Genomic DNA, 230,686 nt, shown 5'->3' with positions numbered 1-230,686 from the left:
CGGTCATCTCGACCATGAAGGTGGAACGGCCCCGCGCGACATTATCGCTGGCTCCGATGCGAGTATAGACGCGGTCAACCAGGCCATAGCGCATGCTGGCTGAGGGGACAAAACAGCCCATCTGCGCCATGATGACCAGCATTGCCGCCTGCCGCAGGTAGGTTGATTTTCCGCCCATATTTGGCCCGGTAAGCAGCAAAATGGCTGAAGCTTCTACATCGAGATAAAGGTCATTCGGTACAAAACGGCCCTCTCCGGCGTCTTCCATCAGGCACTCGATCACTGGATGCCGAGCGCCCGCCAGTTCCAGCAATGTGTCCTGCACAAGCTGCGGGCGTACATAATTCCTCAATGCCGCGAGGTGCGCAAAATTCGCCAAAAGGTCTGCCTCTGCAACGGCGCTTCCGGTCTTGCGAATCCGGCTGGCATCATCGAGCACGCTGCGACGCAACTCCCCGAAGATTCGCTTTTCAATCTCTACAGACCGTTCGTGGGCGGTGAGAATTTTTGTTTCGTAATCCTTCAGTTCTGGCGTGGTGAAGCGCTCGGCATTGACCAGTGTCTGTTTACGCTCGTAGTCCGACGGAACATGGGCGAGATTCGACTTCGTGATCTCGATGTAATAGCCAAAGACGGAGTTAAATCGTACCTTCAACGAACCGATCCCGGTGCGCGCGCGTTCCCGCTCTTCGATGGCGGCGATGGATTGCCGACCGCTCTGGCTGAGAGTACGCAATTCATCGAGTTCGGCATCGATCCCCGCCGCTATCACTCCCCCTTCTGCCAGCGTCAGCGGCGGCGAGGGCTGGATCGCCCGCTGGAGTTTTGTGCAGAGCTCTTCCAGTGGATCGAGACGCGCGGCTACATGCCGCCAGAGTGGAATTTCGATCTGCGCCAAGGTTCGCTGAAGCTGCGGAAGATATTGCAGAGAAGCCGACAAAGCCAGCAGATCGCGCGGGCCCGCACTGTCCAGCGAAATACGCGCCAGTAATCGCTCCAGATCGAGAATGCCGCCGAGGGCTTTGCGAATTTCCTCACGAAGAATCAGATCGTGCCGTAGATGATCGACTGCTTCGTACCGTTGATTTATACAGGGTTCATCGAACAACGGGCGCAGAATGGATGCTCGTAACAGGCGTTTGCCCATCGGCGTCTGACAGGCATCCAGCGTGTGAAAGAGCGTGGCGTTCGATCCTGAATCGCTGAAAATTGGTTCGATCAGCTCAAGATTTCTTACCGTCACCTGGTCCAGTTGCAGATGCTCGGCTCGCTCATAAAATCGAATGCTGTCAATGTGCCCTAGCTCGCCACGCTGGGTGTTTTGCGCATAGTGCAGGATGGCTCCCGCAGCGATGGCAGCCGCAGGGTGCTGCGAGAGCCCAAAACCGTCAAGCGACGCCGCCCCAAGCTGCCGTTCCAGCAGGGGCACGGCATAATCCCGGGTGAAAACCCAATCTTCCAGAGGTGTTTTCGTCTTGATCCGGTCGAATGTGGCAGGCAATTCAGCCTTATGCGCCAACATCGGATTCGTACCGGCGAAAAGCACCTCGCTGGCAGAGGCTTTTTGCAGTTCATCGAAGCAGAGAGACGCTGCCTGTGGACCACTGAATTCGGCAGCTCGAAAATCTCCCGTCGAGAGATCGAGCAGCGCCAGGGCCGCGATGTTTTCGCCAAAAAACAGGGAAGCGAGAAAGTTATTCTGTTCTGAGCTGAGTGAAGAATCGAGCGCTGTTCCAGGCGTCAGCACGCGAGTTACTTCACGGCGAACAATTTTCTTTGTGAGTTTGGGGTCTTCCATCTGCTCGCAGATGGCGATGCGATAGCCCTTTCGCAGCAGCCGGGCTATATATCCTTCTGCTGCATGATAGGGAACGCCGCACATCGGTACCGCGCGCTCCTTGTCGCGCGCAGTCAGCGTTATTTGCAACTCACGCGAGGCGGTGTGTGCATCTTCAAAAAACAGCTCATAGAAATCACCGAGACGAAAGAACAGCAGGGCGTCAGGATGTTGCTGCTTGGCCGCTGCATATTGGCGCATAAGCGGCGTCTGCGCTGTTTCTACAGATTGGACAGAAATATCAGGCACGGGAAAGGCCAGCATATCGTATCAAGCAGCCACGTGCATCCACAGCCAGACAAGCTGCACGGGGAACGATATACTTAATCCTTACGCCGTCATCCCGAAGGATTGCATGTACCTGCTATGGCTTAGAGTTGCGGCTGTGCTCTACGGACTGGCAAGCGTCTCCGCGCTGCCGGCCGTACTCGGAGACCGTCCGGGCTGGCGGCGTGTATGCCTGCCTCTTACTTTGAGTGGATGGCTTTTCCATGTCGTGGCCTTCGTCGAAATGTTGGCGGTGACGCACCACCTTATGCCTGTTGGTATGCATGAAGTGCAATCGACGCTTTCGCTGCTGATCGTGACTGCATTCATGCTGATATGGCTTCGGTACCGCACCATTTCTTTCGGCGTATTCGCGCTGCCGCTCGCCTTTCTGTTTATCCTCGTACCTGCTATCGGGCCGGATAAATACACTTTTCCGTCTTCCATGGTGCGTAGTGGATGGATTGTCATTCATGTCACGCTGCTCCTGGCTGCTTACGCGGCTCTGACCTTTAGCCTGCTCGCCAGTCTCTTTTACCTTGCCCAGGAGCGACGCCTCAAGCACCGGCACTCGCCCAAGTTTCTCGAATGGTTGCCGCCTCTCGACACCATGGACCAGATCGCGCAGACGACATTGGTGCTTGGCTTCTATTGCATGACCGGCGGTTTGCTTATCGGTTCATTCATCGCACAGGAGCACGTAGGGGCTGCCTACTTTCTCGACCCGAAAGTGGTGCTCTCTTTCGTGATGTGGCTGCTGTATGTGGTCATGCTTTTTGTCCGGCGCTCTACTGGATTGCGCGGAAAGCGCGCGGTGTATCTCTCAAGCGCCGTCTTTGTTGTCATGCTGTGCGTGTGGGCGGCAAATCTACTCAGTTCGGTGCACAGGTTCTCGGCGCAATGAAGCTTCTGCTCACGGGCGTGAATCATAAGACAGCTCCCGTGGAGCTGCGCGAGCAGTTGGCCATCACGACCGAGCGCCTGAGCGAAGCTACCCGTGCGTTGATGGCCTTTCCCGGCGTACATGAGGCGATGATCCTCTCCACCTGCAACCGGGTGGAGTTGCTGGCATGTCATGAATCCGCCAGCCCCGACCTGCTCGGGTTTCTGCAGAAGTACCTCGGTATTGAAACCACATCGCTGCGTCCTCACACCTATGAGTACCGCGAATCCGACGCGGTCCAGCATCTCTTCCGTGTCGCTGCCAGTCTCGATTCCATGGTGGTCGGCGAGCCGCAGATTCTTGGCCAGGTGAAGGAATCCTACGCGGCGGCCCGTGAAGTGGGCGCGGTGCAAAGCCATCTTGAAAGGCTGCTGCAGTCTACCTTCACTGTCGCTAAGAAGGTCCGCAACGAGACGCAGATTGGCAGCTCCTCCGTTTCGATTGCCTCGGTCGCCGTCGATCTGGCGAAGAAAATATTCGGTTCGCTCGAAGGCAAAAGCGTGATGCTGGTCGGCGCGGGCAAGATGAGTGAGCTGGCAGCGCGGCATCTGATGCAGCAGGGAGCCGATTCCATCGTCGTCGCGAATCGCACCTACGACCGGGCGGTGCGACTGGCGCAGAAGTTCCAGGGGCGCGCTATTCGTTTCGACGACCTGCACGCAACCGCCGATCAGGCCGACATCATCATCACCTCGACGGGGTCACAGCAGCCTATCTTTCGCCGCGAGCACGGGCAGCAATTCCTGCACAAGCGGCGCAATCGTCCCATGTTCTTCATCGACATTGCCGTACCGCGCGATATAGATCCCAAGATCAATCGTGTGGACGGTGTCTTTCTCTATGACATCGACGATCTGCAGTCGGTCGCCATCTCGCATATGGCTGATCGTTCGCGCGAGGCTCAGCTGGCCGAGGCGATCATTGCCGAAGAAGTGTTGCGATTCCAGCGGCGTATACAGGCGCTGAATGCCGCGCCCATGATCGTCGATCTGCAACAGAGCGCAGAGGAGATCCGCCAGACTGAGCTGCGTCGCGCGCAGAGCCGTCTGCAATCTCTTACTCCCGAACAGCAGGCTACCGTCGAAGCGCTGACGCGTGGGTTGATGAACAAGTTTCTTCACATGCCGATGCAGGCCATCAAGACCGCGGCGCTTGAAGCGGATACGGTCGTGCTGGAAATCATGCGGTCGGTCTTCAACCTGCCTTCGGAGCCGGAACAGAAGGCAACGCAGCCGGGTGAGAACCGGTCCGTTGCCGCTGTAGAAGAGACAGTTGCTGCCGGCAATCAGAAGGTCCGCTCGTGATCCGTATCGGCTCCAGGGGCTCGCAGCTTGCAATATGGCAGGCCAACCATATTGCCGATGCGCTGCGCCGTCAGGGACACGAAGTAAGTATCGAGATCATCCGCACCACAGGCGATGCTCTGCAGAATGTGGCCTTCAACAAGGTTGGAACCAAAGGCATGTTCACCAAGGAGATTGAAGAGGCGCTTTTCGAGAACCGGATCGACCTCGCAGTGCACAGCCTCAAAGACCTTCCGACCGAGATTGCTCCTCCATTTGCGATTGCTGTAATTCCTCCGCGCGTTGATCCGCGCGACGCCTTTGTGTCCGTCCAACACGAATCCTTCGCAGCGTTGCCCTCAGGCTCGCGTATCGGAACCAGCAGCCTTCGACGGCAGTCGCAGCTTAGGGCACAGCGTCAGGATATTGAGCTGGTAGAGTTTCGTGGCAATGTCGATACACGTCTCCGCAAGCTGAGCGAGGGCGCAGTCGACGCCATAGTGCTGGCCGCAGCAGGGCTCGAACGGCTGGGGCGCACCGAATGGATACGCGAGCGCTTCTCGCCGCTCATTCTCTGCCCGGCTCCGGGACAGGGCGCTCTGGCTATCGAGACACGTGTCGATGATGCAGAGACGCAGGCCGCGATTGCCTTCCTGGACGACACTGCCAGCCGCTTTGCCGTGACCGTTGAGCGTGCTGCGTTGGCGGAACTCGGCGGAGGATGCCATGTTCCTATCGGTGTCTACTGCGAGCCATCATCGGAGGGCTATATCGTAACCGGCGTGGTTGCGAATCCCGATGGATCAGCGATGGTGCGTGCGGAGCTTGAGCATCAGCACGAGTTGAGCGCTGAAGCCCTTGGGCAGCGTCTTGCCAGGCGATTGCTGGAGCAGGGTGCGCGCGAGATCCTGGCTTCCGTTGAGGGAGCTGTTCAGTTGTGAGTGGCCTGCCGCTTGCAGGCAAGACGATCGTCGTTACGCGTACGCGGCAACAGGCAAGTCGTCTCAGCAGGGAACTGGAAACGCTCGGCGCGCGGGTCATCGAGCTGCCTACGATTGAGATTATTCCTCCGGAATCCTATGAGCCGATGGACGCTGCGCTGCGTCAGCTGCGGCATTATGCATGGCTCATTGTCACCAGCGCGAATACGGTTCGAGTGCTGATTGAGAGAATGCGGTTGCTGAGCTTGAGCCCGGCGGGATTTCCCGATCTTCAGATCGCAGCTGTTGGCTCGGCAACTTCGGCGGCGCTGCGCGAGGCTGGATTTTCGGTCAATCTGGTTCCTTCCGAGTATGTTGCTGAATCACTTGTGGACGCATTGCGCGAGCATGAAGCAGGAACCAGAATCCTGCTGGCACGAGCAGCCGTTGCGCGTGATGTGATTCCCGACGAACTGCGTCGATGCGGCGCAAGTGTCGATGTTGTGGATGCCTATCGAACCATCATTCCGGCCGAGTCGAGTGAGAGAGTGCAGGCTATTTTCAGGCCGGACACGACGCTTCCCGACGCGGTGACATTCACAAGCTCTTCCACAGTGGCGAATTTTTTTCAGCTACTTCAGAGTGCTGGCAAAACTATTCCGCAAGCTGCTTCGCGAGCCATCTCCATTGGGCCAGTTACTTCGGCTACTTTGCGCCAATATGGATGGGAACCAGCGGCTGAAGCCGATCCGCATGATATCGACGGGCTTGTCGAAGCCGCCGTCCGGGCGTTGACTTAGTCGCTGTCCTGGTCGGAGTGGAGGGTGGTGATCTGCACCCGGCCTTCGCATACCGTCAGGGGGTGGTTGACCGTGAGGTTCTCACTCGAGCCGGGAGCGGAGACGCTGATGCGCGATACGACCGGGCAGCCCTCGCCGGTAGACCAGCCTACCTCAAACCAGGCTTGGCCGCGTGGGGCGATGACGATCTGGGCGTCGGGCTTCGGGGTGGTAACGGCAGGTACGGGGCCCGGAGTCAGCTGGGCGCTCATCGTCGACAGGGTGACGCGGTCCACAACCAGATTCGCTACCGGCGTGCCGGTCTGGTCGAGCAGGGTGATCGCGGGATAACCGCCGATACGGCAGGGCGTGAGTCCGTCATTGTCGAAGGCCAGCTTTACGGCGTGAAACTTCCCATTGACCGAGGCCTCGATTTCGGTCACGGTCAGGCTCTTGCCATCGCAGGGATTTACACCGCTGGTGTAGGTATCCGATCGGTGTGCCAGTTGCGGAGTTGCCGATGCAGCCATGAGATAAGGGGCATTCGGATTGGTGCCTTCGCGATGCGGTCCGTCTTCGTCGAGCATGACCGGCGCTCCACCGCGCAGGGCGGAGGAATGGGCAGAGTGGGCACATCCAGTGGTGAATGGCCACACGACGAACATGCTGCCAGCAAGACCAATGGAAGCGAAACGGGACAGCAGGGGAATCATATTACGGCCTCGGAGCAATGTATGAGATGAGGTTGGACCGCTATCGGGTTGCAAGCCATCCGAACCGAATGCCTGTGGACGCATCTTTGCGCCGCGGGAGTGGACTCCTCTGCAGGCAGGTAAAATCAAGTGTATGGATAGTTTACAGGGCAAGGTTGCCCTTGTCACAGGCGCGGCAAAGCGCATCGGACGCGTATTGGCGTTAACACTGGCAAAAGCAGGAGCCAGTGTTGCTATTACCTACCGTGATTCCGAAGCCGAGGCGCAGAAAACAGTCGCGGAACTCGAAACCTTTGGTGGAAGGGCGCTGGCGGTGCATTGCGATGTGCGCGATCCGCAGTGCGTGGAAGCTGCCGTTGCCGAAGTGGTTGAGCATTTCGGGCAGCTCGACCTGCTGGTGAACAACGCCGGCGTCTTTGAAACGGCGGTTCTCGAACAGATCACCGTGGCGCAGTGGGATGCCATGTTCGAGACGAACACGCGCGGACCTTTTCTCACGGCCAAGGCTGCACATCCTCATTTGAAGTCTACTCGCGGACGCATTATCAATATCGGCTCACTTGGCGGCCTGCATCCCTGGCCGACACATGGGCACTACTGCACCTCGAAGGCCGCGCTGCATATGCTGACGCAGACGATGTCGAAGGCGTTTGCGCCGGAGATCAGCGTGAACTGCGTAGCTCCGGGAATGATCGTAAATGGGGAAGTTTCCACCGATTACGAGCATTTTGCGCACAAAACTCCGATGAAACGGAACGGTACTCCGGAGGATGTGGCGGCGGCGGTGATGTTTTTCGCTACCGGACCGCACTTCATTACCGGGCAGATTCTGAGCGTGGATGGCGGCCTGGGGCTCTGACCCCCTCCCCCCTCCTAATTTCTTCATTTCTTTTGTTTTCAATAAGATAGCGGGGGAGCATCCCCCGCTATTCCCCTGATTCTAATAGACTTAGGTCGTTCCTAGTATTTTCAATCACTTAGCGGGGGGCCCGCTAATGAACGTGGACCTTATAGTTCTGTTTTCCTTATTTAAGTTTAATCTTTTGAGGCATAACTCTCTGTCAATGATTGTGCAAACGAATATTGTTTTAAAGCAATGGCTTACGGCCGGCATGGTAAAAAATGGCTTGACAGCATATGTCGAAGATTCTCGAACCAGACTTATTCATAGCGCAGGGCTTCCATCGGATCGACCATGGAGGCCCTCTTTGCGGGGAAATATCCGGCGGCTGAGGTTACCAACAGTAAAAGAACGACGGCTGCGGTGAGACTTACGGGGTCTGCGCCTTTGAAGCCGACGAGCATGTTTGCTACGAGGCGGTCTGCCGCGAGAGCCACGGGAATGCCAATGGCGATTCCAATTGCCACCAGAAGCAGGATTTCGCGCAAGACCAGCCAGCTTACATTGGATCTAGCTGCGCCTAAGGCCATGCGAATTCCTATTTCATTGGTGCGGCGGCTGACTACGTAGGACATCAGGCCATAGATGCCGATGGCGGAAAGAAAGACGGCGAGCAGACCGAAGAAGGTCGAGAGCTGCGCTACCAAACGCTGGTTCGTCACGGTGCGTGCGACCTGGTCATCGAGAGTGGTGACGTGCGAGATGCGTACGTTATGGTTGATGGACTTGATGGCCTGTTGCACCGATGCGGAGATGTTGCTGAAGTCGCCGGAGTAACGGACCTCGAAGTCGCCAAAGTTCCACGGGCGCTGCAGGTATGAGAGATAGTTGACGTTCTCCGAGTTCTCCTGCAATGAATCGAATTTTGCGTCTTTGACTATGCCGATGACTTCGAAATCATGCTCGGGCTTGTTGTCTCCGAGGCCAAAGTGGTGTCCAACGGGATTGCCGGGCGGGAAGAGTGTTTTTGCGATGTGCTCGCTGATGACGGCCACGCGTTGCGAGGTTGCGGTATCGGCTGTCGAGAAGGTGCGTCCAGCGATGAGGGGAATCTGCATGGTGTCGAAGTAGCCATTGCCGACGACATTCTGATGCACCTCGATGTTCTCGTTGTTTGGCATGCCAGAGACGAAAATGGCGTCACTCCAGCTGCCCTCATGAAAGGTGAAGGAGGAGAAGCTTGCGGCTTTGACCCCCGGCAATGCACTGACACGAGACTCGATCTGCTGAAAGAGAGCGTTAAGGCGCGGGTCGTCTTCTTTATAGCCGGTGACGTCGGTCTCGACCTGAAGGCGAAGGACGTTTTCGCGATTGAAGCCTGGGTCAATGTGATTGAGGTTGACGAGGCTACGGAGGAAAAGCCCCGCGCCCACCATGAGGACGAGGGATAGAGCCACCTGGGAGACAACAAGAACTTTGGCGAGAGGATTTTTGGCTCTCGCACCGCCCGGTCCACGGCCGTCCTTGAGCGAGTCGGTGAGGTGAAGGCGAGTGGCGCGGAAGGCCGGTATGGTGCCGAAGAGAATTGCGGTTGTCACGGTCACTGCAAAGGTGAAACCGAGCAGGCGCAGGTTGAGGCCGATGTCGAGCGGTAAGGTTTCGAAACCGTCGGAGACCATACGAAGAAGAAATCGGTTGGCGACGACGGCGAATCCGATACCCAGCATGCCGCCGGCAAGAGCGAGGACGAGGCTCTCGGTAAGAAGCTGGCGGATAAGCCGGCTGCGGCGTGCTCCGAGAGCCTGACGGACGGCGAGTTCACGAGCTCGGGCGGTGGAGCGGGCGAGAAGAAGATTGGCGATGTTCGCGCAGGCAATCAGGAGAACGAGTGCGACGACGGCCATGAGTATTTGCAGAGGCTCGGAAAATTCCTGGCGAATCGATGAGAGGCCGTTGGCCATGGGGGTCAGCGGCACATGCGTCTTGCTGAGTTTATTCAGATTTTTCTGGCTCAGGACGGCATCAGAAAAGCCGCGTGTGATCTGCTGCAGCAACAGGTTGACGTTAGTAGTGGCCTGAGCCAGAGAAACGTCAGGTTTGAGGCGCCCTATCACGTTCATAGACTGGACGAAGTTCTTGTTGTAGGCGTCCCATCCGGGGGGAACGGATTTGGTCATGGACATGGGCACCCACATATCAGGGGATTCGCCGACACTGGTGCCAAAGAATTCTCGATGCGCAACGCCGACAATCGTGAAGATAGTGGTGCCGAGTTTGATTTTGCGATTGAGCACATTGGGGTCGCTGGCAAGAGAGCGTTTCCAGAAGCCGTGGCTGAGAACGACGACTGGATGATCGCCCTCTGAGCTGTCATCGGCCTCATTGAGCGTGCGGCCAAGCTGTGCCCGTACACCGAGCATAGGGAAGTAGGTGCCGGAGACGAGATTGACGTGCATCAGTTGGGAGTCGGTGTTAGATTCGCCTTCATTGTTGAGAACGAACCCATGCACGTCGTCGGTCATGCTGAAGATGGCTGCGACACCGGAAAAGACAGCGTTCTTTTGTTGGAGCTGACGGTAGAAGGGGTATGAATAGAGCTCCGTGCTGACAAAGTTGTCGCCGATGCCGCTGGAGTTTCCTCTACCAAGCAGAACGAGTTGCTGGGGATCTTTGACGGGGAGTGAGCGCAGAAGGACCGCGTCGAGAAGGCTGAAGATGGCGGTGTTCGCGCCGATACCCAGGGCCAATGACAAGAGCGCGACGACGGTGAGCGCAGGACTGCGAAAAAGTGCGCGAGCGCCGTAGACGATGTCGCTGAAGAAGCTCTCCAGTGTTTCCGATCCCCAGGCCATAAGACTTCTCTCCTTAATACGTGTGGTGTTGCCGAACTTGAGATGGGCTGCGCGAGCGGCTTCCACAGGAGAAAGGCCGCGGTCGAGTTGCTGCTGACGGCGAAGATCGAGATGGAGACGCATTTCTTCTTCAAGATCGCGACGGAACTGTTCGCGGTGGAAGAGCATCTGGATGCGCCGTTTGAGTTCTCCTGGCAGACCCATGAGTTTCTCCTAAGCCGGTTGAACAACCTTTGTAACCGCGCCCATGATGCGCTGGAATTTGCTGAGTTCGAGTGCGAGTTGCTTTTTTCCATCTGCAGTCAGAGTGTAGTAGCGGGCACGGCGATTGCCGGCGGTGACACCCCACTCTGCGACGACCCAACCTTTCATGAGCATGCGCTGGAGCGCCGGGTAGAGCGAGCCTTCCTCTACCTGGAGGACGTCTTCCGATTGCTGCTCGATGAATTCGGCGATCTCGTAACCGTGGAGTTTCTTGCGAACAGCGAGGGTCTTGAGAATCAAGAGATATAAAGTGCCTGGGGGAATTTCATCGCGGGACATGCTTGTTCTCCACTGACATAGTTAGACTATGCCAGTGTGAGCTTTGGCAAATGAAGTGTCAAGAGCATGTTTGTACTTAAGATGAATGATGAGCTTTTAAGCAGGCAGATTCGACCGCGATTATCTGGCGCAGAACGATCCAGCCTGCGGATAGCACGATACCGAATATGAGAGTTCTTCATTCAAGCCGAAGTGCTGTCATCGGATCCACGCGAGTAGCCCGTTTTGCGGGAATCCAGATGGAGGACAGCGCGACCGCCGCCAGCAAGAGAGGCGTAACGATAAACGCGATCGGGTCCAAGGTCTTTACGCCGAAGAGGAAGCTCGCCAGAAAGCGCGTCAGCCAGAAGGCCCCGCCTGTGCCGATCAGCACTCCAATCAGCGTGAGCGCCATACCCTGCCTGATGACCATGTTGCGAAGACTCGAAGCCTGCGCGCCAAGCGCCATGCGAACACCGAGTTCCTGCGTTCGCTGTTGCACGGAGTAGGACATGACTCCATAGACGCCGATGGCGGCCATGAGCAAGCCAGCAAATCCGAAGATAGTGAGAAGCAGCATGTTGAAGCGTTGACGCGCAGTATTGCGCGCTTCAATCTCGTCCATTGTGCGGATGTGCGCAACGGGCAGCCCGCCACTGGCGTCGCGAAGAGCAGCAGTGATTGAAGACGAAAGAGTGCGCGGGTCGACCTGACTACGAATGATCCACCAGAGCGGTGCGACTCGTGAATTGAGAGCAGTTTCGAGGTCCGGCATCTGTGCCAACGGAATGTACATCATGGGAAAGGGATCGCGATTCGGTCCACCATCGTGCGTGTCTCCCACGATGCCGACGACCTGACGCGGACCTTCAGCAAAGGCTGGGCCGGCACCGGGTCCGATCTGGATTCGATCCTTAAGCGGATCGCCTTTGGGCCAGTACTGGCGGGCCATCGCCTGATTGATGATGACAACGTTCGGCGCGGCTCCATTATCCTGCTCGGTGAAACTGCGCCCGCGCAGCAATGGAATTTTGAGTGCATTGAAGTAACGCCAAGAAATGGAATAGAAGCCTGCGCCTCCAGCGAAAGGCGAATTTCCTTTGGGCCGGCCTACGACATCGAAACTCATGCCGAATCCGCCAGCCATGGGCAGGCAATTGGACACGCCCACATCGACGACACCAGGAACGGCGAGCGCGCGATCTGTGCCATCGCGAACGACCAGAGCGACAGGAGCCGTTTTCTGGAATCGATCGCCGCTCATAGACATTGCCATACTAATGACATTGTGCGTGGCGAAGCCAGTATCGACGGCCTGCAACTTCAGGAACGTGCGGATGAGCAGCGCTGCTCCAATGACGAGCACAAGAGTGAGAGCCATTTCTCCAATCACAAGCGCGGAGCGAAGCTTGCCACTGCGAAAACCGATACCGGAACGGCTGCCGTTTTCGTTGAGCGTAGCTGCCAGATTCGGTTGGGAGGCGCTGATAGCTGGGAGCAGGCCGAAGAAGATTCCGGTGAGAAGAGAAATGCCGAGCGTAAAGAGCAGAATGTTGATGTCGAGTGTGACGGCAGAACCATCTTCGCCGATGCGAGGAATATTGCCCGGGTTGATGCTGAGCAAAAAGCGAACGCCTGCAAATCCAAGAATGAGACCAAGCGCTCCGCCAACGAGCGAGAGCGTCAGGCTTTCGGTCAGCAATTGGCGAATGATCTGACTGCGTCCCGCGCCAAGAGCGGCACGCGTGGCAAACTCACGCTTTCTCGACGAGGCTCTCGCCAGCAGCAGGTTCGCCACATTGGCACAGGCGATGAGAAGAACGAAGCCCACGGCTCCAAGCAAAACAAGAAGCGGAAAGCGAGTGTCTCCGATGGTCGCTTCCTGCAGTGAGGCAACACCGAATCCGCTATTGGCCGGGAGAGAGTCTTTTCCGTAGATACGCCGATACTCATCCGCAGCGAGACGCAGTTGCGCGTTGACCTGCGGCAGGGTGACGCCCGGCTTGAGGCGCGCAGACACGGTGAAGTAATGCGCCATGTCCTGCGAGTTCATATCGAACTGAAAAGGGACCCAGAGATCCGCCGGGGTATCGGTCACAAACCGACGGTCAATCACTCCGACAATAAGATAAGGCTGGCCATCAAGCTGGATCGTAGTGCCGACGACCTTCGGGTCAGCTCCATAGCGACTCTTCCAGAGACCGTAGCTCAGTACAGTGACGTGTCCACCGTGCGGGCTGTCCTCAGCTGAAGTGAAGGTGCGTCCTGCCACAATCGGAGCGCCGAAGAGAGAGAAGTAGTCAGCAGAGACGTGAATGCCCTGTACCTGTTCCGGATGATCGCCGCCGGTGATATTGAGCCCTGCTCCACCGAAGTCGTAGGCCGCGACCTGCTGAAAAACACTGGTCTGCTGATGCCAGATATTGAACTTTGGAATATTCGCTCCGGGAAACGATCCCTGCGGGCCCGTGTTCCTCATCTGCACCAGTGACTGCGGATCCGGGTACGTAAGCAGCTTGAGCAGTACAGCGTTGATGACTGAAAAGACCGCAGTGTTTACGCCGATGCCGACAGCAATCACAAGAATGGCGATGATGGTGAATCCCGGTGTCTTGCTCAGTCCCCGCAACGCGAAGCGCAGATCGCGCCATAAATCTTCCAGCCAGGGAAGAGAACGATAACGCCACACATGCTCACGCGTCGAGCGCGGATTTCCGAAGCGCACGTAGGCCTGTCGACGGGCTTCTTCCGAAGAAAGGCCACGTGCCGCATGTGCATCCTGTGAATGAGCGAGATGGGAATCGATTTCTTCAGCGAGATCTTGATCTTTGCTGGTGCGGTTTGTGAAACGCCGGAAGCTCATCTGCATTTCCTCCTGCCTTATTCGTGCGATTCACCCAGAATCAGACCAATGGCGCGAGTCATCCTATGCCAGCGCCCGGTAGCTGCACTGAGTTCCTTCCTGCCCTTACTTGTGAGTGTGTAAAACTTTGCCCTGCGGTTGTTCTCGCTGACGCCCCATTGCGACGAAACCAAACCCCGATCTTCCAGCCGATGGAGCGCGGGATAGAGCGAACCCTGTTCAACTTCCAGAGCATTCTCAGAAGTATGCTCAATGACTTCGGTGATCGCGTGACCATGTGCTGGTCCCATCAGCAGGGTGCGAAGAATCAGCATGTCGAGCGTGCCTTGCAGAATATCTCCGGCGTCCGGCGGTCGTTTCATAACCAAGTAGGTTCGCTCCACTAGAATGACTATGCGAAAAAATAGTACTCCACTCGAATGGCTATGGGAAGAAGATTATTTTCAGCCGCCTGTTTAAGCAGTAAAAAATCTCAGAGTCACTCATCGCTCTGACGCGGCAGAGATGTCGCCTCCATCCATGCCGCTGCTATCTGACATGAACAGAACGACTTACACTAATGGCATGCACGATACAGAATATGCGAGACGGGCGCTCGGCCATGTTCACGTCGTACCTTCGGATCCCGTTTGGGCGGAGCAATTCCTGTACGAGCGTGAGCGTCTGCGGCCGCTGCTGGGCCATGTTGCGGATCAGCTTCAACACTTTGGGAGCACGGCTGTCCCTGGGCTCAGCGCGAAACCCATTATCGACATGATGGCGCCTGTGTTCTCGCTTGATGAGGCGGACGCGCTTGGTCATCGCCTTACAGTTACAGGGTATCGAAAAATCGATGCAGGCTTCTTCAGGCGGCGCTTCTTCCGCAAGGAAGCGGAAGAAGCAGGTCCCGCCTTCCATCTGCACCTGGCTGTCTGCCCGACCTGGCCGATCAAGAACGAGTTACTGCTTCGCGACTGGCTGATTCAGTATCCAGAGGTAGCGCGTGCCTACGAGGCCTTGAAGATGGAACTTGCGGCCGCGTATGGCGACGATATGCCTCGATATACTGCAGGCAAAACTTCGTTCTTGCGCGGCGCCGTCAATGATGCGCGTCTTAGCATCGGTCTTCCCATCGAGCAGGATTGGGAGGAATAAATACCCTGTGTAAAAAATATTTGACATGCGTCGAGTGTAGGGCTATGTTTTGCAGTGTCAAATATTTTTGACACTGGAGCAGTTTGCCATGATGACAAATCTTTCCTACCGAGAGAAGTCTCTTTACGCGTCGCTAGCGGCGGAGCTCATTGTGTACGGCCCTTATTTTTTCCTGCACCAGCAAAACTCCGTCAACAAGGTAGCGGGCATGATTATCGGGATTATCGTGCTGCAGATCATTCTGCAATCAGTGATTGCTGCCTTCACGCGCAATCGTGTTACGGATGAGCGGGATCGTTTGATTGAGCTGCGAGGGTATCGTGCGGGTTACCTGACGATTGCATCGCTCATGGTGCTCGGGCTGGGCATGTTGTGGTTTCACGCGGCAGTCGGCCATCTTCGGCTGGATAACCGCATGGTCGGACTCCATTTTCTGAGTGTCTTCTTTGGCATGCTGGTCATCGCGGATATCACGAAAACGGCCGCGCAGATTGTGGCTTACCGGAGAGCGCTCTGATGCCCGCCATACGAAATCAGATTCGAGAACTGCGGGCTCTTCGGGAGATGACGCAGCAGGAACTCGCGGATCGAGTCGGCGTCACAAGGCAGACAGTGATTGCGATTGAGCAGGACAAGTATTCGCCTTCCCTGGAGACTGCGTTCAAAGTGGCAAGCGTGCTTGGTGTGCCGATCGAGCAGTGCTTCCAATATGATCCTCGCGGCAAGCGCTAATGCGTGCCATTCAGTGAGCAGCTTTATAAGGCGACTTCACTACAGACGCGATGAATCGAAAATGAAAAGATTCGTTCGCTTATGAAAATGTTCTTGACAAGCTGTGCTTATACCCTTTGAATTCGTATTGCGTTGATCTGATCGATATTGAGAGATTGAGGGCCTATGTACGAGCGAATACCGGGGATGAAATCCAGGCTGGACAGACGTAGTTTTATCAAGATGGCGGGAGCGGCTGGCATTGCTGCGGGAATGCAATCGATGGGACGTCCTCTGTATGCGCAGACATATCAGCCAACCTGGGAAAGCATTGACTCGCGCCCCACGCCTGCGTGGTTTACTCACGACAAGTTCGGCATCTTCATTCATTGGGGCGTGTATTCAGTTCCGGCCTATGCTCCGGTCATTCCCGGCAAACTGGCTTACGCCGAGTGGTATTGGCACCAGATGACGGAAGGAAAGAACAATCCCAAGGCGGATGCGATAGAAAAAGGTACGTGGGAATTTCACAAGAAATGGTATGGCGCCGATTATCCCTATCAAAACTTCGCACCGCAATTCAGGGCTGAGCTATTCGATCCGGATCACTGGGCCAATGTCCTGGAGGGCTCAGGCGCGAAGTATGTCGCGCTCACTTCGAAGCATCATGAGGGCTTCGCTCTGTGGCCCAGCAAGGAAGCATCGTCAGGCTGGGGACGACCATGGAATGCGGTTGAGACCGGTCCTCGGCGCGATGTTTTAGGCGATCTTACCGATGCAGTGCGGAGCAAGAACGTTCGCATGGGTTATTACTATTCGCTCTATGAGTGGTACAACCCTTTGTGGCTGTCTGACAGGCAACGCTTCGTCAGAGAACACATGTTTCCTCAATTCAAAGATCTGGTCACACGCTACAAGCCATCCATCATTTTCAGTGACGGCGAATGGGAAATACCTTCCTCCGAGTGGCACAGCCCTGAGCTGCTGGCGTGGCTTTTCAACGAGTCGCCGGTAAAAGACGAAGTTGTGATCAACGATCGCTGGGGCAAAGATACGCGTCACAAACATGGCGGCTATTGGACAACGGAATATACATCGGGCATGAGCATTTCGGACCATCCATGGGAAGAGAACAGAGGCATGGGCGTAAGTTTTGGACTGAACCGGGCAGAGCGACTCGATGGCTATCACACGGGACAGGAGCTGGTAATTATGCTGGCCGACACGGTGAGCCGCGGGGGAAATCTTTTGCTCGATATTGGTCCTGCCGCGGATGGGACCATTCCGGTCATCATGGAAGAGCGCCTCAGTCAGATTGGCAGCTGGATGAAAATCAATGGCGATGCGATCTATGGGACGAAGCCATGGAAAACAACGCGGCAGTGGAGTGCTGGCGAGGTTCCCAAAGCAAATTACAACGGCGAGTATGACAGCGCGTACGACGTCTCGAAATTGGCGGTGAAGCCTGAGCCGGGGAAGGCCGGAGTCGAAGCGCTTTTCACGTCAAAAGGGAATGATTTATACGCCATTTTGCCTCGCTGGCCTGAGTCCAGTTTTGAATTGAAAGATATCGTTGGGGTCAAGGGCGCGACACTGCTTGGTGATGCGACGCCATTGAAATTCAAGTCGAGCCATCATGGAACCGTCATAAGTCTTCCGGATCTTCCGGAAAATTTACGCCAGCAATCCGCATGGGTGCTCAAAGTTGCACTGTAAAGCCGTCCGGCTGCTGACAGCAATCCCTGAGCGGAGTTCCTGCAATAAATGAATACAGCCTTGGCTCGGACTCATTTGGAATGATCCATCGATACTATCGGCCTGAATTAGATGTCCTGCGCCTGATTGCTTTCCTACTGGTGTTTTTTACTCATCGCATGGATCTCGCGCCTATAGACAGTCATATCCATCCGTGGCGTTATAACCTGAGCCTGATCGGGGTCTTCGGCGTCCCTGTCTTTTTCCTGCTCAGCGCCTTTTTGATTACCGAGTTGCTGACCCGTGAACAGCAGCAGACAGGCAAAGTGCATCTGAAGGCGTTCTACACGCGGCGCGTTCTGCGGATATGGCCGCTTTATTTTGCAGCCTTCTTCGGGCTGGCTGCGTTAACGCGTTTCGTCCCGCATGCAGGAATCACCACTCCTGGTTCATGGCTGGCATTCACGCTTTTCTCCGGCAACTGGTACATCTGCAAATATGGCTGGTTAAACGCATATCCAGTCAATCCGCTCTGGAGTATTTCTGTTGAGGAGCAGTTCTATCTCACGATCCCATTGATTGCGCGCTATGGCCGTCGTCGCGGCCTGATAGCTATTTGTATCGGCCTGCTCGTAGTCGCTTATCTGGCGATCTTTCTCTACGCGCAACATCCTTCGGCGGGCTTCAGCAGTCAATGGACAAACAGCTTCGTCCAGTTCCAATTCTTTGCCGCAGGCACCCTGCTGTCACTTTTGCTTCGCGGACGTCTTCCTGAGCTCAATCTGATTTTTAGAGCCATTATCTTTGTCGCTGCGATCAGTTGCGGGCTCATCGCTTTTCTCAAATTTGGCGTAGAAGCAGACAATCCTCATCCTGCAAATGCGCTGGGATCGCTTACCGGATGGGCTTTTGTTCTGGCGGGAACGATACTGCTTTTTCTCGCCCTGCTGGGGACCTCAGCAAAATACCTTCCCAAAGCTGCTGTTTATCTGGGACGCATTTCTTACGGGCTATATATCTTTCATGCCTTTGTACTCTTTATGGTCTTTCACGTTTGGAAAGTAAGACTGACCGAACTGAGCCTAACGCTGCATCTCTCCTACTGGAGAGATGCCCTGGGAACTGTAATCACGCTGGCACTTACTATTTTGGTGGCTGTGCTTTCCTATCGGTTTTTTGAAAAGCCATTTCTGCAGCTTAAGAAGAGATTCACTTTTGTCCCTTCAAGAGATTAGAACTTCGCGTGCGGGTAGGAATGCTGAAATGGGGCCAGACGGCTTCTGCCCATACTTTCTCAATTAGTGCAGATGAAGGCGAAAGGCGGTATAGCTGATGATTTCGTGCGCTATGCGTGAGAGCGAGGTCTGCCAGTCGAGGCTGCGTGTCTCCGGTCGCGGCGAGGTGTAGACGGTAAGTCCGTTTTTTTCGCATAGGGCGTGGATGCGGAAGAGGTGGGTTCCATCGCTGATGACGATGATGCTGTTGAGGTGGTTAGTTCGTGCGATGACTGAGAGGCGTGCTGCGGATTGCGCGGTGTTGTTGCTTTGCGTTTCCGCGATAATGCCGGCCTCGGGAACTCCGTGGGCGAGCAGATAGTCATGGCCTACGCCGCCTTCTGAGTGCTGATCGCCCTCATCCGCGCCGCCCAGTGTGATGACCATGGGGGCGAGGTCTTTACTGTAAAGATCGAGGGCATGGTCGAGACGGGCGCGAAGCACCGGCGACGGCCGACCATCATACTCGGCTGCGCCGAAGACAGCGATGGCACTGGCTGTGCGCGCTTCGTCGCGCTCGGCATAGTAGCGAATCTGTCCGTAGACCCACGCTATCCACGCGACCCCGGCTGCCAGAATGATGAGAACGAGACTGAGCAGGAGCCGCTTGCCGGGACTGGCTTTTCCCAGGTTGGTGTCAGGCACGATCATCGAGGTCAGGGATGAAGCGCTAAGGCAATTTCGTGGGTGGCGATCGCGCCTTCTCGCAGGATCTGCCAGCGTCCGTCTCCACCGGAGAGATCGACGATGGTGGTGGGCAGACTGCGTCCTGTCGGGCCGCCGTCAATGATCAGGGGAATACGGTCGCCGAGCTGGTCGCGCACGCCTGCGGCGTAAGTACACTCGGGCGCGCCCTGCAGGTTGGCTGACGTGGCGGTAATCGGCAATCCGAAGGCATCGGCGACAGTGCGGGGGATCACAGCGTCCGGGATACGGAGCGCTACGTTGCCGGTATTGGCGGTAACGCGCAACGGCAGGCGCGAACTGGCTTTGACGATGAGCGTGAGCGGGCCGGGCCAGAAGCGTTCTGCAAGGCGGTCGAAGCTGGTGTCGAGATCGCGGCCGAGCTCGTAGGCCTGATTCAGGTTGCCGATGAGCAGAGAGAGCGGTTTGTGTTTGAGGCGGCTCTTGATCTCATAAATGCGCTCGACGGCACGCAGGTTGACGGGGTCAACGGCGAGGCCATAGAAGGTGTCCGTTGGCATGCCGACTACTTTGCCGGTGCGCAGACAGGAGACGACATATTCGATACGTTCCGGCTCGGGTTCGTCCGGGTGAATGCGCAAAATCTCCGCAGACAAGGCAACTCCTCTTCAAATCTCAGCTTGCGTGACAGAGGGAAGCAAAGGCATGGTCACGGTAGAATCACACCCATGCAAGAGGCTTCAAACCACGCGCATATTCGCATTGTACAAAGCCGGCAGAATGCGCGCGTAAAAGATTTGCGGGCGGCGCTGAAGAAAAGCGAAAAGACCGCGTCGGGACTGATTGCGGTCGAGGGCCTGCACCTGATGGAAGAGGCGCTGCGGAGCGGGCTTCGGGTGGAGACGGTGTTTATTCGCAGCGGTTCGCTTGAGCTGCTTGGGGGATTAGGGCTGGCGGAGGATGCCGAGATTCTGGAATTGCCTGCGGATGTGTTTGCGAGCGCGGTGACGACGGAATCGCCGCAGGGAATTGCGGCGTTGGTCGCGGCTCCGGCGTTTTCTCTGGAAGATGTACTGCGTGGGGCTGCGCCGCTGGTTCTGGTGGCTGCGGGATTGCAGAACCCTGGGAATCTGGGGACGATCGTTCGCTCAGCTGAGGCTTTTGGGGCTAGTGGCGTGGTGGCGCTGCCGGGAACGGTGAGCGTGTGGAATGCTAAGGCGCTGCGGGCTTCGTCGGGGTCGGCGTTTCGGCTTCCGGTAGTAAGTGCTGACGTGTCGGAGTTGTTTGGGATGCTTCGATCGCGTGGGGTTCGGTCGCTGGCTACGGTGGTGGATCGAGGTGTTGCGGCGCAGGAAGTGGATTTGATCGGGCCGGTTGCGCTGTTTATCGGGAATGAGGGCGCCGGGCTTTCTGCGCAGTTGGTTGCTGCTTGCGATGCGCGGGTGACGATTCCTTGTCCGGGACCGGTTGAGTCGTTGAATGCCGCGATTGCGGCGAGTGTGCTGCTGTATGAGGCTTCGCGGCAGCGCGGGTGAGTAGCTCTCCCACCCTTTCGCAAACTACGCGAAAGGATGGGGCACCCAGACACCCGGATCTCTTACCCTTCGCAAAACGGTCTCCACACCCTTCGCTGCGCTCAGGATGGGCCACCCAGATCTTCGCACCCCTCCTCTTCGCTAAGTTCAGGGTCAGATGATGACTGTAGTGGAAGCGCTTACAAAAATGGTAGGCTACGGGAGTTACTGGATGCGAGGGGCGCGATGAAAGGGTGTTTCGGGCGGTTGCTGATTGCCGGGTTTTCGATTCTGCTGGCGTGGGGAGTTTGCGGGGCGCAGGAGAATACGTTTCACAATCCGTTGTTGCCGAGCGGGCCTGATCCGTGGGTGATTTCGCGCGATGGCTTCTATTACTACATGAACTCGATGGGCAGCAACCTGACGATCTGGAAGACGCGGGACATCACCGACCTGGCCCATGCGGAAAAGAAGATGGTATGGAAGGCTCCGGCGACGGGACCGTATTCGCATGACATCTGGGCGCCGGAACTGCATATTTTTGACGGCAAGTGGTACATCTATTTCGCCGCCGACGAGGGGAAGAATGAGTCGCACCGGATTTATGTGCTGGAGAACTCGGCCAGCGATCCGCTGGAGGGCGAGTGGGTCTTCAAAGGGAAGGTGGGGGACGCGACGGACAAGTGGGCGATCGATGCGACCGTCTTTGAAGACAGGGGCAAGAAGTATATTGTCTGGTCGGGATGGGAAGGCGATACCGATGGCGAGCAGCGCATCTATCTTGCGCACCTGAAGAATCCGTGGACGGTCGATTCGAAGCGGGTGATGCTGTCGTATCCGAAGTATCCATGGGAGCATGTGGGCGATCTGCTGGACCGCCCGGAGATGCCGCATGTGAATGTGAACGAGGGGCCGGAGATATTGCAGCATGGCGACGATATTTTTCTCGTTTACTCAGGATCTGCCTGCTGGACCGACTATTACGAGCTGGGCGTGGTGCGGGCGAAGTCGGGGGCTGATCTGCTGAATCCGGCGTCGTGGACGAAGTACGACCATCCATTTTTCAAGCAGGACCGCGAAGCGCATGTTTTTGGGCCGGGGCATAACGGATTTTTCAAATCGCCGGACGGGAAGCAGGATTGGATTATCTATCATGCGAATCCGGAGTCGCAGCAGGGGTGCGGAGGGCATCGCTCGCCGCGGATTCAGCCCTTTACCTGGAATGCGGATGGAACGCCGAATTTCGGCAAGCCGATTGCGACGGATGTCGCGATTCCCAAGCCTTCGGGACAGCAGTAGGGATGTGGATAGCGGATTCCATGGGGAATCTGCCATCATCTAACACAGCACGATGAGTCTCTTTGGCAGTACTCCCGATTTGAAAACGGTTTCGAAGACAGCGCCGCTGGCGGAGCGGATGCGTCCGCGCACGCTCGATGAGTATGTGGGGCAGGAGCACCTGATCGGGCCGGGCAAGCCGCTGCGCGTGCAGATTGAGCGCGACGATGCTTCGTCGATGATCTTCTGGGGACCTCCGGGTGTAGGAAAGACCACGCTGGCGAAGATTATTGCGGAGACGACGAAGGCAAGCTTCATTGAGTTTTCCGCCGTGCTCTCCGGCATTAAAGAGATCAAGCAGGTGATGGCCGATGCGGAGAAGGCTTCGACGTATGGCTCGCGGACGATCCTGTTTGTGGATGAGATTCATCGCTTCAATAAGGCGCAGCAGGATGCGTTTCTGCCTTACGTCGAGCGCGGCACGATTCGCCTGATTGGCGCTACGACGGAGAATCCTTCGTTTGAGATTATTTCGGCGCTGCTGTCGCGGTGCCGGGTTTACACGCTGAAGGCGCTGACGGATGAGCAGATTCGCGCGCTGCTTGAGCGGGCGCTCAATGATGAAGAGCGTGGGTTGGGGTCGCTGCATGTTGCGGCGGATGACGACGCGCTGGAGATGCTGGCTGGCTATGCCAACGGCGATGCTCGCAACGGTCTCAATGGGCTGGAGGTGGCGGCTCGGCTGGCGCAGTCGGCGAAGAGCCGCATTACGAAAGAGCTTGCGACCGAGGCGTTGCAGCAGCGGGTTCTGCTCTACGACAAGAAGGGTGAAGAGCACTACAACCTGATTTCGGCGCTGCATAAGTCGGTGCGCAACAGCGATGCCGATGCTTCGCTCTACTGGCTGGGGCGCGTGCTGCAGTCGGGCGAAGACCCGATGTATGTGGCGCGGCGCGTGATTCGCATGGCGGTCGAAGATATCGGGCTGGCTTCACCGGAGGCGCTGAATCTCTGCTTGTCGGCGCGGGACGCGATGGATTTTCTGGGCTCGCCGGAGGGCGACCTGGCGCTGGCGCAGGCGGTGGCATATCTGGCACTGGCTCCGAAGTCGAATGCGCTTTATACGGCTTATGGCGAGGTGTTGTCGGATATCGAGACGACACGGGCTGAGCCGGTGCCGTTGCATCTGCGGAATGCTCCGACGGGATTGATGAAGGCTCTCGATTACGGCAAGGGCTATAAATATGCGCACGATGAGGCCGGGCGCGTGGCTGATATGGAATGCCTGCCGGAGAGTCTGCGCGGGCGGACTTACTATCATCCGACGGCGGAAGGGCGCGAGAAACTGCTTTCGCAACGGATGGAGGAGATTCGGCGTATCAAGGAAGAGAAGCGCTGATTTTCAGGTTGACAAATTATCTCTGAAGTTTTCTGGTATCCCACCCTTTCGACCGCTCGTGAACAAATCTCAAGGCAACCGTCATTCTGAGCGCAGCGAAGAATCCATGTGCGTGCTGGACCTATTTTTTTGTCCGGGAGTTTTCGAGCAAATTTCTTATTATCTGCGAGGAACTTGCAAATGAGTGCAGCAGGGAAGAATTTGCATGGATTCTTCCTCCCTCCGGTCGTCAGAATGACGGCGCACTTTTATATGACGGGAAACGATCTATTCAGCGCCGCTGTACTTCACTGAGCATCCATAGGGACGCGTGAATGACGTTGCTACCGGCTGGCCGGACATGGACTCTGTCAGTGCTGCGGAGATGTAATTCTTTGAGGACTTGATGTCGCTCGGGTCCGTCGTCGCGTGATCGTCAATGGCTCCGGCGTAGATGATCTTGCCCGATGGATCGATGACGAACATGTGCGGCGTTGTCCTGGCCTCATATTCGTGGCCGATGATGCCGCTTGGATCGAGCAGCGCGGCGGTGGGCGCAGCGTTTTCCTTCTTGATGTAGGCATTCTCTTCGACGCCGGTCATGTATCCCTGTTCACCCTGCGCGGAGGAAAGCACCGTGAGCCATACGACTCCCTTAGCTGTCCATTCTTTTTGCAGCGCCTGCATGTTGCCGCTCTCGTAGTGTTTCTGCGTGAAGGGGCAACCGTTGTTCGTCCATTCGAGGACGACGTATTTGCCGTGGTACTCGGAGAGCTTGTGAGTTTTGCCGTTGGTGTCTGTCCCGGTGAAATCGGGCGCGGGCCTACCGACCCGGACGGCGAAGGCGGAAAAGGATACGGCGAGTACTGTTGCCAGCGTGCACAACGACCAGAGAAGCTTGCGATTCATAAAAACACCTCGCGAAGAAGGCCCGGTTACGTGCAGATATTTATTTTGACGCGGAAAATCGAAATTAGTCTAGCGTGGCGGTGGGACCGCCACGCTATATCGGATGATTACTTCTTTAGGGGCACGGCGGTTGGGTTACGGTCGGAGAATTGCAACTGGTGCCAGTAGGGATAGATCGGAGTTACAGCGCTGGCTTCATCCAGTTTCGTGACTTGCTCGGGTGTGAGATTCCAGTCAGCGGCGGCGAGATTCTGCTTTAACTGCTCTTCATTACGTGCGCCGACGATGACGCTGGCGACGGTAGGCCGCTGAAGCAGCCAGTTCAGTGCGACCTGCGGGATGCTTTTACCGGTTTCCTTGGCGATGGCGTCGAGTGCGTCGACTACGTTGTAGAGGTATTCATCTGCAACCGGCGGGCCTTGCTCGGAGGTCTTGTGCAGACGGCTGGTTTCGGGCAGCGGATGGCCGCGGCGAATTTTTCCGGTAAGGCGGCCCCATCCAAGCGGGCTCCAGACAAGGGCAGAGACGCGCTGATCGACGCCGAGGGGCATCAGCTCCCACTCGTATTCGCGGCCTACGAGCGAGTAGTAGACCTGGTGCGCGACGTAGCGCGACCAGCCGTAGCGCTCGGAGATGGCGAGGGACTTCATCAGGTGCCAGCCGGAGAAATTGGAGCAGGCGATGTAGCGGACCTTGCCCTGATGCACGAGCGTGTTCAGTGTGTCGAGGGTCTCTTCGATGGGCGTTGTCGCGTCGAAGGCATGCATGTGGTAGATGTCGATGTAGTCGGTACCGAGGCGCTTGAGGCTGGCTTCGCATTGCTGGATGAGGTGGTAGCGGGAGGAGCCGAGATCGTTGGGGCCGTCGCCCATCTTGAAAGTGGCTTTGGTAGAGATGAGCAGCTTGTCGCGCTTGCCTTCTATGGCCTTGCCCAGCACTTCTTCAGCTAAGCCGGTCGAGTAGACATTTGCTACGTCGAAGAGGTTGACACCCGCATCCAGACACAGGTCGACGAGGTGTTTGGCTTCGGCCACATCCGTCGAACCCCATGCTTTGAAAAATTCGTTGCCGCCACCAAAGGTTGCTGCGCCAAAGCTGAGCGCAGACACCTTCAGTCCTGAATAACCTAGCTGTCTGTATTCCATGCACAACTAGATGCGCGACGCAGTCAGCACGGCTCAAATCACTGAATCAAAAATGATTCTGCGTCGGTGCTTTGTTATTTTCCTTTTATGTTCAGGTTTTCATGGAAATTTTCGAAATATGCCGGGATCATCGCGTGCGTGGGTGCAGGCTTCTTTTCGCTGGCGGCTCAGGACGGAGGAGTCGGCTCCGATGCTCATCGGCTGAAGACCGGAACTTTTATTTATCGAACGATGAGCGGCGGGAAAGAAGAAGGGCAAAGCCGCATCGCCATTCAAACGAACGCAGAAGGGAACTTCGCATTTTCTGCGAACATTACGGGCGCCTTCGATCAGAGCTGGGAATCGGTAGCCACGGCTCAGTTTCGCCCTGTCTCTGCCAATCTTTCGTTTGGAGGGAAAGAAGGGCGGAAGCAATCATTCGACCTTAAATACAGTGATGGACACGTGACCGGCTTTGCGGCTGCTCGAAGAACTTCACCCGCTCGTGCGATTGACGACGCTGTGCCGGTGAATGTGGTCGATCAGCGAATCGACTGGGCGGCCGTGATAGCGAGCGATCTCGAAGCGGGGAATGATTTCCGATTCGAAGTCTACGATCCCTGGACGAGGATCAGTAAAGCGGTGGCGCACGTCGGGCCGGTGGAACGGGTGCAGGTTCCGGCTGGAACTTTTGCCGCTTATCGAGTAGCTTACCGCATTGAGAAGAGCACCGGCGCGGAGACCTACCAGGTGCTGGCAAGCGAAGAGGTTCCGCGCGTCATGGTGCGTGAAGATTTTCCCGATGGCGCGATCGCCGAACTCGTTCAGATCGAGCCTTGATTTTTAGAGATCTACCCTATCGCTTATTGAATGGCCTGAAATATCTCAGCGATTCTTCGCCGCTCAGAATGAAGTGGATATGAGTGCGAATTATCGAAGCGGCGGCAGCGCCTGGGGCTGTTGTTTCGGCTTCGGTTTTCGAAAGGCGTAGACCACTGCAAGCAGCGGCGGAGCAAGCAGCACTCCCCAAAAGGGGATGATAATGCCGAGCACGATCGGGGCGAAGATCGATGCCCAGATGGGAACTCTTGCCGAGCGCTTCATCAGGGCAGGCTGCAACAATAGCTGGTCCACAACCACAATGACGGCGTAGAGACCGAGAACGAAACCGAGGCGCTCCAGGTCTTTTCCGGTTACGAGAATGCAGAAGACCGGACCGATGAGGGCGATGACGCCGCCGAAGTTAGGAATGAAGGTCATGAGGCCACCCAGCAGCGCCCAGACGGCGAAGAGCGGCACATGCAGGAGCCACAGACCGATCAGCCACATGACGGCAACACACAAAGCTTCGATCGAGACGGCCCGCCACCAGTTCACCAGGGCAGTTCCCGCCGTGCGTCCGCTCGTCTTCAGATCAAAGCTGCCCATGAGTGTCCCCAAGTATGCTTTAGATTCATCACTTCTGGCAAAGGATTGTCTTTTCCGTGGGAACCATTCGGATATGGCGAGGCCAGAATTGCCTCATCCTGCGGGCCATCAAAGTCCTTGCGAAGGCATCGCAACTGTAACTCCTTATTGATGAGGAATTCGAGGCGAATCCGGGCCAAAACTGCTAGCCTAGAAGTATGAAATTCGGTGTTCTCGTCTTTCCCGGTTCCAACTGCGACCACGATACCTACAACGTCATTTCCGAAATCGCCAAACAGCCGGTGACGATGCTCTGGCACGACTCGCCGAACCTGGAGAATTGTGACGCCATTCTCGTGCCGGGCGGCTTTGCCTACGGCGACTATCTCCGCACCGGAGCGATTGCGCGCTTTTCGCCGGTGATGCAGTCGGTGAAGAAATTCGCGGCAGATGGCGGCGTGGTGCTGGGAATCTGTAACGGCTTCCAAATCCTTACAGAAGCGGGACTTCTGCCAGGTGCGTTGATGCGCAACGCCGGGCTGAAATATATCTGTAGGCAGGTTTATCTCCGCACGGAAACGACCAATACGCCCTTTACCGGCACGCTGAAAAAGGGTGAAGTACTGAAAATTCCCATCGGACACATGGACGGCAACTACGTTTGCGACGCGGAGACGCTGGCCGCGCTTGAACGTGACGACCGGATCGTTTTCCGCTATTCGACGGCGCAGGGCGAGATTTCTCCGGAAGCGAACCCGAACGGATCGCTTGGCAATATTGCCGGCATTTTGAACGAAGGCCGGAATGTACTCGGAATGATGCCGCATCCGGACCGTTCTTCGGAAAGCCTGCTCGGTTCAGCTGATGGGTACAGGATTTTTGCATCTATGGTCTTAGCACTTCAGCAAAATGAAAGCCGGTCCCCGGCAGTTCAGGAAGTTGCTGCTCGTTAGGGGAAGTGGACAGTAAATGATCGATATTCATCACCATTTGCTTTTTGGACTAGATGACGGCTCCACGGATATAGAAACCTCGGTCGCGATGGTAAAGATGGCTGCAGAGGATGGCATTACGCACATCGTCTGCACTCCCCATGCCAACCACCGCTATCATTTCGACCCAGCTGTCAACCGACAATTGCTGGAAGAACTGCGACAGCATGTGAACGGACAGGTCACTCTGGGTTTGGGCTGCGACTTTCATCTGTCGTTCGATAACATCGAAGACTGCCTTGAAAATCGGACCAAGTACACGCTCAACCAGAAAGACTATCTATTGGTGGAATTTGCCGACCTGGTGATTCCGCCGAGTATGACCGAGACGTTCTACGAGATGAAAGTCGCTGGATTGCATCCCATCATCACGCATCCGGAGCGCAATCAGACGATCCAGAGGCACCCGCGCCGCATGATCGATTGGCTTCGCGGCGGCTGCCTGGTGCAGGTAACGGCCTCGTCGCTCACCGGGCGTTTTGGACGTACCGCGCAGGCAATGGCTTTCGATTATCTCGACAAGAACTGGGTCCACTTCATTGCGAGCGACGCACATAATCTCACCTCCCGGCCGCCGGTGATCAGCGAAGCTTACAAGGTGATCGCGAACAAATACGGAAAAGAAACAGCTGAGCGTCTCTGCGTCTCGAATCCACGCGCGGCTTTCGAGGGCGCACCTTTCCCATCGCAGCCTGAGATGACCGGACTTTACGACGATCGGGAACCGCGCCCAAAAGGTCTGCTGAGCCGGTTATTTTCCTTTGCGAAGTAGTGTATGAATGTGTTCATTTGCGGACATTGCCGTCCAAAAATGAACACATTTAGATTAAGTATTGCCTGTAATTAGCTCATCTAGCGCAATTTATGATCTTCGGGAACATGGCAGCCTGCATGCACGTAAGGCAATAAGAGGATTTTTCATGCAAACTCTTCGCCAAGACATTTCCTACGCGCTGCGCCAGATGCGGCTATCGCCTGTGTTTACGCTTACAGCGATGCTCACGTTAGCGCTCGGAATTGGCGCGACGACCGCAATTTTTTCGCTGATCCATACGGTCATGCTGAGATCGCTGCCGGTGGTCGACCCCTCAAGCCTGTACCGCATTGGCGCTGGCAACGATTGCTGCGTGGAAGGCAGCCCACAGGAAAACTGGGGCATGTTTTCGTACCCTTTTTATCTCCGTATGAAGGAAAATACGCCCGAATTTTCTGAATTGGCTGCATTTCAGGCGGGTGGATCGACCATAAGCGCGCGCAAGGGCGAGAGCGATCGCATGGCCAAGCCTCTGCGCGGCGAATTTATCAGCGGCAATTATTTTTCTACCTTTGGAGTAAGCGCGTTCGTGGGGCGGACCATTATCGCCTCCGATGATCTGCCCTCATCGTCTCCGGCGGCCATGCTGAGTTATCGGGCGTGGCAGGAGCAGTATGGGGCAGATCCCAAGATCGTTGGGGCTTCATTTATCCTCGACGGGCATCCGTTCACAATTGTGGGAATAACACCTCCGGGATTTTATGGCGAAACGCTGCGTAGTGATCCACCGGAAGTCTACCTTCCCATTCAGCAGGAGCCTCTCTATCGAGGCAGCAACTCGCTGCTGCACAAATTTCCGGCCTGGCTGCGGGTCATCGGGCGCGTGAAGCCGGGTGCGGCTATTGGCGGTACGCCGAGCCGGCTGACGAATCTGCTGCGGCAGTGGATTGTGAACGAAAGCGGCATGCCGCCGGAGTGGATGGCTGGAATCAAAGCCATGCTGCCGAAGCAAAACATCAAGATTGTTCCGGCAGGCACCGGCGTGGCGACCATGAAGGAGAACTACGGGGAAAATCTGCGGATTCTTCTTACCGTCTGTGTCCTGGTTCTTTTGATCGCCTGCGCTAATATTGCCAATCTGTTGCTGGCGCGAGGTGCCGCGCGGCGCGCACAGACCTCGGTCCGTCTCGCGCTGGGCGCATCGCGGCAGCGGCTGATTCGTCAATCGCTCACGGAGAGCCTGGTGCTTTCTGTCTTTGGCGGATTGGCGGGACTGGCCATTGCGTATCTGGGCGTGAAGGTGATCGTGGCGCTGATCTTTCGCGGAGCGAAGTATGTTCCGATCGACGCTGCTCCATCGTGGCCGATACTGGGCTTTGCCTTTGGCTTATCGCTGCTGACGGGCATATTATTCGGGACCGCTCCGGCATGGTTTGCTTCGCATGCTGATCCGGCAGAGGCATTGCGCGGCGCAAACCGCAGCACGCACGATCGGTCCTCGCTTTCACAGAAAATTCTGGTCATCGTTCAGGCTACGCTGTCTGTGGTTCTGCTGGCTGGCGCCGGTCTGCTGACGCGCAGCCTGCAGAAGATGCAGCATCAGGAGCTTGGATACGATACCAATCACCGGGCGTTGATCAGCCTGACCGGACCTTTCTCGTCGTATCCGGTGCCAAAACTCGACGCCATGTACCGCGAGCTGCAAGACAGACTTGCGCATATTCCCGGCGTGGAAAGTGCCGCGCTGGCTCTCTATGCTCCGTTGCAGGACAACTGGGGCGAGATTGTAATTCGCCAGGGACATGGGATGCCGAACATGAATGAGGACATCGGTTCCTCGTGGGATCATGTCGCACCCTCCTATTTCCAGACGCTGGGTCAGCATATCGTGCGAGGACGTGGCCTCACGGAAGAGGACACGGCTTCAACACAGAACGTGGCGGTGGTCGACGAAACGTTTGTGAAGAGATTCTTCAAGCCCGGCGAAGAACCGCTGGGCTCGTATTTCGGTCTGGACTTGCCGCAGTACGGCGCTACGTACAAAATCGTCGGTGTGGTGCGTAATGCGAAGTACATGTGGGGCAGCCTGTACGGCACCGAACCTCCGCGACCGATCTTCTTTGTGCCGCTGGCGCAGCGCGTGCATTATGACGCACCGCTGATGCAATCGATTGACGACAGCACACACTACATCGAGGGCGCGGTCGTCAAGCTGCACGGAAGCATGGAAGGGCTGGAGCCGCAGGTTCGCCAGATTCTCAGCGACGTCGATCCCAACCTGACGCTGCTCGACATCCAGACGATGGAAGAGCATGTGGATTCGAATTTTGACCAGCAGCGCGCCGTGGCGCAGATGACGGGACTTTTCGGGGTTCTGGCGCTGATTCTGGCGGCGGTGGGACTCTATGGCGTGACTGCCTACACCGTCGAGCGGCGGACGAGCGAGATCGGCGTGAGAATGGCGCTGGGCGCGGACCGCAACAATATCGTCAAATTGGTGCTGCGCGGAGCATTCTTACAGATTGTGATTGGGCTGGCGGTTGGCATCCCTATTTCGATCGGCTGTGGCCACTTGATCGCCGCGCAACTTTACCAGGTGAAGAGCTGGGATCCGGTTGTGCTTTCGGGTTCCATTCTTGCCCTGGGCATATGTGCGCTGATCGCCAGTATCATCCCGGCGCGGCGTGCTGCTTCCATTGATCCGGTGAAGGCGCTTCGAACTGAATAGTCAGGAAAGAAAATGGCGGGACCGCTCGCATGACTGCTGCTTCTGTATCTGCGAGCGGATAGACCGCTGCCGGGTAAACGCTGCCTGCATCTGCGAGATGAGCAGCTCAGTCTACCCGCTCGTGCTTTCCATTGCCCAGGTGTCTCCAGCGGACGCCGTCTGCGTCTCGCCATATGCCTATAGGCTTGTCCGACACTCGTTGTTCTCCTTGAAAAAGCGAAGGATACGCCAGCCACGAACGGAATACGAGGCAGAAGCCGCATGATCCTGTTTCTCTCAACTCCGCATCAGCTACACTCATCCTGAATGCGAGTTTTCGGCATCGATTGCGGGACAGAATGTACCGGCTATGGCGTCGTCGAGTGGGATGATGCCCTTCGTGAGCCGCGGCTGGTTTCGCTGGGATGTGGCGGCATTCGCTTGCCGAAGAAGCAGCCGCTTTCAGAGCGGCTGGCGCTGCTTTATGCTGAATTGAATCAGCTGATAGCTGCACATCAGCCGGATGTCGTCGCGATTGAAGAGGTATTTTATTCGGTCAACGCGAAGTCTGCGTTGAAACTTGGCCAGGTGCGCGGTGTGGCGCTGCTGGCTGCGGCCACTGCCAATCTTTCTGTAGCCGAATACGCCCCTCTCACCATCAAATCGACTGTGGTGGGCTACGGATTGGCGCAAAAGGAGCAGGTTCAGTTTATGGTGGCCCGGCTGCTGCAACTGGATTGCAGGCCGGAGCCTGCCGATGCTGCCGACGCGCTGGCCATAGCCATTTGCCACATACACACCGCACAGACATTGACACTACAGAGGATCGGTCGCTGAACGATGAGGAAAATCTTCGCCTGGTTGGCGTTTTTTGGTCTGGCAGGAAGTGCGCTGATTGTCGGCGCGCAAAGCAAAACGGCACGGATTCGATTTGTTTTTGACAATCCAAACCTGCAGCCTGCAAGCTACGTGATCGACATCGGCGAAGACGGTACCGGCCACTTCAAGTCACAGCCGGGAAATGCACCTCCCCCGGACGCGGAAGGTGTGATGCCGCAACCTTTCAGTTCCGATATCAAAATTGAGGAGCCGCTGCGCAGCCTGCTGTTTAAGACGGCGCGTTCGCATAATTATTTCAATGTCGCCTGCGAAAGCACCAAGGTAAAAGTGGCTTTTACGGGGAAGAAGGCTCTCCAATATGCAGGGTCGGATGGAGACGGGGCCTGTACCTTTAACTGGTCACGCGACCAGCAGATCATGAAGATTTCCGATGACCTGATCGCCGTGGCTTTCACTCTGGAAGAGGGACGGCGGTTGACAGTGGAGCATGAGCACAGCCGGTTAAGCCTGGATGCTGAGCTCGAGTCGCTTCAGGACGCGGTGAAAGCAGGCAGGGCACAGCAGGTGCAGAATATCGCTCCACAGTTGCAGGCGATTATCGCCGACGAGCAGGTGATGGAACGGGCCCGCAGCCGGGCGCGTCAATTGCTCGGCGGGAGCGGCGGCGCAGGCTGAAATCTTTTGCAACTTTGGCTTTTACAGGCGCGTCTGGATGTAGTTAAAACAGTTTCACAAAAAGTAGAGACTATGGCGTGGTTGAAGTGATCTAATTATTTGGCAAACCAAGGGTCTGGAAGGAGGTGTCGCATGCGGCACCTGGATGGTTCGAAGTCTCGTCTCATCTTTCACCTGCTTCTCGCATCTGTTCTCGCCCCCGTTACATTTTCACAAGGAACCAACAACGTCCGCGCGGTCCGTATCAGCCATGTGGAAGGCACGGTCCAGTTACTGGATGACAAAGGCGTCGTTTTCGATCAGGCGCATGTCAATATGCCGGTAACGCAGGGCATGCACATCAAGACGGGCGACGATGGCCGCGTAGAAATCCAGTTTGAAGACGGCAGTGTGGCCCGCGCTACCCCCAACAGCGCCATCAACTTCACGCAGTTACAGCGCTCCAGCGACGGCAACACTATCACCCGCCTTCAGCCGGTCACAGGCCTTACCTATTACGAATTCAATAATCGCGGCGGCACCTACGGCGTACAGTTTGGCCCATACAAAGTAACGACCACCAAAGATACGATCTTTCGTGTCAATATCAATCAAAATCCGGTCAAGCTTGCCGTAATGCGCGGCTCGGTGCATGTGGAGACAGGCGATGAAAACGGTGTAGAGGTAGCTAAAAACCAGACGGTCACGCTGGACACGACCGATTCCTCCCGCCATGAAGTCGCGCAGTCAGTAGCGCCGGATACCGGGGATCTGTGGAATGCCGACCGTGACAAGATTGTTGGCCAGATCGGTGCGAGGGCAACCATGGCGCGCTCGCTGACCGGAAGCCCCAATGATCCGGCGTGGAACGATCTCGATTACTACGGCAACTGGTATAGCATGCCCGGCTACGGAATGGGCTGGATGCCCGCGGGCGTAGGCGCAGGCTGGGATCCTTTTGCTTCTGGCTACTGGGGCTACTATCCGTCATCCGGATATACCTGGATATCGAACAATCCCTGGGGCTGGATGCCGTACCACTGCGGCGCGTGGAACTATTTCAACGGTGGTCCGGGCTGGATGTGGTTCCCCGGCAATTGCGGATACGGAGCCTACGGAAATGGCTGGTATCCGACAGCAGCCGTGTGGAACGTTCCGCGAAAATATACCTGCCCAAAGCGTCCGGGTTCGCCGGTTCGCGGGCCTGAACCGAGACTGCCCGCCGAAAGATTGATTCCAGTCAACCGTGATCCCGGCAAGTTTCAATACCGCACAGTCGGCGGCGAAAAGCCGGTGGCAACTCACTTCAAATTTGAAGGCAAGACGCTCCAGCCGATCGAAACATCAGTGCAGCCGAGAACGACGGGACCACTGGGTGAAAGCTTCCGCGTAGCTTCAGGATCTGCCATGCCGCCGATCGCTCATTCGGGAGCGATGCCCGTACAGGGCGGCCACGGCTTATCCTTGTCGTCCGGAGCGCTGCCCGTGGCGAATCAGCCGCGCAGTACGCTTTCATCCGGGATGCCGCGGAGTACTTTTGCTGCTCCTCCGCATTTTTCGGCTCCGCCGACCTATCACGCAGCTCCCAGCAGCAGCGGCGCGATGATGAGCAGCAGCTCATCGTCAACTTCGTCCATGTCGTCGGGTGCTCACGCTTCTTCTGCTCCGTCGTTCTCCGGCGCTTCGGCATCTTCCGGTGCGGTGGCCAGCGGCGGTGGTGGAGCTCATGTTCACTAAAGCCAGCCAGTGAAGTCTGTAAGCAGGAAGGCTGCCGCATCAAGAGTTGCGGCAGCCTTTTTATTTGAGTGATCGGTACAGCTTTGCCATCGCCTCCAGCGGCAACGCTTCCGCGCGCGCCAGGGGCGAGATTCCTGCGCTGGCCGCAGCGGCGCTGATACGAGCCGCTTCAACGCCTGCAGCCCGCAGATTATTCGCCAGCGTCTTGCGCTTCTGCGCGAAGCATTGACGGAGAAATGCGATGAAGCCCTGGGGATCGACATGCAGCTCTTCAAAACGCGGGGCGAAGGTCAACCGCAGCACGCTGGAATGGACCTTCGGCGGGGGCGAGAAGGCATTCGGCGGCAGCGTCAGAAGATCCTCTACTTTGGCGTAGAGCTGCGTCGTGGCCGATAGCGACCCGTAATCGCTCGATCCCGGCGCAGCGGCGACGCGGTCTCCCACTTCGCGCTGCATCATCACGACAGCGCGCGAGATTGCGTCGTGGTAGCGGAAAAGATGCAGCAGGATATCCGACGTGATGTAGTAAGGAAGATTGCCGACGACGAGCAGCTTGTCTTCGCTGCTTCCGCGCAATGCAGCAAGGTCGACGGTGAGAATGTCCTGCTCGATAATCTCTACCGGGGCATCGGTGAACTTCTCGCTGAGCAATGGTGCAAGCTCGCGGTCGAGTTCCACTGCAATCAACTTGCGCGCTCTTTGCGCCAGCAGTTCAGTGATGGCAGCTTTGCCCGGACCAATTTCGACAACAGTTTTTTGCGAGATATCGCCAAGCGCTTCTACGATGCGTATGCGAGCGCTGGGATCGACAAGAAAGTTCTGACCTAATTTTGCTTTCTGCGGCATCTTATTTAAGTTGATCACTGACAATGAGACAATCGTGCTGGAGCTGCTGGCTTCTTTAAGCATGATACGGACAAATTAAGGGAGCGATTACCCACATGCACATTGTTTTCGCCGCATCGGAATGCGTGCCATTTATAAAGACCGGCGGTTTAGCCGACGTGGTTGGTTCACTTCCGAAAGAGGTGGCGAAGAGCGGTCACCAGGTCACCGTATATATCCCCTTCTTTCGCCAGGTGCAGAGCCATTTCCCGGAAAAGAAGATAGCCATATCCAGCATCACTATTCCATTTGAAGACTACAACCGCTTCGTAGCGGTTGTGGATGGCGGCAAAATCGATGGTGTGCAGTACTACTTTATCGACTGCCCTGAGCTTTTCGATCGTGAAGGCGTGTACTCGACGGCGGCTGGCGACTATCTGGATAACTGGGAGCGCTTCGGACTCTTCTGCCGCTCAGTGCTCGAAGCAAGCAAAGAACTCGGCGTGCCGGATGTCTTTCACGTGCACGACTGGCAGGCAGCGATGCTGCCGGTATACCTGCGAACCATCTATTATTTCGACCCGGCGCTGCGCAATGCCGGAACCGTGTTGACCATTCACAACGCGGGATACCAAGGTTGGTTTCCACCTGAGACAACGAAGAAATTACTGCTGCCGTGGGAGATCTTCACCATGGACAAGCTGGAGTTTTACAACACCTTCAATTTTCTCAAGGGTGGCGTGGTGTACTCCGACATGCTCACGACGGTGAGCCACACCTATGCAAAGGAGATTCAGACGCCGGAGTACGGCAACGGTCTGGAGAGCACGCTGCAGAAGCGTGGGAGCGATCTACGCGGCATTTTGAATGGAGTCGATTACAGCAAATGGGATCCGGAAAGCGACGGCAAGATCGCCGCGCATTACACGCCTGCCGATCTCAGCGGTAAGGCGGAATGCAAAAAAGACCTGCTACACGCTTTTGGAGCCTCGCATGTGAACGAGGACGCCGTGGTACTCGGTATGGTCTCCCGGCTGGCCACGCAGAAGGGTTTTGATCTTACGGCGCAGATCATCGAACGGCTGGTCCACGAGAATATTTTTCTCATCGTGCTGGGAACCGGCGAGCCTTATTATGAAAATCTCTTCCGCTCGCTCGATGAACGCTTTCCTGAGAAAATTTCTGTTCGCATCGCCTATGACGAGACGCTGGCCCACAAAGTGCTCGCGGGTTCAGATATATACCTGATGCCTTCGCGTTACGAGCCGTGCGGCTTGAACCAGATTTACAGCCTTCGCTATGGTACGGTGCCCGTGGTGCGAGCGACGGGCGGCCTCGAAGATACCGTGGAAGAGTGGAATCCTGAGGCGCAGACCGGCACCGGCTTCAAGTTCGCCAACTACTATGCTGATGACTATCTGAAAGCAGTGCAGCGGGCATTAGGCGTCTTTCGGGATAAAGAAACATGGCAAACGCTGATGCGTAACGGCATGGCAGTGGACTACTCCTGGACAAAGCCTGCGGTTGAGTACGTTGCAGTATATGAAGAAGTAGCGCGTCGCAGAAGCTAACAGAGTCTTTTAGCAGGTAAAAGCGGCTGTCATTCTGACGACCAACGGGAGGAATCCTCGTTTAAAGCGATAGTGTTGCTGCTCCCGCATATCGTTTTCGAATCCACCAAAAAAGCGGGATCCCGGCTGCAATGATGGCTGTCCCGATGAGCGAATTCTGCAGATTTTCCTTATAGGAAAAATACAGTAGCACAGCCGAAGCGGCCACGAAGAGCGCCGGAAGCACCGGATAACCCCACACCCGATAAGGCCGCGGCGCATCCGGCTGGCGCTTGCGATACACAAAGATCGTCGTCGCCGTAATCATGTAAAAGAGCCATTCGGCAAAGATGGCAAGCTCGAAAAGCTGTTGAAATCTGCCGACCACGAGCAGCAACAACGTACTGAGCACAGCCTGGACAATCAGCGAAACGGATGGGCTCTGGAATCGCGGATGGATATGCGCAATGCTGCGAAAAAAGAGCTGGTCGCGAGCGGCTGCAAAAGGAACACGTGCGCCGGACATAATTGTGCCGTTGAGAGTGACAAATATGCTCAGCGCCATCGCTGCTGAAACTAGGATGGCTCCGCCATGTCCGGAAACGATCGCCATGGCAGCAACTGCCGGACGGGGAGACGCAGCGATCTGAGCCGCGGGCAGGATGTACTGAATGGCGGCATTAGTTGCCATATACAGAGCGCCAACGATGAAGAGCCCGGCGATGAGCGCGATCGGCAGGCTACGCTCGGGTCGCTTGACTTCGCCTGCGACCATGGTCAGATCGTTCCAGCCGTCATAGGCCCAGAGCACGGCGATCATGGCCACCATAAATCCGCTGAAGCCGCCCTGCGCTCCGGTAAACGAAGTTTTGAAATTCGCCAGCGATCCGGTATGCGAGCTGAAACAGAAGATCGCAATCACGACGATCAAAATGCCCTTCAGCCAGGTAAAGAAGAGTTGGAAGTCGCCTGCTTTTTTAATGCCGAGATAATTGAGTCCGGTAATCAGCCAGGTTGCGGCAATAGCAAAGAGCTGCGACCAGTAAAGAACGTTTGAGCCATGAAAGACCGGCTTTTCCAGCCATGCAAAGACGCCGAAGATGGCCAGCGTGCGCGCAAGTCCACTGGTAACGCTGGCAATGGAGGCGGGCTTGGCTACGGCAAACCACGTCCACATGTAGAGAAAAGCTGGCAGATCGCCATAAGCCCTGCGGATATACACATACTCGCCGCCTGCGTAGGGCATCATCGCCCCCAGCTCGGCGTAGGTCATCGCACCAAAGAGCGAGAGCAGGCCGCCGACAATCCAGGCCAGGTAAAGCAGGCTGGAGCTGCCGACGGCACGGATCATCTCATGCGGTACAAGAAAAATACCGCTGCCGATGATGGTGCCTACGACAATTGCCGTGGCATGCGATGCGCCGAGGACGCGGGGCAGATCGGGTGTTTGCGTGGCTTCCTGCGTTGAAGGCAACGAGCGGAACTCCTATAGCAATTTTCTGCCAGGTATATACAGCCGTCATTCTGACGACCGAAGGGAGGAAGAATCTTAAGCCATGCTGGCTGGGGATTCCTCGCCTGCGGCTCAGAATGACGCCCTAAACGTAATCAGTACCTGATAGAAGTCGCTTTAATGATAGAGCTTGAGTTCTTTCCAGTCTGCCTGATAAGTCGCCTTTCTGCCACGGCATAAATAAATCGGACGATGCTCATAAGGCATCGACCAGGGATTATCCATGCGATCCTTGATCTCGCATGAGGCGTAAAAGCGGCTCATCTCCTCCGGAGTCGCATCGGTGATGATGATCATCTCCTCGCCTGTGTAGCTGCGTGGCCCCCAGATCCAGTAGTTCTGGTGCCCGCTGATGGCGTAGGGCAAGCCGTATTTGTGGCCGAGGATATCGATAGCTCCCGCATCGCCATAGTTCTGGCCGAAGACGCCGGTGATGGCGCGCTCATTGGGAGGCAGAGCGTTATAGATGCGCCCGGCTTTCTCTGCGAGCTCCTGCCATCCGAAGCGGTCAGCATAAAACTGCGGCAGCAGCGGCTTGTCCTTCTCTACCTCTGAATCGTGCGGTGCAAAGTGCAGCTTTTGCGCATAGGCGATCCATTGCTGCGGAGGCAGCACCGGAACCGAAAATGGGAAGAAAGCAACCAGCCCGATGACAAGTATTGCCGCATAAGCGCTGATAAGCGCATTACGCCAGCGAACATGATCTGCCCATCCAGACCATACTACGGCTCCGGCTGCGAAGAAGACGGGATAAGCTGGCGCGAGGTAGTAGTCCTTCGCGTGTAGAACCATCATCAGCGCGAGAAAAAGAACATAGAAAACGCCGAGAAACCGCAGCCCGCGTGCCCGCTTAGCAATCAGAAACCAGAGCATCCCTGTGAGCCACAGGAGGACATTATGCGGCGTGAGCATCATGACTTGCCCGAAGATAAACGGCAGCGGCGGCAGCTTTACATCCTTACCTGTGGCCTGCACCCTGCGCAGCCATTCGAGAGTAGGGAAGTGATAATGCACCTGCCAGAGAAAATTCGGGAGCGCCACCACGACAATCAATGCCACAGCGACAGCGAACCAGCGATTGGCCAGGATGCGGCGCTGTGGGGTCAGCAGCAGGGCTGCCAGCATCGCAATCAGAAAAAATACGATGGAATCCTTGTTCTCAAATGCGAGGCCAGCGCTCAGACCGAACACGATCCACCAGTTGCGAATCCCTTGCGGCGAACCAGACTGCGCGATGCGGATGAGCGCCAGCGCGCACAGCATCCAGAAAACCGGATCGAAGGAATTCATCGAGAGATAGCTGTCGATGCCGAGATAAACGCCCCCCGTGATTACCGCGAGCATGGCCAGCGCCGCCGCCCGGCGTCCGCCGCCAAGCGTCGAGACCAGCAGGCCAGTTAGAAAGACCTTGGCCGCTCCCGCTATGCCGGAGATGAGCCGCAGCGTCCACATCGTGTCATGGCCGAAGAGCATCTCCGTAATACGCGCCTGCAACGCAACCAGCGGTGGCTGATCGACATAGCCAAAAGCAAGACGCTGCCCGCAAACCACGTAGTACAACTCGTCGCGAAAGATGCCGTAGCCGGCATGCTGCGCAAGAATATTGCCCACAATCTGGATAGCCAGCTTCAGCGCCGCGAAGACAAGGCTGAGCCAGAGAATCGAGCGCAGCCTCGCGCGGGCAGGGATAGACGGTGTAATTTCCATTGCGTATACAGCATGCACTACGCCGGCTTACCGCGAAAGTTCCAAAAGAACTTATGTATTGTTGTTCAGGATCGGCAACGGGCCTGTCGTCGCCGTAGTCTCTGCGTGAAAATGCGCATGAATCTCTTCCGCAGTCTTACGAGATACGACCGCAGTCAGCGCTTCAAGATCGGCGCTCTGCACGCTGCGCAGGCTGCCGAAGTGTTCCAACAGGCGTGTGCGGGTTCGCGCGCCGACACCAGGAATATTGAGCAGCTCCGAATCGCGGTCGCGCATCTCGCGACGCTTGCGATGATAGCTGATGGCAAAGCGGTGCGACTCATCACGAATCCGCTGTATCAGGTGCAATACCGGCGATCTCCGATCCAGCACGATGGGATCGTCTTCCTGCCCGTAGAGGTAGATAATCTCTTCGCGCTTGGCAATCGAAGCCAGCGGCTGGCTGGTGAATCCCAACTCTTCCAGAGCACCCGCTGCCGCATGCAGCTGGCCGAGTCCGCCGTCGATCAGGATTAAGCTGGGCATCGGCTTATTTTCTTCCGCGATGCGCTTATACCGGCGCGTGACCACTTCGCGCATCGACGCAAAATCATCGACACCCGTCACGCTCTTGATCTGGAACTTGCGGTAGTCGGATTTTTTCATCGCGCCGTCTTCCCACACCACCATCGATGCGACCGTCTCCGCACCCTGAATGTGCGAGATGTCAAAACACTCGATGCGGCGCGGCAGTTCCGGCAGCACCAGAACATCCTGCAGCGCTTCTTGGATGATCTTTTGGCTCGGTTGCAATGTGCGGAATCGCTGATCGAAGCTCTGCTTGGCGTTCTGCCCAACCAGATCCACCAGTGATCGCCGATCGCCACGCTGCGGAACAGCCAGCTCAATCCTGCGGCGCGTCTGTGTGCTCAGAAGATCGGCGAGAGCTGCGCGATCTGAGAAATCGACAGGGACATAGATCGCGCGCGGCACATATTGCTGATCGATATAAAGCTGCTTGAGCAAGGCAGAAAAGAACGCGTCTGCTTCAAACCCAGCCGAGCCATTCGCGGGAACAGAATTTTCTTCATCCACTTCCAGAAGCTCAGGCAGGTCCTCCCAGAAAAATTCGCGGCGATCGACAATCTTGCCTCCACGCATGTGGAAGAGATTCACCGCCAGCATCTGGTTCTCGAAGTGGTAACCGAAGACGTCGGCGTCATCGTTTTCCGTCGATGCGATGCGCTGCTTCTCCTGTAGATCAGAAACCGTGCGCAGCAGGTCGCGATACTTTGCCGCAAGCTCAAACTGTTCGCTCATGGCAGCCACCTGCATCCGTTCTTCGAGCGACCGGCCCAGTTCGGCACTGCGTCCTTCAAGAAACAGCTGCGTGTCGCGCACAGCCTCGCGGTACGCCTCCGGAGTGGTCAAACCCTCCACGCACGGTCCCAGGCAGCGCTTGATGTAGTACTGCAGGCACGGGCGCGGATGATAGCGCGAGAGATCGACCTTGCAGCTCGGGATCAAGAAGCTGCGATGAATTAAATCGACGATGCGATGCGCGAGATTGCCCGGGAAATAAGGCCCGTAATAGGCGCTGCCATCCCTGCGCAGGCGCCGCGTGACAAAGACCTTCGGATAGCGATCGCCGAGTGTCAGCTTCACGTAGGGGTAGGTCTTGTCGTCGCGCAGCAGAATGTTGAAGCGTGGCTTGCGCTGCTTGATGAGATTGTTTTCAAGCGCCAGCGCTTCGTGTTCGTTATCGACCAGGATGTAATCGAGATCGATAGCTTCACGCATCAGCGAGCCGGTTTTGGCGTTGGCCTGTGACGCTTCCAGCAGGTAGGAACGCACGCGTGAACGAAGATTCTTGGCCTTGCCGACATAGATCACTTCGCCGTCGGCATTCTTGTACAGATACACTCCGGGCCGCGTCGGCAGAGTGCGAATTTTCTCCTGTAAGTCCATGAGCGGCTTATTCTTAGTTTACCTTTTCTTCGCCTCAGGCTGCCGCGAATTGCACGAACCGAGTAAAACCTACTCGATTTCTCTAGCCTACCCTGTGCATTTACTGGCTTAATTCACCGTTAAACAACTCAATTCATGCGATTTGTAAAACATTCGAGGTTTGGCAACGGGCTTGCTCATTTATGGAATCGTAAGAGGGGAAAGACATGCTTGTTCCCCTCAATTTGAACCAGGATCTGCTCATAGATGAAATGGAGTGAATTACGATGACTCGTGCCAGCAGAATGACTTTGCAATCAGTTTCCGCCGTTGGAGCGCTGTCACTGCTTTTGGTGAGTGGATGTTCCACCAAAAATTATGTGCGCAGCCAGACCACGCCGGTGATTCAAAAGACGAACGAGTTGGACGACGCTACCGCGACCAACAACCGCAATATTCATGACGTAGACCAGCGTGCGCAGGCAGGTATTCAGCAGGCGCAGAGCAGCGCGAATCAGGCAAACCAGGCCGCGCAGAGTGCCGGATCAGCCGCATCCCAGGCGAATCAGACCGCGCAGGACGCAGTCAACCGCGCCGACTCTTTATCCAGCGTGGTCGGTAATCTGGACAACTACAAACAAATCGCGGATGCGCAGGTCAACTTCGCTTTTGATAAAGCTGATCTGACCCGCGCCGACAAGCAGAAGCTTGACGACTTTGCAGGCCAGCTTAATTCACAGAAGAGCTACATTCTCGCCGTCACTGGCGGAACGGATTCCACCGGCGACGCCAATTACAACTACAACCTCAGTCAGCGTCGTGCGCAGTCGGTGGTGCAGTATCTGGCGTCGAAGTACAACGTGCCGCCGCATCGCTTTTATCTGATCGGCATCGGCGAGGATAAGGAAGTAGCTCCGAATAGCTCTGCCAGCGGCCGCGCGCAGAATCGCCGTGTAGAGATTCAGATGCTGTCGAACATGACCGGTCAGAATGGATCGCAGACCACCGCGCAAGCGACCGGAACAGTGAAACTGCCCCAGGAAGGACAGGTCAACTCTCCTCAGCAGCAGCAGTAACAGCGGCAATAATCGCAAGCAGGAGCGAATGAGTTCAACTCATTCGCTCTTTGTTTTTGCGGCTAAAAACAAATCTTCGATGTAAAAGCATGAAAGCCGTCATTCTGATCCTGAGGAACGAAGGGGAAGAATCCCCAACGGTCTCGATTTGAGATTCTTCCTTCCTTCGGTCGTCAGAATGACGGCGATCTATAGCTACGGGAAAAATGCTCTAAAGAGCCAGCTGCTTAACGTGTGCCGCGCGCACATCATTTGCCGTGTACAGCGAAAAGAACGGCGCACCCTGCGCCGCGGCTTCCACGGCAGCACGGCCTTTGGCTTCTTCGCGCTCCACCAGGCAGGCCACAGCAATCACATTCATTCCTGATTCACGAGCCGCCTCAATCGCTGTAATCGTTGAAGCACCGGTCGTGCAGACATCGTCCACAATCAACACCGGCGCGTCTTTTTCAAAGAAGCCTTCAATCTTCCGCCCGGTCCCGTGCGCCTTTTCCGTTTTGCGCACCAGGAAGCCATGAATCAATTGCGCGCCGTGATGCTCCTGCGCATACCACGCGCTTGCCGTTGCCACGTTCGAGACGATCGGGTCCGCGCCCATCGTCAATCCGCCAACCGCGGCGGGCTTGATCTTCTTCTCATGCAACAATTCCAGAAGCGCGAGCCCGGTCAGACGGCCGCCTTCGGCGTGCAGCGTCGTAGTCCGACAGTCAATGTAGTAATCGCTGGTGCCACCGGAAGAGAGCTTGAATTCACCCAGCTTGAAAGAGATGCGTGACAACAGATGCAGAAGCGCGTCGCGATAGTTGGTGGTCATCAAGTCTGATTGTAGACTGTTCCAAAATGCTCGGGAAAGGCTCAAACAGCATGACATTTCTTGAACTCTATCGCGTGGAATTCAATCAGGAGATGAAGAAAACCGGCAGAATGCTCGAAAGCATTCCAGACGGCGATTTCAATTGGAAGCCACACGAAAAGTCGATGCCGCTCGGCCGACTCGCCGGGCATGTATCAGATATCCCGGATCGCGTTACATCCATTCTCTATACAGACGTGCTGGTACGGCCTCTTGGCTATGTACCGTTCACGGCGACATCAAAGGCAGAAGCTCTGGAGCGATTTGCGACGTGCAGTGCCGAGGCGGAAGCGGCGCTGCGATCCGTTACCGAAGATCAGCTCGCCGGCGAATGGGCCGTTAAGCTCGGCGATAAGACCATCACACAACTGCCCAGGGCAATGGCTCTTCGGCTGGTCGTCCTCAACCATCTCATTCATCATCGCGCGCAGCTCGGCGTATACCTGCGCCTGCTCAATGCACCCATCCCAGGAATGTTCGGCCCTTCGGCAGACGATCTCGGACATTGAGAGAATCTTCATACTCGCAGAAAAATGCGCTTGCGATACAGCGGATAGATCAGAGCAAGATTGATCAGCACAATGAAGATTGCGTAGGCAAGCGACGCATGCACCGGCGCAAGCCCGGTGGCGAATCCGTATTGATAACCCCACTGGTGCAGGGTGATAGCGGAGCCGCCAGCGTTGATATGTATGCGATCCGTCAAAGTAGTCATCACATTCGAGAGCGCGAAGGCGAGAATTGCATTCGTGCCGAAAGTTAAAAATGGCGTGCTCCACTCGCGCCAGCGTTTGATATCGAGCACGTAGTAGAGCAGCGAGAAGGCAAGCAGGCTGACGCCGCCGCTGAGCAGCGCAAAAGTGCTCGTCCAGATTTTCTTGTTGATCGGGAATAGCGGATTTAGCGCAAGACTTGCGACCAGCAGAACGCATCCGGCTGCCGCCATGAGGAGCGCTTTGCGGCCTGCCGGATTTTTCGAACGCAGCCACTCGCCGGCGATCACGCCGATGAGCAGCGTTGCAATCGCGGGCAGTGTAGACAGCAGGCCCTCCGGGTCGAAAGTGACGCCGTAGCCGGGTGTCGTTCCATACGCCCACATATGATTCGTGCCGAAGACAGCGCGGTCAACATACGCCGGAAGATTGCCGAGCGAATCCAGACGGCCTGCGCCGAAACCGCGAACGGGAACCAGCTTCAACAGCGCCCAGTACCCTGCGAGAAGCGCAGCCGCAACGCCGCCGACAATCCCTGTGCGCTTGATGGAGTTCGACCGTCCACCGCTGAGCGCCAGGTACAGCAGTGCTCCAGCGAGATAGCAGAGCGCAATGCGCTGCAGCACGCCGGGAATGCGAATCGTGTGCAGATTGTAATCGGGGAAGCCGTTGACGATGAGCCCGAGCAGGAAGATGATCGCGCTGCGCCGTAGAACATGCGTGGCCAGCATCGCACGGTTCGCGCCACGCTCGATCCGCCCAGCAAACGATAGTGTGATGGCGATGCCCACGGCGAAGAGAAATCCGGGAAAGATCATGTCGGTCGGCGTCGCGCCGTTCCACTGTGCATGCAGCAGCGGCCAGTAAACAGCGCTATAAGTTCCGGGATCGGTGACGAGAATCATGCCCGCCACGGCCATCCCGCGGAAGACATCGAGCGAGAACAGCCTGTTGAAAGCTGGAGCGGAGGCAGAACTTTCCTTCAGAGAAACAGTGCGAGCGGCGGCGATGGCAGTCATAGATGTTTGCGCAACGTTTGCGCAAAGCCATTTTAGCTGTTCAACCGCTCCAGGTGCCGAAAACCTTCCGTCTGCAGCAAAAGCCCGGCAAAGAGCGTGAAGTTATACGCGGCATGTACCACGGTGCTGGCTGCCAGCGACTGCAGGCGCAGCCGCACCACGCAGAGCGCGGCACTCACGACGCCAATCAACAGCAACGGTGCCCAGGCGCGCGAGACTTGCGTCGCGTGCAGCAGTGCAAAGGGAATCGTCGTCAATAAGACGGACAATGGAACCGTCATCCATGAGAATGATTCCGCCGAAAGTATTTCGCGTCGTATCAGCCAGCGAAATGCGTGAATGAATCCCGGCAACAGAAAGCCGCGAAAGGCCAGCTCCTCCAGCATTGGAGCGAAAGTGATACCGAAGAAGAGCATCATCCACGCGCCAAGCTGCGAGCCCATCATGTCTTCCATAATCGGCGGATCTTTCGGCATAGGCAGATAGTTGCCAAGCAGAGAGATCCCGAAGCCCAGCCCTAATCCCAGCGCCACCAACCAGAGCAAACGCGTTCGGGCTGCATCCGCATTCCAATGGATGCCCTCAGCAAAGGGACGCCGCCATAGGGCGGGGAAAATAACCATCGCAGCCAACGCGGTGAGCAGGTAGGTAAAGGTTTGTACCGGAATTGCCAGCCGTGCGTCCGTGCCCATCATCTGGGCAAGCGCGTGGTAGTCCTTCTGGCCGAACAGGTGAGACTGCTTCGCCAGAAATAAGCTCAAGCCTTCGCCGATAAAGAGCATCGGCAGCGCCAGCACAAAGAAAAGCACTGCATGGCCCAGGTGAGGAAGTTCAGATGCCGGAGGCGGTGGCTCTTCAGGATAAAAAAATTCAGGCGCGGACGGCTCCGCCGTTGGCGGAACAGGCGTCAGCGAAATAGGATCGAGCGTCACTGAATCATTTCTTTCTTTACCGTCTTGCGTTTTTTCGGAGCCGCATTGCCATTCTTCGCCGGCGTCAATTCCGGTTCAAGGGCAATCTGATGCTCCGCATAATACCGGCTCAGAAATTCTCCTGTATACGAGCCGTTAACGCGCGAAACCTGTTCCGGCGTTCCTGTGGCGATAACCTGTCCACCATCTTCGCCGCCTTCGGGTCCAAGGTCAATGATCCAATCGGCATTGCGAATCACATCCAGATTGTGCTCGATGATGATGATCGTATTACCCAGATCAGTGAGGCGATGCAGCACTTCGAGCAGCTTGCGCACGTCGTCGAAGTGGAGGCCTGTCGTCGGCTCGTCCAGCAGATAAAGCGTGCGCCCGGTCTGCCGCTTCGACAACTCCCTCGCCAGCTTCATGCGCTGCGCCTCACCGCCGCTCAGCGTCGTCGCTGCCTGCCCAAGATGAATATAGCCGAGTCCGACATCCACCAGCGTTTGCAGTTTCTGCCGCACCTGCGGAATATCGGTGAGCACCGGCAGCGCGTCCTCAATCGAGAGATCGAGCACATCGGCAATGGAATAGCCATTAAACTTTACTGCCAGTGTTTCCTGATTGTAACGGCGGCCGTTACAGATTTCGCACTGCACATACACATCCGGCAGAAAGTTCATCTCGATACGCCGCTGGCCTTCACCCTGACATGCCTCGCAGCGCCCACCCGCGACATTGAAGGAAAAGCGTCCCGGCTTGTACCCGCGCTCGCGCGACTCCGGCAGCATGGCGAAGAGATCGCGTATAGCGGAAAAGACGCCGGTATATGTCGCCGGATTCGAGCGCGGCGTGCGACCGATCGGTGACTGATCGATACGTATTGCTTTATCGATATTTTCGAAGCCGGTGATGCGTCCATGTTCGCCGGGTTCCTCACGCGAGCCGTAAAGCTGTTTGGCCAGCGCGCGATAAAGAATGTCATTTACCAGCGTGCTTTTTCCTGAGCCCGAGACGCCCGTCACCACCGTCATCACGCCCAGCGGAAACTTCGCCGTCACGTTGCGCAGGTTGTGGCTGCGCGCGCCTTCTACCGTAATCCACTTGCCATTGGTGGAGCGCGGTTCAAAGCGATGAAGAATCTTTACATCGCCCGCGAGATAACGCCCGGTCAGGGAATTCGCCGAGCTCATAATTTGCTCCGGCGTACCTTCTGCCACCACATGGCCGCCCAGCTTACCTGCCCCGGGTCCAAGATCGAGCACATAGTCGGCATGGCGGATCGTGTCTTCATCATGCTCGACGACGAGCACCGTGTTGCCAAGATTGCGCAATGATTCGAGCGCGCGAATGAGCCGCAGATTGTCTCGCTGGTGCAAACCAATCGAAGGCTCGTCCAGCACGTAGAGCACACCACGCAGGCGCGAGCCAATCTGCGTTGCCAGCCGAATGCGCTGTCCCTCGCCGCCCGAAAGCGTCGCAGCGCTGCGGTCCAGTGAAATATACCCCAGCCCCACGGCATTCAAAAACTCCAGCCGCTCGACCACTTCACGCCGAAGCCGCTCTGCAATCATCGCCTCGCGTTGTGAAAACTGCAGACCACGCGCGGCATCCACTGAACGCCGCAGCGATAGCGCCGTGAAATCCGCAATCGACAGACCGCCGACTTTGACCGCCAGCGATTCCGGACGCAGACGCCTGCCCTTACAAACCGGGCAGGTCGAAGCCGACATGTAATTCAGCATCCACTCGCGGTAGGTATCCGATTTCGACTCCTCCACCGCGTCCCGCAAATATGCGAGGATGCCATGAAAGCCGGTTCGCGGTGCCTCAGTCTTACCCGGCCCATGCAGCAGAATATCCTGCTGCTTTTGCGGAAGCTGCTCAAACGGCTTTTTCAAATCGATCTTGTAGCGTGTCGCCGCCAGCTGAATCAGCTTGAGCAGATACTGCGACGCCGAGCCCGGCCCAAGTCCGCCATCGAGCAGTGGCTTCGACCAGTCGGTGATGACCTTTGCCGGATCGAAATCGTAAATGCTGCCCAGCCCATGACACTCCGGGCAAGCGCCATACGTGCTGTTGAACGAAAAGCTGCGCGGTTCCAGCTTGGGCACATCGAGCCCGCAATCCGGGCAAGCCATCGACGAAGAATAAAGCTGCTCAGTGCCGCCAGAGATTCCAACCAGCACCAGCCCATTGGCCATCTGCAGCGCCTTCGCCACAGATTCGGTAAGCCGTTTCTCGATTCCAGGTTTCAGCACGATGCGGTCAATCACCGCTTCAATGGTGTGATTCTTGCGCTTTTCCAGGTTGATCGTCTCAGCCAGATCGCGCAGCTCGCCATCAATGCGCGCGCGAAAGCCCTGCTGGTCCAACTCATCGAGCAGGTCTTTGAACTCACCCTTGCGCCCGCGCACCACTGGCGCGTAAATCGTAACGCGCTCGCCCGCGGCCAGCGAGAGAATGCGTTCCACAATCTGCTCATGCGTCTGGCGCGAAATCGGCCGTCCGCAGTTAGGGCAGTGCGGCACGCCCACCGAGGCATAGAGCAGCCGCAGGTAATCGTAAATTTCGGTGATCGTGCCTACTGTCGAGCGCGGGCTGCGGCTCGTCGTCTTCTGCTCAATCGAGATCGCCGGACTCAGCCCCTCAATCGAATCCACGTCCGGGCGCTCGATTTGATCTAAGAATTGCCGCGCATATGCCGATAAGGTTTCCACATAGCGGCGCTGGCCTTCAGCGTAAATCGTATCGAAGGCGAGCGAGGATTTGCCGGAACCGGAAAGGCCGGTGACAACGGTCAGCGTGTTGCGCGGAATCTGAACGTTGATGTCACGAAGATTGTGCTGGCGCGCACCGCGCACGGTAATGTGTGTGATCGACATGCAGAATGAAATTCTGGGGAAAACTTGCAGATGCGGAAGGCAGGAACCCTTGCAAATGCGCTGACAGCCGTTCAGAATCGGAACAAGAACCCTATAGGTATCTTAGTTGGCAACAGAAAAGCGGGTCAATTCGCGCCCTTTTTCTGCGAGAATGAGCATCGTAGTAAGCGACTGCTCGAAATAGAGCACAGGTATGCCGCACAGGGCCACACAAGCGGCTGCCGGAAAAGAATTTGAGGATGCAGGACGCACTGAATTTGTTGATGTTGGTTTGCGCGGCGGTGGCTGCGCTTGCTTTTGGAGTACTGTCGGCTTACGGAATCTGCCGCGTAGCCTTTGCGGCATTGAAAATGCACGCCCGCTCTTATGCAGTACGGGCTCTGCAGCCTAAGCCGGGGATCGCCCGCGTCGTATAACACTATTTATTTTTTGACGAAAACAAAGAAGGCCGCCATTGGCGGCCTTTTCTATTGTGGATTTGCCTGCGGCTGCTGCTGCCGCCGCAACTGCTGCAATTCCTGCAGCATCTGTTCCGGCGTCTTTACCTGTCCGGGCTGCGATGGCGGTTGTTGATCCGGAATCGGACCGGGTTCCTGAGGATTCGGCTCAGGCCGCGGAGGTTGGGGCGAACTATCCGGCTGGTCCGGAACTGAGTCGTCCTGATCTTCATTCTGGTTCGTGTTCTGCTGCACGGGAGCCGTGTTTCTCGATGCATTATTCGCCGGGCCGCCGGTACGTGACGAGATCACAAGCTGCCTGGGTACCCCGGTGCTAAGCGAGCCCAGCATCATCACGTTGTAGCCAAGCCCGTCCAGCAGCGCTGACAGAACTTCGCGCGGCGCCGCAGGACCATAGGTGCCGAAGATGCGCTGGTCGCGCGGTGAGCCTTCGACGGTCATGCCAGTCTGTGTCGATATCTCGTGAAGAATCGCCGGAAGGCTCGCGTTGTCAGCCTGGATGGAAAGTTTCCCCGCCACGGTTTCTACCGAGGCAGGTTTCGCCGGCTGATCCAGCAGCGAGAGGGAAGACTGCGGAACAGGCTGCGGCGCAGGTGCAATCGCCGCCGCAGGCTTGGCTGCCGTGTTCTTGTGCAATGGCTGCCTGGGCGCAGTCTGCGCTTCTGCTATGGTTGCAGTGATGAAACCCAATAAAAGAATTCCGGCTTTTGCCTGTGACCGCATGGAAACCCTGGCGAAGCGCACCGTTCAAATCGCACACTTCTATGTACTAGACTAGCAGTGGCTTCGAATTGCTCACGAAAAATTTAGCGCGCCCGTCTTCAGAAGCAGAATTCAGTGGAGCGCGCGGCAGGTAATTATCGGTTTCATTATGAATCGCTGGTCCTCGTTATTGCTCGTTGCTGCATTGCCCTTCGGCGGAATCGCCCACGCCGTCACCTGCACCACTCAATCGCAGATGACGGAAGCGCAGCGCACCGCGTATGTGCAGGCAGTGCATACAATTACCGCCGATGTGCAGTCCGGTAACGCGGCGGGAGTAAAGGCGAATACGATCGCCAGTGTAGCCGCAAATTTCGACGGAATCGCTGGGACCATCCAGTCGGTAAATCCGCTGCTGCAGGGCGGCGCCATCACCATCGAGTCGATTTACAGCCTGCGCGCAACCGACCTCAAATCGCCAGCGGACACGCAGTTTTTTTGCAGCGTTCCCGGCTCACAGCTGCTTATTACCGTTTCCATCCCGCAGCTTCCGCCGGGAGACTACGCTCTGGCCGTGACCCATGCATCAGGCGTAAAGCAGCCGCAGCAGCTCTCCATGATCCTGGCCAATGATCCGGCTGGAAGCGCGCAATGGAAGCTCGCCGGTTTTTTCGTGCGGCCACTTACTTCAGGCGGACACGACGGCGTCTGGTACTGGACGCAGGCGCGCGCCTATGCCGCGAAGAAGCAGCAATGGAACGCCTATTTCTATTATCAAACTGCGGTTTACCTGCTTACGCCAGTCGATTTCATCTCCAGCCCGAATCTGGAAAAGCTGCAGAAGGAAATGGATGCTGTTCGCCCCTACGGGCTTTCTGGTGCCGAGCCCATGGCTCTCGCATCCAATGGTCAGACCTATGAAATTACCAGCCTGCGCACGGATGGCTCTCTGGGTGGCCTTGACCTTGTGGTGAACTACAAAACAGACAGCGTTTCTGATCCAGTTGCAACGCGAAGCCGCAACGTCGATGTGATGAAGGCATTGTTGACCCAGCATCCTGAGTTGCGGGAAGCTTTCCACGGGTTATGGGTTTACGCTCAGGCAGAAAATCAGCAACCCTATGCAAATGAACTCCCCATGAGCCAAATTCAGTAAAACAAGAAGAGCGACGATAAACCTCAAGAAAGAAGTTTTTGACGGATGGCGAATGTAATGGAGAAAACTTTGTCCCAGGCGATTGCGCAGCGGCGCGCTACGCCCAGCTTCGATGGCTCCCCCATTTCAGCCGATGACCTGAGGAAGATTGTGGAAGCAGGTTTACAGGCCCCCAGCGGCTACAACATGCAGCCGTGGCGTTTCGTCGTGGTTCGCTCATCGGAACAGAAGCGCCGCCTGCGGGGAGCCAGCTTCAATCAGGCCAAGGTGGAGGAAGCATCCGCCGTTATTGTTGCCTGTGGCGATGCAGACGGCTGGCGCAGCGGCGATCTCGAAGAAATGCTGAGACTCGGGCGCGACGGCGGCATGCCCGAGAACTATGCCGAGCTGGCCAAGGTCAATATTCCCAATTACCTCTCCAACCATCCCGATTTTCCCATGTGGCTCAACCGCCACGTCATGATCGCTTTCACCAGCATGATGCTGATGGCCGAAGTTCTCGGCTATGACACCGCCCCGATGGAAGGCTTCGAGCAGGAGAAGGTGCGAGAAGTGTTGAAGCTGCCCCTCAGCTATCACGTCGTCGCATTGTTGGCTATCGGACGTCTGAAGGGCAACGATAAGTTCCAGGGAGGCCGCTTCAGCATGGCTCGCACCGTCTTCGCCGAAGAGTTTGGCAAGCCAATGAAGTTTTAACGACTAACGCTCCCATGCTAACGCCAAAGGGCCTTATAGTTTACGGAACTAGTTTTACGGAACGTCATTCTGAGCGCAGCGAAGAATCTCCAGCTCCATCACGCGCGACAGTCTCGTCATCGGTCAGGCCTGAGCCCGATCACGCCAACGACAGATAACTCCTCAAGCTCTACGACAAATGAAACCTTAAGCTACAACTGCCATTCTGATGTTTTTGGGATTACCATCCAAGATTATGCCGACACGAACCCGGATCGTGCTTCTGGTATTGGTGCTCATCGCGTCAGGATTAGCCGCGGCCTTCATGGTACTCCTAGGCATGCGCGCCGACTTCCTGATGACACCCGAACAATCCGCGCGGGTACGCACGGCGAGCGATGTCGTTTGTGATCTTTTCTGGGCGATGCAAATTCCGATTGTCTGGGTGGTATGGAGAGGCTCCTGGGCTTATCGGGGACTTCTGCAGGTTCCCCTCTCGCTTTTCTGGTCGGTCGTGTGTTCGATCGGTGGGGGGTTTTTATGGCTCACTCTCTCTGATAAAGTATGGATTCGTGTGATCTACCATCTCAGTCTCAGGTAGTTTTTGCCTTTCGCGCCTCTCATTTGGCTCGCAAATTCCATTCTTTACTTCTTGCTGGCCATTACACGAATCACGGAAACTAACCATTCTCCGTACAAAACAGGAGGAGTAGGACAGATGCGCCGCGAATATTCTGAGGCCCCCATCGTTGGAGTCGGGGCAATCATCTTCAACGACGAAAATCAGATCCTGCTCATCCAGCGCGGACAGGAGCCATTAAAGGGCGAGTGGTCTCTCCCCGGAGGCGCGCTGGAGCTTGGTGAAACACTGGAGCAGGGAATTCGCCGCGAGGTGCTCGAAGAAACCGGTCTCGAAGTGGAACCAGTGCAGATCGCCGAGGTCTTCGACCGTATTGTTCACGATGAAGCCGGCCTCGTTCGCTTCCATTACGTGCTGGTCGATTACCTCTGCCGCGTCACCGGTGGCACTTTATGTTGCGCCTCCGATGCGGCCGCGGGCCGATGGGCAAGCCGCGAGGAGTTGAACGCACACAGCATCTATCGCGTAGCGCCCTTCACCGTCGCAGTCATCGAAAAGGCATTCAGCCTTAGAATCCGTTAAGAAAACCCGCCAAAAAAGTGCACAAATTGACACTCGTCTCATCTTTTGTCCGACCGATGAACTGGGCAACGGCAAAGCCGTGAAGGACGGAACGATGAGACGGATTCTTGTAGTGGATAGTGATCCCCGGATGTGCCAGGCGATTTTCAAAATACTTTCGTCAACACCTTGCGCAGTCTACTTCGCATTCGACGCGATCGCTGCGGTCACCGAGGCACGCAGGCACAATCCCGATCTGATGATCGTCGATCTCAGCCTCCCGGCAGGCAGCGGACTAGTTGTAGTGGAGCGCCTCCGCGCGATGTCGGCGCATGCGGCGCTGCCGATCATCATGATGGCCGAACGGGGAGCGCGGCTGGAGGCGGAAAAGGTTTTCGAGGCCGGGGCAAATGCGTTTCTGCCGAAGCCGTTAAACCCCAGTTTATTGCTTCACTATGTTTCCAGATTTCTACCCGCAACCGAGTCACCAAAACAATGGCAGGAGGCAGCCCAGATCTAAATATCCGGCTTCCACACATACGCTTCCTGCTGCGGCAGACCGAGATGGGCAAGCACGCGCGCGGCAAACTGCTTCGCCATTTCGGTGGAATCGATGGGATGGTTATAGAAGGCCGGAATGACCGGGAAGATCGTCGCCCCGGCATCGGCGGCAAGCGACATGTTGCGCAGGTGAATTTTATTAAAGGGCGTTTCCCGCACGCACAGCACAAGCGGGCGGCGCTCCTTCAGGCATACATCTGCGGCGCGCTCGATCAGGTTCTGCGCGAGTCCGTTCGCGATGCCCGCAAGCGTACCCATACTGCAAGGCAGAATAATCATCCCCCCGGACGGGTAGCTGCCGCTGGCAATCGATGCACCGATATCAGCCTCGGCATGCTGATGAATCTTATTCGAGGGATGGCCCAGCAGCTTCTCCACCAGCGCATTGCGCCCGCTGAAGTGCAGTTCCTCGGCGAGCACCCGCAGCGCGCTCTCTGATGCAACAAAATGGATTTGCGAAACCCGTGGATCCACATGCAGCGCCTGCAGCAGGTGCTGGCCGAAGACGGCTCCGCTGGCTCCTGTCATGGCAACCGTCAAATTGAATGGCTGATGTGTCATCGCGCTTTCGTCAGCTTAAACTATCAGCCGCTTTCGGCTGGGTCCACATTCTGCGAATGTACTTTGCCAGCCAATGAACGGTGACGACTGCCAACAGCAGGAAGCCACCGGCGATCCCGGCGGCAATGAGTGGATGCCTGGTCGCCAGCCACGTGACGCCGACGGCAAGAAGGTCCTCGCCGGTGCTGAGCACCATATTCGATATGGGTTCCGGGCTGGGCGTCACCGCCGCGCGCACCGCAGTCTTTGAACTGTGCGCCACCATGGCAATGCCGGCGCCGGCGATGGCAGCAAGCACCTGCATCTCGGGCGAGAGCTGCTCGCTCGCGTGGTACGCCAGCAGCGCAGCGACCGGGACGCGGACAAAGGTATGGAGCGCGTTCCAGATCATGTCGAAGGCGGGAATCTTGTCCGCGACAAATTCAACGGCAAACATGAAGCCACAAACCGCGATCAACCACCAGTGCGTCAGCATATCGAGTCCGACAGGCAACTCGACCCAGTGTGCCCGCGCCAACAACCCAAGCGTGAGCAGAGTAGCGTAGACGTTCAGTCCCGCAGCAAAGCTGGCCGCGATCACGAGTGCTGCGATAGTGGTGGGTGTGAAGGCATCCATGGCTAAACCGTCACCGTGGCTAATTTCGCCTTCCAGCCGCCTACAATTGCGCCCATCAGCACCATGCCGATTAACGAGATTCCCGTGTTGACCGCGAGAATATGCAGCCCTTTTCCTTCAAACGCATACTCTGCCGACCAGGTAGTCAGCACGAATCCGATCCAAGCAGCGATGCCGATCAGGATGCCCCGCAGGATCGTTTGTTTGCCGGAGATCTGCGTGAACCATGAGAGAGCAGCAGCCATCACCAATGCTCCCACGAACGCGATCAAGTATGCCAACACGACGATTGTGCCCTGATGGTGCAGCTCTTCCATGGTTTTGCCGATTCCGGCCAGCCATTCCCGCATGAAGATGGTGAACCAGACCGCCTGCACCGCGAAATACACCAGCGCCGCCACCAGGATCGCCAGATAATTCAACCTCACCCGCTGCGTTTCGAGCATGCGCAACCCTCCTCGCCAACGTAGGGAGCGATTGTACCTGACTATCTCTCACTTACTGTAGACGAGCAGAAAAGACAACGGCCTCTTCGGTATGACTAGGAAGAGGCCGTCTCCGCTTTTATAACGATGTCTTGGCAGCGCGCGACGACGGATGCGTACGCGGCTTCGCTTTGCCGTTGGTCTTCTTGCCCGGCATCTCGATTACACCGCGCATCCAGAAGTTGCCTTCCGGATCGACTTCGATGCCGTGGACCTCGCGCTCGAAGCCGGGAAAGCGCTTGCTGAACTCTTCCTGCGCCAGCAGAAAGCGAATGACCGCGCTATTCGCGTCGCCCAGTCGCTCGCCCGGCATGCTGATCGGAATTCCCGGCGGATACGGAACCAGCATCACCGCGGGAATGCGCCCGGCCATCTCCGTCAGGCGTACTTTCTCCGTGCCTTCGCGAATCAGCTTCTGATAAGCCTGCGCCGGCGTCATCACCGGATTTGCCTCGACGTCGAAAGCCTCCTGCAACAGGCCCGGAAGATTCAGCTCCTTCATGGCCGCGTGCATCTCTTCGCTCAGTTGCTTCAGGTCCGTGGTTCCATAGCGCTCCGGATACTTCGCCACCAGCTGCGGCAACGCTTCGCTCAGCGACGCCTCCTGATCGTAGAGACGACGGAATTCGAACAGCGTCTCCAGCAGGCTTCCCCACTTGCCTTTACTGGTGCCGACTGAAAAGAGCGTCAGGATCGTGTAATCGCCAGTGCGGGCAATCTCTACACGACGCGCATCGAGAAATGCGGTCAGGATCGATGCGGGAATTCCCCACTCCGCCATGCGCCCCTGCGCGTCGATGCCCGGCGTCAGAATCGTTACCTTCGTCGGGTCGAGCAGCACGTAGTCATCAGCGATATCTTCATCGCGGAAGCCGTGCCACGTCTCGCCCTGCTTCAGGGTCCAGCATTGTGAAGACTGCGCCAGCAGGCTGTCCGGAGCATCTTCAAAGCGGAATGTCTCGCCGCTTGCCGCATCTCTCACCGTGTCCGGCTGGAACATGCCAAAGAACCACCCGCCGCCCTCTTCCGCCTTCAAACGGTGAGCAACCGAAGCCATCGCCTTGCGAAAGCTGATCGCATCCTGAATCGTCTCCGTCATCAGTGTTGAACCCGCAGGCTCATCCATCATAGCCGTCGCCACATCAATCGAGGCAATCATCGGATAGAAGGGCGAAGTCGTGCCGTGCATCATGAACGACTCGTTGAACTGGTCGAACTCAAGCGGGGCTCGCGGACTCAGCTTGATGTGAATCATCGACGCCATCGAGAACGCGGGCAGCATCTTGTGGGTCGATTGTGTAGCGAAGAGCAGTGGACGATTCGGCATCTCGTCCGGTACATCCATCGCGAAGCGTCCACGATATAGTGGATGAAATTTCGCATACGCATACCATGCTTCGTCAAAATGCACGCGAGGTACGCTCTTCGCCAGCTGTTCCACCACGCTGTCCACGTGATAGCAAAAGCCGTCATAAGTAGAGTTGGTAACTACTGCGTAGCCGGGTTCTTTCGATGCAGCTCCGGCTGTGAATGGACTCTTGGCGAGCAACGCCTGAATATTCTCCGGCTGAAACTGCGACAGCGGAACCAGGCCGATCATGCCGAAGCCATTACGCGTGGGCTTAAAGTACACAGGCCGCGCGCCCGTGACCGTCAGCGAGTGGCAGATGGACTTGTGGCAATTCAGATCGGCCAGCACCATCTCATCCTGTGCAATCACACCATGCCCGACAATCTGATTCGAAGTCGAAGAGCCATTCAGAACGTAGAGCGTCCAGTCTGCGCCGAAGATGCGCGCCGCATTCCGTTCCGACTCGGCTGGAGGCCCGATGTGGTCCAGCCACGAGCCAAGCTGCGAGGTCGAAATGCCCAGGTCCGAGCGCATCAGGTTCTCGCCGAAAAACTTGTGAAACTCCATCCCGACAGGATGTTTCAGGAAGGCCACGCCCCCCATGTGTCCCGGAGCGTCCCACGAATACGCGCCCTGATCCGTATACTTCACCAGTTCGCGAAAATACGGCGGCAGCAGCTGCTCGTGATAGCGCTCGACGGCGAAGTCAACGCGGTTCGCAATAAACGCCGGAGTATCGCCGAAGAGGTGGATGTACTCGTGCACCTGCTTCACCACTTCCAGCGGCAGCTCGCTTACCAGCGTGCGGTCAGCGATGAGGAAGATCGGCAGCTTCTTGTTGCGGCGGCGCACGGCACGGATAATGCGCAGCGCGGCGCGCTCATCGAATTGATTGTTCTCCGCAAGATCCCAGTCCAGCAGCACGGCGCTTTCCGACGGATCGGAATTCACCAGCGCCAGCCCGTCTTCCGGGGTTGAGGTTCGCACCACGCGATAGTTTTCCTTTTCGATCGCCTCAATCAGGCGCTCCATGGCGCGGTCCGAAACTGAATCGGTCCCGCCAACTTCACTCGCGATGAGCAGAACCCACCGGTCTTGATCCATCCAACAACCTCTCTTTTCCTACTCTATGCGCTCGAAAGCACATAGCATTGCCCGCCGTTTGAACAGCGCGTTAAATTTTAATGGAGTCGTATCTTTAATCTGACCGCAGGACACGGTCGAATTATGCTGCGCGCGGGAGCCGCTCTCTACACCGATTCAGTCCTTCTCAGCCAGAAACTCTTCTGTTTCATTTTAATAGGAAATGGACGGAGTCTGTGGCCTGGGGGGAAATTTATGAAGAGCTGCCAGAGCAGTCATACCGCAGGGCGACCACGCCGCTCGAGTAGCTCTTTTCCTCGATTAGCCGCAGTGATCTTTCAGCGGCCATTTTCGGAAAGAGCCGAATACCGTCTCCCAGAAGAATTGGCATGATCGCAAGCGAAACCTCATCAATCAGACTCGCATTAAAAAAGCTCTGTGCGAGGTAAGAACCGCCCACCAGCCAGATGTCTTTTCCCGACTGCATTTTCAGTTTCTTCACCAGCGCAGCCGGTTCCTCGTTAACCCAGTGAACGCCCTCGTATGCAGGGGGCGAAGGATTGCGGGAAAAAACATAGTTTGGCATCCCCGGCATCGCCGACTGTCCATGCCTGACCATGAAGTCGTGTGTCTTACGACCGATCAACGCTGCATCGACGCTCGCGAAAAACTCCTTCAACCCGTAATCCTGGTCGTCCAGCAGCCAGTCAGCCGAGTGATCCGGACGTGCAATATAGCCGTCAAGGGAGCAGGCAAGGGAATAAAGAACGCGACGCATGCGGAGACGTTAGCATAATGACTATGCAGGATGAAATTTTCATGCAGGCTGCACTCGAAGAGGCGCGTTTCGCTGCCGCCGCCGGCGAAGTCCCCATAGGAGCCGTAATCGTCCTCAACGGCGAGGTCATCGCCCACGGCCAGAACCGTGTGCTGCGCGACGTAGATCCCACCGCACACGCCGAAATCGTCGCCATGCGGGCCGCTGCATATGTAGTCGGAAATTACCGCCTGCTCAACTGCGAGCTATATGTCACGCTGGAGCCATGCGCCATGTGCTCCGGAGCGATGATCCACGCGCGTCTCGCCCGACTGGTTTACGGAGCAGCCGACCCCAAGGCCGGAGCCGCAGGCTCTGTGCTCGAAGTGCTGAATCATCCAAAACTGAATCACAAAATGCCGGTGACTTCCGGCGTTCTTTCGGAAGAGTGCGGAACAATCCTAAAAGAATTTTTCCGCTCTCGAAGAGATTTGTAACTGAAAAAGATACAAAAACCACCCTTCGAGCCAATCATCTCGGGTGCCCCATCCTTTCGCGCTGTTAGCGAAAGGGTGGGAAAGCAAAAAAGCACCGTGCCCAAGTCTTGAAACGACGGCGTTACTCAATCAGTCGGGTACCTCATCCTTTCGCGCTGTTGGCGAAAGGGTGGGAAAGCAAAAAGCAGCGTGCCCAATATCTTGAAATGAACGGCGTTACTCAATCATGCGTAAGGACACGAATCATCTCTTCCGCGTCCGGATACTCCCGTATCAGCTCAATGCGTTTTCCCGATTCGTAATCCGCATAATCAAATCCCGGACCCACCGTACATCCGAGCAGTGCGAAACTTCCTCCGGGAAGCAAACGCGATCCCTGCCAGACATACTTCGGCACGGTAAGCTGCACACGCATACCGGCTGACAGATCGTGGCCGAGAATCTCCGTCCGCACACTGCCATCCGGCCATAGCTGCAGCATCTCCACTGGGTCGCCAAGATAGAAATGGAATATCTCATCGGAAGCCAGCCGGTGCAGCTCGGAAAATGTATGCGGCTCAAGCAGGTAATAGATGGCCGTGCCCGCCGATCGCGCAGCCGGATACCGTTCCGGCAGCGCTGATTTCGGAATCGCTTCTTCTGAGCGCCAGGTTTCGGCAAACCATCCGCCTTCGCATGGATGCGCTTCCAATATGAGGAGCTTCTTCAATTCGTCGGCTGTCACAGGCCCATCATAAATTGCAAAGCAAGGGAACACGCGCCTCTGCAAAGGTGTCTATAGCGGCAGGTGTCTCGCTCACCAACTCTCGATTGGTTTGGAGTCACTATGTTTGAAGACAGTCTCACGGAATCGACCGGCCGCATTCGCACGCGCAGCCGGTATTTTGCTATCGGCTCATTCGTCCTCCAGGCGGCGCTGCTCGCCGCTCTGGCTATCTATCCATTTCTACATCCGGCTAGTTTGCCCGATCACGCCCTCACCATGCTGCTCACCGCGCCGCCTGTGCCGCCATCCCCGGCGAGCCTGCCTCAACGTACTGAGGCACTCGCCACACATCAGCAGATCGTCATGATCGACAATCCGCTGGCAGCTCCAACTCTCATTCCACAACACGCCGCAATGAATGTTACCGACGCGCCACCTGCCGCAGTCGATACAGGCCTCGGCAGATCCGCTTCAGGCCAGGAGGGTGGCCTCTTCAGTTCTCTGGGCTCGCCAGCTCCTGCCGTCGTAAAGCCAGCCCCAGCGAAAGGGCCCGTCCATGTCTCCTCTGGCGTCGCCACTGGCCAGTTGCTTACGCCCATCCAACCCGTCTATCCGGCAATTGCAAGGGCTGCACGAATCCAGGGGACGGTCGTAGTCCAGGCCATAATTTCAAAGCAGGGAGCCATAGAGCAGTTGCACATCGTCAGCGGGCCGCCGATGTTGCAATTCGCGGCTTCTGAGGCTATCCAACGCGCCCGCTACCGCCCCTTCATGCTCAATGGCGAGCCGGTTGCGGTAGAAACAACTATCAACGTCGTATTTACCCTGGGCGGCTAAAAAGCCATCTAAAAAACCGGGCTGCCAAACGTATGTGCGGCCCGGTATTATGTCTCCCATGCCGATTTTGCTCTACACCGCGAACTGGTGCCGCGACTGCCGCGAAGCCAAGCGTTTCCTCGAGAAACACAACATTGCCTATCTTGAAGTTGACATCGAATCAACCCCGGGAGCGGCAGAGGAAGTGGTTCGCAATGTCGGCAAACGCGCCATCCCCCAGTTCGTCATCGATGGCAAATGGGTGCAACCCTATCGTCCCGGCTATGGTTTTTTGTATGAAGAGATGAGCGAACTGCTCGGCGTTGCGATTTAAAGCGTCCCAAAAAATCTTCTAAAGAAAATTTCAAACCTGCCGAAACTTTTTTTCCGAAAAGTTGTCTTCGCTTAGAGAGAGGCAACACTTTCCAAAGGTGCTCCGCTTCTTCAATAGCAGCAAACCCTCCTCGGACAACGAGGATGCCGACAGGCTTCCTCGTTGCCTTTTTCTATTCAAGAATGGTCGCCGTCAGCTCCACCTGGAGCTTTCCTTTTCCCTGCAGATTGTCTGAAGAAAAAATGACCGTCGGCTTTCCCATCGGTATCAGTGAGTTCGCCTGCCAGCGATTCTGACGCAGGATCGGCGGCTGGCTCGCGGTTTCCGCATCGGCGGCAATGCTGCTGATATCCGCCGTGATCCCCGCAGAAAATTTGCCGTTTACTTCATGGGCATCCCGGCAGTCCACGCTGACTCCCACGTCTATATATTGAATATCGCCCTTATCACTCGACTTGACCGGTACTTTGGTGCCGGTGCGAATCTGGTTATAGCTGTGATCCGAGATGGTCGTCGAATATGAACGGCTGTTCACAATCTTCCCGCTGTCACCAACCTCCTCGACCGTAAACAGCAAATGGAAGAAATGTGGCGGAGAGTCGGGCACTTTCCCGGTATTTTCCTGAGCGAAAAGCCGCGGTGTTCCTGCGGTGAAGGCCAGTATGAGGCAAAATAGAATCGTTTTTTTCACGTTCGCTCCTTATGGGTTATGGCTGAGTAATATGCGTAATCGGTGGTATATCCAGATCGGCAATATGGAGAGGTTTGCCGCCTTGTTCCTGCGCCTGGGCGATGTCGCTTTGCTCGACTGGCGGCGCATGTGTAGCGAAGCTCACCAGCCGGCGCTCCTGCTCGCTCAGCGAATCGGCAGCAGGGAACTGATCGAGCTTAGGCAACGGGTGCGACCGCTTCGGGTTGATCCGTATTCCCGCTTTCTCCACGTGAGGCTTGGCATGCGGGACCAGAGGCGTTGCAGGCGCCGATTCATATGCTGGCTTCAGAGCCGCCGTCTTCACTGCAGATTTGGCATGGGGTCGCAGCACAGATACCGTCAGCAGCAGGCAGGCCAATACCGGTATAGCGAAGCCGAGCCTTAAGAACCACGCACGCCGCTGACCTCGCGCCTCCACCGCAGCCATCACCCGCGCCGTAAGCACGCCCGCATGCCCCGCCTCAGCCGGATCGGCATAGGAGGCAAGTGCCCGCTCGAACTCAGATTTGTTTCGCTGCATAGCTTCTCCCTTCCAGCGTCGCCAGCTTTTTTCGCAGCAACTGTCTTGCGCGCAGAATGCGCGTGCGCACGGTACCTTCCGGAATCTCCATGATCCGGGCAATCTCGCCCGATGTCAGCTCCTCAATCGTCGAGAGGGCAAGAGGCTGGCGAAACTCTTCCGGCAACGTATCCATCAGGCGGTGCACTTTCTTCTGCCAATCAGCATCGAGCGCCATCTGCTCCGGATTCGGCAACTCGGACGCGATCTCCATCTCTTCCATCGATGCGCCAGCGTGTTTGGGCAGCCGGTCAACGGCAGACCGCCACGCGACCCGTGCAAAATAAGCCTTCTCCTCGCGCATGCCGCGCCATGCTCCGTTGCGATAAAGCTTCAGAAAGACTTCCTGCACCACATCCTCGGCGTCATGGGAATTGCGCAGCACCGCGTAGGCCACGCGAAAGACAAAGCGGGAACAGCGCTCGACGCATGCAGCGAATTCCGCTTCATCTTGCTTTGCCAAGCTGGCTCACCGCTCCCATTCACACGCAAAGACGGCGCGAGGACGCGGGGCGTTCAGATATTTTTCAAAGATCGTGAAAGTGAGTGGAGGCGATCAGGCGCTCCCGGGAGCGTAAGGCGCGCGGTCAACAAATGCTGCGGCGAAAAGCCGGGATCGGCTTCAGCATGTGCGCGAAATAATCTAAACAGTGCGTCTGATCGATGCGAGAGCGGAGCCTCTGAGAGCGTGTTTTGGGTAGAAGCACCGGGTTTCAGCCCGGTGAATAAGTTCAGCGAAGAGCAAGGGGCTTCAGCCCGGGCTCTTCATCCTTCGTCATCGAGCGTCTGATCGATGCGAGAACGGAGCCTCTGAGAGCGTGTTTTTGGGTAGAAGCACCGGGCTTTAGCCCGGTGAATAAGTTCAGTAAGAGCGAGGAGCTTCAGCCCCGGACCTTTCTTTCTTACTTCGTCTTAAGGGCGAAGCTAACGCCGCCCGGCACGCCATTTCAAGGCAACATAAGCCAGATATCCAAGCTGAATAACCCAGGTCGCGGTATAAGCCAGCACAAGGTGTCGATGAAACATCGGATCCATAGTCTTAACCTGTCACTTCCAGCGCCCGCAGCGCTTCTTTTTGTTCTTTCAACTGATCCCTCAGCGCGACCGCATAACGGAAGCTCGCAATCAAAATGCCCCACGCCAGCCACGCCGCCAGATTCCACCAGACGGCAGGCATCATGCGGGGATCCACTCCCGAGTTCGCTCCTCCGCCAAAAACCGGTGCCGGGTGCTGCGTTCTCCACCAGCGGGTCGAAAAGTAAACGATCGGCACGTCAACATAGCCAAAAATGGCCATCACCGCCGCCAGCGTCTGCATCTGCGGACCGGCAGCAAAGCGCCGCAGCAACAGATAAGCGACATAAATGAGATAGAGAACCAGTGTCGAGGTCAGCCGCTCATCCCAGGTCCACCAGATGCCCCATACGGGACGCGCCCAGAGCGGTCCGGTAATAAGCACGACCGTGCAGAAAACAACTCCCACCTCGGCATTGGCTAGCGCCATCGCATCGGCTTTCATCGCTCGAACCGGGTTGCTGTTGCGCGATACCAGATAAACAATCGACGCGATAAAGCTGACGAAGAAAAACAGGAACGTCATCATCGCGGACGGGAAGTGGTAGAAGAAGATGCGAAAGATATCGCCCTGAGCCTCATCTGCAGGAACAACAAACATGGCCACGCGAAATGCCTCAGCAAGCAATCCGACGGTAGCCGCAGCCCACAGCCAGCGAAACAGCTTCATTCCCGGTCCTTGATGGAAAAATTTAAATACCAGTGTAACGCCGGATGAATTCCGCATACTGGGATAATTTTTTATCGGATGGAAAGAACTTTGCCAGCCATAAGTATCAATCTCACAAGAGTTTGGCCGCCCGGGAAGCATTGACAATATATTTTTGAAAGCTTGTCAAATTTCCTGCTTCACAAACGTTGCATTGGAAGAGTAGATTGATTCGCCATGGCAACAACTACCCTTATTATCGGCGTTATCCTTCTTGGAATCGGTCTTCTGGGCCATCACTTCTTCACCCGTCAAAAACGGTCGCTCCACCCCGACGAGCACAAAGCTCGCAGATGGGTGATGACCATCGGCTCGCTTGTCGCAGGATTATGGCTCGTTGCTTTTTCCGCAGCCGAACTCTTGCGCAATTATCACGGCCACTAGAAACCTCAAATACCGCAAGCTGAAAGCATCTGGAGCGGGAAATGCCCGTCCCGACGCAGCCTTCGGGTTTTGCGTGTCGACGCGATACGTGTTTCTAACTTCCGTAGATGTTCAACTTCGGACACGGACCGTCCGCTTGCGGACGTGTCTATGAAGTTCCTGCTCAGCGAAGCGCGTCAAAGATCGTGAAATCAAGCGGCTGTAGATTTGCTGGTATGGCATCCAGAATGCTCTCAGCTCAACGAGGGCCTCGATGACACGCCCATTCCTGCAGGATCTTCGTCACGCCATTCGCAATCTGCGCAAATCCCCTGGGTTTGCTCTGACCGCTATCGTCACTCTCGCCCTTGGCGTCGGCGCGGTCACAGCTGTCTTCAGCGTGGTGCGAGCCGTTCTGCTCAACCCCTTCGCATTCCACAATCCCGGCCAACTCATCGTCGTGCGCGAAACCTTGCAGGAGATGCAGAACCAGTATCCAGCCCTCCCCGTCAATTATCTGCACTACACGCGCCTCAAGGCCGACTCCCGGACGCTTGAAGACGCCGCCATCTTTCAGGACCACAATGAAAGTCTCTCTACCGATGGTGGCCATCCGCAGATTGTCACCGGACTCTCCGTCTCGTCGAGTTTCCTTTCCGTGCTTGGCGTCCAACCTGTCTTCGGGAGAAACTTCACCTCCGACGAAACTGCCCCGGGCCGTAACGGTGACGTAGTTCTCCTCAGCTATGAAACATGGCAAAAATTCTTTCAAGGTGATGCGGCTGCGGTCGGCAAATCAATTCGGTTAAACGGGGAGTCGAAGACCATTATTGGCGTGCTCCCGCAGTCGTTCCGGTTTCCAAATATCTCTCTGGGCTCCAACATGCCGGCAAGCTTGTCGGGCAGTGAAGGGGGCTATGCATTCCTTGAGCCACTTATCCCCGGCCAAAACACTCTCAAGAACGATGTCTTCAACTACAACTACAAAATGATCGCGCGGCTGAAGCCCGGCGTCGCCATCGCTCAGGTGCAGGCTGAGCTTCAGGGATTGCAGCAGGCACACACCTTATCGGCGCACCTGCCCGTACACCTGGGCATTGCCGTCCAGCCATTTGCCAAAGACATCACCGGCGGTGTCAGCACCGCGCTCTGGCTGCTTTTCGCTGCTGTCGGCGCGGTTCTGCTGATCGCCTGCGTCAATCTGGCGAACCTGCAATTGGCGCGTGCCGTCTCCCGTGAGCATGAAATCGCCGTCCGCACCGCATTGGGCGCAAACAAGAGAAGGCTATTTCAGTCCAGCCTTGCCGAGAGTCTGGTTCTGGCGATTGCCGGTGGCGGCGTCGGCATCTTTCTTGCAGAAGCAGGCGTAAAGCTGCTTCTGCAAATTGCGCCAGGCAATCTGCCTCGTATGCAGGAAGTGCATGTGAACTGGATCGTCCTGGTGTTCGCTGCTTCGGTGGCCATTTTAACGGCGCTTCTCTTCGGAACTTTGCCTGCACTGCGCTCTCTGCGCGTGCAGCCGCAGCAGGCGATGCAGAGCAACACCTCGCGCGCAGCCAATACGCGTCAGGGCGCAACTACGCGAAATGTGCTCGTAGCCACGGAAGTAGCCTGCACCGTTGTGCTTCTCATCGTGACTGCCTTGGTCATACGCAGCTTTGCGCGCGTACTCGATCAGGGCCGCGGCTTCAATGCCAGCCATGTCACCGTCGCACAGGTGGATCTCTACGCGCCGCAGTATGGCGATACCCAAAAAGACTCCGATGCCGCGAAGATCAGCTTTATCGAGCGTTCGCTGCAGCGTATGCGGCAGTTGCCCGGCGTTCAGTCTGCGGCCATCACCAGCGAACTGCCAATGACTGGCGACACCTGGGTCGATGGTATCCAACGCGCAGATCACCCTGTGCCTCCGGGACAGGAGCCGAAGGTAAACGTACGCTGGGTAAGTCCAGATTATTTCTCCTTGATGCAGGTTCCGTTGATGACGGGCCGCTATCTGACTAAGGACGACAAAGCGCATCCTGACCGGGTCGTGATCTCAGAGAGCGCCGCGCGCGAGGCATGGCCCGGAGAAAATCCTGTCGGAAGGGAAATGCAATCCTTCGGCGACGGATCAGGGAAGCTCACCGTGGTTGGCGTAGTGGCCGACGCGCGCATCAACAACTTGAAGCAGGTCGTCAACACCGTATACCTTCCCTTCTGGACATCTCCTCCATGGCACGTGGTGTTTCTTATCCGCAGTTCGTCGCCAACTCAGGCGCTGGCACCAGCTATACACCGCGAGATATGGAACATCGATCCGCAAGTCGCCATTCCCATTCTGAAGTCGATGGACGAGCAGATCAGCGATTCAGTCGCGCTCGAACGTTTTCAGACCATGCTGTTATCGTCTTTCGGCATCGCTGCGTTGTCTCTGGCGTTGCTCGGAATCTATGGGGTGCTTTCCTACTCCGTTTCGCGGCGCGCGCAGGAGATGGGCATTCGCATCGCTCTGGGCGCAGGTAAAGCAGAATTGGTGAAGCTGATCGTGCGACAGGCGATGCTTCCGGTGGCCTGCGGACTGGGGGCTGGTCTGGTTCTTGCCGCTTTCATTACGCGCACCATGCAGAGCATGCTCTATGAGACGAACCCGGCAGATCCATTAGCAATCGGCATCAGCGTAGCCGTGCTGCTGCTGGCCGCTGTTTCTGCAGCTATGCTGCCAGCCTACCGCGCTACGAACACAGATCCGATCAAAGTGCTCCGCGCCGAGTAGAAATGGCTGTCAAGAGGTAAAAAGTTTGGAGAACGTTGCATGTAATTGATTCTTCGATGCATTTGTTGTAACAATGATTGTCAGAGAATATCGGGTAAAAAAGCTAAACTGGAAATAGGAAGAAGAGTTCAGCGTCGTTGTTTGCCTCTAGGAAGAATGCTACATAGATCCCATGCTAAGTCATTGAAAACACTAGAAAGCAGTTAAGCCTTTTAAAATCATAAGTATAGTAGGGGATGATTCCCCGCTAAGTGATTGAAAACAGGTAAAAAGGGACAGCTGAGAGGGGGGTGAGGGGGTAAGCCGCCTCCTGCGTTCGCCAAAAATCTCTTTTGATTTGGATAAATCACTAGTGAATTGAGACTTTCGCTGAAAAGATAACGTCCACGGAAGCACCCGATAAAGGGTTCAGTTTCCTTGACGAGTCGCAGGCATGTGACTCGCCTCCCACGGCAGCCGCGTATTTACTCCGGCTGCCGCTTTTTTTATGGTTCGTTGCTTAAATCGACAGGAAGTGCGCGACCCTGGCTGCTGCTTTCCCGAGCCAGTTCGATCAGGCGCGTCGTGCGCCAGGCCTGCTCCGGCTTTACCTCGAGCTCGCCGACGCCGAGCAAGGCATCGCGCACGTTGGCATAAAGGCCGCGGTAATCGCCGGTTTCAGTCGGAATAGATTGCGGCGCGGCATTCTCAACATAGAGTTTGCCCCAGGCCTCTTCGGGCTCGTCGCCGAAGCCCAGGCTATCGAAGGTTGCTCCGGCTTTCAGCGCATCCTCCTGCGGATCGATGCCGAACTTGATGAAGCTGCCTTGAGTGCCGTGCAACGTGAAGCGCGCTCCCAGCTTGCAGGTCAGGTTCGAAGCGCGGAGATATACGGTGAGTTTCGGATAAAAGAGCGCGAGATCAAACGCATCGTCGACCGTGGCGTTCTCACGTTCTTTACGGACGCTGGCGAAGATGCTTTCCGGCTTGCCGAAAAGCGTCAGTGCCTGGTCGATCAGGTGCGAGCCCAGGTCGAAGAGCGTTCCTCCGCCTGGACCGCCGTTCTCGCGCCAAACCTGCAGCCGCGGCTGCGGACGGAAGCGGTCATAATGCGACTCAAATGCAGCCAAACAGCCTAGTTTTTCGCTCGCCAGCAGGGTTTTAACAGTCTTGAAGTCACCATCCCAGCGGCGGTTCTGATAGACGGTCAAAAGCCTCTTCTTCTGGCGCGCTAACTGGATCAGATGCGCCGCCTCATCCGATGTGAGCGTAAACGGCTTATCGACAACTACATCTTTACCCGCGCGCAGGCATTGTTCCGCTACCTCGAAATGAGAGAAGCTCGGCGTACCGACAACTACAAGCCGGATGCTCTCGTCGGCCAACAGTTCCTCGATCGAGCGATAGATGGTCGCCTCTGGATAGGCTTTTGCGGCCTCGTCGCCTTTACGCTGCACGATGGCCGCAAGCTCGAGCCCAGGTGTAGCCGCAATCACGGCCGTATGAAAGATGCGGCCAGCAAGGCCGAAGCCGATGACTCCGGCGCGGATTGTATCTGTCACGGTTGCAAATCCTTATAGGTGAGGAACGTACTCATTCTCTATCCAAGGCCGCTTCCTCTGCAAGCTCAGCCCGTTCCACGAGAGTTGGCTTCTGCTTCTCGCGTTCCATCAGCAGAATGAGCGAGCGCCCTTCAAGGCGCACCCTGCGTCGAGCAGTGGATCTTTTGAATGGCGTCTCCACATGATTCGTGTTCAGGATGCACTGCCATATCCCATCCTGCGGCGTAGGCGGCAACTGGAAGTTGACCGGCTCATGATGCGCATTCAGGAGAAACAGGAAGGAGTGATCCGTAATCTTATTGCCGAGCTGATCGGTCGCTGCGAGCGTTGCCCCGTTCAGCATCATGCCGAGAGTGCGGACCCAGCCGGAATTCCATGCGTTCTCGTTGAGCTCCTTGCCATCGGTTCCGAACCATGCGATATCGCGTGCGGCGGAATTGTGAATGACGCGATCCTGGAAGAACTTGCGGCGGCGAAGGTTAGGATGACGCTTGCGCAGATCAATCAGGCGGGAAGTGAAGTCAATCAGCAGTTCCTTTTCCTCTGACGGACTCCAGTTGTACCAGCTGATCTCATTGTCCTGGCAGTAGGCATTATTGTTGCCGTTCTGTGTGCGCCCCATCTCGTCACCGCCGGAGATCATAGGCACACCCTGCGATAGCAGAAGCGTGGAGAGAAAGTTGCGCATCTGCCGCTCACGCGCATGCTTGATCTCGGGGTTATCGGTCGGCCCCTCGGCACCCATGTTCCAGGAAGCGTTATCGTTCGCGCCGTCCTGGTTGTTCTCGCCATTCGCCTCGTTGTGCTTGTCGTTGTAGCTGACCAGATCGCGTAGCGTGAAGCCGTCGTGCGCAGTCACGAAGTTGATGGAAGCGTACGGGCGTCTGCCGTCATGCTGATAGAGATCGCTCGAGCCGGTAAGACGATAACCGACATCGGAAAGCTGTCCGTCATCGCCCTTCCAGTAGCGTCGGACTGTGTCGCGGTATTTGCCATTCCATTCTGCCCACTGAACAGGGAAGTTGCCGACCTGATAGCCGCCTTCGCCTACATCCCACGGCTCGGCAATCAGCTTGACGTCCGCCAGCGTCGGATCCTGATGGATGATGTCGAAGAATCCGCTCAGCCTGTCCACGTCATGCAGTTCGCGGGCAAGCGTCGCCGCCAGATCGAAGCGGAAGCCGTCCACGTGCATCTCCAATACCCAGTAACGCAGCGAATCCATAATCAGCTTCAAGACCTGCGGATTGCGGACATTGAGGCTGTTGCCGGTACCGGTGTAATCCATGTAGTAGCGCGGATTATCCGCCAGCGTGCGGTAATAGGTGAGATTGTCGATGCCTTTATACGAGAGCATCGGTCCCATGTGATTGCCTTCGGCAGTGTGGTTGTAGACCACGTCGAGGATGACCTCGATGCCTTCGCGATGCAGCGTCTTGACCATCGCCTTGAATTCAGCGACCTGGTTGCCGGTGTCCCCGGTGGAGCAGTACCTGCCGTGAGGCGCAAAGTAAGAGAGAGTGTTGTAGCCCCAATAGTTGCTGAGACCCTGCTCAACCAGATGACTGTCGTTGACGAAGTGGTGTACAGGCATCAATTCCACAGCAGTCACGCCGAGACGGGTCAGATGGCGCAGACTCGCGGGCGAAGCTAGTCCGGCGTAGGTGCCACGGAGAAACTCCGGCACGTCCGGGTTCTGGATGCTGAAGCCGCGCACATGTGTCTCATAGATGATGGAATCGACAAGCGGCGTACGGAGCGGGCGGTCCTGTTCCCAGTCGAAGTATGGATTGACGACAATACTCTTCGGAATACCCGGGGCGCTGTCGCGGTCATCGCGGTTGAGGTCCGCATCGCTGCCGCCAAAAGAGTAGGGGAAAATGGCCTGTGTCCAATCCACGCGGCCGGCCACGGCCTGCGCATACGGATCGACCAGAAGCTTGGATGCGTTGAACCGGAGACCTTTTTCCGGTTGCCAGGGTCCGTGTACCCGGTACCCATATCTCTGCCCCGGCTGTACGCCTGGCAAATAGCCATGCCAGACGAAGGCTGTAGTCTCTGTCAGGGGGATTTTTTCTATTTCCGCGCCTTCTTCATTGAAGAGACAAAGTTCGACCCCTTCAGCGAGTTCAGAATAAAGTGCGAAATTTACGCCTGTTCCGTCCCACTTTGCACCAAGAGGGTAAGGCTTACCGGGAAGAAGCGTCGTCGGCATATTCCAATATCTCTTTCTTCTGGATTGATTTTGGGTTCCAACTATCAGAGGCGAATGGGAACAAAAATGTTGCTCAGCAGCGTTTTATCGCTTCTTGCGCGCGAATTTCAGGCCTGACCATTGCGAATTGACAGAGCAAACCTTGTAATCGACAAAGCCTCCGTCAAGGCCAGCTTCGCGGACGTCATTCTGGTTGAAATCGCTTCGCTGCTTCGCCGCACTCTTACGGTGGATGATCCAGAATGAAGCCCCTTCAGGTAAATGCGCCTGGGCGTGATGGACCTCAGCCAGCGTTTCTCGTAATGAATGCGCTACGTATAAAACCAGCCGGGTTGTCTCGGTAATACGCGATCCGAGAACCGCATCTTCGGGCAATTCACCGATGATTTCCGCGATCTCGCCATCCATATCTCCGATAAGTGCTATGTCCATCTTTTCGAAGATACCAAGCTTTCGCGTCAGGCTGGAATGACTCCATCTCTGCATGTGAGGCACGGGATGAACGGGGGCGATGGGCGGCGAGGTAATCGCCTGTTTGAGGGCTTTTTTAACCTGTTTCCATGAGGTAAAGACGGCATCTGGAAGTTCGGAATGCAGCCGCGCGACCTTTTCTTCCAGACCACCTGCAAAGACGATCGGAATATGCCGCGTGGTTTTGCTCCTGCGCAGGACGATGGCAACCTCGCGTCCGTGTGAAGGCAGCCGATCGAGATCGATGAGCACTATCGCCGGGCTCAGGCTGCTGAAGTGAGTGATGTAGGCACTGGTTCCGTGAAGCGAAGATGCTTCTACGCGATAACCGAGCTGGGAAATTTCCTGGGAGTGCTGTCGCGCAATCTCATCGTTCCAGGAAACGAGCCGAACCAGTGACGATGCGGCTTTCATGCGGTTCGCTCTATGCCGAGGCCCGTAACTCGGCTTCTTCGTGCGGCGTATGGTCCGCGACGGGACGGAGTGGTAGGAACAGGCGAAAAACAGTACCGTGAGGGGCATGCTGGCGCGAACGCACCTGCACGAATCCACTATGTTTAGCGACAATCTCGCTGCTGATCCACAATCCGAGGCCAGTACCGGTAATACCTTTCGTGGAAAAGAATGGCTCAAAGATGCGGTCGCGGGTTGCGCGGCTCATGCCTGCGCCGGTATCAGCCACAGAGATAACGATCCCTGGATATCCATCTCGCCAATTCCGTCCCATCCGGGTACGAAGGATCAGGGTTCCGCCACTGGCCTGCATTGCGTCGATGGCGTTGCCGATGAGATTGGCCAACACCTGCCGAATCTCTCCGTCGTAAGCGATGATATTCGGGACGTTACCAAACTCACGGATAGTCTCGATATTTTGCGCACGCATGCGAATGTCGTAAAGAGCGAGTACCGTCTCAAACAGGTCATGTACATTCGTCTCGGTCGCGCGGGTGCTCTGGCGATAAAAACGCAGCGTCTGCGTAGTGATATGCGTTACGCGGTTCAGCTCGTGTTGTGCAAGCTTGACATACTGACTAGCTGTGTCATCGAGATTGCATTGGCTCAGCAAATAGATGCAGTTCGTAATTGCTTCCAGTGGATTGTTGATTTCGTGGGCTACAGAGGCGGCGAGGCGTCCCGCGGCAGCCAGCTTTTCCGTATTGCGAAGAACCTGGTGGCTGCGCTTTTGCTCGGTCAAATCGGCAAGAAAGGCGGCTATCTGCCGATTCTTATGCTGGACCTCGGGATTCAAGACTGCGGCACCGATCAGCACCGGAACCGCCGTACCATCCCGCCGCAGGCAATCGACCTCGTAAGTCGCTCCCTGACCGGAGGACCATGTATTCAGAAGGGAACTTGCTGTATCAGCGCACTCTATGGAGAAAATTCTTTCGAGCTTGACGGTGCCGCTTTGAATCTCCTGCGGGGAGTAACCAAGAAGCCGTTCTACGCCTTCATTCGCGTAGATGACCTGTCCATTCATATCGCTGATCAGCATTGCCAGCGGCATTGCTTCCACCAGGCGATGGAAGCGCTCCTCGCTGACGCGAAGTGCTCGTTCCGCGGCCCGCTTGCGGCGGCGTTCCTCGGCCTCATTAATTTCGCGTTCAAGGGCGGGAACTAGACGCGCGAGATTCTGTTTGGAAACGTAGTCGTGTGCGCCGGCGCGCATGGCGGCGACGGCCGTCTCCTCCGATACAGCGCCTGACATCACGATGAAGGGAATATCGTAAAAGGTATTTTTGAGGAGGCGGAGCGCTTCCGGCGCACTGAAGGCGGGGAGGCTGTAATCGGCGAGGATCAGGTCCCAATCTTCTGCCAGTTGCTCCAGCGCTTCAGTCATGGACTGAGCCGTTTCGACTCGCGTCACTTGTGGAGCATAACCTGCGCGGCGCAGGTGGCGTTCAAGAAGAAACGCGTCCTCCGCGTTGTCTTCCACCAGCAGCACGCGCAGAAGTTTGCCTGTTAGTTGCTCGGCGGACATTCGTTCAAAACCAGCCAGTACATGCCAAGCTGTCGGGTAGCTTCAGCAAATTCGGTAAAGTTCACAGGTTTCCGGATGTAGCTATTCACGCCAAGTTTGTAGCTGCGTACGATATCGCTTTCCTCATCGGAAGAAGTGAGAATAACGACGGGAAGCATGCGCGTGCGTTCGCTCTCACGAATCCGGCGAAGTACTTCAAGTCCATCCACCTTGGGAAGTTTAAGGTCGAGGAGGATGACTTGCGGCGTGGGAACATTTTCTGCTTCCGGAAAGAGCGCCGCAATAGCTTCTTCGCCATCGCGAGCCACCATAATTTCATTTGCAATGTTTGACTTACGCAAAGCGCGAATCGTCAGGAGCTCATGGTCGGGATCATCTTCCACCAGCAGGATTGTGCGTTGGGACTCAGGCATATCTCTCCTATGCTAACGTAAAGCTGAAAGTTGCGCCCACATTCGGGGAACCTTCCGCCCAGGTTTTGCCACCGTGTCTTCGGATGACGCGAGATACCGTAGCCAGGCCAATTCCTGACCCCTTAAAATCCCGATCCCCATGAAGCCGCTGAAAGGCGGTAAACAGTTTTGTTGCGTATTGCATATCGAAGCCGGCGCCATTGTCGCGGACGAAAAAGGCTCCTGTGCTATTATCGCGACCCACCTCGATGAGGGCGGTGTCATTCTTAGCTGTAAACTTTACGGCATTCCCCAGGAGATTTTCCAGCGCCACTCGTAACAAGCGTATATCTGCGTCGGCGTGCATTTCGGGCTGTATGTGGAAGGTTAAATTGCGCTCGGGGTTTTGCTGACGCAGGTCGGCGACCACTTCCTCCGTAAGGGCCGAAACGTCGACGTCTTCGCGTGTCAGTTCCGCCCTGGTAATGCGCGAAAGTTGCAGAAGCGCGTCGATGAGTTGTCCCATTTTCTGAACGCCGGCTCGAATGCGGCGCAAAAAATCACGCGCTTCCGCAGTCAATTCCTCACCATAGTCCTCTTCGAGCGCCACGCTGATGCCGTCGACGCTGCGTAAGGGAGCGCGCAGGTCGTGGGATACCGAATAGCTGAACGCTTCCAGTTCCCGATTTGCCGCTTCCAGCTCTGCGGTGCGAATGCGAACGCGCGTTTCCAACTCCTCGTTTAAGGTACGAACTTCTGCAGCGCTGACTTCAGCCTGCTTACGCGCGTCGCGTTCCGCTTCGTAGATATTCGCGCGATCGATCGAGAGGGCGATACGGTCCGCGACCACCGATAAAAGTTTCTCGTCCGTGTCCTTAAAGGCGTCTGCCTTTCGCAGCCCTGCCATCAGGACGCCGAGGACCCGGTCTCCGATCGTCAACGGTAGTACCAGCGCCGCTTGCATCTCGCCGCTGAAGCCCTCGATCGAAATATGTTTGCTTTCAGTCCCGGTCAGTGTGATGACGTGATTGGAAGTCACGGCTCGATAGACAGGATCATCCGGGCTGAGTCGGATGCGTCGGCCTGGAGTAATCGTGATTCCATTTGCAGCGGTTGCTTCGATCTCTCCGTCGTGCCACATGCATAGCACCACGCCGTCCGCACGCGTTACTGTGCGCAGCCGCTCCAATAATTCCTCACTCAGCTCCGCAAATGTCAGCCGCGTCAGCGCGGCATCGCTGATAGATTGCAGCTCCTGTAGACGCTCAGCCGCATCGTCTGCCTTCTTTCGCAGCTCGCGCTCATGGTTCAGATTTAGAAAGAGCAAAATGAGCAAGATGATATCAAGAGCGCTGGCGCCAATCATGGTTGCCAAAGCCCTCTGACGGGCCGTATTCGCAGAGCCTACACGCGCTTTGAGAAGGTCTTGTTCCGTGAGTTGCATCGCGGAAGCGATTCCGCGCAGCTGGTCCATCTCTTCCTTGCCCGTACCGACGAACCCAAGCAGACGGCTCGATTCTGTTTTGCCGCGGCGGCGCTCTTCAATGCCTCCCTCCAGGGCCTGTAGTCGTTTGGCCACGACTTGTCGCATCAGTACAATGCGATCCTGCTGTTGGGGATTGTCGGAAGTCAGACTCTGCAGCTGATTTAACTCCTGAGGTAATTCTTTTTGTGCCGTGGTGTAAGGGGCTAGGTAAGCCTCCTCACCGGTGATGAGATAGCCGCGCATGCCGGTCTCGCTATCCTTCAGCGATCCCATCACGCGTTCGACAGTATTCAGCACCTGCCAGGTGTGGGCTACCCAGGACTCATTGTTTGCGAGCGTGCCGACCGCACGCAACGCCAGCACAGCATTGATCGTGACAATGAGAATTCCCCCGACCAGCAGGGCAGAGAAGAGTGGACGGCTTGTTCGTTCTTTCATCCCGGATACGTTACCTGGCATCGGATGCTCTTGATTTATCTTCTGGCTGCATTTCGACGATTTTCAGCCTTCCAGGCGGTATTTTGTCTCTGCAAGTTTATAGAGAGGACGCCATACAAGGCGGTTAATCGTGACAACCATTAAAGCCATGATAATCGTCGCGAGCAATAAAACCGGGAAATTGCCGGAATCGCTCGCCGCGCTGATCTGTGCCCCCAGGCCGAGAGTGTGGAGAGTTTGATCTTTCAGATGAAAATATTCCGCAATGATGGAGGCATTCCACGCGCCGCCCGAGGCAGTCACAAGTCCGGTGATCAAAAACGGAAAGATACCGGGCAGTATTACCGTGGTCCAGCGCTGCATACTTGTGAAGTGGAAGAGACGAGCGACCTCACGCAGGTCTGAAGGAATGGCCATGGCCCCTGCGATCACGTTGAACAGAATGTACCACTGAGTACCCAGCATCATGAGAACGATGGAGCCGATGCCAAGTCCTGCGCCTAATTTCATCAATGCGAGCAGAATGACAGGGAAGAGGGCGGTCGCGGGGAACGATGCCGCAATCTGGGCCAATGGTTGGGCAATCCGCGCCAGCTTTGGATTGAAGCCGATGGCGACACCTGCGGGAATCGTCCAGGCCGCTGCGAACAGAAGGGACACATTCACCCGAAAAAATGTCGCGCCCGCGCCTGCGAGAAGATTTCCAAAGTCCGAGCCGGGAATATGTCGCAGCAGCAGAATTGCCTTGAATGCTGCAAAGCAAATGAGTCCTGCAATCAGAACGGCAAAGATGACGGCTATTACAGTACTGCTCATCTTGCTTTTTTCTACTTTGTCTTCCGCTTCGTGCCGCTGCTGCCGCCTTGAAATAAGGTGGTAAATATATTCGCTGAAAGGTGCAAAGGTCCGCTGATGCAGGATACCCAGGACATTCGATTGGCGGAGGGCAGCGAGAACCGGAGAAGTAACCCTCTCCGCTGCTTCGACATTTTCAAATTTGAACTTATCCGACCAGTCGATGATTGGACGCCAGATCAGCTGATCCGTCAATACGATGATTGCAATCATCGTACTGAGTCCATAGATCATTGCCAGGCTATTTCCTGTTGATGCCGCGGTCTGCAGATACGAGCCGAGTCCCGGCAGCCGAAAATTGCGGTTGCCCACAGGGAACATTTCGCAGACCATGAGAAAGAACCAGCCGCCCGCGACGGATACCATCGAGTTCCACACAAGGCCAATCGTGGAATAGGGAAGCTCGAGCTGCCAGAAACGCTGCCAGCGCGAAAAGCGATTGATCGTGCATGCCTCGTGCAGCTCTCGAGGAATGCTCTTGAGCGAGGTATAGAAGCTGAAGGCCATGTTCCACACCTGCCCGGTAAAAATCAGCAGGATTGCGCCGAACTCAATTCCGAGCTGCCGGCTGGGAATCAGCGACATCATAGCCAGCATGACTCCAGGCAGAAAACTGAGCACCGGTATCGACTGGAGAATATCGAGCGTGGCGATCATCAGGGTTTCGACCCGCCGGTGATAGGCTGCCACATATCCATAGCCCACGGCGAAGAGCAGGCTCAGCAGGTACGCTACTCCGATGCGCACCACAGAATAAAAGGCATAAAGCGGCAGCATGCGGGGCGATTGCGAAATCACCACCTCGGGCACCGGCCCGCTGAGCCAGTATCGTGCGATCTGCAGAACGGCGTAGAACCCGGCGAGCAGGCCCATGGCAACCGTCAGATCAAGAAAAAATGGCCAGGAGCGATCGATGACCAGGGAGCGCGAGAGCGTATAACGCACTTTCATGATTCCGAGCTCTCCTGGATGCTGGCTGCAGTCTCTTCCGTTTCCGGCAGGATAAAGCGCCGACGTGCCGCGTCAAAGTCGAAGAGCTCCGCATACCGGCCCCAGTTGATGGCTGTTTCGAGCTGGCGCTGCGTCTCTTCTTCGCTGAATTGCTCGTCGAGCATGTCGAGGAAGAATTCTTCCGGAACGGTGTGGTCTGTCTTATTGTTCAGAGCGCGGTTGATCTGGCGCAACAATAGAACGTGTTCGGTTGCAGCGGCGCGGAAGAGTTCCTTCTGTTTCAGAATTTCGGATTCGGCATATTCGCGCCCTGCGGGCGTGATCGATACGTCACCTTCCTCCACCATAAGAAAGCCGAGTAATTGTGCGGCATCCACGATCGGCAGCAGGTCGTCGATCTCAAAGGCCAGCTCGTCGGCCAGGCGATAGACATCGGTATGTCCGCTAAAGTCGATGATGATTTCAAGCAGACCTGCAATGCCGCCAGGACGCGCATGCGGCAGCATTTCGTAGCGCATCTGACGCTGGTCGCGGACATGACGGCCATCGGTATGCAGACGCGGTACGTCGGGCGTCACATCCGGCCTTGTTAAAACCGTGTAAATATAATCGACGAGCTTGGTGAAGGCAGCGCTTTTCCGGTCACGCGGCTGCGGCAGGCCAACCTTGAAATCCGTACGCACGTGACCGGGATTGCGACCGAGCACGATGATGCGATCAGCCAGAAGTACGGCTTCTTCAATGTTGTGTGTGACGATGAAGATGGCCTGGGTCGGAATCGTCTTCTTCTGCCAAAGCTCCAGCAGTTCACTGCGAAGGTTCTCCGCCGTCAAGACGTCGAGGGCGGAAAATGGCTCGTCCATGAACAGCACTTCGGGCTCGACGACCAACGCGCGTGCGAAGCCTACGCGCTGCCGCATGCCGCCGGAAAGCTCCTTGGGATACGCGGCTGCAAAGCCATCCAGTCCTACTGTGTCCAAAATTTTCAGGCTGCGCGCCCTGCGCTCTTCGGCCTCTATTCCCTTTGCTTTAAGCGGGGCTTCCACATTTTCAAGGACAGTCAACCAAGGGAACAATGCAAAGCTCTGAAAGACGATAGAGACGTGGATTTGTACCGTGTCGATCGGCTTTTCGTGCCAGAAGACTTTTCCACCGGAGGGCTTCGACAAGCCGGAAAGCATTCGCAAAAGCGTGGATTTTCCTGAACCCGATGGTCCCAGTAAAGCGACGATTTCGCCGGGAGCAATGGAGAGATCGGTGGGAGCAATGACCTGGATGCGGTTCTCGCTCGGCTGGGCATAGAACTTTTCTACCTGCTGCGCTCGAATAATCGCCTCTGTCATCCCCTGCTCCGTCTACATGTGTTAACAACCTCTGAACGGGCAAACCCTCACCAGGCATTCCGGTTTGCCAGGTGCTCAAATGCTGCACCCATTTGTCTAAGTGGATAGGATTACAGGAGAATGAAGCATCCTCCTGCACACAGCGTATCATCCTAGTAGTAGTTTTTTGCGGACCACAAACATCTGCCTACCACTTGGCGGCAACTTTTTGCCTCGCAGGAGTACCGCAATTCGTTTTACCTTACCGGAGATAGAGAGAGTCGGAAAAAATGCAAGACAACAATCAGGCGAAGCCAAAAGTTCTGGTGGCCGATGACGAACGCGTCATTGCCGATACCCTTGCCATCATCCTGAATCAAAGCGGGTTTGAAGCGACGGCCGTGTATAGCGGCGAAAAAGCGGTGGAAACCGCCAAAACCCTGAAGCCGGACATGCTGATCAGCGACGTCATTATGACCGACCTGAACGGCATCGATGCAGCTATTACCATTCGCAGCATCTTGCCCTCATGCAAGATCCTGCTCTTTTCCGGCCAGGCGGCTACAGCAGATTTGCTCGACCGCGCCCGTACCCAGGGCCACGAGTTTGAAATTCTCGCGAAGCCAGTCCATCCGCAGGATCTGCTGGCAAAGCTCCGCGGTTAAAAAAATACCTAATACAGGGCTCGACACAGAAAACATCACCTGTTGGGCTCTGTCTACATCTCCCGCCGACCTTCGAGCGCGCGCGACATCGTCACTTCATCGGCATATTCAATATCGCTGCCGGCAGGCACGCCCGTCGCAATGCGCGTCACGCGTATCCGGGCCGGGCGCAACACCTCCGCCAGGTAGCCTGCGGTCGCTTCGCCTTCCACGGTAGGGGAAGTTGCCAGGATTACTTCGTCTACATCGCCGCGGGAAACGCGAGCGAGCAAATTTCCGGTACGCAGATGTTCGGGACCCACGCCGTGCAGCGGAGACAGCGTGCCGTGCAGCACATGAAAAACACCGTTGTAGCTGCGGGTTTTTTCAATCGTGGCGATGTTCGTCGGCTCCTCGACTACGCAAACCAGCCGCTGGTTGCGGGTGGGGCTGGCGCAGTAGACACAGGGATCGACATCGGTGATGTTGTTGCAAACGGAGCAGAGCCGCAGCTGGGCTTTCAGGGTGCGGATCGCGTCAGCAAGTGCTTCGGCATCATCGTTGCTCGACCGAAGGACGTGGAAGGCAAGCCGCTGCGCATTCTTTGATCCGATGCCGGGCAGCTTACGCAGTTCTTCAATCAGTCGCGCCATGGGTTCTGCAAAACGTGACAAAACAATACCTCTTCGCTGTTTTTAGCAGGATTCAGCGCGCTTTGCCACGTTTCGCAATCCTCAGGCAGTCTTCGCGACCGGTACCTGAATCTCAGTCACATACGAGTCATCGTCCTGACGAACCGGTTGCGTGCAATAGTGGTAGAGCTCGCGGAATGGTCCGGCAACGCGGTAATGATTCGCCTCGACCCAGCGCATGACGTTCTGGTATGCCTCATCCAGCCGATTGAAGGCTCCATGGTGCATGTAGCTGGCGACGGTAGCGCCGTCCAGTTGATACATCCTTGCGGTTCCATGTGAAGGCAAAGCCTCCTTGATGAAGAAACCGGCTTCGGCATCGACGTCTTTTTCCTTATGTTCCATGTCGTGCCAGATCGCGACGGGCATGCCTGCCGCACAGGTGCCGCCGGTCTGGTTGATGACCTCCGGATAAAGCGCGCCGACCGATGGATAATTTGCAATGGTTTCTCGAACCGATACGATCCACTCGGGGCCAACTTCCTTGATGACTATATCTGCACTCATCTTTGACTCCTGTTCCATGAATTTGATCAGTGTTTCGAGACGCGCGAGTCGTTCCTGTTCTTCACGCACATGATTTTCCTGCTCTGTCCTCCGAAGCGTAACCATGCCGCGTAACTCCTGTAGCGTAATGGTGGACTGGAGCGCCATGCCGATTTGATCGAGCGAAAAGCCGAGATCTTTCAGGGCCAATATCCTATGTAGCCTCGGCAATTGCTGGGCGGAATAGTAGCGGTATCCTGTCGCACTATCGACGTGTGCCGGACGCAGCAATCCTGTCTCGTCGTAGTAACGGAGCGTCTTGATCGAGATGCGCGTTAGAGCGGAAAACTCGCCAATCTTGAACACGGCTCAGTTTTAAGGTCTCCCGTTAGCGGAGAGTCAACAAGAAATCTGGAAGATTTACAGGGCATCGTTTCATTCAGGCGCAAACTGTTTCGCAGGCCGTTTTTCGGTGAGGAACTCAAGAAGAGATTCAGAACAGGCCCGGGGGAAGGTTCAAGCCTCCCAGCATCGCAGAGGCACTCGATTTGATAGCTTCGTCGGCACGTCTTCCCGCTTCATTGAAAGCCGCAGCAACCAGGTCTTCAAGCATCTCGACGTCAGCAGCGTTTCCGCTGAGGCTGGAGACGGCACTCGGATCGATTGTGACTTTCAGCACCTGCTTCTGGCCGTTCATCTTGACCGTGACAGCGCCGCCACCGGAAGAGGCTTCGACCACAGTCTGGCCGAGTTTCTCCTGCATCTGTTCCTGCATTTGCTTGGCCTGCGCCAGCATTTCCTGAATTTTCAGTGGATTCATATTTCAAACCTCAAAATAGCCGCCCTTGCGCTCAGAGCAGGTAAAACGGCCTGTCAATTTTTATCGCGTAAATCGAGCACGCTTCGCACTTCCGCGGAAAATAGATCCATGGCCTGCTTTACCAGCGGATTTTCAAGCGCAGCAGCTTGCACCGATCCACTGGCTGCCGACCGCGATTTTGCCGGAGCACTCGACGCGGCACCTTCGCCGGGAACAACTAACAACTTTTGTTGTACTCCAGAGGACCGCAGGGTGTTCCTTGCAATCTTATCCGCATCGACATTCATAGTAAGGCCCAGCATCGTTTTCTTAATGCCTACTTCAACGCGAATCGTGTCGCCTTCCAGCGCCCACTTGCCGGAATCCAGCAGAACAGCTGCGGTATTGTGACCATTCTGCTCGAGCGCAGTACAGACCGCCTCGCGAATTCTGTCGAGGTCGCCATTCTGCTGCGGAGTTATCTCTACGCGCGGCTCGGTCGCGAGCGCCAGGGCGCCTTCGGTTGCTTCCATCGGCATTTCAACGACGGTAGCGACTGGAACCTTGAGGGTTGCCGTTTCCACCGCTTTGGCCGTAACTTCAAGCGGAGTGAGCGTTCGTGCGGGCGCCGGGGCAGGAGCGGACATTTCCGGTTCAGGCGCTGCCAATTGCGACTTCACCGTTAACCCGGTGTCACTGGTAATTTTCCGGTTACGGTCCGCTTCAAAAGGAGAAAACACCGGTTTTGCCGGTTCCGGAGCACGGACAGGCTCGGCAGTCCTGACCGGAGCAGTTGGCGAGGGCTTCGGTAGTGCTCCTCCACCAGTTGTGGGCCTTATGCCTCCGGCAGGCATTTGGCTCAGCAGTTCTTCGACTGGCAGCAGACGTTGCAGATGCACCAGCTTTACCAGTCCCAGTTCCAGATGGAAACGTTGCTCCTGCCTGTAATTCAATTCGTCGAAGGTTCGCAGCATGACCTGCAGAAAGCGCGTCAGATCCTCTTCAGCAAACAGAGCCGCAGACCTTGCCGCACGCGCACGCTCATCGGTTGAAATCTGCAGCAGTTCGGAATCCACACCCGCAATGCGCGCCATGAGCACATTGCGCAGGTACCGCACAAATTGTCGGGCCAGCGCCGATGGGCTATTTCCCGCGTCAAGCAACCGATTCATCTCAGCGATGACCGGGGCCGTCTGGTTCTCGCTGATCGCCTCCATCAAGCGCTCGAAGACAGTATTGGGAACAGTGCCCATCAGCTCCAGAATCTGTGCTGCATCGAGCTTTGCTTTGCCATCGATCAATGGAGCGGAGGCAATCGCCTGGTCCATGATCGACAGAGCATCTCGCATCGATCCATCCCCGGCTTCAGCAAGCAGAGCCAGCGCGGCCTCATCAGCAGCGACCCCTTCATGAGCCGCGATGGCGCGTAGCTGTCCCAGGATGTCGTCAAACTTTACCGCGTGAAAGCTGAAGTGCTGGCAACGAGAGCGAATTGTTTGCGGAAAATCCTCCGGCTGTGTCGTGGCCATCATGAAGACAACATGGTCTGGCGGCTCTTCGAGCGTCTTCAGCAGGGCGTTGAAGGCCGCATCGGTGATCTGGTGCGCCTCATCAAGGATGTAAATCTTGTACTTGTCACGTGCAGGACGGTAGCGGGCCGCGTCTCTCAGCTCACGAATCTCATCAATGCCGCGATTGGTGGCCGCGTCGATTTCGATCACATCGACGGCATTCCCGGCCCTGATTTCCGTGCACGAATCGCAGACACCGCAGGGTTCTGGCGTGGGTCGCTCAGCAGATCCGATAGCTGTCCGACAGTTGAGCGCCATGGCCAGAATGCGGGCGATAGTCGTTTTACCGATGCCGCGGTGGCCGCTGAAGATATAGCCATGAGCGATGCGCCCTTGTTCGAGGGCGTTGAGCAGGGTACGGGTGACGTGCTCCTGTCCCACTACATCGCTGAAGCGCTGGGGACGATATTTTCTAGCTAGAACCTGATAAGCCATGAGTGATCTGAAAGACGATTGTATCGCTTACTGGCTGCGGAAATTTTTAGCGGCGGTAAGCGATGAATTTCAGACCTTCTCGTTTTATAGTGTTTAGAGTGGCGACGCAGTAAACTAAACAAATCTAAAGGAAACCATAGGCCCACGAACGATGAATAAGACAACTTTCCGGCTGCTCCTCGCTATCCCAGTGCTGGCAGGCGCCGCTGCTGCTTGTGCCTCCGACCCGGGCATTGTTGTGCCAAATGACTACCATGGGGCCATTCATATTTCTTTTTGTGAACGCGCGTCGGGAAATCCTCCAATCCAGGTGGATTCCATGGGACACGGCAGTTCCGGCCTTTGCGAAAAATCTCTCACCAAATTTGCCCTCAAGCGGGCAAATGGCACGTCGTTATCTGCTCCGGATATGCAACTGGTCACCACTGGCGACGGTGTGGTCGTGGGAGCTAATTTCACCGTTCAGTAGAAGAATTTAGTCCAATAATTGCAATCATCTGTTCATAAACTCCCGCTAGTCTGGCCGTCGCGGAGAAGAATGATGAACGACGATACGCAAGAGTTAGATCAGCTCCAGTCCAATTACAAAGCCGCAGTCGAGGTATGGATTTCTGCCATCCGCGACGAAGAAGCACTTGCCTCAGGCGACCATTCTGTCGCTGAAATCGACAAGTGGGAATCTGCACACTTTCGTGAAGAGGATGCCCGCACCCTGGCAAAGGAAGCAAAGAAGGAATATGAGGATGCGCTGCGCGAGAAGTTCTTCGGCTTCTGACGAGCAGCGCAAATTTGTTATTTAAGCCTGAAAATCAGCTGGCGACTGCCTGACGCGCCAGAGCACGACGGAGCACCGTCTCCAGTGCGGCCTTTTGTTCAGCGTATTCCTGCTCGCTGAGCTTGCCTTCCAGCCGCTCGGTCTCCAGCGCAAATAATTCTTCTTTGAGCGCGGTCAACAGATCCGACGGCAGGGTTGACGCAGTCCTGATGGTGGCTGGCATCGTCGGTGATAAAGGCGCAGTAACAGGTTCAGGCTTTGCCCGCAGCAGAAATGCGGCCGCTGCAGCCAAGACAAGTGCCAGGCCGCTCAAAATCCACCACTTGTACTTATTCAAAGGGTCCGGCGTGTCGATGGGATTGCCCAATCCGCCGCCGGGACGCGTGTCGTTGGCCGCGGAAGTCTCACCGGCCTCAGGCCCCGATGGCGCTTGCTCACCCTGTCCCTGTGCCTCGCGAGGCATCGAGCCCGTTCCGGAAACCGAAAAAGCCAGCGCCTGCGACGGGGAGACGTTTCTGGTCAGGAAGGTCTGCGCGTCGGATCCATCATTGATGGGCTGGAATGCAGTCGATCCGGAACTCGCAAACTTCATGCTTTTTGGCAGCATAACTGCGACATTTTGGGTTGGCAGCGAAACCTTCGGCGTGAAATTAAAGCTACCGTTGTAGGGCAGATGATAGCTCACCTGGAAACGGGTTTCGCCCGGACGTACCGGGAAGACGAAAGCATAGTAACCCTTCTCGCCTGTAGGAACGGGAGACGAGGATACCGGCATGCCTCCGGGGCCCATGGCCGCTGAGCCTTCAATGCGTGCGTCCGGCGGCAGGAAAATCTCATATGCGCGCGGACTAAACTGCGTTTTCGGCGGATTCGACTCGTTTTTGACGAAATAATTCTCGATAACGTGCAGCCCCTGAGGATCGGTCTCGATGCGCATTACGTTCGCTTCGGTGCTGACACCCTCTACCTTGGCCAGAACATCGTAAACATCGACATCCGCGGTTGTCGTACCGGGCGGCACCGGTTGAAAATAAGTAGCCTTTTCGTGGTCAACGCGGATCAGGTGCATGCCCTTATCGGGCACATCGATGGAGTAATGCCCCTTGGCGTCCGTTTTGGTGCGTCCCGCCTCCTGCATGCCCTGACCGAAAGCGATCAGCACCACATCATCCCCGGCTGCAGGCTTACCGATCGTTTTGTTCGTAACAGTTCCGGTTACAGTGGCAGCGAGCGCGGGTAGAGAAGCCGCAAAGATACCAAGCGCTGCAACGCCAAGACGCAAACGTGAAATCAATGTCATGAATAGTTTTCCAAATGCTTTCTAAATATGTGCCACACCACACCGGCTGGTTACCAATGCGAAGGTATCTTATGCTCATGCACTATGAAGAGTCTGCCGCTCCAGCAAATCCATTTCGGCCATAATTTCAGCTGCCTCATTTTCAAGCGCAGCTCGCTGCGCAGCGTAATCTTCTTCGGGATATTTGCCGGCACGGTACTCGAAGTTCAGATCGCGTAGATTGTCATACAAAACCTCTTTGCGCTCGCGCAGGAAATCGAGCCGCGTCTTCTGAATCTGCGCCTCTGGATGGCGGTCGGGATAGAAGACATAGATAAAAATGGCGATCAGAAGCAGCCCACAGGCAATCGTACTCATAGTTCAGTCTCCTTCCGAATCTGGTCGCGGATGCGATCAAAGCCACGCACATTGGACGCAGCGGGCATAGCGACCGTGCGCAGCCTCCACTTTCTTACCAGTGCAATCGTGCCGCCAATGCCGAGCAGCAGTACAAGCGGCGGCACAACCCAGGCTATGATGTTGAACTTCGTCAGCATGGGAGCGGCCAGCACTGTCGGACCATATTTTGCCTGAAAAGCCTCCAGAATCTCCGTGTCGCCCTTGCCCTGGCTCAGTGCCGTGCGCAGTTCAGCAAGTTCTCCATCGGAGTCAGGGCAGCCCAGGTGATTGCACTCAATCAAAATTTGCCCGCAACCGCATACGCACATCATCTTGTGCCCAAGATCGTTGTAGCGAACAGCCGTGTCCGCTGATCCCATGGTGAAGATTGCGAGCAAAACCAGGAGCCCCAGCTGCGAAAAACGAAACAGCTTCCGCATCAATCGCCGCCCTTACTTACAGCCATTTCCGGAGTTTCCCTCACAGGCAGGCGGCTGCGGCTGGCAGCATAGGCCGCGGTCATATTCGGAGTTAGCGCAACGAAAGTTCCGATAATCACAATCACCACGCCAATCCATATCCACGCAACCAGCGGATTCAGAAATACCTTGATGATCGGCTGTCCACTGTCCGGATCCTTGCCTGCGTAGATCACATATAAATCCCACGCAAGAGTGGAATGATTGGCGACAATCGTCGAAGTCGTCTGGCTTGCCTGATAGAAGCGTTTCTCCGGGGCAAGCTGCGTAATTTTTTTATCGCCGCGGTAGACATCGAGGATTGCGTATTCCGTGTCGTAATTCGGATTTGTATCCTGCGAGTAATCCTGGCAGACAAGACGGTACGGCCCCATCGTCATGCTCTGCTTAAAGTTCAGTTCTTGTTCGACGCTCCGATCGAAGGCCGAACCCGCGAGGCCGATAAAGATTACGACCACGCCGAAGTGAATGATATATCCGCCATAACGGCGGGTATTACGGCGCGTGAGCTGAATCATCGAGGCGAAAATATTCTGCCCGGTATGCCGCGAAATCACGCCTGCGCCGCGCAGAAATTCAGACCCGACAGCCGTAACCACCAGCGCCCCCAGCGACCATGCCATGAGCGAATAGAACGTACCCTGATCTTTCAGGGGGTAAACGCCGCAAGCGACCAGCACAATCGCAGTCACCAGAGCTGCCACCGCCGGCAGGATAAAGTTCTTGCGAATGCTTTTGAAAGAGGTGCTGCGCCATGCGAGGATCGGGCCGATACCGGTAAGAAATAACAGGAACAACCCGATAGGCACCGCCACGCGATTATAAAAAGGCGCGCTGACTGTGACTTTGTTTCCCTGTACATATTCTGAAATGACAGGGAAGAGAGTGCCCCAGAGAACGGTGAAGCAGGCCGCCAGCAGCACCAGGTTATTAAAGAGAAAACTCGATTCGCGTGAAACCAGCGACTCCAGTTTGTGCTCGCTCTTCAAATGGTCGCGCTGCAGAATAAACGTGAACAGGCAAACCACCAGCACAATCACCAGGAACGCCCAGAACCACGTGCCAATCGACGACTGTGCAAACGCATGTACGGAGCTCACCAATCCCGATCGCGTCAGCAGCGTCCCCAGAATCGACAGCGCGAAGGTTGAAAAGATCAGCCACACATTCCAGTTCTTCATCATGCCGCGCTTCTCCTGCATCATGACCGAATGCAGAAACGCAGTGCCGGTAAGCCACGGCATCAGCGAAGCATTTTCGACCGGATCCCAGCCCCAATAGCCGCCCCAACCGAGTACCGAATACGCCCAGTGCGCGCCGAGGAAGATGCCGCAGGTTAAAAACAGCCACGCTACCATCGTCCAGCGCCGCGTAATGTGGATCCACTTATCGCCCGGGTACCGCATCATCAGCGCGCCCAGCGCAAAGGCAAACGGCACGGCAAAGCCCACATATCCCAGGTAGAGCATCGGCGGGTGAATGACCATTTCCGGATACTGCAACAGAGGATTTAATCCGAAGCCGTCCTGCGGAATCGTTCCCGCCACCAGCGCGAACGGCGGTGCGGCAAAATTCAGCAGCAGTAAAAAGAAAATCTGTATCCCGGAAAGAATTGTCGAGGCGTACGCCGTCAGCTTCACATCGACTTTATGCCGTGCCCGCAGCACAAAACCGTAAGCCGCCAGCAGCCACGCCCACAACAGCAGCGAGCCTTCCTGTCCTGACCACAGTGCCGCAAATTTATACGCTCCCGGGAGGGCACGGTTCGAGTGGTGCAGGATGTAAGAGACCGAAAAATCGTTCGCAAACGCAGCCCACACCAAGGCAAACGCTGCGCTCGTAACTGCGAAAAAGCTGCCGATTCCCGCGCGGCGGGCAGTTTCCGCAAGCCGCTCTGGAGAGACGCGGCCACGCGATCCGGTCGCCAGTTGGCGCAGCGCAATTGCGCCCGCAAGAAGGTTGTAGCCGCTGAGGGCCAGCGCTAGCAGGAGAGCGAAGCTTCCAAATGCAGGCATAGATGTGTTTAGCAGAACCGATCCACTATGAAACGTCCGGTGAACATTTTATTGTCGCACCCCGTTTCGCCCGCGGCAAACGACGGCTGGACTTATGTTATTTACCCAACATGGGTTGGATGAAATCTTTCTGACTGGTACACTCGGCTGCTTGCGCGGATTTCGTGAAAGGAAATTGATTTTGATCTGCCAAAATCGAAGACGAAAATTTGGTTTATTTCTCGCCCTTGCATCTTTTCTTTCTGCAGCTGTTGGCTTTTCCGCAACCAAAGACATTCCTGCCCACGGTCCCGCTGTCGTGCTCTTTGATGGTCACGATCTGAACGGCTTCGATACCTTGATCAAGAGCAAAGGACTGAACAGCGATCCCGACCATGTCTTTCGAGTGGAGCACGCGTCGTTCACGTCTCCGGCAAGGAGATGGGCTACATCATCACAAAAACGGAATACCAGAATTACTATCTGAGAGCCGAGTTCAAATGGGGTGAGGGAACATTCGCACCGCGTGAAGGGCAGGCCCGCGACAGCGGCATCCTCTACAACATTCAGGGTGATCAGAAAGTATGGCCGCGCTCGGTTGAATTCCAGATCAACGAAGGCTGTACCGGCGATTTCTGGATGACCGATGGTGCGGCGCTTACCGGAAAAGATGGCAAGCGTGTCACTGGCCCTCCGGGCAGCGCGCTCAAGATCGATCGCTTCAATAAAGGCCCGTAGAAGAACATCATCGGCTATCGCGATCCCGTGAATGAAGCTGAAAAACCACATCGCGAATGGAACGTCGTAGAGCTTGTCAATCAGAACGGTCACGTAAAGCAATACGTAAATGGCAAGCTGGTGAATGAAGGCACGGACGCATTTCCTTCCAGCGGCAAAATTCTCTTTCAATCGGAAGGCGCAGAAGTATTCTTCCGGAATATGAAGCTCTATCTACTGAAGTAACTCCTGGAAACATATGACGAAAAACTTTATCTGCTTCGTTGCTTTCTCAAGTTTTACTATGCTCAGCGTAACTGCTTTTGCACAGGGCGACCGTAAGACAGAGCCCGGCAATGGTCCCTTCGGAGTGCCTCAGGCCACGTTTTTCTCGCACCGCCTTGGCACCGACCATGCCGAAGGCATCACCACGCTCGATATGAACGGCGACGGCTACCCCGACATCCTCAGCGGAGCCTACTGGTACGAAAATCCGGGCCCGAACGGCGGCGAGTGGAAACGGCACCAGTACCGCACCGTCGGTACCCACGATGAGTTCGTCTCCGATTGCGGCGAGTGGACGGTCGACGTGAATCATGATGGCGCGCCCGATGTAGTGACAGCCGGCTGGATCAGTAACGGGCTGTGGTGGTATGAGAATCCGAAGAAGCCTGGCGTGATGTGGGAGCGCCATTTCATTACCGACAGCTTCGATACAGAAGGCACATGGATGGCCGACATCAACGGTGATGGCAAGCCCGATATCGTACTCGCTCATTACAACCACTCCGGAATCATTTGGGTGGACTTTTCCGGTGCTCAACCGAAGGTCCATCATGTGATGGGCAAAGAGCAGGATGGTCATGGCACGGGCGTTGCCGACGTGAATGGCGACGGTAAAGCTGACATCCTCACGCCTACAGGCTGGCTTGAAAATGTGGACGCCGATCACGACCAGTGGAAATGGCACCCGGACTGGAACCTCGGCGAAACCGGCTTCCCCATCATCGGTTATGACGTCAACAACGACGGCAAGATGGACATCATCTATGGTCGCGGCCATAGCTACGGCCTCTATTGGATGGAGCAGCAGGGAAGCGGCGCCGATCGCAAATGGGTGCAGCACACCATTGACGAATCCTTCTCACAGGTACATGCCCTCAGGCTTGCCGACATCGACGGCGACGGCGAACCGGAGCTGATCGCAGGAAAGCGCTATCGCGGACACAACGGCAACGATCCCGGATCTTACGACCCGCTCGTTATCTATTACTACAAGATCGACCGCAAGACTGGTCAGTTTACGCGTTACGCCATTTCCGTCAACGGAACTGCAGGCGCGGGCACTCAGTTCATCGCCGAAGATCTCGACAAGGATGGAGATGTCGACATTGCAGTCGCTGGAAAATCGGGAGTGCATTTCCTTGAGAATCTCAAGGTGAATAAAGTGCCCAAGGAGCAGCGCGAGCGCGAAATTCTGATCAACAAAGATTGGCCATTTCCCAACGAAGGTCAGGATGTACCGCAGGAAAACGGTCCGCAGCCACGGTAGGGTAGCAATAGTGTTTTCATTCTGAGCGGAGACGAAGAATCCAAAGTGATGCGGAATGCAATCAAGCGCAAGGTTTCTAGGCGAAGGTTTTACCGGGAAGCTGGTAATTGCTTGACGCTACCTGTACCTCCTTGATTCTTCGCGCGGATGCGCTCAGAATGACACCGTTTTGGGGACTCGTGTTTTACTTTCCGATCAAATCCTTGAACTCCGGGTGCTTCTGTACATAGTCAAGCGCCACCGGACAAATCACGTCGACCTTCAGCTTATTTTCCCGTGCATATTCGAACGCTGTCTGCGCCAGCATTCCTGCAATCCCGCGACCGCGCAGCTGCGACGGTACTTCGGTATGCCATAGGGTCATCCATCCATGCCCGTCAACTTCGAATTCGAGATACGCAGTCTGTCCACCTTCCTCGAACTCGAACCTGTTTCTGGATACGTTCTGCTGCGAATTACGCGAAGAATCAGTGTTCATGGTTTCTTACTATAATGGTTCGCTATTTTTATGGAGGCTTCCGGCCAGTTCACATCGCTGTGGTTTAGCCGCAGCGTTTAGCCAAAGATAAACTCCTTCGTGCGCAATTCCTTCACGGTATCGCGCAGTTTGGCTGCCTTTTCAAATTCGAATTGCTTGGCGGCCTCGCGCATCTCGGTTTCCAGCTTGCCTATATAAATGTCAAGTTCCGTCTGCGATTTGAACTCCGGCATGTCATCGGCTTGTTCGGTCAGGTCGGCGTAGTCGGCCTTCAGAATCTGCGCCAGCGACATGTCGGTCGGGCGAATGACTGAAGTCGGCGTGATGCCGTGCTCTTCGTTATATGCGCGCTGTACTTCGCGCCGTCGTGAAGTCTCATCCATCGCCTGCTTCATCGAGTCGGTAATGCGGTCGGCATACAGAATCGCACGGCCGCTGACGTGCCGCGCAGCTCGCCCCATCGTCTGAATCAGCGATCCGGCGGAGCGCAGGAAGCCTTCCTTGTCCGCGTCGAGAATCGCTACCAGTGAAACCTCCGGTAGATCGAGGCCTTCGCGCAGCAGGTTAATGCCGATGAGCACGTCATACTCGCCTTTGCGCAGATCGCGCAGCAGCCGCACGCGCTCCAGTGTCTCGATCTCCGAGTGCATGTAGCGACAGCGGACGCCGACTTCGGTGTAGTACCCGGCAAGATCTTCCGCCATACGCTTGGTCAGTGTCGTTACCAGTACGCGTTCATTCTTTGCGGCGCGATCACGAATCTCGGCCAGCAGATCGTCGATCTGTCCGCGTACCGGACGAATCTCGACTTCAGGATCGATTAATCCCGTAGGTCGAATGATCTGTTCGACTACGACTCCGGCAGATTTAGTCAGCTCATATGGTCCCGGCGTCGCGGAGACATATACCAGCTGGTTGGTGCGAACTTCAAATTCTTCAAATCTCAGCGGACGATTGTCCGTTGCCGAAGGCAAGCGGAAGCCATAGTCCACAAGATTCTGCTTGCGTGAGCGGTCGCCGTGCCACATGCCGTGCAACTGCGGCACGGTTGCGTGCGATTCATCGATAAAGAGCAGGAAATCGCGCGGGAAGTAATCGAGCAGCGTCGGCGGAGGCTCGCCGGGCAGGCGTCCGGAGAAGTGTCGAGAGTAGTTCTCGATGCCATGGCAGTATCCGACGGACTTGATCATCTCCAGATCGAATCGCGTCCGCTGGTGGATACGCTGCGACTCGACCAGTCTTCCCTGCGATTCCAGATCTTTTTCCCACCACTCCAGTTCTTCGAGGATGGAGGCGATGGCGCCGTTTTTCTTCTCCGGCTTCACTACGTAGTGGCTCTTCGGGTAGATGGGCAGGCGGGCGAATTTCTGCTTTACTGTGCCGAAGAGCGGATCGATCTGCGCGAGCGACTCGACTTCGTCGCCGAAGAGCTCGATGCGGTAGGCGTTTTCGTCATAAGTAGGGAAGACCTCGATCACGTCACCGCGCACCCGGAAAGTTCCGCGGCGGAAGTCTGCGTCATTGCGCTCGTAGAGAATTTCCACCAGCTTGCGGGTGATGTCCTCACGCCGCACGCGCTGGCCTTTTTCGAGCAGCAGCAGCATGCCGTAGTAGGCATCCGGATCGCCGAGGCCGTAGATGCAGGAGACGGAGGAGACGATGATGGCGTCACGCCGCTCGAAGAGGGACCGCGTGGCAGAAAGCCGCAGCTTATCCAGCTCTTCGTTGATGGTCGCTTCCTTCTCTATATATAGGTCGCCAGCCGGAATGTAGGCTTCGGGCTGGTAATAGTCGTAATAAGAGACGAAATATTCGACCGCATTCGAGGGGAAAAACTGCTTAAATTCGTGATAAAGCTGCGCCGCAAGCGTCTTATTGTGCGCCAGAATCAGCGCCGGGCGGTTCAGTTCCTCGATGATCTTCGCCATCGTGAAGGTCTTGCCTGATCCGGTAACACCGAGCAGCACTTGGTGCTTTTCTCCGGCATTGATGCCGGAAATGAGCTCTTCTATCGCCCGTCCCTGATCGCCTCGCGGCTTGTAGTCGCTTACCAGCTGAAAATCCATTGAGCCCTCAACTTCTCATGGTAATGGAAGCTCTGCGGATTGTTCGTTGGGGGGTGGGGGGCCCTCCTCTATCTTCATCAAAATAAAGGTTGAGTCTTTCAATTGACTGTAAGTGTCTGATTTTATTCTAATTGTTTACAAGTGTTTGATTCATAAAGAGAAAGCCCGCCGATGAAGGCGGGCCCTTTGCTCTATTTCTATTGTAGCTTTTTCAGGGGAAATACTCTGCCAAGTTTTTCGAAGAATATTTCGTTTTAAATCAGTAATTTGCGAGGAATTTTGTATTTTGGGGGCTTGACAAAGTTTTCCTGGTGGCCCGGGGCTAAAGCCCCCTTGTTTGGTTTGACTCATTCACCGGGCTGAGCCTGGTGCTTCCACCCTTTTTCTTAGCCTGGAGAGTGTTTCGAGGTGCGGGGTGGGTTGGAGATTCTTCGCCTGCGGCTCAGAATGACGAAGTGATAACAGTTTCGATGTATGTAATGCCACATTCCGCTAGATATAGGCTACTTGCTCTACGCGGTTTTTAAGGGCCTTGCCCAAGCAAGGCCTTCGCACGAACTTTGTTCGTGCGGGTCCTTCGACTTCGCTCAGGATGACGGCACTTAAGGATCAGAACGATAGGGCGATGATTGAGTATCAACAGCTGTGACGCATGTGATCCCATATCTATGAGATGTGGGCACCGACTTCGCACGAACTTTGTTTGTGCGGGTTCCTTCGGCCGGCTCAGGACAGGTTCTTCGACTTTGCTCGGGATGACGGCGCTTGAGTGGGCCTGTCGATGCTCGCCATCCTGAAAATCCGACACTCCCATCCAAAAAAACAGATTAGAAGTTAAAGCGCATGGCGAGTTGCATGCGGCGTGCTGGATAGGCGCTGGTGACCTGGCCGAAGTCTTCGCTTCCTTCTACTGTATCGACGAATGAGCCGTTTTCGTGATTCAGGACGTTGAAGGCGGAGGCGGAGACACCGAGGGTCGGGCTCTTGTCTACTTCTTTGGGGTGAAGCTTGAAGTCGTATCCCCAGCGGAGGTCGAGGTCGGTGTAATCGGGGCCGATTTCGGAGTTGCGGGGTACGTCGTCCGGGCGGGCGTTGAAGAGGTTGGTGCCGTAGGAATCTTCGCCGGTGGTGACGGTCCAGGGCTTGCCGGTGTTGGTGAAGACGCCGATTCCCAGGTTCAGAAGGTGATCGGGGTTGATCATGCCGTAGAGGCCGAAGTGCTGCCGCTGATCCCAGTCAGCCGGACCCCACTCGGCATTGGGTGCGTACTGGTTCTGGGGGAACCAGTAGATGCCGCTGGTGTTGTTGCCGTAATGGCTCCAGGTATACCAGGCGAAGCCGGTGAAGCGCTTGTTGAGGCGGCCTCGGTAGTTGACGTCGAGTGCGCTGCCATTCTGATTGCCTTCGGATTGGATCTGACGGAGCTGCGCGACGTCGGCATCGGGCCGTACAGAGTAATCAGGGGCTGTGGGCGCGTTGATATCGACGGAGCGATAGAGATTAACGCCGCGATTTATGCGTCCGCCGATGGAGAGCGTGCCCTTTTCGCCAACTTTGCGATCGATGGAGATTCCGTAGTTGATCTGGTAGGGCGTTTTTAAGTTTGGAGCGCGCTCGACGAGCGAAGGCGGCAGCGTGTTGAGGTCGGCGCAATCTTCAATGGGGTTGCAGAGCGGCTGTTGGTTCGAGGAAAGCTGCAGCAGGCGCAGGTTGGCGTATTCGTAACGCGCGAGGTCGGAGATGGGGCCTGAACCGGTGCGGTCGTAGTAGATGCCGCCGCCGCCACGCACGACCATCTCGTGTTCCTTATCGAGCACGAGGGCGAAGGAGAGGCGCGGAGAGAAATTGTTCGTATCGTTGCCGGGAAAATTTTGCCAGTCGTAGCGGAGGCCGGGAGTCAGCGAGAAGATGGGCGAAAGCTTGATCTGATCCTGAATGAAGCCACCGACTTCCTGCTGGTGATAGACGAAGCGCGTCTGACCCTGCTGGATTGAGAATCCGGAGGGAATGCCTGCCTGATAGTTCTGGATGGCGGTGGCGAGCAGGGTGCCGTCGGCTGCATAGGTTGGGCCGTAGGTGTAGCTGCCAGCGTTGTTCGTGTGGTCTTCAAGCACGCGGCGGCTCATGTGCGGCAGGTTGATGCCGAACTTGAGATTGTGCGGACCCTTGGTCCACGAGACCATTTCGTTGGCGCGGAGGTTGTATTCGGTGCGATCCTGCGCGTTCTGAGCGCTTCCGCCAGTGAAATTGCCCTGCACGGTGACTCGGGGTTGATCAACGACATTCGAAGTGGGATCGTAGCTGCGCTCGAGCACGATGGAAGCCTGATTCAGGATGGAGGGCGAGACGATGTAGTCGTCGTGCAAGATGACGTCATCTTCACGGGTTTCAGTGTTGTATCCGGCTTCGGGGAGCGTCTGGTTGCCGACACCCTGATTACGGTTGGTGGCGTCCTGAAAGGCGTACATGACCGATGCCGAATTCTCATCGCTGAACTGGTGGCCGACGCGCAGAGAGAATTCCGTATCGCGGGTGGGCGCGGGGACGTTTTCGTTGAAGATGCCGTCGGGGTTGTCCTGCGTGGGCGCGACGGTTGCGTTGACGGTGGCGCTCAGATCTTCTTCTGCACGGTTGAAGGAGAAGAGGAATGCTGAATTCTTTGCGTGCCAGAGCGGGCCGGTGACATTGCCTTCATAGATGCGGCGCTGCTCGGGTGGCTTGCTGGGCGCGAAGGCATTTTGCGCGTTCAGGGATGCGTCGCGGAAGAGGAAGTTGAGCTGGCCGTGATAGGAATCGGCTGCCTGCTTGGTGATGATCTCAAGCTGACCGCGGCCGGGGCGGTAATACTGCGCGGAATAAGGGTCCTGATTGATGTGGACTTCCTGCACGGCGGAGGGCGAAATCATGGCGCGGTTGGCTTCGACGCCATCGACCATGAGGCCAGTGCCAGCGGTCGATCCTTCACCGGAGTCGAGGAAGCTGCTCATGGCGGTCACGTAGTCGTTGTCGAAGACCGGCATGGCTTTGAGATCGTCGGAACTCATGACGGCGGTATCGCCATTTGCGTCAGAGGCGGTCAAGTCGACGTTGGAGCTAGCGTTGACTTCTACCTGCGTGACGGCTTCTGCAATCGAGAGGGCGAAAGCGACCGGAGTTCCGGCGGTGGCTCCGACGTGAATCTGCTGCGAGGAGGTCTGGAAACCCTGAAGGTTTACTGTGAGCGAATAATCGCCCTGACGCGGAGGCTGAATGCGGAAGCTACCGGAGGGGTCGGTGGTCGCGGTCGAGAGCACGGCTCCGGTGGCGTCGGTCAACTGCACCTGAGCGCCGGGGATGATGGCTCCGGTGGTATCGGTGACGGTGCCGTTTATGGTTGCGACAGAGGAGCTGGCTGCGGGGGCGGCGGGCGCGTCGACTGCAAAAGCACAGGCGGCAGGGCAGACAAGAAGAGCAGAGAGAAAGGCAGTGCGCAGCAAGGCTGAGTCTCCTTCAGGCGAAAATAAAAACTTGCAGAAGTTGCCAGTGGTCGAACCAGGGGTAAGCGCCATCACCGGATTTTAAATAGACGTTTCCGCCGGTGAAAAGCTGCTATGAATTTATATTCGCAGTATCCAGAGCAGAAATCCAGTCTTTTGGAAAATCAGCCAAATAATCGGATGGTATGGTTTCCACGGTATGCGACGAAAGACCATAACGGCAGCCCAGAGCCCAGGTTTTTGCGCGTCTCGCGGTGAGGATGTCGACGTCCGAATCACCGACCATAACGGTTTCTTCGGGCAGCACTCCGGCTTCGCGGATGAGAGTGGTCAGTCCTTCGGGATCGGGCTTTTTGGTCGGGAAGCTGTTGCCGCCGTAGATGCGGAAGAAGTACGGGGTTAATTTGAGAGCGTCGCAGATGGCCTGCGCGGGAATGACAGGCTTGTTGGTGAGCACGGCCATCTGACGGCCGGCCTTCAGGGCTTCGAGCGCTTCGAAGACGCCTTCGTAGACATAGGTGTAGTCGAGCTTGTGGATACGGTAGTGATTGAGGAACGAGTTCAAGGCACTGTCGATCAGCGGCTCGTCGGCTGGATCGCCGAGGGCCCGGCGCACGAGCATGTTTGCGCCATCGCCGATGTATTCGGCGATGATCTCTTCGGGCAGCGGCTGGCGGCCGAATTCGGTCAGCATGGCGTTGATGGAGTTTGCCAGGTCTCTGCGCGAATCGATGAGCGTGCCGTCGAGATCGAAAACGATGAGCTTGATCTTGTGAGCGGGGATCTGCTGCTGCGTGTTCTGCCACATATTTCCAGTGTAAAGGCGGTGGCCCTAGATCTTCTGCTGCTTCCAGCGTCCTCTACGGAAGAGGATGACGCTGGCTCCGGCGATGGCGCATTCCGATAGAACGATGGCGAGGAAGACGCCGTGCTCGTGCATCTGCATATGAAACGAGAGCCATAGCGCTAGGGGAATCTGAAAGACCCAGAAGCCGAAGAAGTTGACGATGGTGGGCGTGATGGTATCGCCTGCGCCGTTGAAGGACTGCAGCATGACCATGGCGTAGGCGTAGCCAATGTTGCCGCAGCTCAGGATGCGCAACGCGGTCGCAGCGATGGGGACAACGGCGGGGTCCTGAATGAAGAGGCGCACGGCAGGCGTGGCGAAGAAGATGAAGAAGACGCCGATGCTTCCGAGGAAGATGACGTTATATAGGCCGGTGCGCCACACGGATTTCTCTGCGCGATCGGGATGTTTGGCCCCGAGGTTCTGGCCGACGAGCGTTGCCGCCGCGTTGCTGAGACCCCATGACGGCAGAATGATGAAGATGAGGATGCGGATGGCGACGGTGTAGCCGGCGAGTGCGCTGGCTCCGAAATAAGAGATGATGCGAACGAGTCCGATCCAGCTGGTGTGCGCGATGGCGAATTGCAGGATGCCGGTGGCGGAGACGCGCACCAGTCGCCACAGCACGGCGACGTTTAGACGGATGTGCCGCGCCAGAACGTGGATGCGCTCCGTGCCTTTGAGCAGCCGGTAGAACTGGTAAAGAACGCCGATGCTGCGGCCCGTCATGGTTGCCAGTGCAGCTCCGGTGACGCCGAGTTTCGGGAATGGTCCGAGGCCGAAGATAAGGCATGGGTCGAGGATAAGGTTGATGATGTTCGAGACCCATAACAACCGCATGGCGATGGCGGCGTCGCCTGCTCCGCGAAAGATGGCGTTGTTGAGGAAGAGCATGACGATAGCGCCGCAACCACCGAGGGCGATGCGGGCGTAGCCGGAGCCGGTGGCGATGATGTCAGGCGTCGCACCCATGAGGCGTAAGAGATCGGGCGCAAAGATGAAGCAGGGAATCCCAATCGACAGGGAGACTAGCAGGCCGAGAAAAATTGCTTGAACTCCGGCGATGGCGGCGTCTTCCGGATCTTTTTCTCCGATGCGGCGAGCGACCATAGCAGTGGTGGACATGGCAAGGCCGATGCCGACGGCGAAGACCAGCGAGAGCAGCGATTCAGTGAGTCCAACGGTGGCTACCGCATTTGCGCCTAGACGCCCGACCCAGAAGACATCGACTACCGCGAAGAGCGATTCCAGCACCATTTCGAGGACCATGGGAATCGCAAGCAGAAGAATGGCGCGGTTGAGGCTGCCTGTGGTGTAGTCCTGATGCGAGCCGCGCAGAGCTTCGCGGATGGATGCCCACAAGGAAGGCTGTGTACCCGCGGATTGTGACGGTGTATTCATAAACCGGATATGTGAATGCCTAAGGGAGTGTACAGGGAGTCACATACATCTGTTGTCAAGATTGTGCTCACGATATGCTCAGTGACATGCGCACCATCGCTCTGCTTTTTACTCTGGCTGCTGCCGTTTCAACGACAACTGTTCTGGCTCAGGAGACACGCTTTCCCACGAATGAGGATTTGAGGCATACGCGCTCGCTGAGCCAGCCTCGGCTTGCGCCGGATGGGGACAGCGTACTGGTACAGGTCGCGGATGCGACGGCAGGTGGCGGCCACAGCCATTTGTGGCTGGTCGATATCAAGCAGAATGCGGCGCGTCAGCTCACTTACTCACCGGAGTCGGATAAACGCGGAGAGCATAACGGCGAGTGGCTGTCGGATGGCAGCGCGATTCTCTTTCTGGCAAAGCGTGGCGAGCATACGCAGCTTTATCGTCTGCCGATGGAGGGCGGCGAGGCGCATCCGTATGACATGAAGATTGAGCCGACGGTCGATGCATCGTCGGAGCCGGATGCGATTCCGCCGAGCAAGGAAAAAGCAGAGGCGAAAAAAGATGCTCTGCCTATTGACGTGGAGAAGTTCTATGTTTCTCCGGATGGAAAGTGGATTGCGGCGGTTGCGCACGATCCGCAGACTCCAGGAGAAAAGAAGCAGGAGACGGAGAAGGCTGATGCGGAGTGGGTGGATCATGATCCACATGGCTCGCGGCTCTATCTTTTCGACACTGCTACAGGAAAGTTGACGCGGACGGCGGTCGATCCGGATGTGGAGTCGGTGGCGTGGAAGCCGCAGTCGGACAAGTTTCTGGTAATAACGGAGAAGCCGAACAACGCAGGCGACCTTGGTCCTGCGAAGGCTGCGTGGCTGTTAGCTACGAATGATACGGAGCATCCTCAGGAAATAAAGCAGATTGTGGCGACGGTCTCGCAGGCGGCATGGTCGGATGATGGAAAGAGAATTTATTATCACGCGCAGGCCGAGCAGGATGCGCCTCCGGGGTACGACGATCTCTACGTCTTTACGACTGGTGACGGCGCGGTTAAAAATCTCAGCCGCGATTACAAAGGAACGATCGGACACGAAGGACCGATTGCTGTCGATGGCAAGGTGTTGCAATCGGTGCAGAACGGAACTCGGGTTTTAGTTGCGCGCTTTGGGGATGGAACGCCGGAGGCGCTCAAATTCAACACGCCAGTTACTACGGGTTTAAACACCAATACGCGGCATAACGGATGGGTTTGGATCGGCACCGGCAGCACGGCACCGCTCACACTCTTTTTTGCGGAGAAGCTGGATCATGCGGGTCATCCTCTGAATACTCCGTCGGCGATTCCGGCGAAGTGGACGGAAACGCCTTCTCAGCTTGTGCAGTGGCAGAACGAGGGGCAGACGCTGGAAGGGCTGCTCTATCTGCCTCCGCAGGCGAAAGACCGCAAGGTGCCACTGATTGTGGATGTGCACGGCGGCCCGACGGGAGCATGGGAAGACAGTTATTCGCCGCTCGTTCCGTTTTTACTGGGACACGGATGGGCGGTCTTCCGTCCGAATCCTCGTGGGAGTACCGGGTATGGCGCTGCTTTCGCTGCGGCGAATAAGAATGACCTGGGCGGCGCAGATTTTCGCGACATTATGACCGGAGTGGATGCGGTCATTGCTCACTTTTCAGTCGATGCCGATAAGTTGGCGCTGATGGGTTACAGCTACGGCGGGGAAATGGCCGGATTTGCGGAAGGGAAGACGGATTGCTTCAAGGCGATTATCAGCGGCGCTCCTGTGATCGATCAGTTCAGTGAATACGGCACGGAGAGCGGTTCCTGGTATGACCGCTGGTTCTATGGCAAGCCATGGGAGCACGATGCTGATGCGTGGAAGCAGAGTCCGATTTCCGGAGTAGCGAATGCGAAGACGCCGTTTCTTCTGTTGCAGGGGGACAGTGATGTTACCGACCCATTGGGACAGAGCCTGGAGATGTACCGCGCCCTACGCCAGATGGGCGTGACCGCGGAGCTGGTTCGCTATCCGCGTGAGGACCATGGGCCACTTGCAGGAGGAATCTTCGGCAATCCGAGCCCGGAGCCGTGGCATGGTTTCGATGGTCGGCAGCGCATTGTGAAATTTCTCGAAAGGGCTTTTGGGCAATAAAAACACGGAGTTATCGGGTCCTCGGGGACTGAGACCCAAGTTTTCTCAGAATAGGCTAAAGACAACTCCAGAGCTATAGGTTTTCGGATTCAGGCCGTTTTGCAGGAGATAAATTTTGCCATAAGTGAAATCGAAGAGGCGCAGGTCGATGCGGCGGGTTAAATGGTAGTCGACTCCAGTCGCCATCTCCCAGCCAAGTTTATTTACTGAGGTAAGCTTGCCAGGCTCAGGCGGATAAGTGACGTGCGCTACGCCTATGTCGAAAGCGCCGTAAGGCGCGAAGCGATGCACCGGGAACTGTACGCGCGGGCCGATGAGGGCTGTGTCCTGATGAAATGGCGAAGGTCCCCATTTCAGGATCGAGCCGCGAGCCTCTCCTCCGAGCCATCGTGTGATCTGCAGATAGCCGCCAAGTGAAGGGCCAAGTAGATATTCGGTGCCGTAATTTGGCTTTCCTACCGTAAACTCGCCGAAAACATGAAGGCCTCCACCACCGCCCTGCGTTGCCGGAGCTACCTGCGCCGACGAGAATGAAGATGTGGCCAAGCAAAATAAAGCGAGGAGATAGTGCACATGGGAAAATCGAGATTGTCTTCGCATAGTTTCAGAGTCGTACAGGTACTCCTTGGATGACAGGATTGTCCATACAGAACACTACTAATAAAGCTGAGGTTGTCTGAGGTATCGCGTTTGTCATCCGACCACATGAGATCGAAAATGAAAGAATCGTTCTAAATCTCACGATTTCAGTTATTTGCGCGAGATTTGACTGCGATACTCTACTCGCAGATGGTGTTCAGGATGTCGCAGTTATGGAAAGTACCGCGAGAATCAACGCTACTGGCATGACCAGCATTCCAGTTCTAAAAAACTTCCAGGCGCTGACATGCAGTCCTTCTTTACGAATAGCTATGAGCCAGAGAATGGTAGCGAGCGAGCCGGTAACTGAGAGATTGGGTCCGAGGTCGATGCCAATCAGAATGGCATTCCGCAAAGCTCCCACGATGTGCGATTGATGCAGACTGGTTCCTGCAATCAGGCCGAGAGGGAGATTGTTGATCAGGTTGGTTCCGACGCCGACGCTGAAAGAAGCCGCAAGCAGGCCGATTGCAGGACGTAGAGTTTGGGCAGCATGCAGCAATTCCTGCGAAAGATGCAGCGCTCCTGCCTGATTGATGGCTTCGACGAGAACGAACAGACCGGCGACGAGAGGGAGAACGCTCCATGAGATTTCCCGAAACAGGGGAAGCGGAGAGGATTTTTCCTTTGCGCAGATGACGGCGGTCATCAGTACAGAGACGACGCAGGTAGGCAATCCCAGATCTCTGCCAAACGCGGATGCGACGAGCAACACCGCAGCTACAAGCCCGAGGCCGATGATGGTGAATTTGCCGGAGGCGGAGAGTTCTCCGTCAGGAATATCACTTTCGATTCTGTCTCGAATCTCATGACGGCAACACCAGCGCAGCGTCACATAAGTGACAAAAATGGAAACAATTGACGCGAAAAGGAAGACCCGCAGCCAGTGGCCGAGCGGTGGCAAATCCTGACGGAAGACGACCAGGTTGGCTGGATTTGAGATGGGCAGGACAAAGCTTGCGGCGTTGGCAATAAAGGCACAGCTGAAGAGGTAGGGAAGCGGCTCTGCTTTTGATTTCCTTACCGCCGCCAGCACAGCCGGGGTGAGCACGACGGCGGTCGCGTCATTGGAAAGAAACACTGTTACCAGAATACCGACGCCATAGATCAGGGAGAAAAGCCTGCGGGCCGATCCATTCGCCTTCTGCGTAGCCTTGACGGCGAGCCAGTCAAAGACGCCATGGCTCTTAGCTAGTTCGGCAAGGAGCATCATTCCGGTTAGAAACAGGTATACATCTGTACCTTCGGCGACGGCATGCCCGGCAATTTTGTAGGGGATAAGGCGGCAGACGATGAGGATCACGGCCGCGCCGCAAACCCACCAGACCTCAGGAATCTTCTTTGGCCGGATCAGCATGAGGATGATGCCGACGATGGATACCAACCAGATGAATGAATGAGTTAAAGGCATCATGGAGCTTTTCGGGATGGATCCTCGGGGAATGAGAGATGAGAAAACGGGCAACGGTTGGCTTTGGGTATGCGCTTTCATTATGTGCTAGGGGAGACGAGGAAATCAGTAGTATGATCGGGGAACAAAAATGAAAACAACATGTTGTTAAACCTTTCAGCGGTAGCTACTTGCTATTTGCGATTCCGGTGTCTTCTTTTCCTTTCCCTAGTTGTGCATATTTAAAGCGTCTGTTACTTTTGGCGCATTCTGTGGTTACTCCGGTCACCGCATAGGATATTTGTGTATTACGTTCGGTGCAGGTCGCTTTGTTAAATATTGAGATATTGAGCTGATGACAAATCGTGACGATATGAAGCCGGAACCTCGTCAGGCGGAGGACGATCTGGCAAAGGATGTGGCACATCTCTACTCGTGGGCGAGGGTAGAGGACGTTCCATATCGTGATTTTTCCCGACAGCATAGGCACACGGCTTCAGCCATGCACGCCGCCGCGGAGCCTGTCGAGGCTGCCGCCGGTCCGGCGCAGAGCATTGAAACTGTTGCGCAGGCGGTTGAGATTCCTTTATCGATCCTGCCACCCGTCGAGAGCGAATTGCCTCCTCCCCTGATGCCGATGGAAATACCCGCAGCATTGCGAATACCTGCTCCCAAAGAGGCTCCTACGACCCCGAAGGGGATCCGCCCGGCAGAACGTGAGCCGCACGAACGGAGATCCACGGCAATGGCGATCTACTCGCTGGCTGGTGGAGTGGGCAAAACCACCCTTTGCGCGAACCTGGGCAGAATTCTTTGTGCGCTAAAAGAGCGAGTGCTCCTGGTAGATGCTTCGGGAAGCGGGCTGCTGCCGTTTTACTTCGGCGCAACCGACCTTCGAGAAGGATTGCGTACCTTTGTTTCACCGGAGCCGAGTTATCCGCCGCTGCAGATCTTCGGCGCGGATGATGTGACAAGGGAGTGGCTGGAGAACGGCGTTGTACAGGCGATGCATCGCGCCGAACGCACGATTTTCGATCTGGGCCCAGCGACGATGGGCCTGCTGCCTGAGATATTCGAATTGTGCGGCGCTGTACTGGTGCCGCTGCTCTCCGATCTCAATTCGCTCCTGACCGTGTCGCGTATCGAAGCGTCGTTTGCTGCTATGAAAAAAGCAGGCCACAACGTGCCGGAAGTCTTTTATGTCTTCAATGAGTTTGATCCGCAACATCCGGTCGATCAGCAGGCGAGGGCGTTAGTGGAGCGGCAGTGCGGCGAACGGGTCCTGCCGATCAGCATCCAGTATGGCGAAGAGATTTCCAACGCGATTGCCGCGAGAATGACGGTGGCGGATCACACCCCGACGGCAGGCGTGACGCAGGATTATCTGCAGCTTGCCTTCTGGCTGCGCGAGAGAATGCCAGTGCCTGACACGGAGAAGAAGTCGGCAGTTCGCTGGAGTGAGCAGTGAGAAGGCTCGTAGGGAAATGGGAAACCCTGGGAATGCACGGCAGCTTCTGGGCCGGTACTGCACGCATTGCCGTCTATGCCATCCTACTTTTTTTCGCGTTTGAATGCGTGACGCTTGATTTCGGATGGGCGGAGCAGGGCGTTCTCGCTCTGCTGACAATTGTGCTCGCTTTTGTGATCCACCGGATCTCAGATTCTGAACTGGTAACGCTGGCGTTGATGTTCGCCTCGATGCTAGCCACGGCGCGATATGCGTACTGGCGAATTGTGACTGTAACGGGTGCTGTTACAGGAACTACGCAGAAGCTGAATATCGTTAATACTTTTTTCGTGCTCCTGCTTTTTTCAGCGGAGGCCTACGCGTTCATCATTCTGTTTCTGGGCTACATCCAGACGATTCGTCCCCTGCGCCGGCCGCCTTATCCGATGCCCCGGGAGGTCGACGAATGGCCCGAAGTGGACGTGCTGATCCCCACCTATAATGAGCCGCTGTCGGTGGTACGCTCGACGATTTTCGGCGCGACTAATATCGATTATCCCGAGGACAAGCTGCATGTCTATGTGCTGGATGATGGCAGGCGGGAAGAGTTTCGTAAGTTCTGCGAAGAGGCGCACGTTGGGTATGTGACGCGGCCTGACAACAAGCATGCCAAGGCCGGCAATATCAATCATGCGCTCAAGCTGCTCAAGTCACCCTATGTTGCAATTTTCGATTGCGATCACGTGCCCACGCGCAGCTTTCTGCAGGTGACGCTGGGCTGGTTTTTGAAAGAGCGCGAATTAGGAATGCTGCAGACGCCACACTATTTTTATTCGCCTGACCCGTTTGAGAAGAATCTCCGGCAGTTCACGGTGCCCAATGAGGGCGAGTTGTTTTATGGCGTGATCCAGGATGGCAATGACCTGTGGAATGCGACGTTTTTCTGCGGCTCGTGCGCCATTCTGAGGCGCGACGCGATTGAACAGATCGGCGGCATTGCTACGGAGACGGTGACGGAAGACGCGCATACCTCGCTCCGCATGCAGACCCGCGGCTGGAATACGGCATACATTAATATTCCCCAGGCGGCGGGACTGGCGACGGAGAGTCTTTCCAGCCACGTGGGCCAGCGGATTCGCTGGGCACGCGGCATGGTGCAGGTTCTGCGGACCGACAATCCACTCTTTGTTCCAGGATTGAAGTGGCCGCAGCGACTGTGCTACTTCAATGCGATGGCGCACTTTTTCTACGCGGTGCCGCGCCTGATTTTTCTTACCGCCCCGCTCGTTTATATGCTGCTTGGGTGCATCAATATTCCTGGCTCGTGGATAGCGATCCTGATGTACGCCATGCCGCATCTTTTCCTTTCAAACGTAACCAACCTGCGAATTCAGGGCAAATACCGGTATGCCTTCTGGAACGAGGTGTATGAGACGGTTCTTGCGCCCTACATTCTCGGTCCAACCTTGCTCGCACTCATCAATCCGAAGCTCGGAAAATTCAATGTGACGGCCAAGGGCGGCATTGTGCAAAAGAGCTACTTCGATGCGCGCATTGCGCGTCCTTATGTAGCTCTTCTGCTGCTGAATATTGCCGGCCTGATCATTGCGCCGATCCGCTTCTTCTACTGGAATGCGGATCATCCGGGAACGATCGCGATGAACACTTTCTGGATACTTTTCAATATGGTGATTGTCGGCACAGCGAATGCCGTAGCTCGCGAATCGAAGCAGGTGCGTTCTGATGTGCGCATCGATCTGCATATGCCGGTAGAGATTGTGCTGCCGGATGGAAGAAGCATTTTCGGCGAGTCGGTGAATCTCTCGCGCGGCGGAGCTTCCGTCAATCTGGAACAACCGCTGAGCCTTCCTCCCAATACCGCTGTAACTGTTATTTACCCAGTAAGGCGGGAACGGACGAATTTTCCCGCAACCGTGGTAGATGGAAGCGGCACCGCTCTTCGCGTCAAGTACGAGGAACTGTCACTGCACGAAGAAGAGTTATTGACGCTCGTTCTCTACTCGCGCGCCGATTCCTGGCTAAGCCGTAGCGAGCGACGCGTGGCTGACAAGCCGTGGCTCAGCTTCTTGCAACTCATGCGTTTGTCCGTGCGAGGAGTGGGGTACGCATTGGGAGTGCTGATTCCGAAGCGGAAGAGCGCGGATGCGCCGGCAACCGCAAGCGCGACGACGGCGATACTGCTGCTGGCGCTGCTTGCCGGAGCCTGCGTGCCGTCGCTTGCACAAAAGAAGAGTGGCAAAGCTGCTCCGCAGTTATCAGCGACAGCACCTGCGCCCGGCTCTTTTTCATCGACGTTTACGCTGAATGATATCGGAATCCCATCCGGTATCCTCTTCCGGGGTGTCGCGGCATCCCGCGATATTCCGTTTGCCTTGCCACAGACCGACGTAGTGCAAGAGGCGAAGCTTCATCTGCATTACGGGTTTTCTCCGGGATTGATTCCGCAGATGAGCCATCTGAGCGTTCTGATGAATGGCACACTGGTCGCGACGCTTCCGATTCCGGAAAAAGTGGCCGATGTGCAGGCACCGCTGACGGCGGATATTCCTTTGCCCGCGGAATTACTGGTTCGCAATAACGTGCTGACCCTTGAGTTTGTGGGCCACTACACGCAGAAATGCGAGGATCCGGCAAACACAGTGCTGTGGGGCCGCGTAGATAATACGTCGAGTATCGAGGTTTCAGGCTCGCTGTTGCAGCTTGTCGATGATTTAAAGATGCTGCCGCTCCCGTTTTATGACGGAGCACTTGGAAGTTCTTCGGCAGCGATTCCGTTTGCATTTGCAAGCGTGCAGCCGAGCCGTGAATCACTGCAGGCTGGCGGGATTGTGGCCTCGTGGTTCGGAATTCTTGCGAAGTCCAGGCCACTCACATTTCCGGTATCGGTAGGCACGCTGCCCAAGGGCAATGTTGTGGTGTTCGTGCAGAACCGCAGCGAGGTGCCGGCTGGCATTCAGTTGACTGAAGATGGTCCCACGGTTGCCGTGCGGACGAATCCTTCCGATCCTTATGGGAAGGTCCTAATTATTGCCGGGGACAATGGCGATGAGCTTCTGACTGCGGCGCGGTCCTTAGCCACCGGAAACGCGATGCTGCAGGGAAATATCGTGCATGTTCCGGAATATCAGCTTCCCGAAGCGCGGAAAGCTGATGATGCTCCGTTGTGGATGAGCACCGAGCGGCTCTCACCATTCTGGGATTATTCCGCCAACGCTGAATTGCAGAGCGACGGTTCGGGGCCTTTGCCGGTTTATCTGCGGGTGCCGCCCGATCTCTACTACGGCGACAAGCAGAACTTACTGTTGCACATGGATTATCGCTATAACGCGATTCCACTTGCCAACGGATCGACCCTGCGGATCACCAGCAACGGATCTCTGGTGGATCAGCTTCCGATGCCTCATGCAGAAGTGAACCGGAAGACGCTGAGCTATGATGCCGCCGTACCGCTGGTGAACATGCGGCCCTTCGCCAATACCTTCCTGTTTAATTTTTATTTCCAGATGGCGAAGACCGGTAATTGCCAGGATACGGCGCCTATCAATCTACAGGGTGCAATCCTGCGTAGCTCATACCTCGACATTCGCGGGATCGACCACTGGGCATCGATGCCGAACCTGGAACTTTTCTCGAATGCCGGCTTCCCGTTTACGCGTTTTGCCGATCTTTCGCAGACGAGGATCATTCTGCCGCAACGATCATCGCCTGATGAGATTGGCGTGTATCTAGCGTTGCTCGGTCATTTTGGACAACAGACCGGTTATCCGGCGCTACGCTTGACGGTAGGAGACTCGTCGCTCCTGGGAGCAGACGCCGATTACCTAGTTCTGGGCACGCAAGCCGATCAACCGGCGTTTCAGCAACTGAATCCGCAGCTATTGGTTCAGGTGCAGGATCAGGGGTATTCCGTCAGCGATACGGGCGGCTTTTTCTCCCTGGTGGAGCATGCCTGGTGGCAGGTTTCCCAGATGCGTCCCAAGTGGTGGTGGAAGGTGAACCAGGCGCAGCAGCGGAAAGGACTTCTTCAGAGCCTGGGCGAATTTCCCGAGGCGCTGGTCCAGGGCATCGAGTCGCCCTGGTCTTCAAACAGATCCGTCGTCGCTATCACATTCCGCAATGATCAGACGATGGGCCCGTTTATTAATGCGCTACAGAAAGCAACTACCTCGAGCGCCGTCAGCGAGTCGGTGAGCGTTCTGCACGGGCAGGATTTTAGTTCGTACCGGCTGGGTGATCGCTTTTACCACGTCGGTTATCTGCCATGGTGGTCGCGGATCCGGTACTGGCTGCGAACCTATCCCTGGATGGTGGTCGTGCTGACATTTGTGCTTGGGTTATTTGTCGTGCCCTGGACGCGAGCGCGCCTGGACCGCAGAGTAGCAGAGCGCCTGGGAACGCAAAAGCCGTGAAACGCTGGTTAGTGCTGCTCGCTGTGCTGGCAGGATGCCAGATGTCGGGAGCGGCTTCATCTTCCTGGCCTTTCTGGAATCACTACGTGGCGTATTTTGTGAAGCCGGAAGGGCGGGTTATCGATCCGGACAGAAATTCGATGACTACGTCAGAAGGGCAGAGTTATGCTATGTTCTTCGCCCTGGTTGCGAATGACAGGGCGATGTTTGAACGGCTTCGCTCGTGGACTGAGGGAAACCTTGCAAAAGGCGATCTCTCCAAAAACCTGCCGGCCTGGAGCTGGGGCGCGAAGCCAGATGGCTCATGGGGTGTACTTGACCCGAATTCGGCCTCTGATGCCGACTTATGGACCGCCTACGATCTGATCGAAGCAGGCGACCTTTGGGCCGTACAACAGTACAGCAATGCGGGGGCAGCGATGCTTGCGCTGATTGCAGAAGATGAAACGGCTACCTTGCCGAACCTGACCAAGGTATTGTTGCCCGGCAATGTGGGGTTCCACTGGTTCAACACACGATGGCTGCTGAATCCAAGCTATACGCCTGTGCCCTTGCTACTGGCTGCAAACAGGGTCGATAAGCGGGGTCCATGGAAGCAGATTCTGGATGCCTTTCCCATATGGATGGGAAAGGCCAGCCCTTCCGGGTTTGCGATGGACTGGGTCGAGTACACATTGGGCACAGGATTTGCTCCGGTCAGCGCGCCCGGAGATACCAGGACGGCACGCGGCAGCTATGACGCTATCCGCGTGTATCTGTGGGCGGGAATGAGTCCCGGAGAGGTCGAAGAAAGTACCCAGCTGCTGCAGATATTGAAGCCCATGCAGCGATATGTGGAGGCGCATATGTCACCTCCAGAGTCGGTGAATCCCGATGGAAGTATTGCGAGTGAGAAGGCTCCGCCGGGATTTGCGGCTGCGATGGTGCCGTTTCTTGTTACAGAAGGAGACGCGGATGCGGCAACCTTCCAGCTGCGTAACGTGCTCGCACAGTTCGATTCCGTTACGGGGCTTCTGGCGCATCCGCCCCGATATTACGACCAGAACCTGGCGTTATTTGCGCTGGGATGGCAGGACGGACGATTTCGATTTGCTCCGGATGGAAAGCTGAGGGTTCAATGGAAAAATTAAACCGCAATGCGTGCCGCAGACTTCTGCTTCTGGCCGTCTGTGCGATTGGATTTGCCATTTCCTGTCCCGCGCAGACGCAGACCTCCGCGCAACAGGTGCTGCTGAAGAGGGCGGCGTCTCTGGCTGCCGGCGGCCATCTGGACATGGCGGTACAGACCTGGCAGCAGGTGCTGCTGGCTGATGTCAATAACCGCGAAGCACTGCTCGGGATTGCCAAAGCCGATATGCAGCTGGGAAAAGCCGATGAGGCGGCGGGATATCTTCAGCGCTTCAGGGCCGCGGGCGGCAGCGCGGATGAGGCGGCGAAGGTTCAGGCCATATCGGGCGGGCAGTCGCGGAACGAGCGTCTGCGGCAGGCGGGGCAACTAGCTGCGTCGGGCCGTTATGCGGATGCGATGCGGCTCTACCGCGAAGCGTTTGGCGACATACCCCCGGCGGGGAATTACGCGCTGGCATATTACGACACGGAGTCTGCGATTCCGGAAGACCGTCCTCATGCCATTGCCGGATTACGGAAGCTGGCGAACCAGTTTCCTGCGGATTCGAGATATGCCATCACACTGGGACGTATTCTTACCTACGATCCGAAGACGCGTGCGGAGGGAATTGCTCTCCTGCAGAAGTACAGCGACGTGGCTTCCGCTCAGACGGCTTTAGCCCAGGCGCAGGCGTGGAATGCCAGCGCGGGGAAGACTGAAGCGGGTACGCCGGCGACTGCGACCAATGCTCCTACAGCACCCGCGCCGGTTGTGGACTCGGCTGAAGCAGCAGCCTATCGCGCACTCAACGCGGGAAGGCTGGATGAGGCAACGCAGCGCTTCCAGGGGCTGCTGGCCAAGCAGCCAAACAATCCGCGAGCCCTTAGTGGTTTGGGCTACGTGTACATGAAGCAGCAGGACTTTGGACATGCGTTGACCTACTTCGAGCGCGCCCGCGCAGAGGGAGCGAAAGGGCTGGATAGCTCGATTGCCACTTCGCGGTTCTGGCAGCAGATGGGAGATGCCGGCAACAAGATGCAGTCGGGTGACACGGAGGCTGCGATCGAGTCGTATCGAGGAGCATTAGCTCAGAAGCCGACGAGTCCCGATGCGCTGGAGGGATTGGGCGGCGCGCAGATGAAGGCTGGGAGCTACGCCGAAGCGGTGGACTCTTTCCAACGCGCAGTGCGGTTGGCGCCGGGGCGGGAGCCGGCATGGCGCGGTCTCTTCATAGCACAGTCCATGTCGAACGACGCGCAGGGTGCGCTGCAGACGAACAGCCGTATGCCGAAGGATGTCCATGCGCATCTGGATAACGATCCCGAATTCCTGCGGCTCCTGGCGCAGGACTATTCCAGCCTGGGACGCAAGGCAGATGCGGACCGCACGGTGGAGCGGGCGCTGTCACTGCCATTTCCGAACCAGGGGCGCGATCTGCCGGTCGATAAGCAGATGCAGTATGCGAATCTGCTGATGACTGCCAAGAAGTATGAGCCGGCGCTGCAGCTTTATCGCCAGGTAGTGGCGCAGGATCCAGAAAATGCCGGCGCATGGCGCGCACTGATTGCAGCGCAACATCAACTGGGCCGGGATCAAGAGGCGCTGGCTTCGATCAGCGGCATGCCGAAGACGGTGATCGATAGTGAGCAGAACGATCCGTCGTTCCTTGTGCTGGTAGGTTCCATTTACCAGACCGAGCATCAGTGGGATCGGGCGCGGAAGTATCTGGAGCGCGCACTGACGGTTGCGCCTCCGCCGCAGGCCGGCATCGAGTTGCAGCTTGCGGATATCTACGCGGCAGAGAACGAGCCGCAGAAGGCATACGCGATCTATCGCAAGCAACTGGATGCTGATCCCGAAAACCTCGCAGCATGGCGCGGCGTGCTGAATGCGTTGCACCAGCAGAACCAGGACCGCGAGGCGCTGCGGAGGATTGCGGCGATGCCGGAGTCGGTACGTCTACGGCTCGAAGGCGATCCGGCGTATCTGCAGACGCTGGCGTCGATTCAGTCCGGCGCCAAGCAGAATCAGGCGGCGCTGCGGAGCTTTGCTCAGCTGGCGCAGATCTATCGCGACCGCGGAGCCGATATGCCGGTGGATACGCAGATCCAATATGGATGGGTTCTGCTGAATGCCGGCAATGATCGTCAACTGTATGCGCTGGTGTCTAACCTGGCGAACTCGCCGGACATGACCGACGAGCAGCAAGTGCAGTTCAATCAACTGTGGGCTTCGTGGAGCGTTCGCCGCGCGAACAGCGCGTTAGCTGCGGGGGATCAACGGCGTGCGCTGGCGATCCTGGCTGCGGCGTTGCAGGCGTTTCCGGATAATCCGGATGTTTCGGGCGCTCTTGCTGGTCTCTACATGAAGGCGGGGCAGCCGAAGCAGGCAGTCGCTATCTATGCTTCACGCGATATGACCCATGCGACGCTGCCTCAGTACCAGGGAGCGATCGGCGCGGCGATGGCTGCTCGCGATATGAAGCAGGCGCAGACATGGCTTGAGGCGGCGCTGGACCAGTACAAGACGGATCCTCAGATTTTGAAGCTCGCTGCTCAGTATGAGCAGGCGCGCGGCAATCAGGATCGCGCAGCGGCTTACTATCGTGCGGCGCTCGATGCCATGGGGCCATCGTCGCCGGGGCTGATGTTTACGCAGCCGGGCGATACGGGCCAGCCGGGTGGATTATCTCCGACGCAGCAGCTGATGCAGTTGCTGGCTCCGGCAGGACGAGTGAGCCAGAACAGTGGCGGTCCGCTTGATCCTGCGGTCGAGGGAGATCGCGCGGCGGCTTCGTGGCAGGAGGCTCCGCCGGTGAATACACCGACGCTCGGCGACTTTGCCGATGCCGGCGGCACTCCGGCTGAGACTGCTCCGGTAGAAACGGAACGCGCTTCAACTGCGGAAATCACTCCACCTGAGGTAGCATATGTTCCGCCGGTGCGAAGCCAGCGTCATCATGCTGTCACAGTCGAGCAGCAGGAGGTTTCGTCATCGGTTGACTACATTGCGCCTGCTCCGATGCGTGCTCCGGTTCAATCTGCTGTTTCGTCTTCACCGCGACAAGCTTCCTTTGAGCCGACGTCGAACGCGAGACCGTTTGTCGATGCGAACGATGCGAATCCCGCGAATCGGCTGCAGGCAGCAATCCGGCAGATGAATGGGCAGATATCCCAGGATACGGGGCTGCCGCCGGTCACGCCTCCGCAGGCTCCCGATGAGACGAACTCCATCCCTGCGCCGTACACGGCCAGAGAGACGGCGAAGGTCGAGACGCCGGTTCTGCCTCCGCTGACCGGATCGGGCATGCCGGTGGTGCGAGTGAAAACTGAGCGCGAGCAGGTCGAGGAACAACTCGAGATCCTGCGGGGCGCGGGTAGTCCGTGGACCGGCGGAGCGGCGGTAGTGGACTATCGCAGCGGCCAGCCAGGTTATGACCGTCTTGCTGCCTACACGGGGCAGATTGAAGCATCAAGCATGCTCGGTCCGGGCGTGCGCGGCACGATCATTACACGGCCTGTACTGCTCGACTCGGGCACGGCTACGAGCACGGAAACCTTTCAGCAGGGAACTCTGCCTGCTGACTCACTGCCGTACCTGCAGTCCGCTGCCGGTATCGGCGGCGAGTTCCAGCTGCGGACGGCGTCGTTCGCTGCCAATCTTGGGTACACACCGAGCGGCTTCCTGGTGGCGAATGTGCTCGGCGGCATCTATGTGCATCCGCCGACGTCGCACTTCACGCTGACCTTCTCGCGCGATCCGGTTACCGATACGCAGCTCTCTTATGCGGGCCTACGCGACCTGGGCAGCAAGAGCGACACCTATATCGGCAACACCTGGGGCGGCGTGATGACGAATGCGGGCGAGCTGCAGCTGGCATTCGGCGATGCGCAATCCGGCTGGTACATCCAGGGAGGCGGCCAGTATATTACCGGGCGCCACGTTGAGGACAATACGCGTATTGACGGAGATGCAGGCGCTTACTGGGAGGTTCTGCATCGTCCCGAATACGGACGGCTGGTTGTGGGCATGAACTTTTTCGGCATGCACTACGATCACAACTTGCGCTACTTCACTTACGGGCAGGGCGGATACTTCAGCCCGGCGGCGTATATGCTGGGCGGCGTGCCGATCACATTTGAGGGGCATCGCGGACCACGGTTCCACTATCGCGCGACGGGAAGCTTCGGCCTGCAGGCATTCCAGGAGAACTCGACTCCGTATTATCCACTCGATCCGACGCTTCAGTATGCGAGGAACAATCCGTACTACCCGGAAAATACCAGCGTGAGCGCGAATTACAGCTTTGAAGGCGAGGGCGCTTATGCCATCGCGGAGCACTGGTATGTCGGCGGTTTCCTGAGCTTCAATAACACGCGCGATTATGCGAGCAATCGCGGCGGATTCTATGTGCGTTATCTCTTCCGGCCGCAGCCGGCGCTGGAAGAAAACGGACCAACAGGGCTTTTCCCGATGCAGGGAATGCGGCCTCTGCAGGTGCCATAGGCGGGACGGGCCCCCTCCCCCACTGCGACCCGGCTTTCTTTTGTTTTCCAATAGCATAGCGGAGGATGATCCCCCGCTATGTAATTGATTTTGCTCGGGTTAGTTCGGTTCTAGCGTTTTCAATTACTTAGCGGGGATCGTCGCTGTTTTAGAGTGATTTTTCTCGCTGGCTTGGTTTTGAGATTCTTCCGCTTCGTTCTCAGGGTCGAAATGACGTTCGTAAAGAACAAGCCTTCTATATTCAGAATAGCGAATTTGGTCTATATATTCTGCCAAATATTGTTGGCACGATTATCGTGGGGAATCAGCCGGATGGGGACAAAGTTTTCAAAGGGTTATTGACACGGATGGGGCCGATTCCTTTTCATGCTTCTGTTTGCAACAGGTTAAAATGTCGGAAGTGGCCCCGTAGCTCAGGTGGATAGAGCGACGGTTTCCTAAACCGCAGGTCGGAAGTTCGAATCTTCCCGGGGTCACCATGGAATCAACAAGTTACATAAATAGAAATGCTTTCGAAAGTGCTTGGTGTCAGTTATGGTGTCAGTTGTGCTAGACTGCTGCTTTGAGTGCGCGTATGGCCGAGAAAAAGACTCCATCCAAGGTCAGAGGGGTATACGAGCGGGAACCGGGAAGTGGCATCTGGTGGATTCGCTTTACTGAGGCTGGCAAGATCCGTCGCGAAAAGGTTGGACGCCGTTCCGATGCGGTTGCGCTGTACCAGAAACGGAAGGCGGAAGTCCGTGCCGGCATAAAACTTCCAAGCAACCTGCGACAACGGCCAATCACCATTGCCGAACTTGGAGAGGAGGCGAAGCAGTGGTACAAGGACCATGACAAGCGGGATCTTCGCACCTTCACAGGGCGGATGGATTTGATCATCAAAGAATTGGGCAATCGTGCCGCCGACACGGTGAAACCCAAAGAAATCGACGACTGGCTCAGCAGCCACCCCCGGTGGAGCCCAGCTACCAAGAACCGGTACAAGAGCGTTCTGAGTAAGGCTTATCAGCTTGCCCTCCGCAGCGACAAGGTCAGCCGCAATCCGGTCCGGTCAGTCGAGCACAGAAATGAAGGCGACGGCCGCATACGGTATCTCAGGCCCGAGGAGGAGATTAGCCTCAAAGCGGTGATCGCACGTCGTTGTCCTGGGCACATACCGGCGTTGGTCTTTGCCTTGCACACCGGACTGCGGAAGTCGGAACAGTTCGGGTTGAGATGGACCGATGTAGACATGAGCCGCAAAGTGATTATCGTTCCCCATCCCAAAAACAACCGGTCGCGCGAGATAACAATGAATGAAACCTGCTTCACGGTGATCCAGGATTTGTACAAAAACCGTCCTGATGACGACCGGATCTTCCGGTCAGATCGATACAAGAAGCGGCCGATCATAGACATCAAGAAAGCTTTCGAGAGCGCGGTAAAAGAAGCCAAGATCGAGGACTTCACCTGGCACTCCCTTCGTCATACGTTCATAACCCGATTGGTGCAGGCTGGGGTTGACTTACGTACGGTTCAATATCTGGCAGGACATCAGAGCCTAGCTATGACGGGACGCTACGCGCACTTTGCTCCCGCCCTGAATCAGGCTGCCGTCAGGCGACTCGATCAAGTCGTTGTCGATTGAATCTGTCTGATACGGCTAGGCGCGTAGATGCGTCTTCTTGCCCGCGACATCCACTGCACAGCGCCGTCGGTAGTACTTCTGTGCGTGATCGCTGCTTCCTTGCAGCCCTGATTCACCGTCTTCCCGTTCGCTAGACCCACTTCAATTTGCCGCAACAGCTTCACGCCTGGTCAGGCGTGTGCCTCTTTCTTGCCATGGCCCAGCTCCTTATACTCAGTCTCTATCACTCAGGACTGGTGCAAATTCAGCCGAGCAGGCCAGTGGTAATTCAAAACAATCGAAAAACAACACCTGAGCTAATAGATTTTGAATTTAATCCATTAATAACGTGAATGGCCCGATACATCTCGGAACTTTTGCTATACCGTAGCGAGCGGTGGAGTCCCATGCAGGCCGTCTGCCGCCGTTGCCCAAGCGTAGAGCATCCGGTCGTGCAAGACGGCCGCGCTGCTCCGCAGCGGATGGATGGTGACACGTCATCCCCAAAAGGGAACTGCAGAGCTGCCTTGTAGGCGTAATCGTTAACGCGTTTTGTTTGAGCTAATTGCGATTTACGGTTTACGCACGTAAACATTGCGGTTTGCTGCTGGAGGCGATGTGGTGTTTCATGTGTGGACACCTTAGCTAAAAGCAATTGTTGAAACTGCTGCTGTGTTGCACGCATCCAAGCCTTGCAACCGGAATTCCCGCGCGAGGCCCTTTCTCATGGCTTCTTCTGATATCAAGCAACCGACAGTTCCGTCAGCGGCTCCCGCCAGTCCGCTAAAGGGGACGTACCGTGCAAAATCCGTCGCTACAAGGCTTACGGAGGCGGAGTTTGGCGAGGTGGAATCTGCTGTGGCGACAGCCGGGAAGAAGCTGGCAGAATGGCTTCGCGATGCCGCACTGACACAGGCGCGCTCCTCACAAGAGCTGACCGATTCGATCTTGCTGGCTGAGATCCTGGGGATGCGTTCTCTGATGCTGAACCTGTTTGCCCGAGCATCCGAGGGTCCGATAAGCGTCGAAGACCTGCGCAAAATGTCTGCACATGCAGACTCCATTAAGGAGCATAAGGCGCAGGAATTCCTGGCCCAAAAGCGGCTGCAAAGCAACACGAGATAGGCGGAGAATCCACCATGCAATGGCTGCGCTTTCGCGCCGTGTTTCCGTGGCGAATTGCCCTGCTTTTGGCCCTGCTTCCGACTATTCCATTACTCATCTTCGGGGTGTGGTTCAGGTGGGAACTTCAACCCCTTGAGAGGTACTATTTGTCGGCGTATTGGGAGAGTTTGGAGGGCGCAAAACAGCCTAGAAGCACCACCCAAATCGTGTGGCTGTTCAAGGCGGCTCCGGGGCGGAAGAGTGAGCCCGTTATCGACGTGGACGTGACCTCTGAAAGGCCGTGGAGCCTGTCTCTTGAGCTCTCTTCTTCGGCCCGCGAACGTGGGTGGCTCAGCCTGGTGAAGAGCCGTCGGGAAGCAGTCAATTCCGCCAAGTTGGAAGTGTTCTTAGAGGAGGACTTCTATGGCCATCGGAGCGTTCGTCAAGTGATAGCCGAGCCGCTCCTTTATGCATGCAGTGCGCCCTTCCTTGTGCTCTATGTCGCGTTCATGATGAAGAGAGAATTGGGGATCGAATGGAACAGGCTTCGTGAGGAGGTTTCGGGGTCGGAATTGACCTTCAATCTGGCGGAGATTTGGAACCAATTTGCCAAGCAGATTCGGTCGTGGATTGGGCGACGAATAGTGATCGAGAAAGCCCAGCTCGAACGAGACGATTCCGCTATCAAAACGATCCCTAATGCCCCAGTCAATCCGGGTACGGTTCAACAGGTAAAAGGGGGTCCATTAACGGGTGAGAAGCGGCACCTTTCAAGCTTCCTAGAAGAGCCACGAACGCGCTCGATCTTCCCCGGAAGAGCATCCGCTCACGATGCCAAAGAACAGTCGAAACCGTGGCACGAGTCGCAGTGGATTGACTGACGCATTCGACCTCTCGAAGAGAGTCTCATCGCCCCGGATAAAGACTCGTATATAAGGCAGCAATCCCACCCCAATTCCCCTCGCTTCAAACCAGGTATGTGCCTCACTCATTCACTTCTAATAGCCTTGCGATAGACGTCTCAATTGACCCCTTAATCTGAACGCGATGTGAGCTTCAATCAATGTTCATGCGGGTATTCGCAATTCCTTCATAGAAAATATTTTTCAGATATGCGCCCCTTTTTTCCGCAAATAGAGTTACGCTATGCAGCAAGCAGTTGCGAGATTCTGCTGCTCATGTAGCGAGGCTGTTGCGCATGTTGACTATTTCCAAAGCGCTGTCTGCAACTCAGGCCCGCACATATCATGCGCGCGAGTTCACTTCAGAGAAGCAAAACTACTGGAGTCGCGACCAGCAAGGACATAGCGAGTGGCAAGGAGAGCTTGCCCGTAAATGGGGTTTACAAGGCGTAGTCAGAGATGAGCACTTTGCACGACTGAGCGAAGGACAGCATCACGAGAGTGCCGCACAGCTGGTCAAGCATCAACCCGCCAGAACCTACGAAAATGAATATGGCAAGCAGATCACGAGCGCAGAGCACCGCGCCGGATGGGATGCAACATTCTCTGCGCCGAAGTCGATTTCTCTCACTGCGCTCGTAGGTGGTGATGAGCGTGTGCGCGAAGCGCATCGTGAGAGTGTTCGTGTGGCATTGCACGAATTGGAGCGCTATACGCAAGCGCGCATCGGCAATATCCATGCGCCTGAGACGACTGGAAAGCTTGTTGCTGCTACTTTTGAGCACGATACAGCTCGGCCCGTTAATGGTTATGCTGCTCCGCAGCTTCATACGCACGCCGTCATCTTCAACGTGACGGAACGTGGGAATGGTCAAACTCGCGCATTGCAGGAACGCAGTCTCTTCCAGTCCCAACAATACGCGACCAGCGTGTATCGCTCAGAGCTCGCCATGCGGTTACAAAGACTCGGTTATGAAATAGAGCGTGGAGAGTATGGGCAGCCGGACATCAAAGGTTATACGCGAGAGTATCTGGATGCATCGAGTCTGCGCCGGGCACAAATCAAAGAGCATTTGCAGGACATAGGCAGAGACGGTGCTGGTGCGGCGCAGGTTGCCGCTCATCGCACAAGGGATGGCAAAGACCTGCTCTCGCGTGAAGAGGTGTTGCACCGACATTGTGAACTCGCTGCAAAGTTCGGCAATCAGCCGGACCAGGTTGTTTCGCAAGCGAGAGAACAAGCACAGCGCCACAGGCCGCGGATTGATAAGACTGCACAGCAATCGATCACATACTCGCGCAATCATGTCTTTGAGCGTTCGGCAGTGCAGGATGAGCGAACGATCCTGCAAGCTGCAATCGACCGCAGTATGGGAGAAGCCACCTACAACCAGGTAAGGCAGGAATTTGAGCAGAGAGTCATTCGAGGCGAGTTTCGCCGTGTGGAGCGTATGGACGGCAGAGCTGGACCGCAGTATACGACGGCTGAGATGGTTCGTCTGGAGCGGGAGATTGTTGGTTCCATGCAGCAAGGCAATCTACGCGGCTTTGAAAATTCCATGCTCGTTTCGCCTCCATTGCGAATACGAATCGAAGACCAACACCCGGAGTTGAGCAAAGCACAGCTTGGTGCGGTCGATGAAATTTTCTTAAGTCGCGAAAAGATTATCGGTCTGGACGGCGTCGCCGGTGCAGGCAAGACAACAACGCTGGCTGTGATCCGGGAAGGAGTAGAGGCACAGGGGTACGTGGTTGAAGGATTTGCTCCGACATCACGCGCCGCACAGAAGCTCTCCGAGGTCGGCATGAAGACCTCGACTCTTCAGCACCATCTTGTTCGGGGAGAACAACTGGACACAGGCGAGAAGAGACTCTTTGTGCTCGATGAATCGTCGCTTGCCTCCACGCGCCAGATGCACGAGTTTGTGACGCGTCTCCATCGGAATGACCGCGTTCTCCTGGTTGGAGATACCCGCCAGCATGAAGCTGTCGAAGCAGGCCGCCCCTTCGCACAGCTTCAGGACGCGGGAATGCGCACGGTGAAGCTGGATGAGATTGTTCGCCAGCGTGATCCGGAGTTAAAACAGGCCGTCGAACAACTAGCGCGTGGGCAGGTTAGAGCCGCTGTCGAAAGTCTGGACCGACAGGGGCGCGTGCATGAAGTCAGGGAGCGCGGGGATCGCATTGCAACGATTGCGCGCGAGTATGCCTCATCGCCGGAAAGCACGCTGGTTGTCTCACCGGACAACCGCTCACGTAGCGAGATCAACCAGCAGATTCATAAGGAACTGCAGTCGCGCGGTGCAATAAGCAAACAAGAGAATTCTATGCAAATGCTTGTGCCGCGCCAGGAGATGACCGGCGCAGACCGTAGTTGGGCGCAGCAGTATCAGGTCGATGACATCCTGCGCTATTCACGGGCATCGAAGGAGACCGGCATTGGAAAGGGAGAATATGCTCGCGTGATCGCCGTCCATCCCCAGGAAAATACGCTGACCGTTCTGCGAGCCAATGGCGAGCAGACGACATACGATCCTCACCGTCAGATGGGCGTCTCCGTATACCGTAAGCAGGAAAAGGTGTTTTCGATTGGCGACCGCGTTCAGTTCACCGCACCCAATCAGGAGTTGAAGATCGCGAATCGTGAGTTGGGAATGGTGGAGAACATAGCACAGGATGGCACGATGTGGTTGAAGCTGGACGTTGGGCGCAGCGTGAATTTTGACTCACAGCGTTTTCCGCACCTTGACCACGGTTATGCCATGACAAGTTATTCCAGCCAGGGACAGACTGCGGAGCGCGTGTTGATTCATGTAGACACTGAGCTCGGCGCAAAGGACTTGCTGAATAACCGTATGGCCTATGTCTCAATTTCGCGCAGCCAGTGGGACGCACAGATTTTCACAAACGATAAGGATAAGTTGTCACAAGTTCTGTCCCGTGACGTTTCGCATCAGAGCGCCTACAAGCCGGAACAGGCGATTGTTTCCATGCAACAGAAGGTTGCTCCATCACCAGCATACGGCCTGGAACAGGGCATTGGTTTAGGTCTGGGGATATAAATTCGCAAGGTAAACGCAACTTAATTTCTACTCAGGAGCACAGAATGCAGGCAAACGACAGCGCACATAAAAGGCCACCGACACGAGTCACCGTCGCGCCAGATGCAAAGCTGCTGGTAAGCAGGGAAGAGGCCGCCCAGTTACTGTCCATCAGCCAACGCGCATTGGATTACCTGATTGCCAACCGGCGGTTGCCGACCAGAAGGATTGGTGGAAGGGTTCTGATTCCCCTGGCCGATCTGCGAAAGTACGCACGCGGCGATCATCCGGAACGAATAGTTGTATAAGCGCGTATGCGGATGTGCTGTGAAGGGTTGAGCAGCTAAACCGCGGTTGCCAACTTTCGCGCTGCGCCGCGTGCGTTTGATTTTGCGCGGCTCCCTCCTGTGGTTGCGGCCTAGTAGCAAGCGTCGAATATTTCATTATGTCGCACAGGAGAAACGATGTCTTTCATCGTAAAGTGGTTGTTTGACTCTAGGCACCCGACGAACAGCCATTTTCAAAGCAACGATAAACCGTATCTCCGAGTCATTAAGCGGAAGAACCCGCCGCAGCGGCTCTGTCGCTTTTTAAGGCATTAAGGACCCCCAAGTGAAACTTCTCTAATCCCGGTTGTTGGCACTTTCTAATCAACTGCATTGCCCATCGCCGCCGATAAGAGCAAGGTGGAGGCAATATGGTCAATACACGGTTGGCGATTGTGGTAGGTGTACTGGCGTCAAATGCAATGGAGATTTCTCGCGCTATTTGCAGCTGTTTCCAGGTGTTGTCTTCAATAACGATCAGAGCGATGACCTGATTGTGAGGGGTGGCAATCTCATCGAGAATCTCTACATGGTTATACGAAGGCCGTTGTCGGAAGTAACGTTTGGGTTGTCTTCGACAACACAGCGCTTTCGCATGCGTATTCGAACGCTCTCCAACTACAGACTTTGATCGCGAGTGCTAAAGTGCCTGGCGCTCATCAGAGCAATCGCTGCTTCTACGGGAAAAATGAATTTTGATCTTTCAGTAGAGATAATTCATGACCAAAACAGCAATGCGTCCTGGTCATAACTCTCTATGTATTGGTTTTGTATGATTCTGTATGATACCTGCCTTGCTTGAGAGAAAGCGAAGACTCGCGGTTCACACCCTGGAATTTTCGCACGCGTATAGCTCTCTCGACGTTTTGGACGCGAACGGCGGAAGATGTGTTTCATTCAGCCTTCAGATCTATGTCATGGAGGTTGTCTCGTCTGCTCATCTGTTCGGACGTAAAACCCCGGCGAACAAATGCGCGTCCAAGCTTGTGTGTCCAGCCACGAAAGACCATTCCGTTTCCGGAGATAAAAATGATTGATGCGTCCGACGTACTTGTAGAACGGCTCCTCGCGTGGGGCGTTGATACTGTGTTTGGTCTGCCGGGCGATGGCATCAATGGAGTTTTTGAAGCTCTCCGCAAACAGCAGGAGCGGATCCGGTTCATTCATGTTCGTCATGAAGAGGCGGCGGCTTTTATGGCCTGTGCCTACGCGAAGTTCACCGGCAAGCTGGGAGTGTGTATTGCGACTTCCGGTCCGGGAGGCATTCATCTTCTTAACGGGCTGTATGACGCGAAGATGGACCACGCGCCAGTCCTCGCGATTACGGGACTGCAGCATAGTGATCTAATCGGCACCTTTACTCAGCAGGACGTGGCGCTCGATAAGCTTTTCATCGATGTCGCTGTCTATAACGAGCGGATCATGAGCGGCGCGCACATGGAAAGCGTAGCCGATCTAGCGATACGGACAGCACTGTCCCACCGTGGTGTGGCTCACATTACGATTCCGGTGGACGTGCAGGTGCAGGAGATTAAGAAAGGCCGGTCGGAGCGGAACCCTGTTCACCATACATCGGCAGTCCCGGCTTACTTCGAGCAGATACCAGCACGAATCGAGTTGGAGCATGCCGCGGATATTCTCAACCGTGGAAAAAAGATCGCGATTCTGGCTGGTCAAGGCGCATTACACGCCACTCAAGAACTTGAAGAACTCGCAGAGACGCTCGGTGCGCCGATCATCAAAGCGCTTCTCGGTAAAGCTGCGGTGCCGGATGACAGCCCATACACCACGGGTGGAATTGGTCTGCTTGGAACCGAACCTTCGCAAGACGCCATAGAAGGGTGCGACACGTTTCTAATGGTTGGAACATCGTTCCCGTATATCGAATTTCTGCCCGAGCCAGGGTCAGTCAAATGTGTACAGATTGATATCGATCCACAGCGAATCAGTCTTCGTCACCCCGCGGATGTTGGCTTGGTTGGGGATGCGAAGAATACAATCCGCGCACTTCTTCCTCTTCTGGAGAAGCATGATAAGGGCTTTCTTGAGAAAGCTCAGAAGGCCAAAGCAGAGTGGCAGAAGCTCATGGAGGAGCGCGGAACACGTCCGGACAAGCCGATGAAACCTCAGGTAGTGGGCTGGGAGCTGGGGAAGCGTATTCCGTCGAATGCAATTGTTACTTCTGATTCCGGAACGATCACAACCTGGTGGGCGCGTTACGTGCCTGCCTTGCGAGGACAGAAGCATAGCTGTTCGGGAAATCTTGCAACCATGGCATGCGGCCTGCCCTATGCGATCGCCGCGGCGGTCGCATATCCTGAGCGGCCAGTCTATTGCATTATTGGCGATGGTGGGCTAAGCATGCTGCTGGGCGAGCTGATTACCGTCGCAGCGTACAAGCTCAACATCAAGATCATCGTGATCAAGAACAATACTTTGGGACAGATCAAGTGGGAACAGATGGTATTCCTCGGAAATCCTGAATATGCCTGCGATCTCTACCCTGCGGATTTTGTAACGATCGCGCGTGGCGCCGGAATCGAGGCCATCCAGATTGAAGACCCGGCGACCTGCGGCGCTCAACTCGATAGTGTCGTGGGACGTCCCGGTCCTGTTCTGATTGAGGCAGTTGTTGATGAATTCACCCCTCCGATGCCGGCAAAGATCAAGGCATCCCAGGCCCTCAAGCTGGCTGAGGCGTTGATGCGCGGCGAACCGAACCGCATGAAAATAGCGCTGACGAATGCGCATGATAAGGTTCGCGAACTCGTGTAATTACGCAATGAGACGCTTATAACCGCATGCACTGAGGAGCTGTCCTGAGTATGACACTGTCGGAAATTTCCGTAGAGAAGGTGGATGTTTACGCCTATACGATACCGACCGATGCTCCTGAAGGTGACGGCACCTTACGATGGGATTCGACGACGCTTATTGTCTGCGAAATTCATGCAGCCAACCAGTTCGGACTTGGGTACACATACGGCAATAAAGCCACCGCGTTCGTGGCTGATCAGCTTGCAGGCAAATATCTGTTGCATAGGTCGGCGCTAGACATTCCAAGTCTTCATGCATCCATGCTGCAGCAGGTGCGAAACGACGGTAGCCGAGGCATTGCATCCATGGCGATCTCGGCGCTGGACATAGCGCTCTGGGATCTAAAAGCCAAGCTAATAGGTTCTTCTCTCGTCGATCTTTTTGGCACCGCGCATACAAGCGTTGTTGCTTACGGGAGCGGGGGATTCACCACTTACAGCAACCAGCAATTGGCTGCACAGTTGTCCGGCTGGGTCATGGAAGGTTTGAAGAACGTAAAAATGAAAATTGGCGCAGAACCGTCTGCAGATTTGGAGAGGGTTCGCGCCGCTCGCGAAGCGGCGGGACCATCTACGAATCTATTTGTGGACGCGAACGGAGCTTACAACGCACGACAGGCGATTGCTTTTGCGGAGAAGTTCGAGGATTTCAACGTTACATGGTTCGAAGAACCGGTCAGCTCTGATGATCTCAATGGCCTTCGGCGAGTGCGTGATGGTGCTCCAGGCGCTATGGAGATTGCAGCCGGGGAATATGGATACGACTCGTTATATTTTCGCAGGATGCTTGAGGCAGAAGCGGTGGATGTACTGCAACTAGATGCGACGCGGTGCAAAGGATTTACCGGCTTTCTGGAAGGAGCTGCCGTCGCAGCAAGTTTCGGGTGTCCCATGTCCGCGCATTGCGCGCCTTCACTTCACATGCACGTCGGTTGTGTAGTTCCAAAGTTTCGCCACGTCGAGTACTTCCACGATCATGCCCGTATTGAAAAGATGTTTTTCGATGGATTCATTCCACCCAGAGATGGCGAGTTGAAGCCGGATCGATCACGGCTCGGTATGGGTCTCATCTTCAAGCATTGCGATGCGGAGCAATTCGTTACCTGGAGAAATACATGATCTTCGACCTGAGTCAGCCGATCTTCAACAACATGCCGCAATGGCCGAGGTTTGGTCTCACTTCGATGACAATCTCTCATCTCACCGCGAACGATCCGCGAATGTTAAACGGCTGGAGCTGAGGGCGTGACTTTCATTCTGACTACCGCACTGGAGCGGAGTGCGAATCGTAATTTACCCGCTCCGTTTTCTACAGCTGCAACGACAGCGCTCGAGCATCTGCGCGAAGGCTGCTTTCAACGCAGCCTCTGTCTGATCGTTGCCGCGACCAGTGTCGCTAGCGGCCTCGAAGTTGGGTATGAGCATTACAAAGGCAGCTACAGCAATCCGGTGATGTATACGCCGGTAATGCTGAGCGGAGCACTGGCCTGCGCCGGATTGTCAGGAGCTTTCAACCGTCTGGCTGCTCGCACGGTTCTACGTTGGGTGAGCATCGTTACTCTCGCTGATGGCATTGTTGGGTTTTTCTTTCACGTGCGTGGTGTCGCGCGAAAGCCCGGAGGTTGGAGCCTTCCTGTCACGAACATTGTCATGGGGCCACCGATCTTTGCTCCTTTGCTCTTCGGAACGAGCGCCTATCTTGGCCTGATGGCCTCGTATCTGCGGCGGGAGGAAGATCTTCACGATGTGCGAGGACTTCTTGCTTCCTGGCATGAAGGGGGAAACTCCGACTGGAGAAGCGACCTGCGCTATGGAAGATTCCAGAAGCATCTGTCTGCATTGACAGTGTTATGGGCATTCTTCAGCGGCTTTGAAGCACTCTATTCGCATTACAAGACGAACTTTCGCTACAAAGCCCAATGGACACCTGTTTTGTTGACGCCATTGTTGATGGCTTCGGGACTGGGAGCCGTGAAGAGCCGGCGAATCGCGAATACTGTTTTGCCCGCCGTCTCTGCTCTTGCCCTCGCGGATGGAGCTGTCGGGTTTTTCTATCACGCACGCGGCATTGTGCGTCGGCCCGGTGGAGTCAAGAAGCCGCTTTATAACATTCTTTATGGGCCTCCGATCTTTGCCCCGCTGCTGTTCGCGGCCTGCGGATTTCTCGGGATCATGGCCAGTCTGCTGCGCAGGGAGCGAAAATGAGCCGGAAGTCCTTTCCTTATAAAGCAACTGGCGGGGAGCAGCGCGATCTCAGCCAACCGGGATATTACGCCGGATACAGCACTATGGCTCAGAAGAAAAACTGGGAAGAGGCAACGAGAACACTAGTCACCAAACGTGTCGAGCAGACCCTGGCTATCCGCTTCTTTTCGCAAGAGCAGGCGGCACTCCTCGCTGCGGTGGTTGACCGGGTGATGCCCCAGGACGATCGAACCGAGGGACGTACAATTCCGATTCTCTCTATTCTCGACGAACGGCTTCACAAGAACTCACTGAATGGCTTTCGCTATGAAGATATGCCGCCAGATCAGGAGGCATATAAACTCGCGATCCAAGCGATTGAAGAGATGGCGCAGGAACGCTTTCGCGAATCTTTTCCTGATCTCAGCGTGCACCGGCAAGAGCTGATTCTGAAATCCCTGCATGATGGGAAGCCTGAGCCGGAAAATTCGATATGGCAACGGATGCCCGTACATCGCTTCTGGGCGATGCTCATGGAAGACTGCATCACGGCTTATTATTCGCATCCCTGGGCATGGGATGAAATCGGCTTTGGTGGTCCTGCATATCCGCGGGGATACATGCGGCTTGAGAACGGTCTGCCAGAGCCTTGGGAGAAAGACGAACAGCGCTCCGAATGGAATGCTCCCGTCGATTCGCTATCGGAGTTAGAGGAAGATAGTGCGCCTCCTGAACATGGATCGCTGCACGGTCATGGAGGAAGCCACTGATGCCGCACCGCCTCGGCCCAATGCAGACGCTCCCCTCACCGATGCGTCGATTTAAAGAAAATGAGACTGTCGACTATTGCATTGTCGGCGTGGGCAGCGCCGGTGGGGTATTGGTGCAGCGGCTTGCGCGGGCAGGTTTTCGCGTGGTCGGGTTGGAAGCGGGCCCATTCTGGGATACAGAGAAGGATTGGGTCAGCGACGAAAAAGGTTCGTATGAGCTGTACTGGAACGATCTGCGCATCACCGGCGGAACGCACCCTCTTGCACTTGGCGCAAACAACAGCGGCAAAGGAGTCGGGGGCGGTTCCGTTCATTGGGCTGCCTTCGCGCCGCGCTTTCATCCTTCGGATTTTCGCGTGTATTCCGAAGACGGCGTTGGCGTCGATTGGCCCATGTCTTATTGGGACCTGAAGCCCTATTACGAGCTACTGGAGCGTGAAATTCCTGTTGCTGGTCCGGCGTGGTTTCCATGGGGCGATCCGCATGGCCACCCTTATGGCCCCCATCCGCTTGGTGGAGTTGGCGACGTGCTGGTGCGAGGTTGCACAAATCTCGGTATTCGATCAGTTGCTGGCGGACCGGTCGCAATTCTCTCCGCTTCGCATGGCGATCGGCCTCACTGCATCTATCGCGGCTTCTGTATCCAAGGGTGCAAGGTGGGCGCGAAGGCCAGTACGCTCATCACACATGTTCCCGATGCCATTTCTCATGGCGCTGAGATTCGCGCGCATGCGATGGCTTCCCGAGTCAGTCTGCGTGAGGATGGCCGGGTGGACGGTGTCTTCTACTTCGATCGCGAAGGGAAAGAACACTTTCAGCGATCCCGGGCTGTCATCGTCTCCGGATATGCGATTGAGACGCCGAGATTGCTTCTTAACTCCGCATGTCCTGGCCATCGCCACGGTCTCGCGAACTCGAGCGGGACGCTCGGCAAATATCTGATGGCACAGGCCGGCGATGTCGTCGCTGGCCGATTCGAAGAGCTCATTCGACTTTACAAAGCGCCACCCGCGCACGCCCTGAGCGAAGAATTCTACGAAACCGATCCGCGTCGTGGATTCGCCCGCGGCTTTGCAGTTCAGACGGTCGGACCGCTTCCGGTTGCGTTTGCGAAACAGATGGTCGCAGCCATAGGAGCATGGGGTTGGGGTATGCGTCGCGTCATGATGGACTACAACCACTGGGCAACGCTCGGCGTCCTGGGCGAAATCCTTCCGTGGGAGGAAAATCGCGTCGAATTGGCGGAGGAGAAAGACCGACATGGTTTGCCGGTCGCGAAGGTGACCTTCACTCTTCACGACAATGACAAGAAGTTGATTGAGTTTGGAAAAAATAAGGTGATGGAAATTATGTGGGCTGCGGGAGCGAAGCAGGTTGTGCAGGAATCGAGGTTCGCTCACCTGGTAGGTGCCTCGCGGATGGGAAGCGATCCATCCACTTCGGTCGTCGACAAGTTCGGCCGTACGCACGATATTCCGAATCTATTTGTCTGTGATGGCAGCATTTTGCCGACGCAGGGCTCCGCTAATCCTGGTCTCACGATACAGGCTCTCGCCGCACGCACAGCAGATTATCTGATCAAGCAAGGGGACAATATTTTCTTCTCGAATCGTCGAGATCTAACCGAACCGGGCATCCGGTACGATCTCTCCCCGCCTTATACCAAGTTCAAAGGAAACCCCAGGATCGCCTAACGAGCGAGCAGCTTCTTTGCGCAAATCGCGACCCCGATCACTCCGCATCCCAAAAGGAACCAACCACGATGCTTTGATACCTGTGCCTCAAGGCTGAACGGCCGGGACTTCGTATCAAATGGCCCATGCGCTCCGAGCGTAGTTGGAACGGGATGCCACACATTGTTCAGCCGATCGGGAGAGTCTTGCTCCTCGCGCTGCTGCGCATTGTAGCCTGTCTTTCCGAGATAGAAATCCAATATGCCCGGAAAAATCTTTTGCCCCAAGATGGCTTTGACCGTTGACCCGCCGACCCAGTATTCGCGCCGCGGCGATGAGGTGAGAGCGGCGTGCAGAATCACCCTGGCGCCTACTTCGGGTTCGTAAATGGGAGGGACTGGCTGCGGCAAACGCGGAAGCCGGCTCTTTACCCAGGTAAATTGTGGAGTATTCATCGCCGGCATCTGAACGACGATCGCTTTTATGTTGCTGTTGTCGTGAATGAGCTCGCAGCGCAGCGAATCAGTGAAACCGACGATAGCATGTTTAGTGGCGCAATACGCGGATTGCAGAGGTATGCTTCTTACGGCCAAGGCCGATCCAACCTGGATGATTCGGCCTCGATTCCGCGGAAGCATTCGCCTCAATGCGGCAAGCGTGCCATGGACGTATCCAAGATAGTTCACCTCGGTGACGCGTCGGAACTCGGCTGCTTCCATCTCCTTGACCGGGGAGAATACAGAAACCATTGCATTGTTGATCCAGATGTCAATCGGGCCGAGCCGTTCTTCGAAGGACGACGCGGCCGCCTCGCCAGCCTGGTCGTCGCTCACATCAGCCGCATATGTGGCCGCTGTTCCTCCGAGACGTTCAACTTCCACCGCTGTCGCTTCCAGCGCTGATAGATCACGCGAAATCAATCCGACCCGGGCGCCCGTTTTGCCGAATTCATGAGCAATGGCTCGTCCCAATCCGGCTGAAGCTCCCGTGATCACTACATTGAGTGTTTGCGGCATCCTGCGCCTCCACCGTGATGCTTACAATGCGTTAGATGCAGGCGGAGAAGAGCTGGATCGCATCTAAAGTTACCGAAAGCGTTAGGGATAAGTGAGGATAGCCCGCGTGGCTCTTGCGATCGAAGATTATGCGCTGATTGGCGATTGTGAGACAGCGGCGCTTGTAGGAAAGAACGGATCGATCGACTGGTTGTGCTGGCCGGACTTTTCATCTCCAGCCTGTTTCGCCGCGCTTATCGGAACAGATCAGAATGGCAGGTGGCTGCTTGCGCCAAAGGATAGCTGCAAAAGAATTACACGGCGGTATCGCGAACATACGCTGATTCTTGAGACTCGTTTCGAGACGGCGTCAGGCACTCTCCTGGTTACCGATTTCATGCCGTTGCGTGAGACGCATTCAGATATTGTGAGGATCGCAAAGTGTCTCGCGGGCAAAGTGACAGTTCAGATGGAACTCTGTGTTCGTTTCGACTATGGACGCACGATTCCATGGACTGGCGCCCGGGAAAGAAATGCCTGGGCAGCAGCTGCCGGCACCGGTGTCGCTTATCTGCGCACTCAACAACCGATACGAACGAAAAACGAGATTGCCTCAGCCGAGTTCAAGTTGACCCAAGGGGAATACCGATCTTTCGTTCTGACCCATGCCCGAGCTCAAGAGAGTCCTCCGCGTCGAATCAATGTGCGAAAGGCCTTGCAGCAAACGGAACGATTCTGGTCGGAATGGTGCGGCTTAAATACATATGAGGGAGAGTGGCGGGAAGCCGTGGAGCGGTCGCTGATTACGCTCAAGGCGCTTACCTACCGGCCTACGGGTGGTATCGTTGCGGCTCCGACTACCTCTCTGCCTGAACGAATCGGCGGAGACCGAAACTGGGATTATCGTTATTGCTGGCTTCGAGACGCTGCTTTCACACTTGAAACATTACTCTCGGTGGGCTATCACGACGAGGCCCGGGCCTGGCAGGACTGGCTTCTTCAGGCCGTTGGCAGCAATGCAAGAGACCTGCAAATCATGTATGGGATGCGGGGCGAACGACATCTGCCGGAACTCGAGCTTCCATGGCTGCAGGGATATCGAAAGTCCCAGCCGGTGCGGATGGGAAATGATGCTTCGGAACAGCTGCAGCTCGACGTATACGGTGAAATCTCGGATGCGATCATAAGCATGAAACGCGCTGGTATACGTCTGGATCAACGAATTTTCCGTTTGCAACGCGACCTCATGGAATACGTCGCATCTATCTGGCATCTTCCTGCGTCCGGACTTTGGGAACAACGAAATCAGAAGAAGCATTACATCTATTCAAAGGCTATGGCGTGGCTCACTCTTCATCACGGGGTAGAAATCACGAACGAAAAAAAGTCTAAAGAATGGAAAGTGGCGAGCGAACGTTTGCATCGACAGATATGCAGGAGAGGATTCAACCGGAAGTTAGGAAGTTTTGTGCAGGCCTTCGATGCGAATGTCCTGGACGCCTCGGTGTTGCTTCTGCCGATCTCTGGCTTTCTTCCGTTCAACGATGAGCGTGTCAAGAGCACGATGGATGTCATTCAGAAGAAACTAAGCAAAGATGGATTCATTTATCGTCTTTCGCCAAATTCTCGCAAAGGTCGCGAATCGGCCTTCATAGCTTGTTCTTTCTGGATGGTTCAAAATCTCAGCGGAGCCGGACGCTGGGGTGATGCAGAGAGACTTTTTGAAAAATTGATCAGTCTGCGGAATGATGTGGGCTTATTGTCCGAGGAGTACGATCCGGATCACGGCCGATTCATGGGAAACTTTCCGCAGGCCCTATCTCATATCGCGCTCATTAATGCTGCCAGGATGCTAACTGCTCATTAGGTATTTCTCTGGCGCCGGAATGAATGCATAGGTTTCCAGTGCTGCTCCGTTCGACAATGGCGGGTCCTATTGCTGTGGTAATCCCAGCAATAGATCTGCCGACGTCGTTTTGTCACCCATTAGCTAACGTGAATGATAGGACGGTGCTGGGGGTCAGCAATGGCGCGTCTTAAGACTTCATGGACCAGCGGAGCTATGTCTCCTTCGCCGAGAAAAATGAAACCCAGGATATTAGCGACAGGATTGCCCTCTTTCCACTTGAAGTAGGCGTGCGATAGCTTTCCGGTATGCTCTTCCAGATGAATGAGCAGGGCGGCGATCGAGTTCGCTACTACGGGACTCTTCGCATAGAGAAGACGATTGTTTCCCAATTTGCATCCGTCGATCCAGAGCGTTTGCTGAAAGTCGGAAGCATCAGTACGCTCGACCTCAAGAAATAGAGGCATTCATCGGCCGCCAGGCCATATCGCGTGCGAACGAACTTTCCTATCCGTTCGAGCTGCGAAGACTTGGTCATTAACGATCGTTTTTGGGATTATGAGCAATAAGGCGTATCAGTTGATCTTCGTCTTCCGCCAAAAGACATACCGCCTCCGGCGAAAGCTCTACTTTAAGAATACGAACCTGGCGATCCAGGCACCTGTTTTGCGATGAAGCTGGCGAAGGACGCAGATCCATGTCGATACTAGCGCAACCAAGCGGCGTGCAGATAATTATCCTGGTGTTGAACGCGAATGACAGTTCAAGGGTACCCCGATGCCAGCAGTACGTTAATTATCTTGGCGGGGCATACGACTTTATATTCAGCGTTACAGTGCGAGCGGAATCAGGTCCGATCTCAAGATCATTTTGTCATGAGTCAAAAGGCGAATGCCTTCAACAATCGCGGTAGCACCGATAATTCTGTCCTGCGGATCGCTCGGGTAGGATTTTGGAAATTGAACAGAACGAACCGCAATCTCCTGAGTGATTGCGAGAACCTGCACATAAGAAGCGCATTTTTTGACAAAGGAATCGACGCTCACATCGATGTTTATTCTCTTGTTCTCCGCCAGCCATGCAATTTCCCACAGGCTGATGGCAGAAAGAGCAAGCGGCCCGGATTTGCGGGCCGCTAGAATCGCTTTCTTTGCTTTTGGTGAGAGGTTTTCGGGAGCGATCAGGAGCCAGATAAGAATATGTGTATCGAGAAGAATCACTCCACTCCCCAATCTTTGGCCGGAACAGTGTTCTCAATATCGCCCACAATTCTGGCGATGCCTGCCAAAGCTCCGAAGATCTCGTCCTCCCCTTCGTTTGCTGGAACCAACTTCACTACAGGCTTGCCATGCTTGGTGATCACAACGGCGCGACCGCTTTGCGACACCTGATCCATCACAGCTAGACATTGAGCCTTGAATTGTGCGGCAGCCATTTTTTGCATGACAACCTCCTGGCTAATATGACCAGAATAATATGACCTCTTTGTTTGGTCAAGCCTGTCGGTTTCGCGCGTTCGGAATGCCACCGACAGCTCATTCGGTCTTTGTAGTGATACACATTCACTGAGCCACATCAGTAGCGGCAGACAGGGACACTTGGCTTGAAGTATCGCGGGCAGCCCTCATTACCCATATTGCTGCAAACAGGAGCAGCGACATGCACGAGAGGCTCATGCCAATACCCCAGGCTGTCTTAAAGTAGCCGACGAAGAGGATGCCAATGCTGCCTGCGATTGTGCCGGAGAGATTATAGAGACCGTAGGCCGTGGCCCATCTGTCGCTTGGTAACCGGCTGCTGAAGATCGGCATGGAATTGACTTCGAGCGACCCTCTGGCAAACGAATAGAGCAGAAGGTTCGCACTGAGAACCTGTACAGACGATAGAAAGCCGACGGCAAGCATCGTCGGAGCCATGAAGGTCAGCGCGGCGATCTGCACCGAGATTCGACCATTCGCATCTTTCTTTGCAAAGCGGTCGGCGAGCAGCCCGCCAAAAAGGCCCCCTGCAATCGCCGGAATATAGGTTATGAGCGCCAGGATGAAGCCTGCCCGGGTAAGGCTCATGTGGAAACGTTCGTAAAAATAAGTTGGTAGCCACGATCCTGACGGCCAACTGCTCAGCGACAAAGCGAAGGCCATGAAGATAAGGCACGCGCTGGCGCGATTGTGCAGAACGCCCGCCATCTTCCCAAGAACAGAGATTTTTGGAGATAGGTCATCCGTATTTGTATCTATTTGTGTTGTTGCGGCGTTTCCGGTCGGAAGCAAAATCCAAAGAACAAGGCACAGCAAGAAGCCGAAGACTCCAAGAAGGTAGAAGCCGATCCTCCATGAGAAGTGCTCGGCCATGAATCCGCTGTAGAAACCGCCGAGCCCTGCACCCGCTGGTAGTCCGGTAAGAACGAGCGCATTTGCCAGTGACCGCGTCGAATTGGAATGAAAGCTAGCAATGTGCGCAACGGCGGCCGGGAGAAATAATGCTTCTGAGATACCGAGCAGAACGCGCAGTGTGAGGAGCTGTATCTGACTTTGCGCTGTTCCATTCGCCAGCGTGACAGCGCTGAAAATGAGAAGACTGCAGAGGATCACCGGCTTACGTGGGAAACGGTCACCTAAATATCCACCCAGTGGTGAGCAAAGTCCATACATCCAGAGGAAGACTGACCCGAGCATCGCCAGCGAAACATTTGACAGGTGCATCTCTCGCTGAAGTATAGGAAAGATGGCAAAGACCGCCATCCGGTCCATGTAATTCAGGCATGCCACCATCCAGAGCAATGCAACGACGAGCCATTTGCTGTACCGATTCGACATTGCAGCCGCCTCGTCTGAGAGTTTAGAAGACCGAGCCAGAAGCTGGCTGCCGTCATTGCCAAAGGGTGCTGTTTGCTCCAGATGTATTGAGCTTGATACTCCAGATTGAGTTGCTCGCTCCAATGAAAAGAGTCTGGTTATCTGACATGCCAAACGAACAATTTGCCGCTACCTGTGGTGTAAGAATCTTGCCCAGCAGATTCCCATGCTGATCGAAGACCTGCACGCCGTCTCCCGTGGTCACGTAAAGATTCCCGTCTACATCCAGCCTGAAGCCATCGGGTACCCACGGCTCGATCACGGTAAAGAGCCTGGGATTGGCAAGCGCGGTGCCTTCATTTACCACGTTAAAGGCCATCAATTGATGTGGCCGAAATTCTCCGTGCGTGCGCCCGGTATCTCCCACATAGAGCACCGATTCGTCCGGAGAGAACGCCAAGCCATTGGGCTTATCGAAATCCTCGGACACAACGCTTATTTCGCCTGTATCAGGTACGACTCGATAGACACGATTTCGATCTTGCTCCGGCTTGTCGCCGTGGCCAAAATCAGGAACAAGAAAGCCGTAATCCGGATCGGTAAACCAGATACTTCCGTCCGACCTCACGATGACATCGTTAGGGGAGGTCAATCGCCTGCCCTGGTAGCGATCTGCGATGGTGGTCAACGATCCGTCCAGCTCTTCGCGCACAACCGAGCGGCCACGCGTTAAGCACGAGATGACGCGACCCTCTCGGTCAACGGTGTTTCCATTCGCCGTGGCCGCTGGTTGGCGAAAGATCCCCATCCCGTGCTGTGGCGACCACTTTACGATCCGGTCATTCAAGAAGTCGCTGACGATCAAACAGTTCTGACGTTCAACCCAGCAAACGCCCTCGGCAAATTTTAAGTCTGAAGAAAGAAGAGTGAGCTCGGGCGAAGGGCCTAAGATTCTCTGAAACTCATCAGACAAAATTTCAAATGACTTTTCCATCTTCAACCATTTCACTAGAAGTCGCGGAAGAAACCCCCGGCGCTCCATCCACCGTCTACGCAGAGCGTCTGACCCGTAATGTAGCTGCTGTCCGGAGCCACAAAGAAGAGCACTGCATTGGCCATTTCCTGTACGGTTCCCGCTCGTCCAAGAGGCACGTGGCTCAGTAGGCGATTAGCGCGGTCTTTTTCCGCCGCGTTATTGCTATAGAAGAGTTGCTGGGTGCCTTCCGTCAAAGTAGATCCAGGCGCAACACAGTTAACCAGAATTCCGTATTCGCCCAGCTCGATTGCTAACGTGCGCGTGAGGTGGACAACACCGGCCTTGGCTGAGGTGAAGGCACACTGCAAACGCGCTGGAATGACGCCCAACACGGAAGAGATGTTGACGATACGGCCCTCACGCTGCTGCATCATGATGCGTGAGGCTGCACGGCTGACAAGATAGGTGCCAGTGAGATCGATCTTGACGATCCGTTCCCACTCATCAAGCGGAAATTGGTCAATGTTCACGCGGTATTTTGCAGTGTTAACACCGGCATTGTTAACCAGGATATCGACACGTCCAAATTCCTTCACTACTTCGGTCATCGCAGACTCGACGCTCGATTCGCTACTGATATCCACGGCTATGGGTAGTGAACCAGGTACTTTAGCAGCCGTCTTTTTTGCGGTTTCGAAATCAACATCTGCATATGCAACGCGTGCCCCATTGGCAGCAAGCGTGTTAGCGATCGCTTCACCAATGCCGCGAGCGGCACCGGTAACTAGTGCAAATTTACCTTCCAGCTTTACTCTCAAAGAATTTTCCTTCAGTCAAAAGTTGTTATGCAGCCGGACGCCGGGGTCGATCTGCGAGCAGGGCTGCGTAGATCGTCCGCGGCGGCCTGTAAGGCTGCCTCCCATGCGAGACCAGCTTATTATCGATGAGAAGCACATCGCCTCTTTGCCAATCAAAAAGGACCATCTCTTCCGCAATTACACTCCGAATCGTGTCGAGGTCCTTCTCGGATATCTCGGAACCATCTGCAAATGTCGAGTGATAATAAAAACGATCACGAATGAATGGCTCCATTACCCTGGCTTTCATTCGCTCAAGTGCACTGGGGCCAAGCCATGCGGATGTCCACGGAGCGACAGATTTGTGTAGCAGATGCGCTTGATTGAACCAGATTTTTTCGCCGGTCACTCGGTGCTTTTTCACTACAGGTGACGGACCGTGTGTCACTTCCAGGCCGCCATCCTTTCCCCATGACATGGGCCATCCATTTTTCTTGGCAATGCGTTCCATCTCTGCCTGATCCGAGGTACCGAACGCCGTCGTCCACGTTACCTCAAAGCCGTAGCGCTTGTGCGTAGGTAGCTTTCGATGGAGGATGAGTCCGCCTTTGCTTTCGAACCGCTCCACCAATTCAGGGGGAAGTCTTCTATACACCGCTCGCATGTCAGCAATGGGTGTCGTGCCTCCTCCGCCGGGCGCAGTTGCGCAAAAGAACATTACCTTATCCGGCGTTGGATCGGGAAATTCCTCAGTCGGAGCCAAGTAGCTCATCTCCTGATGTAAACCGATCACGACGTGGCGTGGTGCATCGGTGGAGGTGACAATCTTTCCAGTAACGGCGCTGCGCGGGGTGGTGCCGCCTGAGTAGTCCAGAAGTTCCGGAGCCATCCTCTGAGCTATTCCGGCAAAATCTTCGGCAGTGCGGATGGCCGTGAATCCACGGAACAGGATTGCTCCAACGCGGTGAAGCTGTTCTTCTCGCCACGGCGTGGTTTCTGTAATCCAATCGAGAAGCTCGTTCAATGGTGTGTGGGCGGATTCAGGGTGCGCCTCAATCAGAAAGGGCAGCTGACGTTCTTTTCCGGCCACGTCTATCAAAGTAGGATGAGTCACCGCAATCTTCGAAGTCACGATCTCTACCTTCCAGTAGCCAAAAGTTTCGAACAACCACTTTTCTAAAGAGGCTATGCAGGAGTCAAGAAATTTCGGTCTATTGAACACAGAATAGCCAGTGTTTTCTGAAGGCCTGTAGATCTAGTTTCTAGATGAGTTAATGACTCAATCCCAGTTCATCTACGATCACACGCTCGATCTGTCGAGCAATCTGTTGTCCGCCCGCATCGGATGGATGAACTTTGTCCGAGGTGAGAACGCCGCTTTGGTTTACGATGGAGAATGATTTCCAAGCATCGCCGAGGTCGAGATATCCGACCTTGTAGTGCTCGGCAGTCTGGCGCGCTAGCTCACTGTATTGCGATTGAGATAAGCCTGATGGATTACGCATCGTGTCGCTCAACACTTGATACTGGCTGACAACGAGGATCGATGTCTTCGGAGAGCTTTTGTGCAGGTCCTCGATGATCGTCGAGAGGCCCTGCCTGTAAGCATCGAGTGAAAGATCATGCGCAAAGTCATTGATGCCGAGGGCGATGATTACGAGGCCGACATTTGGGATCGCATGCACGAAGGCCAGCTTGTCTGAGCTATTGTAAAATGTCGTTGTCGCACCTCCTACTGCAAGATTGTCGACGGCAATGCCGGCCTGTACAGTCTGCCATTCAGCAGCGTAAAGATAAGCGTTGCCACTACCGGCTTTCACCGTAGCCTTGTGATCTCCCAGCGATCCGTGAAAAACGCGAGTCCGTTTTGCGACGCAGGCACTTGAGCTATCGCCGCCGAAGCTGCCAGCTGACACTCCGTCTACTTCTACTGTGAAAGCGGCACTGTCCGGGCATGACGCCCAATAGATCCAGAGGCTGTCGCCAGTCTGGCCGGAGAGGGACGCCTCTACATGCGGATTGAGACGCACGGTGCCACCATTTGCCGGAATCGTTCCGCCTCTGCCGATATTGGGCTGAAATGGTCCGATGGACGAATTGAATGTGTATGGCTCGGATATGTGCCAGACGTCGGTATCGAAGCGCCCGGCATTCGCTTCCAGCGTAAGCAGGCCGGTGCCGTTAGATCTGCCCGGCGCGGTGGCTCCAAGAGCCGTCAGCAGTTGATTTGGCCAGAGATTGACGCGTTTTTCTGGGCCATATCCCACGCCATTGGTCTGGTCAACGTGTGCGGTGCTATCGCTTAACACTACAACGTGCACGGGCGCCGTTTTCGAATTGCGAAAGGCGTCGATCCATCCCTTGGCCCAATCCGTCTGTTGTCCTGCGGCCATTCCAGCGAGCAAAAGTAACGCGAGTGTATTGATCATTCGATTTTTGTTATGAGCAGCACTATCTGCGCGTGAATCGTGGCATTGCCTGATTCAGCGTGCTGAAGTCTGCCTATAGACAACATCTGCGGCACAACGACTGTAAATAACCGTTCATTAGGCTGAACGAGTTGTAGATCATTCTTGTTCAAATACTTTCCCCTGTTTCTGAAGCTTAGAATTGAAAATTATGTCAATCGCGCAACTCTCGATCTCTGAACTGGATAAATCGCTGGTATCGAAGGAATTTCTCTATGACCCGTATCCGATTCTGAATCGGCTGCGTGAAGAAGACCCCGTGCATTGGAGCGATTCAATTGGTGGTTGGATCGTCACCCGATACGACGATATCATCACTACTTTTCGCGATGTCTGCCGCTATTCAAATGAGGGACGCCTCGCGCGTGCGGTGGAATACCTACCTGCTGAAACGCGTGCAAAATTCAAACCCTTTGAAGATCATTACCGCACAAAAGGGCTCCTGCATTCCGATCCGCCCGATCATACGCGGCTCCGTTCGTTGGTAACTAAGGCTCTCACGGTAACGGTGGTAGAGGCGATGCGGCCACGCATCCAGCAGATCGTGAATGAGGCGCTCGACAGGGTACAAGATAAACGCGAGATGGACATCATCGCGGATCTCGCGATCGTTCTACCATTCAGCGTACTTGCAGAGATACTAGGGACTCCTGCTGCCGATCAACATTTGTTCAAGAAGTGGGCCGACTCGCTCCTGGCATTCCAGGGAGTCAACAAGCCAGGCGAGCACATCCTCGATCGCTCTCAGACTGCGCTGATTGAGATCAAGGCTTACCTGTCGCAACTGGTGGTAGAGAGGCGACGTCAACCACGCGAGGATCTCATAACCAAGCTGGTGTTAGCGGAGTCGGAGGGGGAGCGGCTTTCCGAGCCAGAGTTGTTGAACACCTGCATCACCCTCCTGGTTGCCGGCCATGAAACAACTACTTCACTGATTGGAAATGGTCTGTATCTGTTGTTACGCCACCACGACCAGTGGCAGCACCTGAAGAACGACTCGTCGTTGCTCGGAACAGCGATCGAAGAGATTCTTCGTTACGAAAGCCCGGTGGCCAGGCAGCCTCGCTTGATGAAAGAAGATACGGAACTGGGTGGAAGGCCGATTCAAGCGGGGCAGATGGTCTTTCAAATGCTTAATTCCGCGAATCGCGACCCGGCTTATTTCAGCGATCCTGACTGCTTCGACATTCAACGGCAGAAGAGCCGACATATCGCCTTCGGCAACGGAATTCATTTCTGCGTCGGCGCTGCCCTTGCCCGGGCTGAAGCGCAGGTCGTATTCCGCACAGTGATCGAAAGAATGCCGGAACTTCAGCTGAAAGACGAACGTCCGGATTGGGACATAGAGAAGCCAAATTCGAGGATGCTACACACTCTCGCGGTGACATTTTAAGCTCAAGCTGTATGGGCTCTAGCCCTGGCAGCGGCGCGAAAAGGCTCTTTTTTGAAGTGTTCAATATGTTGAACGACTTTTGCGAGCTGAACCATCGGGGCTAACGCGCCAAAAAAGGCTTCACAAAACTCGCAGGATGAACAACTAACTCGTTCTCTTTAAACCTCTTTTCTGATTCCAATTGCCCTCCGAAAATATCGACTCGAGTACCTTTAGGCTGGGCGTTGCCTGCAATCTTAGAAGTACTTCCCCTCATCGCCGGAATCATTTGACGACCGACTTTTAGTGGTGCTATGGTTCGCCCATTGAACCAATTGTGTAGTTAGGGACTTAGATTAAGAGGCGAATCAAATGTCAGCAGCAACAGAGCCCATTTCTTCAGGGCTAGCATCTTCTTCCAACCGTGCTCTGCCAGCAGGAACAGTGGCATCTTCAGTCACTCCATTTTCTCCAGACGGAAAGATTGAATTCGATCGAATTAAGCCGCATGTCGACTGGCTTATTCAGGAAGGCGCGCAGGGCCTCTCTCCGCTCGGCAGCTCCGGTGAATTCACAGCTTTAGAGCTTGAGGATCGCAAACGCGTTCTTGAGGCAGTGATCCGCGCGAATGATTCGCGTCTTCCTGTATGGGCGGGCACACATCATTACAGCACGCGCGCAACGATTGAACTGTCCAAACATGCCGAAGCCGCCGGTGCCAATGCTCTTCTCATTGTGCCGCCCTACTATATGGCCCCCTCGCCCGAGCAGACGATGGATCATTATCGGCGGATTGCCGAGGCGGTAGATATACCCATAGTTCTTTACCACAATATTCCTCTCACCTGCGTCGATCTCAAGACCGACCAGCTACTCACTTTGTTTGATGAGGGCGCCATTGCGGCAGTAAAAATGTCCAATCCGGAAGCGGATCGCATCTGCGAGCTTCTTCAGGACTCGAACGGAGCGCTCAAGGTTTATTGCGGAATCGACTCCGTTGCATTTGAAGGACTTTCCCACGGTGCGCACGGATGGATTTCAGGTATTCCCAGCATCGTTCCACGAGCAGCGCAGACACTCTATGAGACTTTGGCAATAAAACGTGACCTGATCGAAGCGCGGAAGCAATGGGTGCCGCTCTCCAGGCTGATGCGACTGCAATTTGCGGCGTATTCGAAAAAAGGAGAGGGTCCGCACTGGTTCAGCGTAATGAAGACAACCCTAAATCTGATAGGCCCCCCTGTAGGTGAGCCGGAGTTGCCGGTTCAGCCTTTAGACGGCCGCTACCATGCCGAACTCATCTCCTTGCTCACGGCCCTTGGTTACAAGATCAACGATAAATCGAACAGCTAGAACTGTGAGTTTCGAATCTCAGGGAGACAACATATGTGCCCAGTAACGAGCGAGCTTAGCGTAAGAACGACAGTCAAAACCAGAGATAGCCGACACTTTCGTTTACCAGCAGTCGATCGAGCCATGAATCTCCTAGAACTACTCGCAGTATCGCGCAATGGGCTCACACTCTCTGAGCTGAGCCGGAAGCTTGAGATCCCCAAAAGTACGGCGCACTATTTGATCTATACCCTTTCGACTAGAGGATACGTACAGAGAATGACAAATGGACGGCATTCGCTGGGTTTGAGTCTGACAGGGATTGCCAGTCAGTCCAGGGCTGAGGTAGATCTAAGTGCGTTGACGATACCTTATCTGCGAGAAGTAGCCGCGAGAGTGAACCTGACGGCTACAGCTGCCATTATGAAGGGTGCTGAGGCCGTCATTATTGGAAGAGCGAATGCCTTTCAGGATGTCGGAGGAGGCGCATGGGTAGGCAGGCATCTCGACCTGCACTGCACGGCTCAAGGAAAGGCGCTGCTATCGGGTTGCTCGAATGAAGAACTGAATCGGCTCTTCCTGCGAAGAGAACTGGCGCAATACACCTCCAAAACTACCATCTCTCTTGATGCACTGAAGGCGCAGCTGGCAGAGGTTCGGGTACGAGGATATGCGATCAACGATGAAGAGCAGGTTCATGGGGTAAGAGCGGTTGCCGCTCCGATCCTGGATCCGCTGGGAAATGTGATGACCTGCATCTCGGTCCGCGGATCGCTCGATAAGATTCCTCATACCCGGTTTGCTGAGCTGGGCAAGGAAATGATTCGGGCCGCTCGTGATATCGCGTTGCAGATATCGGGATACTGAATATAGATAAGGCGAAACGGTCAATCACACAGTTCACGACTGTAGTCTTATGTTCTATACCGTGAACTGCGACTTGACGATGGAGTGCGATTAAATAAAACTTCAGCGCATATGGTGCTGGTGGCCTTTGTCATCGTGTACGACAGCCTCTATGTCAAAAGCTATCTCTCGACATACACCATTCCGAACACTGTGTCCGGAAAATGCACTGATTTCTCCCCGTCTTTTGAAAGCGCACGCGTCCAGCTCTATGGCCGACCTGCGTCATTCCTAATGAAAATCCCGAATATTCCAGGAGCGTGATATGGCGAATCTCTCAAGAAGAGACGCAGGAAAAGTTTTGCTCGCAAGCTACGCAGGTCTATTGGTAGGTCGTGAAGCTCTTGGCGCAACCTCTCCTTTAGCGGCCGCAAATGCTATCCCTCAGGACGCGGTCCGCAGGCCTCAGCCAGCGTCACAGCCGATCAGGGTCCCACGCACCGCTGCCGATTCGACATGGTCAGATGTGCTCCTTATTGAGGGGGATACTCCCACCATCAGCTATCGCACCAACTGGGTTGTGTACGAAGAGTCATTCATGAATGGCCAGCTTGTGGGCAGAGGATGGAATGGCGCCGGCTTTATCAACTTCTATGATGGCCGCCTCAATCCAGGCGAGTATCGTGCGCCGGAAGCATTTCGGCTGGAGATTGATGGCCAGTCCTTAGCCACGGACTGGAAGTGGGGAGGCCTGGAGAAGACCACTACTTCCGAGGGTTTTACCCAATCCACCATAACCCTGATCCATACCGTCCGTCCGGTCACCCTTAAGGTGCATACCAAGCTGGATGGAACGCCGATCATAACTCGTTGGCTCGAAGTCACAAACACAGCTTCGCAGCCAGCAGCCCTAGCTTCTGTCTGCTCATGGAGTGGTGTGTTGCGAAAGAGCGATCGCTGGCGATCGAGCCTCAGCGGTACAGATCAACCATTGTATTCGCTCGGCTACTTCGAGAACACGCGATGGGGTGGAGAAGGTGACTTGCAGTGGCATGAAATGCCCAAGGCGGGATATAGGATCGATGGCCGCTATATGCGAGACCAGTGGCGGCACCCCATCTTCATGCTCCGCAATAACGCAACGGGAGAATTCTTCATCGGCCAGATAGCCTGGACCGGAGGATACGCCTTTGAATTCGATCTCAATCCTGAGAGTGGTAAGGACGGTGAAGCGGCCGCACTCACCTTTGCGGCTGGTCCCAGCGCCCCAGCGCCTCTCCGCGTGATTGCGCCAAAGGAGACAGTGAGCACGCCGGAAGTTCATCTCGGAATGGTGTACGGCGATCTGGACAACGCTGTTCAATCGATGCACACGCATCTGCGGCGCAGTGTCTTCATGGGACCTGCGCGAGAGCGTAGAAGCTGGATCGAATCAGGTATCGGCCCGGAGATCGAGATCACGACCGAACAGGTGAATCATGCCATCGACGTAGCTATTGAGGTTGGCGCGGAAGTATTCTTCATCGATGCAAGCTGGTATGCGGCACCTGGGGGTGACTGGTGGAAGACGGTAGGCGACTGGGAGGTGAACCGTCAGCGCTTCCCGGAGGGAATCAAGCCATTCCGCGATCGTGCGCACGCAGGAGGCATGCTGTGGGGTCTGTGGATGGACGCAGAACGTGTAGGAGCATCCAGCCGAATCGCTAAAGAGCATCCTGACTGGCTGGCGATGAACTACGACGGCAAACGTGAGATGGGCGGATTGCTCGATCTCACAAATCCGGAAGCTGCGAAGTGGATGGAGTCTCAAATCGTCCGTGTTATCGAAGAAAATGAGCTGGACTTCTTCCGGCTGGATTACAACACCGATCCTGGAAGGGGAATCAGGCGTGTTAACGATGGCTTCGTGGAGAACGGATACTGGCGATACTATGAGACGGTTTACGGAGTCTACGATCGGTTACGTGCTCGATTCCCAAAAGTGATTTTCGAAAACTGTGCGGGCGGTGGAGCGCGTACGGATATCGGTATGGTGAGACGCTTCAACCACACGGACGCCACCGACTGGCAGATTGCTCCGCGTTCTTTCATGATCACGAATGGGATGACGATGGCGCTGCCTCCGGAGTATGTTGACCGTTTGTTGGGAGGGCAGGATGGTCAAACTGCTGCTGATTTCGATTTTCAGTCACGCCTGCTGCTCTTTATGGAGCCGAAATTTGGCTTCTTATACCCCATCGGCGCGCAGGTGAATCCAATATTCATGCAACGCACGAAGCATTGGATCGACATTTACAAGAACTTCGTACGTTCCTTCATCAGTACGAGCCAAATTTATCACCACACGCCGACAGTAAGTGGATTGGAGCCACACGGCTGGGGGGTTCTGGAGATGGGATCGGAGGACCAGGGCCGCTCGATCTGCGCGTTGTTCCAGCTCTCGATGCCGACGCAACCGGAATATCGTCTTCATCCGCGTGGCCTGGATGTCTCCAAACATTACAAGGTGACATTCGATAATTCAGGCAGATCTACTACAGTCGATGCATTCACATTGATGGAACAGGGCATCCTGGTACGGCTAGAGGGCGCGCTTACGTCGGAGCTACTTATTTTTGAAGCTGTGTGAGATGCGACCACTTATTGTATGGTGCATATCTCGATGAAGCGGGTAGCGTTTTTTCCAATAACCTCGAAATCCCCCGCTTCGAGCGCGCGTTTTTGAAAAATGGGCTCACCAACGGCCACCGCGGTTGATCCACTTTCAAGAAATTCAGCGGCAGTTTCCAGATTCACTCCCGAGGACGGGATTAACTGAATGTCAGGAAGCGGTCCTTTCAATGCACGAATATATCGTGGACCACCAACTAGGCCGCAGGGAAATACCTTCACCATATCGGCTCCGGCTTGCCGGGCTGCGACGATCTCAGTCGTAGTGAGACCCCCTGCGATACAGACAGTGTCGTGATCATTTGCAGTACGAATCACCGCAGCATCGAAGGACGGACTTACGATGAAGCCAGCACCGGCACGCAGCGCAGACTCGCAGGTTGCAGCTTCAAGCACAGTCCCAGCGCCCACAATCAACTGGCATTCATAGCGTGCCGACAGCTCCGCGATGATGTCGATAGCGCCAGGAACTGTCATCGTAATCTCGATCAGCGGAAACTTCGCGCTTACGATGCCTTCGGCGGCGCAGAGAGCCTGCTCGCGGGATGCAACTCGAACAACCGGCACAAGCCGATGCTTTCGGATCGCGGATAAAACATCGTCTTTCGTTTGCCGGTGGGTCGTCTTTCCCTGCATTATCTTGTCTCTCCGTAAATTTATTCGATATCGATATTGCTGAACTTTAAAACCTTCTGCATGGCCGCTTCAAGTGATCCAGCATGACCGCTGAATACCATGGCCAGAATCATCAGCCCCAGCAACGTGTCCTCTTCCACTTGGCAAAGGCGGATTTCAGATTGGAAGCGGTGCTTGATCATCTGGCGTAGTTGAAGGAGTTTGCGGCCAAGGCCGCCTGAGACAACCAGGTTTTCCCAGGAGCAATCGGGCCATATCCTAAGTGCGCATTCATAGTAGTTTTCGGTCATATTCATGAACGCAGCGCGGAACAGTGTCCCGACGGTTAAATTTCGTTCGCCGATATTTAAGATGTTTCCCCGACTTCCGCAGGGTCCAGGGAAGAAAGTAGTCGTGACGCCGAGATCGCTATCATCAGCCATCAAAGCGGCTTCCGCGATGTAATTCCAGGAATCCTGAACCGTGCCGTGCGTCTGACGCCCAATCTGCGTCAGCAGGTCGACAAGGATATTAAGCGCGCGACCCGCGGGAAGATGAGAGAGTGTGTTAACAAACTTCTTTTCAAAGAACGGTCTAGACTGGTAGTCGCCCTTTTCGAGATGGTTTGTAATTCTGCTGACTTGGGAGCCCGTTGAAATGTTGAGCGATAGTTCACTTGTGCTCACCATCGCTCCAACCAGCGCGCATTGATAATCCCCGACCGGTGCATAACAGGGAATATCGCGGCCACCGAGACTCATCCGTCCCACCATTTGGCCGTCGTTTACGATGACAGGCCAGCGCACATCGCCAAGGCCGAGTTGCCGAATGACGTCCTGGTGCCACTCCAGGGTATCGAGGTTCAACAGGCCATACGACAGTGCGTTTGTTGCATCCACCGTGGGACGAGTTTTACAAATATTAGCCAAGATGAAGTCGGCCAAAGTTACAGGTAAGACGTTTGATTTCAACTGACCGTTTTCTTTCATCCAAAAGAGAAAGCACGCAGGAGCGCCCACGGGCAATTCATTTCCCAGATCTGCGCGCTGCTCAGTTGTGATGTGGCTCCTAATAACGTCGTGATAGGAGCCCTTCTTTGAAGGATGAGGCATTGACGCTCTCTGATCGCGCCATCCGATGCAATTCGATAGAGCTTCGCCAGCGTCGTTTGTCAGGACCATCGACGCCATCTGCGTACACATCACAATGCCGTCGCAGGCTGGGTCGGCACTTGCCAGCTGACGAATCATAGAGCCAACTGCGCTCAGTATTTCCTGGGCATCAAATTCACAACGAAATGAATCCTTCAGCGGAAGGGGATCAGGAAAAGGGAGCCTGAGTACATGTTCATAGCGACACGTCTTCAAATCCAGGATTGCGCCCTTGATGAACGACGTGCCTATATCGATCCCAATCAACGACAACGGCTTCTCCAATCGCGTGAGTATTTAGAGTCAAGCATTTGTCATTGGCTCCCGAGGAGGTGATAGGTCAACAAAGCACTCTCAGGCGCCTCCTTCAGTTCTACGGAAACGCCGACAGTCATTAAATCAAGCCCGGATTTTATCTGCTTTTCCTTCGTGTCGAGATTGATGACTTCATAATTGCTATCGGATTTCAACCCATGAAGCTTGAAGACGGCCTTTTCATACGCGCTACCCGAGCGACGGTAGGCGAGCATGAAACCGCGGGTCGCATCCGGTTGGCCGAATTGCATGGCAGCCCATACATCCTTTTCCAACGAATAAGATGTAAGCGGATAAAAATCTCCCATGTAGTCTCCCGCAATAGCTCTCCACTGTTCAACCAGGTTGCGAATCGTTGCCACGTCCAAGTCTTTGCGGCGCAGGTCCCAGCCCGTAACGATTGCCGGGGTCATCTGGCTGCGAAATTTGTAAGCATCGGTACCACTCACGCCAGTTCCAAAATATGGAATCCACAATGCCATGCCATATGTTTGTGCCTGCTGGCTGATAGGCTCGGCGGGTTCAAGCAGGTAGTCACTCCGAGTAAGTGGCACTGCGCGACGAAGTGTCTCGATGTCGTTGCGGCGTCCTCCGCTGGCACAGGAATCAATCAGCATTCCGGGATGTCGCCGCCTTAGCTCATCCCAATAAGCCAGATAGCCGGTGACATAACGTATCTCCGTGATACCTTGCCTGTCTGGTGCATCGTTGGCGCGCCAGAAGTTAACTGGATCCATGTTGAAGTCCTGCCGGTATAGATCAATGCCCTGATCGGTAATAAACTGACTGACATGCTGCGTCATCCATTGACGCGCAGCCGGGTCGCCAAAGTTAAATAGTCTCCACTCGTTCTCGTAGAGTTGATCACCCGGATTTGGCGGAGGCTTCAATAGCCACTCCGAGTGATTCTCATAAAGCCAGCTGCCCTTGGTCACCCGCTCAGGCTCAAACCAGACAATCGTCTTGACTCCTACGGCGTGGCCATGATCGCTGACCGACCGAAGGCCATGTGGGAAACGTTTAGTATCCACTTCCCACGTGCCGGTGTTTACCCATGAGCCGTTATTTGGATACCATCCGGCATCCATCCAGAAATAGTCAGGATTCAGGCCGGCTGCCTTATACAAATCGATGAATTGAATCTCATCCTTGTCTGTGGCTTCTGTCATTTCGACGAATTCGCGCGACGTATTTCCAGCCATTTGTGGTGGTGGCAGTTTTCCGTTTGGACGTGGTACGTTGTGCGCCAGCATCCAGTGCCGCCAGGTATTCTGCGCATCGAGCCAATCACCATTCCAGAATTGCATAACGATGAGCGGAGTGCGGACTTCCTCACCCGGCAACAGGCTGAAGTGTGTGAGCTCCTGGCCGGCAGATACCTGAATGCTGTTCGTGGCGTCACGCTTTAGGACGGCTGCCCATTGACCGGGCCATCCGACCGACAAAATTACGCCTTCATCTGGCCAGGCAAGATTAAAGTACGAAAGGTCTTTGTTGGTGGGGCGTCCGCCGAAGGCGCTCAGGCGCTGTTCAGAGTTCTGCGGCATCGCTGTGTCGTAGGGCTCGTAGTCATTTCGTGTAGCGGGAGCGCCCTTGCTGTGATGCAGAACAAATTCACCTTCACCGTTTCGCTCAAAGCGAGTATCGAGTGCCTGAATATTTTCGATGATTGGCGACGCTTTACTGCTGTCGTTCTTGAAATACAAGACCCATTCCACTGTCGGGAAATCTTGGTATGTCGTCTCGACAACCCGCAGCTCTAATCCTGTCGCCGGATCCTTGTAGGTCTGCGTATTCTCGGTCCGAAACTCGTCGACATGCCGCGAGCTTCTGGTCAATTCCCAGTTTTTCAGAAATTCCCGTGAAGAGAGACCATCGTAGACGAATGAGAATGGTGGAGTGGTATCCGGCTGTGCGGCCAAGGGGCCGACCGGCAGCTCATCCAGCTGAAGAGTCTTTCCGTCGCTCAAGACTACGGCAGCATTGGCGAAGGTGATCTGGTCCCACGGAACATCCTCTTTCGTGCCTTTGATCTGCAGCGTAAACTCTTCGATCCCTTTCAACGGCACATGCACTTGGACCCCATCCTGACCTTCAGACATGGGCCGCGATCGGAACAGTTCTTTGCCAGTGGATTCGACTGTGACGATGGCATGTCCTCGTCCCTTCGGCGAATAGTAGCTGAGATCGTTGCTGTCGACGCCGATCACCGCATCGAACGATGAAGCTGCGGATGGCATGTGAACCGTAATTGTTCCGGTAGATGGAGAGTGGAAGCCACGTTGGTAGACGTGGCCCCCGATCTGCAGCGGAAAACCCTTTCTCGCTCGTTTCTCAAGTACGCCGGACCTAAGCTGAGGAAGAAGGTATCCCTCAGCTAGCCTCGTCTGTTTGTTCTCAAACTTTGCACTGATCCACTGCTCCGCTGTGCTTCGCGCGGCAGACGAGTCGCCATGAACAGCAGGCAGTGCTGTAGCGAAAATCAAAGCAGCAACAACTGCGCGCATCGCAAAGTTTGCGCGTCTGGATTGTGAAGTACGCATTGAGATCGCAGCGATAATGGCTTTCCCCATCTTTCATGGCATTAGCCGCCTCAGCCAGGAGTGCCATTCAACGAGACATCACCTGCTCGAAGATGGTCAATTCGTCGTTCTGCTGGCTGAACATAAATACCTCGAACGGAGTTTGTTAGACAGCCTGCCTGTGAGTGCCCTACTGATTTGCATCTAAAACAGGCTGCCCGGCGTATGCGAGAAACTCTTTAATCAAAGTTGCAGCTCATTTGACCTTGATAAGCGGGGAAGCTTTAGTTCAGGGTATTGAACTCCCTTGACAGTGATTTACCCATCCACTAGAAGCTCCTCTCATGGCCTTTCCGCGTGTTCTTTATCCGCGCTATAAACAAATCGATTTGAGATTGATTTAAGTGCAGGGCGGGCCGGCGTTGAATTGATTGGAAAAGATGTTTGGAGGTATATGTTATGCGCAGCGTTTGCGGGGCTAAAAATCTTCTATTAATGAGCGGTCTGTTTGCCTTCTTACTCTGTGCGCTGAGTTCCGCTCACGCACAAGGAAACGCGACAGGTTCGATTCAAGGGACAGTTACCGACTCGTCGGATGCCGTCATATCCGGAGCTAACGTTACCGTCACCAATACGGCGACCAACAAGATCGAGACGCTCACCACTCGAGAAGATGGAGGCTACACCGTCTTCAATCTTCCGGTAGGCGTGTACAACGTCAAGGTGGATCGAGACGGTTTCAACACGGAGGTCCGGCAGGGCATACAGGTTGGCGTCGGGCAGGGTACGGTCATCAACATCCAGATGAAGCCCGGCCAGACTTCGCAGACCGTGACGGTTGAAGCGCACACGATTGCGATCACCGAGGACAAGGGCGACCGCAGCGTCTTGCTGTCGGCGCAAACTCTGGCCAAGCTTCCTGTGCAGATATCGAACGGCCCACGTGCAGATGATGCTTTTCTGACGCTGGCGCCCGGCGTATCCGGCAATACATTTTCGGCGCGCATCAACGGAGCACCCGACTTCAGCCAGGATTTCTACTACGATGGAATTCCTTACATGAACGCTGATGGTGGTGGAAGACAGGAAGGCATTACTCCTCCTGTCGACGCGATCGAAGAATATGCCATCACTACGAACGCCTACTCCGCGCAATATGGCCGGTCGTCAGGGTTCTTGAACTTCCATATACAAAGTGGAACCAATCGCCTTCATGGTGGCGCGTGGGAATATTTGCGTAACAACATCTTCGATTCCAAGGGATATTTTTCACCAACCGCCGGCACCGAGAAGCAGCATGAATTCGGCTTTAAAGTTGGTGGGCCGGTTTGGATTCCCAAGATCTATGATGGCAAAGACAAGACTTTCTTCTTCTTCCTGATGGATTGGTATAAGTTCCGCGGTGGCGTCTCCACCTCGCTGACGACACTGCCTACGGACAGAATGAAGAACGGAGACTTCTCGGAGTTGCCGTTCCCAATCTACGATCCAGCCACGACACGTCCAGATGGAGCCGGCGGCCTCACGCGCGATCCCTTTCCGAATAACATGATTCCGACGTCAAGGTTGAGCGCTACCAGTGCGCAGTACATCGGCTTGATGCCAAGTGCCACACTGCCGGGTGTCGTCAACAATGCCGTGGTCAGTGCACCTAGCGCACCGATCAACAATTCGTACTGGATCGTAAAGATGGATCACAACATCTCATCCAAGCTGGTGCTTCATGGTTCGTATTATCACAACAATGGCGTCTCTCCGACGTCGCCGGTTTTCCCCGGTCCTCTCGGGAGCGGAAACAACTTCAATTCGGAGGCGTGGGAACCACGTCTTACCCTGGACCAGAATTTCACGTCGAACATCTACAACCAGACGGGCTTCTCCGTCCAATATACGGAAGGCAAGCGCGTCTTCTTTCCACTCGTTCCCGCGGACTTCACCAGCCCGATCGCCACTCCGGGGCTTCCGTATCCGGCGTTGGCCATTCAGGGGATGCCAACCTTTGGCGCTGGCCTCGACAACAACCAGAACAGCGGCGGCTGCTGGCCCTGCATCTTCTTTGCCGATAACTTCAAGTGGCAGAAGGGACGGCACGGTCTTAGCTTCGGAACGGAGCTTCGCTGGGAAGATGAACGCGATGCGTTCGCAGTCAATATCGGTACATACACCTTTGAGAATGGAACGACTTCACTTCCCAACTCGCCTAACTTTGGCTCTCTCGGTTATGGCTTCGCCAGCTTCTTCCTGGGCACGCTAAACCAGGCAAGCCGCACCGGCGTCGCCAACAACCGCCTGGTCAGAACAGGATACCGCGCATTTTATGTACAGGACGACTTCAAGGTCAGTCCCCGGCTCACTATTAACGCAGGCCTAAGATGGGATTACAGTGTACCGGTAACCGATCCGAAGGATCAGTTCTCGACCTTCGATCCAACGGTTCCGAATCCGGGTGCGGGTAACCTTCCCGGCTCGATCGTGTACACCGGACAGCAGGGCGGTTCCTGCATTGGGGGTGGTGGCGCATCTCTGTGCAAGAAGCAAATCGCAGACACCTATTTCGGCAGCTGGCAGCCGCGTATCGGCTTTGCCTACCGTCTCGACGGTAAAACTGTTGTTCGCGGCGGGTATGGAATGGCCAGCCTTCGCGGCGGCGCAAGTACTTTGATGGGACCGGATATTGCTGCTAGTTATCTGACCGGCTTCCAATATCAGGACACGCTCATCAGCCCGGATAACGGAATTTCTCCGCCGGTGGGACTGAGACCAAACTGGGATGTGGGACTGCCTCCGGTAGGAAACGCTCCACCTCGCACCAGGGATCTGGCCAATAACCAGACGCTCGACTATATGCAGAAGATCGATGGAAAAAATGGCTACTCCATGAGCTGGAGCCTGACCGTCGAGCGTGAACTGCCTTGGAGAGTCGCTTTTGAGACCAGCTACGTTGGCAGCAGCAACGTGAGAATTGGAGCCAACCTCCTCAATGAGAACCAGGTTCCCGCGCAATACCTCAGCCTCGGTCCAGTGCTCAATGCGGATGTTAATTCGCCTCAAGCTGCGGCCGCTGGAATTACATCTCCTTATCCAGGCTTTACAGGAACAGTGCAACAGGCGCTGCGGCCGTTCCCGCAGTTCCTCACCATCAACGCAAAGACGCAGACGCCGGGGCACTCTAACTACCATTCATTGCAGATGAGAGCGCAGAAGGACTACTCAAGTGGAATGACCCTCCTGGTCAGTTACACCTGGTCTAAGTCGATCACAGATGGGCTTGATCAGTTCTCGCCATTCTTCGCGATGCCACTGGATACCGCACAACGCAGGCGTGAACGCCAGGTACTCGGAGCCAATGTGAATGGTGGCGGCGGTCCTCATGCCCTCTCTATCGCCGGCTCTTATGAACTGCCGATCGGCCCCGGGAAGCCATATCTGAACAAGGGTGGCATCGTGGGAGTGTTCAGCGGCGGATGGGGCGTTGCCGGAGTCGCCTCCTACAATGCTGGAGCGCCTCTGCCAATCAGCGGTGGAAGTCCCAACCCAATTTTTAACGGGCAATCACGTCCAAACCTGGTGCCGAACGTAACCCAGAAGGGTAAATCGAGCAATTTCAATCCATTCACTGACTACTATGTGAACTCGGCTGCTTTCAGCGATGCGGGCGCATTCGCTTTGGGCAATGCACCTCCAACCCTGCCACAGCTTCGCTCGTTTGCTCTATACAACGAAAACATCTCGGCGATCAAAAGAACCAAGCTGCACGAAGGCGTCAATTTCGAGCTACGAGCCGACTTCTTCAACGCTTTCAATCGGGTCGCTTTCGGCCTGCCAGATATGAATTTCAGCGATGTGACGAGTGGCGGATTCGGCAAGATCGGTTCCCAGGCAAACTCACCTCGCGTGATTCAGTTTGGAGCACGAGTCGATTTTTGACCTTTGCTTACCCGCACTGACGCAATCTCCACATGCTCTCTTAGGTGTGGAGATTTGCGTTTGAGGGCCGTATGACTATTTGCCGAATGTGCCATACAGTAGAATTTGTCGATAGTTGGGACAATGGGAATGAAGTGTGTTTGGCGATGCTGGACGGCGTTGTTTCTGGTAGGTGGCGTCTGCGCTGTCCCCGCGCGGCCTCAACAGGGCGATAGTCGAGCTCAGCAACTTGATGTTCAGCAGCTTCATGCCGAGGCCAAGGCAGACGAGGCCTCCGGTCACTTGGACGATGCTATCCAGAGGTACCAGGAGATTCTTCGCCTCCAGCCCAATATGGCAGCGGGCTACAACAACATTGGATCTCTTTACTATCGGACGATGCAGTTGGACGAGGCGATCAAGGCCCTGAAGCGGGCATGCGAGATCGAGCCCAACCTCGTTTCTCCGCGAGCTCTACTGGGCTTCTCCTATTATCAGAGAGGCAATTTTCAAGATGCCCGCCGCGAGTTGACGCGAGCCAAGCAGCTTGCTCCTGCGGATGAAAATATCAAGTTATTTCTCGCCCGCAGTCTGATTGAACTTGGCGATTTGAAGGGCGCCCAGGCGCTTCTGGAGCAGATTCGTCAGCAAAACCCTGACGACCAAGAAGCGCTCTACACGCTAGGTTCGCTATATTCGGTGCTCGCAGAGTCGGCTTTCGGTCATATTCAAAGAGTTGCACCTGATTCCTACCTGCTGGAACTGCTGCTGGGAAAAGCTTCCGAGGCAAGGCAGATTTATGCGGATGCAGCCGAGCATTACAAGTTGGCGATTGACAGGGCGCCGGAGAATCCTGAGCTGTACTATCACTACGGACATTCCTTGGTAGCTAGTGGCAATCCGACTGAGGCATTGACAGCCTATAAACGCGCGCTGGAACTGAATCCGTATGACGCTAAGGCTGCGCGTGAAGAAGCAGGAATCTTGGTGGAGGAAAATCCAGATGAGGCATTCAAGCTGGTCAACCGTTCACTGGAACTTCAGCCTGATAACGCAGAAGCTTTTGTCGTTCGCGGGCGCGCACTGCTTGCGCTAAACAAGCCGCAGGAGGCAATAGAAGATCTCAAGAAGGCGAGTTCTCTGAACCCGGATAATGTGACAGTGCACTTTCAGTTAGCCCGCGCATATCGCAAGGCAAACCTGACCGCAGAGGCACAATCGGAAGACTTGATCTTTGGACGGCTGCAGAAAGAAGCATCGGAAGAGACGCAGCAGAGAGCGCAAAAACAGATGAACCAGAATGACATCACGAACCCGCCGGGGCAAATCGCACCTCCACACTAGTTACTTGTAATAGCATGGATCAAGGCAACTATGGGAAGATTGAACTCCGAATGGTTTCGGTGCAAAGATACGCCTGCCTCACCCTAATGGTTTGCTGCAGCGTTATTACCTTGTTGCGGGCGAATCAGGCTTTCGCGCAACAGCCGTCAATCGATGCACCTTCGAGCTTGGCGCGTCCGTTGAATCTCCCCAACGCCGCTTCAGGTCCGATCGGTTACCAGTCCGCCATCGCAGGTTTAGTGAAGAGAAAACACTGGACTGAGCTTTTGGAGCTGACGCAAAGCCTCATCGCGACGCATTCGGTGGATCCAAGTGTTTTCTACTGGCAGGGAATTGCCAGCTTTCAATTGCACAAGCCGATTGGTGCAGTTCAGGCCCTGCGCGTCGCAGAAAAGCTCGGTCTCGATCGTCCTTTGCTGCATGAAGGACTTGGCCTGGCCTATTACGATCTCAATCAGTTTGCATTGTTTGAGGAGCAGATGAAATTGGCCTCTCGACAGGACCCAAATGACTTTGCGCCTGCTTACTATTTGGGCCTCTACCGTCTGTCAATTCAATCCGATGTTGGAGGGGCATTAGCTTACTTTCGTGAAGCGGTGCGTCTCAATCCATCGGACTGGAAGAGTCTTTATCAGCAAGGCTATTGTCTTGAACTTTCCGGAGATTCGACAGGGGCGCGCGAGTCTTACTTGAAATCGATCCACCTGGTGGAAGAGAATGGGCAGGCTTTCGGATGGCCTTATCAGGGTATGGCGCGCATCGACGCAACCGCCGCTCTCAACGAAGCGCTGCTTTATGCAAAGAAAGCGGTTGAAATTGAGCCGGATGAGCCTTCTCATCACTTCATCCTCGCAAAGATGTATGAGCAAGCTGGAGAGATAGCTTCGGGGATCAAAGAAGCCCATATCGCCGCATCGCAGGATCCGAATCATGCGGCCGTTCGATATCTTCTCTTCCGGCTTTATCGAAAATCGGGAGATACCGCCTCCGCTAATGCCGAGCTGAAACTATTTCAGACATTGAACACGGTCTATGGTCCGGAATAGGCTCTCGAAATGGCTGCTTTCGGTCGTGATGGCCGCAGGCATCGGCCATTCGACATTGCTTGCGGGGCAATTTGGTCCGCTCTCCAGCCGATCGCAGGCGCCACAGGCAAGAACGCAGCAGGAACTTGACCAGTATCTCAAGTTCATCACCGACACCTCCCCACAGGCAATCGTCGCGGATGTGGATGCATTCGCTGCCCAATTTTCGGGCTCTGAGCTGCTGGGGACGGCGTATCAATACCAGATGCACGCCTACGAACAGCTCGGTGATTTTCCAGCGATGCTTTCTTCCGGGCAATTGGCATTGAAGAGCCAGCCTGACAACTTGAATACTCTTATGGCGCTCGCTCCCGCCATTGCCAACCGCATCTTTCAAGACCCTCCCGATGCGCACCTGCCTGCGCTCGCCGAAGACTATGCCCACCGAGCGCTGGAGGGAATTGAGAAAACGAAGCCTCCACGGCAAACGTCTTTGGAGCAATGGGCCGCTCAGAAGCAGCAAATGCAGTCCAGTGCACACGAAGTCCTGGGATTGGTAGCGCTGAAGCGCGGCCAGACATCGATCGCTATCAGTGAGCTACAACTATCCATTCAGCTTTCACCCCCTCCCGACGGATCGCGATATCTGAGGTTGGCGCTTGCCTTTGCAGCTGCGGGAGACATCAGAAAAGCTGAAGCAAATCTTCGCCGCGCTGCGGAGCTGGGTCCCGACGCGGTTCGTCAACTGGCGATGGAGGAGATAGCAAAGCTACCGAAAGTGAAGCCATAGAATGTGGGTCGAGCTGCAATCAGTCCACGTAGCCAATTTCCTTTAAGCGTGTCTCAAAGTCAGGTGGAAGCGCAACTGCCGGACCAATTGAAAGTTGACCGTAGTGATGGATAAGATTCAGCAGCAGGCGATCGGCGGCGGGGTGAACATCAATGTGTTCGAGGATGTGAAAGCTGTTCAGGACAAAGTTTCCCGCTCCAAATTTATATGAGCCGAGCAGCACCCCGGAGGCATAGCCGCCAGGTGTTGAATATCCGGCAGCGAAGGCCGCTGCCATCACCTCGTCGGGCGTATCTTGCCCATCAAAGAGATAGGTCGGCAGGACAGGGGCCCAGTAATACCAGTTAAGAATCCCGCGGTGCTGCAAACCGTCAAATACTGGATGCGGCTTCCCTACACATTCCTTGTGATAGAGCCAGTCGTTGAATTCATAGATGCGACCTTTTTTGACTAGAGGCAGCTGCGCAGAGGATTGTTCGCCGCAAGCAAAGGCTTTGGGAGAAAGGAAAATGACTGTCGAGCCAGCGGCTGATCGCTCCGCGATGGTTCTCCACGCTTTTGCGGAGGCTTGTTCCTTCGAGACATCGCCAACAAGGATGAGATAGCGCTTCCCAGGCGCAGGGTTTGCAAGCGGCAGCACGTTCGCACCGCGGCTTTGCAGCCAGTCTTCTACGTTCTTTGGAATGCCCCAGGTGATCACCTGTTTGTTCAGCTTTGGAAGCGCGGCCGGGTCGGAAAGATAGAACTGCCATGACGTCTCCGGAGGTGCGATTCCTTTTTCTATGTAGGGAACGAGCTCATAGGTGCCGGCAGGACCTTCAAGGGCGACCGACTCTTTCATGACCGGAACGGCCAGCGGTCCGTCGGTGCTCTTGTTATCTGGAATGGAGATGACGGTCTGTTTTTTCCAGGCTGTGCCTTGCGGACCCCATATGCGAAACTGCGCCGAATATTCGCCGGGGCGAATGGCATCTTCGTTCGCCAGGACGGCTTCAAGCGTCAGCGGCCGGCCAAGATAGGTATGTGCAGGCTCGACAAAGAGACACCAGCGAACGGGTGCCCATCCATCTCGCATTACATCGAAGAGTCCTGGCTTCCAATCCCGCCAGAAGCGCCAGATACCTTCACCCGTCAGGGCATGATCCAGCATTCCCGTTAGATTGAAGCCGCAGATCAGGGGGTTGGAGCGGATCAGGTTAAAGCCCAGCAGTCGATGGCGGCCCATCATTTCCTGACTCATCTCCAGAAGAGTCTCGGGAAAAGGGTAAGCTGTGTCCATTCCGAGTCGCGCCCAGTCCGCGACAAGGTGTTCCGCCATCGATCGCACCAGTACGAGGTCTTCGGCATTTTCCGGTATTCCGGCCTGCTCATACATGCGTAGCTCGTGAAGAACATTCATCATGCTGCCAATGCCGTACTCAGAGAGGAAAACAGGTTTGCCGCCTTCACCCAGAGTGCGCATCATGTGATTTGTTTCCTGCGTCTGGGGAACCTTCGGGTAGAGATGAAAATCGCCGATGCCAGGTCCGGAGGGAGAAACCATGGCGACGCGGCTTGCTCCTGGCGCTTCCTTTCCCCACACGTGCTCCCACTCGTTCGTCTTCGGATTGCTCGCTGAGCCGGTATCGAGACGTCCGTCGAAGCGTCCGCTGGAATAGAGCACCAGCCTTGAATCGTCGAGAGTCCTTACAAAAGGTAGAGCTGCCTGACCTTCACGCGAGACGGGCCCGTCTTCCGTTTCATTCAGCATGCCCCAGATCGTTACGCTGGGGTGATTGCGATCACGCACAATCATCTCGCGCACAGAGTTTTCGTAAAGGGTTTTCATCCTTGGCGAATCCTTCAGCAACCAGCTCGCGGATGATTCCTGGTACACCATGAGACCAAGCTCATCGCACAGGTCTAACTGGTAGGGATAGGCGACGCCGGAAATAAAGCGAACCGTATTAAATCCCGAAGCCTTGGCGTAGAGAAGATCACGCCGCAGCATGTCCTCATATCCATCCGGCGGAATCACCTGGCGAAAAGGAACGTGATTGCCGGTGTGTGTGCAGCGGAGAAAGAGGCGTCGTCCATTCAGGCGGAAGTATCCATTGACGAGTCGAAAATCGCGGAAGCCGAAGGTATCCGCGATCGCAAATGAGCCGTCCATGTCAGCGGAATCGAGCGTCACTTGAAGCTGATAGAGGTTAGGAGTATCAAGATCCCACAGCCTGAACTGCTTGAACGTGATCTGATGGCTTACCTGCGATTCGCCGGCTGCGATCGTAGTCTTCAGCGTGTCCTGCAATACGGTTTGACCTGCATCCTGCGAAACCAGCAGTTGCAAAGTAGCACGGACGGATTTAGATAAGGCATTCTGCACGGTAATCCGGATGGCGACATCGCCCGTCTTCCAGTCCGGAACGATATGCAGGTTCGAGATGCGAACAGCAGGCACATAAGCAAGCTCAACAGGTTGAAGAATGCCTCCGAAATCATAGAGGCTGCCGTTCGAGAATTTGACGACTTTATTCCGGTGAGGCGTCTCTTTCAGGACAATTCCATCAATGCTGCGATCATCCGGGTTCAGAACTCTTACGGCAAGCTTGTTGCTCTGATCAGGGCGAACGATATCGGTTACGTCCAGGACGAATGGTGTTTCACCTCCTTCATGCGAGCCCACATGATGGCCATTGAGCCACACATCCGCCAGATAGTCGACGGCCTGGAAGCGAAGCAGCGTTCGCCCCTTTGCAAATGGATTTGTGTTGGCCTTGAAGTCCACCCAATACCAGGCAACACCGTGATAGGCAGGATAAAGCTCCTGGATGATGGATGGCACCGGAGTGGCCTTGGCGTTGGACCGGGCCTCCTGGAACCAGGACTGCTCCCGGCCGACATTATTCGGATCAGTCGCAATGGACCAACCTTTGTCGAGGGCCCGGATCAATTCCTGAGGCCGTGCAGTATCCGTGTCCGCTTGTCCGGCTCCGGCTAACTGTCCAAACAGTGGACTGGCCACGCCAATGCCAGCGCCGAGGCGACCGGCAATCTTTAAAAATCCACGACGCTGCATCATGTTTGCCTCTCTTGCTGCGCGGGTCTGGTTCCGTACCCGCCCTCACTTCTGCCGGTTTCTTTGCCATCCTGGTCCGTAGCGCGGAGCGTAGGGACTTGCACTTTGTGCAGTTCTTACTGCAACAACTCTTCGCCCGAATACGTCTACGGTGAACCCTATGCGATACCGCAAACTGCAGCTCCTCGACTTCGCTCAGGATGACAAGTCATTGATGAAGGATGGCCGGATCAATGCCACATTCCTCACCGGCGCGATGCAACGATGCCATGACAGCATCCGGCAAGGGAACTCCATGCTGCAGAGCGTTCTCTCGATTTTCCCACTCGATCTCGCCCGGCACAAAAATGCGATCTGATCCCTTTGCCTTCGGTGCGCCGCGCAACTGCTGAATCATCTCCTCTACCCGTTGTTCAAAGTTCTGGAAGGGAAGGATTGTGCCTGCGTTGATGGCAATGAAAGCCTGTCCGAGATTGGCCTTCTCCGTGGGATTGTTCACCCAGCTCTTCATCTCTGCAAGCGTGGAGCCGCCCACCAGCAAGCCAGTCAGAACCTCTACAAGGATCGCGAGGCCATAGCCTTTGTGCCCTGCCATCGGCATCATCGATCCTGTGGCGGGCCAATTTTCAAGACTGGTCGTTGCCAGCCCGTCGTCATCTGTTACCCAGTTTTGCGGGATTGGTTTCCCGCTGGTTTTCATTCCCATAATTTTTCCGAATGCACTGGCACTGAGCGCGATGTCGAGAAGGATGGGATGCTCTTTGCCTGCAGGAACGGCATATGCGAGCGGATTGTTCCCGATGACGTGTCCACGCGCGCCGGGAATGACCATGTTGGGATCTGCAGCGCTCATCGCGATCCCGATCATCTTTTTCTGTGCTGCCATGTTTGCGTAATAGCCCGCTGCGCCAAAGTGGCTGCTGTTTCTCACACCAACCCAGGCAATCGTGCAGGAGCGTGCCTTTTCAATCGCTAGGTTCATCGCCACGCTACAACTCGACATCGCCATGCCTGCATGGCCGTCGATGACAGCCCATGAAGGCCCCTCGGCTACGATCTCAGGAGTGACCGACGATTCGATGCCGCCGGCCCGCATAGCATGAACATAGTTCAACAGCGCGCCGGTACCGTGGGAGAAGGTTCCCCAGGTATCCGTCATCACCAGAACATCAGCAATCGTCGTGGCGTCGCTCGGCCGCAAGCCCTCTTTGAGAAGGACGTCCTCGCAGAATCGGGTCAGATGATCGACCTTGATATTGTTTTGCATTCACTTCTTTCTCGTTGTGTTTTGGAGATCGCATGTGCAATCGCTATTCTTGTCACTCGCGCGCGTCCTTCCCAAGATAGCGGGCGCCGAATCGTGCGGACGACTTCTCCCGGAAGTTCGAAATCAAAGACATAAGAGCCGTCGTTCCACCGTCTACAACGATCGTCTGTCCTACAATGAAGCTGGCATCGTCACCACACAGAAGCACTGCGAGGGCGGCGATGTCGTGCGGTACTCCATAACGCGCTGCGGGTACGGAGTTAAAAGCACTTTTCTTTGCTTCGGCTTCCGAAAATCCAGGAATTGCACTGAAATAGTTTTCTACGGTGATCCATCCGGGTGCAATCGCATTGACTCGAATGCCATGGTGGGCGAGTTCTACAGCCAATGCCCTTGTCTGGGCTATGATGGCGCCCTTCGTGGCTGCGTACGCCGAGTGTTCCGGGGCTCCCTGCAATCCGTGGATCGATGAAATATTACAAATCGCGCCGCCTCCATGCCTCATCATGTCAGCGACGATCTTCTGGGTGATGAAGTAAGGTGCACGCACATTCACGTTGAAGAGCGTGTCAAACTGCGCAGGTTGCATCTCCGCATAGGGGCAGTTAAAAGTGACGCCCGCATTATTGACGAGGCAGTTGATGGCGCCTAGGGCGGCGATGGCGCCTTTGGCAAGGGATAACGCCTGTTGAAGATCGTTAAAGTCCGCGCCGATTGCGACGGCTTTCCGCCCCAACGCCTTGATCTCTTCGACTGCGCTGCTGGCCCCTTGCTCGTGATGGCTGTAGTGGAGGACGACATCTGCGCCATTCCTTGCAAACTCGATCGCGATCTCTCGGCCAATGCCGGTATCGGCTCCTGTCACGAGTGCTTTTTTACCGACTAACCTAAGTTCCTCGCTCATAATCTTTGCTCTTCCTCATCTGGTGGCATTGGGCCTGCATCAGCCATTGTGCCGATTCTCTTCAAATTGAGCGAGCTTCTGCCGAAACTCAGGCTGGCCCAGCACTTCCGGGTTTAATATGTTTTGCGGTATCTGCCCGGTCGCTACACGGATCAGGTTCTGAACGATCACTTCCCTGGTTGCCTGCGCTGCGCGGCGCGTACTGGGAAGCCAGTGCGGCGTAAGGATGACGTTATCGAGCGCGAGAAGGCAACTCGAGGGCGGAAGAGGCTCCGTATCGAAGACATCCAGGCCAGCTCCCGCAATTGCATTCTCCTGAAGGACTTTCACCAGGGCTTCTTCATCAATGATCTCTCCGCGCGCCACATTGATGAGGTATGCGGTCGGTTTCAGTAGCTTCAGCCTTTGAGCATCCAGCAAGCCCCTAGTATGTTTTTCCAGTCTGCAATGCAGGCTCACAAAATCAGAAACAGAAAGCAGCGTTTCGAGATTGGATACCAGTTCGACACCCAAGGCTTCGGCGGCAAACCGATCAGCGCGTGGCGAGTAAGCAAGAATCTTCATGTGAAAAGGTGCCGCGAGGCGGGCAAGCTCCAGGCCTGTTTTGCCGAGGCCGATAATACCAAGTGTTTTTCCGATCAAGTCATCACCGTATATCTCGGACTGCCTGTCCCAGCGGCCGCTTCTAAGAACAGCTTCCTGCTGCGGAAGCCTCTTTGCCAACGCAAGCATGAACGTAAATGCCGCCGAGGCAGTGGAATGGGTGAGACTATCAGGAGCATTGAAGACGACTACGTTGTTTTTCGTGCAGGCCTTGGTATCGATCTTGTCGTAACCTGCACCTGCTCGTGCGATCACGATCAGGTTCTCGGCACCTTTGGAAAAAGCTTCGGCCTTCAGCCATGGCCTTATGATCACAATCGCGTTGGCATTGGCAATGTGCTCCGCGGTAATTTCCAGCGAGTACAAACGGTCCCAATAGGTCGAGTCACCTTGCGTCGGTTTCTGGTCGAGCAGGAAGCCAGTCTCGATAAATCCAGTGGCGTTGAGAGCATCGACGCCGATGTCCTGACCTCTCATCTGCCCGGATTCATCGAGGTAGTCGCCTGTGAACATTGCTTTGAAGGGGCGCACTCTTACCACCTCTTCAGATCGTCTTCGGTGGTGATGGTGACCTGTGCTCCAGGCCGCGAAGTGAAGTCGCTCCGAAGCGCCATTCCAAGGCCAGGCTTGCCATTTAAACGCAGGTGGCCGTCTTCCAGCAGGAACGGTTCGTCCAAGACATCCTTGTACCAGCTATCGATGTAACCTCGTACGATTTCCTGGATCATCGCATTCGGGATGTGCAGCATCAGATGCAGCGCCGCGCAAAGCGCGACAGGGCCGATGGTGTCATGTAACGTGATCGGCAGGTAATAGGTGTCGGCGAGACTGCAGACCTTACGCGTCTCGGTAAAGCCGCCGCCCCAGGAAAGATCCGGCATGATGATGTCGGCCGCATTCTTCTCGACGTATTCGCGAAACCTGAAGCGGGTGAACGCGCGCTCGCTCTGACAGATGCGAACCGAAGTCGCCGCCTTCAGCCGCACGAATGCATCGATATTGTCTGGTGGCATAATCTCCTCAAGCCACAGGACGTTATAGGGCTCAAGCGCTCGTGCAATCTGAATCGAGCAGGGAAGGTCCCATCGGGCATGTCCCTCAATGGCAATCGCCATTGTGTCGCCACATTTATTTCGGATGTCTTCAATAATGCCAAGACCTTTTTTCAACTCGGCGCTACTGATCGAATGCGCCAGTGGTCCCGCTGCCGTCTCCTGCCCCCAGATCGAGACCTTTTCCCGTGGTTTATCAGGGCCGGCGACAGTGTTGCCAAATTGATCGAAGGGCCACAGTTTCATCGCAGTGATGCCCTGGTTTAGCAGGTCTTTGGCAAGCTCCCCAGCCTTCCCCTGGGTCCACGCTGTGTAGTCAGCGTATCGTCCGGATCCTACGCAGGTGTTATAGACGGGGATGCGATCGCGATTGCGACCACCTAATACGTTGTAGATAGGTTGTTGCAGATGTTGGCCGACTAAATCCCACAGCGCTACGTCAATTGCTGAGATAGCCCGCAGCTCCGCACCAGCGAATCCGCAAAAATTGATTACAGAGAACAGATTGTTCCAGTGGTTCTCCGTATCGAAGGCGTCGCGGCCGATCAGAAGGGGAGCGAAGAGGTCGTGGATGATCGCACTGACCGCACGGGGAAGATAGTATGTTTCTCCCAGGCCAATCAGTCCGTCGTCGGTATACAGGCGGACCCATAAATTATTGGGCAATGCCTGGCGTGCGTGAGGCTCGCGCTCGCGCCAGATCGCTTCCGGAACCGCCTCAAACCAGATGGTTTCAACTTTAACTATTTTCATGCGATCCGATCATGGTCTTAGATCCATGGTCAGTATCGCTTTTAGAGTTGCAGGATAGCATTGTCAACGAGTTTCAGTGTATTGAACGTGAATTGGATTCACATACTTAAGTCGTCAGGTCGATCTCTGCTCCGAGCTGGGGAATGATCGCTTTTCCTTTACCGCCGAGACGGGCATATGTCCCGGTAAATAGCGTCGGGTCAAGCGTCTCTTCAGCAGTTCCAGTATTGCTGGCCCAGAGGTGGTGATGAATGGGAATGACGACAGATGCACCCAGGTGCCAGGCGAGCAACGCCGCTTCGTGGGCATCCATGTTGCCGCTGACGCCGTTGATGCAGAGTAGAGCAGCGGTCGGCTTCCGCGATTTAAGGCGCCTTAGCCGAACGTCGTATTCGGTATCTCCGCAGTGGTAAATCGTAATATCACCGATTTGCAGCAGCACACCCATGGCGTCCGGTACTTCCCAGCCTGGAATCCCTGCCTCGTGGCGCGCGGGCGTTGCTTCAACGGTGATGTCTTTCACCGTCTTGGTTTGTCCATGCTGAAGCTTGATGACATGTTCACGATTCAGACCCCAGCTCAACGCATGGGCCGAAGCGCTGGGAGGCATGATGAACAGGGCTTCAGGGTTGTTCTGCGAGATCACAGGAATCGAGCCCGGGTCGAGGTGATCTTCGTGCCAATGGGTTGATACGACCGCATCTGCCCTAACATCCTCCGGCGAAACTGGCGGTGGAAAGGCCCGGTCTGCGCCGAAAATCGTCTTTACTGAATTTGAAAGATAGGGGTCGATGTAAACAACGGCGCCGTTTGGCGCCTTGAAGGCAAACCCCGATCCACCCAGCCACCAGCAGGACACATGTCCTGCGCTTACACTCTTCGAGGCGATTTGATCCGCTAGCTTCATTCTTCTCCTTGTTTTCTCTGGCCTTAGCGGCCCGGCGGAATAACACGTAACTCAAAACCTGTTTCCTGATCGGTATAGGCCTTGCTTAGGGTTAAATGAGAGAGCATTTCGTTGCGCGCAGCATCGGGCTCGCGAGTCTCAATCGCATTCAGAATCCGCAAATGTTCATCGACGAGGATATGCATCCGTTCCGAGCGAGCGTGGATTAACTGGCCTTGGGCAAGCACTTTTTGCAGCAGCTCGATGAACCAGATAAAAACGCTGTTTCCTGACGCGACTGCAATGTGGTGGTGAAATGCCTTGTCGCGCTCGATAAACCGGCGCGTGTTGGTCAGCGACTTACGCATCGCTTCAATTTCAGAATGCATCTTCTGCAGATCCTGCTCGGTAGCGCGCAAGGCTGCCGAGGCGGCAGATTCAGCCTCCATGGCGCGCCTGGCCTCATACATCTCAGCAAAAGAGTGCCCGCGTGAGGGAACGAGCAGATCTTCAGGATCGCGGAGGACCGCTTCGGCTGCATCCGCGAGATAAGTGCCGGAGCCGTGGATGACCTCCAGAACGCCCATGATCTGCAAGGCCTTTAATGCTTGGCGAAGAGAGCCTCGTGAGATCTTCAAGAGAGCTGCCAATTCGCGTTCTGGGGGAAGGCGTTCACCTGGCTTGATTACTCCTCGGAGAATGCTTGCCTTAAGTTGACTGACCACGTTTTCGGTCAAGTCCTCGGTCCGAATAGGCCCCATTTCCTTTGCCAGCCGGGTCAGTGCGGAAGCTTGATTCAATCCTTTATCGGGACGCGGAGTCATTTCTGATTTCCCTCACTGGCGCACATCTTTGCGGGCATGATATAGCAGCTTTCGCTCGCAGTTACAAGCACAAATCTTTCACCTACACTCCATTCGCGTTTGCTATGAACAGGTTAGAGAATATTCAATCGCCCGTCCTGTCTAGTCTTGTTCAATAGGCTGAAATTGATTGACACTCGTAGGTTCCAACTCTACAAGAAGGAAACGATGAGCCAAGGTCGAAACGAGGGATGTCTATCATGCTCAACCGGCCTTCCTTCAGCGGCAAATCAGTGGGCTGTGAGTATTCGTGAATAACATATTTGGATTTTCTTTAACCCTGATCGCGGGTGCAAGTGTAGGCATCAGCATGTGGCCTTTAAAGTGGGCCAGAGCCTGGAAATGGGAAAATTTCTGGTTCTATTACGCAATCTTTTCTCTCATCGTCGTTCCATTCGGCCTGGCATTCGCGGTTCTACCAAATCTCAGCAACGTATATTCATCCCTCGCATTGAGTGAAATTCTCTGGCCCTTGTTTATGGGGGTTCTGTGGGGATTTGCCCAGCTAGGTGCGGGCATCTGTGTACATCGGCTCGGTATTGGAGTGGCAGGCGCGGTACTGAACGGAACTGGTGCCGCCTTCGGAACGATCATTCCTCTGTTGTCTCTACATCGCGATGCGTTGCTACGGACGAGCGGCACGTTGATCGTTGCCGGCGTCGTCATGATGCTGGCAGGCGCGGCGTTTTGCGGCTGGAGCGGATACCTGCGGGAGATTGAGGCAAGGCAGCGTGGAGGAGCGGGCTTTGGTGAAGAACAGGCAGCCATGCGTCAGGCTTCTTATTCGGCGAGGGCCTATATCTTTACTCTCGGTATTGCAATTGGCTCGGGCGTGTTGTCTTCACTGCTCAATATTGCTCTCGCTTATAGCGGTCATATCATGAAGCTCGCGGAGCAACAGGGCGGCCAGCCGTCTTGGACTCCCTTTGCGGTGTGGCCAATCGCCCTGCTGGGCGGATCGCTGGCGAACATCGGCTATGCCGTGTATCTGCTCTCGAAGAATAAGACGTGGGGGAATTTCCGCATCGGATTTTTCCCGGAGGTGTTTTACCCTGCTTTAGCGGCATGCTTGTGGATGGCGGGAATTGCGCTTTACAGCAGCGGGACGACCTATCTGGGAAGCCTCGGCGTTTCCATCGGCTTTGCCGTCTTTATGATCACAATGATCGTTAGTGGCCAGTTCACTGGATTGGTTACCGGGGAATGGCGCTTGATGAAGCCGAGGACCTACATTTCTTTCGCTGTAGGCGTAGGGTTGTTGATACTTGCAGTCTTAACGATCGGTCTTTCGAAATACTTTGAAGCTTGAATACGAATTCGCTTTTAGCTAACTACAAAACGTTCATCGTATTTAGAAAGCTTGTTTACCAATTGATTGGGGCATAGATTATGGCGCGGGCTTCAACAGCAGATAGCACGTCGATAGGAAAGCACAGCAAGGAACTAGTCCTGAGGCTATACCGGACCATGGTGTTGATCCGGGAGTTCGAGTTGAAGGCGAAAGAGGTCTTTCGCAGCGGCAGAATGCCGGGATTCATTCATGTATACATCGGCGAAGAAGCGGTAGCCACTGGAGTATGCGGCCAGCTACGCAAGGATGACTATGTGGCCAGCACGCATCGCGGGCACGGCCATGCTTTGGCCAAGGGAATCTCGGCCCGGGACGCCATGGCTGAGCTCATGGGCGTGGTGACAGGGTGCTCCGGTGGTCGTGGCGGCACGATGCATCTCTATGATCCTACGGTAGGATTCCTGGGCTCAAACGGTGTTGTTCCTCCGGGAATTCTGATCGCTACCGGCGCGGGGTTGAGCGCAAAGCTCAAAGGCGGGGATCAGGTTGCGGTTGCTTTCTTCGGTGACGGTGGCTCCAATAACGGCGCCTTTCATGAAGGCCTGAACATGGCAGCGACCTGGGATATTCCTGTCATCTTTGTTTGCGAAAACAATATGTACGCGACAGAGATGCCGTTCGCAAAGGCGACAAAAAATACCAACATTGCCAGCCGTGCTGCTGCCTATGGCATTCCTGGAGTTCAGGTTGATGGAAATAATGTCCTTGAGGTCTACGAGAAGACGGGCGAAGCGGTTGCGCGGGCGCGCAGGGGCGAGGGTCCGACCCTGATTGAATGCCTTACCTACCGTTGGTTCGGTCATCATGAGGGCGATCCGGGCGTTGCTTATCGGACCAAGGAAGAAATCGCAGCATGGAAGGCGCGCGATCCGATTCAAAAATTGCATGACGACGCCATCGCTGCCAAACTTGCATCGGAGCAGGAATTCAAGCAGATCGATGTTGACATCAAGGGAGAGCTTGAGGACGCGGCTGAGTTCGCGCTTTCGAGCCCTCTAGAAAAAAACGAGACGGCACTCGATCACGTTTACTTCAATCCAGCGGCTGACTGACGAACTAGGAACGACGAATCAGGAACGACGAGCGGGGAAGCTATTCATGTCTGAGACAACAACTCTAATTTCCAGTGCTTCCGAAACGCCCTCACGCCAGGCAGAGCGAATCATCACCTATGCGCAGGCAGGGGTAGAAGGGGTTCGCGAAGAGATGCGGCGTAATCCCGACATCTTTTATATCGGCCAGGGAATTGGTCCGCGTGGCGGAAACTTCCAGCAAAGCCGTGGGCTGTGGGAAGAATTCGGCGAAGAGCGCGTGCGCGATACGCCCATCGCTGAACGGGCACAGGCCGGCATGGGAGTGGGAGCCGCACTTGCCGGCAGCCACCCCATTATCGACATTGTCTTCCTCGACTTTACCCTCGAAGCGATGGGCGAGATCGTCCAGCAGGCATCCACAATTCACTACATCTCAAATGGTCGATATAAGGTTCCCATGCTATTGCGCGCTGCGGGTGGAGGCGTACGCAGCACTGGACCACATCATTCCCACACTTTCTGGTCGTTCTTCGCGCACATTCCCGGCCTCAAGGTTGCGGTGCCCTCTGCTCCCGCTGATGTGAAGGGCCTCATCAAGACTGCATTGCGAGATGAGAATCCGGTCATGTTTATCGAGCACAAGGGACTGTACAATACCAAGGGCCACGTACCGGAAGAGGAGTACCTGATCCCGTTTGGAGAAGCACGCATTGCGCGCGCCGGTAAGCACGTAACCCTGGTTACGCTTGGGATGATGGTGCAGCGATCACTCGATGCGGCTGCCAAGCTTACTGAGAGCGGAATATCGGTTGAAGTCATCGACCTTCGCACGCTGGTTCCTTTGGACAAGGAGACAATCTTCGCCTCAGTTGCCAAGACAGGCAGGCTGGCGATTGTCGATGAAGCGTATGCAAGTTGCGGAGTGTCTGCGGAAGTGGCGGCACTGGTCGCGGGTGAGGCTCTGGATGAGTTGGATGCGCCGATACTTCGGATCTGCACACGTCCCACGCCGCACACTTTCAGTCCATCGACCGATGCATACCTGGTGCCGTCGGTAGATCGTATTGTCAGCGAAGTCGCTGACTTGGTCGGGAAAAAGATTTAAGTCTCCCCGGGTAGCTGCAACGGGAACGGAACTGGAGATCGCCCTGAATGAGTGTTGAGATTGTCATGCCGCAGCTGGGCCTCACGATGACTGAGGGGAGCGTCAGCACATGGATCAAAAAGCCAGGTGACTCGGTAAATAAAGATGAGATCATCCTAGCGGTTGCGACGGACAAGGTTGACATGGATGTGGAGTCGCCCACGGACGGCATTCTGGGAAAGATTCTCATCGATGCTGGAATCACAGTCCCCGTTGGCACTGTGTTGACGCACATCATTGTCGATGGAGACGAGCCCGAGGCGCACGCTGAGTCGCCTGCAGCGGCAGCGGATGCTAAGCAAGAGAAGCCAATGCCATCGGAGAAAGAACAGTCTTTACGGGTAAGAGTACCCGAGGCTGGCGCAAGACCGAACATACGAGAAGGACGCATACTTGCATCTCCTCGGGCGAAAAAGCTGGCTGCAGCGGGTGGTATCGATCTTGGCATCGTCAAAGGCAGTGGACCGTATGGGAGGATTGTCGCAGCGGATGTAGAGGCAGCGTTACCGCAGCAACGTGTTTCGAAAGAGCCGATCGTCGATGGAAATGCAAGGCGACGTCAGCTGATCGCCGATAGAATGGTTGAGAGCATCAATACGATCCCAGCCTTCTCCGTCTCTGTCGAGGTCGACGCACAGCATTTGGTTGCTCTATATGAAAATCTCAGGGTACGGATTGAGCAAGTTGCCGGCGTTAAGCTCACATATACAGATCTGCTCTTGAAGGCACTTTCAATAGGTTTGGTGCAGACTCCGGAGATGAACGCTCTCTCGGAAAATGGCGCGCCGCAGCGATTGTTAGAAGCAACGCTTGCAATGGCAGTGGCCACGGACCGTGGAGTCGTTGCGCCAGTCCTCAAAAGTGTCGATACGTTACCCATGGAGCAGCTAGCTCAATCGCGCGTCAAGGCTACACAAAAAGCTCGCGAGGGCAGATTAACCTTTGAAGATCTGGAGGGAGCCTCAGGCACTCTCAGTAATCTCGGCATGTATCGCATCGATCGTTTTGAAGGAATTATTACTCCGGGCCAGACATTCATTCTTGCCGTGGGACAGCTAAAGAAGCGGCCCTGGGTCGTTGACAACGCACTCACTGTGACTACCACGCTTATTCTCAATCTCTCTGTGGATCACCGTATTGTAGACGGAGCGATTGCAGCTCAATTCTTGAGTCAAGTAGCGGAGGCGATCGAAAATCCGTATCAGTTGTTATGGAATGTTGATGCAGGGACGCGAGGCAAATAAATGATGACAAGCTTAAGCCAGACGATTGCGACGCGCATTGTTCCCGACAATCATCTGGCAATCTATTGGCTCTGCCAGGCTGGTTTCGCCTTCAAGACTAGTAAGAATCAAGTCGTCTTCGTCGATCCCTATCTCACAGATGTTGTCGAGCGCCTGGTCGGATTTAAGCGCATGATGGCCTCTCCCATCGCGCTCGATGAGGTGGCTGCCGACCTGATCATTTGCACGCACGAACATCTTGACCACATGGATACGGACGCACTCCCAGCTTTGGCCAGGAATGAGCGCATCCACTTTGCAGGGCCAATTGAGTGCATGAAGGAATTCCAGAAGCAGGAGATTCCGGCCGAACGCTGCCATCTGCTGGAAGAGGGAAAATCGCTGTGCTTTGGCGACATCGAGGTCCACGCGGTCTATGCCGATCACGGGGAGCTGGCGCCGGACGCTCTGGGCGTTGTCATCGATTTTGATGGCATCCGCGTCTATCACACCGGCGACACAGCTCTTCGTATCGATGAGTTCAAGCCTGCTCTCGCAATGAAGCCTCATGTCCTGCTGCCCTGCATCAATGGAGCGTTTGGGAATATGAATGCTGGTGATGCCGCTGCGCTCACCGCGCTGGCCATGCCGGACGTCGTGATTCCTACGCACTTCTGGATGTTTGTTGAGCAGAACGGCGATCCCGCTAGATTTCTCGATCTCTGTTCGCGCCTTGCTTCGGATACGAAAGCAGTTCTGATGAAACCGGGGGAGGAGCTTCTGTTTCAGAAACCCGCATGATCACTCACCTGATTGACACGCTCACCGGTATCGATAAGGCTCCAACAATGTGGACCAGTTCCGATGGCAGCAGAATTCTTGCACTGCCATATGGGGGGCGAATTCTTGGATTGTTTACGTCGGCCTCCGACAAAAATTTCTTCTGGACGCATCCTGCGCTCGAAGCTGTTGACTCTGCACGCGCTTTTTATCAAAGCTCCAGCTGGCACAATTCAGGCGGAGATCGCACCTGGCTCTCTCCCGAAGTAGATTTCTTCATCCCTAATTTCCCTTCGTTCGATACCTACTTTCAGCCGCGCGAGTTCGATCCAGGCACCTATGAGCTAACCACCGAAAATAGAGAGCTGGCGCTGACGAATACTTTTACCTCCAGGCTCTCACGCTCAAAAGACACCGCTCGGATGCGAATCACGAAGCGTATTAGCGCGGCGCTCGACCCGCTGCGTGAAGTGGATGCAGGCACTTTTTCTCAGTTGGAGTATGCCGGCTTCACCCTTCAAACGCGCTTAGAGATATTTGAGAGCACAGGACCGGTCGAGCTTAACCTCTGGAGCCTGCTGCAACTTCCGCATGGGGGCGATCTCATCATTCCCACCTTTTCGCGAGCTTCAGTAGTACATTTCATGGGAACAATCGCCGACGAAGATCTGGAAGTAACCGATCAATACATCCGTTACAAGATGCGAGCCGAAGGAGAAAATAAAATAGGCGTCTCTTCCCTCTGCCTTGCTGGTCGTGTCGGCTACTTGCGCACTGATGGTCGGAACGCCTCTCTTGTCATTCGCAATATTGCTGTGAATCCTTCGGCTAAATATCTTGACATGCCGTGGAACTCGCCAATGCCTGCAGGTGCTGCGGTGCAGGCGTGCAATATCGACAGCAATCTAGGAGCATTTTCGGAGCTGGAATATCATGCTCCGGCGATTGGTGGCACAAGCGGACTCTCCAGTTGCGACGACGTATCCCAGCTTTGGGCCTTCACTGGACCGAGGGACGCAGTCGCCAGCGCAGCGAGGCTTCTGCTCTGCTCAGCGCTATAGGTTCAGCTAATTGAAATGAGTAGAAGATTTCGATATGGTTCGTTACCTTCTTGACCATGTGTGAAAGGTCACTCGAAGATGCGAGCCGTCATTAGCGATCATCTCTTCCCATCCATTGATTTGCAAAAGGGAGTATTAGAGTCAGCAGGATTTGAACTGGAAGAGGTGCAGCCCGGTTGTAGGAATGAAGATGAAGTGATTGATCGCTGCGCTGATGCAGATGTATTACTGGTTCAGTGGGCTCCAATCACTCGGCACGTTCTCGGTAGTCTGCCTAAGCTCCGAGGAGTTGTGCGCTACGGGATTGGCGTCAATAATATCGATCTCGATGCAGCAAAAGATCTTCGCATTGGCGTTGCCAATATACCTACCTATTGCATTGAAGAAGTATCGAACCACGCGGTGACCATGATCCTGAGCCTGGCTCGCCGCATTCCGCATGACCACTATAGAATTGCGCACGGCGAATGGGGTGTTGCTCCACTGCTCCCGATTCCCGCGTTTACAGACCTCACTTTGGGGCTTGTAGGATTCGGTGCCATCGCACGCCGTGTTGCTGACAAGGCCAAGGTCTTCGGGTTTAACATGGCTGCCGCTGATCCTTACGTGAAGCCCGAAGTGTTTGAAGAACGTGGTGTTCAGAGTCTGGAGCTGAAAGAACTGCTCGCAAACGCGAATATCATCTCGCTACATTGCCCGCTCGTGAAAGAAACGACGCATCTGATTGATGAGGCCGCAATCAGCGCCATGAAACGGGGCGTCATCATCGTGAACACTTCGCGTGGGCAAATCATTTGTGAGCCGCATCTTATTGGAGCACTGCAAAGCGGGCGCGTGCTTGGTGCTGGCCTGGACGTCTTCGAAGAAGAGCCATTGCCTGCGAGCAGCGTGTTACGTGGCCTGCCGAATGTGATTCTGACGAGTCATGCTGCCTCTGTATCCACCCGCTCTGTTGAGTCTTTGCAAATAAAGGCTGCTGAATCAGCCAGAGATTTTCTATTGGGTGTTCGTCCCGAAGGTGCACTCGTCTGGCCATACCAGTGACTGGACCCCTTGCTTCAAGAATGAAACCCTCTCACAGGTGAAGGAACTGCAATGAAATTGCTTTCAGTTACAACTCCGGATGGACCCCGGCTTGCCGCAAAAGTTGATGCTGGCATCGTGATTTTTTCAGAAACTGAAAAGTTGTCACAAAAGAGAAAACCAGCTCTGCCGCTCACGCTGCAGGAAGCGTTGGCATCAGATGGTAGCTTTGCTGAGATGGAGTCGCAGGCCAGTTCCATTCTCAGTCACCCGGATATTCAGAAATATATCCGTCCCGAGAATCAAGTAGCTTTCACTCAACTCTATGCTCCACGAAATATTCTTTGTGTCGGCCTCAACTATAAAGACCATGTTGAGGAAAGCAAGACTCCGCTGCCGCAGCAACCGGTCTTCTTCGCGAAGTGGGTCAATGCGGCGTCAGAGAATCATGCCCCAATTGTTCTCCCCCCGGATACAACGGAAGTAGACTATGAGGCCGAACTAGCAGTCGTGATTGGCCGCCGTTGCCGCAGCGTCTCTGCCGAAACGGCGCTGGATTATGTGGCAGGCTATACTTGCATGAATGATGTGAGCGCGCGCGACTTCCAGCGCGGCGACGGCCAATGGGTGCGAGCCAAAAGTCAGGACACATTTGGACCATTTGGACCCTACCTCGTGACCAAGACGGAAATACCCGACCCGCAGGTGTTGCCCATCCGTTGCACGGTAAACGGACGCTTGCTCCAGAACTCGAATACCAGCAAGATGATCTTTGGTGTTCGAGAGCTCATTGCCTTCATCTCACGCGGCGTCACTCTCTACCCCGGAGACTTGATCAGCACCGGCACCCCGCATGGCGTTGGCTTCGCTCATAATCCTCCCGTATTTCTTCATGATGGAGACGAGGTTGTTGTCGAAATTGACGGCATCGGTCGCCTCTCGAATCCAGTGAAAGCAATGTGACTCGTACATTGAATTGCCTGCTTCTGGATATGAAGCCAGATCAATATATTGAACGTTTGACACTCCTATTCTGCTGATTTACAGGGTCATTATCTTGCTGCGAGGCGGCGGACTGACGGGATGAGCGACGACGGATCAACCTTTGACTTCGGGCTTTCACGGCGCGAGTTCCTGTTACGAAGCGGGAGAGCCGGCGCGGCTTTGGCGTTGCCACACACACTCTTTCCGGATAAGAAGGAGGCCGCGAAGACGCCGCTTCCAAAAGCCAGCTTTGAATATGCGGCCGGAGAGGTAGTTCTACCCTTCTCTTATTCTGCAAAGCTCTCGCCTATGCCCAAGCCGTCAGGCCTGGATTTCTCGCATCAGCTTAATCCCGACAACTGCCAAGTTTTCATCCGCATGGATGACGAGATATGGGAATTCCGCAGTCAGTGGATCATCAACCTCGGTACTATGGCGCGCTACAAAGGACCAGATATCGATCACATGTCCCGAGACGAGGATGGAATCTATCCTGATGGCATGAGCTCATGCTGGTTTCTTGGCGGCATGTGGTATGACGAGCAGGAGAAGAAACTCTATGCCCCTATGCACATAGAGCACGATGGTCCGCGGCGAAGTTATCCGTTTTCGCGGAAGATCGCCTTGGCAACGAGCATGGATAAAGGCCGGACGTGGCGGTATGAGGGCGATATCGTCACGTCGGAGACCTATTACTATCCTTACGACTTCTTTAAGTTTTCGGGGGCCAGTTATGGCATCGGTGTAGCCGATTTCGGCTTTTATGCAGACGAGCGCGGCGGATATTTCTATATTTTCCCGGATGAAGGGTGGGCTCCATGGTCAACTCGTGGCATGCGTTGGAACAGCCGTGTTGCGAGGTGCGCCACACGTGACAAGATGGCGCCAGGCAAGTGGACCTACTTCTACCAAGGCGAGTGGACAGAGTCTGCTCTCGGCGGCAAATCGTCTATCGTTGCGCCAAGTCACTTCTGGGGCATCACGTATTCCACCGTACTGGAAAAATACATATGCATGTTCACGGCAAACCAGGATCCTCCGGTTGGCGAGAATATCGATGGCATTTGTATCGGCTGCTGCACTGATCTGGGTAAGCAGGATTGGGTTTGGGGACATTGCCAGGAAGCCATGTTCGGATTCATGAACCTCATCAACAATGACGGCACTGATGTCGCGCGTACCTGCGCTGACGGTTTCCGTCTCTATACCTATTTTGCAGAGAATGATTTTCAGCGCCTTGATTTCACGCTGACGAAGGGACAGACGAGCGTCGTTGATCTGCAACCTCGTTTCCTTTTTGAGCCACACCCTGAGTCATCCGATCCGACATTGGGGCGCAAGACTCGAATCGTAGGCTGTATGCATTCGGAGGTGAAGTATGCAGGCGATTGGAAGGAGCGCAACGAGCGAGATTCGTACGAAGGAAGGGCAAAGGAGGCTGCTTCACCAAACAGCACTGCGGAATTTTTCTTTGAAGGAACAGAGATTTACTGGCGCGCCCTGCATTCACCCGCAAGCGGAAAGGCGAATGTCTACATCGACGGAATCTTTGCAGGGGAAGTGGATTGCTACAGTCCTCGCAGCACTTCCTGGGAGCAGTTTCTTTATATCAGAAAAAACCTATCGCCTCAGACCCGGCACAGCATCAGGATTGCGGCCACGGGCAAAAAGCATACCAAGTCGTCCGGCACAACCATCAGCCATGTGGCATTCGAATTTTCATCAGAGAGCTACAAAGCTTCCGCCGGTTTCTCGGGACTCATGGGCAAGAACAACTGGCATTATCGACAGGGCACAGGATCAAAGCTGACCGACCTGGCCTTTACGGTAGATGAGGATCATCCTAAATTTTATTGGTCAGGAAGCGGAGGCTGCAGGATCGGTCCGGACTTTGCAATCACCGGCGATTCGGATGCTGTGCGTACATGGGCCGTGCCACACTGTGGCACCGTGCGCATCGAGGGGACTGCAGCATGCCCCGTAGGAATGACGGCTCGCATCTACAAGAACGATGAAATTGTCTGGCCCAGAGAGGCGACCTCAACTACGAATAGCCCATATGATGTTGAGCTGACCCTCATTCAGGGAGACGACCTAAGCTTCATAGTTAGCGACAACGGCGATCGCACGAGGCCTGATGAGGATCGCAAAGTAGTCTGGGACCCGGTTATTACATACATGAAAAGCGTACCGCCGGTATGGCAGCCAAATAGACCGAGCGCGCGCGATCTGGCACGGCATAAATGTGCGCGCTCCAAGGTATTAGTTTCCAGCTATTGCCCTTTCTATGCTGTAGATGGAGATCTGAACACTTCTTTTAGTATTCACGCGGATGACAAGCTCTCCACAGGTGACGACTGGCTGGAAGTGGATCTGGAGCAGACGTACATGATCGACAACTACGTCGTCTGTTCGCAGACCGCGAATCCACCATACCGTGTGACCAGCTTTACTCTGCAGAAGAGCGACGAAAGATTTCACTGGACAGACGTGGACACCGTTAGCAGTGCCAGCGATCCGCTCGAACATTACTATGGAATCCCTATGACGCGTGTGGCACGGACTGTGCCGGCATTTCGCGCGCGTTACGTGCGCATCTATTTACCGCGAGGCAAGCCATTCACGATTAGCGGATTCGAGCTGTACTACACCGAGGGAAAAGCGTCGTTTGGGCCACCTATCCCAGCGGGATGAGTGCTTCGCAACAAAAGCGTAAGCATTCACTTCTTGTTCATCAGTCCTATCTGGAGATGTCGAGTGTGAATCCTGTTATCTGCTTGCGGGAGTGCCGCGCGAGCAAAGAGCGGCCTTAGCCGAGGAGTTTTTCGTTTTCTGCGCGATCATCCTGATTTTACCTCTGTCGGATTCCCCTTCAGCGCACAACGATTTGCTACGCTTCATTGTTATGACAACGTGCATCTATGAACCTGTCAGCTTCACTAAGAAATTATTAAGTTAATCCGGGCTGGGTGGTCCGCTTGGGCCGCACTAAAATTATCTTACTGGGCGACTTCTTTACTCAATGGGCTTCATGGTGCAATCCTATCGCGTCGCGTTCAGGTTGGCCCTCCTCTAGCGGCTTTTTCTTCTGCTGATCAATTTCATGAGGTCCTCTGATATCCCAAGAGTGACAGGATTGCTTTAGATAATATTCATTAGATTGAACACTTCGTCGAAAGCTGATGGTCAAGACTACTCTACGGAGAGTGAATTGTCCCCTCTTATCATCAACGAGTAGGTTCAGCGGACCGGGCAGTCGCACTGTCGAATTGAAGGAGATTATGACACCCAATTTATTTTCGCTTCAAGGAAAGACAGTTCTTGTTACCGGAGGCAATGGCGGCCTGGGGCTGGCGATGGCGCAGGGTTTGAAACAAGCTGGTGCACAGGTAATCGTCACGGGACGCAATCCTGAAAAGAATGCAGCGATCCCCAAAGGGCCTAATTCGCCGGATCTTGTGGTATCGATGGAAGTCTATGATGAGAACGCTGTCGAGCAAACTATTGCGCAGGTAGTGGAGAAGTTCGGCGGACTCAACATATTGATCAATAACGCGGGCTTAGGCAAGCGGTCAGTTGTCACAGATCTTCCCCTGGAAGTATGGGAGGCGACTGTGCATGTCAATCTCACCGGCGCATTCTTGTGTTCCAAGCACGCGGCACGCGCGATGAAGGCTGCGGAAAAGGGCGGCAAGATCATTAACATCGGCTCGGTGTATTCCCTGGCCGGTGTTCCCAATGGCGTTGCCTACGGAGCTACGAAGCACGGAATTGTGGGTTTGACGCGATCCATGGCGGTGGAGCTAGGTGTTCACAACATTCAGGTAAATGCGATTCTGCCGGGCTTTTGCGAGACAGAGATGACCCAGCATTTAAAGAGCTCTCCCAGCTTTGATTTTATACGCCGGAAAACACCTGCAGGTCGTTGGGGCAAGCCGGATGATATGGTGGGCGCAGCGGTATTTCTAGCTGGTGCCGGATCTGATTTCGTTACGGGAGCTTCTCTGGTAGTCGATGGAGGGTATTCAATTACCGACCGTCCACTTTATGACTAACGATCAGGCCCGACCTGTGAGCAGCCAGTCCCGCTGCTTCGGACTGAGCGAAAGAGGATCCGCCCCGAGTGAGTCGACGAGATGAGCCATATTTGTTGTGCCCAAAATCGGGAAGACTGGAAAATCATAGGCTAAAAGATACGCCATAGCGACCTGATTCGCGGTTGCGTTCAGTTCCTCCGCTAGTTTTCGCGCGCGTTCCCGTCGTTCCCGGTTCTCCGGATTATCGAAGGATTCGGGATTCCGTCCTGTGGCTCCATCGAAAAAACCGTACGCTGTGGGAGTCCATGGCATCACCGCCACCTGGGTTTGGCGATGCCATGCGATGTCCTCCTCGGTCATCATATGCGCTGTGGAATCGAACTGACCGTCCCATCCAATCGGATTGTGATTAGCTCGCCCTAAATTCCATTGCGGAGATGAAGCTACAAAACCATGCAGCGAATGCTCCGCAGCATAAGAATTGGCTTCGGCCAGACGCTCCGCCGTCCAATTGCTCGCCCCGATATAACGAATACGTCCGCGCGCAATCTCGGCGTTGAGTATTTCGATGATCTCCCCCGCAGCGTGTCGCACGTCATCACGATGGAGAGTGTAGAGATCGATCTGGTCGATCTGTAATCGCTCCAGACTTGTCGTGATATCGGAGGCGATCACCTCTGCCGTCATGCAGTCATCGGGACGAGGATAAACCTTTCCTTGACCGGGAAGCGCACCCTTCGTGCTGATTACGACCTCGTTTCGATTACCAAATTTGCGGAGACATTCGCCTAGTGAGCGTTCGCTGCAGCCGTCCCCGTTCGGGTACCAACAGGCATAAGAGTGCGCGGTATCAAAGAAATTGCCGCCGACCTCACAGTAAACTCGATAAAGCTCGTGCATGTCTGCGCCGTGGACTCTGGCGCCGAAGCGCATCACACCGTAGCAGAGGGATGAAACCGACAGATCGGTCTTAGGTATGTTGTAACGCTTCATAAGTGATCTCGGAGTCTCCACCTGATGCCCCCTTGGATTCTTCATTTTGAGCGCTTTCCTCATACACCAACTTCATCATGCCGGTACCTTAGTGTCGGCATTCCATGTGGATGGCGGTAGAGAATTTGTGTTAAATACGGCCAGCCGTCGAATTTCGGGTCGACCAGCGCTTTCAGTTATAACCAGTCTTATCGCCCCCGCCATAGTTGGCTCGACAGGTTGGATTCGCTTATGTCCGATTGCTGAGCCGGTTCCCAGGACCTTCCATTCTTCTTTGCTCTGAGCTTCCACGCGATAGCCTCGAACACGTTCTCCTGAGGCGCAGTTCTCCTGCATGATCACATGATCGATTCGAGTATTGTTGGGCAGCGGAAGCGAAATTGAATCGCCTGATCCGGACGTCTCTGCCACGCTATGTCCGAATCTGCGTTGGATCTCGCTACGGAATTCCCGCATGCGTGCTCGGTACGAGTCGGGGATCAGCCCTTTGTTGTCTGGCGGAACATTCACAATGAGCTGCGCACCTCGCCCATTTGTGCGGTAATAGATATCCAGTAGCGTGTCCAGCGAGAGCAAGTAGTTCTCGTTTGTCGTGCTCCAAAACCAGTCTGGTCGCAGGATGGACACATGCGCCTCATTCGGGAGCCACACACTTCCATTGGGGTCTCCGTGTAATGCTGTTTCTCCACCTGTTTTCGCATCCGCAGTGGTTACCGTATTCCATGCCGGGTAGACGGCAAAGCCTTCTTCATTGCCAACGCCACGGATGGTTGCATTCGGCCCCGATTCGTAAATCATTGCATGAGGCGCATACTTCTTAAGTATGTCGGATATGTGAACGACATTTGAGCCGTCGAACCATACCTCAAACATCTCGCCATAACGGGAGAGGATCTCAGTCAGTTGCTGGCGATAGATGATATTGTAGGCATTCTGTTTTTCGGGAGTCTTACAGCGTCCGCCGCCTCCTGCTCCGAACTTGTCGTCGCGCGGAGAAATATATACACCGAACTTCATGCCAACTTTGCGGCAAGACCCAGCAAGATCGGCCAATACATCGCCATGGCCGCCACGCCAGGATGTCTTACGTATGCCGTAGTCGGTTGTATCCGTCTGCCACATGCAGAAGCCGCCGACATGCTTTGCCACAAAGACGATGTATTTCGCGCCGAGGTCCATGGCGCTGGCTACCCATTGATCTGTGTCTAGAAGCTCGGGGTTGATTTGTGACAGTGGCGTAGAGAGATCATCTAGTTCCTTATCCTGCCAGGTATTCGGCGCGAAATGGATGAACATTCCTATTTCCAGATCCTGCCATGCAAGCTGATCGGCCGTCGGTGACGGCAGCGTTGGAACTGCATCAGCGTAGGCCTTGCCCGCAAGCAGTGGATAAACACCACTTAGAGGGATAAGTGACGTTGTACCGAGAAAGGAGCAAATAAATCTACGACGGTTCATTGATTGCTATTCCTGATGCATCGGTTGTTTCTGATCGCGGCTAGAGCCATGCATTTTTTGATCATATGCAGTTTCTCAAGGCGATCGATTTCTTAAGCAAGGACAGCCAAGTTTGCTGACTACTTCATGCTGCCGGCTTGTCTATGTGGCTGCGTCATGCATTGGACTGTCAATAGAATTCAATAGTTTGAACTAAAACATGGGATATATAGAGTTCATTACATTCTGAAAAGAGTTTCACGGGACCGTGCAATTTTCACACAGAATTAATCCACGATGAAAGGCGATTCAACATTGCGAGTATGAAGCTTTTTTCTTGTGATGGATCGTCGCATATGAGCAATGGAAGTTCCTGTTCAATGGATTGAATTGCATTGACAGTAGCTACTGACGGCCATAGAACCATTGGCGACCGTTATGCCGTTATGGTTAGAGAGACAGAGGCTTAGATTTGTTTAGCGCTCTTTGTAGAAAGTTTAAGGCTTCAGTGTCAGTTTAGATTCAATAGCCTGAACTGGAAGTAAAGGTACACTGTTGCGTTCTGTAATCAAGCTCTCATCTCGGAAAGCCTCGTAAAGTTTCGCTCAGACCAAAGGAGAATGATGAATAATGTTGCACGGTCAGGGTTCGGTCTCTTCTCCATATTAACCCTCTCGCTCATGGTGTGCTTTGGAGTTACGGTACAGAAACCCGAGCTACAGCGAGCCGACCGTTGGGCGACCATGAAGTTTACCGGTGAGATGAAGCCAGATGCGCCGGAAAGCTTCCTAGTTGTCGAAGCGTACTATACGGGCTTTGAGAATATGGGCTTTGCGCAGGATTTCCAGAAGAACAGCCATTTCGGACGAGCTCTGCGAATCAACACAAATGATTATGCATCGGGACTCTATATGGGGAATGCGGAGGCAGTGTCGGTGCATCTGACCGCTCCGGCGAAGAGTCTGGACGCCATCATCGGTCTCGACGGACGCTCGAATCAATGTGGTGGTAGCAATCAGCAGCAGGAGTTTCTGGTCCAGGTCGATCACAAAGTCGTGTTTCAAAGTCAAACACTCGAAGTGGGGAAGGCCCCCCTTCCAATCCATGTAGATCTGGAGGGAGCAAATTTCTTCACGCTACGGAATGCCGCCGGTCATCAATGGTGCAGGGAAGCGGTCTGGGCCAATGCGAAAGTTGTGCTACAGGACGGCAGTCAACTCTCTTTGGGGGAACTGCCAGTTGGCCAGGCCGTCGCAGGTCCGGATCAGGAACCTCCATTTTCGTTCGTATATGGAGGAAGACCCTCCAGCGAATTGCTGAAGCTATGGAAGAAGACTAGCAGTACGAAGGCTCTGGATAACGACCGCGTAGAGTACCAGATAAGCTTCAGTGATCCTGATACCGGTCTTATTGTGACCTGGATAGGCAAGAGCTATCGCGACTATCCGGTTATAGAGTGGACGGTTTACTTCGAGAACTCAGGATCTGCCGATACTCCAATCCTCGAGAAGATCCGCGCTATCGATACCAGTTTTGAACGACGGGACTATGGTGAATTCAATCTTCATCACTTCCGGGGCAGTCCTTCACAAGCGACGGATTTTGAACCATTCCAGACGGAATTGACTAAAGGCAGCACCTTGCATCTTGCGACTTCCGGAGGGCGTCCGACGGATAAGGCGATGTGCTATTTCAATCTCGAAGAGCAGCAGAAAGGTATTATTGTTGGGCTCGGCTGGCCCGGCCAATGGGATGCGGATTTCATTCGCGACAGCGGCCGCACGGTACGTCTGCAGGCAGGCCAGGAACTCACGCACTTCAAGCTTCATCCTGGAGAAAAAGTGCGCTCTCCCCTGGTTGCGCTTTTGTTCTGGAATGGCGATTGGATTCACGGACAAAATCTCTGGCGTAAATGGATGCTTGCTTATAATATGCCGAACTTTTCCGACGGAACAATCCAGCCTCATCTGGCGGGTACCAGTGCGTACTGGACCAACGTTATGGTTGAGGGGAATGAAGAAAATCAGAAACTCTTTATCAATCGCTATCGAGCCGCCGGCATCAAGCTTGACTTCTGGTGGATGGACGCGGGTTGGTACGTCAACAATGGCTCGTGGGTGAACACAGGAACCTGGAAGATCGACCCGCAGCGATTTCCTAAGGGCCTGCGGCCGATTACCGATCTGGCCCACAGTATGGAATTACAGACCATTGTCTGGTTTGAGCTGGAGCGGGTAAATCACGACAGTACCCTCTGGAAAGAGCATCCCGATTGGCTGCTCACCGACCCCTTGCATGAGAAGGGTGGAAATAGGTTACTCAACCTTGGCCTTCCCGCTGTGCAGCAATGGATCGTGGATCTGCTCGACCGCTACATTACTGAACAAGGAATTGACGTCTATCGCATCGATTTCAATATCGAGCCACTGGCATTTTGGAGGAACAATGACGCTCCGGACCGTCAGGGAATCACGGAGATCCGTTATGTCGAGGGGTTTCTGGGATATCTCGACGAATTGAAAAAGAGGCACCCGAATTTAATGATCGACACGTGCGCATCGGGCGGAAGACGCGACGATTTAGAAACATTGCGTCGTGCTGTTCCCATGCATCGCAGTGACTATAACGATGACCCTATCGGGAACCAGAACATTGGTTTCGGGTTGGCTTTTTGGGTTCCTTACTCCGGCGGCCCTGACCTTTCGCGCGATAATTATGTTTTTCGTAGTGCATGGTCGCCTCAGATTTATCTCGCCTGGGATATGCGGAGAACTGACCTGGATTACGACTGGATGCGAAAAGCCGTCGCGCAGTGGCGCAGCGTTGCCCCCGATATGCTGAGAGACTATTATCCGCTTCTCCCTTACAGCCCCACGAATGATGCCTGGATGGCATGGCAGTTCGATAATCAGGAGAAGGGAGAGGGTTTCGTACAAGCATTCCGGCGCGAGAATAGCGCCACCACAGAGGTACGGCTGCCACTGCACGGGTTAGATCATGACTCAAAATACACCATCACTAACCTCGATACGCAATCCAGTGAAACCCATTCAGGTGCGGAGCTCACATCAGTTGGCCTAACTGTATCGATGCCGGAAAAGCCGAGTTCTCAAGTTATTGTCTATCACAGGTTACCCTGATGAGACTTACGCGCCACAATGTGAAACCACTCGATCGCAGCTGATCTTCGCATATACGTGATTGAAGTCTTCGTTCAATAGCCGAAGTCAACGGATACTCCCCCTCTAACAACTAAAACGGCTATGTCTTTGAATGGATGCCCCGTGCCTTGAATCGGGCGCACAATTTACCCGCTTATTTTCCTGCTGTTATCCAAATTGCCGTCGACGCCTCTTCGAACGACTTCACATTTGTAGTGGTTTTCACCAATAACTCGTGGAATGAAAATCATCAATTAGTGCATTGGGATATCACTGACGGCGTGAACATAAATTTCATGTTTTGACTGGCACCCCTGTAGCAAACAGATTGTCCTAATTAAATGAGTGGAGATTACTGTTCAATGGGTTGAAATGCATTGACAGTGCCTATCGACGGCCTTAGAACCTGTATATCTTCGCGTCACCCTTCGGTGCGCGTTGCAGAGGACTTCAATCTATCCAGTCCAAGTCAAAGAGCAAATATCTTTTCGACATGGAAAGGGAGTACTCCATGCGTTCAGGCCGGCACGCGATTCTACTTGTATCTGTTTGCTTGCTATTCACGTTGCTGCCAACGGCAATGATGACTGGCCAAAACATCACCGCGACGATTTTGGGTATAGTATCCGATCCTAACGGAGCACCACTCGCCGGAGCAGTGGTTATCACTACTAACGAAGCGACTGGCCTCTCTCACACGGCCACGACCGATGCGACGGGTAGCTATCTGTTTCCGCTTCTCCCTATTGGCGATAGATATGCCGTTGCGGTTGAAGTGCAAGGATTCCGGAAATTCCTGCAGCGCGGGATTGTGCTACAGGTAAATGATAATATCCGCGTCGATGTCAAAATGGCAGTGGGTGCAGTTACGGAAACAGCTATAGTCACGGGAGAAGCACCAACGATTGACACTCGGGCTTCCGCTCTAGGTGCGGTGATTGATTCAAGAACCATTGAGCAAATTCCTCTGAACGGAAGAAATGCGACTCAACTTGCCAGCCTCGTGGCTGGGGTTACGCAGATCACCGCTCCGGCGGTTTTCACGTGGCGAGGCGGCTCAACCCTGTCTGTCAACGGATCCCGCACCAATGAGACTCAGTTTCAGGTTGATGGAGCTACTTATGCCGGAGGGTACCAAAACAATGGGCTTAACCTCCCGTCTCCCGACGCTCTTGCGGAATTCAAACTCATTACCAATAACTTTCCAGCCGAGTATGGCCGGAACTCAGGTTCGATCTTTAACACTGTGATCAAGTCCGGTACGAATCAAATCCATGGCGCTGCCTGGGAATTTCTGAGAAATGACAAACTGAATGCGAGAAATTATTTTCTAATAGGAAGCCCGGCGAAGTTAGACCAGAACCAGTTTGGGTTCACGGCTGGAGGGCCGGCTATTAAGAACAGGTTATTCTGGTTTGGATCATACCAAGGTTTGCGTATCGCTCAACAGGACATCGCAACGTCCTTTTTGCCAACTGCGGCGGAGCGAAACGGCTATTTCCCGACGCCAATAAACGATCCCACCACCGGGCAACCAATTGCGCCCAGCGGGCAGGGAGAATATTTCATTAGTCCCACCCGCTTCGATCCGGTCGTCCAGAACGTTCTGAATAACTTTAATATCCCAATTCCGCAGTCGTCGGACGGCAAAGTTACTTTTCTTGGGCCTATTCACGTCAATACCGACCAGTTCGTGGCAAAGGCGGACGGCCACATTACGCAGAAGGATTCGCTGAGTTTTACGTTGCTGACCGATCGCACAGGACGCGAGGACTCTTTACCGAACGGCAACTCCATTCCTAATTATGAGCACCTCATTGCCAGTAACAATTCATCGTTGTTCACAGGAACTTTTACTTACGCCTTCACTCCTTCCTTGTTGAATTATGCCCGAGTTTCCTATGCCCGACTCAAAGAACCTCAGACATGCACCAATCCCCAGATGGACCTGAAAGATCTGGGTTCGATCAGCTTTATTCGCGATCCGCTGAATCCCCCCTACAATCCGACGATGAACGTCGCCGGGGATTTTACTCTGGCTGCGGGTTTGTGCGGTATCTACGAAAATAGTATCAGCCGGCAGGCATCAGATAACCTGACCTGGATACGGGGCCAGCACTCGTTCAAATTCGGCGGGGACCTGGAGAAGCTGAGCACGGCTATCATCGCGCATTGCTGCGGAACGGAAGGCCAGTATTCATTCGACGGATTTCTCACAGGGAGCACTATGGCCGACTTCCTGGTCGGTCGTCCGAACAGCTACACTCGGACGTCTTTCGGTGGGCAGGAGGTTCTTCACTGGTTGTTCGGCGGGTATTTTCAGGACGACTGGCGGGTTACGCCGCGGTTGACCTTGAACTTGGGGTTTCGTTACTTCCTCCAGACTCCGGACATTACTGACGGCGTGATCGGTCCCACGCCAAATGGCCATGATGGAAAAGCCGTCTTTCGTCCTGGCCAGCAGTCCACGGTCTATCCAGGCGCACCGACTGGACTCGTTTATATTCACGATGCCGGTATTCCCCGGGGAGTAGTTGACACCGACCGGAAGGACTTCGAACCCCGCGTGGGGCTGGCCTGGGACGTTCGGGGCAACGCAAAGAGCGCGGTCCGCATGGCGTATGGTGTTTTTCACTCTGTTAGTATCCCCGACCTTACCGGACAGTTGAATCAGAACCAGCCCTTCATCCTCTTTGACACTTATAACGCCCCTCCCGGAGGCGTAGTGAATACCGAGCTGGGTTTTCCCAATCCAATTCCTTATCGCGCCTATCAGATGCAAGACCCGACTTATTACTATCCAGTAGCTGTGGTTTCGCAAAATGCATTTTACCGGCAGCCGCTAGTTCAAGCGTGGACAGCCGATTTTCAACAACAGCTGTCAGAAAATTTCGTGTTAGACATCGCATATGCAGGGAAAACAAGCGAACGGCTAACCCAGAGTGTCCAGCGTAACCCCGCGCTCTATATTCCAGGAGTCGACGGCGACGGCAATCCACTCTCGACAACTGGCAACGTAAACAGCCGGAGAATCTATGCTCCTACTTTTGCCCAGATCCGCGAGTCCCAGAGTATAGGTAGAGCCAATTTCAACGCTCTCGAGGCTAGTGCAGAGTACCGCCTGCGCCGTGGCCTGTCCTTTACGGCCGCGTATACCTGGTCGAAGTCGATTGATACAGTATCCACCTTTGCTGACGGCAGCATTAACGCGCAGGATCCTTTTAACAATCTCCGCGGACAGCGAGGAGTTTCGGATTTTGATCTTACCAACGTTTTCGCGCTGTCGTATATCTATCAAGTTCCCGATCCGCTAATGGGCCATGCAGGCCGCGTGTTAGAGCAGGTTACTGGCGGATGGGAAGTATCGGGAATTACTAGGCTCACCAGCGGCGCACCCTATACCATCTTCTCCGGTGTGAACAATTCGCTGAACGGGGAGAATCAGGACCGGGCTGACCTAATCGGAAATCCCAACCTTTCGAGCGGTCGGTCCCGTCCCGAGCGAGTTCAGGAGTGGTTTAACGTCAGCGCATTTCAAGTAAATCCGATCGGCAGAGTTGGCGATTCAACTCGAAACCTACTGCGAGGACCAGCACAGTTTAACTCAGACCTTTCGGTCCTGAAGAATTTTCTCGTCAGTGACCGCCTGGGAAGCCTCCAGTTCCGGGCAGAGTTCTACAACGTGCTGAATCAGGTGCGCTTTTCTAATCCAAGCAACACAGTAAACTCCCCTTCGTTCGGGCAGATCACGAGTGCCGCGGATCCTAGGTTGATTCAGTTTAGTCTCAAGTATCTTTTTTAACTTGGGGCTAGGATGGCACACTTTACTTTGTCGAGTCAGCTACGATTCTTGGGGGCGACGAGAACTCAGCCTTGACCGATCTGGTTCCTATAAATTCCGCGATAGCGTGAACCAATCAATCGTTCGAAAGGAGAACGGAGAGCTAATTAAATAGAACGGGTAACGCCTTTAGCATTCGCGAATTAGTTTTTTAAAATCCCAGGCAGGCACGTTGTGAACAAGTCGCATGCTCGGGGCGTTATCCCTTAGAGCGTCAAATACAATTTGACCTTCTGGTCGGGAAAGGATCGCGCCAACACAAAAATGGATACGTGAATCGAAAGCGATGTGGCCAAACTTTTGCCTGCCAGTCTCAACGTATCCGGGTTTCTGAAATAGGCGGGATCCCGGTTTGCAGCATTGGGCATCGAACACCACTTGTTCTTTTTCAATAACGCTTGCCAGATAGTTAAACACTCCTGCTTGATAAGGCGTGAATGCCGCGCGCCCGGGCTTTCGTAGCGGAGAATGTCTTCAATCGAGACGGCAGAAGCGAGGGTTCCCTCGTGAGGCGATGTCTTTGCTGAGGATGTAACAGCGGCAAATAAGTTCCGTTGCCAATGAAAGATGTTGTGGTCTCATGATCCGCCCCAGTAGTGTGATTCAGGCATTAGGTAGCTCTGCTTCGGGCAGGCTATCTCTTTTCGCGTACTTCGCATCCATCAGACACGAGATATAGAAGCGCGGCGGTGAATGCCTGCGGTGCTGCCGCTCCTACCGAATGGTATGTGGTCAAAAGCCTATTGGCTTTTTGATTTGCTTCCAATTATAGAAAAGGGACTTGGTGCCGTCTGGGAGCGAGTGAAATCGATGACGCCCCGCTTTGGCTGCTGTGTAGGCACATTGGAGACCTGCGGGAACCACTCCGATCACTGAACTGATCTGGACAATCGTTCCATTCTGGCGCTCTACATTTATTTTAAGGCAGCTCTTGAACAATAGAAGACGCCGTCGAGACACATGGCACCGTCTTGCGATACAGAGATATGGTGGCGACCTTGTCTTGCTGTGGATCGAACCCTTTTTCTGATGAGGATATCGTCATGGCTGTGAAATATCGTCGGCGGATGCCATCCTAAACCGAGTAAGACCTCGAGAGACTGATCGCTACTACTGCGAGTATCAGAAGGCCCACACCTACAAGCAGCGGGGTATACGCCTTCGGGGTCATCAGCCGCCATTCACCCGTTGCCAGGCCGGTGATCTGCCCACTCACGACCATGCTGATCATGTAGATCGCAAATCCGATAGATACTCCGAGACTTCCAAGATATGTGGTACCACTGCTATATAGTGCGATTCCCGCCATCCAAAGACAGCCAGCTAGAACGGGATTGAACAGCTCTTTAAAGAACTTGCTATTAAAGTTTCCCCAAGTCTTGTTTCTGGAGATCAGGTACACCGCATAACCTATATTTGCAATGGAGCCGCCCAGGAGCGCGATAGGCCACACCGCGAATGGAGTCCACGAGACCTGGCCTCCTTGTCCTTCGGCCACCTTCATGATATGTCCTCCGTAGGCAAGCGCAATATTTAGAAGCGAAGACAGTACTCCCGAGCCAATGCAGATGGCAAGCGTCAACAGGTAGGCAGACGAGGAATACGATGACTGCCGCATCGCAGCCTCTTCTCTTCCAAATCCTGCTCCGGCGCCGAGCTTCCGGGCCTCAACCTCCCGCAGGTATCCGCTTCTGCCACAAAAGGTCGCACCGACCAAAAGCATTCCCACTCCACTTAGGATGAGGATGCCGCTTATTTGAAAGATGGCCTCATGGTGCAATCCGAGTAACGGAATAATCGTTCCGAATGCCGCACCCGTCCCATTTAATACTGCTCCAGCAACTCCAATCCCGAGGCGATGTACACAGATTCCCGCTCCCAGCTGTGCGATTCCCCAGAGGAAACCAAGGAAAAAAGGCCAGAGTATCTCATTCAAGGTAAGTGATGAATAGACAGTACTTAAGTGAGGAAGAACTGAAAAGGCTAGAACAAAAGGGGCAATTATCAAGGCGAAGATTGAATAGAAGAGCCAGAAGTTCTCCCATTTCCATATCCTTGCCCACTTCAGCGGCCACATGCTGACACCGACACTTGCACCTGCGACCAAGGTTAAGACGAATCCTGCGATGTTATTCACGTGTATTCACAAATCCTTATCTGACCGATCGCAAAGCAAATTTTCGCAACGTGGTTCAAAGATGTATGCGGGATTACAGTTACGAGCCAAAAAGACATAAGAGTGAGATAGCGCTGTCAAGTTCCGTACGCTTCCGCGCTGTTAAAGCGTTCATTGATACCCCCTTTTAGGGTTCACCACAGCGAGTGTCAATCAATTTCAGCGTATTGAACAGCGAAATGCGGAAATGGATTACCCGAAGCGCTTCGCTAGCACCATATATCCGCCCGGAAGGTGAAGGGGAAGCCGATTACTTCTTAGATCGGCGTGGAAATAGACCTGACTCCGTAGCTGAACCCAATTCTGTTCAATACGTTGAAAGAGGTGGACAGCGCCATTTGTAAAGGCTGTATTTAGTCTCAATGATCTGTGATGCCGCCACTCCCGGAAATCTTAGCCGTGCTGCTTTTCTCAGTGAATCATATGGCCCCTGCAGACGGGTGAACTATCGCGTAGACAACACGATAGTGACCTGTAGACGGGAAAAGAAAAACTATGAGTAAGCAGCGGAAGCTTGAAGGTAAAAAGGCCCTCGTGACCGGTTCCGACATTGGCATTGGATGCGAGATAGCGGTTGAGTTTGCACGACAAGGCGCGGACGTAGTGCTTCACTACTGCCACCATCAGAGTAACGCCTTGAAACACGCTGAAGAGATAAAAGCACTGGGACGCAGGGCGATAGTGATTGGTGCGGACTTCAATGACCTTGGTCAGGCTCAGTCTCTCGCTGCTCAGGCCATCGATGCGATGGGAGTTATCGACTGCCTTGTCAATAATGCGGGCATTACCTTTAATTGTCCCTTCTTAGCAGTGCTGTCTGAACAGTTCGACACTCTGTTTAATGTGAACGTCCGTGCGCCGTATTTCGTGACGCAGAATATCGTTGAGAACATGATGAAACATGAAGGTGGAACCATCTGCAACATTTCGTCGATACACGGTCTGCAAGGTGCGCCGGAACATTCCCTTTACGCGGCAACTAAGGGCGCCATCATCGCTCAGACCAGGGCGTTGGCTGTGGAACTGGCTCATAAAGGAGTTCGCGTCAATGCAATCGCACCAGGATGGATTTCAGTTGAGAACCACTTCAGGGCAATTCCCGGGCTGACGGAAGACGGAGCGAAACAGGGTGCATATGACTCGGTTCCAGTTGCACGTTATGGTATCCCACGCGATGTAGCGCTGCTGGCTGCGTTTCTCTGCTCTGAAGAATCTGCTTTTATGGTGGGACAAACACTGGTTCTTGATGGAGGAACGACTGCTCTCATGTCTCTTATTTCGAATTTTCGTGATGAGTCGGCCGCCAGGTTCGGGGTCGATTATGTTCCGAACGCGCAACGACCTTGACTATCTCCACAAATGAGCAAAAAAACGAGTGGCGACAGACGTATTGCGGTCCAGAAGCTGAACAGTTTCTGTGTCGAAGTTCTTATGAAGGCCGGTTTAACGACGGCTAACGCAAAGACGACTGCTGACGTCCTGGTAATGACTGATACCTGGGGAACATTTTCACATGGCACCGGTGCGCTGCTGAATTATACGCATGCCTTACAGGCAGGTGGAATTGATCGTTCGGCGCAGCCCGAGGTTCTCTCTGAGGGGCCATCCTGGGCAATCATTGACGGCCGTTCCGGCAGGGGAATGCCGAGTTGCTGCATGGCCATGAACCTTGCCATCGAGAAAGCGAGAACCTGCACCATTGCCTGGACTGGTGTGCGAAACGGAAGTCACTTTGGCGAAGCGGGATACTATGCAAACCTGGCGGCCGATCAAAACGTGATCGGGATTGCGATGAGCAATGCTGATCCGAACATGACGATTCCAGGCACCCGAGGGCACACCATCGGTAACAACCCTCTGGCATATGCTGTGCCCGCGGGAAAGGAGCGTCCGATACTTCTTGATATTGCTCTGAGCGCGGTTGCCTATGGCAAGATCACGGCGATGAAGACACAGGGCCAGTCCATACCGCTGAACTGGATTACCGATACGGACGGCTTGCCGACGAACGATCTCAGCAATTGGCCCGCAACTGGATCCATGATGCCGATGGCAGGCCATAAAGGCTACGGAATTGCGATTCTTGTCGAGGTCCTGGCAGGCCTGATGACGGGGGCAGGTTTGCTTGGGGAATTGAAGAGTTGGGTCTTTACGCCTGGTGAGAAAGCGTCCCTCGGCCAGGGTTTTATTGCAATCAATGTAGGAGCCTTACTGCCCGTGGAAAGCTTTCAGCAGCGAGTCGATAGCTTGATCCGGCAACTTCGCCAGGCACCGAAAGCGAAAGGCTCTGATCGCATCTATGTGCCCGGTGAGATTGAATGGGAAAGAAGAGAAGATTGCCTTAGAAATGGCATTCCATTGCCGGCAGCAGTTCTCGCAAGTCTATATCGTGCAGGCGAAGAGCGTGGTGTAGATCCGAACCTGCTGGACTAAACGCCGACTCACTTGATCGAAGCGAGCCGCATTCGAGACCGGATAGAGAAACGCGATTCACGATCATCAGGAGGGCAGAGTGATGCATCGCCGTCGATTTTTGAAAGTCACGGGCCAATTTGGGGCTGGCCTTGGGACAGCCGTTCCGCTGTTCGGACCATTTGCCTCTGAATCGCTTGCTACAACCAGGACGCATGACCCGAACAAAAGTTCCGTAGCACGAGGCCTGGTAATGCCGCTCAACGAGGGATGGTCGATTAGCATCGATCCCGACAATGTTGGCAGAAACAACGCCTGGTTCCAGCAGGCCCAACCAAGTGCAAAAGAAGTGCCCATTCCATCGACAATTCAGCAGGCGTACCCCAGGTATCACGGTTTGGCCTGGTATTGGCTTGAGTTCAAACCACAGCGCAATCCATGGACCAGGGGCAGGTATCTGCTTCGCTTTCATGCCGTGGATTACCTGGCCGATGTTTGGTTGAATGGAAAGCATGTAGGTACGCACGAAGGTGGCGAAACGCCTTTTGTATTCGATGTAACGGATACGCTGCATCCTGACCGGAACAACAAGCTCGCAGTGCGCGTTTTGAATCCCGACGATCTGCCGATAGACGGTATCATGCTTGCCGAAACCCCGCATCGCAACAAGGTCGTAAACTTCGCGAACGGAAACTTTTACGACTATGGCGGCATCATCGAGCCGGTCGAACTTCTTTTCGTGCCTGCCTTTCATCTGTCCGATATTTGTGTAAGCCCCGACTGGCAGACGGGAAATCTCCGCGTCCGGGCGACTGTGCATAACGATTCTGGGAAGCCGATCTCCGCAGGCCTGCATTTTTCCGTGATATCAGAGGCCACAGGTGACTCTCACTCGACAGATGCCATCGCGTTCAAGGCTCCGGTTGGGAGTACGGCTGCCCATCACGAAATGAATATCAAGAATCATCACCTTTGGGATCTCGACGATCCATATCTGTACCGCCTTCACCTTTGGATCGATTCCGACGGCGCGGAAGGGACCCATGAGGTTTCAACCTCATTCGGATTTCGAGACTTTCGTCTCGTCAATGGTTATTTTCGCCTGAATGGCAAGCGTAGGTTCTTACGCTGCACACACACTGGAAACCATGTTCCGTTTGGACAGGTGATTCCGCCAGATGGGTATGCTGATCTTCTCCGGCGAGATTTGCTGTATGCCAAAGCCTCTGGATTTAATGCCATTCGTTTCCTATCAGGCGTCGCATTACCCTATCAACTTGATTTGTGCGATGAACTTGGCCTGCTTGTTTATGAGGAATCGTCGGGAAGCTGGCTGCTCAAAGATTCACCGCAAATGAAGAGACGCTATGAAGACTCCTTGCGCGAAATGATCGTGCGCGATCGTAATCATCCAAGCGTCGCCATTTGGGGATTGTTGAACGAGACGGGAGAAGGCCCGGTCTTTCGTGAGGCTGAGGCTTGTCTTCCTCTTGTCCGTTCTCTGGATGACACGCGCCTCGTACTGCTCTCAAGTGGGCGATTTGACGGTCATCTTGAGATTGGCTCGGCAAGTAATCCAAAGAACTCGACATGGGAATACGTATGGGGAAAAGAACAGCCCGGAGCCGGGCACGTTGCTATGGCCTATTTCGCGTCCGGATCAGGTTCCGGAGATTTCCACCTTTATCCCACTGTTCCGCAGACCCAGGAAAGGAACCAGATGATGCGAACTTTGGGTGAAGACAGCAAGCCGATTTTTCTCTCTGAATACGGAATCGGCAGCATGATGAACGTCATTCACGAACTCAGGATGTACGAGCAGGCCGGTATTCCTGAAAATGCCGAGGACTTTGTCCTCATGCAATCCATGGCTGAAAAGCTTTCAGCGGATTGGATCCGTTTCGGCATGGATGCAGCTTATCCTTATCCGGAAATACTCTTGGAGATGAGCCAGAAGAAAATGGCTCAACATCGTCTGCTCGGATTCAATCTGATTCGCTCGAACCCAAAGATTTGTGGATTTAACCTTACGGGAATGCTCGATCATGCCATGACCGGAGAGGGCGTCTGGCGATTCTGGCGCGATTGGAAGCCCGGAATGTTCGATGCGATGCGGGATGGATGGGCACCTGTGCGCTGGTGCCTTTTTGTAGAGCCAATGCATACCTATGCGGGGCGCCCGATTACGTTGGAAGCTGTTCTCGCCAACGAAGATGCGCTGCAGGCGGGCAGTTATCCTGCAACATTCCGAGTGTGGGGGCCAAACGGGATCGCCTGGGATAAACCAGCTGTAATCTCCATCCCTGACAAGACATCCGAAGATACCCCGTTTGCCCTACCGGTAATGAAAGAAGAGGCTGTCATACATGGTCCAGCCGGAAGATATGAGCTCGTCCCTTCAATAAAAAAGGGGGTTGCTCCTCCGGAAACGTCATGCCGGTTCTATATCTCAGACCCTACGTCGTTGCCGTTTTTACAGCAAGATATAGTGACGCTTGGTGTTTCGCATGACGTTGAAACTTGGCTCAAGTCTCACGGAGTCAGTGCGAGACCATTTGCAGGTGAGCCGACTGAGAAGCGGGATGTCATCCTTGTGGGGGACATCCCATCTGGCAAGCCTACAACGAGTGAGTGGAGATCACTTGCGAAGCACATGGCGACCGGATCGACTGTTATCTTTCTCTCTCCATTAGTATTTGCACGTGATGAAAAGACTTCGGCATGGCTGCCCCTAGCGAACAAGGGGAGAGTTTATAGATTCCACGATTGGCTTTATCACAAGGAGTGTGTGGCCAAGCCCCACCAGGTGTTTGAAGGACTGGAAGCCAACGGTATCCTCGATTGGTATTATTTCGGACCGGTTCTGCCCTCCTATTTATTTGACGGCCAGGATACTCCACACGACGTGATTGCAGCGGCATTTGCTGCAGGGTATTCAACTCCGGGTGGCTATGCCTCCGGGATCCTGCTGGGCGCTTATTTATTTGGTGCGGGCCAGTTTGTTGTGAACAGTTTTCCAGTCCTTGAGCACATCGATAAGCATCCGGTAGCGGATCGCCTGCTTCTGAATCTCATTCGCTATGCGGACACCGTGTCCCAAGTAAAGCCCGCAGCACTTCCGGCAGACTTTGATATCAAGCTCAAAGAAATTGGATATTTAGACTAAGGCTTGTGGGGAGTATTAGCTAATTTTCCTCGTTTCTTCAAGGACTACTTTATCTGGCGGCACACGGTCCCAGGTGGCGTGCCCGGCTCAACTTGTGTCAGTGGATGTGCAACAAATCGGACCAAGAGAAGCGGACTATTGCACGAGGAGATCCGCGGGTGCAGTATTGAGCCATGGATTCGATTCGTAATGCAATTCAAGTTTGGAGGTGGCAAGATGCAGCGTCGGCAGTTTTTGAAGATTACAGGCCAACTGGGTGCAGGACTTGGCACAGCAGTTCCATTTCTAAATCCGTTGGATGCCGCCGCACTTGTCAAAACGGGGGCGCAAGCTAATAGAGTTTCCGCAGTGCAAGAGTTGATCATGCCGCTCGACGAGGGCTGGTCGATGGCTATAGATCCCGAGAATGTAGGAAGAAGTGCAGCTTGGTTCCAAAGTCCTCAGGCAAATGCCAAGGCGACACGCATTCCGTCGATCATTCAGCAGTCGTATCCTAAATATCACGGCGTAGCCTGGTATTGGCTTGAGTTCGAGCCACAGCGCAATCCGTGGAAAGAAGGAAGGTATCTCCTTCGCTTTCATGCCGTGGATTACCTAGCAGACGTCTGGCTGAATGGAGCACACGTCGGCATGCACGAAGGCGGAGAGACCCCATTTGCATTAGATGTAACGGAAACTATTCGTCCGGAGCAAAGCAACCGGCTAGCTGTGCGTGTTTTGAATCCTGACGATACAGCGATTGATGGCATTCTGCTTCTGGAAACGCCACACCACAACAAGGTCGTGAACTACTCAAATGGAATGACATTTGACTACGGCGGCATCATTGCATCGGTGGAGCTTCTTTTCGTGCCGGCGTTCCACCTGTCCGATATTTATGTGAGGGCAGATTGGAAGACAGGAGACATCCGGCTCGAGGCAGAGGTAACGAATGAATCCAGTAAGCCGGTCTCCGCGCGGCTCCACTTTACCGTAACGCAGGATGTTCTGGGCGATGCCGACTCCATCGATACGATCACGCTGGATGTTCCGACGGGAACGACCATTGCTCATCATGAAATGAGCATCAAGAAACATCAGCTTTGGGATCTTGACAATCCTTGGCTATACCGTCTTCATCTGCGGATTGAATCCGATGCGTTAGAGGGGTCTCATGCAATCACAACAGCTTTCGGCTTTCGAGATTTTCGTTTGGTAAATGGCTATTTTCACCTGAACGGCAAACGCTTGTTTCTACGCTGTACACATGGGGGAAACCATGTGCCATTTGGAGTGGTGATTCCGCCGGATGGCTACACGGACCTTCTCAGACGTGATCTGTTGTATGCCAAGGCATCAGGATTTAATACCGTTCGCTTTTTAGCCGGCGTCGCCTATCCCTATCAACTTGATTTATGCGACGAGTTGGGACTCATGGTCTATGAAGAATCCCAGGGAAGCTGGCTGCTTAAAGATTCACCGCAAATGAAACGGCGCTATGAAAACTCTGTGCGCGAAATGATCATTCGCGATCGCAACCATCCCAGTCTTACCATATGGGGTTTATTAAATGAGACGGAAGACGGTCCGGTGTTTCGCGAAGCCGTGGGTGCGCTGCCGCTCGTCCGCTCACTGGACTCGACGCGTCTTGTTCTTCTCTCGAGCGGACGGTTCGACGGGCACCTTGACATCGGCTCGACAAGCAACCCGGACAGCTCATCCTGGGAATATGTGTGGGGAAAAGAAGAGGCCGGGATGGCCTCCGTCGCGATGAAATATCCCTCCGGATTAGGTTCCGGAGACTTTCACCTTTATCCGAATGTTCCGCAAACACAGGAAACCAACCAGATGATGCGGGATCTGGGTAAAGGCAGCAAGCCGGTGTTTCTTTCCGAATATGGAATCGGAAGCATGATGAATGTCATTCACGAGCTCCGAATGTATGAGCAGGCGGACATTCCCGAAGATGCTGAGGATTTCGTTCTGGTGCGGTACATGGCCGACCACTTTACTGCCGATTGGTCTCGTTTTGGCATGGACGTCGTTTACCCCTATCCAGAAACGTTGTTGGAGATGAGCCAGAAGAAGATGGGGCAACATCGTTTATTGGGATTCAATCTGATTCGCTCTAACCCTAACATCTGTGGTTTCAATTTGACCGGAATGCTCGATCATGCACTGGTCGGAGAAGGCGTCTGGCGTTTCTGGAGAGACTGGAAGCCCGGCATATTCGATGTGATGCGAGATGGATGGGCACCAGTGCGCTGGTGTCTATTTGTAGAGCCAACCCATACCTACGCTGGCCGTCCGATAACGCTGGAAGCTGTGCTCGCCAACGAAGACGTGCTGCAGGCGGGCAATTACAGTGCGACATTCAGAGTGTGGGGCCCGAAAGGAATGGCATGGGACAAACAGGCGGTAATCTCCATCCCTGACAAGGCGGCGGAAAATCCACCGCTTGCCATACCTGTGATGAAAGAAAGCGCTACCATACACGGCCCGGCTGGCAGCTATAAGCTCATTCCCTCGATACAGAAGGGAGTTGCTCCGCCAGAGACATCATGCCGGTTCTATATCTCGGATCCCGCATCGCTGCCGCATTTGCACCAGGATGTTGTCACGTTGGGAATTCCGCGCGATGTGGAGACATGGCTCAACGCACACGGTGTAGCTTCCGTTTCCTTTACGAGTGCTGCGCCACTGCAAAAACATAAAGTCATTCTTGTTGGCGATATTCCGCAAAATCAATCTACAGCGAGTCAATGGACATCTCTAGCCAGAGATATCGCGACCGGATCTACTGTAATCTTCTTGTCCCCACTGGCATTCGCTCGCGAAAAAGAGAATGCGGCTTGGCTTCCTCTGACGAAGAAGGGCCGCATCTATAAATTTAGCGACTTTCTTTATCACAAGGAGTGTGTAGCGAAACCACATCCGGTCTTTGAAGGAATCGAAGCCAATGGCATCCTCGATTGGTATTATTTTGGATCGGTTCTGCCGAGCTACGTATTTGACGGTCAGGATACGCCAGACGAAGTAATAGCTGCTGCGTTCGCAGCAGGATATACCGCGCCGGGTGGTTATGCATCTGGGGTCCTACTGGGCAAATATTCGTTCCATGCAGGCGCGTTTATCGTGAACAGCTTTCCTATGCTCGAGCACATTGATCAGCATCCTGTGGCGGATCGGATGCTTCTCAATCTCATTCAATATGCCGGCACCCTGCCAAAGGGAGAAGCCGTAGCGCTTCCATCTGATTGGGATGATCAGCTGAAGAAAATTGGATATATGGACTAGGGCTTAGGGAACGTCCCTCCATCTCTTCGAGAGTCATGCGTTTCGGAACATTCCCGGCTTTGAATGGTCGAGACATTTGCGGGTTGCAGGTCCGGCCGAGGATCTCTTGAGATTCATAGTTATTGATTTAGAAAAATCCTCCATCAAAGGCGCATCGCTCGATCCGGAGACGTGCGAGATTTCGTATGTTTGGCGAGTTTCTTTTCTCGATCCAATCCAATTCCCGGCTTGGTTGCTCAGCGCTGCGAATTTGATCCAACAGACGAAGGCGATGCTTACTTTGCGGGGCCAGCCACCACACATTCTTGCATAGTCCAGGGTTGAGGACTATAAAGTGCTTTTTTGACCGCCCCTCACCCAGCAGCGGGTCAAGAGATCAATTAGAAATACCTTGGTTAGCCGTGGAGAAAGTTCACGCTCGCATCCGTCTATTAGGCTAGATAAGCTCGGTAGTGCTTCCATTCGCAGATATAGTAGGGGCTAGTTTGTGAGCGGTTTCTTCAGGTGATCTGCGACAGTTTGCTAGTGGAGAAATAGCTTCTCCGAAGTCGATTTATGGAGATTAATGCTAGATTGCAGTAGCTTCATACTGCAATTGCAGCACTAGACGAATGTAAACCGCACCGATTTCGGGCACAAATTTTAGGTACAGACATTAGTTTGGCCAAATTATGCTTCATCACGATAAATGTCTGGTGGACGTGAACTTGGGGTCAAGCTGGCTTAAGCTCATTTATCATAGACTACGATGTTATCCAAAAACTTAAAAACCGCAGGCCCGACGGAAAAGTTGGTGTCAGTTCTGGTGTCAGTTTGAATTGTACTTTTGAGCAATTTCCTGCATCTCCATGCAAAATGCGTTCGAGGTAAGAGGCTCAAAATAAGCCACATACGGACACCATGCGGCACTCTGCTACTCTATGCATGTGCCCTTGGACGGTTTCCTAAACCGCAGGTCGGAAGTTCGAATCTTCCCGGGGTCACCATATAATCAATCATTCAACCCCGCCTTTGGGTTTGATCGAAAGACCGCAGTTGTCATTTGATATTTGTAAACAAACGATAAATCCGCATGGTCTCCTATGGCCGATAGGCTCTGTATCTCGCACGGAATATCCTGGATACAGAGATCTGGGTACAGAGATAAGGAGACCAGGTGCCGGACACAAATCGTGTCGCCTTCATCGTAGAGGGATGAAGCGGTGATCGCCTAAACCCTTGTCCTCATCCTGAATCAAGCTGGCTTTCGGGCAAGTGCTTTCGATCACCGGAGAAGGCCCTTGCCGCCAGCGCCGAGCTGACTTCGGCTCTCCTTATTAGCGATGTCATGATGCCTGGAATGACCGGCGTTGAGTTGGCCATTCATTTCCGTAGAACTCAACCTGAATGCAAGGTCCTGCTCTTTTCTGGGCAGGCTTCAACCGCAGACCTTCTCGAAGAGGCTCGCTCGGAGGGTTACGACTTCGATCTACTGTCCAAACCCGTCCACCCCGCAGACCTTCTGGCAAAGCTCCGAGTTTGAATGCGCCGGGCCGAATATTTGTCTGGCACAACCCGTGTTTAGGGTGTAAAGGCTCAAACGAATTTCGAGGGCCAACCTTTATTCCTCCACTCTCCTCAGATAGACATGGACTCGGCCTCTCCTCCTCGCGGTTCCTTTGACGACGAAGGTCAAAAGCTCAAAGCCTGTGAAGAAAATCTCCGCCGATACCATCAGCTTGCCATGGCAGGCAGACTGGTCGGCGCGACCATGCATGAAGTCAATAATCGTCTGGCAGCACTGACCAACCTCATCTTTCTGGCTAGGACCTTTGCCGCGTCCCCACTTCAGAACGTTGACTATCTGGACGAGGCGGACAGTCAATTGCGTAGTCTTGGCGAGATTACCGGCAGAAGCCTCTCCTTCATTCGCCTGGATATGGAAGCAAAGGAGATCGATTTGGTCGATCTGGCTAATTCGGCTCTTCGCCTTCATCACGAGCAGATTGCAAAAAAGAGAATCAACGTTCAGACGCGGTCTTCGGAGGCAGCATTGGCCTGCGTAAAAAAGGGTGAAATCTTCCAGGCGATTACGAATCTTCTACTCAACTCCATCGAGGCGTTGCCACATTCCGGGAAACTACATGTACGTGTCGTCACGCATCCATACAATGCCATCATCACGATTGCGGACAATGGAGCTGGGATCCCAGAGTCGATGCGCAGGACGCTCTTCGATTCTTTCAAGAGTAATAAATCTGAGGGAAACGGACTTGGTCTCTGGATTGTAAAAGAGATCGTTCACGGTCACGGTGGAACAATTCGATATCGGAGCAGCAGTGTTTTCGGCAGGAGCGGAACGGTCTTTCGTATTTTGCTGCCCGTTCAATCCCTGGAGCGGACAACATTGCCAGAGGAGTCATAGGTTGTCGATATTGGCAGAAAGACGCGAACGGTCGTACCGTGCTCTTCTGTGTCCCGGATGCTTTCAATCTGAATCTGGCCTCCGTGGCCTTCAACAAACTGCTTCGCGACAAATAAGCCGATGCCTGTTCCCACGGTGCTGCGAGTGGTGAAGAAAGCTTCGAATACTCTTGGCAGATCAGCCTCCGCTATTCCGGCGCCATTGTCCCGAATGGTCAGGATGATGCCATCTCGAGACTCCATCGTATCCTTGATGGAGATGGACAAAACACCGCCCGCCGGCATGGCGTAAATCGAGTTCATGATGAGGTTTGAAACGACCTGCATCATCTCTCCGCGACGCAGTACGATTTTTCTCGATGAATTGAGTGTTTTTCTAATCTCAATGCCGCTGGCAATGCACCTCGGCTCATAGATCGTGATGGCATGGAGAGCGATCTCTGAAAGGGAGATGCTGCTTGCGGCTGTGTGTTCGCGGTAATAACCAAGAGTTTGTTTGGCTATGTGCGAGACACGCCCGAGTTCAGTCTCGACGGACTCAAAGTAATTGATACCTACGGGGTCGGCAATCATCGGACGAAGAAGATACATCAAAGTCATCACAGCTTCTAGAGGGTTGTTGATTTCATGGGCGATCGTCGCCGCCATTCGTCCGGTCGCTGCAATCTTTTCGGCCTGCAACAAGGATTGCTCGATCCGCCGGCGCATCGAAACATCCCGCAAAATCTTGGACGCCCCGATCACCCTGCCGTGTTCATCTCTTACCGGAGAGATGGTAAGAGAGACATCGAGCAACTGACCGCTCTTCGTGAGACGCTTGGTTTCAAAGTGCTCGATGCGGCATCCGGCACGAATACTCTCCATAATTGTCTTTTCATCAGAATGAAGATCGGCCGGAATGAGCTTGAGAATCGAGACTCCAATCATTTCTTCCGCCGAATAGCCGAAAAGACGAGTGGCTGCAGCATTCCAGCTTGTAATGATGCCGTTGAGATCCTTGCTCAAAATCACGTCTTCGGAGGATTCGACAATGGCTGCGAGTTCGCCAAGGTGTTTGAAGTTCTCTCGCAATATCTGCTCGCTTCGCTTGATCTCCGTAATATCGCGTACAGTACCGAGAATTTGTCCTGTCCCGCCTTCGGTCCTGGATTGAAGGTGTCCTTTCACCTCGATCCAACGAAACGTCCTATCCAGTAGACAGATCATGGCCTCAAAATCGAATGCTTCTCCGTTTTGTAAAGTCGACTCTATCGCACGCCTGAAGGCCTCCCGGCAATCAGGATGGACGACCTCGTTGAAGAACATAGTGCCATTGATCGGACCATCCTCGGGTTTCCGTCCGAAGATCTCGTAGATCAGATCGTTTTCCCAATTCACACGGTCTTCGACCGGGTGCCATGCGAAGACTCCGAGCCGGGCAACCTCCGTTGCCATTTTCAGCCGGGTTTCGCTTTCGAGAAGACGTCGCGCCCCCATCACGATTTCGGTGGTGTTGCGAAAGGCGTCGTAAACGCCAGCGATTGCGCCATTCTCGTAAACCGGGATGAGGGAGTAGCTCCAATAATGGTCTTCGAGAGCACCATTAAAGAGGATGGGGATGAACATGTTATCCCGTACGGCCGTCTCACCGCGATAGAAACAGGCTTCAAGATCGCCGCTCACCAGGTCCCATGCCTCATGGAAGACATCTCGATACAGACCGCCCAGGGCGCTCGGGTGCTTCACCGTCAAAGTAGAAATGGCCGCGTCGTTGTACAAGAAGACCATCTCCGGTCCCCACGACAGAATCGTCGGAAATGGCGAATGCAGCATCAGGTTCACGGTCGCGAGCAGCGTCTCGGACCAGTCTTCAATCGGTCCAAGAGGTGTTTCCGACCATTTGTACGCGCGTATGCGGCCCGCCAACTCACTGTCGCCGGTAATCAAGGTTTTGGTCCGTGCTGTGAGCGTTTGTCCGTTCATGAAATTAACAGGCCCAACCATCGTGCATTCTCATACGCATTGATGTTTTCGGCCGCAGGCTAACTTTTGCTTCGCTGGATTCGAATCCTAAAATCCGGCGACGACGCGGTACGGTCAATGTTTCTAACATGCTAACGCACACCAGCTTTTTCGGTATTTGGAAAGCGCGTGCCTTGATGAGCTTATACAAGAAAAAACAGGCGGTATTTATGCCGTCACATACATCGGGGCCGAAGAAACGGCTGAGAAGGCGGTGGTAATTTCATTCATAGAGGCACCTCTTCAAACGGCCGGTGTTAGCCTTCTGAATATGGTTACGGGCCTGAAGCAGGTGACGCTCTCTGTCGTCGATCTGGATTGATATCTTCTGACGCCTGACAATATTTTCGTAGGAAAAGGGGCCAGATATGTTAGATCGAAGAGATTTCCTTACTTACTGTGCTGCACTTCCCAGTGCTTTTATGCAGGCACCGCAGCAGATCACTCACGTCGATACGCTGCAAACTGGTCCACCTCTCAAGAGTTCGGTCGTGAAAGGTGCAGATCTTTCGACGGAGGGAAACAGCCCCGGAGCCAAAGCGAGAGTGCATTTCAACGGTCCCACAAGGCAACTGGCAGCGGTGGCAACCGGGGTCGTGACGCTTGAGCCTGGCTCCAGGCCGCATCCGCCTCACCGTCACCCTGAAGAAGAATTCGTGATCGTCACGGCTGGAACCGGAGAGATCGAAGTGGACAGTGTCGCGACGCAGGTGACGGCAGGCGACATGATGTACGCCGAGGCGAACGTGCTGCACGGGATTGTGAACACAGGATCGACGACGATGACATTTTATTTTACGAAGATATTGGCAAAGAACGCTTAAGAAAGAAGGAGTAAAGGTTGAGAAGCACTCACTGCTTACTCTCTTTTATTCATTCGAAATCGCTTCATGATTTGGATAAAACAAACGCAATCTGATGTCACCAGAATGAGTATTTTCCCGACCGAGGACATTTCTTGTCCTGCGAGCCGACCAGGTCGAGAAACTTCGATCAACAATCAGTTTTCGCGGTGAGAGACTTAAAACAAGCCGCATAGTGACTCCATGCAGAGCTCTGCTATTCTATGCGAAGTGACCTAGGACGGTTTCCTTAACCGCAGGTCGGAAGTTCAAATCCTCCCGGAGTCACCATTTTTTGACTGCATGCGGATTGCTGGCTGCATTTCCGCATAACTATTAGAACGTTCAACGCAGGAGATGCTCGGGAAGACGGTGGGAATCCGTCACTGCCCCGCAACTGTAAGCGCGATACTGCGCGTCTGTCATTTCAGAAGATGCGCAGTGCATGCCAGACCTGAAGGCCACTGGAGAGATCCGGGAAGGCGGCCGGGCAGCGCGCAAGTCAGGAGACCGGTCTCACTGCTATGAAGTCGACCAACCGCGTTCCGAGGGGGACGGAGGATCTATGAGTAAGAAAAAGCGGCCAGTGAGCCGCATTGCCCTGTTTTCTGCTTGCCTGTTGTTTGCCAGTGCTCCCATTCATGCCGTAGTGGTTCGAGGCCGCGTGACCGATTCGCTCGGACGACCTATTGCCAGTGCGAATATCTCCCTGATTCAGGATGGCAAGGTGGTTGTTGCCTCCAGGACTCAGAATGACGGCACCTATCAGCTTTCCAGCGCGGCCTCAGGACGTTTTTACGTCCTTGCGGGCGGCGATTCTTTTCGTCAACTTGCGACGCAGAGCTTTTATGGCGGGGCGCTGGACGGAGTAGATCAGAACATTGTGCTTGAGCCGGAGTGGGTGCGCCAGTCGGTTGTTGTGACGGCTACGGGAACACCGCTGCCGCAGGGGCAATTGAGCGCGTCGATTACTAATCTCACGAAGACAGACTTTATCAATCGCACCGATCTGGTGGATGCGATGCGACAGGTGCCCGGCACTAACGTGGTGCAGACGGGGCAGCGCGGCGGCTTGGCGAGCGTCTTTGTGCGCGGCGGAAACTCGGACGCGAACAAGATTCTTTTCGATGGTGTGCCGATTGAAGATGTGGGCGGAACGTTTGACTTGTCCACGATTGCAACGACCGGCGTATCGAATGTGGAGGCGTATCGCGGGCCGAACAGCGTTCTGTATGGATCGGATGCCGCGGCGGGTGTGGTCAGCTTCAGTACGCCGCGTGGATCGACGCCGTTTCCATCGCTGCTGTATGAGGGCGACGCGGGGAATTTCGGGACGTATCGCAACCAGGTGCAGCTTGGCGGCACGCATCGCAGCTTCGATTACTACGGCGGCTTCAACGATTTGCAGACGAAGAACTCGATTCCAAGCAGCGAATACCACAACATCGTGGAGACCGCGAACCTGGGCTATGCGTGGTCTTCGGCAACGACGCTTCGCGTAAGCGCGCGCAACGCCGATATTGCAACGGGATCGCCGAACGCGTACGACTTCTACCAGATTGCTAATGATGCGAAGCAGTCGAACCAGAATATTTTTCTCGCGGGCTCGATCGATCATAACTTCTCCGATCGATGGCATGGGCTGGCGCGCTATGGACTGGCGCGGAAGCGTGAGCAGTATGCGCAGTGGTCGCCTACGGGTATTCATGATGTAGACGACGGGATTTATCTTGGCCTGCCGGTCACGATCAAGGGCGGGAATGGATATTCGGTTAGCGGGCAAGCCATTCTGAACTATGACAACTATGGCGTGACGTATCCGATTGTGTCGGAGCTGGTGTCGAACCGCGACAACATTTATGGGCAGACGGATTACCAGTTCACGCCGCACCTGCTGGCGATTGCCGGTTTCCGCTATGAGAACGAGCGCGGCGCGGATCGCTATCCGGGCTACACGAACGACACCCTGGAGCGCAGCAATTACGACTACATGCTGCAGGTGGGCGGCGACTTCTGGAACCGGGTGTTTTACTCGCTTGGCGGCGGGATTGAGAAGAACCAGCTCTACGGAACGGAAGGAACGCCGCGTGTTGGATTGTCATATTACGTGGTGCGCCCGGGCGCGGGGCATTTTCGCGGGACGAAGCTGATATTCAACTTTGCGAAGGGCGTCAAGGAGCCGAATCTGAACGATCAGTTCAGCTCGCTCTATGACTTTCTTTACCAGTACGGCGGGCAGCAGGCGGTTGCGCAATATGGAATTCAACCGATTGGCGCGGAGCGCTCGCGCAGCTACGACGGCGGTGTTGAACAGAGTTTTTTCAGCGAGCGTCTGCTGTTTCGGGTGACTTATTTCCATAATGAATTCGGCAACCAGATCGAGACAGTTCCGAGCAACCAGGCAGTACAGCTGCTGCCGAATCTTTCGCCGGATGAGCAGCAGGAGTTGCTGGGGCTGCTGCAGGCCTCGTACTTCAATCCGACGCTCAATTCTCTGGCGTTTCGCGCACAGGGATTTGAGAGCGAAGTGCAATACGGGCTTGGCAAGAGCATCTTCTTTCGTGGCGGCTATACCTATCTTGATTCGGTAGTGCAGCAGTCGTTTACTTCCGATGCTGTTGGGCCGACCTACAATACGGATTCCAATTTTGCAAATATTCCGATCGGCGTGTACTCGCCGTTGCGGGGAGCGCGACCATTTCATCGGCCTCCGCATACGGGATTTATTACGGGGACCTATACCGGAAAGCAGTGGACGGTGGTGGGCAATGCCGCGTTTTCAAGCGGCAGCGATGACTCGACGTTTCTGGGCAACAGCGATGCCAACTTTGGCAATTCGCTGCTGCTGCCGAACCGGAATCTCGATTACGGATTTACCAAGCTCGATCTTGGCGGGGTCTACCAGGTAAACCGCTGGCTGGGAATATACGGGCAGATGGAAAATGCGACGAGCAATCAGCATACTGGGCCGATTGGATATCCGTCGCTGCCGTATAACGTGCGCATCGGGCTTCGGCTTGCACTGGGCAAGGAAATGAAATAACGAGTGTCGGGGAGAGTGAATTCTCCCTGTTTCCTCGAAACCTGAGATTTGCTTACAATCGAGGAATGGCTTCTTTGATTTCTCCGGGTTCTATGCTGCGCCGTGTTGCTGTATCGTCGTTAGGTCTTTTTATTGCTGTTCCGCTTCTGCTTTCAGCGCAGACGGAAAAGCGCGGGCGTAAATATACGCCGCCTCCGCCAACCTGCAAGATTACCGTGATTGTGACGAAGGGCTCGACGGGCAAGCCGGTAGAGAATGCCGGCGTGGTCTTTCACCCTATCGATAAAGATGGTAAAGACGGCGGCAACATGGAGTTGAAGACGAACGAAGAGGGCAAGGCTGAGCTGGATGTGATTCCGGTTGGCGATACGGTCCGGCTGCAGATTATTGCGCATGGCTTCCAGACATATGGCGCCGATTACGTGGCGGACACGACGACGAAGGAGATTGCGGTGAAGATGCTGCCTCCTGGACACCAGTATTCGATCTACGAGAAGCACAATGATTCGCAGCGCGGCGGCGAGGATGAGGCTCCGAAGCCTTCGGACGACAGCGCGCAGCCGCACTGATTTGAACCAGGGCTGAAGCCCGTTTCATTCCTGCTATATTCACCGGGCTAAAGCCCGGTGCTTCTACCTACTTGCCACGTTGGTGCAGGCTAGTGGCTTGACCACGTCTTGTCGGCTGAGTTGCAGACCTTTTCAAGTGGGCATTCCACGCATTTCGGTTTGCGGGCGATGCAGACCTGGCGGCCGTGATGGATGATTTCGTGCGAGTAGGCAATCCAGTGGTCCTTGGGAATAATCTTCATTAAATCCTGCTCGACTTGTTTGGGCTCGGTGGCCTGTGTCAGGTGCAGGCGGCGCGAGATGCGCAGGACGTGCGTGTCCACTACAACGCCCTCGGCGAGGCCATAGGCGACCCCTAAAACAACATTGGCTGTCTTGCGGGCGGCTCCGGGAACGGTGGTCAGCTCGGCGAGAGTGCACGGGACCTTGCCCTTGAATTCTTCGGTGATCTTTTTCGCTGCTCCAAGGATGGATTTCGCCTTATTGCGATAAAAGCCTGTCGAGCGAATGAGCTCTTCGATGGCCGGGAGCGAGGCCTCCGACATGGCTTTCGGTGTGGGGAACTGGCGGAAAAGTTCGGGCGTGACGATGTTGACGCGGACATCGGTGCATTGCGCGGAAAGGATGGTCGCGACGAGCAATTCCCAGGCGTTGCGGTGGTGCAGGGCGCACTCGGCATTGGGGTAGGTAGCAGCGAGAATCTTCAGGATTTCCGCGACGCGGGCAGGATCGAGGTCGCGCTTCGGGTCGAAATGTTCTTTGGCTTCCGTAGGGGATTTCGCAAGAGATTTGCCCGCAGACTTGGCGAGAGCTGCGTTCATATTGGATTGTTTTGCAGGCTTAAGAGGCGCGGCTTTCTTAACGGGCATAGGGATGTTTTACAGGAAAGCGATGGATCTCGTTAAGGCCAGCCAAAATAAAGTAGTAGACGAAAACTTATTCCTGGGTGTTGCCCATCCTGACTAGCCGGATGGCGTCTTCGGGGCAGGCCTACGACGCAGAGATTGCAGGCGTGGCAGGCTTCCGGCTTCACGGTGAATGCCTGCCATTTGCCAACCAGCTTGTGTGCTTTGCGAGGCGGCACGGGCAGCATGGCAGAGGTCGAGCGCGGTGATTCGCTGCATGGCAAAGACATCGAAAGGGCACACCGCAACGCAGTCCTGTTTGCCGTCGCACCGGTGCGATCGATGATAGGCAGAGCGGCGCCAGCCCCTGGGCTCGCATTGGCTCGGGAGTCGGGGCATAGAGATTAGATGCGGGGCAGGTATACTCAACCTGAATGACCGAAAAAATCCTGGCCGTTCTCGCCTCTTTTATCATCGCCACCATTTCCAGTTCAGGATATGTGGGAATCGCGCTTTTGATGGCGATCGAATCGACGTGCATTCCACTGCCGTCGGAGATCATCATGCCGTTTTCCGGCTACCTGGTGCATACGGGCCAATTGAAGCTGATCTGGGTAGCGACGGCGGGCGCTCTTGGCTGCAATCTCGGATCGCTGCTGGCTTACTGGATTGGCGCGCTGGGTGGACGGCCGTTTATTGAGAAATATGGCCGCTTTGTGCTGCTGAACCATCATGACCTTGATCGCGCAGAGCACTTTTTCAATCGCTACGGCGGGATTACGGTTTTCGTAGGTCGGCTGCTGCCGGTGGTTCGCACCTTTATTGCCTTGCCTGCAGGCATTGCAAAAATGCCGCAGCTACGCTTCCACCTTTATACGTTTGTAGGATCCTGGCCGTGGTGCTATGCACTGGCGTATGTGGGGATGAAGCTGGGGCAGGCATGGGAGACGGATCCACGCTTTAAAGCTGCATTTCATCGCTTCCATCTGGCGGTAGAAATTGTGCTTGTGATTGGAGTGGTGTGGTTTGTATGGACCCACTGGAAGAACCGCGTGCGGCCTGAGGAAGTGTAGAACAAACAGATCGAACTACTGCACGCTCTCACCATTCGCACCATGGAAATTACCATTTGAGATGTGGAATTTGCCAAAGCATGCCTTGGGAGCAGAGACTACATAGTTTGAACAGCCAACCATCTTTATTTGAAAGAAGGACGACGTAAGGAATGTCTACGCCTCAAGACGGCGGCCAGAAGGCTGCTGCAGATTCAAAGGTCCAGCCGGCGACGGGAAGGCTGGGAGTGATGACGGTAGGAATGGGGTCGGTGGCCACGACTCTGATCGCCGGAGTTGAAGCGGTTCGCAAGGGACTGGCAAAGCCGATTGGGTCGCTGACGCAGATGGGGACGATTCGATTGGGCAAGCGCACGGATGGGCGCAGCCCGCTGATTAAAGACTTCGCTCCTCTCGCAGATTTGAACGATGTGGTCTTCACCGGGTGGGATATTTTCCCGGAAGACATGTATGAGGCTGCAGAGCACGCGGCAGTTCTTGATCGCGACCACCTGAAGACGATGAAGCCTTTTCTTGAGAGCATCAAGCCGCTGCCTGCGGTCTTTGATCAGCACTATGTGAAGCGGCTGAATGGCACGCACGTGAAGCAGGGCAAGAGCAAGTGCGACCTGGCGCAGCAAATTCGTTCGGATATTCAGGCATTCAAGGCGCAGGTAGATCGCGTAGTGGTGATCTGGTGCGGGTCGACGGAAATCTTTCTTGAGCCTTCGGTTGTGCACCAGACGATTGAGGCATTCGAAAAAGGGTTAGTCGACGACGATCCAAATATTGCGCCTTCGCAGATTTATGCCTATGCCGCGTTGAAGGAAGGTGTTCCGTTCGCAAACGGCGCGCCGAATCTTACGGTCGATCTGCCTTGCATGCAGCAGCTTTCCAAGTTGACGGGCGCGCCGATCTGCGGCAAGGACTTCAAAACCGGACAGACCTTCATGAAGACGGTGTTGGCCCCGGCCTTCAAGACGCGCATGCTTGGGGTCGCAGGCTGGTACTCAACAAACATTCTCGGCAACCGCGACGGCGAGGTGCTGGACGATCCGGAGTCGTTCAAGACGAAGGAAGAATCGAAGCTGGGCGTGCTGGATTTCATTTTGCAGCCGGAGCTTTATCCTGATCTCTATAAGGACATTTATCACAAGGTCCGGATTAACTATTACCCGCCACGTGGTGATAATAAAGAGGGTTGGGATAACATTGATATCTTTGGATGGCTTGGCTATCCGATGCAGATCAAGGTCGATTTCCTTTGTCGTGATTCGATACTGGCGGCACCGCTTGCTCTCGATCTCGTGTTGTTCCTCGATCTGGCGCAGCGTACTCCGGAATTGAAGCATCGCGGGATTCAGGAATGGCTAAGCTTCTACTTCAAGTCACCGATGACGGCGGAAGGACTGTATCCGGAGCATGATTTGTTTATTCAATCGATGAAGCTGAAGAATACGTTGCGGCACATTATGGGTGAGGATTTGATCACGCATCTTGGGCTGGAGTATTACGACTAGGAATTTCTAAACAGGAAATATTGCGGCGTACCTTTTAGGGTGCGCCGCTTTTTGCTTTCGGAATCGAGACGGGCAGCGATATTCTGAGATATAGGAGGACTGAATGGCGACTTCAACACATGTGCCAATTGAGGTATATCTGCGGTCTTCCTACGAGCCGGATGCGGAGTATGTGGACGGCGAGATCGAGGAGCGTCCGGTGGGCGAACGGGACCATGCAGCTTGGCGGGCAGCGATAGTTGTCTGGTTTTTTCAGCATAGCCGGGAATGGAATATAACCGTTCTTCCAGAGTTGCGAGTTCAAGCTGCAGCATCTCGCTTTCGCGTTCCTGACGTGGCTGTTCTCGATTCTTCTGCTCCGGTTGAGCAGATCACTACTCATGCTCCCCTTGCCGTGTTTGAGGTGCTGTCGCCTGAGGATACGGTCAAGCGGTTGAAGCACAAGCTCGAAGACTATGCGGCTATGGGCATTCCGCAGATCTGGGTGATTGATCCCGAGGATGGCAGCTTCTCCCGCTATGAAAACAAGCAGTTAGTGACCCGCGATCGCTTTGACGAGGCTGGGCGCGGGATTTCGTTTGAAGTCGGCGAGATCGGGAAGCTGCTTCGCAGATAAATGGTCTCAATCGTCGAGCACACTCACATTGATGCTCCGGTTGAACGCTGTTTCTATTTATCACTCAATATCGATCTTCATCAGGACAGTACTGCGCAGACCCGAGAGCGCGCAATTGATGGTATAACCTCAGGGGTTATCGGACTGGGTGAGTGCGTTACGTGGAGCGGCAGGCATTTCGGCATTATGTTGCGGCACACAAGCGAAATAACTGCTTATGCGGCTCCCACATTCTTTGAGGATGCGATGGTGTCCGGCGTCTTTCGCAGCTTTCGGCATCGGCATTTTTTCAGGCCGGAAGGCAACTGCACAGTGATGAAAGACAATCTGGAATTTGCCGCGCCTGTTCCGGTGCTGGGGAAAATTGCTGAAGCTCTCGTGCTGAAGGAATATCTTCGCTGTTTTCTGCGTGAGCGGAATGCCTTCATCAAGCAGGTAGCCGAGTCGGAGGAATGGCGGAAATATCTGCCGGTTTGATCTTGCACCAATTTCGGCACTGCTTTTCCTCACCTCATTTGATCCTTGCGCTTTTGCTTCGCCTGAACTGGAGCTCGCTGCGGAACTAAAATAGCCATATCCCATGGCTGAATTTACCCATCTGCACCTGCATACCGATTACTCGCTGCTCGACGGGGCGTGCGACGTGGACAAGCTGGTCAACCGCGTGGCCGATATTGGCCAAAGCGCGGTTGCCATTACTGATCACGGCAATATTTATGGGGCGGTGCATTTTTTCGACGCGGCGAAGAAACGTGGCATCAAGCCAATTCTGGGCTGTGAGCTTTATATCTGCAAAAAGGATGATCATCGCGCTGATCCGCAGGGCGATGACTACAACCACCTGCTGGTGCTGGCGGAGAGCGAAGAAGGCTACCGCAACCTGGTGCGGATTACGTCGGAGTCTTCGCTGCATGGTTTTTATCGCAAGCCTCGCATCAGCAAGAAATATCTGGCGGAACACTCGGAGGGATTAGTTGGGTTTTCCGGTTGCCTGGCGGGTGAGCTTTGCGAAAACCTGATGGCAGGGAAGTACGAGGCGGCGCGTTCGACGGCGGCTCAGTATCAGGATATTTTCGGCAAAGGAAATTTCTTCCTCGAGATTCAGGACCAAGGGCTGGAACTTGAGAAGAAGATTCATGCGGACCTGTTCCGATTGGAAAAGGAACTGGACATTCCGCTGGTGGCGACCAATGACAGCCACTATCTCTGCGAAGACGATTCGCATGCGCATGAAGTGCTGCTCTGTGTGCAGACGGCCTCGTCGATTCACGATCCGAAGCGGTTCAAGTTCGATTCCGATCAGTTTTATGTGAAGACGGCTGCGGAGATGGAGAAGCTGTTCTCGCATGCTCCGCAAGTGGTGAACCGCACGATGCAGTTTGCCGAGCGCTGCAACATGAAGCTGAGCAAGGTAGACAATCCGTTTCCGGAGTTTGCGGTTCCTGCGGGACATACGATCGACAGCTATTTTGAGCAGGTCTGCCGTGAGGGATTTCGAAAGCGACTGGATACTTCCATTCGTCACCTGCAGGATCGCGGGCTGCTGCGGCAGCCGATCGTGGATTACGAGGCACGGCTGGAGCGGGAGCTTTCGATCATCAAGCAGATGAAGTTTCCCGGCTACTTCCTGATCGTGTGGGACTTTATTCGCTATGCGCGGGAGCAAAATATTCCGGTGGGACCGGGGCGTGGGTCGGCGGCAGGATCCCTGGTGAGCTACGTGATGGGGATCACGGATATCGATCCGCTGCAGAATGCACTGCTGTTTGAACGCTTTCTGAATCCTGAGCGCATCTCGATGCCGGATATCGATATCGATTTCGATATGAACCGGCGCGGCGAGGTGATTGATTACGTCACGCGAAAGTACGGGCGCGAGCAGGTGGCGCAGATCATCACGTTCAACACGATGGCGGCGAAGGCGGCGATCAAGGACGTAGGCCGCGCTCTCGATATGCCATACGGCGACGTGGACCGCATTGCCAAGCTGGTGCCGACGACGATTGGCGTGACGATTGAGCAGGCTCTAAAGGATTCGCCGCCGCTGCAGGAGGCTTACGACACAAATACCCAGGTGCGCGAGCTGATTGACACGGCGAAGAAGCTTGAGGGGCTGGTGCGCGGCGCTGGTGTGCATGCGGCCGGCGTAGTGATCGCGCCGCGTCCGCTGACGGATCTGGTTCCGGTGGTGCGCAGCAAGAACGATGAAATTGTGACCGCTTATGACATGAAGGCGGTCGAAAAAATGGGTCTGCTCAAGATGGACTTCCTTGGGCTGACCACACTGACGGTCATCGATGATTGTCTGAAGCTCATAAAGCGCAATCGCGATGAAGTGGTTGATATGGCGACGATTCCGCTGGATGACCAGTTGACGTATGAGCAGGTCTTCCATCGGGCGCTGACTTCCGGTGTGTTTCAGTTCGAATCGGGAGGCATGCGCGATGTGCTGCGACGGTATAAGCCGACGTCGGTGGAAGACCTGACGGCTTTGAATGCGCTGTATCGTCCGGGGCCGATCCAGGGCGGCATGATTGACGACTTCATCGAGCGCAAGTGGGGCCGCAGAAAAGTGGAATACGATCTTCCGCCGATGGAGACGATTCTCAAGGAGACGCTGGGCGTCATCGTCTACCAGGAACAGGTAATGCAGATTGCTAACGCGGTCGCGGGCTACTCGCTGGGCGAAGCCGACCTGCTGCGGCGCGCGATGGGCAAGAAAAATCTTGAGGAGATGACGAAGCAGCGTGAGCGATTTGTTACTGGCGCTGCTGCGAATAAGTTTCCGAAAGATACGGTGGCCAAGGTCTTCGACCTGATGGAGCAGTTTGCCGGATATGGCTTTAACAAGTCGCACTCGGCGGCGTATGCGCTGCTCGCGTATCACACGGCCTATCTGAAGACGCATTTTCCGGTGGAGTTTATGGCAGCGCTGCTGACCTCGGAAATTTCAAAGCCGGAGAACGTTGTCAAGTACATCAAGGAATGCCGCGAGATGGAGATTCGAGTGGAGCCGCCGGATGTGCTCTTCAGCGATGCGGATTTTACGCCGCACGGCAAGGCGATTCGCTTTGGATTGACGGCGATTAAGAACGTTGGGCGCAATGCGATTGATTCCATCCTGGCTGCGCGCAATGAACTGGCGGAGCAGAAGAAGACATTCGCTTCGTTCTGGGAGTTCTGCGAGAAGGTCGATCTGCGGTTGATGAACAAACGCGTGATCGAATCTCTGATCAAGGCCGGAGCGCTGGATTCGTTCGGGCGCCGGTCAGCGTTGGCTGCTTCCGTGGACAAAGCTATGGAGCGTGCGCAGAAGACACAGCGCGATCTTGAGTCGGGGCAGCATGGACTTTTCGGAATTTTCGACGATCATCCGGCAACGGTTGCGAAGGCTGATGATCTGCCGAATATTCCTGATTGGGATGAACACCAGCGGTTGCAGTTTGAGAAGGAAGTGCTTGGGTTTTTTGTCTCGGGGCATCCGCTGGACAAGTATGCGGAGAAGCTGCGGAATCTGCCGGGCGTGATCGACACGGCGACGGCGATGGAAACCAAGCCATCTCCGAGTCCGGTGCGGCGTGGGCAGGCTCCGGAGCCGGATACAGCGATTGCGGGTGTGATTGTCGGCTTGAAGGTGGCGAGGTCGAAGCGCTCTGGCGAGCTGTATGCGCAGGCGGCGCTCGAAGATGCTTCGGGGAAGATCGACCTAATCTGTTTCCCAAAAGACTATGAGCGGCTGAAAGAGACGCTGAAGATCGAGGTTCCGGTGATTGTGCGCGGACAGTTGCGCGCTGAAGAAGATGCCGCGCCGAAGCTTGCGGTGATGTCGATCCAGGCGCTGGAAGATGTGAAGGTGCGGCTACCGCAGAATATTCGTATCCGTGTGCCGTTGGAGCGGGCGAGCGAAGCGACATTAACGCAACTGCGGCAAATGATTGCTGCGTCTCCGGGGCCGGGGAAACTGATGTTGAATCTCGAACAGAAGGGCGAGTTCTGCGTGATGCTGGAGCCTATGGGCGTGACGGTTGGCGCTGACCGCGGGTTTGTAGATCGCGCGGAAGAGTTGCTGGGCCGAGGCATGGTGCAGACGCTGGATTGATCGCCCACCCTCAATGGGCCAGATGCACTATCACGGCTTCGGCAACTGCCTGCGGAGCTTCGCGATGAACGAAATGTCCTGCTCCGTCGATGACGATACGCCGATATCCGCCGGTGAAATATTTTTCCTGGCCTTCAGATTCTTTTGGGCTATCGCAGAAGTCTGAGCCACCTTGAATCATTAAGGTGGGAACGGATATTTTCTCTATTTCGCTCAATCTGCGTCGTAAAGGTTCAAAGGATGGATCTCGCGGCTCCTGTGGCAGCCAGCGCAGCCTGTATCCATTGAGCGTGGTTGCGATCCAGTCTAGATGGATGAAATTCTCTGTTGTCGTTAGAAATTCTTCTTCGGTGTACCAACCCGGCGGGCTCCATGTTTCCCACTGGATGCGCGCGAATCCGACGGGATCCTTGCCTACGGCTTCCACGCCGCCGTCGATACATTGAAACCACTGGTACCAGAAGCGCATGGATTGGGGAAACTCCGGGACTTTAAAAAACCCGCGCGGCTGATAGGCAAGCGCGAGGGCTGTGATTGCTGTTATCCGCTCGGGGAAGAGAGCAGCCGTGATGTAGGCGGCGCGTGCTCCCCAATCGTGACCCACAACGGCGAAGTGCTTCCACTTCAAAGCGTCGGCCAGATCGATGGCATCCTGCGCGAGCGCTTCGCCGCCTGCGTAGCGCGGTATGCTTTCGGAGAGAAACCGGGTAGGAAGAGAACCGCGTAAACAGGGCGCGACAGTTTTGAATCCGGCGGCCTGGAGAAGCGCGGCGACTGGAGCCCATCCGCGGGCAGTATCCGGCCAGCCATGAAGCAACAGAACAGGGAAGCCGTCTTGAGGGCCACCCTCGTCATAGCAAATTTCAAGGGACCGAGTTTGGATTGAGGGCATGCAGATTCTCTCCTCATGCTTGAGAAGCAGGATAGTGACAGCATGTTTGTCTAGTTGCAGATGAATCCATACAATCAAACAGTAAGACTTGCAGCGTCTATGACTGAGCAGGCAGGCAATTTAGAGCAGGTGCAGGCGGTGGCTGAGGCCACGCCTGCGGCGTGGGTGAAAACGGAGCTGGCACGGCATTCGCAGCGACCGTATCCGATGGACTTTATCGAAAGTATATTCACCGACTTCAGCGAGATTCACGGCGACCGCGCCTTCGGCGACGATGCGGCGATGGCGTGCGGCATGGCACGATTTCATGGCGAAGAGGTCATGGTCATCGGCAACCTGAAGGGTCGCACGGTGAAGGAGCGTATCGAACGGAAGTTCGGCTCACCCGATCCCGAGGGCTATCGCAAGGCGCTGCGAGCGATGAAGATTGCGGAGAAGTTCGGGCGTCCAGTCTTCACATTCATCGACCTTGCGGGCGCAAATCCCGGCATTGGCGCGGAAGAGCGCGGCCAGGCGGAGGCGATTGCACGGAACCTGATCGAGATGTCACGGCTGCGCGTTCCGCTGATTGCGACGATCACGGGCGAAGGCGGTTCGGGCGGCGCGCTGGCGCTGGCGGTTGCCGATCGGGTGCTGATTCTGGAAAATGCCATCTATTCGGTGATCTCGCCGGAGGGCTGCGCTTCGATCATGTGGCGCGACGCGAGCAAGCGGGCACAGGCGGCTGAGGCGCTGAAGGTTACGGCGCAGGATGTAAAATCGCTCGGCTGCGTGGATGATATTGTGCCGGAACCGGTGGGCGGCGCACAGGCGAATCCCGAAGAGGCTGCACAACTTATCGACGAAAAGCTAAGGTGGCACTTTAACGAAATAAAGGCGCTGCCACTCGAAGAAATGCTGCAGCGGCGCTATGAGAAATTCCGCAATATCGCGCAATTTTATACGACATAATGATTGTTCTCAGTGAGTCATACGCGGGGAGATTTTTCATGGTGAGCCTATGAAGTCTCCGGGACGCCTGCGCTCCTTTAGCTGGTTTGCTCTTGCCGCCATCTATTTTGCTTTTGCGCAGCAGATATCTCTGCGCGCGGCGAATGGATTGAGTTCTGCCGACTGGCTTCTTCCGGTCAGCAGTCTCATGCTGCTGTTTCTGTTGCTGGTTGGTTATGCGGCGATGGGTTATGCAGGGCAGTCGCAGCGAGAACCGCTGAAGGCGATGGGTCTGATCCGCCGTGAGGGCTGGAAGCGCGAAGCCGTATTAGGCATAGCCTTGGGCTGGAGCGGAGTGGTCGCCTGTGCGTTGCCCATGGCGCTCTTCGGCGGACTGATTGTCAGTTTCTGGACGAATGGGCACCAGTTTTTTCTGCTGTTTGTAAACATTCTGACCCTGGCACTGGCGGCGCTGACGGAAGAAGTTGCATTCCGAGGATATCCTTTCCAGCGGCTGATCGATGCGATGGGCCCAACATTGGCCACGCTGGTAATGTCGCTGCTTTTCGCTTCCATGCATGTGCTCAATCCGAACGCTACGGCGGCGAGTACGCTGGTGACCGTATTTGCCGGCTGGCTGCTCTCGATTGCTTATCTGAGAACGCGGGCACTGTGGCTCTCGTGGGGCTTCCATTTTGGCTGGAATGCCAGCATGGGACTGATTTTCGGGTTGCCGGTCAGCGGACTGACGATCTTCAATCCGGTGGTAACGTCGAGGGCACGGGGTCCGATCTGGTTTACGGGGGGCAGTTATGGGCCGGAAGGCAGCGCCATTGCTGTGATTGTGCTACCGGTGCTGATGGTTATTTTGATCAAGGTCACGCGGGATTATGCGTATAAATATGCCCAGCCGGTGATTGTGCCGGGCGGCATTCCGGTGGATGTGGACGCGATGGCGCGGCGACAGCACGAGGCGGCTATGGGGCCTGCGGCTGCGGTCACTCCGTCAGAGCCGAAGTTGGTGCAGATACTGCCGGTGCAGGGGTTGTTCAACGGCGCGACTGGCGCTGTTGCCGAGCGGCAGGAAGACAGGGAGACGGCCGGCGACCAGCTCCCCGAATAAATATCCCGCACATTTCTTTTTCCCACTTCAAAACAATTCATGCACGGCTGGCCTTATGGCTCTTGCAAACTGCATTGAATCGGACCATGCTTATGGTCATAACGATTTGAGGGCCTCATGATGCAGGGGTTCGCAACACAAGGCGCGAGACGCCACAGCCCGTTGCGAGTTGCGGTAGCTGCGGCAGCTCTGATGTTTTTCCCTACGATGACTGCTATGTCTCAGGTGTTCACAGTCGGCCCTGAGCAAATCGGAGGGCACTATCTCGAGTTCCATCCGACTCATGTCGATCTTCCTTCAGAGCCACTGACTCCGCGTGGACGCCAGGAATTAATTCGATTCCTGACAGCGGAACATGGCTTTGCCATGCGTCCGTTGCCGCTGGCGAGCAAGGGTGTGACGCTGCACGCAAACGGCGATATGCAGCCGACAGGTTCTGATTACATCAATGAATTGAACGAACATGGCACTTCAGCAAAGCCGGGGGACCGCTGCATCATTACGGACGTGAGCATCAAGGAAAACAAGATTGTTTTCCTGTTGAACGGCGGCCCGGATCATAAGCACAAATGGATGCGGCATATCTCGCTGGGGACCGACCCAAACTACACGACGCCGATTGCGCAGGATAGTGGGCAGGAACCGGTGGGTTCACGCATCACGCTGGTTTTTGCGCATGACGTGCCGGATGTTTCCGGCCAGCAGGTAGAGGCGTTGCTGGCGCCGGTGCTGGGATTCGGCGTGAAATCTCCTACTGTGGCGTATACCGATACGTTGCCGCCAATGCTGAAGCAGGCCATTCTCGATCATCATGTGCTGGTGGGAATGAGCACAGAGATGGTGATCCATGCGATGGGAACACCGCAGCAGAAGGTTCGCGAGCAGGAAGGGCAGATGCCGTTTGAGGAATGGATCTACGGCGAAGCTCCGAAGCCGGTCGAATTTGTGCGCATCAACGGTAACCGCGTGATCCGCGTAGAGACTGCTGAGGTGGGTAAGCCTCCGGTAATTCGCGCAGACAATGAAATGGGCAACTACTGGAATACGGTGGCCGATCCGAATGTTCACATCGTGAAGCTGGGCGATGAAGATCCTGCGGAAGCGGCCAAGCAAACGGCTCCGCAGGCTCCGCCTTCGTTACGGAAGCCCGGGGAAACGCTGCCGACGGATGACCAGAAAGACCGTCCTACGATGCAGCCGGTGCAGTTCCCGACAGGCATGGGGAAGGATTCCGATCAGCAGAAGCCAGCGCCTCCGATGCCGACTACAACTACAACTACAACTACAACTACATCGTCTCCGTCTCCACAGGGGACGAGTGGATCGGCTCCCCAGCAATATGTGGCGAGCGGTTCTACGCCGCACTCCTAGATCGCCGATTACGTTGACATGATTCGCTCCCACCCTTTCGCAGAGAACGCGAAAGGATGGGGGACGCGCCCCGCAACTACTCCCTACCTTCAGCGGCGCGATCTCGACGTCCGATACAATATTCTGAAAACATGCTTGATTATGAAATTACTGCGTCGCAGCTGGCCGCGATCATCGCGGGGCCGGAGCGGGAGCGTACTGTGTTGCTGGATGTTCGAGAGCCGGGGGAATTTGCGATTGCCCGCATTGAAGGCAGTACGCTGATGCCCATGGGCGATGTGCCCAGCCGCGCCAACCACGAACTGGACCCGGATGCGCATATCGTGACCATCTGCCATCATGGCGTGCGATCCATGAACGTGGCCGTCTGGCTGCGGAACCAGGGATTTGAACAGGCGCAATCCCTCCGTGGCGGCATTGATGCGTGGGCTGCATCGGTCGATCCCAGTGTGGCCCGGTACTGACACAACTTCGATTCCAAAGCGAGACAGATGACAAAAAGACGCAAGCTGCTGCACTGGATACCAGCGCTGATCGGTATCGCCGTGATAATGATCGAGTCGACGGGGACGATGTCAGCGTCGAATACGAGCCGCTGGCTGCTGCCGATCTGGACAAAACTCTTTGGCCCCGTGACCCCGGAGCACTGGGCGGTAATTCACCACTGGATTCGCAAGATCGGGCATTTTGTGGGCTACGGGCTGGTAAGCCTGGGTTTCTTCGAGGGCTGGCGTGCGACCCTTGCCGAGAAAGCAGGAAGCGCCCAAAAGCATTTTGCCATGGCGGCTTCACTGGCACTGCTGTGCACGCTGGTGCTGGCTTCCTGGGATGAGTGGCATCAGTCGCTGCTGCCGGGGCGCACGAGCAAAGTTTCCGATGTCGGCATCGATTTCGCAGGTGCGCTGGTGGCGCATCTATTGCTCTTGGCCGTGTTGACGGTTGTGTGGAGGACGCGTTCGCGGCGAGCGGTCCATTCGTAGAGATATACTTCGGTGTTTGCAATCAAGGAGTCATAATGCCGACTGCGGTTGAATATGCGCGCAAGGAATATCCGCGCTTTGTAGAAGAACTGAAGACGCTTTTGCGGATTCCTTCCGTTTCGACGTTGCCGGAGCATAAGGGCGATGTGCGTCGTGCTGCGGAAGCCCTGGTGGCTGAATTGAAGCGCATCGGTATGGAGAATGTGCGGCTGATCGAAGGCGCGGGGCATCCGCTGGTTTACGGCGATTGGCTGCATGCCGATGGTAAGCCTACCTGCCTTTGCTATGGGCATTACGATGTGCAGCCCCCCGATCCGCTCGACGAATGGTTGTCGCCTCCGTTTGAGCCGACGGAGCGGGATGGCAACATCTATGCGCGCGGAGCGGTGGACGATAAGGGCCAGATGTATATGCATGTGAAGGCGCTGGAGTCGCTCTTTGCTGCGCATGACGGCAAGCTGCCGCTGAATATTCGCGTAATTCTGGAAGGCGAAGAGGAAGTGGGCGGCGAGTCGATCGCGAAATTTGTGCGCGAGCATCCGGAGCAGCTGAAGGCCGATTTTGCGCTGGTCTCAGACACGGAGATGTTTGCGCCGGAGCTGCCGACGGTGTGTGTGGGTCTGCGCGGCATGATCTATACGGAGATTGAAGCGCGCGGAGCGAAGACGGATCTGCATTCCGGGATTTATGGAGGGGCGGCGCCGAATCCTTTTGTGGCGCTCGCGCAAATTATTGCGCAGCTCAAGGATAAGGACGGGCAAATTCTGATTCCCGGCTTCTATGACAGGGTACAGAAGCCGAGCCCGGATGAATTGAAAGCTTGGCGCAATCTTCCATTCGACGAAGAGTATTACCGCAACACTGAAGTTGGTTCTACGCAACTGACGGGCGAGCCAGGATACTCAGTGATTGAACGCACATGGGCGCGGCCAACGCTCGATGTGCATGGCATGCCGGGCGGCTTTACTGGAGCGGGCGCAAAGACGGTGATTCCGGCAAAGGCGGTGGCGAAGGTTTCCATGCGGCTGGTGCCTGACATGGAGCCGCAGGAAGCCTTTGCGCAGTACAAGAGCTATGTGGAGTCGCTGAAGCCTGCCGGGATTGAGCTCGATGTGCGGCTCATCCATTCGGGCGATCCGATTGTGGTGGGTACTGACAATGCGTATATCCGAGCTGCGACGGTGGCTTTGAAACAGGTCTGGAACAAAGAGACCGTCTTCATTCGCGGTGGCGGATCGATTCCTATTGTCGGAGATTTCGAGCGGCATCTCAAAATTCCGACGGTGCTGATGGGCTTCGGTCTTCCTGACGATAACCTGCATGCGCCGAACGAGAAATTTCATTTAGCGAATTTCTATCGCGGCATCGAATCGATCATTACCTTCTTTGAAGAAGTAGGGAAGTGAACGGTTTTGTTCTGGCAGGCGGACGCAGCACCCGCATGGGCCGCGATAAGGCGCTGCTTCATTACAACGGGCGCCCCTTGGTAGAACATGCGGTCGGTCTGTTGCGCGAGGCCGAACTGGAGCCGTATATCGTAGGAACGCGCGCCGATCTTGCCACATACGCGCCGGTGATCGAGGACCTGCATCCGGATTGCGGTCCGCTGGGCGGCATGGAGGCTGCACTCGCTGCGACGGGCAGCGAGTGGAATGTTTTTCTACCCGTCGATCTGCCGCTGCTGCCGGTTATTTTTCTGCGTTATCTCAAGGAACGTGTTGGTATTACTGCGGCGGAGGCTACAATTCCTTCGTTCGCAGGCCGGCCGCAGCCACTGTGCGCGGTTTATAGCCGAAGCCTGCTCGGAGGCATTCGCCGTGCGATTGCGGGTGGCGATTACAAGGTGATGCGGACTGTTGAGACGGCTGCCAGTGCGCGGGAGATAGATGTTTTCGGCGTGGAGGCAGTGGCTGCATGTGCAGATTGGCCGGTACGATCTCCGCTTTATCGCTGGTTTCAAAACGTGAATACGCCGGCGGATTTTGCCCGGCTGCGAGCCTGATACTCTGATGGGAAGGAGATTCCGCCAGCATTGAGCACAGTACCTATCATCGTCGTTGATGAGAAGAGAAACGGGTCGAAGCAAGAGCCATATATCGCCTTCGAAAAGGTGTCGAAATCCTTTGGCGACCTGGTTGTGCTGGATCAGGTGAGCTTCTTTGTGCTGCCAGGCGAGACGCTCTGCATCCTTGGGCGCAGCGGCGTTGGCAAGTCGGTTTCACTACAGCAGATCATGGGGTTTTTGAAGCCGGATTCCGGCCAGATTCTGGTCGCTGGGCAAAATATCTGCGGGTATTCCGAGGAGCAGATGCAGGCCGTCCGGCGAAAAGTTACGATGGTCTTTCAGAACGGGGCGCTCTTTGATTCACTGAGCGTCGGCGAGAATGTGGCCTTTCCTTTGCGCGAGCGCGGCGAGTTGATGGAGGATCAGATCCAGCAGATCGTCAATGGCCTTCTGGAAATGGTGGGCGTTGCAGGCATGAAGGACTTGCTGCCGTCTGACTTGTCGACGGGAATGAAACGGTCGGTAGCCATTGCGCGTGCTTTATCAGCGCAGCCTGATGCGATTCTTTACGACGAGCCGACGACGATGGTCGACCCGCTGATTGCGCGGCTGCTCGGCGACCTGATTCAAAAGCTGAAGCACCAGCTGCATCTCACCAGCATTGTTGTGACACATGACATGAGGTTCGCCAAGAAGCTTGCAGACCGCGTCCTGTTTCTTCACCAAGCGAAGGCACACTTTTTCGGCACCATGGAGGAGATGGAAAAGTGTGACGATGAGATTGTGCGTCAGTTTCTAGAACTTGATGCCCTTGTTTTGCCGGAAGCATAACTATGAAAGCGACAAAAAAGGGAGCGACAAAAGTTTTGCATACGACAGCGGCTGATTTCATTGGCACCTGGAAGCTGATCGACTATTCCTTTCTGCATGAAAATGGTACGGTGGAAAAGCCATGGGGCGACCACGTCGTGGGCTATCTGCTCTATTCCGCTGAAGGCTACATGAGCGGCAATCTCAGCCCGGCAGGGCGCAGACATAAGGTCGACAAAACCGAGGGCAAAAAATACAAGCCGGAAGCGGGATTACATCGCTTATGCCGGACCTTACACGGTCGAGGGCGACACGGTGACGCATCATGTGGAAGTAAGTCTGTTCCCCAACTGGCTGGGAACGGCGCAGCTCCGCTACCACACGCGCGAAGGCGATAAGATGACGCTGCGCACCCCGCCCATTCGGTCAGGCAAGGGCGTGGTAGCTGTGCAGCTTACGTGGGAGAAAGTAAACAGGTAAGGTTGTTACACTAAAAGTGTGAAGATTGCGCTCGCTCAGATCAATCCCACTATCGGGGATTTCACCGGAAATGTAGAGAAGATTCTCGATTTCACGCGCAGGGCGGCGGATGGGAAGGCCGACCTGGTGCTCTTTCCCGAACTTGCCGTCTGCGGATATCCTCCTGCCGATTTTCTCGATAAACCGTCATTTATTGCACGCTCGGAAGAGGCGATTGCCGAAGTTGCCCAGGCTACGGCTGACCTGAACATAGCCAGCATCGTCGGCTATGTAACGCATGCGCCGGCGGGAACGGGAAAGCGCGTCATGAATTCGGCGGCGCTTCTGCGTGGCGGCGAGATCGCCTTCGCTCAATCGAAGATGCTGCTGCCTTTCTATGACGTATTTGATGAGCAGCGATATTTTGCTCCGGCAGAGAAACAGCATCTTGTCCACTTCTGCGGCAAACGCGCGGCGCTCACTATCTGCGAAGATGCATGGAACGATAAGAACTTCTGGCATAAGCGGCTCTATGGGGTTGACCCGGTAGAGGAGTTGATGCGCGAGGGCGGCGATCTCATCCTGAACATTTCGGCATCGCCTTACTGGCGGGGCAAGCGCAAAACGCGCAAGGAAATGCTGGCGGCGATTGCGCGGCATCACCGCACGCCTGTGGTGATGGTGAACCAGGTGGGTGGTAACGACAGCCTGATCTTTGATGGATCGAGTTTGGCGATCAATGCGGATGGGTCGATACTGGCACAGGCGAAATCGTTTGAAGAGGATTTGATCTTTTGCGATTTTGCATCACGCACCGGCGATGTCCATTACCAGACGGAGAATGTGGATGAGGCCATCTACAACGCGCTGGTTCTGGGAACGCGGGACTACGTTCGCAAGTGCGGCTTCTCGAAGGTGCTGATCGGCTTGAGCGGCGGTATCGACTCGGCGCTGGCGGCAGCGATCGCCGTAGATGCGCTGGGCAAGGAGAACGTGACAGGTGTCGGAATGCCCAGCCCATATTCGTCGACGGGTTCGGTCGATGACAGCCGCCATCTTGCAGAGAATCTCGGAATTCGCTTCGAAATGATTTCGATCAGCGACTTATTCGCAGGGTACGGGAAGGTGCTCGATCCGCTTTTTGCGGGGCTTAAACCGGATATTACGGAAGAAAATATCCAGTCGCGCATTCGCGGCAACCTGCTGATGGCGCTATCAAATAAATTCAATGCGCTGGTGCTGACAACCGGCAATAAATCGGAGATGTCGGTTGGCTATTGCACGCTCTACGGCGATATGGTCGGCGCACTGGCAGTAATCGGCGACCTGGTAAAGACGCGGGTCTACGATCTCTGCCGCTTTGCCAATCGCGAGGGCGAGCGTATTCCTTTTGCGATTCTCGAAAAGCCCCCATCGGCTGAGCTGCGGCCTAACCAGAAGGACACCGACTCACTGCCTCCGTATGAAGTGCTTGATCCGATTCTGGAAGCGTATGTCGAGCGCTACGAGACGCCGGAAGAGATTGCCGCAAAGCAGAAGGTAGATATCCAGCTGGTGCGTAAGGTTGTCAAACTAGTGGAACGCAGCGAATACAAGCGCCAGCAGGCAGCGCCGGTGCTGAAGGTAACGATGAAAGCATTTGGACCGGGCAGGCGCTTTCCTATCGCGGTAAAAGTTCAGGTATAGATTTCAAGACTCACTGCTTCGGCAGAAAGGAATTCGATGCATTTTTGCAATTCAATTCGTAACACTCTTTTTGCGGTTGCTCTCACAGCGATGGCCGCTTCACTACTACATGCACAAACAGAAGAGGTGCCGTCAGCGCCCAGTGCTGCAGCTGCTCCTGTGCCGGGAATACCGCAGTTTCCGCCCGTAGACCCGAAGAATTTCACGGCAAGCACACCGTCGAAACAGGAGGTCGATGCGTTTCTGCATCAGCTATGGGGATATGACACGGACCGCGTATGGCAGATACAGGCGATTCAGAAGACATCTGCACCGGGCGTGAATAAGGTCACGGTTCTGGCAGCACAGAAGAAGAATCCGCAGCAGATTGGATCGCTGCAGTTTTTTACCACGCCCGATGGCCAGCATCTCATATCGACGGAAGTGATGCCGTTCGGCCCACGTCCATTTGACGCGGCGCATAAGACGCTCCAGGCAGAAGCCAATGGGCCTTCGCGCGGACCAGCTTCGAAAGGTCTGATGCTGGTGGAGTTTGCAGATTTCCAGTGTCCGCATTGCAAGGCAGCCCAGCCAACGATCCAACAGCTGCTGCAGGACTTTCCCAACGCGCATTACGTCTTTGAGAATCTGCCGCTGACGTCAATTCACTCGGAGGCGTTGAAGGCTGCGCTCTACAGCGAGTGCGTGGCGAAACAGAATGGCAACGATGCGTTCTTCAAGTTCGCGGACCTGGTGTTCAATAACCAGCAGGCGCTGACTCCGCAGACCTCAGACGCAACTTTGAACGATGCGGCCACAAAGGCGGGAGCGGACGCGGCGAAAGTCGGCGCATGCGCTTTGACAGCGGAAGCAAAAGCGAGCGTCGATGCTTCGATCAAGCTGGCCGAGAGCCTCAACGTGAACGAGACGCCGACGCTTTATGTGAATGGCCGCGGACTTCCGCTCGGTGGCCTACCATATGAAACGCTCAAGGCGATTGTGCAGTTCCAGTCGCAGGACGATAAGTAATTTAGCTTCAAGAAATAACTCTTAAATGAAGCCGTCATTCTGATTGCATTTGTTCTTCACTTGCAATGCGGAATGACGGCTTTGCTGTTTAGCGCTGTCAGGGGTGTACGGGCAGCATGACCAGCTGGCTTGCCGGTTTTGTGTGACTCAGTCTCACGATATGCGGCGTAATGAGAATGACGAGCTTCGACACATCCACGTCGCTTTCCTTGTTGGTAGTTGACTGGAAGCCGGGAAGCTCGCTCAAGCCGGGAATGCCAGTGACGGCTGCCGTCTGTTGCCGGGTGAGATTGCTGACGACCATGGCGCTCTCACCCTTTGGTAGCGTTACGGTGCCGGTATATTGCTGCGTATCGAGGATGGGGTTGCCATTCGCCGTCTGACCGCTCAGCGCATCAATTTTGAAGTCGATTTTTATCGCGACATCTTTGTTTTGCTGAACATGAGGCGTGGCTTTCAGCGTTAAGCCGAGGTCCTGATACTGCACCTGCGGTATGGTCTGGTTCAGGGAGCTTTGCAGCGCGGCGGAACTAATGCCGAGGCTTGAAAGCTCGCTGGATAAGCCAGCCTGCGAGACGCCCGGGATGCTCAGGGATGTTCCCGCAAGATTGGAATAAGTAGAAGTGATAATCGGGTAACGCGATCCGCTGCGGATCATTGCGTCTTCCTGATCCTGCACGCGCAGTTGAATATTATCGAGCAGACGGGTGTCGGAAGAATTGAGGCTGAGATTGGCGGTGGCGCCTTGATTGAGCGTGAGGCCGCTTGCCGTAATGCCGCCGCCGAAGAGCGCAAACGGTTCATTGAACACCGTCCCAGTGACCAGTCCGGAGGCAATGAGGATGGCTACGATGGCGATGTCATCTCCGGAGTTTGCGAGGCCGGCGGCGATGATCTGCTGCACCGCGCTCTGGTTATTCTGGATGATCTGGTTGACTTCGGTCGGTACGTTGAAAATGGTCGTCTGATTCGGAAGCTGGGCGCCGATATTCGTCGTCCGTGTTTGTGCAAGCTCAAAGAGACGCAGTTCGAGCAGCACCTGACTGCGGCCATTGAGCATATCAGTAAGAGTGTGATTCAGCGCGTCGATGCGAGTCTGCGGTGCGCGAATGGTGAGCGTGTGTCTTTCCGCCTGGATGGTCGCCTGTTGCGCCTCAAAGACATTCCGCGCTACGTTGCCCATATCGCTCATCTCGGTTGAGCTGAGACCGGGCAGGTAGATGGTTTCCATCACCTGCCGCTCATATTTGGCGCGGTTATCCTTGGTATCGAGAGCGACCAGCACTCGCTTCTCATCGAGTGGCACGAAGAAGGTATCGGTCGACATCTTCAGCATTTCTGCGGCCTGGGTGAAGTCCACATTGTCGGCGTCGAAGCGTACCATCTGGCTTTTGACCGATGTATCGAACATGGGAGATATGCCGTAAGCGGTTAGCACCTGGCGCAACACCTCGGACTCAGGACTGCGAAGGTGAAAACTTTGTCCGCCTGTGGCAGGCGCAAGGCGCACAGGTGGCGCAGCATCTTCAGTTGCCGGCATTACGATCGCATTCTCGTTCCGTTCCGCATCACGCGCCAACTCATCGATGTGCTGCTCCACGACTGGATTCTTAGGATCGATGAGGTATGCCTCGGCCAGCATGGCTCGCGCAGCGTCATCGTGCCCAAGCAGGCGCTGCTTGCTGGCATCCTGTACGAGCTGGGTTAGATGGTGCTCCCTGGTGATTGCCAGCGCATTTGAGTATTGAGGATTGCCGGGATCCAGCTTGACGGCGCGGTTGAACTGCTTCTCCGCCTCGCGCAGATCATTCTTGTCGAGAGCTTTCGCTCCTTCCAGAAATGCGTTCGACGCCTCATCTCTCTGGTGCTCGGATGCGAGTTTGTGAGCTTCAGGGGGCGTCGTCTGTGTCTGCGATGCTGCTGCTGCGGTTTGCGCCTGAAGGCCAGGAGAAACTGCGAGGAGAGCACTTAGAAAGACGGCAGTGCCACGAGGACAGATCATACGCCGTGTGCAAGCAACGCAGCCATGTTGCTGACACAGACCTCCGGCTTGTGCTCCATCAGATCGTCGAAGGAATAGTGGCCGGTCGCGACGGCAATCGTCGGCAATTCGTTGGCCTTGGCCGCGGCAATGTCTGCTGGAGTATCACCCACCACACAGACTGACGCATCGGGACCGGCAATCGCTCGCGCCTGCCTGATAGTGTCGGCGATCATATCCGCGCGAAGAGGGAATTGGTCGCTGAAGCCGCCAAAGCTAAACCAGTGGCGCACGCCAAGCACCTCCAGCTTGAGCCAGCCAATCGATTCAAGATTGCCGGTACCTACGCCGAGGGCCGCGCCTTTGGAATGCAGGTATGCCAGCATCTCGTCGACGCCGGGCATCTTGACGAGGTTCATCCGGTCGCGTTGCGCTGCAACCGTCGTGCGCATGTGCTCCAGAATATCTTCGAGGCGCGGCTGCCAGTGTTCCGGATCGAGCTCGGCAAGACGGAAGGCATCGTACAGGATGCCGGGATCGGTGTTGCCGCTGAGCGTGACGCCGTCGAGCACGAGCTCGCGGCCCATCACATCACGCACCGCATCGAAGAACGATTCGTAGTGGATGCGGTCGCGGCTACGTAGCAGCGTGCCGTCAATGTCGAAGAGATAGGCTTTCTGCTGATCCCAGTGAAAGCCGTCCCGAATATATATGCGCGGAGTGCCTTCAGCAGCTTCCGCTAAAACTGTTTCAA

The 230,686-nt window shown here is 55.1% G+C and carries 180 protein-coding genes, 3 tRNA genes, 3 pseudogenes and 1 riboswitch (2 of these 187 only partly in view); of the genes and pseudogenes, 105 read left to right on the top strand and 81 right to left on the bottom strand.

The window, feature by feature from the left end:
* On the bottom strand, positions 1-2,101 hold the 5' portion of the coding sequence (mutS, locus tag GSQ86_RS05365; protein ID WP_158748919.1) for a DNA mismatch repair protein MutS. Its footprint begins 557 nt before the window's first position; only the first 2,101 of its 2,658 coding nucleotides appear in the window; its start codon is at positions 2,099-2,101; its stop codon lies beyond the left edge, outside the window.
* A gap of 91 nt (positions 2,102-2,192) precedes the next feature.
* Here mutS and GSQ86_RS05360 point away from each other — a divergent pair, with 91 nt between their 5' ends.
* Genes GSQ86_RS05360 through GSQ86_RS05345 form a run of 4 tightly spaced genes read left to right on the top strand, consistent with a single transcriptional unit; the run spans position 2,193 to position 6,050 of the window.
* The gene (locus GSQ86_RS05360) at positions 2,193-3,008 is read left to right on the top strand and encodes an inner membrane protein YpjD (RefSeq protein ID WP_158748918.1); all 816 of its coding nucleotides are present in this window, start codon (positions 2,193-2,195) and stop codon (positions 3,006-3,008) included.
* A complete protein-coding gene (gene hemA, locus GSQ86_RS05355) occupies positions 3,005-4,351 on the top strand; it encodes a glutamyl-tRNA reductase (RefSeq protein WP_158748917.1) in 1,347 nt (448 codons plus the stop codon). Before GSQ86_RS05360 ends, hemA begins: the two co-directional genes overlap by 4 nt.
* Positions 4,348-5,271, top strand: coding sequence for a hydroxymethylbilane synthase (gene hemC, locus GSQ86_RS05350; protein WP_158748916.1), 924 nt, complete (start codon positions 4,348-4,350; stop codon positions 5,269-5,271). Before hemA ends, hemC begins: the two co-directional genes overlap by 4 nt.
* Entirely contained in the window at positions 5,268-6,050 is a 783-nt protein-coding gene (locus tag GSQ86_RS05345; RefSeq protein ID WP_158748915.1) for a uroporphyrinogen-III synthase, read from the top strand. The genes hemC and GSQ86_RS05345 overlap by 4 nt, the downstream gene beginning before the upstream one ends.
* On the opposite strand, the gene GSQ86_RS05340 is transcribed toward GSQ86_RS05345, so the two are convergent.
* Positions 6,047-6,742 (bottom strand): DUF4232 domain-containing protein, encoded by a 696-nt coding sequence (locus GSQ86_RS05340; protein ID WP_158748914.1) that lies wholly within the window; start codon positions 6,740-6,742, stop codon positions 6,047-6,049. The two genes, GSQ86_RS05345 and GSQ86_RS05340, sit on opposite strands and share 4 nt — an antisense overlap.
* Before the next feature lie 133 nt (positions 6,743-6,875).
* On the opposite strand from GSQ86_RS05340, the gene GSQ86_RS05335 reads away from it, so the two are divergent.
* A complete protein-coding gene (locus GSQ86_RS05335) occupies positions 6,876-7,601 on the top strand; it encodes an SDR family NAD(P)-dependent oxidoreductase (protein ID WP_158748913.1) in 726 nt (241 codons plus the stop codon).
* A gap of 302 nt (positions 7,602-7,903) precedes the next feature.
* On the opposite strand, the gene GSQ86_RS05330 is transcribed toward GSQ86_RS05335, so the two are convergent.
* From GSQ86_RS05330 to GSQ86_RS05315, 4 genes are all read right to left on the bottom strand, one after another.
* Positions 7,904-10,639 (bottom strand): ABC transporter permease, encoded by a 2,736-nt coding sequence (locus GSQ86_RS05330; protein WP_158748912.1) that lies wholly within the window; start codon positions 10,637-10,639, stop codon positions 7,904-7,906.
* A 9-nt stretch (positions 10,640-10,648) separates the two neighbouring features.
* On the bottom strand, positions 10,649-10,978 hold the full coding sequence (locus GSQ86_RS05325; RefSeq protein ID WP_158748911.1) for a PadR family transcriptional regulator: 330 nt from the start codon (positions 10,976-10,978) through the stop codon (positions 10,649-10,651).
* Between the two features lie 178 nt (positions 10,979-11,156).
* Entirely contained in the window at positions 11,157-13,820 is a 2,664-nt protein-coding gene (locus tag GSQ86_RS05320; RefSeq protein ID WP_158748910.1) for an ABC transporter permease, read from the bottom strand.
* A 17-nt stretch (positions 13,821-13,837) separates the two neighbouring features.
* Positions 13,838-14,182 (bottom strand): PadR family transcriptional regulator, encoded by a 345-nt coding sequence (locus GSQ86_RS05315; protein WP_158748909.1) that lies wholly within the window; start codon positions 14,180-14,182, stop codon positions 13,838-13,840.
* A gap of 157 nt (positions 14,183-14,339) precedes the next feature.
* Here GSQ86_RS05315 and GSQ86_RS05310 point away from each other — a divergent pair, with 157 nt between their 5' ends.
* From GSQ86_RS05310 to GSQ86_RS05290, 5 genes are all read left to right on the top strand, one after another.
* The gene (locus GSQ86_RS05310) at positions 14,340-14,954 is read left to right on the top strand and encodes a GrpB family protein (RefSeq protein ID WP_158748908.1); all 615 of its coding nucleotides are present in this window, start codon (positions 14,340-14,342) and stop codon (positions 14,952-14,954) included.
* A gap of 88 nt (positions 14,955-15,042) precedes the next feature.
* Positions 15,043-15,471 carry a hypothetical protein gene (locus tag GSQ86_RS05305; RefSeq protein ID WP_158748907.1) on the top strand — a complete coding sequence of 143 codons (429 nt, stop codon included), beginning with the start codon at positions 15,043-15,045 and terminating at the stop codon, positions 15,469-15,471.
* Positions 15,471-15,686, top strand: coding sequence for a helix-turn-helix transcriptional regulator (locus GSQ86_RS05300; RefSeq protein WP_158748906.1), 216 nt, complete (start codon positions 15,471-15,473; stop codon positions 15,684-15,686). The genes GSQ86_RS05305 and GSQ86_RS05300 overlap by 1 nt, the downstream gene beginning before the upstream one ends.
* Before the next feature lie 186 nt (positions 15,687-15,872).
* Positions 15,873-17,381 (top strand): alpha-L-fucosidase, encoded by a 1,509-nt coding sequence (locus GSQ86_RS05295; RefSeq protein ID WP_158748905.1) that lies wholly within the window; start codon positions 15,873-15,875, stop codon positions 17,379-17,381.
* An 80-nt stretch (positions 17,382-17,461) separates the two neighbouring features.
* Positions 17,462-18,595: an acyltransferase gene (locus GSQ86_RS05290; RefSeq protein WP_158748904.1), complete on the top strand. Its 1,134-nt coding sequence runs from the start codon at positions 17,462-17,464 to the stop codon at positions 18,593-18,595.
* A 63-nt stretch (positions 18,596-18,658) separates the two neighbouring features.
* On the opposite strand, the gene GSQ86_RS05285 is transcribed toward GSQ86_RS05290, so the two are convergent.
* Both GSQ86_RS05285 and GSQ86_RS05280 read right to left on the bottom strand, forming a co-directional pair.
* A complete protein-coding gene (locus GSQ86_RS05285; RefSeq protein WP_158748903.1) occupies positions 18,659-19,285 on the bottom strand; it encodes a YdcF family protein in 627 nt (208 codons plus the stop codon).
* Positions 19,286-19,290: 5 nt separating this feature from the next.
* Positions 19,291-19,935 (bottom strand): L-threonylcarbamoyladenylate synthase, encoded by a 645-nt coding sequence (locus GSQ86_RS05280; RefSeq protein ID WP_158748902.1) that lies wholly within the window; start codon positions 19,933-19,935, stop codon positions 19,291-19,293.
* 72 nt (positions 19,936-20,007) lie between these two features.
* On the opposite strand from GSQ86_RS05280, the gene GSQ86_RS05275 reads away from it, so the two are divergent.
* The 3 genes from GSQ86_RS05275 to GSQ86_RS05265 all read left to right on the top strand — a co-directional run bounded on the left by GSQ86_RS05275 (position 20,008) and on the right by GSQ86_RS05265 (position 23,470).
* A complete protein-coding gene (locus GSQ86_RS05275; protein ID WP_174239941.1) occupies positions 20,008-20,814 on the top strand; it encodes an RNA methyltransferase in 807 nt (268 codons plus the stop codon).
* A 225-nt stretch (positions 20,815-21,039) separates the two neighbouring features.
* Positions 21,040-22,092: a family 43 glycosylhydrolase gene (locus GSQ86_RS05270; protein ID WP_158748901.1), complete on the top strand. Its 1,053-nt coding sequence runs from the start codon at positions 21,040-21,042 to the stop codon at positions 22,090-22,092.
* Positions 22,093-22,144: 52 nt separating this feature from the next.
* The gene (locus GSQ86_RS05265; RefSeq protein ID WP_158748900.1) at positions 22,145-23,470 is read left to right on the top strand and encodes a replication-associated recombination protein A; all 1,326 of its coding nucleotides are present in this window, start codon (positions 22,145-22,147) and stop codon (positions 23,468-23,470) included.
* 267 nt (positions 23,471-23,737) lie between these two features.
* Here the strand turns inward: GSQ86_RS05265 and GSQ86_RS05260 are convergent, their stop codons facing one another.
* A complete protein-coding gene (locus tag GSQ86_RS05260) occupies positions 23,738-24,358 on the bottom strand; it encodes a thioredoxin family protein (protein ID WP_158748899.1) in 621 nt (206 codons plus the stop codon).
* A gap of 107 nt (positions 24,359-24,465) precedes the next feature.
* Entirely contained in the window at positions 24,466-25,503 is a 1,038-nt protein-coding gene (locus tag GSQ86_RS05255; protein WP_158748898.1) for an aldo/keto reductase, read from the bottom strand.
* 138 nt (positions 25,504-25,641) lie between these two features.
* Between GSQ86_RS05255 and GSQ86_RS05250 the strand changes: the two genes are divergently transcribed.
* A complete protein-coding gene (locus GSQ86_RS05250) occupies positions 25,642-26,322 on the top strand; it encodes a hypothetical protein (protein ID WP_158748897.1) in 681 nt (226 codons plus the stop codon).
* 90 nt (positions 26,323-26,412) lie between these two features.
* Here the strand turns inward: GSQ86_RS05250 and GSQ86_RS05245 are convergent, their stop codons facing one another.
* Positions 26,413-26,910, bottom strand: a complete 498-nt coding sequence (locus tag GSQ86_RS05245) for an AI-2E family transporter (RefSeq protein ID WP_158748896.1) — start codon at positions 26,908-26,910, stop codon at positions 26,413-26,415.
* 197 nt (positions 26,911-27,107) lie between these two features.
* Between GSQ86_RS05245 and purQ the strand changes: the two genes are divergently transcribed.
* The 6 genes from purQ (at position 27,108) to GSQ86_RS05215 (ending at position 34,573) form a co-directional block, all read left to right on the top strand.
* Positions 27,108-27,842: a phosphoribosylformylglycinamidine synthase subunit PurQ gene (purQ, locus tag GSQ86_RS05240; protein WP_158748895.1), complete on the top strand. Its 735-nt coding sequence runs from the start codon at positions 27,108-27,110 to the stop codon at positions 27,840-27,842.
* A gap of 16 nt (positions 27,843-27,858) precedes the next feature.
* Positions 27,859-28,653 (top strand): tyrosine-protein phosphatase, encoded by a 795-nt coding sequence (locus tag GSQ86_RS05235; protein WP_158748894.1) that lies wholly within the window; start codon positions 27,859-27,861, stop codon positions 28,651-28,653.
* 148 nt (positions 28,654-28,801) lie between these two features.
* Positions 28,802-31,363 carry an ABC transporter permease gene (locus tag GSQ86_RS05230; RefSeq protein WP_158748893.1) on the top strand — a complete coding sequence of 854 codons (2,562 nt, stop codon included), beginning with the start codon at positions 28,802-28,804 and terminating at the stop codon, positions 31,361-31,363.
* Positions 31,364-31,669: 306 nt separating this feature from the next.
* Complete coding sequence (gene ruvC / locus GSQ86_RS05225; protein WP_158748892.1) at positions 31,670-32,179, top strand: crossover junction endodeoxyribonuclease RuvC; 510 nt, start codon at positions 31,670-31,672, stop codon at positions 32,177-32,179.
* A gap of 3 nt (positions 32,180-32,182) precedes the next feature.
* Positions 32,183-32,857 (top strand): hypothetical protein, encoded by a 675-nt coding sequence (locus tag GSQ86_RS05220; protein WP_158748891.1) that lies wholly within the window; start codon positions 32,183-32,185, stop codon positions 32,855-32,857.
* A 132-nt stretch (positions 32,858-32,989) separates the two neighbouring features.
* Entirely contained in the window at positions 32,990-34,573 is a 1,584-nt protein-coding gene (locus GSQ86_RS05215; RefSeq protein ID WP_158748890.1) for a DUF6600 domain-containing protein, read from the top strand.
* A gap of 60 nt (positions 34,574-34,633) precedes the next feature.
* Here GSQ86_RS05215 and rsmA read toward each other — a convergent pair whose 3' ends face one another.
* Positions 34,634-35,419, bottom strand: a complete 786-nt coding sequence (gene rsmA, locus GSQ86_RS05210; RefSeq protein WP_158748889.1) for a 16S rRNA (adenine(1518)-N(6)/adenine(1519)-N(6))-dimethyltransferase RsmA — start codon at positions 35,417-35,419, stop codon at positions 34,634-34,636.
* Between the two features lie 95 nt (positions 35,420-35,514).
* Here rsmA and glgA point away from each other — a divergent pair, with 95 nt between their 5' ends.
* Complete coding sequence (gene glgA / locus GSQ86_RS05205) at positions 35,515-36,969, top strand: glycogen synthase GlgA (RefSeq protein WP_158748888.1); 1,455 nt, start codon at positions 35,515-35,517, stop codon at positions 36,967-36,969.
* Between the two features lie 61 nt (positions 36,970-37,030).
* On the opposite strand, the gene GSQ86_RS05200 is transcribed toward glgA, so the two are convergent.
* The 3 genes from GSQ86_RS05200 to uvrC form a co-directional block, all read right to left on the bottom strand.
* On the bottom strand, positions 37,031-38,422 hold the full coding sequence (locus GSQ86_RS05200; protein ID WP_158748887.1) for an APC family permease: 1,392 nt from the start codon (positions 38,420-38,422) through the stop codon (positions 37,031-37,033).
* 156 nt (positions 38,423-38,578) lie between these two features.
* On the bottom strand, positions 38,579-40,168 hold the full coding sequence (locus GSQ86_RS05195) for a glycosyltransferase family 39 protein (protein WP_158748886.1): 1,590 nt from the start codon (positions 40,166-40,168) through the stop codon (positions 38,579-38,581).
* Positions 40,169-40,219: 51 nt separating this feature from the next.
* Complete coding sequence (gene uvrC, locus GSQ86_RS05190) at positions 40,220-42,115, bottom strand: excinuclease ABC subunit UvrC (protein WP_158748885.1); 1,896 nt, start codon at positions 42,113-42,115, stop codon at positions 40,220-40,222.
* Positions 42,116-42,399: 284 nt separating this feature from the next.
* Here uvrC and GSQ86_RS05185 point away from each other — a divergent pair, with 284 nt between their 5' ends.
* Positions 42,400-43,170 carry an OmpA family protein gene (locus GSQ86_RS05185; protein ID WP_254062159.1) on the top strand — a complete coding sequence of 257 codons (771 nt, stop codon included), beginning with the start codon at positions 42,400-42,402 and terminating at the stop codon, positions 43,168-43,170.
* A gap of 211 nt (positions 43,171-43,381) precedes the next feature.
* On the opposite strand, the gene pyrE is transcribed toward GSQ86_RS05185, so the two are convergent.
* Positions 43,382-43,984 carry an orotate phosphoribosyltransferase gene (pyrE, locus tag GSQ86_RS05180; RefSeq protein ID WP_158748883.1) on the bottom strand — a complete coding sequence of 201 codons (603 nt, stop codon included), beginning with the start codon at positions 43,982-43,984 and terminating at the stop codon, positions 43,382-43,384.
* Between the two features lie 50 nt (positions 43,985-44,034).
* On the opposite strand from pyrE, the gene GSQ86_RS05175 reads away from it, so the two are divergent.
* Positions 44,035-44,532: a DinB family protein gene (locus GSQ86_RS05175; protein ID WP_158748882.1), complete on the top strand. Its 498-nt coding sequence runs from the start codon at positions 44,035-44,037 to the stop codon at positions 44,530-44,532.
* A gap of 8 nt (positions 44,533-44,540) precedes the next feature.
* Here GSQ86_RS05175 and GSQ86_RS05170 read toward each other — a convergent pair whose 3' ends face one another.
* From GSQ86_RS05170 to uvrA, 3 genes are read right to left on the bottom strand one after another with little or no spacing between them, the layout of a single operon-like run.
* Entirely contained in the window at positions 44,541-45,755 is a 1,215-nt protein-coding gene (locus GSQ86_RS05170) for an acyltransferase family protein (RefSeq protein WP_158748881.1), read from the bottom strand.
* 32 nt (positions 45,756-45,787) lie between these two features.
* Complete coding sequence (locus tag GSQ86_RS05165; protein WP_158748880.1) at positions 45,788-46,687, bottom strand: CPBP family intramembrane glutamic endopeptidase; 900 nt, start codon at positions 46,685-46,687, stop codon at positions 45,788-45,790.
* Positions 46,684-49,551, bottom strand: a complete 2,868-nt coding sequence (uvrA, locus tag GSQ86_RS05160; RefSeq protein ID WP_158748879.1) for an excinuclease ABC subunit UvrA — start codon at positions 49,549-49,551, stop codon at positions 46,684-46,686. Before uvrA ends, GSQ86_RS05165 begins: the two co-directional genes overlap by 4 nt.
* A 239-nt stretch (positions 49,552-49,790) precedes the next feature.
* On the opposite strand from uvrA, the gene GSQ86_RS05155 reads away from it, so the two are divergent.
* Positions 49,791-49,967 (top strand): hypothetical protein, encoded by a 177-nt coding sequence (locus tag GSQ86_RS05155; RefSeq protein WP_158748878.1) that lies wholly within the window; start codon positions 49,791-49,793, stop codon positions 49,965-49,967.
* Between the two features lie 51 nt (positions 49,968-50,018).
* Here the strand turns inward: GSQ86_RS05155 and GSQ86_RS05150 are convergent, their stop codons facing one another.
* The gene (locus GSQ86_RS05150) at positions 50,019-50,732 is read right to left on the bottom strand and encodes a hypothetical protein (RefSeq protein ID WP_158748877.1); all 714 of its coding nucleotides are present in this window, start codon (positions 50,730-50,732) and stop codon (positions 50,019-50,021) included.
* 148 nt (positions 50,733-50,880) lie between these two features.
* On the opposite strand from GSQ86_RS05150, the gene GSQ86_RS05145 reads away from it, so the two are divergent.
* The 5 genes from GSQ86_RS05145 to GSQ86_RS05125 all read left to right on the top strand — a co-directional run bounded on the left by GSQ86_RS05145 (position 50,881) and on the right by GSQ86_RS05125 (position 54,203).
* Positions 50,881-51,867, top strand: a complete 987-nt coding sequence (locus GSQ86_RS05145; protein WP_158748876.1) for a hypothetical protein — start codon at positions 50,881-50,883, stop codon at positions 51,865-51,867.
* A gap of 57 nt (positions 51,868-51,924) precedes the next feature.
* Positions 51,925-52,563, top strand: a complete 639-nt coding sequence (locus GSQ86_RS05140; RefSeq protein WP_254062156.1) for a nitroreductase family protein — start codon at positions 51,925-51,927, stop codon at positions 52,561-52,563.
* 235 nt (positions 52,564-52,798) lie between these two features.
* Positions 52,799-53,143 (top strand): hypothetical protein, encoded by a 345-nt coding sequence (locus GSQ86_RS05135; RefSeq protein ID WP_158748874.1) that lies wholly within the window; start codon positions 52,799-52,801, stop codon positions 53,141-53,143.
* A 117-nt stretch (positions 53,144-53,260) separates the two neighbouring features.
* Positions 53,261-53,704 carry an NUDIX hydrolase gene (locus tag GSQ86_RS05130; protein WP_158748873.1) on the top strand — a complete coding sequence of 148 codons (444 nt, stop codon included), beginning with the start codon at positions 53,261-53,263 and terminating at the stop codon, positions 53,702-53,704.
* A 94-nt stretch (positions 53,705-53,798) separates the two neighbouring features.
* Positions 53,799-54,203 (top strand): response regulator transcription factor, encoded by a 405-nt coding sequence (locus GSQ86_RS05125; protein WP_158748872.1) that lies wholly within the window; start codon positions 53,799-53,801, stop codon positions 54,201-54,203.
* Here GSQ86_RS05125 and GSQ86_RS05120 read toward each other — a convergent pair.
* The 5 genes from GSQ86_RS05120 to GSQ86_RS05100 form a co-directional block, all read right to left on the bottom strand.
* The gene (locus tag GSQ86_RS05120) at positions 54,200-54,805 is read right to left on the bottom strand and encodes a UbiX family flavin prenyltransferase (RefSeq protein ID WP_158748871.1); all 606 of its coding nucleotides are present in this window, start codon (positions 54,803-54,805) and stop codon (positions 54,200-54,202) included. The two genes, GSQ86_RS05125 and GSQ86_RS05120, sit on opposite strands and share 4 nt — an antisense overlap.
* Positions 54,806-54,815: 10 nt before the next feature.
* Positions 54,816-55,421 carry a DUF4126 domain-containing protein gene (locus GSQ86_RS05115; protein ID WP_158748870.1) on the bottom strand — a complete coding sequence of 202 codons (606 nt, stop codon included), beginning with the start codon at positions 55,419-55,421 and terminating at the stop codon, positions 54,816-54,818.
* 2 nt (positions 55,422-55,423) lie between these two features.
* The gene (locus GSQ86_RS05110) at positions 55,424-55,867 is read right to left on the bottom strand and encodes a DUF1761 domain-containing protein (protein WP_158748869.1); all 444 of its coding nucleotides are present in this window, start codon (positions 55,865-55,867) and stop codon (positions 55,424-55,426) included.
* A gap of 118 nt (positions 55,868-55,985) precedes the next feature.
* Positions 55,986-58,361 carry an Orn/Lys/Arg decarboxylase N-terminal domain-containing protein gene (locus GSQ86_RS05105; protein WP_158748868.1) on the bottom strand — a complete coding sequence of 792 codons (2,376 nt, stop codon included), beginning with the start codon at positions 58,359-58,361 and terminating at the stop codon, positions 55,986-55,988.
* A 232-nt stretch (positions 58,362-58,593) separates the two neighbouring features.
* Entirely contained in the window at positions 58,594-59,118 is a 525-nt protein-coding gene (locus tag GSQ86_RS05100; RefSeq protein ID WP_158748867.1) for a dihydrofolate reductase family protein, read from the bottom strand.
* A 23-nt stretch (positions 59,119-59,141) separates the two neighbouring features.
* Between GSQ86_RS05100 and tadA the strand changes: the two genes are divergently transcribed.
* Positions 59,142-59,594, top strand: a complete 453-nt coding sequence (gene tadA, locus GSQ86_RS05095; protein WP_371720231.1) for a tRNA adenosine(34) deaminase TadA — start codon at positions 59,142-59,144, stop codon at positions 59,592-59,594.
* Between the two features lie 220 nt (positions 59,595-59,814).
* On the opposite strand, the gene GSQ86_RS05090 is transcribed toward tadA, so the two are convergent.
* Positions 59,815-60,318: a cupin domain-containing protein gene (locus tag GSQ86_RS05090; protein ID WP_158748865.1), complete on the bottom strand. Its 504-nt coding sequence runs from the start codon at positions 60,316-60,318 to the stop codon at positions 59,815-59,817.
* Between the two features lie 102 nt (positions 60,319-60,420).
* Here GSQ86_RS05090 and GSQ86_RS05085 point away from each other — a divergent pair, with 102 nt between their 5' ends.
* Both GSQ86_RS05085 and GSQ86_RS05080 read left to right on the top strand, forming a co-directional pair.
* Complete coding sequence (locus tag GSQ86_RS05085; protein WP_158748864.1) at positions 60,421-61,137, top strand: energy transducer TonB; 717 nt, start codon at positions 60,421-60,423, stop codon at positions 61,135-61,137.
* Positions 61,138-61,195: 58 nt separating this feature from the next.
* Positions 61,196-61,450, top strand: a complete 255-nt coding sequence (locus tag GSQ86_RS05080) for a glutaredoxin domain-containing protein (RefSeq protein ID WP_158748863.1) — start codon at positions 61,196-61,198, stop codon at positions 61,448-61,450.
* A 172-nt stretch (positions 61,451-61,622) separates the two neighbouring features.
* Here GSQ86_RS05080 and GSQ86_RS05075 read toward each other — a convergent pair whose 3' ends face one another.
* From GSQ86_RS05075 to GSQ86_RS05060, 4 genes are all read right to left on the bottom strand, one after another.
* On the bottom strand, positions 61,623-62,141 hold the full coding sequence (locus GSQ86_RS05075; RefSeq protein ID WP_158748862.1) for a hypothetical protein: 519 nt from the start codon (positions 62,139-62,141) through the stop codon (positions 61,623-61,625).
* Positions 62,142-62,157: 16 nt separating this feature from the next.
* Positions 62,158-62,682 (bottom strand): hypothetical protein, encoded by a 525-nt coding sequence (locus GSQ86_RS05070; protein WP_158748861.1) that lies wholly within the window; start codon positions 62,680-62,682, stop codon positions 62,158-62,160.
* Positions 62,663-63,184 carry an RNA polymerase sigma factor gene (locus GSQ86_RS05065; RefSeq protein WP_158748860.1) on the bottom strand — a complete coding sequence of 174 codons (522 nt, stop codon included), beginning with the start codon at positions 63,182-63,184 and terminating at the stop codon, positions 62,663-62,665. Before GSQ86_RS05065 ends, GSQ86_RS05070 begins: the two co-directional genes overlap by 20 nt.
* A gap of 576 nt (positions 63,185-63,760) precedes the next feature.
* Positions 63,761-64,522 (bottom strand): cytochrome c biogenesis protein, encoded by a 762-nt coding sequence (locus GSQ86_RS05060; RefSeq protein WP_158748859.1) that lies wholly within the window; start codon positions 64,520-64,522, stop codon positions 63,761-63,763.
* 159 nt (positions 64,523-64,681) lie between these two features.
* Here GSQ86_RS05060 and GSQ86_RS05055 point away from each other — a divergent pair, with 159 nt between their 5' ends.
* Positions 64,682-64,888 (top strand): hypothetical protein, encoded by a 207-nt coding sequence (locus GSQ86_RS05055; RefSeq protein ID WP_158748858.1) that lies wholly within the window; start codon positions 64,682-64,684, stop codon positions 64,886-64,888.
* Between the two features lie 253 nt (positions 64,889-65,141).
* Complete coding sequence (locus tag GSQ86_RS05050) at positions 65,142-67,622, top strand: ABC transporter permease (RefSeq protein ID WP_158748857.1); 2,481 nt, start codon at positions 65,142-65,144, stop codon at positions 67,620-67,622.
* 485 nt (positions 67,623-68,107) lie between these two features.
* Here the strand turns inward: GSQ86_RS05050 and GSQ86_RS05045 are convergent, their stop codons facing one another.
* The 8 genes from GSQ86_RS05045 to GSQ86_RS05010 form a co-directional block, all read right to left on the bottom strand.
* Positions 68,108-69,163 carry a Gfo/Idh/MocA family oxidoreductase gene (locus GSQ86_RS05045; RefSeq protein ID WP_158748856.1) on the bottom strand — a complete coding sequence of 352 codons (1,056 nt, stop codon included), beginning with the start codon at positions 69,161-69,163 and terminating at the stop codon, positions 68,108-68,110.
* Between the two features lie 31 nt (positions 69,164-69,194).
* Complete coding sequence (gene glgX / locus GSQ86_RS05040) at positions 69,195-71,378, bottom strand: glycogen debranching protein GlgX (protein WP_158748855.1); 2,184 nt, start codon at positions 71,376-71,378, stop codon at positions 69,195-69,197.
* A gap of 84 nt (positions 71,379-71,462) precedes the next feature.
* Entirely contained in the window at positions 71,463-72,263 is an 801-nt protein-coding gene (locus GSQ86_RS05035) for a hypothetical protein (protein WP_158748854.1), read from the bottom strand.
* 10 nt (positions 72,264-72,273) lie between these two features.
* On the bottom strand, positions 72,274-73,830 hold the full coding sequence (locus GSQ86_RS05030) for a hybrid sensor histidine kinase/response regulator (RefSeq protein ID WP_158748853.1): 1,557 nt from the start codon (positions 73,828-73,830) through the stop codon (positions 72,274-72,276).
* Positions 73,812-74,243 (bottom strand): response regulator, encoded by a 432-nt coding sequence (locus GSQ86_RS05025; protein ID WP_158748852.1) that lies wholly within the window; start codon positions 74,241-74,243, stop codon positions 73,812-73,814. Before GSQ86_RS05025 ends, GSQ86_RS05030 begins: the two co-directional genes overlap by 19 nt.
* A gap of 7 nt (positions 74,244-74,250) precedes the next feature.
* A complete protein-coding gene (locus tag GSQ86_RS05020; RefSeq protein ID WP_216841017.1) occupies positions 74,251-76,167 on the bottom strand; it encodes a CHASE3 domain-containing protein in 1,917 nt (638 codons plus the stop codon).
* A 42-nt stretch (positions 76,168-76,209) separates the two neighbouring features.
* Positions 76,210-77,952 (bottom strand): ABC transporter permease subunit, encoded by a 1,743-nt coding sequence (locus GSQ86_RS05015; protein WP_158748850.1) that lies wholly within the window; start codon positions 77,950-77,952, stop codon positions 76,210-76,212.
* On the bottom strand, positions 77,949-79,295 hold the full coding sequence (locus GSQ86_RS05010; RefSeq protein WP_158748849.1) for a nitrate/sulfonate/bicarbonate ABC transporter ATP-binding protein: 1,347 nt from the start codon (positions 79,293-79,295) through the stop codon (positions 77,949-77,951). Before GSQ86_RS05010 ends, GSQ86_RS05015 begins: the two co-directional genes overlap by 4 nt.
* 269 nt (positions 79,296-79,564) lie before the next feature.
* Between GSQ86_RS05010 and GSQ86_RS05005 the strand changes: the two genes are divergently transcribed.
* A complete protein-coding gene (locus tag GSQ86_RS05005) occupies positions 79,565-79,939 on the top strand; it encodes a response regulator (RefSeq protein ID WP_158748848.1) in 375 nt (124 codons plus the stop codon).
* A 53-nt stretch (positions 79,940-79,992) separates the two neighbouring features.
* Here GSQ86_RS05005 and recR read toward each other — a convergent pair whose 3' ends face one another.
* The 4 genes from recR to dnaX all read right to left on the bottom strand — a co-directional run bounded on the left by recR (position 79,993) and on the right by dnaX (position 83,901).
* Positions 79,993-80,571: a recombination mediator RecR gene (gene recR / locus GSQ86_RS05000; protein ID WP_158748970.1), complete on the bottom strand. Its 579-nt coding sequence runs from the start codon at positions 80,569-80,571 to the stop codon at positions 79,993-79,995.
* Positions 80,572-80,652: 81 nt separating this feature from the next.
* Positions 80,653-81,462 carry a MerR family transcriptional regulator gene (locus GSQ86_RS04995; protein ID WP_158748847.1) on the bottom strand — a complete coding sequence of 270 codons (810 nt, stop codon included), beginning with the start codon at positions 81,460-81,462 and terminating at the stop codon, positions 80,653-80,655.
* Positions 81,463-81,589: 127 nt separating this feature from the next.
* The gene (locus tag GSQ86_RS04990; protein ID WP_158748846.1) at positions 81,590-81,916 is read right to left on the bottom strand and encodes a YbaB/EbfC family nucleoid-associated protein; all 327 of its coding nucleotides are present in this window, start codon (positions 81,914-81,916) and stop codon (positions 81,590-81,592) included.
* 53 nt (positions 81,917-81,969) lie between these two features.
* Entirely contained in the window at positions 81,970-83,901 is a 1,932-nt protein-coding gene (gene dnaX, locus GSQ86_RS04985) for a DNA polymerase III subunit gamma/tau (RefSeq protein WP_158748845.1), read from the bottom strand.
* Between the two features lie 151 nt (positions 83,902-84,052).
* Between dnaX and GSQ86_RS04980 the strand changes: the two genes are divergently transcribed.
* Together GSQ86_RS04980 and GSQ86_RS04975 are read left to right on the top strand one after the other, a co-directional pair.
* Entirely contained in the window at positions 84,053-84,370 is a 318-nt protein-coding gene (locus GSQ86_RS04980; protein WP_158748844.1) for a hypothetical protein, read from the top strand.
* Between the two features lie 69 nt (positions 84,371-84,439).
* Positions 84,440-84,676, top strand: a complete 237-nt coding sequence (locus GSQ86_RS04975; protein ID WP_254062154.1) for a hypothetical protein — start codon at positions 84,440-84,442, stop codon at positions 84,674-84,676.
* A 34-nt stretch (positions 84,677-84,710) separates the two neighbouring features.
* Here GSQ86_RS04975 and GSQ86_RS04970 read toward each other — a convergent pair whose 3' ends face one another.
* The 4 genes from GSQ86_RS04970 to GSQ86_RS04955 all read right to left on the bottom strand — a co-directional run bounded on the left by GSQ86_RS04970 (position 84,711) and on the right by GSQ86_RS04955 (position 88,848).
* Positions 84,711-85,976, bottom strand: a complete 1,266-nt coding sequence (locus GSQ86_RS04970; protein WP_158748843.1) for a carboxypeptidase regulatory-like domain-containing protein — start codon at positions 85,974-85,976, stop codon at positions 84,711-84,713.
* Positions 85,977-86,051: 75 nt separating this feature from the next.
* Complete coding sequence (locus tag GSQ86_RS04965; protein ID WP_158748842.1) at positions 86,052-86,333, bottom strand: hypothetical protein; 282 nt, start codon at positions 86,331-86,333, stop codon at positions 86,052-86,054.
* Positions 86,330-86,794, bottom strand: a complete 465-nt coding sequence (locus GSQ86_RS04960) for a cytochrome c-type biogenesis protein CcmH (protein ID WP_158748841.1) — start codon at positions 86,792-86,794, stop codon at positions 86,330-86,332. The genes GSQ86_RS04965 and GSQ86_RS04960 overlap by 4 nt, the downstream gene beginning before the upstream one ends.
* Complete coding sequence (locus GSQ86_RS04955) at positions 86,794-88,848, bottom strand: heme lyase CcmF/NrfE family subunit (RefSeq protein ID WP_158748840.1); 2,055 nt, start codon at positions 88,846-88,848, stop codon at positions 86,794-86,796. The genes GSQ86_RS04960 and GSQ86_RS04955 overlap by 1 nt, the downstream gene beginning before the upstream one ends.
* 420 nt (positions 88,849-89,268) lie before the next feature.
* On the opposite strand from GSQ86_RS04955, the pseudogene GSQ86_RS23310 reads away from it, so the two are divergent.
* Together GSQ86_RS23310 and GSQ86_RS04945 are read left to right on the top strand one after the other, a co-directional pair.
* Positions 89,269-89,790: pseudogene (locus GSQ86_RS23310) on the top strand (DUF1080 domain-containing protein).
* A 13-nt stretch (positions 89,791-89,803) separates the two neighbouring features.
* Positions 89,804-91,096: a VCBS repeat-containing protein gene (locus GSQ86_RS04945; RefSeq protein ID WP_158748839.1), complete on the top strand. Its 1,293-nt coding sequence runs from the start codon at positions 89,804-89,806 to the stop codon at positions 91,094-91,096.
* 184 nt (positions 91,097-91,280) lie between these two features.
* Here GSQ86_RS04945 and GSQ86_RS04940 read toward each other — a convergent pair whose 3' ends face one another.
* The 5 genes from GSQ86_RS04940 to GSQ86_RS04920 form a co-directional block, all read right to left on the bottom strand.
* Positions 91,281-91,574: a GNAT family N-acetyltransferase gene (locus GSQ86_RS04940; RefSeq protein ID WP_158748838.1), complete on the bottom strand. Its 294-nt coding sequence runs from the start codon at positions 91,572-91,574 to the stop codon at positions 91,281-91,283.
* A 77-nt stretch (positions 91,575-91,651) separates the two neighbouring features.
* A complete protein-coding gene (gene uvrB / locus GSQ86_RS04935; RefSeq protein WP_158748837.1) occupies positions 91,652-93,640 on the bottom strand; it encodes an excinuclease ABC subunit UvrB in 1,989 nt (662 codons plus the stop codon).
* Between the two features lie 827 nt (positions 93,641-94,467).
* Complete coding sequence (locus tag GSQ86_RS04930) at positions 94,468-97,116, bottom strand: carboxypeptidase regulatory-like domain-containing protein (RefSeq protein WP_158748836.1); 2,649 nt, start codon at positions 97,114-97,116, stop codon at positions 94,468-94,470.
* A 112-nt stretch (positions 97,117-97,228) separates the two neighbouring features.
* A complete protein-coding gene (locus GSQ86_RS04925; protein WP_158748835.1) occupies positions 97,229-97,924 on the bottom strand; it encodes an HAD family hydrolase in 696 nt (231 codons plus the stop codon).
* 24 nt (positions 97,925-97,948) lie between these two features.
* On the bottom strand, positions 97,949-99,364 hold the full coding sequence (locus GSQ86_RS04920) for an MATE family efflux transporter (RefSeq protein ID WP_158748834.1): 1,416 nt from the start codon (positions 99,362-99,364) through the stop codon (positions 97,949-97,951).
* 86 nt (positions 99,365-99,450) lie between these two features.
* Between GSQ86_RS04920 and GSQ86_RS04915 the strand changes: the two genes are divergently transcribed.
* Positions 99,451-101,505: a S9 family peptidase gene (locus GSQ86_RS04915; RefSeq protein WP_158748833.1), complete on the top strand. Its 2,055-nt coding sequence runs from the start codon at positions 99,451-99,453 to the stop codon at positions 101,503-101,505.
* Positions 101,506-101,550: 45 nt separating this feature from the next.
* On the opposite strand, the gene GSQ86_RS04910 is transcribed toward GSQ86_RS04915, so the two are convergent.
* Together GSQ86_RS04910 and GSQ86_RS04905 are read right to left on the bottom strand one after the other, a co-directional pair.
* A complete protein-coding gene (locus tag GSQ86_RS04910; RefSeq protein WP_158748832.1) occupies positions 101,551-102,051 on the bottom strand; it encodes a hypothetical protein in 501 nt (166 codons plus the stop codon).
* 250 nt (positions 102,052-102,301) lie between these two features.
* Positions 102,302-103,558 carry an arsenic transporter gene (locus GSQ86_RS04905; protein ID WP_158748831.1) on the bottom strand — a complete coding sequence of 419 codons (1,257 nt, stop codon included), beginning with the start codon at positions 103,556-103,558 and terminating at the stop codon, positions 102,302-102,304.
* A 331-nt stretch (positions 103,559-103,889) separates the two neighbouring features.
* On the opposite strand from GSQ86_RS04905, the gene GSQ86_RS04900 reads away from it, so the two are divergent.
* The 16 genes from GSQ86_RS04900 to GSQ86_RS04825 all read left to right on the top strand — a co-directional run bounded on the left by GSQ86_RS04900 (position 103,890) and on the right by GSQ86_RS04825 (position 129,468).
* Positions 103,890-105,002, top strand: coding sequence for a cellulose synthase operon protein YhjQ/BcsQ (locus GSQ86_RS04900; protein ID WP_158748830.1), 1,113 nt, complete (start codon positions 103,890-103,892; stop codon positions 105,000-105,002).
* On the top strand, positions 104,999-109,411 hold the full coding sequence (gene bcsA, locus GSQ86_RS04895; protein ID WP_158748829.1) for a UDP-forming cellulose synthase catalytic subunit: 4,413 nt from the start codon (positions 104,999-105,001) through the stop codon (positions 109,409-109,411). Before GSQ86_RS04900 ends, bcsA begins: the two co-directional genes overlap by 4 nt.
* Positions 109,408-110,541, top strand: coding sequence for a cellulose synthase complex periplasmic endoglucanase BcsZ (gene bcsZ, locus GSQ86_RS04890; RefSeq protein WP_158748828.1), 1,134 nt, complete (start codon positions 109,408-109,410; stop codon positions 110,539-110,541). Before bcsA ends, bcsZ begins: the two co-directional genes overlap by 4 nt.
* Complete coding sequence (locus GSQ86_RS04885; protein ID WP_158748827.1) at positions 110,529-115,025, top strand: cellulose biosynthesis protein BcsC; 4,497 nt, start codon at positions 110,529-110,531, stop codon at positions 115,023-115,025. Before bcsZ ends, GSQ86_RS04885 begins: the two co-directional genes overlap by 13 nt.
* 402 nt (positions 115,026-115,427) lie before the next feature.
* Positions 115,428-115,504, top strand: a tRNA-Arg gene (locus GSQ86_RS04880).
* A gap of 95 nt (positions 115,505-115,599) precedes the next feature.
* Entirely contained in the window at positions 115,600-116,652 is a 1,053-nt protein-coding gene (locus GSQ86_RS04875; RefSeq protein WP_158748826.1) for a site-specific integrase, read from the top strand.
* Between the two features lie 705 nt (positions 116,653-117,357).
* The gene (locus GSQ86_RS04870) at positions 117,358-117,756 is read left to right on the top strand and encodes a hypothetical protein (protein ID WP_158748825.1); all 399 of its coding nucleotides are present in this window, start codon (positions 117,358-117,360) and stop codon (positions 117,754-117,756) included.
* A 14-nt stretch (positions 117,757-117,770) separates the two neighbouring features.
* Positions 117,771-118,616 (top strand): hypothetical protein, encoded by an 846-nt coding sequence (locus GSQ86_RS04865; protein ID WP_158748824.1) that lies wholly within the window; start codon positions 117,771-117,773, stop codon positions 118,614-118,616.
* A 317-nt stretch (positions 118,617-118,933) separates the two neighbouring features.
* The gene (mobF, locus tag GSQ86_RS04860) at positions 118,934-121,699 is read left to right on the top strand and encodes a MobF family relaxase (protein WP_158748823.1); all 2,766 of its coding nucleotides are present in this window, start codon (positions 118,934-118,936) and stop codon (positions 121,697-121,699) included.
* Between the two features lie 44 nt (positions 121,700-121,743).
* Positions 121,744-121,986 carry a helix-turn-helix domain-containing protein gene (locus GSQ86_RS04855; protein ID WP_158748822.1) on the top strand — a complete coding sequence of 81 codons (243 nt, stop codon included), beginning with the start codon at positions 121,744-121,746 and terminating at the stop codon, positions 121,984-121,986.
* Between the two features lie 460 nt (positions 121,987-122,446).
* Positions 122,447-122,635: a hypothetical protein gene (locus tag GSQ86_RS04850; RefSeq protein WP_158748821.1), complete on the top strand. Its 189-nt coding sequence runs from the start codon at positions 122,447-122,449 to the stop codon at positions 122,633-122,635.
* A 398-nt stretch (positions 122,636-123,033) separates the two neighbouring features.
* Entirely contained in the window at positions 123,034-124,779 is a 1,746-nt protein-coding gene (locus tag GSQ86_RS04845; protein WP_158748820.1) for a thiamine pyrophosphate-dependent enzyme, read from the top strand.
* A 50-nt stretch (positions 124,780-124,829) separates the two neighbouring features.
* Positions 124,830-125,939: an enolase C-terminal domain-like protein gene (locus GSQ86_RS04840; RefSeq protein ID WP_158748819.1), complete on the top strand. Its 1,110-nt coding sequence runs from the start codon at positions 124,830-124,832 to the stop codon at positions 125,937-125,939.
* Between the two features lie 126 nt (positions 125,940-126,065).
* Complete coding sequence (locus GSQ86_RS04835; RefSeq protein ID WP_254062153.1) at positions 126,066-127,025, top strand: hypothetical protein; 960 nt, start codon at positions 126,066-126,068, stop codon at positions 127,023-127,025.
* Positions 127,022-127,774 carry a gluconate 2-dehydrogenase subunit 3 family protein gene (locus GSQ86_RS04830; protein WP_158748818.1) on the top strand — a complete coding sequence of 251 codons (753 nt, stop codon included), beginning with the start codon at positions 127,022-127,024 and terminating at the stop codon, positions 127,772-127,774. Before GSQ86_RS04835 ends, GSQ86_RS04830 begins: the two co-directional genes overlap by 4 nt.
* On the top strand, positions 127,774-129,468 hold the full coding sequence (locus tag GSQ86_RS04825; protein WP_254062152.1) for a GMC family oxidoreductase: 1,695 nt from the start codon (positions 127,774-127,776) through the stop codon (positions 129,466-129,468). Before GSQ86_RS04830 ends, GSQ86_RS04825 begins: the two co-directional genes overlap by 1 nt.
* Here the strand turns inward: GSQ86_RS04825 and GSQ86_RS04820 are convergent.
* Positions 129,465-130,463, bottom strand: coding sequence for an SDR family oxidoreductase (locus GSQ86_RS04820; protein ID WP_158748817.1), 999 nt, complete (start codon positions 130,461-130,463; stop codon positions 129,465-129,467). The genes GSQ86_RS04825 and GSQ86_RS04820 overlap by 4 nt on opposite strands.
* 106 nt (positions 130,464-130,569) lie before the next feature.
* On the opposite strand from GSQ86_RS04820, the gene GSQ86_RS04815 reads away from it, so the two are divergent.
* Positions 130,570-132,309: a glycoside hydrolase family 15 protein gene (locus GSQ86_RS04815; RefSeq protein WP_158748816.1), complete on the top strand. Its 1,740-nt coding sequence runs from the start codon at positions 130,570-130,572 to the stop codon at positions 132,307-132,309.
* A gap of 119 nt (positions 132,310-132,428) precedes the next feature.
* Here the strand turns inward: GSQ86_RS04815 and GSQ86_RS04810 are convergent, their stop codons facing one another.
* The 8 genes from GSQ86_RS04810 to GSQ86_RS04775 all read right to left on the bottom strand — a co-directional run bounded on the left by GSQ86_RS04810 (position 132,429) and on the right by GSQ86_RS04775 (position 139,285).
* Positions 132,429-132,755: a hypothetical protein gene (locus tag GSQ86_RS04810; RefSeq protein WP_158748815.1), complete on the bottom strand. Its 327-nt coding sequence runs from the start codon at positions 132,753-132,755 to the stop codon at positions 132,429-132,431.
* 363 nt (positions 132,756-133,118) lie between these two features.
* Positions 133,119-133,508: a type II toxin-antitoxin system VapC family toxin gene (locus tag GSQ86_RS04805; RefSeq protein WP_158748814.1), complete on the bottom strand. Its 390-nt coding sequence runs from the start codon at positions 133,506-133,508 to the stop codon at positions 133,119-133,121.
* Positions 133,505-133,732: a type II toxin-antitoxin system Phd/YefM family antitoxin gene (locus GSQ86_RS04800; protein ID WP_158748813.1), complete on the bottom strand. Its 228-nt coding sequence runs from the start codon at positions 133,730-133,732 to the stop codon at positions 133,505-133,507. Before GSQ86_RS04800 ends, GSQ86_RS04805 begins: the two co-directional genes overlap by 4 nt.
* A 118-nt stretch (positions 133,733-133,850) precedes the next feature.
* A complete protein-coding gene (locus GSQ86_RS04795) occupies positions 133,851-135,104 on the bottom strand; it encodes an MFS transporter (protein ID WP_158748812.1) in 1,254 nt (417 codons plus the stop codon).
* A gap of 52 nt (positions 135,105-135,156) precedes the next feature.
* The gene (locus GSQ86_RS04790) at positions 135,157-136,077 is read right to left on the bottom strand and encodes an SMP-30/gluconolactonase/LRE family protein (RefSeq protein ID WP_158748811.1); all 921 of its coding nucleotides are present in this window, start codon (positions 136,075-136,077) and stop codon (positions 135,157-135,159) included.
* 14 nt (positions 136,078-136,091) lie between these two features.
* Positions 136,092-136,877, bottom strand: coding sequence for an SDR family NAD(P)-dependent oxidoreductase (locus GSQ86_RS04785; RefSeq protein ID WP_158748810.1), 786 nt, complete (start codon positions 136,875-136,877; stop codon positions 136,092-136,094).
* A gap of 25 nt (positions 136,878-136,902) precedes the next feature.
* Positions 136,903-138,024, bottom strand: coding sequence for a TauD/TfdA family dioxygenase (locus GSQ86_RS04780; RefSeq protein WP_158748809.1), 1,122 nt, complete (start codon positions 138,022-138,024; stop codon positions 136,903-136,905).
* A 103-nt stretch (positions 138,025-138,127) separates the two neighbouring features.
* Complete coding sequence (locus GSQ86_RS04775; protein ID WP_158748808.1) at positions 138,128-139,285, bottom strand: SGNH/GDSL hydrolase family protein; 1,158 nt, start codon at positions 139,283-139,285, stop codon at positions 138,128-138,130.
* 190 nt (positions 139,286-139,475) lie between these two features.
* Here GSQ86_RS04775 and GSQ86_RS04770 point away from each other — a divergent pair, with 190 nt between their 5' ends.
* From GSQ86_RS04770 to GSQ86_RS04755, 5 genes and pseudogenes are all read left to right on the top strand, one after another.
* Positions 139,476-140,717: a cytochrome P450 gene (locus GSQ86_RS04770; RefSeq protein ID WP_158748807.1), complete on the top strand. Its 1,242-nt coding sequence runs from the start codon at positions 139,476-139,478 to the stop codon at positions 140,715-140,717.
* A 423-nt stretch (positions 140,718-141,140) separates the two neighbouring features.
* Complete coding sequence (locus GSQ86_RS04765) at positions 141,141-142,049, top strand: dihydrodipicolinate synthase family protein (protein WP_158748806.1); 909 nt, start codon at positions 141,141-141,143, stop codon at positions 142,047-142,049.
* Between the two features lie 33 nt (positions 142,050-142,082).
* Positions 142,083-142,295, top strand: a pseudogene (locus GSQ86_RS23800) (helix-turn-helix domain-containing protein); the annotation flags it as partial.
* 12 nt (positions 142,296-142,307) lie between these two features.
* The gene (locus tag GSQ86_RS04760) at positions 142,308-142,895 is read left to right on the top strand and encodes an IclR family transcriptional regulator (RefSeq protein WP_254062150.1); all 588 of its coding nucleotides are present in this window, start codon (positions 142,308-142,310) and stop codon (positions 142,893-142,895) included.
* Between the two features lie 304 nt (positions 142,896-143,199).
* Positions 143,200-145,503 (top strand): alpha-galactosidase, encoded by a 2,304-nt coding sequence (locus GSQ86_RS04755; RefSeq protein ID WP_158748804.1) that lies wholly within the window; start codon positions 143,200-143,202, stop codon positions 145,501-145,503.
* 11 nt (positions 145,504-145,514) lie between these two features.
* On the opposite strand, the gene GSQ86_RS04750 is transcribed toward GSQ86_RS04755, so the two are convergent.
* Genes GSQ86_RS04750 through GSQ86_RS04740 form a run of 3 tightly spaced genes read right to left on the bottom strand, consistent with a single transcriptional unit; the run spans position 145,515 to position 150,132 of the window.
* Positions 145,515-146,180 carry a bifunctional 4-hydroxy-2-oxoglutarate aldolase/2-dehydro-3-deoxy-phosphogluconate aldolase gene (locus GSQ86_RS04750; protein WP_158748803.1) on the bottom strand — a complete coding sequence of 222 codons (666 nt, stop codon included), beginning with the start codon at positions 146,178-146,180 and terminating at the stop codon, positions 145,515-145,517.
* A gap of 20 nt (positions 146,181-146,200) precedes the next feature.
* Positions 146,201-147,583 carry a sedoheptulokinase gene (locus GSQ86_RS04745; protein ID WP_158748802.1) on the bottom strand — a complete coding sequence of 461 codons (1,383 nt, stop codon included), beginning with the start codon at positions 147,581-147,583 and terminating at the stop codon, positions 146,201-146,203.
* A 41-nt stretch (positions 147,584-147,624) separates the two neighbouring features.
* A complete protein-coding gene (locus GSQ86_RS04740; protein ID WP_158748801.1) occupies positions 147,625-150,132 on the bottom strand; it encodes an alpha-galactosidase in 2,508 nt (835 codons plus the stop codon).
* 474 nt (positions 150,133-150,606) lie between these two features.
* Here GSQ86_RS04740 and GSQ86_RS04735 point away from each other — a divergent pair, with 474 nt between their 5' ends.
* The 4 genes from GSQ86_RS04735 (at position 150,607) to GSQ86_RS04720 (ending at position 157,212) form a co-directional block, all read left to right on the top strand.
* On the top strand, positions 150,607-154,074 hold the full coding sequence (locus GSQ86_RS04735; protein WP_158748800.1) for a TonB-dependent receptor: 3,468 nt from the start codon (positions 150,607-150,609) through the stop codon (positions 154,072-154,074).
* A 129-nt stretch (positions 154,075-154,203) separates the two neighbouring features.
* Positions 154,204-155,397 (top strand): tetratricopeptide repeat protein, encoded by a 1,194-nt coding sequence (locus tag GSQ86_RS04730; RefSeq protein ID WP_158748799.1) that lies wholly within the window; start codon positions 154,204-154,206, stop codon positions 155,395-155,397.
* A 50-nt stretch (positions 155,398-155,447) separates the two neighbouring features.
* Positions 155,448-156,443: a tetratricopeptide repeat protein gene (locus tag GSQ86_RS04725; RefSeq protein WP_216841014.1), complete on the top strand. Its 996-nt coding sequence runs from the start codon at positions 155,448-155,450 to the stop codon at positions 156,441-156,443.
* Positions 156,430-157,212: a hypothetical protein gene (locus GSQ86_RS04720; RefSeq protein WP_158748797.1), complete on the top strand. Its 783-nt coding sequence runs from the start codon at positions 156,430-156,432 to the stop codon at positions 157,210-157,212. The genes GSQ86_RS04725 and GSQ86_RS04720 overlap by 14 nt, the downstream gene beginning before the upstream one ends.
* Positions 157,213-157,231: 19 nt before the next feature.
* Here the strand turns inward: GSQ86_RS04720 and GSQ86_RS04715 are convergent, their stop codons facing one another.
* The 7 genes from GSQ86_RS04715 to GSQ86_RS04685 all read right to left on the bottom strand — a co-directional run bounded on the left by GSQ86_RS04715 (position 157,232) and on the right by GSQ86_RS04685 (position 166,559).
* Positions 157,232-160,273 (bottom strand): glycoside hydrolase family 2 protein, encoded by a 3,042-nt coding sequence (locus GSQ86_RS04715; RefSeq protein WP_158748796.1) that lies wholly within the window; start codon positions 160,271-160,273, stop codon positions 157,232-157,234.
* Between the two features lie 205 nt (positions 160,274-160,478).
* The gene (locus tag GSQ86_RS04710) at positions 160,479-161,537 is read right to left on the bottom strand and encodes an Ldh family oxidoreductase (protein ID WP_158748795.1); all 1,059 of its coding nucleotides are present in this window, start codon (positions 161,535-161,537) and stop codon (positions 160,479-160,481) included.
* 52 nt (positions 161,538-161,589) lie between these two features.
* On the bottom strand, positions 161,590-162,441 hold the full coding sequence (locus GSQ86_RS04705) for an SDR family NAD(P)-dependent oxidoreductase (protein ID WP_158748794.1): 852 nt from the start codon (positions 162,439-162,441) through the stop codon (positions 161,590-161,592).
* A gap of 39 nt (positions 162,442-162,480) precedes the next feature.
* A complete protein-coding gene (locus tag GSQ86_RS04700) occupies positions 162,481-163,575 on the bottom strand; it encodes an NAD(P)-dependent oxidoreductase (RefSeq protein ID WP_158748793.1) in 1,095 nt (364 codons plus the stop codon).
* A 2-nt stretch (positions 163,576-163,577) separates the two neighbouring features.
* Positions 163,578-164,849 carry a mandelate racemase/muconate lactonizing enzyme family protein gene (locus GSQ86_RS04695; RefSeq protein WP_158748792.1) on the bottom strand — a complete coding sequence of 424 codons (1,272 nt, stop codon included), beginning with the start codon at positions 164,847-164,849 and terminating at the stop codon, positions 163,578-163,580.
* A 106-nt stretch (positions 164,850-164,955) separates the two neighbouring features.
* Positions 164,956-165,756: an MBL fold metallo-hydrolase gene (locus tag GSQ86_RS04690; RefSeq protein ID WP_158748791.1), complete on the bottom strand. Its 801-nt coding sequence runs from the start codon at positions 165,754-165,756 to the stop codon at positions 164,956-164,958.
* A gap of 23 nt (positions 165,757-165,779) precedes the next feature.
* Positions 165,780-166,559: a FadR/GntR family transcriptional regulator gene (locus tag GSQ86_RS04685; protein WP_158748790.1), complete on the bottom strand. Its 780-nt coding sequence runs from the start codon at positions 166,557-166,559 to the stop codon at positions 165,780-165,782.
* Between the two features lie 289 nt (positions 166,560-166,848).
* Here GSQ86_RS04685 and GSQ86_RS04680 point away from each other — a divergent pair, with 289 nt between their 5' ends.
* The 10 genes from GSQ86_RS04680 to GSQ86_RS04635 all read left to right on the top strand — a co-directional run bounded on the left by GSQ86_RS04680 (position 166,849) and on the right by GSQ86_RS04635 (position 179,253).
* Entirely contained in the window at positions 166,849-167,907 is a 1,059-nt protein-coding gene (locus GSQ86_RS04680; RefSeq protein WP_158748789.1) for an L-rhamnose/proton symporter RhaT, read from the top strand.
* Between the two features lie 80 nt (positions 167,908-167,987).
* The gene (locus tag GSQ86_RS04675) at positions 167,988-169,001 is read left to right on the top strand and encodes a thiamine pyrophosphate-dependent dehydrogenase E1 component subunit alpha (protein WP_158748788.1); all 1,014 of its coding nucleotides are present in this window, start codon (positions 167,988-167,990) and stop codon (positions 168,999-169,001) included.
* A 46-nt stretch (positions 169,002-169,047) separates the two neighbouring features.
* Positions 169,048-170,088 (top strand): alpha-ketoacid dehydrogenase subunit beta, encoded by a 1,041-nt coding sequence (locus GSQ86_RS04670; RefSeq protein WP_158748787.1) that lies wholly within the window; start codon positions 169,048-169,050, stop codon positions 170,086-170,088.
* 47 nt (positions 170,089-170,135) lie between these two features.
* The gene (locus tag GSQ86_RS04665; protein ID WP_158748786.1) at positions 170,136-171,371 is read left to right on the top strand and encodes a dihydrolipoamide acetyltransferase family protein; all 1,236 of its coding nucleotides are present in this window, start codon (positions 170,136-170,138) and stop codon (positions 171,369-171,371) included.
* On the top strand, positions 171,372-172,151 hold the full coding sequence (locus GSQ86_RS04660) for an MBL fold metallo-hydrolase (RefSeq protein WP_158748785.1): 780 nt from the start codon (positions 171,372-171,374) through the stop codon (positions 172,149-172,151).
* Entirely contained in the window at positions 172,148-173,191 is a 1,044-nt protein-coding gene (locus tag GSQ86_RS04655; protein WP_158748784.1) for a DUF6786 family protein, read from the top strand. The genes GSQ86_RS04660 and GSQ86_RS04655 overlap by 4 nt, the downstream gene beginning before the upstream one ends.
* Positions 173,192-173,269: 78 nt before the next feature.
* Positions 173,270-174,235: a C-terminal binding protein gene (locus GSQ86_RS04650; protein ID WP_158748783.1), complete on the top strand. Its 966-nt coding sequence runs from the start codon at positions 173,270-173,272 to the stop codon at positions 174,233-174,235.
* A gap of 51 nt (positions 174,236-174,286) precedes the next feature.
* Positions 174,287-175,177 carry a fumarylacetoacetate hydrolase family protein gene (locus tag GSQ86_RS04645; RefSeq protein WP_216841013.1) on the top strand — a complete coding sequence of 297 codons (891 nt, stop codon included), beginning with the start codon at positions 174,287-174,289 and terminating at the stop codon, positions 175,175-175,177.
* A 120-nt stretch (positions 175,178-175,297) separates the two neighbouring features.
* Positions 175,298-177,892 (top strand): discoidin domain-containing protein, encoded by a 2,595-nt coding sequence (locus GSQ86_RS04640; RefSeq protein ID WP_158748782.1) that lies wholly within the window; start codon positions 175,298-175,300, stop codon positions 177,890-177,892.
* 587 nt (positions 177,893-178,479) lie between these two features.
* A complete protein-coding gene (locus GSQ86_RS04635; RefSeq protein WP_158748781.1) occupies positions 178,480-179,253 on the top strand; it encodes an SDR family NAD(P)-dependent oxidoreductase in 774 nt (257 codons plus the stop codon).
* 3 nt (positions 179,254-179,256) lie between these two features.
* Here GSQ86_RS04635 and GSQ86_RS04630 read toward each other — a convergent pair whose 3' ends face one another.
* Positions 179,257-180,228, bottom strand: coding sequence for an aldo/keto reductase (locus GSQ86_RS04630; RefSeq protein ID WP_158748780.1), 972 nt, complete (start codon positions 180,226-180,228; stop codon positions 179,257-179,259).
* Between the two features lie 75 nt (positions 180,229-180,303).
* Entirely contained in the window at positions 180,304-181,686 is a 1,383-nt protein-coding gene (locus tag GSQ86_RS04625) for an alpha-L-fucosidase (RefSeq protein ID WP_158748779.1), read from the bottom strand.
* 599 nt (positions 181,687-182,285) lie between these two features.
* Between GSQ86_RS04625 and GSQ86_RS04620 the strand changes: the two genes are divergently transcribed.
* Positions 182,286-184,805: an alpha-galactosidase gene (locus GSQ86_RS04620; protein ID WP_158748778.1), complete on the top strand. Its 2,520-nt coding sequence runs from the start codon at positions 182,286-182,288 to the stop codon at positions 184,803-184,805.
* Between the two features lie 532 nt (positions 184,806-185,337).
* Positions 185,338-188,628 (top strand): carboxypeptidase regulatory-like domain-containing protein, encoded by a 3,291-nt coding sequence (locus GSQ86_RS04615; RefSeq protein WP_216841012.1) that lies wholly within the window; start codon positions 185,338-185,340, stop codon positions 188,626-188,628.
* A 771-nt stretch (positions 188,629-189,399) separates the two neighbouring features.
* Here GSQ86_RS04615 and GSQ86_RS23795 read toward each other — a convergent pair.
* Together GSQ86_RS23795 and GSQ86_RS04605 are read right to left on the bottom strand one after the other, a co-directional pair.
* Positions 189,400-189,627: an SDR family NAD(P)-dependent oxidoreductase gene (locus tag GSQ86_RS23795; RefSeq protein WP_158748776.1), complete on the bottom strand. Its 228-nt coding sequence runs from the start codon at positions 189,625-189,627 to the stop codon at positions 189,400-189,402.
* Between the two features lie 115 nt (positions 189,628-189,742).
* Entirely contained in the window at positions 189,743-190,804 is a 1,062-nt protein-coding gene (locus GSQ86_RS04605; protein ID WP_158748775.1) for an L-rhamnose/proton symporter RhaT, read from the bottom strand.
* Positions 190,805-191,338: 534 nt separating this feature from the next.
* Between GSQ86_RS04605 and GSQ86_RS04600 the strand changes: the two genes are divergently transcribed.
* The 7 genes from GSQ86_RS04600 (at position 191,339) to GSQ86_RS04570 (ending at position 202,101) form a co-directional block, all read left to right on the top strand.
* Positions 191,339-192,190, top strand: coding sequence for an SDR family NAD(P)-dependent oxidoreductase (locus tag GSQ86_RS04600; protein ID WP_158748774.1), 852 nt, complete (start codon positions 191,339-191,341; stop codon positions 192,188-192,190).
* A gap of 12 nt (positions 192,191-192,202) precedes the next feature.
* Positions 192,203-193,276: an Ldh family oxidoreductase gene (locus GSQ86_RS04595; RefSeq protein WP_256366818.1), complete on the top strand. Its 1,074-nt coding sequence runs from the start codon at positions 192,203-192,205 to the stop codon at positions 193,274-193,276.
* Between the two features lie 82 nt (positions 193,277-193,358).
* Entirely contained in the window at positions 193,359-196,421 is a 3,063-nt protein-coding gene (locus GSQ86_RS04590; protein WP_158748772.1) for a glycoside hydrolase family 2 protein, read from the top strand.
* A gap of 216 nt (positions 196,422-196,637) precedes the next feature.
* Positions 196,638-199,697, top strand: a complete 3,060-nt coding sequence (locus GSQ86_RS04585; protein ID WP_158748771.1) for a glycoside hydrolase family 2 protein — start codon at positions 196,638-196,640, stop codon at positions 199,695-199,697.
* Between the two features lie 894 nt (positions 199,698-200,591).
* Positions 200,592-200,683, top strand: a tRNA-Arg gene (locus GSQ86_RS04580).
* A gap of 311 nt (positions 200,684-200,994) precedes the next feature.
* Entirely contained in the window at positions 200,995-201,219 is a 225-nt protein-coding gene (locus tag GSQ86_RS04575; RefSeq protein WP_371720228.1) for a response regulator, read from the top strand.
* A gap of 201 nt (positions 201,220-201,420) precedes the next feature.
* Positions 201,421-202,101 carry a sensor histidine kinase gene (locus GSQ86_RS04570; RefSeq protein WP_158748770.1) on the top strand — a complete coding sequence of 227 codons (681 nt, stop codon included), beginning with the start codon at positions 201,421-201,423 and terminating at the stop codon, positions 202,099-202,101.
* Here GSQ86_RS04570 and GSQ86_RS04565 read toward each other — a convergent pair.
* Complete coding sequence (locus GSQ86_RS04565; RefSeq protein ID WP_254062149.1) at positions 202,062-204,083, bottom strand: PAS domain S-box protein; 2,022 nt, start codon at positions 204,081-204,083, stop codon at positions 202,062-202,064. The two genes, GSQ86_RS04570 and GSQ86_RS04565, sit on opposite strands and share 40 nt — an antisense overlap.
* A gap of 386 nt (positions 204,084-204,469) precedes the next feature.
* Here GSQ86_RS04565 and GSQ86_RS04560 point away from each other — a divergent pair, with 386 nt between their 5' ends.
* The 4 genes from GSQ86_RS04560 to GSQ86_RS04545 all read left to right on the top strand — a co-directional run bounded on the left by GSQ86_RS04560 (position 204,470) and on the right by GSQ86_RS04545 (position 208,555).
* A complete protein-coding gene (locus GSQ86_RS04560; RefSeq protein WP_158748769.1) occupies positions 204,470-204,925 on the top strand; it encodes a cupin domain-containing protein in 456 nt (151 codons plus the stop codon).
* Between the two features lie 216 nt (positions 204,926-205,141).
* Positions 205,142-205,234, top strand: a tRNA-Arg gene (locus tag GSQ86_RS04555).
* Positions 205,235-205,265: 31 nt separating this feature from the next.
* Positions 205,266-205,477, top strand: a riboswitch (cobalamin riboswitch).
* A 31-nt stretch (positions 205,478-205,508) separates the two neighbouring features.
* Complete coding sequence (locus GSQ86_RS04550) at positions 205,509-207,986, top strand: TonB-dependent receptor domain-containing protein (RefSeq protein WP_158748768.1); 2,478 nt, start codon at positions 205,509-205,511, stop codon at positions 207,984-207,986.
* A 65-nt stretch (positions 207,987-208,051) separates the two neighbouring features.
* Entirely contained in the window at positions 208,052-208,555 is a 504-nt protein-coding gene (locus GSQ86_RS04545; protein WP_216841011.1) for a prealbumin-like fold domain-containing protein, read from the top strand.
* An 89-nt stretch (positions 208,556-208,644) separates the two neighbouring features.
* Here the strand turns inward: GSQ86_RS04545 and nth are convergent, their stop codons facing one another.
* Positions 208,645-209,424 carry an endonuclease III gene (nth, locus tag GSQ86_RS04540; RefSeq protein WP_254062148.1) on the bottom strand — a complete coding sequence of 260 codons (780 nt, stop codon included), beginning with the start codon at positions 209,422-209,424 and terminating at the stop codon, positions 208,645-208,647.
* 410 nt (positions 209,425-209,834) lie between these two features.
* Here nth and GSQ86_RS04530 point away from each other — a divergent pair, with 410 nt between their 5' ends.
* The 5 genes from GSQ86_RS04530 to dnaE all read left to right on the top strand — a co-directional run bounded on the left by GSQ86_RS04530 (position 209,835) and on the right by dnaE (position 216,687).
* Positions 209,835-210,473: a DedA family protein gene (locus GSQ86_RS04530; RefSeq protein ID WP_158748765.1), complete on the top strand. Its 639-nt coding sequence runs from the start codon at positions 209,835-209,837 to the stop codon at positions 210,471-210,473.
* Positions 210,474-210,625: 152 nt separating this feature from the next.
* Positions 210,626-211,972, top strand: a complete 1,347-nt coding sequence (locus tag GSQ86_RS04525) for an inositol-3-phosphate synthase (protein ID WP_158748764.1) — start codon at positions 210,626-210,628, stop codon at positions 211,970-211,972.
* Positions 211,973-212,075: 103 nt separating this feature from the next.
* Positions 212,076-212,588 carry a Uma2 family endonuclease gene (locus GSQ86_RS04520; protein ID WP_158748763.1) on the top strand — a complete coding sequence of 171 codons (513 nt, stop codon included), beginning with the start codon at positions 212,076-212,078 and terminating at the stop codon, positions 212,586-212,588.
* A complete protein-coding gene (locus tag GSQ86_RS04515) occupies positions 212,589-213,065 on the top strand; it encodes an SRPBCC family protein (protein WP_158748762.1) in 477 nt (158 codons plus the stop codon).
* Positions 213,066-213,168: 103 nt separating this feature from the next.
* Positions 213,169-216,687, top strand: coding sequence for a DNA polymerase III subunit alpha (dnaE, locus tag GSQ86_RS04510; protein WP_158748761.1), 3,519 nt, complete (start codon positions 213,169-213,171; stop codon positions 216,685-216,687).
* 10 nt (positions 216,688-216,697) lie between these two features.
* On the opposite strand, the gene GSQ86_RS04505 is transcribed toward dnaE, so the two are convergent.
* Complete coding sequence (locus tag GSQ86_RS04505) at positions 216,698-217,579, bottom strand: alpha/beta fold hydrolase (protein WP_158748760.1); 882 nt, start codon at positions 217,577-217,579, stop codon at positions 216,698-216,700.
* Between the two features lie 99 nt (positions 217,580-217,678).
* On the opposite strand from GSQ86_RS04505, the gene GSQ86_RS04500 reads away from it, so the two are divergent.
* From GSQ86_RS04500 to GSQ86_RS04445, 11 genes and pseudogenes are all read left to right on the top strand, one after another.
* Complete coding sequence (locus GSQ86_RS04500) at positions 217,679-218,530, top strand: acetyl-CoA carboxylase carboxyltransferase subunit alpha (RefSeq protein WP_254062147.1); 852 nt, start codon at positions 217,679-217,681, stop codon at positions 218,528-218,530.
* A 49-nt stretch (positions 218,531-218,579) separates the two neighbouring features.
* Positions 218,580-219,632: a CPBP family intramembrane glutamic endopeptidase gene (locus GSQ86_RS04495; RefSeq protein ID WP_158748759.1), complete on the top strand. Its 1,053-nt coding sequence runs from the start codon at positions 218,580-218,582 to the stop codon at positions 219,630-219,632.
* A 117-nt stretch (positions 219,633-219,749) separates the two neighbouring features.
* Positions 219,750-221,003 carry a hypothetical protein gene (locus tag GSQ86_RS04490; RefSeq protein WP_158748758.1) on the top strand — a complete coding sequence of 418 codons (1,254 nt, stop codon included), beginning with the start codon at positions 219,750-219,752 and terminating at the stop codon, positions 221,001-221,003.
* A 131-nt stretch (positions 221,004-221,134) separates the two neighbouring features.
* Positions 221,135-221,467 carry a rhodanese-like domain-containing protein gene (locus GSQ86_RS04485; protein WP_158748757.1) on the top strand — a complete coding sequence of 111 codons (333 nt, stop codon included), beginning with the start codon at positions 221,135-221,137 and terminating at the stop codon, positions 221,465-221,467.
* Positions 221,468-221,494: 27 nt separating this feature from the next.
* Entirely contained in the window at positions 221,495-221,983 is a 489-nt protein-coding gene (locus GSQ86_RS04480; protein WP_158748756.1) for a VanZ family protein, read from the top strand.
* Positions 221,984-222,018: 35 nt separating this feature from the next.
* Positions 222,019-223,389: a dipeptidase gene (locus GSQ86_RS04475; RefSeq protein WP_158748755.1), complete on the top strand. Its 1,371-nt coding sequence runs from the start codon at positions 222,019-222,021 to the stop codon at positions 223,387-223,389.
* Positions 223,386-223,985, top strand: a complete 600-nt coding sequence (locus GSQ86_RS04470; protein ID WP_158748754.1) for a molybdenum cofactor guanylyltransferase — start codon at positions 223,386-223,388, stop codon at positions 223,983-223,985. The genes GSQ86_RS04475 and GSQ86_RS04470 overlap by 4 nt, the downstream gene beginning before the upstream one ends.
* A 30-nt stretch (positions 223,986-224,015) precedes the next feature.
* Positions 224,016-224,819 (top strand): ABC transporter ATP-binding protein, encoded by an 804-nt coding sequence (locus tag GSQ86_RS04465; RefSeq protein ID WP_254062146.1) that lies wholly within the window; start codon positions 224,016-224,018, stop codon positions 224,817-224,819.
* 2 nt (positions 224,820-224,821) lie between these two features.
* Positions 224,822-225,278, top strand: a pseudogene (locus GSQ86_RS04460) (lipocalin-like domain-containing protein).
* An 18-nt stretch (positions 225,279-225,296) separates the two neighbouring features.
* Complete coding sequence (locus GSQ86_RS04450; RefSeq protein WP_158748752.1) at positions 225,297-226,943, top strand: NAD+ synthase; 1,647 nt, start codon at positions 225,297-225,299, stop codon at positions 226,941-226,943.
* 126 nt (positions 226,944-227,069) lie between these two features.
* Entirely contained in the window at positions 227,070-227,951 is an 882-nt protein-coding gene (locus tag GSQ86_RS04445) for a DsbA family protein (RefSeq protein WP_254062145.1), read from the top strand.
* 97 nt (positions 227,952-228,048) lie between these two features.
* Here the strand turns inward: GSQ86_RS04445 and GSQ86_RS04440 are convergent, their stop codons facing one another.
* Both GSQ86_RS04440 and GSQ86_RS04435 read right to left on the bottom strand, forming a co-directional pair.
* Complete coding sequence (locus GSQ86_RS04440; protein WP_158748750.1) at positions 228,049-229,953, bottom strand: hypothetical protein; 1,905 nt, start codon at positions 229,951-229,953, stop codon at positions 228,049-228,051.
* Positions 229,950-230,686, bottom strand: partial view of an HAD family hydrolase gene (locus GSQ86_RS04435; RefSeq protein ID WP_254062144.1) — the 3' portion only. The gene runs 16 nt beyond the window's last position; 737 of the gene's 753 nt are visible here — the last part of the coding sequence; its start codon lies beyond the right edge, outside the window; it ends in the stop codon at positions 229,950-229,952. Before GSQ86_RS04435 ends, GSQ86_RS04440 begins: the two co-directional genes overlap by 4 nt.

This window comes from Acidobacterium sp. S8 (assembly GCF_009765985.1).
GTDB lineage: Bacteria > Acidobacteriota > Terriglobia > Terriglobales > Acidobacteriaceae > Alloacidobacterium.
Note: the sequence above shows the minus strand (reverse complement) of the source record. Positions and strands in the feature narration are given on the sequence as shown.

Bases quoted from the DNA above. Each gene is read 5' to 3' on its own strand.
- GSQ86_RS05360 (WP_158748918.1), top strand. From the start codon at position 2,193: ATGTACCTGCTATGGCTTAGAGTTGCGGCTGTGCTCTACGGACTGGCA.
- hemA (WP_158748917.1), top strand. From the start codon at position 3,005: ATGAAGCTTCTGCTCACGGGCGTGAATCATAAGACAGCTCCCGTGGAG.
- GSQ86_RS05340 (WP_158748914.1), bottom strand. From the start codon at position 6,742: ATGATTCCCCTGCTGTCCCGTTTCGCTTCCATTGGTCTTGCTGGCAGC.
- GSQ86_RS05335 (WP_158748913.1), top strand. From the start codon at position 6,876: ATGGATAGTTTACAGGGCAAGGTTGCCCTTGTCACAGGCGCGGCAAAG.
- GSQ86_RS05330 (WP_158748912.1), bottom strand. From the start codon at position 10,639: ATGGGTCTGCCAGGAGAACTCAAACGGCGCATCCAGATGCTCTTCCAC.
- GSQ86_RS05325 (WP_158748911.1), bottom strand. From the start codon at position 10,978: ATGTCCCGCGATGAAATTCCCCCAGGCACTTTATATCTCTTGATTCTC.
- GSQ86_RS05320 (WP_158748910.1), bottom strand. From the start codon at position 13,820: ATGAGCTTCCGGCGTTTCACAAACCGCACCAGCAAAGATCAAGATCTC.
- GSQ86_RS05315 (WP_158748909.1), bottom strand. From the start codon at position 14,182: ATGAAACGACCGCCGGACGCCGGAGATATTCTGCAAGGCACGCTCGAC.
- GSQ86_RS05310 (WP_158748908.1), top strand. From the start codon at position 14,340: ATGCCGCTGCTATCTGACATGAACAGAACGACTTACACTAATGGCATG.
- GSQ86_RS05305 (WP_158748907.1), top strand. From the start codon at position 15,043: ATGATGACAAATCTTTCCTACCGAGAGAAGTCTCTTTACGCGTCGCTA.
- GSQ86_RS05300 (WP_158748906.1), top strand. From the start codon at position 15,471: ATGCCCGCCATACGAAATCAGATTCGAGAACTGCGGGCTCTTCGGGAG.
- GSQ86_RS05295 (WP_158748905.1), top strand. From the start codon at position 15,873: ATGAAATCCAGGCTGGACAGACGTAGTTTTATCAAGATGGCGGGAGCG.
- GSQ86_RS05290 (WP_158748904.1), top strand. From the start codon at position 17,462: ATGATCCATCGATACTATCGGCCTGAATTAGATGTCCTGCGCCTGATT.
- GSQ86_RS05285 (WP_158748903.1), bottom strand. From the start codon at position 19,285: ATGATCGTGCCTGACACCAACCTGGGAAAAGCCAGTCCCGGCAAGCGG.
- GSQ86_RS05275 (WP_174239941.1), top strand. From the start codon at position 20,008: ATGCAAGAGGCTTCAAACCACGCGCATATTCGCATTGTACAAAGCCGG.
- GSQ86_RS05270 (WP_158748901.1), top strand. From the start codon at position 21,040: ATGAAAGGGTGTTTCGGGCGGTTGCTGATTGCCGGGTTTTCGATTCTG.
- GSQ86_RS05265 (WP_158748900.1), top strand. From the start codon at position 22,145: ATGAGTCTCTTTGGCAGTACTCCCGATTTGAAAACGGTTTCGAAGACA.
- GSQ86_RS05260 (WP_158748899.1), bottom strand. From the start codon at position 24,358: ATGAATCGCAAGCTTCTCTGGTCGTTGTGCACGCTGGCAACAGTACTC.
- GSQ86_RS05255 (WP_158748898.1), bottom strand. From the start codon at position 25,503: ATGGAATACAGACAGCTAGGTTATTCAGGACTGAAGGTGTCTGCGCTC.
- GSQ86_RS05245 (WP_158748896.1), bottom strand. From the start codon at position 26,910: ATGGGCAGCTTTGATCTGAAGACGAGCGGACGCACGGCGGGAACTGCC.
- purQ (WP_158748895.1), top strand. From the start codon at position 27,108: ATGAAATTCGGTGTTCTCGTCTTTCCCGGTTCCAACTGCGACCACGAT.
- GSQ86_RS05235 (WP_158748894.1), top strand. From the start codon at position 27,859: ATGATCGATATTCATCACCATTTGCTTTTTGGACTAGATGACGGCTCC.
- GSQ86_RS05230 (WP_158748893.1), top strand. From the start codon at position 28,802: ATGCAAACTCTTCGCCAAGACATTTCCTACGCGCTGCGCCAGATGCGG.
- ruvC (WP_158748892.1), top strand. From the start codon at position 31,670: ATGCGAGTTTTCGGCATCGATTGCGGGACAGAATGTACCGGCTATGGC.
- GSQ86_RS05220 (WP_158748891.1), top strand. From the start codon at position 32,183: ATGAGGAAAATCTTCGCCTGGTTGGCGTTTTTTGGTCTGGCAGGAAGT.
- GSQ86_RS05215 (WP_158748890.1), top strand. From the start codon at position 32,990: ATGCGGCACCTGGATGGTTCGAAGTCTCGTCTCATCTTTCACCTGCTT.
- rsmA (WP_158748889.1), bottom strand. From the start codon at position 35,419: ATGCCGCAGAAAGCAAAATTAGGTCAGAACTTTCTTGTCGATCCCAGC.
- glgA (WP_158748888.1), top strand. From the start codon at position 35,515: ATGCACATTGTTTTCGCCGCATCGGAATGCGTGCCATTTATAAAGACC.
- GSQ86_RS05195 (WP_158748886.1), bottom strand. From the start codon at position 40,168: ATGGAAATTACACCGTCTATCCCTGCCCGCGCGAGGCTGCGCTCGATT.
- uvrC (WP_158748885.1), bottom strand. From the start codon at position 42,115: ATGGACTTACAGGAGAAAATTCGCACTCTGCCGACGCGGCCCGGAGTG.
- GSQ86_RS05185 (WP_254062159.1), top strand. From the start codon at position 42,400: ATGACTTTGCAATCAGTTTCCGCCGTTGGAGCGCTGTCACTGCTTTTG.
- pyrE (WP_158748883.1), bottom strand. From the start codon at position 43,984: ATGACCACCAACTATCGCGACGCGCTTCTGCATCTGTTGTCACGCATC.
- GSQ86_RS05175 (WP_158748882.1), top strand. From the start codon at position 44,035: ATGACATTTCTTGAACTCTATCGCGTGGAATTCAATCAGGAGATGAAG.
- GSQ86_RS05170 (WP_158748881.1), bottom strand. From the start codon at position 45,755: ATGACTGCCATCGCCGCCGCTCGCACTGTTTCTCTGAAGGAAAGTTCT.
- uvrA (WP_158748879.1), bottom strand. From the start codon at position 49,551: ATGTCGATCACACACATTACCGTGCGCGGTGCGCGCCAGCACAATCTT.
- GSQ86_RS05155 (WP_158748878.1), top strand. From the start codon at position 49,791: ATGCAGGACGCACTGAATTTGTTGATGTTGGTTTGCGCGGCGGTGGCT.
- GSQ86_RS05150 (WP_158748877.1), bottom strand. From the start codon at position 50,732: ATGCGGTCACAGGCAAAAGCCGGAATTCTTTTATTGGGTTTCATCACT.
- GSQ86_RS05145 (WP_158748876.1), top strand. From the start codon at position 50,881: ATGAATCGCTGGTCCTCGTTATTGCTCGTTGCTGCATTGCCCTTCGGC.
- GSQ86_RS05140 (WP_254062156.1), top strand. From the start codon at position 51,925: ATGGAGAAAACTTTGTCCCAGGCGATTGCGCAGCGGCGCGCTACGCCC.
- GSQ86_RS05135 (WP_158748874.1), top strand. From the start codon at position 52,799: ATGCCGACACGAACCCGGATCGTGCTTCTGGTATTGGTGCTCATCGCG.
- GSQ86_RS05130 (WP_158748873.1), top strand. From the start codon at position 53,261: ATGCGCCGCGAATATTCTGAGGCCCCCATCGTTGGAGTCGGGGCAATC.
- GSQ86_RS05125 (WP_158748872.1), top strand. From the start codon at position 53,799: ATGAGACGGATTCTTGTAGTGGATAGTGATCCCCGGATGTGCCAGGCG.
- GSQ86_RS05120 (WP_158748871.1), bottom strand. From the start codon at position 54,805: ATGACACATCAGCCATTCAATTTGACGGTTGCCATGACAGGAGCCAGC.
- GSQ86_RS05115 (WP_158748870.1), bottom strand. From the start codon at position 55,421: ATGGATGCCTTCACACCCACCACTATCGCAGCACTCGTGATCGCGGCC.
- GSQ86_RS05110 (WP_158748869.1), bottom strand. From the start codon at position 55,867: ATGCTCGAAACGCAGCGGGTGAGGTTGAATTATCTGGCGATCCTGGTG.
- GSQ86_RS05105 (WP_158748868.1), bottom strand. From the start codon at position 58,361: ATGGATCAAGACCGGTGGGTTCTGCTCATCGCGAGTGAAGTTGGCGGG.
- GSQ86_RS05100 (WP_158748867.1), bottom strand. From the start codon at position 59,118: ATGCGTCGCGTTCTTTATTCCCTTGCCTGCTCCCTTGACGGCTATATT.
- tadA (WP_371720231.1), top strand. From the start codon at position 59,142: ATGCAGGATGAAATTTTCATGCAGGCTGCACTCGAAGAGGCGCGTTTC.
- GSQ86_RS05085 (WP_158748864.1), top strand. From the start codon at position 60,421: ATGTTTGAAGACAGTCTCACGGAATCGACCGGCCGCATTCGCACGCGC.
- GSQ86_RS05080 (WP_158748863.1), top strand. From the start codon at position 61,196: ATGCCGATTTTGCTCTACACCGCGAACTGGTGCCGCGACTGCCGCGAA.
- GSQ86_RS05070 (WP_158748861.1), bottom strand. From the start codon at position 62,682: ATGCAGCGAAACAAATCTGAGTTCGAGCGGGCACTTGCCTCCTATGCC.
- GSQ86_RS05060 (WP_158748859.1), bottom strand. From the start codon at position 64,522: ATGCGGAATTCATCCGGCGTTACACTGGTATTTAAATTTTTCCATCAA.
- GSQ86_RS05055 (WP_158748858.1), top strand. From the start codon at position 64,682: ATGGCAACAACTACCCTTATTATCGGCGTTATCCTTCTTGGAATCGGT.
- GSQ86_RS05050 (WP_158748857.1), top strand. From the start codon at position 65,142: ATGACACGCCCATTCCTGCAGGATCTTCGTCACGCCATTCGCAATCTG.
- glgX (WP_158748855.1), bottom strand. From the start codon at position 71,378: ATGCCGACGACGCTTCTTCCCGGTAAGCCTTACCCTCTTGGTGCAAAG.
- GSQ86_RS05035 (WP_158748854.1), bottom strand. From the start codon at position 72,263: ATGAAAGCCGCATCGTCACTGGTTCGGCTCGTTTCCTGGAACGATGAG.
- GSQ86_RS05030 (WP_158748853.1), bottom strand. From the start codon at position 73,830: ATGTCCGCCGAGCAACTAACAGGCAAACTTCTGCGCGTGCTGCTGGTG.
- GSQ86_RS05025 (WP_158748852.1), bottom strand. From the start codon at position 74,243: ATGCCTGAGTCCCAACGCACAATCCTGCTGGTGGAAGATGATCCCGAC.
- GSQ86_RS05020 (WP_216841017.1), bottom strand. From the start codon at position 76,167: ATGCCAGGTAACGTATCCGGGATGAAAGAACGAACAAGCCGTCCACTC.
- GSQ86_RS05015 (WP_158748850.1), bottom strand. From the start codon at position 77,952: ATGAAAGTGCGTTATACGCTCTCGCGCTCCCTGGTCATCGATCGCTCC.
- GSQ86_RS05010 (WP_158748849.1), bottom strand. From the start codon at position 79,295: ATGACAGAGGCGATTATTCGAGCGCAGCAGGTAGAAAAGTTCTATGCC.
- GSQ86_RS05005 (WP_158748848.1), top strand. From the start codon at position 79,565: ATGCAAGACAACAATCAGGCGAAGCCAAAAGTTCTGGTGGCCGATGAC.
- recR (WP_158748970.1), bottom strand. From the start codon at position 80,571: ATGGCGCGACTGATTGAAGAACTGCGTAAGCTGCCCGGCATCGGATCA.
- GSQ86_RS04990 (WP_158748846.1), bottom strand. From the start codon at position 81,916: ATGAATCCACTGAAAATTCAGGAAATGCTGGCGCAGGCCAAGCAAATG.
- dnaX (WP_158748845.1), bottom strand. From the start codon at position 83,901: ATGGCTTATCAGGTTCTAGCTAGAAAATATCGTCCCCAGCGCTTCAGC.
- GSQ86_RS04980 (WP_158748844.1), top strand. From the start codon at position 84,053: ATGAATAAGACAACTTTCCGGCTGCTCCTCGCTATCCCAGTGCTGGCA.
- GSQ86_RS04975 (WP_254062154.1), top strand. From the start codon at position 84,440: ATGATGAACGACGATACGCAAGAGTTAGATCAGCTCCAGTCCAATTAC.
- GSQ86_RS04970 (WP_158748843.1), bottom strand. From the start codon at position 85,976: ATGACATTGATTTCACGTTTGCGTCTTGGCGTTGCAGCGCTTGGTATC.
- GSQ86_RS04965 (WP_158748842.1), bottom strand. From the start codon at position 86,333: ATGAGTACGATTGCCTGTGGGCTGCTTCTGATCGCCATTTTTATCTAT.
- GSQ86_RS04960 (WP_158748841.1), bottom strand. From the start codon at position 86,794: ATGCGGAAGCTGTTTCGTTTTTCGCAGCTGGGGCTCCTGGTTTTGCTC.
- GSQ86_RS04955 (WP_158748840.1), bottom strand. From the start codon at position 88,848: ATGCCTGCATTTGGAAGCTTCGCTCTCCTGCTAGCGCTGGCCCTCAGC.
- GSQ86_RS04945 (WP_158748839.1), top strand. From the start codon at position 89,804: ATGACGAAAAACTTTATCTGCTTCGTTGCTTTCTCAAGTTTTACTATG.
- GSQ86_RS04940 (WP_158748838.1), bottom strand. From the start codon at position 91,574: ATGAACACTGATTCTTCGCGTAATTCGCAGCAGAACGTATCCAGAAAC.
- uvrB (WP_158748837.1), bottom strand. From the start codon at position 93,640: ATGGATTTTCAGCTGGTAAGCGACTACAAGCCGCGAGGCGATCAGGGA.
- GSQ86_RS04925 (WP_158748835.1), bottom strand. From the start codon at position 97,924: ATGTGGCAGAACACGCAGCAGCAGATCCCCGCTCACAAGATCAAGCTC.
- GSQ86_RS04920 (WP_158748834.1), bottom strand. From the start codon at position 99,364: ATGAATACACCGTCACAATCCGCGGGTACACAGCCTTCCTTGTGGGCA.
- GSQ86_RS04915 (WP_158748833.1), top strand. From the start codon at position 99,451: ATGCGCACCATCGCTCTGCTTTTTACTCTGGCTGCTGCCGTTTCAACG.
- GSQ86_RS04905 (WP_158748831.1), bottom strand. From the start codon at position 103,558: ATGATGCCTTTAACTCATTCATTCATCTGGTTGGTATCCATCGTCGGC.
- GSQ86_RS04900 (WP_158748830.1), top strand. From the start codon at position 103,890: ATGACAAATCGTGACGATATGAAGCCGGAACCTCGTCAGGCGGAGGAC.
- GSQ86_RS04885 (WP_158748827.1), top strand. From the start codon at position 110,529: ATGGAAAAATTAAACCGCAATGCGTGCCGCAGACTTCTGCTTCTGGCC.
- GSQ86_RS04875 (WP_158748826.1), top strand. From the start codon at position 115,600: ATGGCCGAGAAAAAGACTCCATCCAAGGTCAGAGGGGTATACGAGCGG.
- GSQ86_RS04870 (WP_158748825.1), top strand. From the start codon at position 117,358: ATGGCTTCTTCTGATATCAAGCAACCGACAGTTCCGTCAGCGGCTCCC.
- GSQ86_RS04865 (WP_158748824.1), top strand. From the start codon at position 117,771: ATGCAATGGCTGCGCTTTCGCGCCGTGTTTCCGTGGCGAATTGCCCTG.
- mobF (WP_158748823.1), top strand. From the start codon at position 118,934: ATGTTGACTATTTCCAAAGCGCTGTCTGCAACTCAGGCCCGCACATAT.
- GSQ86_RS04855 (WP_158748822.1), top strand. From the start codon at position 121,744: ATGCAGGCAAACGACAGCGCACATAAAAGGCCACCGACACGAGTCACC.
- GSQ86_RS04845 (WP_158748820.1), top strand. From the start codon at position 123,034: ATGATTGATGCGTCCGACGTACTTGTAGAACGGCTCCTCGCGTGGGGC.
- GSQ86_RS04840 (WP_158748819.1), top strand. From the start codon at position 124,830: ATGACACTGTCGGAAATTTCCGTAGAGAAGGTGGATGTTTACGCCTAT.
- GSQ86_RS04830 (WP_158748818.1), top strand. From the start codon at position 127,022: ATGAGCCGGAAGTCCTTTCCTTATAAAGCAACTGGCGGGGAGCAGCGC.
- GSQ86_RS04825 (WP_254062152.1), top strand. From the start codon at position 127,774: ATGCCGCACCGCCTCGGCCCAATGCAGACGCTCCCCTCACCGATGCGT.
- GSQ86_RS04820 (WP_158748817.1), bottom strand. From the start codon at position 130,463: ATGCCGCAAACACTCAATGTAGTGATCACGGGAGCTTCAGCCGGATTG.
- GSQ86_RS04810 (WP_158748815.1), bottom strand. From the start codon at position 132,755: ATGCCTCTATTTCTTGAGGTCGAGCGTACTGATGCTTCCGACTTTCAG.
- GSQ86_RS04800 (WP_158748813.1), bottom strand. From the start codon at position 133,732: ATGCAAAAAATGGCTGCCGCACAATTCAAGGCTCAATGTCTAGCTGTG.
- GSQ86_RS04795 (WP_158748812.1), bottom strand. From the start codon at position 135,104: ATGTCGAATCGGTACAGCAAATGGCTCGTCGTTGCATTGCTCTGGATG.
- GSQ86_RS04790 (WP_158748811.1), bottom strand. From the start codon at position 136,077: ATGGAAAAGTCATTTGAAATTTTGTCTGATGAGTTTCAGAGAATCTTA.
- GSQ86_RS04775 (WP_158748808.1), bottom strand. From the start codon at position 139,285: ATGATCAATACACTCGCGTTACTTTTGCTCGCTGGAATGGCCGCAGGA.
- GSQ86_RS04770 (WP_158748807.1), top strand. From the start codon at position 139,476: ATGTCAATCGCGCAACTCTCGATCTCTGAACTGGATAAATCGCTGGTA.
- GSQ86_RS04760 (WP_254062150.1), top strand. From the start codon at position 142,308: ATGACAAATGGACGGCATTCGCTGGGTTTGAGTCTGACAGGGATTGCC.
- GSQ86_RS04755 (WP_158748804.1), top strand. From the start codon at position 143,200: ATGGCGAATCTCTCAAGAAGAGACGCAGGAAAAGTTTTGCTCGCAAGC.
- GSQ86_RS04750 (WP_158748803.1), bottom strand. From the start codon at position 146,180: ATGCAGGGAAAGACGACCCACCGGCAAACGAAAGACGATGTTTTATCC.
- GSQ86_RS04740 (WP_158748801.1), bottom strand. From the start codon at position 150,132: ATGCGCGCAGTTGTTGCTGCTTTGATTTTCGCTACAGCACTGCCTGCT.
- GSQ86_RS04735 (WP_158748800.1), top strand. From the start codon at position 150,607: ATGCGCAGCGTTTGCGGGGCTAAAAATCTTCTATTAATGAGCGGTCTG.
- GSQ86_RS04730 (WP_158748799.1), top strand. From the start codon at position 154,204: ATGAAGTGTGTTTGGCGATGCTGGACGGCGTTGTTTCTGGTAGGTGGC.
- GSQ86_RS04725 (WP_216841014.1), top strand. From the start codon at position 155,448: ATGGTTTCGGTGCAAAGATACGCCTGCCTCACCCTAATGGTTTGCTGC.
- GSQ86_RS04720 (WP_158748797.1), top strand. From the start codon at position 156,430: ATGGTCCGGAATAGGCTCTCGAAATGGCTGCTTTCGGTCGTGATGGCC.
- GSQ86_RS04715 (WP_158748796.1), bottom strand. From the start codon at position 160,273: ATGATGCAGCGTCGTGGATTTTTAAAGATTGCCGGTCGCCTCGGCGCT.
- GSQ86_RS04710 (WP_158748795.1), bottom strand. From the start codon at position 161,537: ATGCAAAACAATATCAAGGTCGATCATCTGACCCGATTCTGCGAGGAC.
- GSQ86_RS04705 (WP_158748794.1), bottom strand. From the start codon at position 162,441: ATGAGCGAGGAACTTAGGTTAGTCGGTAAAAAAGCACTCGTGACAGGA.
- GSQ86_RS04695 (WP_158748792.1), bottom strand. From the start codon at position 164,849: ATGAAAATAGTTAAAGTTGAAACCATCTGGTTTGAGGCGGTTCCGGAA.
- GSQ86_RS04690 (WP_158748791.1), bottom strand. From the start codon at position 165,756: ATGAAGCTAGCGGATCAAATCGCCTCGAAGAGTGTAAGCGCAGGACAT.
- GSQ86_RS04685 (WP_158748790.1), bottom strand. From the start codon at position 166,559: ATGACTCCGCGTCCCGATAAAGGATTGAATCAAGCTTCCGCACTGACC.
- GSQ86_RS04675 (WP_158748788.1), top strand. From the start codon at position 167,988: ATGGCGCGGGCTTCAACAGCAGATAGCACGTCGATAGGAAAGCACAGC.
- GSQ86_RS04670 (WP_158748787.1), top strand. From the start codon at position 169,048: ATGTCTGAGACAACAACTCTAATTTCCAGTGCTTCCGAAACGCCCTCA.
- GSQ86_RS04665 (WP_158748786.1), top strand. From the start codon at position 170,136: ATGAGTGTTGAGATTGTCATGCCGCAGCTGGGCCTCACGATGACTGAG.
- GSQ86_RS04660 (WP_158748785.1), top strand. From the start codon at position 171,372: ATGATGACAAGCTTAAGCCAGACGATTGCGACGCGCATTGTTCCCGAC.
- GSQ86_RS04655 (WP_158748784.1), top strand. From the start codon at position 172,148: ATGATCACTCACCTGATTGACACGCTCACCGGTATCGATAAGGCTCCA.
- GSQ86_RS04650 (WP_158748783.1), top strand. From the start codon at position 173,270: ATGCGAGCCGTCATTAGCGATCATCTCTTCCCATCCATTGATTTGCAA.
- GSQ86_RS04645 (WP_216841013.1), top strand. From the start codon at position 174,287: ATGAAATTGCTTTCAGTTACAACTCCGGATGGACCCCGGCTTGCCGCA.
- GSQ86_RS04640 (WP_158748782.1), top strand. From the start codon at position 175,298: ATGAGCGACGACGGATCAACCTTTGACTTCGGGCTTTCACGGCGCGAG.
- GSQ86_RS04635 (WP_158748781.1), top strand. From the start codon at position 178,480: ATGACACCCAATTTATTTTCGCTTCAAGGAAAGACAGTTCTTGTTACC.
- GSQ86_RS04630 (WP_158748780.1), bottom strand. From the start codon at position 180,228: ATGAAGCGTTACAACATACCTAAGACCGATCTGTCGGTTTCATCCCTC.
- GSQ86_RS04625 (WP_158748779.1), bottom strand. From the start codon at position 181,686: ATGAACCGTCGTAGATTTATTTGCTCCTTTCTCGGTACAACGTCACTT.
- GSQ86_RS04620 (WP_158748778.1), top strand. From the start codon at position 182,286: ATGATGAATAATGTTGCACGGTCAGGGTTCGGTCTCTTCTCCATATTA.
- GSQ86_RS04615 (WP_216841012.1), top strand. From the start codon at position 185,338: ATGCGTTCAGGCCGGCACGCGATTCTACTTGTATCTGTTTGCTTGCTA.
- GSQ86_RS04600 (WP_158748774.1), top strand. From the start codon at position 191,339: ATGAGTAAGCAGCGGAAGCTTGAAGGTAAAAAGGCCCTCGTGACCGGT.
- GSQ86_RS04595 (WP_256366818.1), top strand. From the start codon at position 192,203: ATGAGCAAAAAAACGAGTGGCGACAGACGTATTGCGGTCCAGAAGCTG.
- GSQ86_RS04590 (WP_158748772.1), top strand. From the start codon at position 193,359: ATGCATCGCCGTCGATTTTTGAAAGTCACGGGCCAATTTGGGGCTGGC.
- GSQ86_RS04585 (WP_158748771.1), top strand. From the start codon at position 196,638: ATGCAGCGTCGGCAGTTTTTGAAGATTACAGGCCAACTGGGTGCAGGA.
- GSQ86_RS04570 (WP_158748770.1), top strand. From the start codon at position 201,421: ATGGCAGGCAGACTGGTCGGCGCGACCATGCATGAAGTCAATAATCGT.
- GSQ86_RS04565 (WP_254062149.1), bottom strand. From the start codon at position 204,083: ATGGTTGGGCCTGTTAATTTCATGAACGGACAAACGCTCACAGCACGG.
- GSQ86_RS04560 (WP_158748769.1), top strand. From the start codon at position 204,470: ATGTTAGATCGAAGAGATTTCCTTACTTACTGTGCTGCACTTCCCAGT.
- GSQ86_RS04550 (WP_158748768.1), top strand. From the start codon at position 205,509: ATGAGTAAGAAAAAGCGGCCAGTGAGCCGCATTGCCCTGTTTTCTGCT.
- GSQ86_RS04545 (WP_216841011.1), top strand. From the start codon at position 208,052: ATGGCTTCTTTGATTTCTCCGGGTTCTATGCTGCGCCGTGTTGCTGTA.
- nth (WP_254062148.1), bottom strand. From the start codon at position 209,424: ATGCCCGTTAAGAAAGCCGCGCCTCTTAAGCCTGCAAAACAATCCAAT.
- GSQ86_RS04530 (WP_158748765.1), top strand. From the start codon at position 209,835: ATGACCGAAAAAATCCTGGCCGTTCTCGCCTCTTTTATCATCGCCACC.
- GSQ86_RS04525 (WP_158748764.1), top strand. From the start codon at position 210,626: ATGTCTACGCCTCAAGACGGCGGCCAGAAGGCTGCTGCAGATTCAAAG.
- GSQ86_RS04520 (WP_158748763.1), top strand. From the start codon at position 212,076: ATGGCGACTTCAACACATGTGCCAATTGAGGTATATCTGCGGTCTTCC.
- GSQ86_RS04515 (WP_158748762.1), top strand. From the start codon at position 212,589: ATGGTCTCAATCGTCGAGCACACTCACATTGATGCTCCGGTTGAACGC.
- dnaE (WP_158748761.1), top strand. From the start codon at position 213,169: ATGGCTGAATTTACCCATCTGCACCTGCATACCGATTACTCGCTGCTC.
- GSQ86_RS04505 (WP_158748760.1), bottom strand. From the start codon at position 217,579: ATGCCCTCAATCCAAACTCGGTCCCTTGAAATTTGCTATGACGAGGGT.
- GSQ86_RS04500 (WP_254062147.1), top strand. From the start codon at position 217,679: ATGACTGAGCAGGCAGGCAATTTAGAGCAGGTGCAGGCGGTGGCTGAG.
- GSQ86_RS04495 (WP_158748759.1), top strand. From the start codon at position 218,580: ATGAAGTCTCCGGGACGCCTGCGCTCCTTTAGCTGGTTTGCTCTTGCC.
- GSQ86_RS04490 (WP_158748758.1), top strand. From the start codon at position 219,750: ATGATGCAGGGGTTCGCAACACAAGGCGCGAGACGCCACAGCCCGTTG.
- GSQ86_RS04485 (WP_158748757.1), top strand. From the start codon at position 221,135: ATGCTTGATTATGAAATTACTGCGTCGCAGCTGGCCGCGATCATCGCG.
- GSQ86_RS04480 (WP_158748756.1), top strand. From the start codon at position 221,495: ATGACAAAAAGACGCAAGCTGCTGCACTGGATACCAGCGCTGATCGGT.
- GSQ86_RS04475 (WP_158748755.1), top strand. From the start codon at position 222,019: ATGCCGACTGCGGTTGAATATGCGCGCAAGGAATATCCGCGCTTTGTA.
- GSQ86_RS04440 (WP_158748750.1), bottom strand. From the start codon at position 229,953: ATGATCTGTCCTCGTGGCACTGCCGTCTTTCTAAGTGCTCTCCTCGCA.